This window comes from Streptomyces sp. NPDC047982 (assembly GCF_043204165.1).
GTDB lineage: Bacteria > Actinomycetota > Actinomycetes > Streptomycetales > Streptomycetaceae > Streptomyces.
In genome coordinates, this window is record NZ_JBIDBS010000017.1 from 1 (window position 1) to 180423 (window position 180423).

Below are 180423 nucleotides of genomic sequence, written 5' to 3' on the forward strand. Positions count from 1 at the left end.
GCGTAGTTCTCCTTGATCTGCCATTCCCGGTGCCTGCTCCTGAAAGAGGCGATGTCAAAGGGGTAGCGGCTCAGCGTTTCCACGAGCTGCTCGGGCCCTGCGTCGAAGTCGAAGGTGGCCTTGGCGAGTCTGCCCTGGTGGAGGACCAGGCTGCGGGCGGGGCCGGGACCGAAGAACGCGGCCACCGAGCGGGAGGCGTGCGCATACCGGTCCAGCCAGTCCCCGGACGGAGCGACCGCGTGATCGTCCACCAGCACTCTTTGCGGTGTCTCGCCCTGGAACCAATGCTCGCGCAGCATATGCGCCAACCCGGTGGGATCGGCGCCCGCCAGCGCCAGCCCCAGGTCCTTCAACATCACTTGGTTCCTCCGTCCGATGTCACTTTGCTTCTCCGTTGATCTGAGTGCGCCTGCGCAACCGGGCTGCGGCTCGGTTGCGTTGTGATTCCGGCTGCGCCTGCCGGGCCGGAGCGGCCCGCGAGCTCGTGTACCGCGGCCGAGTTCGAAACATGGTCCGGTGGCAATGGGGGCATGACGCATCCTCGAGAGCGATGACGGATATTGGGGCATCAGACTGTGCACGCAGCCGCACGGGCGAGATGCCACTCGACGGCACGCTGGAGCAGATACCGGGAGCAGTGGGGTGTGGTCTGATCCCACAGCGCGGCGACGGAGGCGGGAGGCTGTTCGCAGGCTCGGTACAGCACACTGCGGGATGACGGCTGAGCGAGCACGAACCCGGCGGGAAGCGTCATCACGACCATCCGGTCGGAGCGTGCCTTGATCCGGCCGGGCATCACACGCACCGTGCAGTCGCCCTGGAGGAGCCACTGCAGCTGTTTCGCCATCACGTCCGAGCGGATCGATTTGGGGTACAGGACGCGCTCGTCGAGCAGAATCTGCGGTTCGCTCCGAAGGTCCAGGGGAGCGCCAGGAAGCGCCCAGGACGGGGTGCTCACCGCTTGGGCGTAGGCGTCGGTCTGCACAGGCGCGGGGACCAGACCGGTTGACAGCCATCGCACCTTTACGGCCTGGCGGGCACAGCCCGCCAGGCGCCGGTGATGGCCGGTCACGTCATCGGCGACGCTTCCCTGGCTGGACTCGGCGGCTCTGGCCAGGCGCTTCAGGGCCCCGGCATCCATGGTGCAGAGATAGAGGCAGCACAAGATGTCCAGGTCATCGACTGTGATCGGGTGATGTCCGGCCTCCATCGCAAGGACGGTCTCCTCGTTGGTCGCGAGCAGCTCGGCTGGTTCCGCGGGGAGAATGTACCGGCGTTCCCGCGCGTCCCTGAGGTAGGCGCCGATGGCCCGTATGACGGGGTGAGCCCATGCGGTCATCGGACATCTCCCACTGGTTCTGTAAGGCTTGGGCATGGCCCGGGCGCGTGCGGGTCGAGGAGACGGGCGATCAGGGTGTGGTCCCAGAGCGGCCGGTCCGGGGGGACCGCCCAGTACGCGCCGTCGGGTGTTGTGCGGCGCCCGTCCTCGGGCAGACGCACCACACGACCGCGGGCCCACACCCGTCCCACGGCTCCGCGCCGTCCCAGCCCGCCCTTACTCGCCGCGGTCACCAGCAGGGCTGTACCGGCGTCCGGCAGTCCCAGAACCGGCCCCCGCCGGGCGGCAGCAGTCTGCTCCAGCAGAGCCCGGCATGCCTCAGGGGCGATCCGGACGAAGTCGTACGTTTCACCAGCGACCTGGGCCCCCACCAGACCGGCGCTGCCCGACGGGAGGTACGCGGGGCCCCGGTCTGCCGGCAGGAGACCCAGCGGATCGTCTGCGCTCTGGCCCGGGCAGGCGATGCGGCGGGGAGGCGGAACGTCGGCAAAGGGGACGATCAGGTGCGGCGGAGTCAGCCGGGCCTCACTGTCGAGCACCCGGGTCGCCCAGCCCTCGACGATGAGCTGTGCACTCGTCAGGCCGGTGGAGTGCAGTTCGTCGAGGCACTCCTCCACGCGTCCCGTGGGCAGGCCGGTCACTGCCGCAATGTCGCGGACGAGGCGTTTCTCGGGTGTGTCCAGGACCAGTGCCCGCCACACGAGACGCACATCGTCTCCCACCGCCTTCCATGTCCGGGCCGGGACCAGTGCGAGGCGCCGTTCGCCGCACACCATGTGAATGGCCGTCAGAAACGACCGGGTGCCAGCGGCCAGCAGGCAGTTGCGCAGATACTCCCGCGCGGTGTTCGGGGTGATGCCCATGCGTTTCGCGGCGTCCGGGATCGTCAGCCCCTCCACAGCCACCAGGGCCAGAACCCGGAGCTCCTGGCCGGTGAGCGGCATCGGTCCACGCGCCGGACGCGCCCCGACTCCGTCGCGGGCCCCGCGCGGCAGACTGAGTTCCGGAGGCGGTGCTACCACCGTCACCTGTGCGTCCAGAACCCCGGCTTCCCAGCCCGCGAGCACCAGCCGGCAGTCCGGCATACCCATGCTCCGCAGGTGCCGCAGCTGCCGGTCGACCTCGCATGCCGGCAGACCGGTCTGCCGGCTGATCGCTCCCACCAGATCACGATCCGCCACGTCCAGGACCAGCCCACGCCACACAGCCGCCAGCGCCTCGGACAGCGCCACGCCGCCAGGCCCCTTCGGAACGGACGGGACCAGGACACCGGCTCGCACCGCCTCGTGCACCAGAGCCCGATGAGCCTCAACACCGGCCACCCGCCCGCACTCCCGCAAATGCGCATATGCCGTCGCCTGGCCCATGCCCGTCCGCTGCGCACAGTCGGCGACACTGAGCCCGGCAGCACGCAGTTCCAGTACCCGAAAGCGCGTGGCTCCCAGGTTCCATAAACGGCCGCTGCTGTCACGACGATGCTGCGCGTAGCCGGGACGGGTCCCCTCCCGCCCGGACAGGACGCCGGCGTGGAATCCGATGCGGATCAGCCCGTGCGGCGGGACATGATGCTGTTTCGTCAACCGGTCGAGGACGGCCGTGACCTCGGCAACGTCCACCTCGGCCAGGGCTGCCAGCTCCGGCACCAGCAGCCGGTCCGGTACGTCCAGGCGCAGTCCGGCCCAGATGAGCTCGGTGCGCGGAGCCAGGTCGGGAATCTCCGACGGCGGCTCCAGCTCCGGACGGCCTGCCCCGTGACGGGCCTCGTAGGTGTAGATCAGTGTCCGCAGACTGCTGCCCGTCACCTGCATCGCGGCGCGGGCGTCGTCGAGTCGTCGGCGCACCGTGACGACGCTGATGCCGAGTCTCAGGGCGGCGTCGGCCAGCGTGTCGCCGCAGGCCACCGCGTCCAGGGCTTCGACTTGGCGGCGTGTCGGGGCCTGTGTCTGTGAGGTCATCAGCGGCCCTCTTCCTGGGCCGCGAGTTCGGCGACGTCGCTCTCCTCGGCCAGGGTGACCCGGCGCAGATCGCGAACGAGCCGGGTCGCCACCGCTGCCGACAGCGTCTGCTCGTCGTCCAGTGGGACGTACCGCTCCGGCACCATGGTCCCCTTGGGCGGCGGGTAGAGATCGGCGTACACGCCAGTGACGTCCGCTTCCCCCACCCAGCACAGAAGTCGGCCTCGGTGGGCCAGCACGGGACACCAGCGCAAGGCGCACCTTGCGCAGGAGGGCGGCATGTCGCTCGGACCGGCGAGGGGTGCAGGTTCGCCTGTCTCCAGGACCTTGGTCAGTACCCACAGCGCTCCGTACTCGGGGTGGCGGGCAGCTGGACTCCGGCCGCAGCCCTGGCACACCAGACGCTCCATGCAGTGGAACTGCCGGTAGGGGAAGAGTTGGCTGCCGTCGACGCGGCCCCCAGGCGTTCCCTCGTATCGGGCGAGCAGAACGTCGATTTGGGGGTAGCGGTCGAAGGGGCCTGGATTGCGGTAGGTGATCCACCCGTCCACGCCGGATACCAGATCCCGTCGCACTGGGGTCTCGCCCGCGGTCAGGGCGATGTAGGGGACATGCCGGGCAGACAACGGCGAAGGAACTCCGGCTGCGTCGACTTCGATGTGATCCATTTCGTCTTCCACGTCATACAGTCCGCCAGCAAACCCCTACCAAGGCTGCCGACCTTTCTCCCGGCTCCGGCTACAGGCCAGGCCTGCGTGATTGCTCAACACGAGCGGACGCACGCGCCGATGCCGTGATCACGCCGCTGCCCCCATCGCCTGGTGATGGGGAAAAGGCCGGCAGGGCTCCACTACGCTCCCGTCCGGCCGTACCCCGCCCGTGTCGGCAAAGCAGAGCAGGCCGTTACACAACAGGCTCCAGCCCTGTTCGGCAGGGACGTACCGACCGTGCGGCGCCGGAGTCGGACGCGCGCGCGGCCGGACAGGGCGGGGAATGGGGACAGCCGGGCGCGGTGACCGGGATGGTGGTGTTCACGGTGTTCTGTCGTTCCTGTCGTCGGATCTCGTAAGAGATGGGTGGAGGTCTGCCGCAAAGGCCCGGATCCCGCCCTGAGGCGGGCTGAGTGTGCCGGTCGGTGCTCGGGAAGACGGCTGTCGCTGTGCCATCCGGGCGGCTTCATCGGCGGACAGCGGCAGACACTCCTCCTCGTGCTTCGAGTCGGTCTGGGCGGTTACGGGGCGGGACCGGCTGCCTCCCGGGCGGTCGGCCGGGAGACAGCCGGGGCGCGGGCAGCAGCGGTTACGGGGGATTGCTGCCGGGCCACGCCGCGCTCTGCGGTGCCGGCTTCGCCGTGCGGCGAAGCCGGCCGGAGAGGCCCCCGGGGAAGCCGTGTCCGCTAGGAGCACCCGTCCTCGCGGACACGGCTGGCTGGGGCGGTCAGCGATGCGCGGGCTGCGGATGGATCGCGATGACCGCGTAGGCGCCGCTGTCGCCGATCGGGACCGGTGCGCGGCACTGTCTCGGGTGATACAGGCCGACCGGGACGATGCCAGGGGCGCGAACACGCCAGGGGTGCGGCTGATCCTCGATCAGATCGCGTATCTGTGCGGCGGTCCGCAGGCGTACGGGCAGCCCCGCTGTGTCGAGACACAGTGCTGCGGCGGCTGATCCGGTACGGCGCAGGTCGGCGGTGAGGTGGGTGAGCGAGAGGACGCTGCCGGGCGGTGCCTGGTCGAGGGCCGCTCCCACGATGGCGTGGGCGTCCGCGTCGTCGTTGATCCAGGGCAGGACGTTGTGGAGCAGCAGTGCTGTGGGCCGGCCCGGGTCCAGACCGTGCAGGGGCAGGTCGCGCAGGACGCGGAGCATGTCCCGGCGCAGGTCTGCGTGTACGAAGCGGTGCCGGGCCGGGGTCTCCAGGAGCTGGGGCCCGTGCTCGATGACGTACGGGTCGGCGTCGACGTGGATGACCGTGGAGTCCGGGCCGGCGGACACGGCCGTGGACGGGAAGCGGGGGTTGTCGCTCGGTAGTCCGCTGCCCAGGTCGACGAACTGCCTGATGCCGCACTCGCGGAGCATCGATACCGTCTGGTGTGCGTACAGGTGATTGAGCTCGACGGCCTGCCCGACCCAGGGCGCCGCACGCAGGAGGCGCTGGCCGAGTATCCGGTCGGCAGGGTGATGGTGGTGTCGGCTGCCGAGCAGCCACTGCGTAAGTCTTGCGCTGGACGCTGTGAGCGGAACGTGGCTGCCCATTGGTGTCTCGGCGGGCGAAGTGGTGCTGACGGGAGCGGTGAGTGTGTTCACCGTGAGGCCCCCTCAGGGGCGGGGTTCAGGACGACCGGGAGGCGGCTGGAGGTGTTCGTGATGAAGCTGGGCACGGGGTCACGGCCGTCGGTGTCGGCCAGACGGGCGTCGGGCCAGCGGCCGAAGAACTTCGCGAGGGCGATCTCCCCTTCGGCGCGCGCGAGTGGTGCTCCCAGACACAGGTGTGCCCCGTGCCCGAAGGCGAGATGGTCCTTCTGCCTGCGCAGGAGGTCGAACTCGTCGGCGCCCTGGCCGTAGGTGCCGCGGTCACGGCCGGCTGCCGCATACGACGCGAGGATCGCTTCACCGGCTGCGATGACGGTGCCGTCGGGCAGGGTGATGTCCTGCACCGCGTACCGCATGGGCAGGTTGGCGATGGGCGCGTCCCGGCGCAGTGTCTCCTCGACGACGTCGCCCCAGGTGGCGCGTTCCTCGTGGATGACGAGGTCGAGCTGGTCGGGGTGAGTGAGGAGGTTGTGGATGGCGTTGGTGATAAGCCCGACCGTGGTCTCGAAACCGGCGGTGATCATCAGCAGCAGGGTGTCGATGAGTTCCCGCTCGCTCAGTGCTTTGCCCTCGTCGTCGCGGGCAGCAACCAGAGCACTGGTCAGGTCATCTCCCGGGGTCGTGCGCTTGAGCCCGACAAGGCTGGCGAGAAGACGGTAGAGCTCAGCGGCGTTGTCCTTCTGCTCCTGCTGGCTGTGAGAAGTCGAGAAGACCACATCGGCGACCCGCCGGAGCCGGTCGTGCTCCGGTTCGGGCAGCCCCATGAGCCGACAGATGACGAGGATGGGCAGACGACGGGCGAACGTCGCTACCAGATCGACCGGTTCCCCGGCGCCATTGGCGTCCAGCTCATCGAGCTCGTCGAGAAGCTTGACGGCGATCGCCTCGATCGCGGGGATCATCTCGCGCGTGCGCCGACGCGTGAACGCGGCCTGGGCCAGGCCGCGCAGCCGGCGATGCTCCGACCCGTACGCGGTGAACATGTTCTGAACAGAGATCCACAGATGCAGCGGCCACGTTTCGACCACGCGCTCGAAATCGGGGCAGTGCGCCCGCGCGTCCTTCGAAACCCGCGGGTCGGTGAGCAACTGCCGCAGCAACTTCGGGTCGCTGACGGCCCACGCCTCGACGCCGAGGACATCGACGCGGGTGAGCGGGCCGCGAGCCCTGAGCTCGGCGTCCTCGCCGGTACGGTCGGGTGCCTGCGGGTTCAGTGCGAAAATGCAGCTGTCCATGCGATTCTCCTCCGTGCGTGCTCGGTCGGTCGGTCAGGCTGCCAGTGCGAAGGACACGGGCAGTGCGGTCAGGGCCCGGTGAAAGGGGCCCGGCCGCCAGGTCAGTTCTTGGGGCTGGCAGGCGAGGTCCATCTCGGGCAGTGCGTCCAGCACGTAGGTGATGGCGGTCTCGGCGATGAGATAGGCGTGGGAGCGTGCCGGGCAGGCGTGCGGTCCGGCGCTCCAGGCCAGATGGGCCCGGTCACCGGCCGTGCGGCCAAGGGCAGGATCGTTGTTGCAGCCTGCCATGGAGATGAAGACCGGCTGGTCCGCGGGCAGCAGGTACCCGTCAAGGTCGACGGGGTAGGGCGGGTAGCTGATGCAGTAGTTGGCCAGCGGCGGGTCCCAGTACAGGACGGCGTCCAGTGCCTGGCGGACGGTGGCGCCACCGGCGTGCACGTCTCCGCAGAAGGTCTCATCCGTCAGCACCTTGAGGAGGGTGTTAACGATCAGGTTGACCAGCGGCTCGATGCCCGCACCGTAGAGGGTGACGAGCTGGTGCGCCATTTCGTCATCGTCGAGCCGGGCGCCGTGCGCGATGAGACGGGAGGTGATGTCGTCGCCGGGCCGGGCGCGCCGGAACGCGACCTGCTCGGTGACGGCTTGAGCGAGAATCTGGTTGCCGCGGACGGCGTGAACGCCGTCGAAGACCTGGGCCATGCCGTCGGCGATACGGCGTCCTCTCGCGTCGGGGCACCCCATCAGGTTGTTCAGGACACGGAAGGTCAGGGGCCAGGCAAACTGGGCGAGCAGATCGGCGTGGCCAGTCGCACGGAAGCCGGCGATCAGATCGGCGGCGGTCTTCTCGACGAGGGCGAGCAGTGCGTGCTGGTCGACCGCCCCGAGCGCGGCGGTGTTCGCCGCCCGGTAGCGGACGCGCTCGGGCCCTGCCGAACGCAGGGCGTTGGGCCGCCACTCCATCATCGGCCTGACCGGGCACGTGTCCGGGACCGTCTGCTGCCACCTGCGGGGGTCCGCCGGGAAGCGCACCTCGTCGTGCAGGATGCGCCGGGCCTGGTCGTAGCCGATGACAAGCGTCGCCGGCACACCGGGGGCGAGAGCAACCGGGACGAGGGGGCCGTGCTCCTGGCGCATACGGGCATAGGCGGCGTGCGGGTCGGCGGCGAACTCCGGTTCGTACATCGCGAAACGGGCCGAGGACGCCTCGCAAGGGGGCGGTGTCATGGAGTGGGGCTCCAATGGGCGTGGTGGGAGGTCAGGTGAGCGAAAACGCTGATCAGGGTGTGCACGCCGGAGATGCGGTCACGGGCGTCGCACGTGGTGAGCAGGACGTGGTCCTCCAGCGCGAGTGCCTGGCGGATCTCGTCGTCCGGATAGGTGGGCGCATCGTCGAACCGGTTGATCGCCACCGCGTACGGAACGCCCAGTTCGTCCAGCAGGCCGAGCGCGTCGTGGGATGCCTCCAGGTTCCGTGTGTCGACCAGGACCAGGACGACCAGCGACCCTTCGACCAGGTCCTCCCACATCGCGCGGAACCGGATCTGCCCGGGCGTGCCGAAGACGTAGAGGACGAGGTCGTCGCTGACGTGGAGACGCCCGAAGTCGATCCCGACGGTGGTATGGGTCTTGCCAGGGGTCTGGCGCAGGTCGTCCACCCCGGCACTGGCCTGGGTGATCGTCTCCTCCATGCGCAGCGGCTGCACCTCGGAGACGGCGCCGACAAAGGTCGTCTTGCCGACCCCGAAGCCGCCCGCGACCGCGATCTTCACAGACCGGATGGCGGTCGTGTGGGCAGGTTCAGACCTGGGCGCGCAGTCCACGGAGTACCTCCTCCAGAATGCTCGTGTCGGGCTGGTCGGGGCGGGAGTCGATCGGTGTGGCCAGGTGTCTGCTGTCGAGCAGATCGGACACGAGGATGCGAACGGTGGACGGCGGCAGGTTCAGGCCAGCCGCGATGTCCACCACCCCGAGAGCTCCCCGCTCCCTGCTGACCAGGTCCATCACCCGGCGGGCATCCGCCGACAGGGCTGCGTCCGGGGCGGCCGCGGCCCTCACCAAGGACTCCAGGCGCAGGCCGGGGCGCGTCGGACGGACCCGCCCGCCGGTGCGGACATAGGGTCTGACCATGTCCGGATCGTGCCGGGGGCCCGTCACCGCTCTGGCGCTTCCGTGACCGGTTGCCTGTCGGCGACCGTCATCTCGTCGTGGACGCGGGCGGCGAGCCGGAGCATCTCTTCGGTGATCGCGGCAACATCGACCTCCAGGGCGGTGGTCTCCACCCCCAGCAGCATGTTGTGCCCGGCCCGCGTGACCAGGTACAGGCACCCGTCGGTTTCGAGCATCACCTGACGAAGAACTTCTCCGCCGGACAGCGCGACGTACGACAGCGCGGCCGCGCGGAGGGCCGCGGTAACCGCGGCGAGCTTCTCCGCCTCCTCCTGACCCTTCTTGTCCTGATCCCTCTTGTTCTCCCGGCCCGGGGCGGATGTCCGGGAGAACAGCAGCCCGTCGGCGGAGATCAGCAGCGCGCCCCGGACGCCGGGTACCTCCGCGAGATGGCGGTCGAGCAGCCAGCCGAGCGGGTTGGAATGCGTGTCCGCGTATTTCATGCCGGGTCCTTACCGTTCGTCGTGGGGATCTGACGGGCGCGGCGGGTGCCCGCGGCCCAGGCGGCGGCCGCGCTGGAGGTGCTGAGACGCCCGAACTGCCCGTCACGGGGCGGCTGCGTCGTCCGCGCGGGGTATGCGGATGCAGTGCGTCGTACGGTCAGGCCGCTCGCCGTGGTCGCCGCAGGCGGCTCGGGCACCGCCCGCAGCACAGCCGGGGCCCCCGCACCGGGTGAGTCGGGCGGCAGTTTGGTGAGCAGATTGTTGGGGATAAAGACCGTCGCATTGGTGCCCATACGGTCGTTCGGCGCCTCCACCGCGACCTCGAATTTGTATGCGCGGGACAGGATCCCGGCCACCGGGAACCCGGTCCGCGGGTGCGCACCGAGGCGGGTGACGTCCGCCGGCTGTTCGCCGGCCAGGATCCGCCGAGCTTCGGCAAGCTGTTCGGGGCTCATCTGGAGCCCCGCATCGGCGATGATCACGGCGACGCCGTGATGCCCCTCTCGCAGCTTGACGTCCACCGTTGTAGGCGAGTACCGAAGGGCGTTGTCGAGCAGGACCGCGAGGGTGTGCATGATCGGGCCGACGTGGCTGCTGGAAACCGCAATGTCAGACTCCTCGTGCTCTATCCGCTCGTACCCCTCCACGTGGTTCATGGCCGCGCGCAGTACGTCCGTCAGTGAGGAGGCCGGCCATCGCCGCGACAGCTTGCCGCCGCTGAGCACCACGTAACTGCGGGCGTCGAGCAGCAGCTGCTGTCCGAGATGATCGATGCTCATCCACGCCGCATAGTCGTCGTGTCCGGCGGGTTTCCGGATCGCGTCGCTGATCTGCTGGCTGACCCGGGAGGCGGTCGCTCCCAGGGCGGACGCGACACTCCGCACCGCTGCCCGCGTCGCCTCCTGCGCTGCCCTGCGGGCATCATCCGCAGCGGCGCGAGCCTCCATTTGAACCTCAGCGACCTGCGCGCTCGTGGCCATCTGCGCGTCGTACTGGACCTGCCGAACAGCACAGGCCAGAGCCTCGACCACCTCCCGCAGCCGGTCAGCCACCACCGATGCTGTGATCTCCTTGGGCACGGACAAGTCCGCGCCCTGGCCCTGGCCGGGACGCACGGATGCCGCCTGGAGCTCGGGGATCACCTCGCGGGCCACCTCGCCGAGCACCATCTCGACCGCCCGCATCTGCTGCTCGACCGCCCGCATCTGCTGCTCGACCGCCCGCATCTGCTGCTCGACCGCACCGGCCTGCCGATGCAACCGGTCTGCCCGCCGCCGCTGCGCCCGCGCCTGATTCCGGTAGTGCCATGCCGCGCCGCCGCCCGTCAGAGCCAGCGCCGACGGCACTCCCGTGAGGAGGACCTGCTGTATGAGCGTGCTCATGCGGCCATCACCGGCTCCACCGCACGCGTCAGCTCGCCCAGCAGAACGGCACTGTCGACCAGGCCGAGCATGGAAAACGCCTGCGGGAAATTACCCAACTGCCGTCCGGAAACGGGGTCGTACTCCTCGGCAAGCAGACCGACATCGTTCGTCAAGGCCAGCAGCCGCTCGAACAGCTCGACTGCATCGTCCACCTGGCCGGCCAGCGCGAGGTCGTTCACCAGCCAGAACGAGCAGAGAAGGAACGCGCCTTCGTCACCGCGCAGGCCGTCGAGACCTTCCCGGCCACTGGCCGTCGGGTAGCGGTGCACCAGCCCCTCGGGCGTCGCCAGTTCACGGCGCACCGCGGCCACCGTGCCGACCACGCGCGGGTCATCGGGTGGCAGGAACCCGGTGCGCGGGATCAGGAGCAGCGACGCGTCCACTTCCTGCGACCCGTACGACTGCGTGAATGTGTTCCGTGCCGCGTCGAAGCCCTTGTCGCAGACCTCGGTGTGTATCTCGTCCCGCAGCTCGACGAGCCGGGCTCGATCGGCCGGGGGCATGCTGAGCACGCCAGCGTCGGTCAGGCGTATCGTGCGGTCGACGGCCACCCATGCCATGACCTTGGAGTGCACAAAGTGCCTCTGGCCGCCCCTAACTTCCCAGATCCCGTCGTCGGGCTCGCGCCAGTGCTTCTGGATGTAGTCGACGAGCCGCAGGTGCAGGGCGGCGGTGCTGTCGCACCGGGCGAGGCCGTGCTGGTGCGCCACGTACAGCGTCTCGATGACCTCACCGGGCACGTCGAGCTGCCGCTGGCCCGCGGCACCGTTACCGACACGCACCGGCGCGGAACCCTCGTAACCGGGCAGCCAGTCCAGTTCCCGCTCGGGAAGGTCACGCTCGCCCGCCACGCCGTACATGATCTGGAACTTCTCCGGAGCACCCCCCAGCGTGCGCAGCAGCCACTGCTGCCACGCCTCCGCCTCCTGCCGGAACCCGGCGCGCAGCAGGGCTGACAGGGTGAGTGAGGCGTCCCGGAGCCAGGTGTAGCGGTAGTCCCAGTTCCTCCCCCCGCCGAGGTCCTCGGGCAGCGAAGTGGTGGGGGCCGCGATCACCGCCCCGGTCGTTGCGTAGATAAGTGCCTTGAGCGTGATCAGAGCACGGGTCACCTGTTCGCGGTAGGGGCCGTCGTAAGTGAGCTGCCCCGCCCACTCCTGCCAGAAGCCAGCGGTTTTGGCGAGTGCGGCCTCGGCGTTCGGAACGTCAGGGGCAGGCGCGTGGGAAGGCTGCCAGCTGAGGGTGAAAACGACCCACTCGCCGGCCCTGGCGGTGAAGGCGTGGCGAACGGTGCCGTCCTTCTCGATCCCGGGTACGGCCGTGTCGAGCCAAAGAGAGTCCGGCCCACACACCACAGCCGTGCGGCCACGGTCGTCGTAGATCCACGGCGTGTGCTGTCCGTAGCCGAAGCGCGCGGACATGGCCGACGTCATCTCCACCTCGCCGGTGACACCCTCGACGATCCGGACCAGCTGCGCGGTCTTCTCCTCCTGAGCCGGCATGAAGTCGATCACGCGGACCGTACCGGTCGAGGTGTCCCACTCAGTCTCGAGGATGAGGGAGTCACCGCGGTAGCAGCGCCGGTCCGCGTACGGGGCCGGCACGCCGGTGGGAGTGGCGGGTCCGATGCGCCAGAAGCCGTGCTTCTCGGTACCGAGGAGGCTGGAAAAGACGGCGGTCGAGTCGAAGCGCTGCAGGCAATGCCAGTCGATGGAGCCGTCACGGCAGACCAGGGCAGCGGTCTGCATGTCTCCGATGAGCGCGTAGTCCTCGATACGCGCGGGGCGGCTGTTCATGGTGTCCGTTCTCTAGCGGGGAGTCTGGCGGGCAGTGGTGCGAAGCGGGGACCGGACCGCTGCCATGCGTAGAGGAGCGCAAGCGCACCTATGGCGGGCACGATCAGGCCGGCGAAAACAGCGACCCGGGCGTTGGAGTACCCGTCGCCCCGTCGCGTGTGACTGCTCATGCATGGCACACCTCCCGAACCGGTGAGACGTCCCACTGCACCGAACCACGGCCCAGACGCTCCCGCTGCGCACTGAGCGCCTCGTACAACGCCACCGGATCCGTGGTCGCTGCGCCGGCACCGAGACTGAGCTGCTCCACCCAGACGCAGGACGCGCAGGACCCTCCGTAGCTCTGCTCGCACCTGATGGTCCTGACCGTGGTGTGACGGCTGCACTTGGCGTGCGTTTCGATCCAACCGTCAGCAGTGCCCGACTTGACCGGGATCAGGAGTGTCGCGTGCTGGCGGCAGGCCAGGTACGGACCGACCTCCTTCCCGGTCTCGACGAGCTGGGCGATGGCGTTCAGGCCTAAGGCCAGGCCCACCCGGACCACGTCGAACGCGGCGGGGAGGCTGGGAGCCTTGCCGAAATGCACCATCACAGGGTGAAGAGGGCGAGTGCTCAGATGGGCAGTCATCAGCTCTCCGGTCAGGACGGGCAAGGCCCGTCGGGAGGTTTCGATCGCGGCAGCCGCCGGACAGCCGCAGTGCTGAGCAGGGCGTCCGGCGTAGCCTGCGGATTGGAGCGAGGCCGGAACCGTCGGTGGGCGCGGCTGCGTTTGCTTACCGCCGTGCACCAGACATAGGCCGAGGCATGTCTGATGGAGCACCGGCTTCAGCGCCAAGCGAGAGGCGACTGAGCGGAGAAGCACGGGCTGCCTCCTTGGAGCGAATCGGATACCGGAAAGCGCCGAGCGTCGTTGACGGATCACGCATGGGTGTGAACGCCCGCTGAAAACGGCTACGTTGAGGAAACCGTGAAACACCGTTGGTGGGCAGGCCCGGAGCGAGGGCAACCCCGTCAAAGGCGTCAAAGATCGTTTTGAGGTCAGGGATCGTCCATGGCTCGTACGCGCAACGAAGCGCTGGCAGCTCGAATCGCGGAGACCGGCTGGTCGCAGCCGAAGACCGCCGCCGCCGTCCTCCGGGTCGCTCAGGAATCCGGAGCCACCGAGCTGTATGGCATCAGCCGGTCTCACATCGCCATGTGGGTCCAAGGGACGCGCCCCAGCGGACGAGCACCTCATATCCTCTGTGAGACGCTGACGCGGAAGCTCGGCCGCCCCATCGCCCTGGGCGACATCGGACTGGCCCCTGGCCCGCACCAGGCCGAGAACGACAGTTCCGACTGGAGCGCCGACACGCAGATCATGCTGGCCGAGTTGGGAAGAGACGACCTCGACATGCTGCACAGACGCCAAGTACTGGCCGGCACCGCCTACTCCGTGTCCGGGCTTGCCATCCCCAGCCGCACATGGTGGGAGCAGGCTCCGAACACGGCCACAGGACGCCCCGTGAACTCGTCCCAGACCGTCACCACAGCGGACATCGACGACATCCGCCAAACCACCGCCTTCTTCTCCGCCCGCGACCAACGGCGTGGAGGCGCCGCTGGCCGCTCCGCACTTGCCGCACACCTGAGCCTGGAGGCCGCCCCGTTCCTCGCCAGGCGCTTCCCCAGCGAACAGATCCGCCGCGACCTGTACTCCGCCGTCTCCGAGATGGCCTACCTCACCGGATGGATGGCCTTCGACGCCTCCGAACACCGACGCGCGCAGCGCTACTTCATCCTCGCGGCGAAACTCGCCGCCGAAGCCGGTGACGGTCCCCTCGCCGGACACATCCTGCGTGCCATGGCGCACCAGGCCGTCGACCTCGGACACCCCCGTCAGGCCCTGGACCTCGCCTCCGCATCCATGGAACCGGCACGCTACGGCCGGGCGAGCTGGCGAGAGAAAGCTCTGCTGGGCATCGTCCACGCCCGGGCCCTGGCTGCCTCCGGCGACCGCAAGGGCACCCTCGCAGCGATCAGCCGTGCCGAACGCGACCTCGGCCGCCATACCGGGGACGCCCCGGACCGGGTCGGCTTCTTCGCCGAGGCATCCCTCGCGCACGAGACCGCCTGTGCCCTGCGCGACCTCGGCAACCCCCGCGACGCCGAGATCCACTTCCAGCGCAGCGTCGCCACCCGGCGCCGCCAGCTCTACGCCCGCACCCACAGCGTGACCCTGGGCTACCTCGGAGCCGTCCAGGTCCGCCAAGGCCGCCTCGATGAGGCATGCCACACCTGGACCCAGGCCCTGGACGCCATGACCGGCATCCACTCCGGCCGCACCCGCGACATCCTCGTGCGCATGCAGCAAGACCTCTCCCCGGTCCGGCCACGCGGAGGCCGCCACGTCGCCGAACTCGACCAGCGCGCCCGCGAAATGCTGCGCACCATAGGCTGACCGCATCACACGAACCGGCCCCCACCGCCACGCACCCACAGCACCGGCGGTACCGGGGACAGAAAGGGAACAACAGTGACGCCAGAGAAGCCGATCGAGATCACCCCGATCGCCACGGTGGTGGGCGGCCACACCAGCGTCCTGGACGACTACCAGGGAGGAACCGAAGCGATCATCCGGCTCCACGACGCCTACCCGGTCGAGACCCTCCAGGGCATCGAGGACTTCAGCCATCTGACGGTGACGTGGCGCTTCCACCTCGCACACCCCGAAGACGTGCAGCTCCACGCACGCAGCCCGCGCGGCAACAGCCGCTGGCCGGCGACAGGAACGTTCGTCCACCGCAACCACCGAAGGCCGAACCAGCTCGCCATCAGCTACCCGCGCCTGCTCGGCGTGAACGGCCGGGACCTCCTGGTCACCGACCTCGACGCGGTCGACAGCACCCCGGTAATCGACCTGGCACCCTACTTCGAGGAAATGGGACCCCGCGGCCCTGTACAGCAGCCTGCTTGGCCCAGCGAGATGCTCACGCACTACTGGGCCGACGCCAGCAGCCGGTAATTCACCCATGGTTCGCGAGGCACGGTGCTTGCCCTTGAGCGTTGGCTGCTCCGACGAAGGGTGCGAAAGCTGCTGGCTCAACCTCACCTCAGAGCCTTGTGTCTGCGGCGAAGCACCACGACAGGCTCGTACTCCGGCCAGGACGGGATGAACCCGTCGGGAAAAGACGGTCACCGCGGCCGCCCGGCGGCCGTGACACGGAACACGGAATCGAGTGGGCTCGGCGTGCTCGCCGCCGCTTCCTGACCGGAGCCCAGCAGCCCGGGCACAGGCCACGGATCGTCCATCTCGGCAAGCAGCGCCCGCACCCGGAGGGCCAGCTGCCGCAGATGGACGCGCGACCCCAGGAAGTCGTCCAGCGGCGGCGCCTGCTCGGCCAGCTGCCGGGCCTCGTCCAATGCCTGAGCCCACGGTCCCGACCGCGGCCCCTGGGCACCGAATTGCATGAGGTGGCCGCGCAACCGGAACAGGAGGTCCTGTACGTCCCGTTGCGTCTCCGGAACGGGGGCTTCCTCATCGAGAACCAAGGCGATGGTCTCTCTGGCGCACGCGACCGAGGACCGGACGACAGGACTCGGCCCGTTCCTGTCGAGGAACCGGTCGCGCACCAGGCTGATGATGCGCGCAGCTCGGTCCCGCACGCGCTGCCCCCACGAGTCCGTGCGCGGGTGGGCGCCGAGAGACCCCTGCGGGGCAACGGCCACGGTCCACACGGTGGCGCGCCCTGCGCCGACGGCCGGCCGACGGTTTCGCCCGTGCCCGGCGAAGCGCCAGGAACGATCAGACATGAGCATCCTCAATGCGTAAGAAGAAGGAAGAAGAGGGCCACCGGGGCTGGTGAGGCGGGGCCGTAACCCACGGGGGACGGCGTACGGACCGCCACGCACCAGCCACGGTGACCGGTCTGAGGGGCTATGGCATACAGCCGCCGAACAGCCGCAGTGCGTCACGTACGCACTCGACGAGTTCGGTGCCATCGAGCAGCGGACAAGGGGCCCGGGTGCGGGCGTCCCATGGAGGGGTGTCCCATCGCCAGCCGGATGAGGGCGGAAGGATCAGACGTTCCCCTGCCCCGGATTCGACCCGGATGTTCTCCATCCCGGCAAATGCGCTGCCGGTCCCGGCCCGGATCAGGAGAGTGGCCTGGTCCTGAGGCGAGATCAGACAGGGTACCGGCCCCATGTCCCGTCGTCCGAGCAAAACCATGGTCTCCAGACCGACCTCGCGCGGAACCGTCACGGTATCCATGGCGGAACAGGTCGTGCTCAGCAGGCTGCCCGGATTTTTCCTCAGGTCGGCGGCAGCACGGTCCCACGAAAGGAGCGTCGTTTCGACGAGCAGGGGCCAACACAGAACCCGCTCATATGCCTCGACCACGGCCCCCATATCCGAAGCCATGGGAGGCCAGCTCGCAACCGCCTTCATGGCGTACTCCTGCCGTCGCCGTCGCCGCCGCTGGACAGGGAACCCATCTGCGATACGGGCGTCTCGGTGACATCCAGGACCGGAGGTGAGCACCGTGCCGACGAACCCCCGTTAAGGGCCAGGACCGCGGCGACGCTTTCGGCCCGATCGGTACGGAATCCGGGCTGGAGGGGAAACAGCGGGCTTCCCAGGGCGCGCACACACAATCGTGGGCCGCTGAATGCTGCACGGGCATGGAGGTAGCGGTGATTGTCGATGAGGTAGCCCTGCCCCGGCGACAGCGTGATGGTTCGCTGGTTGGCCGTGATGGCTGCTCTCACGCCAGGCAGGAAACGACCCACCACAGGACTGAACTGGGCAAGATCGTCCTGCCGGTAGCGGATCGACGTCCGGCCGCCCGGGTGACGGGTGAGCAACTGGCTGGGGCGTCCGCCGCCGTCGCCGTAGAACGCGGTCCCGGGCCGGCTCAAGAGTTCCACGGCCTCCGGGACCGTGGCGGCCAGGTGATCGTGAACGGCCTGCCCGTCGGTGAGGAACACCTCGCCACCGCGCACCGGGCGCCGGAGACAGACCAGAAGCATGAGCCGCGGCGGCTCCGGAACGCTCGATCCCTCGGTGTGGGCATGCAGTTCGCCGGTACCGAGACCCGCCAGCCCAGGCCGCCGCGACTCCCGTCCGATGTCACGGATCGTGGTGAGGGCGTCCGGGTCGCTGTGACGATGTGGCACCAGCGTCATGACCCGCCGGGCGAACGCGAGGACCGACGCCCGGGATCCCAGCCCGTCCACCATCACCAGGCCATGCTCGCGTACCCGCTCGGCGATCCGCCCGTCGGCATCGCCTATCTGCGGCTGGGTAGTACGGCTTTGGATTCCGGCAGTTCGGGCACACGTCAACATGGATGGATGTGCTCCTCTGTGAATCGGACGCGTTTCGACCAGGGTGCGAAGAGCGCGGGCACCTGGTAAAGCGACAGATTGTCGACCCGGACAATTCGGGTTGGAAGCCCGAGGGCGGTGGCCGGCTGCTACGGTCCGGGGGCCTGGTCCACCCGTCGCACCCTGGGAAACTGCATGTCGTATCAACCGTCGCTGTGGCCGGTCTCGGTCAAGGCCGTGGCCCTGGACCACCAGTCGCGTGTCCTTCTGCTGCACAACGAGCGCCAGGAGTGGGAACTGCCCGGCGGACGCCTGGAGATCGGCCCTCCGTCCGGATCGAACCCAGCCGACCACAGCCTCGAAGAAGCCGTGGAGCGAGAACTGCGGGAGGAAACCGGCTGGGCCGTCAAAGCCGGCACCCTCCTCGACACCTGGATCTACGAGCCGCTCCCCGGGCGTCGGGTCCTGATCGTCACCTACGACTGCATGGTCCTCACACCGGACACGCCCCCGGCCGTCAGCCACGAGCACTCCCACGCCGGACTCTTCGCCGAGCACGAAGTACCCACACTGACCATGCCGGATGGCTACAAGCGGTCCATCGCCGCCGTGTACGCCGCCCGGAAGAAGAGGTAGCCGGGCATGACCAGGCACGGCACCGACAGTGCGCAAGCCCTGCGACCGTCCTTCCCTCACGCCGCATGGCGCTGGGCCACACCAGAAGCCCAGATGGTTCTGGCCACCCGAGACCTCGCGGCAATCATCCGCTTCCACCGCCGCGTGCACGGTCAGAGCCAGGCGGAGACCGGTGCCCTGCTCGGCTACGACAAGACCTACGTTTCCGCGATCGAGCTCGGCAAGCGCCGACTCACGGATGTCGCTGTTCTGCGGCACATCGCTGACCGGCTCGCCCTGCCGCCGCACGTTCTGGGCGTCACCGACCCCGCCGACACCGACTTCCGGGCCATGGTCCAGTTCGGCCAGTCCACCGTGCGTCTCGCCGAGATCGCCCGACAGACCGGACACGCTTCGGAAGCCGTCACCGAACTCTGGCCGCTCGTCGCCAGGCTCGAAGCCCGCGCGCGAGACGGACACACAGAACGCGAGGCACTGCGCCTCCTCGCCGACGCTCGTCTGGGACTCGGCACCGCCCTGGGCAACGTCCTGCCCGAAGAACGTCTCGCCACCGCCGCTCACTGGACCGCCAAGAGTCTCAACGTCGTGAGCTTCCTCGACGACTCCCCACTGACCACCACCGCACTGCGCATGCACGGAAACGAACTGCGCAAAGCGGGGCTCATCGGCGCTGCCGTCAACCGCCTTGTCTCCGCCGCGTCCCTTGCTCCCAACCGAGAGAGCCGCGCAGCGGTCCTGCCCCTCCTTGCCCGTGCAGCCGGCGCCCTCGGCAACGCCTCCCTCTTCGACCGCGCCATCCAGGAAGCAAAGGCTCTTCTCGACGCGGTCGACCACACAAGCCTCGTGAACCCGGTGGCTCTTCACGAAATCGAGCTTCGGGGTCTGATCGGCACCGGCCGCGCGAGCACAGCCATACTCCGAGCTGAACAAGAAACACCCGCACCGACCATGGCCGTCGCACCCCAGTGGCGCGTCATCGAACTCACCACCAACGGCAAGGTCCGCCTCTTGGGCGGAGACACACGCGGCGCCACAGAACTGCTCACCCAAGCCGTATCCCAGGCACAGGCCCAACGACTGCCGCACCAACTGCAACGCATCATCCGCGCTGGCGGCCACGCCCTGCCCGAGGTCAGCAGCGCAGCCACACAAGCCCTCGCGCAACTCAGGACCGAGATGGCCGCGTAGTGCTTGCGTGTCCGACAGTGCGTGCTCTGTCACGGTCCGGTACACAACGCCCCCCTCCCAATACGCGTCGGCGGACACCGCGCCGCTGCCTGCTGCCTGGTTGTACTGCGGCAGTGGCACGAGTCTGGGGTCGACGGAGATCGACACGCATCGCCGTGGCGATATCGCTACCGCGATATCAATCTGCGCATAGCCTGTAAGTAGCCGAAAGTTGAGCTCAACCCAGTACGACGGGTGCTGTCATGAAGATGCCGATCCGGGTGTGCGGCAAGTGCGGGAACGTGCTGAGTCAGTACAACCCCGACCCCATGTGCGCATCGTGCTCACGTACCAACGCCGCGCTCAGGGTTCCTGACCGGGCATGGCGTGACGAGCAAGTGCAACGAGCCCTTGCTTCCTGGGAGTTCGGTGTCTTGCTTCGTTTGCTACGACGACGGTCAGGGCTGTCCCAGATGGACGTACGCGCCCTGACCGGGCTTACCCAGTCGTACATCTCCGACCTCGAAAACGGTCGCAAGCAGCTGGGAGGCCGAGATGCCATCATCGACCTCCTCAACGGCCTCGACCTCCCAACTGACCTGCGGCCGCTGCTCCTGACGCCCTTAACAGGATGGGATCAGACAGCGGCTTCGGAGGCGCTGGACCCGGCGATGCCGTGGACGGCGGATCGTATGGTGACGTCACTTGAAGTGGCTGTCGGAGGTGCCATGAAGCGTCGAAGCGTGCTGACCGCCTTGAGCGGAGCCGGTCTCACTCAATATGTCCTGCAGTCGGCCATCGCCCCCATGGAGGCGCTGGCCGCAGACACCCGCGACGGAACGCGGGTGACCATGCCTCTACTCACGTCACTGCAGACCACCACTGACGCACTGAGGCAGCTGGACGCGAGCAGCGGCAGCGGAACCCTGGCCAGCACCGCCAGGAAACACTTGCAGGTCCTGCTGGGCCTGATGAAGACCGGAACCTTCGACGAGCGGACAGGCCGCCGACTCGCAGCGGTGACCGCAGACACCGCCATTCAGACTGGGTGGTACTCGTTCGACGGCGGCAAGCACGACGAAGCACAACGGCTCTTCCTTGGTGCACTGCGTGCGGCTCACGCATCAGGGGACTCAAGGCTCCGCGCCGGTGCACTGTCATTCCTGGCCATTCACGGCTACTCGGTCGGAGATCCCCGCGAGGCAGTCACTGCTGCCCGGACAGCACGCCAGAGCCTCAGTGACCAGGACGTGCCGGCCTTGCACGCCATGCTCCTCACGCGCCAAGCGCGAGGTCACGCTCGACTGCGAGAAGAACGGCACGCTCTGGCAGCCCTCGAAGAAGCGGAAGCCCTGTGCGCCAAGGGGCGCGGAGAGGATGAGCCGCATTGGCTGTATTGGATCAATCCAGGTGAGATCCTCGGCCAGCGAGGCAGCTGCTTCCTCGAGCTGGGCCGTCCAGCCGAGGCCGCATCCGCCTTCGCTTCAGCTCGCGGCGTCCTGAACCGTGAAGAAGCTCGGACCAGGGCCCAGTTCCTCACCCGCGCAGCAACGGCACAGATGCGCGCGGGCGACGCAGACGCCGGTGCCGCTACCGGACACGAAGTGCTCACCATGGTGGACGGCATCCGGTCCGCCCGGCTCGACGAACATCTGCACTCGATGCTGCGCGAAGCGCGCCAGTTCGGCAGCGCAGCCCCTGTCCGTATGTTCCTCGACCGGGGCGAGGAACTTCTGAAGGAGCGAGCGCTCGCATGATTCTGGTGCTATGGGACGTCGACCGGACTCTGCTCTACGTCGGTGAGACCGACCGCTTGGTGTATCGCGAGGTGTTTCGCGAGATAGTTGGCCGCGACGCGCAGACGCTGCCCGCCAGAGGAACCGGTGTCACCATGCCGCTTGCCGTGCGGGAACTGCTCTCCGCCAATGCTGTCCCCGAATCGGAATGCGATCACCTCGCGCGCTTGATGGTTGAACGCCTTCCCAGTCAGCTGAATCGCCACCGCGAGGCACTGCGTCGCGAGGGACATCTGATGCCCGGCGCGGTTGGGGCTCTGGCGGCCGTGCACCAGTCTCGACTGCTTGTCCCGACGATTGTGACTGGCAACCTCAAAGCGAGCGCAGAGATCAAACTGTCCGCCTTCTGCCTTGCGGACTACCTAGACATGAGTATCGGAGGCTACGCTTCCGACGACTCCCATCGGCCCGCCCTCGTGCGCATGGCACAGGACAGAGCTGAGGCGTTGTACGACCATGTCTTCGGCCGCGAGAACACCGTCATCATTGGTGACTCTCTGCAGGACGTCCGTACGGGACTGGAAGGCGGCGCGAGAGTCATCGGTGTTGCCTCGGGAACGACCTCGGCTGAACAACTGGCCACCGAGGGAGCCGACGATGTCATTCCGGATCTGACGAACGCACAACGAGTCGTGGAACTGATCCACACGGTCGCAGGTAGATAGCAGGCCGACAGCTCTGACCGAATCGCCCTTCGGCAGCCACTACGCGGTCCGTCTCCCCGGATGTCCTGAGCCACGCCAGGGAAGGGTGGCCGGACGCAGACGGGATGAACACACAACCGGAGGCGCAACTCCAATGAAGCAGGGCACCGAAGACTATGCAGCACACAGTGCAGCCCGCATGAGTGGGTTGCGAAGCGACCAGATCACCAAGTTGCACCAGCATGCGACCGCGGTCTACCTCCTTCCTACCGAACGCATCGTCGCGCGCGTCAGCCCGGTCGAGCACCTCCCCAGGCTCACCACCAGCGTGACGCTCACCCGCTGGCTCACCACCAACGGCGTATCGGTGACGGAACCCGCGGACCTTCAACAGCCCGTACTCGCTGATGGGCATGTCGTCACCTTCTGGCGTTACTATCCACAGCCCACCACGAGAAACACTCCCAACACTGAGCACCTCGGCCAACTTCTTAGGCAACTACACCAGCTCCCCCAACCACCCATCACACTGCCCAAGTGGGCGCCCCTCACAGTGAGTTCCTCTACCTGGCCACCGTCATCGACTGCTTCTCCCGCCGAGTGGTGGGCTGGTCCATCGCCGACCACATGCGCACCTCTCTGGTCGCCGACGCGCTCAGGATGGCTGCCCACGTCCGTGGCAGCCTGAACGGAGCCGTCTTTCACAGCGATCACGGGGCGCAGTACGCGTCACGTGAATTCGCGGACCTGTTTGGCGAGTTGGGAGTGACACAGTCCATGGGCGCCGTCGGTACCAGCGCGGACAACGCCGCTTGCGAATCCTTCCACGCGTCCCTGAAACGGGAGACCCTTCAGGGCGCCCGCCGCTACAGCGGGGCCGATGCCTGCCGGCGCACGGTCTTCCGCTGGCTGACGCGGTACAACAGCTGGCGTCGCCACTCGGCGAACGGGCAGCTCAGCCCCATCGCCTATGAAACATCACGTAACATGACGCTCGCCGCGTAACGACACGAACTGGTGTCCACCCTTCGGGGGGAAGTGCCTTATTTACGCTGACAAGTACGGGGCAGCAGAGTCAGCACAGCGCCGTTGGAGCACCCATACCAGGTGAGCAGATAGGCGAAGTCAGGAGCCGAGCATGATGATCGCCACCCTCGCGGAGGTAGTTGCGGTCTACCGAGCCCGAGCCGCTCTCGATCCCTCACATGTGGCCGAGCGAGCGGGCATCTCCATCGCTCAGTACCTTGCATTGGAAAAAGGCACCGCCTGGCCAGGCACCGAAGCCGTCGAGGCGGTCATCGACGCCCTGCAGATCCCCCACAGGCACCGCGCGCGCCTGGCTACGACTGGCGCTCCTCTGGACAAGTACCTGCAACGCATGCTGCACGGCTACGACATCCCGGCTCTCATCGTGGACAGTACCTGGCGGACCGTGGAGGCCAACGCCTTCGCCCGCACGCTGCTCCCCGGCTCGAACCGGCCGGGCTGGAGCCTGATGCGCTGGATCCTCACCAACGAGGACGCACGAAGACGAATCGCTAATTGGGAAGACATCGCCCTAGGATTCTCAGGCGCCCTCCGCGACGCCATCACCGCAGCGCCGCGCAACGCCGAATTGCTCGCCATCCGCGAGGATGCTGCACAGCTGGGACTTACCGCAGGCATCTCCTCACAAGATCGCCCTGACGGGCAGGTAATCGTCTGGCGCACAGACAGCGGCGCGTACCCGATCTCGGCCTGCCTGGCCACCATGCCCAGCGGCCGCCCAGACCTGAGGCAGATTACGTTCGTGCCGCGGAGCACCCAGCCGGCCCCGTGCTCATGGCAGCGCAATCGAGCCCCGCTCCCTGGCATGGCCCCCTGCTCACCGATCTGCTCTCCTGCGGACTGTGCGGGCTGCTCCTGAGCGGAGGCGGCCTGCCCGTCACGTACGAATGCGCTACCGGGTGTCTGCCAGCACTCATCGCTGACGACATCGAGCTGCGCATCGCGAAGAAGGTACTCACCCACGCCTTCCCCGCCCAGGCCTGTCGCGAGCTCGGCATCGCTCAGGAGATCCTTGTAGCGGACGGAATCGAGCTGGAGCTGAACGTCCCCGTGTCACCCCAGCACGCGCTGGATCAGTGGCAGCGCTCGATGACCAACACTCAGCGCCGGGGCATCCTCACCACGACGCTTAGGTCAGCAACGGTCTACCCGGCGCCGAGCAACGACGGCGGCGAGCTCGCCTACAACTGGCGTGAGCAGACCTGATTCTCCGACCGGAAGAGCACATCGTCCGCTACCGGTCCCCAGTTGCCGGGGCAGCCGTCCGTCACAGCGGAGCCATCCAAACTCCTGCCGGCCGCCCCGGCACGAGACATCGTCTCAGCAGGCCTCCCGTCACCGAAGCAGAACCCTGCAACCGACCTCCGGGGGGGGGACGTCTCTCGGCCTCGCCCCCTCCTCCCACTGATATGCGCACCGGCCCCGGCCCACACGGCGGGATCTGCGGCAAGGTTCGCGGGGCCTGAAGTTCCTCCTGGCGGGACGCGACCGCACCACGTTCGTCCGCCGGGCCTGTCGGGACATAGCGTCACCTCCTGAGGAGCTCGCCGTCACCGTCAGGAGAAGCAGATGGGCCGCAGCAAGCCGACCCGTAACCGTCGCCGCCGCCCGTACGGAGCCACCACACGGTCCCGCGAACATACGCCCGGCGACCTGTTCCCACCCGGGACCATCATTCAGATGCTCACCGACTCGACCGCGCGGGCCCACACCGCGGCCATGTCCGAGGGCATGGCCCACCGGCCCTCCCTCACCGCTCTGCAGGGCGGCCGCGTCGTCGCAGTGGCCCACACCCGCCCGCTCTATACGGGACAAGACGCCGAGAAGGGCATAGCTGACCTAGCCCTGCTGGCCGCAGCCGCGGCCGCCGACTGCATCGTGCTCAGCTGGGAGACCTGCGACGTCAAGATCGCCTGCGACTTTCCTCTCGACGCTCCCGACGAGGCCCTGAACATCCTCATCGCGGGCGAAGACGGACAGTACATGCACGTCGAGTTCCCCTACACCTCACACCCCGCCGCCGCCCCCAACCGCACTGGCCTCCAGGGCTTCCGCCCGCAGTGGCTCACCCCCATACAGAGCACGAACAGTCCCCTGCTCGGCCCCATCCAGCGGGCCGTGGAGCAGTCCTTCGCCCAAAGAGCAGCTGTCGCCCCCTCCGGCCTGGAAGCGACCAAGGTATGGATGGAGGCTCACGGCTACGACGTCACTCTGATCGACTCCCAGCCCTCCGCCCCAGCCGGGTGAGGATGAGCCAGCGTTGCAGGGCCCGCGCCTTCAACCACTGCACTCGGCGGCAGGCGGTCGGCTGACCAGCGTTCTCTCTCCGCCCAGGCGGCGACCATGGCCAGTCATCATCGCGCCGACGGGTCTCAGTCGATGTCGCGGAAGCGGTCCCGGGCAGCGTCCTGCTCGGCCACCAGGGCGGCGACGATCTCCGGGTGCTCGGCGCCGAACGCATCCAACTCGGCTTGCGCCCGCTCCACGGCGCCGTCCGTCTTCGGCTGCTGGACGCGGTAGTAGAGCGCAGGGTCTCCACCCTCGTCGTCGTGTGCGCGGGCCCGCTGCTCCGCATCGGCGTCGAGCAGAGCCTCCACCGACCCCAGCAACCGGTCGCGCTGCCGCACCAGGGCCTCACCTTCCGGGGAGCGAAGGACGGCGGTACGAGAGGTGGCCCCCCGCCGATTCGTCTCCTGCTGCTCCCGCCAGGCCGCGAGCTGCTGCCCCTCCTCGGAGGCGTCGAACGCAGCCTTGGCCTGCTCGCCGAGGGCGGCCAGCTCGGTGGCCTCCTCGGCGGTGAACCACAACGGGGAGAGACGGAGAGACCGGCGATCAGGTGCGTGCAGCCGGCCGGGCGGCGCTCTGGTGCGACGCCGCGCTGGGTGGCCTCCTGCAGCCAGCCACTGACGATCCTCCGGCCGCCTTCGTCGATGGCGTCGTAGGCGACGTCCCCGAAGGCGGTGAGGGCGGGGGTGACGTGTGTGGTTCGGCCGTCCGCGAGCTGCTTGGTGAAGGTTGTGCCCATGCTGGAAGTCCCCGGTGGGTCGGCGTCAACGACGGCCCCGTGCCAGCGGCAGGAGCCCTGAGCGCGTTGAGATCCTCACCCCAGCAGCCGTGCCGGGCCTGGCCCACCGATGCCGTAGGCGTGCCACCCTGCGTACAGGGAACCGCGGTCCGTGAAGGCGCCGCGCCGCTCACGATAGCGCGATACCCGCGAGCCGGTCGCCTGCTCCTGCTCAGTCCTTGCGCTGCGGGCATCGCCCGCCAGGCCGGAGTGGACCGGGCCTTTCCGTACCCGCACCGGGATCTGCCCGCCCTGGTGCACGCCGCAGAGCTCGAGCCGGCCAAGCAGTAACCGGCGCCGGGCGCCTCCGCAGTGAGCAGGGTCTCGCTTCAGGCGAGATTCCCGAGGCGGTGCGGCTTTCACGGCAGATCGCGCATCTCCAACAGCGCTACGTCCATTGCCCGGTTGGCGCGCACCACAGCGTCCAGGCCACCTGCCGTCAGGGCGGGGCGGACCAGGTACTCGACCGCCAGCTCGGCGAGCTGCGGTACGCGTACGGAGGTTCCGAGCAACCGACGGACCCGCTGATACGCCAGCGCCCTCTCGTGTTCGGTTGCTCCATCGCGCACCACAGCCATCAGATCCGCAGCCCTCGCCAGGCGGCGGGAAACCGCGGGCTCGAGATACGACGTGCCGATGCGCTGCGCGTGATCGCGGGCAATACGCCAGGACACCTCCAGCTCGGCCACCGCCTTGTGATACGCCCCAACCGGCCCCCCGCCCTCTCCGTGACGCACGGCGATGCGGGCATCGTCGGCGTCGATCCGGGCCCGATCGAAGCGCTCCGTCTCGGCAACGGATGGATCGTTCAGCGCCGGATGCTCCAGCGCCGCCAGGAAGTCCACGAGGTGCGCCCCATACTCCTCGAGCACCGCGTCGTGCCGTGCCACAACGGACTCGATACGCTCCTGCACCATCCTCCTGGACTGCTGGGCCTTGCGGTGGTGGTCGCGCCGGCGGCGCCACGCACGGACGCTCACCGCGAGGACAGTTGCGACCACCACGGCTGCGCCGAGTCCGCCAGCCACGAGTCCAAGGGTCCGCCACGGTATGGACACCCATGACGGCCGGTCCGCACCACTGCCCGCGACGTGCAGCCGGACCCGGACGATCACGGTGACCCCCGTGACGAGCACCGTGCCCACCCAGTGCGACACCGCCTGCTGCCGGGCCGCGCGCGCCTGCACTGAAGACGACTGCGCGAGCATGTAGGCGCGCACCGTACTGGCCGCCGCGACCAGCAGCGACAGCGACGCGAAGAGCGAAAGCACAAGCAGCGGAATCGTGCGGCTCACCGTGGGGGACCTCCATCGGGCACATGGCCATGCGGCCTCGACAGTGAGGACGGTCCTCGCGGTCCTCGCCCCCGCAGCTTGCGGCACCACCAGCCACCTCTATCCCGGATGGCGCTCCTCGTCCCGCCGGGCGGGACGCAGCCGAACCCGCTTGGAGCAGCCGGCCCGTCAGGCGGAACGACCCCCTGGAAGCGGCGTTCACCGGCGCGCCGGTCGCGAACACTGTCAGCACCGAGCAGGTTCAGGACGACGGGGGCAGTGCATGGCAGCGGAGGATCTGCTAGTGGTCGGGTTCGACCTGGACACCGGGCGAGAGGTCCACATCGAGGACCGCCCGATGGACCAGTGGCGCACGCTGGGCTACCGCCACGGCGAGAGCCTGGTGTGCGCGGCGTGCTTCCGCGGCCTGGACGGGACAGTGCCCGGCACACGCGTGCCACTGATCGCGAGAGGGAGGGTCGGCGGCGCTCGCCGCCACCACTTCGCGCATCCGCCGCACATGGCCCCGCCCGGCGGGCACCACCCAGAGACCCTCTGGCACTTGGAGGCCAAGACCCAGCTCGAGCGCTGGGCGCGCTCGCTGCCCGGCGTCGACCATGTCCGCCAGGAGCAGTGGACCCCCGGTCGCGAGCGCCGCACCGACGTCCATGTCCGGCTCACCGACGGGTCGCAGATCGCTCTGGAGGCCCAGAGCAGCCTGATCACGGACCAGCTGTGGCGGCGGCGCCATCGGGACTACGCCGCAGCCGACATCCGCGACATCTGGTTCATGCGCCCAGGCGCCGCCCTGCCCCACGTCCTGCTCACCGAGCAGACCCCGGTGTGCATTCTCGACCTGGCCGACCGCGCGGTTCGCCTCATATGGGGCCAGCCCCACCCGCGATCCGGCCGCTGGTGGGAGAGCGAGAACCCGGCCGTCCACGCCCTGCACCATCCCCCGTGCCCAGGAGACGACCTCCACGAAGAGACTGTCCGCATGGCCGAACTCGGCCTGCAGGCCGACGGATTGCTCCTGCCGGAGCGCCTCACCCGCCGCCTCGCCGAAGAACGCCGCCGGGCGCGACGCGAAGCCGACGACCGACGCTTGGCCGAGCAAGCCCACAGCCGCGGCCTGGCCGCGCAGAGGCCCGCCAGATTGGACACCGTCCCACCTGCTAGCCGCAGACCGGCCACTCCCGGCCCATGTCCCACGGTCATGCCGCGCGCCTCCAAGCCGCGCTGCGCGGTGTGCGGCGGTCGCCTCGCCGATGTCCTCGCCCCCTACGGCGCCCACATCTCGGTCCGCACCGCCCACGGCTGGGTCGACTGCCTCGACCAGCCGTGCGCCCCGCAACGTCTGCAGCCGACCCCCGCCGCGCCCTGGCCCCACGCCGCCTGACCCTGGGAATTTCCAATGAGATCCACGCTGATCCAGATGAGCGCGCCCGCCACGGCCGTTCCGCACACCTCCCTGCTCTGGGAAGACAAGGTCCGCGCAGTCCGCCGCGAGCGCGGACAGACTCCCGCCGCCCCGCAGCACACGGTGTCGCTCCACCGTGCAGCGCGGTGATGCAGACGATGTGGTGGATACGGGATCGGTTCTGGAGCCACTTCGTCGTCGGCTGGGTGCTGACGATCGCTGTCCTCATCCGGTGGGGGAGCGGTACCCATCTGGGTCTCCACGCCGTCCCCATGGCCGTGATCGCAAGCTGGGCCTGGGCACTGCACTGCACCAGAGACCGCCGCGTCCAGGTCTCCGAAGGCTTCCGGGCCCAGCACCACACCTGGAACAGCCTCCTGCGTTCCAGGCCCCCGCACGACGCAAGCCCCTTCCACCGCGCGTTCGTACAGCGGATGAGCCATGCCGAGCAGCATCTGCGTGCCGTGGCCCGCGCTCACCGTCTGCAGCGGCTGAGCATCGCGTTCACCGACGGCTGGCACCCGAGCGGCGACGGGAACGAGGCCGCTTCCGTGGCCGAGGGGCGCCGGGCTCATCTGTGGCTGGGCAGCAACTGGTTCGGGCCGAAGGACACCATGCACCTGCCGGTCATCCTTGAGCACGAGCTCGGGCACGTACTGCGGCGCGACAACCAGCGCTCGACGGTCCTGCAAGCCGTCGGGGTGCTCCTCGTGGTCCTGGCCACCGCCTGGCTGCCACTGACCGCCGCCTTTGTGACCGCAGCAGCCCTGCGCCTGCTGTACACGGCGTGGGTATGGCGCAGCGAGCTCGCCTGCGACGCCCGAGCGGTGCGCGCCTGCGGACGCGACTCCGTGACCCTCCTGTGGAGGCGCAACGTCAACCTGCTGCGCACTCTCTCGCCCCTCGCGCGTCTGGAGCACGGTCTGCGCTCGGTTTCTACCCACCCTCCGTACCGGCTGCGCATCTGGTGGGCCCGGCGCGTCAAGGCACCTGCGCTCAAGCCCCACCCACTCGCCGTGCCGCCCGATGCCTGGGTGAGAGCGGACAGCGCAAGATCCCTGTAGGCGGACAGATCAGCTCCCTTTTTGCGGACAGCTGATCTCCCTGTCCGTGGCCCCATTCGTGTCGGTTCCGAACAAACGATCCCTCCGGCGGTTGGCTCAGTGCTGCCTGGCATCTGACCCGACCGACCGGAGGGACGTTGAAGAAGTCTGACAGGGAAATCATGGAAATCTTCGAGGCCCTGGACGCCACCGAATGTGCTCATTCGGCGGCTGCGCTGGCGGGGGTCGATCCCAAGACCGTGCGGAGGTATGCACGGATGAGGGACACCGGTCGCCCGGTCACCGGCACGGTCCGGCGGCCGAAGATGATCGACCCGTTCATGCCCAAGATCGAGGAATGGGTCGAGCGATCCGAAGGCAAGGTCCGCGCGGACAAGCTCCACGAGCGCCTGCAGCTGCTCGGGTTCACCGGCGATCCGCGGACGACCCGCCGGGCGGTAGCCAAGGCGAAGGAAGCCTGGCGGGCGGGCAAGCTGCGGACCTATCGGCCGTGGATCACCGAGCCGGGTCTGTGGCTCCAGTTCGACTGGGGCTGGGGACCGAGGGTTCCCGGCCCGGGCAGCGGCGAGCCCCGCGCGACGCTGCTGTTCTGCGCATGGCTGGCCTGGTCCAGGTTCCGGGTGGTGATCCCGACCTGGGACCGGACCCTGCCCACCTTGGTGACCTGCATCGACTCGACCCTGCGGGCGATCGGTGGTGCACCGACCTATGCGCTGACCGACAACGGGAAGACCGTGACGATCGACCGGGTCGCCGGCGTCGCCGTTCGGCATCCCGAGATCGTCGCGACGGGACGGCACTACGGGATGCAGGTTCACACCTGCGTCCCCTTCGACCCCGAATCCAAAGGCGGATCGGAGGCAACGGTCCGCATCGCGAAGGCGGATCTGGTGCCCACGTCCGCGAATCTGCGCAAGGAGTACGACTCCTTCGCCGATCTCCGCGGTGAATGCGCGATCTTCTGCCAGACGGTGAACAACCGGATCCACCGGGAGACCGGCAAGCCGCGTGATCTCGGGGCGCCACCCCGCCACGATGGGCAGGACTCATACGGGTCGGCTTGTCCAGGCGATCCACTCCCCGTCGGGAGCCCGGCCCAGGTGAAGGTCCGGGGCGTGGTCCGTCACGCGGGCACAGATACGGCCGTACGCGCCGTGGGCGGCACGGCACAACTGCGCCACCTCAGGGGAGAGAGCCGCCAGATCCTCCGGCAGGCGCTGGCCTGCCGCGGTCGCGCGGGCCTGCGCGCCGCGTCGACGCTCCACCTCGTCCAGGCGTGAGGCGATCAGCCGCACCCAGCGCACATCGGAGTCGTCTTCGTCGCCGCCCGGGGAGTACAGGCACTGCCGTGCACCGTGCTCGATGACCTCGTCGACGACCACCATGCCGATCGACTCCAGCAGGTGCCGCGAGCGCGTGTTTGCTGCCTGGGTGACAGCGATCACCGGGCCGCCACCGGCGGCCACCGTTGACCACCACCTGACAACCGCGCTGACGGCCTCCCGGCCCAGGCCATTGCCCCAGGCGGAGGGGAGGAGCTGGTAGCTGACCTCGGCGCGGCCCTCACACCGGTGGTCCGGGCCGATGCTCGCCAGGCCGACCGCCTGGTCGTCGGCGACTCGGACGAGGGCCCCGACGCCGGCGGTCTGAGGGTAGGCGGCCTGCCGCGCGGCGACGCGTTCGCGCGGGAGCGGACCACCTAGTGCCGCATCAGGCAACGTTTGCCCTGTTGTGATGTGACGCGCCGCCTCGGTGCTGTGCCGGGCGGCGCGGGTCCGTCACGCTGTCCGGGTGGCGGAACGAGTACGTGTACGCGAGATCGACGATGACGAGGGCAGACGGCTGCTTCGGATCATCCGCCGGGGCACCGGGTCGGTGGTGACCTGGCGGCGGGCCCAGATGATCCTGCTGTCCGCGCAGGGCCTGCCGGTCGCGAAGATCGCCGAAGTGACGTTCACCAGCGATGACCGGGTCCGCGATGTGATCCACAACTTCAACACCGACGGCTTCGACTCCCTGTATCCGAAGTACAAGGGCGGTCGGCCGAAGACCTTCACCCTGCCTGAGCGGCGCGAGATCAAGAAGATCGCGAAGTCCAAGACCACCGAGCACGACCTGCCGTTCTCGACCTGGAGTCTGACCAAGCTGGCGGACTTCCTGGTCGCCGAGGGGGTGGTCGACGACATCAGCCACGAGGGCCTGCGCATCCTGCTCCGCGAGGAAGGCGTCTCTTTTCAACGCCTGAAGACCTGGAAGACCTCCGGCGACCCCGACTACGCGGCCAAGAAGGCCCGCGTCGAACACCTCTACGCGATCGCCGACGGCGAGGTCATACCTGAGGAGGGTGAGCCCGAAGTCGTCTTCTGCATGGACGAGTTCGGGCGTGCGCCACGAGGCGCTGAGGAATCGTGCGGGAGGAGGAGCCCGCCGCTGGTCATCGCAGTGACCGGTTGAAGCTGGAGGCAGGCCGATCCCCAGGTCGGGGGTGAGTCCGGAAGCAGCCTCGACAACGTAGGGGCGGACCGACACCACCAGGCGGTTCGTGCCCGCAAGCGAAGACGGAATGGGTGTAGGGAAACTGAACCAGTGGTTGAAGCCCCGTGAGTCGTCAGCGGCCTGCCGAATCTGGTGGATGGGTCGCTCTGCGGTACTGGAGAGTGCTCTGTCCGATGGCCTCTCCTCTTCGGTTGTTCGCAGGTTGGGCAGTCGGAGGCCCGGACCAAGACTGCGATGTGCGGTCCGTGGTGATGCCGCCGGGGTAGAGCTGGGCACCGACGCCGTCGAAGGATCCTCAGTGAACGTGGGAAGCGATCCGGTGTCGCCCTCCCCGCCCGGCAGCCAACCGGGCAGCGGGCAGGTGCGACGCTCACTGATGGCACCGGATCGTGGCGGAGTCGCCGTATTACTCCGAGGCCGGGAAAGCCGGCCGCATGGGGAAGGGCGACAGCGTGATAGCAGTGGTGTTGATGTCGGGGAGGAGCGTTGTTGAATAGCGACGCGCCGTCGACTACTTGGCCGAGCATTTTCGCGGCTGAGCGGCGGGTACTCGATCATCAGCTCAAACTGCACCGATGGGCAAGGGCCGATCCGGACCGCCGGTTCGGCGACGTGTTCAACTTGATCTGCGACCGGTCCACCTTGCTGGTGGCCTGGGAGCGGGTGTCAGGCAACCGGGGTGCCAGGACAGCGGGCGTGGACGCGGTGACGCGTCATCACGTCGAGGACCACGGAGTGATTCCGTTCCTGGAGGAACTGCGTTCTTCTCTGAAGGACGGGTCCTTCACCGCGCTGCCGGTCAAGCAGGCGGTGATCCCCAAGAAGGGCGGCAAGGTCCGTCATCTGGGGATCCCCACCCTGCGCGACCGTGTCGCGCAGATGGCCCTCAAGCTGGTCCTGGAGCCGATTTTCGAGGTCGACTTCTACCCGTCTTCGTACGGGTATCGGCCTGGGCGTCGGGCCCAGGATGCCATCGCCGAGATCCACCGGCTCACCAGTCTCTCCTACGAGTGGGTGGTGGAGGGGGATATCACCGCGTGCTTCGACAACGTCGCCCACCACGTCCTGATGGACTTGGTGGGAGACCGCGTCAAGGACCGGAAGGTCCTGCGTCTGGTCCGCGCGTTTCTGCGGGCTGGGGTTATCGAACTGCACGGTGGCTTCGCGGACAGTCTGAACGGCACTCCGCAAGGCGGGGTCGCTTCCCCGCTGTTGGCCAACATCTATCTCTCCGTACTGGACCGGTACTTCGTCCGGATCTGGAACGAGGAGATGAGTCCGCGCTGGCGCAGGCAGCACCGGCGCAAGAAGGGGCTGCCGAACTTTCGGCTGGTGCGTTACGCCGACGACTTCGTCGTGCTCGTGCACGGCACCCGGTCTGACGCGGAAGCGCTGAAGTCGCAGATCGGCGAACTTCTGGCCAGCAGGCTGAAGATGACCCTCTCGGTCGAGAAGACACACATCACCCACATCGACGACGGCTTCGTCTTCCTGGGCTTTCACATCCAGAGCAAGACCCGTGGCGACGGACGTCGCGTCGTGCTGACGATTCCGGCAAAGCAGGCGCTGGCATCGGTGATGCACAAGATCAAGAAGCTGACGGGGCAGGGAACGACCTCGCTCTCGTTGGCAGAGGTGCTACGGAAGGTCAATCCGGTCCTGCGAGGCTGGGCGGCCTACTTCCGCTACGGCGCATCGAAGAAGACGTTCTCCTACCTCGGCTGGTACGCATGGTGGAGGCTGCTTCTGTGGATTCGCCGCAAGCACCCTCACCTGACCTGGAAGCAGCTGCGGCGGCGCTACTACGGGGCCGACCGCATCGCGGAGGACCGCATTGCCCTCTACAACCCGGCGAAGATGCGGGTCGAGCGTTACCGCTACCGCGGAGCGCAGATCAGCACGCCATGGAACATGGACGAGGTCGATCCCGACGGAGCACGTTTCCGCCGGACCGACCACGACGACATGGCATTCGTCGGCCAGGTCAGCGAACACCTCACCTGACCCTCTCGGATCACGTGGAGAGCCGGATGCCCGGCCAACGGGCACGTCCGGTTCGGCGGGCGGGGACGGGAAGACCGACACCTGCAAGGGTGCACGGCGTCTCGTCCCCGACCCAACCCCTTAACCTGATGCCCCACCCTGGCCGGCAGTGGGCCGAACGCGGCGGCAGGCACAAGGAGCCTGACCGCGAACCGCGCCGCAGGCGGCGGGCGACCTACAACCGCTACGGCGGGGTGCGGCACCTGTTCGCCGCCCTGGACCTGGCCAAGGACAAGCTCTACGGTCACATCAAGCCGGTCAAGAAGCGCACCCAGTTCCTGGAGTTCTGCCGCTACCTGCGCACGCTCTATCCGCCGACGGTGAGGATCGCGATCGTCTGTGACAACTTCTCCCCGCACCTGACCACGAAGAAGTGCCAGCGGGTCGGCACCTGGGCCGCGGCGAACAACGTCGAGATCGCCTACACCCCCACCAACAGCTCCTGGCTCAACCGCATCGAGGCCCAGTTCACCGCCTTGCGCTACTTCACCCTTGACGGCACCGACCACGCCAGCCACAAGGCACAGGGCAGCATGCTCCGCCGCTACATCATCTGGCGAAACCATCACGCCGATGACCGGCGCCTACGTGCCCTGGTGGACAGGGCAAACGTTGCCTGATGCGGCACTAGCGAGTGTCTGCGCCTTCATACCGGTCACCGCCCTGTACGCAGTTCTGCCCCTGATGATGGCCGACGACGGCCTGCCCCCGTCAGCCTACGGATGGTCCCAGGCGGCAGGCGCTGTAGCCGTGCTGATCCTCTCGCCCTTGATGAACGGCTGGCTGGCACGCCGAGCCTCCGGTCCCTCTCCCATGGTCGGCCTGCTCGCGGCCGGATCCGTCGTGCTGGGCCTGGGGATGGGATCCGCCGGACTCGCCTCCACCTCGACTGGCTATGCCGCCGCCGTAGTCCTGGCGGTCCCCGGCGAGATCATCACGTTCGTCGCCGCAGCCGACGTCCTCAACCGGATCTCGCCTGCGCACTTCCGCAGCCTGTACGCCGGGATCTGGGAAACCACCCTGGCCGCCGCCGTCCTGCTGGCTCCCTTGCTCGCGGGAGCATGCCTGGCCACCGACGGCCACCTCCTGGTCGCCCTGGCCCTGACCGGCTGCGGCCTGGCAGGAGCAGCCGCCTGCCTCCCGCTGAAGACCCTGACCCACCGCACCCAGCCCACTGACTACACGGAGCCCTTACATGCCTTCCGCACTCACGCCCCTGCTGCTCCTCGGAGCCGGTGGAACCGCCGCCGCCTCGGCCGCCTACCGCCGCGATCCACTGGCGAGCGCAGTATCTTCGGCGGCCATCAGCCCCTCCCCAGCGGCTCGGCCTGAACCAGCCGCGCCCCGGCCCGCCGGACCTGACTTCTGTCCGAACTTGCCGACGCGGCCGCAACGGAATTTCAAACCCGGCGTCGCGACCTCACGACCGCTTCGAATCGGCTGCGCTTATGAAGCGGTCGTGAGATCCGCGAGTCAGCGACCCGCTCGTTGGGCATCGTCTCGGTTCGTCGTTCCGAGGGCCCCAAGTTTCGTAAGCTCGGCAACGAGACTCCTGAGATCGATCCCCACGATCCCCGCTGGACGCTGGTTCCCGCAACCCTCACTCTCACCGTGCCCTACCCCACCGACCTGGCGGAGTTCGGACACCGGCTCGTCAACGCGGTGTGCGCGGCATCGACGACTGAAGACGAACTCGGTCCGGCCCGGCCGTTGACCCTCTCCCTGTGGCAGCTGGAGCTCCAGCCCGTCATCGTGGCCCAGGTCATGGCGCGGGCCGAACGCGCCCGCCGACTCGACGTCATGGACGGCCGAGAGATCGTCCGCTACGGCATGGCCCTGATGGCGCTGAGACTCGACGAGCCCGAGGGCTGGGCAGGCCTGGACACGCTGGCGCGCGTCAAACGCACCGTGGACAGCGTGCTAGGACAACCCGACGACCCACTTCTTCAGTCAGTGGTCATGCCGATCTCCGAGCGGGAGTTGCGGGAGACCCTGGTCGAGAAGATCGCCCTATTCGAGCCAGGCCCGCGAGCGGACCCTGCCGAGCACCGCTGACCCACCTGTCCGACCGGCAACCTACCCCAGCCACTGCCGCCTCGCTCCAGAGACCCCACGCCACCATCACCACCACCCGGCGGACGAGCACCCGGCCTGTAACCCCACGTCCGAGCGCCCGTCACTCTCCTGCGTCCTCCGGGGTGCGCGCTTCTACCCGGCCCCGTACGGTCTGCCTTGCCCGCCACGACAGGACGGCAGGGTTCGGTGGTCCCGCGTTCCATTCGCACGTTGCGCGGGGCCGCCCCCCCATGCCCCGCGTCCCGTGCAGGCGCCGCACCCCCGGATCCCGCCGCTCTCCGCACTGGAAGTTGCCTGAATTCCGATGCGCGCCCGACGGCTCGCAGAGGACAATCACCCTCGGAATTGAGGGAGGCGGCCGGATGGTTGCGGACATGAAGTTCGAAGACGGCACACAGTTGCGGCTGCGGGCACCAGAACAGCACGGGCCCGCGGCGCTCGGGCTCCTTCCCGGCCTGGGGGCCCACCGCCTCGCCGTACGCCTGGAGGCAGAACCGCTCAGCGTCGCAGACGGCGTCAACCACGCCACGATCGCGGGCGAACTCCGTGCGGCCGAAGGGATCGGCTGGATCGGCTCCTTCCTCCCCACGCAGGTGCCGCTGCGTGCCAAGGCACACACCGTGGCCGTGGACCTGGTCGTTCCCGTCACCTCCGCCCAGCTCCTTGCTCTGGAGGAACACCGCGCCGGCGCCGACCTCGCCGTCCTGCTGGACCTGGATGGAACGCTGCCGCAGAGCACGGCACATCCCTTCGCCCATGTGCAGGAGACCCGGCGGTTGGCTGCGAGCTCATGGGAGCAACAGCTCGAGTCGGTGGGCCTGGCCGCGTCATTCACCATCACGGTCCCGTTGCCCATGGCGCACGGCCCGCTCCGACAGGCGGCCGAGCATCTGCGCGCTGCCGACCGGCAGATCACGGCCGGTGAGTATCCGGACGCGATCCGCGAGACTCGCCTCGCGCTGGGCGCGATGAGGTCCCTGGGGGTGTGGCCGAGCGGGAGGGCCAAGAAGAGGGACGAGCAGGACCAGGCCGACCGGTACGGGATCCTCCTCGACCGGATCGCCGTACAGGCCGACGGATACGCCGAAGTGATCCAGGCAGCGTTCAACCAAGCCAGTGGCCCTCAGCACAACGACGGCGCCATCGCCGGGGCGGCATGGACCCGTGCGGACGCCGTAGCCCTCAATGCCATGACCGCAGCGCTGCTGCACCGCCTCGCCAGCGAAATGAGCTGACCGCACCGGCAGTCCGCCCTGAGGTCTACTGCTGGCGTGGCCCCTGTTGACGTGAGGGATTGTGCTGCTCCGAAAGGTTCTGCTGGTGCACCGGCAGGCCTTCGAACACCTGGCGCATGGTCGGCGGTGGCAGCGCCCGGACGGCACGCAAACCGATCGATTCTTTGAGTCTGGCGGCCATGGCGGCGATCTCCGCCTCACGCCCCGCGAACGGGTGCCCGGCGTCGCCCCGGCGCGGGCTGTGGCCGGGTAGCAGTTCCCCGCCCTCGTCGAAGCGAGCGGTGTAGCGGGCACTGGCGTTGACCCAGCGCTCCGGCGCAATCGCGGCGTCGACCGGCGGGGTGAAGTCGGCCGCGTGGGTGACCCATGGCGTCTGCGGAGACCGCCAGGACATGCCCGTCAGATCCACCTCGATGCCCGGCGACTTGATGTACGTCAGCCATGTCGCTCGCAAGTCGTGCCGGGGAACGTCCTGCCCAAGTGGCAGCCGCACCCGGAACGCAAGGTGTGTGACCTCGTCCGCTGGCTCCGGTTCGAAGAGCTGCAAGTGAGCCATGTCCTCGAACGCAGCGTGCTGTGTAATGTTCCAGCCCGCGTCGTACGGAAGGCTCCCGTGCCCGATGTGGGCGAGCAGCATCTCGGCCCGCTCACCGCCGTCGCGCCGCCCGTCGTGCACCAGGCGGTGTAAACGCGGGGGCAGCACCACCCGGAGCCCACCGTGCAGTTCCTGCACGGCCGGGTCGGGCCCCTGCACGGCGGGCTCCCGGAAGGCCGGAGCCCATTTCAACGTCTCCTGCTCCAGCCGTTCCCCGTACCGATACTCGGCCGCTCGGTGCCCATCCAGGCCGAAGAGCTGGTTCTGGTACGCGTTCTTGGCCCGCTGAGCTGCCACCTGCAGGGCGTCGAAGTACTGAGCCCACTCTTCCGGAGGCCGGTTGTGGATGTTCCGCTCCGGCGCGGGATCGGTGTACCGATCCCACCACCGCACGCCGTCCGGGTCGCGGCCGCCGTGATCGATCCACGCCGTCGGATGCGCCGCGTACAACGCGTCCATCATCACCGAGGCGAGGTTCCGGCGCTGGAACTCTGGCTCGACTTCCAATCCCCACACGGACACCGCCTGCCCGTCGGGATGAATCAGGAAGTCCAGCCGACCGGCCATTTGACCGTCGACCAGTGACAGCACCCTCCGAGGCGCCCACGCCCCGGGGATCTCGACTTTCCAGTCGGTCAGCCACAATGCGACGCTGGCTTCGTCGAGCCGCGCCTCGGTTCCCGCCATGTCCCGCTACTCCCGCGCAGCGGGCAGCCCCACCGCCGAGACGACGCGGCTGCTCGCCCTTCGGACGCCGGGCAGCCCCAGCACGGCGTCGGTCACCGACGCCTCCACGCGCTCCGCGGCTGCCGGATCCAGAAATGTCCCGGGCGCGTATTCCAGGACCGACTGCACAGTGACCGAGATGCTCTGCCCGTCTGCCGGAGGCTCCGCGGAGGGGTGGGTGACCACCTGCGCCATGCACGAGACGTCCCCGCCTCGGGCGGGCTGCAGGACGGGCCCGAAGATGACCTCGGACATGCCGCTGAGCGTCTCCATCAGCCGGGCCACCGCGTCAGGCGGCCCGGCCAGCTGCACCTGCGTGAACGCGGGTCCCGCCGCAGACTCGGCGGTCGAGGGAGGGGGCGTGGCATCCAAGGCTGCTCCAGGTGTGATGGGGGCCGTCAGTCCAGCCCGGGATCTCCGGTGGCCTCACTGGCCGCCGGGCAGCCACCGCAGTCGGTGCCCGCGAGCGCCAGTGTGCCAGGGCGACTCAACAGGTCAGAGGTTCAGGTACGAGTAGGCGACCCAGCCGGTCTTGCCCTTGTTCACACCCGATGTGACCTTGCCCCAGGCCCAGTTGGTTCCCTTCGGGTAGGCGAGGCAGTAATGGGTGAAGGTCGTCCCCTTGGTCAGGATCCCGAGCGACGTATAGCCGGTGCTCGGCCCCGTCCTCAGGTTCACGCCGGCGGTGGTCCTCGCGTTGCGAGGGGTGTTCCACTGGTACTGGCAGGCCGACGGGATGGAAGCCGCCGCAGCCGTCGGCGCGGTTGCAAGGACAGCTCCGCCAGATGTCAGCACGGCAGCGCTGACGACGGGGACGAGACGCGGGGGCAGACGCATGAAGGCTCCTTGTGCCGGGGCAATTCACTAGGAGCCTGAGGCGTTTCTCTCCCGCGCGGGCCAGCGGGCATCACTGTGTGCCAGGGTCCGGCACTGCAGCTCGTACGTACGTTCCGGCCTGCGGGAGATCCAGTCCCTGTCCCTCGGTGAGGCCGCGTCGTTCACGGCCGTTGAAACCGGTGCAGCACGCGTACGCACGGCCTCCCACTGGGCTGGGGAGCCCGCTGCCAGGTACCGGGTGTCCCCAGCAGAGTCGTCCTACAGGCCGGGCACCACACCAGACCCGGGAGCAGGCGGAGGGATGTCGGGGCGCACGGGCTGGGCTGCCCGTCCGGGACGCCGCGGGCCAGAAGGTGCGTCTGCGGTCCGTTCACGCGCTCCCTCAACGATCGCGTGAGCTTGCTGTGCGTAACGTGTCGGCAGCCCGGGGCTCTCCTGTTCAGGCCGGGCTTGCCAGGCGGCAGCGGCCGCATTCCAGTCGCCGGGTGGGCCTGGGGCCAACAGCGGGGTGAGGAAGGCCTCGGCCGCCATGGCCGCCTCCTTCCAGGTGTGGCAGCGCTGCAGCCCGGGCACCTGGCGGGCTGCTGCTGGGTAGCGGTCGGGCCAGGCCGGTCCGGGGGCATGGAACGCCGTGGGGAGTACGAGTTCGACCCCAAGGGCGCCGGTGAGCCGCCGCCGGCGGGCCTCGGTGCGCAGGGCGAGCTGTGCGTAACGGCCGTCGACGTTCTCGCGTTGGCTGATGAGGAGGATGTCCGCCAGATCGCGGTAGCGGCTGGAGGGGGAGCCCTTGTGCCGTTCGTACATGGCGCAGATCTTGTCGGCGAGGTGGTTGACGATCGGGTAGAGCCTTGCCTTGGGCCAGTCAGCGGGCCAGGCCAGGTCGATCAGGGGCGTGATGCGGCGCACGTCGGGGGCTGTGCTAGGGGCGTGTCCGGTGACCACGTCCACCTTGACCACGCCGACTTCATGGGTCCCCATGTGCACGCGGAAGATCTGCTTCGCGCCGGCGGCCCCGTTCTCGTGCATCGACGACCGCGTGGGCGTGAAGCTCATGTAGTCATCCAGGTCGTGCGCCGCTGCCTTGAGAAGGTCGGCGACAGCTTCGTCGATTCCACCCCCGTTGCTGCGCTGGATGTCGATGTCCTGGCTGAGCCGGGCCGCCGCGGCATATCGCATGAGCAGGGCATGGCCGCCCTTGACCATCCAAGCGTCGGGCTGAGCATGGAACACCCGGGCGACCAACCGGCTGAAGAAGTAGGAACTGAGCACGTCTGCCACGGACAGACCCTCACTGCGGGCTAGGAGCTGAGCCTTGTGCTTGAGCGCGCCGTAGAACGCGGCGGGGGTCGTGTAGGTCTCTCGAGCCATCGTGCTCCTGTAGCGCGCGGAAAAAGGATGTCAGCCTATGCCCGCACACGATGAGCGAGAGCGCCGGATGAGAGGCTCGCGCGGGCGAAGCGTCTGGGGAAGGAGGCCTCTGCCCGACGCAGTCAGCCCACCACCGGCGCAGTCACCTGCTCACCGGCGTCGGCCAGTAGACGGCTGATCAGGTCATGGCCCGATGCGGTAGCGGGCAAGCCGTACGCCGAGGCGAAGACGCCGACCTCCTGCGCCAGAGACTGCAGGTCAACGAGGCCAAGGCGCGCGGCGTCGGCCAACACACCCCCGACATGGCCGCCGTCCAGACCGGTGTGCAGCAGATCCGTGATGGTCCGTCCGGCTGTGGTGACCGGCAGGCCGTCAACAACGGTGATCTGCCCACGGGTTGGCCGGGGCTCATGATGCACGCGCACCCCTGTCTCGACCGTACCGGCGGCGGCGAACATTTCCACTGTCCCCACCGGCAGATCGCCCAGCCCGTGCAGGCGGCAGGCCGAGCTGTGAGAGGCCACGCCGGAGTTGCCGGTCAGCCGCTGCCACGCGGGCGTGCCCGGCTCCAACTGGAGCCAGGCCACCTTGATGTCCAGATGCGGGGGCAGAGGCGCTCCTGCGAGCTGGAACACGTGCGCTCCCGCCAGCATCAGCACGCCCGACTGGACCAGGCCGTCCAGGCATGCCTTGTCCACGCCGGCCTGTTCAGCCTGCTCGGCGGTGACCAGGCCCCACTGCTCGGCCGTTACACGGCCCAGCGTCACCAGCGCATCCACGTAATCCACCCGCTCATCATCGCAGCCCGGACGCGCAAAGGCAGCGCCGCTTGTCACCCTGGCACAGCACTGGTCCGAGCAGCCTGATGGCCCGGACGGCGTAGCACCCCGAACACAAGCTGTCCCCTTGGTCCCAGCCGGTTGTCAGTTCAGTGCGCTGCGATAGGAGGGTGACGGCCCGCCTACCGCGAGGGAGAGACGGGCTGGATACGCCCCGTCTGTTCAGCCCGCCCTACTGGCCACCGGTGAAGGGCGGGACATCGACGGTGGTGAGATCGGGCCGGGGCCGGTGCCATCGAGCTGGGTGCCGCCAGCGACCGACGCTGTCCCGGGCGACGTCGACTCCGACCTCTACGACCAGCTCGGGCCGTACGAGTGTGACGTGCAGAGCGCACTACGTCCCTGACCGCCCGAACCTGGAACTTCACGCGCTCGGGACACCGACACCCACCCTTGAGACTGCGTCGCTGGTTCGCTCTCCACGCACCATTGCGCCTCAGCGACACGCCCCACCCCCTTAGCCTCGATCCGCCGACGTGGTCTGGAAGTGATCTTCTGACGGGCTTCTGAGCCGGTTTTGGGTCGACCGATGGGCATGGGCGTGCTGCATCCGCTGGTCTGCCCAGCTTTTCCACGGTTTTAGTTTCGGTCGGGCCCTGGCGGGTGGGGTGGGCAGAGACTGTCAGGCGGGTTCGGGTGGGCGGTGGACGGTGTCGAACAGGTGCGTCCAGGCTCTTTGCCAGCGCCAGTTGCGCGGAAGGTGCAGGGTGACGCGCCGTGCGGAGCGGGCGATCCGGGCCGGGACCTGGATCAGGTGGGCGCGGAGGGTGGCGGTGGTGGCCTTGGCGTGGAAAGCGGAGGTCAGTGCCCCGGCGGCCCGCAGCAGGTTGTAGGCCATCGCCCACTGGATCAGCCAGGCGGCGTTGGCGTGGAAGTGTCCTGACGGCAGGTGGGCCAGGGCCGAGGCTTTACTGTCGGCGATGACCTGCTCGACGACGGCATGGCGGCGGTGCTCCCGCTCGGCCTCGAGCGTCGGCGCGGGGGTGTCGGTGAAGAACGGGTGGTAGCGCCAGACCGGGAACAACTCGCCCTGCTCGCCGACAACGGCGGGTTTGGCCATCCGGCCGGCCGCCGGGGCCGGGGTGGTGGTCAAGCAAGACCTGGCCTCCTGCGCCCGGCGGCAGGGTGAAACGTCAGCTACTCCTCTTCACCAACAGGCGGCAAAACGCGCATACGGTGTGCCCGGCTGACGGAAACGGTGCTGGGGACGGGAGCCGGTTCGTACGACCTCCACAGGGGGGCCTCCCGGTGACGGTCCCGGTCCCAGCGAGGCGCGCCGACCAACGCGACCACCCGGTTGACCGGAACCCGGACCGGGCGGTGCTGCCCGCCGGGCTTGAGCGTCAGTTCCCCCTCGCCGACGTCGTCGAGGGTTCCGTACAGGCTTGCCCAGACCCCTTCGGTGCCCTCGGGCCCGCACCACATGTCCAGGCGCAGCACCTGCCAGCCCAGCCACCGGTGAAGCTCCTTGAGGAACGCGGTCTCCTCGCTCCCGCCCGGAATCCAGCATCCGTAGCCGTCTCTCAGCGCGGCAGCGGTGCGGTAGGCCCGCTCGTCGGCGTCGCCGCGCTCGAGCTCGTCGCGGCGCGGGCACGGCGCTGCTCCTCGACGGCCGCCGGCACCTCGTCCGGTGCGCTGTCGGCGTCCGAGGGGAGGACGGGGAAGGCGGTACGCAGCAGCTTCAGCGCGGCGGTCTGGTCAGTGCGGCGGCGGCCAGTGACGGGCCCGCCGGCCACGAACCGAGGCGGGTAGTGCTCGCCCTGGGCAGCCTGCTCCTTCTCCAGCTTGGCGACGATGTGCCCGGGCGCGGCGATGACCGCCGAGTAGGAGGGCCCGGTGGTGTCTCCGATGTCGCTGAAGTAGTCGCGGCGCCGGAATCCGAAGGGGACCAGCGGGCCGAGCACCGGGGAAGCGGCGAGGTAGGCGATGGGGGCGTCCCGGCCGTTCGTGAGCGGCCAGTCGTGGACGAGCAGCAGCCGCGCCGTCCTGTGCGCCGACTCGGCCTCGAACTCGGTCTCCAGTCGTGCGCAGGCCTCGGCGACCGCACGCGGCCACCACAGCGCCAGTTCCGCATCTGCCCAGGCTGACGGGCTGGCGTGCTCCTCCCCCCTGGTCTGCGGCTGAGGCAGGCGGGTGACGTCCATGACGCGCGCCCCGGCCAACTCTTTGGATACCGCGTCGTGAACCAGTCCCGCCGTGCGGACGGCACAGATCCCTCGCGAGCGGGCCGCCAACCACACTCCGGACACCATCGGCCAGACGTCGACTTCCGGCTGCGACTCGTACTGCCGTGGTCGCCGTGCGGACTTCCCGGCGACGGCGGCCGTCACCTCGGCCAGCACGCGCCGCTCCGTACTTCCCGCCGTGCGGCGTACCGCATCACGGGCACCGTTGTAGGCGTCGACCTCCGGGCAGTCGGCGGCGTACCCGGCCAGGAACTCGGCGAATGCAGCCTCCGACTCTTTGCGGGCTTGCGCCAGCATCCGAGCGTCCTTGGCCAGCTTGCGGTCCGTGCGAGCCTGCTTGAGCCAGGCGGTGAACTGCTCCTCCTGATCGGGCTGCTGCTGGGCCACGTAGCGGGCGTAGCCGAGCCAGGTCCGCACCGCCCGGTCGGCGCGGGCGTGCTGGAGAGCAACCGCCCGGCCGGCGGTGAACGCGGTGGCCCGCCACAGGGCGTCGGGCGCGTCCGGCAGGGAGACCGAGCACTTCTTGCAGATCTCGCCGAACACCTCGAGCAGGGGGTAGGTGGCGGCGTCCGCCGCAGGCCCGGCGTAGCGGCAGCCGTCGGAGGAGTAGCGCCGCAGGTCGGAATGGGGGACGTGGTACTTCCCGCCGCTCCCTCCGGTCAGGGCGACTCGGATCGCGGCCAGTGCGGGCAGCTCCACACCCAGAAGCTCAAGAGCCGGGGCGGAGATGGGGGGGAAGGGACTTGCCACGGCTCAGCCCTCCTGTCCTGCAGAAGAGGCGGAAGGCGCCATGCTCGGAGCGTCGTTCTCCTGGCCGCTGGCGGCCCGGAGGTGGTGGCGAGCCAGAGCGCCGGCGAACTGGGCTGAGAATTCCACCAGCTCGGGAAGGGTGTAGTCCGACGTGAGGGCCCGCAGCATCATGGAGACCTGGATTTGTGCCAGATCAAAGGCGAACCGGTGTTCACGGGCCTGATCGAAGGCTGGCAGGGCGCGCCCCGCGTCTCCTGCCGCCACGCTGCCGCAGGCCCTGGCCCACGCCCGCAGGGTCGCGGGCAGGGTCGCCTCCGGCACTCCTGCCAGGATGGCCATGGTGGGCAGGTCCCACACGTCGCGCTGGAAGACCTCCTCGGCAGTGGTGAACCCGTCGGCGAAGTCGACCGCTCCCACCATGCCCCGCCAGTGCTCCTGAATCTGCTGCTCTAGCTGGGCCAGCGAGGTCCGCCACTCTCCGTGGGTCTCAAGGCCCCGACCGTGGTTGAAGGACGCGATACATCCGGCGCCCAGGTAGAGCCAGGCCGCCGCGAGGTCCTCGCGCTCCGCTTCCTCGCAGTACGCCGCGAACTCGACGTGCTCGTCGGCGTCTTCGTCCTGGGCGACCAGGTCGGCGACGAACAGGGCGGTGAACCGGCTCAGCACGGCCAGGGCCCGCTCGGCCCAGGGGGCGAGTTCCGACAAGGGCACGGGCTCGGCCGGCGTCTCCAGCAGGGAGGCGTCGGTAGCGAGGAGGATCTTCACGGCCTGCTCCCGGCCGGCCTTGTCCAAGACCGCAGGAAGCAAGCCCTTGCGCGCGGCCTCGGCGACCCGCCGCAACGCCTCCTGGTAGCCGCACCCGCAGGCCCGGTTCAACGCCCGGGCGATCTGCTGCTGGTGGCTGAGGTTGGTCTTCTTCTTCGGTGCCATGACGAACTCCTGCACATCCCCAGCGATGCCGTCCCACCACAGCAGCAGCCAGGGAGGTACGGGGTGTCAGGACAAACCGGTACGACCAGTCGCGTTCGCATCCGAGCGGCCGCTCGATTCACCCTCGGCCAGAGGTGGGCCCGGCCGCGGCGCGCACCAGCGAAGTACGCCGCCACGACGATACAGGGCAACGACCGAACCCGGCAGCTCGCCCGCCGAGCAGCCGTGACTGGCCCACGACGGCGTCAACTCAGCGCATGTGATCACACCCTGCGGGAACCTCGAAGTCTGCCTGTGGGGAGTGTCGCGTCGGGCAGGATGATGGTATGTCCCTAAAGACCAAGGCCGTGAAGTTACGGACTGATCGTTGGGGTCAAGATGTTGATGCTGAGGGTGGCCGTGTAGGTGCGTCGGTCGACCTTGAGGCTCTTGAACGCGTATCGGGACAGGGGGCGTTTCACTGCGCGGGGGCTGATGCGGAGGCGGCGGGTGGGCATGAGCTGGTCCAGGACGGCTCGGCCGATCGTTCCGACGAGGTCGATCACGGTGTCGGCGATGATGCCCGCGGCCTGAATGATCTGATCGCGGGCGCATCGGAGTGCAACACTGAAACTGCCCCGGTCCGGGTCCGCTCCGGGTGTGGTCTCGGTGGCGTCGGCGATTGCGATCCGCAGGATCTGGTAGGCACTCAGCAGCGAGTAGACCTCCTGAGCGATGCCGGCCCAGGTCTTCGAGCGCAGGACCCGTCGGCCCAGCATCGACTTCTTGATCGCGAAGTAGGCGGACTCCACTTCCCATCGCTCGTGATACAGGCTGACCAGGTCGGATGCCGGGTATCGGTGGTGGTCAAGGAGGTTGGTGGCCAGTCGGTAGAGCCCGGCCTGACGGCCTTGGCTGGTGGTGATCGTGATCTCGCACTCGATGATGCGGACCTCGGTGCCGCCGAAGCGGGAGAGGTAGGAGCCGTCGTCGAAGCGGGCCAGGACCGGGGGTTTGCGGGCGGCCGAGACGCGGGCCAGGAAGGCAGCCTCGGTGGCGGCGACAGCGGCCAGGAACGCATTGCTGGAGAAGCCCCGGTCGAGCAGGACGATCATTCCGGCGTGAAGGGAGCGCGTCAGTCGCTTGCCGTAGACGGTCTCGCCGCTGGACCGGGGCCCGAAGGCGGCGTCCAGGACGGCCCGGGTGCCGCAGGCCACCAGCGCGGTCAGGCAGATCTGCGGGTAGCCGGAGGCCGCGTACTGGTTGGTGCCCTTGCCCAGGCGGGCCCGGTGCAGCGGGCTGTCGGGGACATCGAGGCAGGTGCCGTCGATCGCGACGGTCAGTAAGCCCTTGAAACGGGCGCCGACGGTACGGATCGCTGTGGCCGGCCCGCGTAGCAGGTCGAACAGGGCACGCATGGGGTGGACACCGAGACGGGTCCGGGCGTCCCAGAGTGCCGTTCCGGTGACCTTCGCGACCGGTATCGCCTCCAGCGCGGCGGTGAGCTTGCGCCAGACGGCCAGGTAGCCGCAGTCCTCGAACAGAGCTGCGGCCGGCAGCAGGTAGACCACCACCCGGGCGGGGATCTTCCGCAGACGTTGCTGGACGGCACCGGTCTCGATGAGGGCCGCATCGACCATCTCGAACGGGACGATCTGGGTGAGTTCCCCCAGGTGTCCGGGGGCGAACAGGCCCTTGGCTACCGTGATTTCACGCGTGATGACACACTGATCGGACAGCGGAGCCTCCGGTGCTGTGAACGGCTGTCTTGGTCGACTGCCAGTTCTACCGGGGCTCCGCTTCTCACGTCAGGACTCGCCGCAGATCAGAACGCACTTGCCAACGCCCCCAGAGCCGTAACTTCACGGCCTTGCCCTAAAGACCAGTCCTGCACGGTGCTTGCGCTGCGGAGATCCGCATACCGAAGTCGACGAGGGATGGAATGCCGACTGGCGCCAGGGCCGGGGCCACGGCCTGGTGCGTCCCGCCTGCCAGACGCCTGAGGAAGCCGCCGAGGCGTCGGTGAAGACCGCCTACCTCGATTACGGGAACGCGGCCGTCGGCAGCGACGGAGCACTGCGGGTAGCCCCCTTCGGCGGATGGCACAGAGTCCAGCCCGCCCACCATCCCCTGGTCGACGACCCTGACATCCATCTCGCGGTCACGGTGAAGAAGAGCCGGCTACTCATCGCGGTCGCCGCACACAGCGACGCCTCACTGCAGGCGGTATTCGCCGATGGGCCGTGCACGACCGTGGCCCGCGAGGCCCTCGACAAGGCCGGTGCCCAGCCGCGAGACCGCCGGATCTCGGTGCGCCCCCTCGATGGCTGGCCACAGGACAGCGTGATGCTTGCCGAGGACCACACGATGTTCGCGGACGGCGAGGATCGCAGCGAGCTGGTCCTGGGATTCGCCCGCGAGATGAACCCTCACCTGCTGGACACGTTCGCGCCCTGGGTAGCCGACGCCATGCGCACGCACATGAGCACCGCCCCGGAACAGAGGCCTGCGTTCTTGGCGGACATCACCGCCGCGGCGCTGCCCGCTCCACGCCTCGAACGCCCGCCGACCAAAGCGCCTGACGACGGCCTCATCGTCGGCGGACCGGCCTGGCAGCGCTTCTGGTTCGGCCACGACGGCCAAGGCACCACAACCGACGCGGAATTTGACTTCACCGCCGCGCTGCAGCAGTTCCGCACCCGGGTGATGAACGACAGCGGCGCCGCGCAGACCCTCGCCGAGGAGCACGGCCTGCGCTGGGACGCACTCGCGGCCGAGCAGCACGAGCAGATGCACGTCCCCGGCCAAACAGCGGCAGATCCCGGCCTGGACGTGGCAGCCCTGATGCTGCGAACCCGCACCGAGGACTGGACCTGGGACGGCGTCTACGCCCGCGTCACCCCCCCACCGGCTCACCGAGGACCTGACCGACCTCCACCCCACCGATGTGAGCGCGCTGCGCTGGGGGCTGGTCGCCCCCAGGGCCTTCACTCCCGACCGCAGGCTCAGCCCGCAGAGCAGACCCACGCACGCGCTGGCCGCAGTGACGACCACCGCCGCCTACCTGGCGAGGGACCACACCCATTTGATCCCAGAGAACCTTGCTCTGGACGTGGCCACCACGGCTGCCCTCAGTACGAGCAACCGCGCCGCCTTGCGCCTGCCGGGACCGTGGACGATGGTCCTGCACGAGCCGGTGCCGCTGGCCGCTGTCCAGGCCGACGACGAGGAACTCGAGACGCTACTCGACAGGGAGCAGATTCCCGGAACCGGTCACGCTGTCCTGGGCGGCGTCCTCGCCGCGCACTCGGACCACACCCTCGACACCACCCTCGGCCTCGTCCTGGTGACGTCCGTCCACGCTCAGCGCGGCCGCCTGTGGTACCTGCAGCCCGCCGCATACGGAGATCACGGCGCGGGCCGCCTGCTGTACTCCTACGCCGCCCAGCTGGCCTTCGCGAAGTGGCGCAAAACCCCTGCCCCGCCTGCGCAGGAGCGCGGCAAGCCCGGCTCGGCGAAGGCTCTCAAGCGCCTGGCCAAGCACCCTGACGCCCGCGCCGGAGCGCTGCATCGCATGAACCTCCTGGACTACACCCCGCCCCCGGCAGAGCCCCGCCCCCCAGCCGCCGCGGTGAGCGGCTCGGAAACGGACCGGGAGTACGGCACGTGGCGGCGCGCCAGCTGGACGGAGAACACTCGCATCGGAATCCGCGACGCGAGCGGCGCCCTTGTCGGCCCGGTCTACAAGGAGGGCGCGATCGAGGGCGTGACGTACACCCGCGGCTCCGTCTTCCGGCCCCGCTCCCGCATTCGCCCCGACCTTCCGTTGCGCCCCGATACCCGCACCGTCTACCGGCTGCGCGATACAACCTCATGGCGGGGCGACACCGAGGCCCCGAGCTCTTGAGAACCTGTGTTCCGTGGGTACTGAGGAGGGTGACCGCGTGGGGCCGCACTTCGGCGATCACGACGCGTGTTTCGCCCGAGGTCCGGTTGTGCCCGGCGTACTCAACGTGTGACGAGCCCGTTTGCCGAGGGACCGTCAGCGGCGGGCCTCCTCAGCCGCCTTGCGCTTGGCCTCGACCTCGGGCGGAAGCGGGAGGACCGGCGCAGCGCCTGGGTTGGTCGGCCCCTCGTTACGGACGCCGTCGGCTCCGGCGATAGCCGACCAGCGGCTGATCTCACGGACTTGGTGTGCGGAGATCTCCCACAGTGAGTAGCCGGTCCGCATCGAGTCCGCACCGCCCATGTCGAACCAGTTGATCCGCATGTACCCGCCGTACAGGGCCAGCGCCGTCGACATCCAATGCACCGACACCGGATCGACGTCGCAGGCCCATCCGTCGTGGTGCGGATGCGTCCTGTACTCGAAGTAGCCGAAGCCGTCGCGCCGGGCAAATGAGGGCAGTGGACCGGAGGCCGGCACACGGCCGCTGCCGTTACTGGTCAGGTACATTTCACGCGCCGCGCACCCGGGATCGTCACAGGACACCTCGGTGTCGGACAAACGCAGCCACAACGCCACCTGTGCGTCGTTCCCGTTCTCTGTGGGCAACGACCACACCCGCTCACGGCACTGTGACGCCTCGTGATCGCGCAGTCGCCACCGCTCGGGCAGCTCATGCGACAGCCGGTGCAGGTAATGGCCGACCAACCGCCACCCCTCCTCGGCCGACGGGCTGATGGCGTGGGCGGTCTCGGCAGTCATGCCCGGATTCTAGGGCCGCCACGGACGCCTCCTGCACCGTACGCGGAGAAAGCTATGAGTTCACAGGCAGCAGGACCGTGCGGTCGGTGTACCCGCTCATCCAATTCTCGCCGCCACCAGTCCTCAGAGTTCTTCCTGAACCCCCGGCGGAGTGCCCCAGCCGCGGACAGAATGAGGGCATGGACCTCATCGCCAAGGTGGCCTGCAGCGGTTGTTCGGCGGTCATCGAGCTCACCGTCCGCTCGGCCGAGCATGCCGAGGAGGAACTGGCGGCGGCCGGCTGGACAGCGTGCTCGGGCGGCGATAACCGTTTGTGCTCCAGGTGTTCGAAGCCATCCGTTGAGCCCACGTCCACGCCGCGTGAGACGAAGCCGTCGGGCTATGCCTGGAGCGCTGCACAGCTCGAACCCATCCTGCGCGAGGGCAAGTTCACCCACGAATCAGGAGGAGACATCTGGCGTACAGGACCGGACTTCTGCTGGCTTGAGTCGATGCCCGCCAGGAGTGGCCCCAAAACGCCACGTTGTGCGTCCGGGTCCACTATGCGCTGGGCCGAGCGAAGCGGGAAACCGACAGCGTGGGCTTACACGACCTTGGACCGGGTTCATCATTGCGAGGGGCTTGGCCGCCTTAGCAGTGGACCGCCCACGCGGCAGGTGGCGTATGGGACGTCGGGCCAGCGTCGCTGCGCCTCGCAAGCCGTCCAGATGGCCGGACTTGCACGATGGAGCCGAAGTGCCACTGCGGCTACGCCCCGCAACAGCTCGGTATCCCGCGACACGGGACGCTGGCGATGGTCACGGGGCCGCCGGGCGGGAGGCATCTCCTCACACAGCGATCAGAAGCACGCCCGCACGACAGGCTGGCGAAAGCAACTCCGCCCCGCCTGACGGAAGAGACCGCCATGCCACGCCTGTTCGACCGCCAGTTGCTCCAGCCGGACCCGCCCTCGCTCTACGACTTCATGCAGACCCTCGTACACACCGACCGCGACAGCCCGAAGGCCTCTCAACTGCGCCGAGCGTTGAGCAACCCGGCGGCCGTGCGACGGGCACGACAGGTCCGCCCCGCCGGCACCGGCTGGTCGGTGCCGGAGATCCAGCATGCGCGTGTCATTGCCGCCGAGGCGGTGCACGACCGCGTGCAGCACACGCCGGCCCCGGCGCTCTTCACGCGTCTGCGTCACCTCTGCCTACTTCCCCAGGACGAGGCAACGTTCATCGAGGCGCAGAAGGTCCGCTCGATGGGGTCTCTGTCTGCGTTCGGCTGGTTCGTGACCCGCGAGCCGGACGCGGGCGGGTGGGTGCTGCAGGCGGCCCTTGCAACGGAATGGGGGAAAGGTAAGCTCTTCTCACCCCTCGCTGTGCTGCGCCTCGCTCTGGATGCCGAAGGGCACTATCAGTGCGAGCGCGGAACCGACAGCCCGGCGATAGAAATCGCGCTGCCTGATGACCCTCAGCAGCCGGGCCTGCTGCCCAGCGTCCTGGATCCGGTCCTGCAGGGGCGGCTGATGGTCACCACAGGAACTCTTATGGCCACGCTGGCCGTGCTCAACGCCGGCCCCCATCTCACCTGTACGGTCCCCGATCAGGCCCAGTCTGCCGCCTACGCACGCCGACACGGCCGAGGCTTGGTCCCCTATTACAAGATCCAGGCGACCGCCCCCAGCCTTATCGAGGTCATGGACACCGGAGGAAAGGACGCATGAGCAGGCAGATCGCGCCGCGCGCCAAGCGGTACGACAGGGCGACGGCGTACATCGCCTTGCAGAACGACGGCCGCTGGCTGATGGCCGTGGCCCCCGGTGGGCGGGAATACATGCATGACGGCGGAGATCCGTGGACGGATGAGCCGACGGTGTTCCTCGACGCGGGCCTGTTGACCAGCTCAGGCCGACACCGGGCCCTCGCCGAGCTCGGCTACGAGGAAGCCGACCGTGGTGGCCCGTGGGAGTGGAGTGAGGGTTTGTGGGAGTTCGATCCGGTTCCCCTGATGTGCACGACTGCTGTCCGCCCGCTCTGACCTACTTGCCACCCGGCGTGGGCGGCACCGTCCGGTCTCCCTCGTCCGCAAGGGGGCAGCGTCGGAACGTGGACAGGTTCTGGGGTTCTGGGGAGTAGCCACTCTGATACTTGGGCCGTGCCATTACTCTGCGCCCGGGCAGGCCCTGCGTGTCATGTCCCAGGTCTTAGGAACTCCCGGGCGCCGCGCAGCGCGGTGAGCAGTTGCCGTTGAGTCGCCTGGCTGTGGAGGCGTACGTCGAGTGCTCCGGGAATGTGGCTGTCCACCCGCAGGCCCGCTGGGATTCGGGAAGCGTCGAGTCCGTCGCGCTCGGCGATGAGGATGCCGAGCTCGTGGCGGCTCACGGCGTCGGCCCCGCCGAGGTGGTGGATCCCGACCGCGTCGCTCGATGCCAGTTCCAGGAGGGCGGCGGCCAGGTCGTCGACGTACACCGGGCAGCGGATGTCGTCGGTGAACAGGGTGCCGTCGATCGTGCCGGCAATGAGGTGGTGCACCAGTTGCTCGTGTTCGGAACGCCCGTGGCCGATGATCAGCGAGGTACGGGCGACGACGGCCTGGGGGTGCACGGCGAGGATCCCGGTCTCCGCTGCAGCTTTCGCTGCACCGTACGGGGTGATGGGATCCGGAAGGGCAGACTCGTCATAGTGGACCGCGGCGCCGGAGAACACGGCGTCGGTGGACACCTGGACCATGCGGATCCCGTGCTTGGCCGCGATCATCGCGAGATGGATGGGGCCTGTTGCCGTGACGGCCCAGTCGGCCCCACCGCTCGATGCGTTCACGACCAGCTGCGGGCGCACTTCGGCCATGACGGCGCCCAGACGGGTCGGGTCTCGCAAATCAAGGCGGTGCCAATCGGCCTCCGAGGTTTCGCCGGGCTTGGTCGCGTACGTCGCGGCCGTCAGATGTCCGGCCGCGCTCGCCTGCCGGATCAGTTCGGCCCCCAAGAAGCCGCTGCCGCCGATGATCAGAGCTTTCATGGGCGACCACCGTAGTCCCGACTGGATGGGCGATGGCAGGGGCCTGCTCTATCCGCCCGGAAGGGGGGAAGGCGGGAAGACCGACCTCGACGCGGACACCGTGACGCGCAAGTCGTCGGCTACACCGGCCCCGCGGCGCGGCCCTGTGCCCTGGCCGAGCGTATGCAGGACGAGCACACCGTACTGTCCCGGCCGGTCAGCGCACAGATCGCGGTGCAGACGGCGGCACACCTGACCGGCACGCACTCCGAGCGACAGGCGACTCGGCCTGCGGTGGCTCCGCTGACCCGGCTGCGGTGACCGATCCCCAGGTACATGGCGGCGCCGCACGGATGTGTGCCGCGACCCGGCTCAGCTGATGGGCAAAGGAGAAGGAGCCGTGGTCTTCTGCTCGGGGAAGGTGTCAGTGATCTTTCTCAGCAGGGCGTTGAGGCGGTTGGTGTTCATGGCCACCCAGTCGCTCATCTCGCGGACGGTGACGGACTTCCCGCTGGGCAGCACCAGAGCGCCGGACGTGTCGCAAAGGGCGGCTGCGCGTTCCAGGTGGCTGAGGGAGGCGACGAATTCGGCAATCAGGGGGGTCTCGACGGCACTGATGTGGAGCACACGGTCGCAGGCGCGGAGGGGCAGGAGAGCGGGAGCGGCGGGCATGAGGGCGTACCTTTCGTCGGAGGGCTGGGCGCATGCGTGCAGCAGACTCGGTCGGTGGTTACTGCCGCCCCAGGCCGGGGGTGACATGGGCTTCGGCGGTGGGCGCCGGGAACGCGGGACGGGACTAGGCAGCCTCGGGTTTGGCCGGTCCACTGCTGCTCACGCCGGGCGGCCCGGCCTCGATGATCTTCTTGCGGTAGGCGGGGTCGGTGCCCCAGACGGTGCGCGACTTGGTCTGGTGGTAGCCGTTGGTGCACTCGCCAAGCCACGAGCGCCCGATCCGTTCGATGCCGCGCGACCAGGCGTCATGCCACAGATAGGGGCCGGCAGCGGCATCTTCCTCGTTGCCGTAGGCCGACTCCCAACCGGTCCACAATGCGGTCAGCTCGGCTACGACGGCTCCGTGCTCCCACCAGCAGGCATGCGGGAGCTGCTCGGTAGTCAGCTCGTAGGTGTCGGCCATGCGGATCACCCACGCCGTGAACTCGCCCCACAGCTCGGGACGATCTTCCTCTTTGACCTTGTGCCAGGCGATGGGCGCGCCGGGCACGCGCGCGCTGTCGCCGCCACCGTCTTCACCGGAGGCGCCCTGTTTCGCCGTACCCCGTACGGCTCCAGAGTCCTCGAGCCGGGCCAAGCGGGCCGCGAAACCGGTGAGCTCGCCGTTGATGGACTCCAGCGCGTCGAAGAGCGGTCCGAGCGGATCAGGCACGGGGCACCGCCCTTCCCACCCAGCGGCGGCATCGGACCCCACAGGCCGTCCCCTCGGAGGTCCTGGGGCAGATCGATGCCTGAGGGAAGTCCGGCTTGAGCTCTGCCCGGGGGCCGGCGTCTTCGAGCCGGGCCAAGCGGGCCGCGAAACCGGTGAGCTCGCTGCTGATGGACTCCAGTACGTCGAAGAGCGGTCCGAGCGGATCACCGTCTGCACGGACAGGCTGAGCGCGGGCGGTGGAGCGGGTCTCTTCGAGACCGGTCAGGCGGGCATGGAGTTCGTGCTGCTCGCTGCTGAGGACCTCGACGACGTCCACGAGCTGCTCGAACGGGAGGACGCGCTCGTGGTGGGGTGTGCGCGGAGTGGTCGACGAAGCCTTCTCCAGACGGGCGATGTGCAGTGAGAAGTCGGCCAGTCCGAGTCGCACGGACCGCAGGTGGGCTTTGGACCACTCAGGAGGCAGCGGCATGGCTATTCACCTTCTTCAGAGCTTCCTTGGTGGCTTCGCTGATTTCCTTGGCGCGCGGGCCTTCGTGGATCCGCTCGAACTTGACCCGCGTGACGGGGGTGCGCCGGTGGACGACCAGGCCCTCGCGTTCCTTGATCTGCCGGATGTCACCTGGCTCGAGCACGGCCCGACGTCGGGTGGAGATGCTGATGGAGGCGCGGTCGCCGTCGTCGGACACGCTCTCGGTGTCTTCCTCGAACTCGCCGGCGAGCTGGGAGTACGTCTTGAGCTCCTGCTCGTCCGAGACACCACCCAGGATCACCTTGATGGTCGCAGCCGCAAACATCTTCCTGACGCCCAGCTCCCCCCACCTCTCGTGCGCCTGCGCCAAGTTCTGCAAGACGGCGACCATGAAGATGTTCTGCGAGCCGGAGACCGACATCAGACTCGGGATCTGCGGCAGCGGCGCCACGTTGGCCAACTCGTCTCCGAGCAGCGCGAACGGCGGGTCGAGGCGGCCGTTGGGCATCCGGGCCGCGATCACCTTGGCAGTGTCGAGGATGGCCCGTGAGAACGCCGCCAGGATGGGCGCGAGGCTGGATCCCTCATCCTCCTCGCCGATGAGGAAGAGCGTGCCCCCCTCGGTGAGCCACTTCGCGATGGAAAAGTTCTTCTCATCGCGGGCGGACTTACCGAAGATCGCCGCGACCTTCTGGTCGTACAAGGCGAGGATGCTCTGTTCGGCGGTGCGCCAGCTCGCCGACCGCTCCTCGGGTGCTGCGGCGTGTTGGGCGGCCAGGGCCCGGGCGAGGTTCTCCTGGCCGTGGGCCGCCAGGATGTCCACCGGCTGCCGCTCGGTGGGGGCGGTCGCCCAGCGCAGGATGTCCATGCCGCTCAGCCCGTCGAGTGCGGCCGCGTGGAGCCAGCACGTCATGAGCATCTGCGCATTCATGACGAAATAGCCACCGTTTTTGGTGCCCTCATCCGACTTCGCGGTGCCGGTGAGGGTCTCGGCGCGCTTGCGGGCGACGGTGAAGTCCTCGCAGCCGTCCGTGATGGCCCACTGCAGCTGCAGCGGCCAGTTGGACAGGCCCGTCGGGTCAAGGACCATGACCGGCCCGTACTTCTCGCGGCTCTTGGCCGTCGCGTACAGGACATCGGTCTTGGAGGAGGTGGCGAGCACACTGCCGGGAAAGTCCAGGATCCACGGCATGATCAGCTGCGAGGTTTTGCCCTCTCGGGGAGGGGCCACGATCAGGACGGTTTCCTCGAACGGGATGTACAGCTTCACGCCGGTCGGGATCGCGGTGCCGCAGAACACGGCGACCTCGCTCACCGGTACGTCGGTCACCCGCGGCGGTGTGCTGGAGCGCCACGGAAGCGCCTTCGACCGTCCGGCCGTCTTGTCGAGGGAGGGCTTCGGAGTGGTCAGGCTCGGGCGCAGTGCCCCGAGCCGGGACAGCGCCTTGGCCTCGCCCATGGCCTCCTGCAACTGGGCGCTCGTGGCCAGTCCATCGGTGCCTTCGTCCCGCGCTGTGCGCCAGCGCCGCCATCCGGCGCGGGCCCCCCAGCAGGTGCCGGCCGCCGCGGCAAGAAAGGGCGGGTAGAAGGTGAACGGACCGCCCACTCCGGAGCCGACCGGGTAGGCCTCCTGCGGATGCAGGGGGTCGGTCACCAGCTCGGGGATGGCCGCCGCTGTGTCGTTCCACGACACCATCGCAGGCGAGGCGTGCGCGAGCAGGCCGGAGAGGATGGCGGCCACCCATGCCCAGAGGGTGAGAGCAACTGCGGTGACGCACAGGGCGATCCACCATGCGTCCTTGTAGACGTGCAGGCGGTTGCCCGAATGCGGGGTGACGACCTTGGCCACTACCGTCCACCCCCGCCGATGGATATCGAGGCCTGGCGGACCGCACCACCGGAGGGGAGCGCCACACCGGCGTGGGGGCGGCCCGGCGGCCGGGCGGACAAGGGCGCGGCGTGCTGAGACGGCGCGCGGGCGGCAAGGTTCGAGGATGTCATCAGGCTGCGCTCTTTCGCATCGAGATGAGCGGTGCCGCGGGCGCTTGGCTCCCGGAACTGGCCTCGGTCATCTTGCGGTTGGTGTTGGTCAGCTCCGACTCGGTCGCGCTGCGGATGTGCTCCACCAGGTGCATTCGGTTGCCGACCTGCCACACAGCCCGGCCGGGGGAGCAGCGGCTGGCGCCGTCGACCAGTGCCTCGCGCGCCCAGTCGGGCAGTTGCAGGTAGTCCGCCGTGATGTCGGCCTCGGCCTTGTCCATGTGGTAGAGCACCCGGGTGGCGGTCAGCTTCAAGATGGCCGCGGCCTCGGGCGCCTCGTCGACCATCAGGTCGCCGAGGTGGTGCAGGATTGCCCAGAACGACAGGCCAAGCCGCCGTCCGTACCGGACGAATTCCTCAAAGAGCCTGGCCACGGGCCGGTGGGACAGGATGTGCCAGGCCTCTTCGACGATCAGCGTTCGCTTGATGCTGTCCCCGGGCTTGATCCAGGCGTAGCGCAGCCACGGGCCGATCACGCTCATCAGCAGCGGCATTGCCTCGCCCTCACGCGGCAGCCGTGTGAGGTCGAAGACGATGAGCCGCGCGTCCAGGTCGATCCCGGGCGTGGTGGGGCCGTTGAACAATCCGGCCAGATCCCGGGTGGGGCTGCACAGCTGGTCCATTGCCAGACTGGCCGGCTGGCCCCACTCGACCATGTCCTCGACCCCGACCTGGCGCCGTCCGAGCATGGCCGGCTCGGGGTTGGTCAGCGCATCGTGGATGTCGGACAGGACCGCAACTCGCTCTTCGGCCGCGGCCCGCACCTGCGCCGCTGCGTGGGCGACCGAGAGAGCGAACTCGCTCTCGCTGCTCAGCGGACCGCCGATGATCTCCACCATCGAGCAGAGGATCTTGAACTGGTACTGGGAGGGAATCCGCGGGTCGAGCGGGTTGAGCCGCACCCCCTCGCCGTCCTCACCGCCGTACACCAGGCGGATCGGGTTGACGCCCAGGGCACGGGCGATGCTGTCCCACTCGCCGACGCCGTCCTCGCCCTGCGCGTCCAGGATGCAGAACGAGCGGTCACGGAAGCGCAACTGCCGTAGCACATAGCATTTTTCGAGCGACGACTTGCCGAAGCCGGACTTGCCGAGCACGAGCGCGTGACCGCTGGGAAGGCGCTCGCGGGCGGAGGGGTCGTAGAGGATGAACGGGTCGTAGATGTAGGCCTTGCCGGAATAGATCTCCCGGCCGATGATCACGCCACGAGGGTCCGAGGACGGCGCGCCGACCGCGGGGTAGAGCCCGGACGCGGTTGCGGTGGTGGTGCGCAGGGCGCGCCGTCTGGTCTGAGACTGGCGGCGTAGGAGTTCGAGCATGGCGCCTCAGTCCTTCAGCAGTCCGGTGACCATGGGCAGGGTGTTGGCGAAGGCCCGGTACTGCTCGGAGTCGCACCACTCCAGCGCCAACTGGCTCTTGACCGCGGCCGCACGCACCGTGTTCCGGTGCTGGACGAGCAGCTCGGGGTCGGGTGCGGTGACGGTGACCCATCCGGTCAGGCGCACGCCGGCCGCGCCGTTGGCCAGGTCGTGCATGGTGGACGCGGACGCCCCCAGCTCACGCTCCTCGCGCGGGTCGATGATCTTCCCGGGATGGTTGTCGGCCTGGCCCGCCTCGTTGGTGACGTCCGCCATGGCATCCTCAAGGGCCTTGTCCGCCGGCAGCAGCCGCATCGTCACCCCGACCGTCAGAATCACGTCGGAGACGTAGAGCAGCAGCGGCGCCATGAAGTTGACGCCCACCGGCAGCACAGGGAACTGCTTGATCCAGGCCGTGGCGGTGTACCAGGGGTCGGCGCCCTCCCAGCTGCGGGCCGCCATGCGGGTGGGCTCCCGGGCGTCCATCTCGGCAGGCCAGCAGCTCGCACGGTCCATGCCCCGGGTGTCGTTGAGCCAGTGGTCCGGCGCGTAGGAGTGGTGGATCAGCGAGGCGAGCGCGGGCTCGTCCAGGTTGCGCACCCAGCGCAGCTGCGCACCGCCCAGCCCCCGGATGAACTGTTCGACCTCCTTGCCGAGCACCTCGCCGTACCCGTCGTGCAGGGTTTTGTAGGTCAGGGCCTCTGCTGCCAACTCCTGGGTGTAGGGGATGCCCAGCACCAGGAACAGCCGCCGGTCTTCGGCGTAGACCGAGACCATGTCGACCAACTGGTCGTAGGAGTCGCTCAGCCAGGACGGCGCTGCAGGATCCCGCCGCGCCGCGGCATCGTGCGCGTGTGCATTGGGGTCCGTGGGCAGCAGCCGCGCCAGCCACTGCACGTACTCGATGCGTCCACCTGACTCCGCGGTCTCCTTGAGCAGGTACTCGTAGGCGGAGATCAGCGCTTCCTTGTCCGCGCCGTCGAGCCCGCCGAAGTTCTTGGCGCCCTCGACCTCGATGCAGGTCACGAACATGCCCTCAGTGGGCTGCAGCAGGACAGCAACGTCCCCGTACGCGGTCTTGGCCGTGATCCACTCCAGTGACTCCGGCACGCCCACCGGCTGGGCCACCGACACCGGAGTGCCGTCGCGGCGGCGGCCCGCGAGCGGGGCCGTCGACTTGTACAGAAGCTTGCCGTCACGCAGCAGCCGGCGGTGGGTGCGGCGAATCTCGTACCAGCGAAGGAAGGTGCGGCCCTTGTAGGGGACCATCGTGACCCAGACGCATGTTCCGGCCGATCCGAGGCACCCAAGGATCTTCAGGGGGATCCCGGGCAAGCCAGCCAGCAGACCGACGGCCAGGACGATGCCACCGAGCAAGAACAACTGCTCGTCCATCTCGAAGCGACGTCCCAGCAGACCGCGTGGACGCGGTCGGGGGAAGCTGAAGACGCGGTCCATCGCAACTCCCTTCTCAAAGCGTGGTGGGTGAGATGACAGCTGCCGCTAGCTCGCGGGCGGCTGTGGCGGGGGCGCAGGCGCCGGAGGCGGGGGAGGGGCCTGGCCGCCCTGCCCGGGCGGCGGCGGCGGAGCTTGGCCGCCCTGCCTGGGCGGCGGGGGAGCTCCCCCTGGCCTGGATCCGGGTGCACCCGACCGCGGAGGCGGCGCGGGAGCCGGCCGTCGGGCTGCGCCCGGAACGCCGCCGCCTCCACCGGATCCGCCGCGGCCGCCACCGCGTGGAGTTCCCCCCGAACCGCCGGAACCCTTGCCCTTGCCGGAGCTGCCGCCTTGCTGGCCCCCACCCTGCTGACCGCCGCCCTGCTGGCCGCCGCCACCGTCGCCGGAGGCGTTGTTGGCGCCGTCCTTCGCGGCCTGGACAGCCTGGTCGCGCAGTTGATCGCCGACTTCCTTGACAGCCATCGCAGCGGCGGCAGGGGGCGCGGCCTTGCTTGCCATGCCAGTGGCGTCGGCCGAGTTCTTGGAAGCAGCCTGCGTCTTCATGTCGTCCTGCTTCGCCTTCACGGCCTTGGCACGCTGGCCCGCTTCGTCCTTGACCTGGGACATGGCCTGGATTTCGTCACCGACGAAGGGCAGCCACTTCGCGATCTGGAAGGGCATGAACAGAGCGATGAACAGCAGCGCCATGAAGGTGATGCAGGTCCCGATGGCCTGCGGCAGGGTTATGCGGTCGCCGCTGTCGGCGACGCCGTCCAAGAGGGCGCCCGCTAGGGCGAGGGCAAGGTAGATGCCCAGCTTGCTGGCGATGATCCCGCCCATGATCCCGACCCATTTGCGGGTGTGGCCCCACAGGTCCTTATCGACAAGACCGGCGAAGACCAGTGGGCCGAAAATTAGCCCGAGCAGGATGAGCGCGTTGCGCACGACCAGCATGACCCATAGCCCGAATACCGCAAACAGGATCATAAGGGCAATTGGAATGGCGACGACCACCCCGACTCCGGGCATCAGAACGGAAATGGCAGCCAACGCGGTGAAGATGACCAGTCCGCCGACGAATACCTCAGCGATGTAATCGCCGAGGATCGCTTCTGCTGCGCTGTCGATGAAATCGACTGTGGTTGCCACGACTGCCGGCATGAATCCCGCGACGACCACGGACATCAGCAGGTAGCCGACGTTCTCCATAGCGGCCTGAGCGATGGGCACACCCCGGACCACCCGCTTCACCACCGAGATCAGCCACTGGACCATGGTGAAGACGACCGCGAGGGCAAAGACGAGACCGTACAGGCGCAGAAAGCCCGGGTTTCCCCAGTCGATTTCCATCATGACTAGTCCCCCTTGTCCTTCTTGCCGTCCTTGGGTTCGGTCGGCTTCTTTCCGGTGAGTTCTTCACCGAAGGCGGAGAACATTCCCTTAGTTCCTGAACGGAGCTTCTGCTCCAGGTAGCCGAGCGGGTCGCTGGCGAAGTCGATGGCCTCGGACACTCCCTCGACAACGGAATCGGCACCCGACTTGTCGTACAGCCACTTAGCGCCTTCCTCGGCCTTCCTGCAGACCGTCTTTCCGCCTGGCGCATTGCACGGGTTGAGCCAACCCGGTACGTCAACATCCGCGTGGGCCTGGGAGGCTGCTGGTCCGGCCACAACGATGGAGGCCGCGAACATGGCGGCGACGAGCCCCTGTGCCATACGCCGCCGCAGGAGATCAGCCTGCATAGCGCGGTGCCTCGAATTCCTTGTTGGCCAGGCGCATTTCGTCCGTGGACGACGCCGACTGGTCGGCCGCGACAAGCGGAGTGGGGCCCTCGGCCTGGTCGATCGTGGCGATCTTCCAGTCGCCGTCCTGCCACTGCAAGATCAGCGTGTAGGTCGAGTAGGTGCCGGAGACCGGCATCTTCGACTTGTCGGTGGGAACCCCGACAACTTCGCTCATCCAGACCCGGACCGTGGCCGTGTCGTCGGAGTAGGAGCGAACACTCGTGCCGAGCGATGCGGATCGCATGACCATGTCGGGCGCCGTCTGCTCGGTCACTCCGAGCGCAGCCATCAGGCCCTTGACCGTCTGGTCGTCCTGCGCCTGCTGGCCGGCCAGCGCCGAGGACGTCATCACCGTCTTCAGCACCTGGTGACGCAACGCCTGGTCGGTGAAATACCCCGGTGAGGAACGGGCGACCTGGAAATTGACCGCAGCCGCCGCGGCACCGTCCTTGCTGCGCGGATACCCCACCGGGACACCGTTCTTGACGGTCTTCGCCTTGGCGCCGGGCCCGCTGCCGCCGGCCGGGGAGGTGGGCGTGGAGGCGGCGGGCGTCTCGGGAGTCCCGTTGTCGTCCGTGCCCCCATCGCCGCCGGACAGGGTCAGCACTACCCCGAGTGCCAGCACGACACCGAAGATGATCGCGCCGATCTTGACCCTGCGCCACGGAGACGCAGCCCCGGCCCCAGGGGTCTCCGCCGTCCTCGCCGTCAGGCTCCGCGTTCCGGTCTGCTTCTGGTTCCCGGCCATTAGATTCCAAACCCGTAGACGATGCCGAAGAGTGTCGACATGGAAGCGACTGCGAAGAGACCGAGAAGGGAACTGGCGACCATCGTCTGTCCCTTCTTCGTCTCCATCGAGTTGTGCTGTTGATTTCCGACACGGATATGGACGGCGCCTACGATGGCGCTACCGAGCAGGAAGAGAACGGCGCCGGCCATGACCACGCCGACGATGATCTTGGCCTTGGTCCCGATGGCGCCGAATACCGCCCAGTCGGGCTTAATCCCGTCCGTGATGCCGCCTATCCCGCCCTCGGCGGCGAGCTGCACCACCTGCTGTGTTACCTGCACGAATCCCTCCCAGGCCGCGAAAGCCTGCCCCAGTCCGTGTGAAGGACCTGGACAACTGGTCGTCGACAGCGAGAAATTCGCTCATCACGCCGAATAAGCACCAGCCGAATATAGGGAAGCGGCTAAACGCCTCCCCGTCAGATGCGTTGACGCATCCGCAATCCAATGCCTTAGAATTCAGCGCAAGTTGTCGAATCCCTGCTGCTTTCACTCGGCGCAGACGCTAGCCGCGCAATGCGCGGCTATGTAGTGGCGCATTCGCAGCCCTGGGACGCCTGGCTAAACGGGCTCACCCCATGGCACGGGAATTGCGGTTTCCGTCCCTCGTGACGGGATGCGCATCGACGACTGGGGATCGAGATATGAGCACAGCCGTACGCGTCGCCGGGGGTGGGGTCGCGGCGATGTTCGCTGGAGCGCTCTGCCTGCCGCTGATGATGGGGGCCGGCGGGGCGGACGACGGACCAGGGTGGGAGGACTCCTGCACACCCAGCAACCCCGCCATGCAGGTGGCCAGCAAGGAGCAGGAAATCCCGGCCGCGGAGCCCGGAGGGCAGGTCACAGTGCCCCTGAACCCTCAGGGTAAGCAGCAGAGCGTCAACTGGTCGGAGGAACAGAAGCGCAATGCCAGCGTGATCACCAACGTCGCGCGCAGCCGCGGCCTGCCGCCCCGCGCGGCAGTCATCGGCGTGGCCACCGCGATCCAGGAATCGATGCTCAAGAACATACGGCACGGCGACCGGGACTCTCAGGGCCTCTTTCAGCAGCGCCCTTCACAAGGCTGGGGCACCGTCGCGCAGGTCACCGACCCGATCTATGCAAGCAACTCCTTCTTCGAGCGCCTAGCCAAGGTCGACAAGTGGCAGGTCAAACCGCTCACCCAGGCCGCCCAGAACGTCCAGCGGTCCGGCTTCCCGGACGCCTACGCGAAGTGGGAGAAGACCGCCGGTGAGCTCGTGGTCAAGAGCTGGGGCAAGAAGGCAGTGCTCTCCACCACCTCCGGGTGCGACGCGGTGGAGAACGTCGCCAACTCCGCCGACGCCAAGGGCAAGGGCGGATGGGCGCTGCCCGTGGAGAACTCCCGCGTCACCACCCCCTACAAGGCCGGCGGTGGCATGTGGTCCTCCGGCAGCCACACCGGCGTCGACTTCCCAGTCCCCACCGGTACCAAGGTCCAGGCCGTTGGCACCGGCACCGTCGTCGAAGCCGGATGGGGCGGCGCGTACGGCAACAACATCGTCATCAAGATGAGCGACGGCAAATACACGCACTACGCCCACCTCTCGAAGATCTCCGTGAGCAAGGGCCAGGCTGTCAAGGCCCGCCAGCAGATCGGCTTCTCCGGCTCTACCGGCAACTCATCCGGTCCACACCTGCACTTCGAAGCCCGCACAGGGCCCGCGTACGGATCCGACATCGACCCCATTGCCTATCTCCGCAGCCACGGACTCTCACTCTGACCCACTGAAGGAGGAGGGCCCGTGGCACCACGCCGCGGGCCACACACCATGAACACCAGCACGCGCTACCAGGTTCACATCAGCGGCGACGGCCAGCTCCACATCGACAGCGAGCCGCAGGTCGTCCCCGACGGAGTCGACCCCTCGCAGGTCGTCGTCCAGGTCCTGCACATCGAAGCCGCCGGCAGTGGCCTACCGGTCCTCGTCCATGTCCAGGACGAGCGCACCGGCTCCCGATTTGCCATGCAGGTCATGCCCGACGGGACCACCCAGGCCGCAGGAACCCCGCCCACGGCCCCGCAGCCGGGGACGGTCCCGCCTCAGGAGCAGAAGAGCAGTCTCTTCGACCGGCTGGCCGCTGCCCAGGCCGCCGGCCGCGCCCACGATTTCGATACCGCCGTAGCGGCGGCCGACGACATCCTGCAGCAGCTCACAGCCGAGCAGGGTGACACGGCCTCTGCGACCCTCGAAGCCGCACAATTCCGGGCCGACCTGGGCTACCTGAGCGGGGAATACGCCTTCGCAACCGCCTCGTGGACCTGGCTCGCCCTCGCATGGTTCGACCGCCTGGGGCCGGGCAAGAGGCGCACCCAGGTGGCGGCACAGAACGCCGCCCAGGCGTGGATGCAGCTGCCCCCGCATGAGGCCGGTCCACTGGCCTCCGATCTGGTCAACATGCTCATGGAAGTGGCCGCACCGGAGCGCACCGCGACCATGCGCGCCCAGATCGCCGAACGACTCGGACAGTGCAACAACTGATCGCAATCCGAGGACCGTCGGGTCTTGACAGCCTTGCCACATCATCAAACTGCTACAGTTTTTCTGTCGCGAGCACAACAACCCCTACGTGCGCAAGAGGCTCGACGGCAAAGGAGGCGGGACCATGCGAGGCCTGACGGTTTTCTTCCAGGGTGTCCTCACGCTCGGTGTGGTCGTCATGATGCTGGTCAGCGGCCTGGTGGTCGTCTCCCGCGGTGTGAGCGTCGAGCTGGCCCAGTCTCTTGGCCTGCTCGCCCTCTTCTTCGGTCTGCTCCTGGTCACCGAGCGCCGGATGACCGGGCGCTGGTTCAGGTGGTCGGGCCGCTAGCGGGCGACAGCCGGACGTGTCGACCGTCCACCGGGGAAGGCCCCTGCGCCCGAACCCCGCAACTGAGCATCTGTGGAGCCCCGCCCACACATGGGCGGGGCTCCACCAGTTTGGTACGGGAGCAGCGCCCGGCTCGCAGCTAGCGGCAATCACGTGCTCCGCTTCCGCGCGGAACCAGCCGGTCGGCGAGCAGCTGGTCCTGCTCCGCAGCCTTCACCCACCGCATCGCCATCAGGAGCGCTGCGGACGAGGACGCGGAGAGAGGCGTCTTCACGCCCGGCGGTTGCGGGGTGAGGCTGCGGCTGCCGGGTCAACCGAGGACGGGCAGATCGATATGCCGGTGCTCAGTCTCGACGCCGTAGCCGACGGCCTGGAGGCGAGCGGCAAGCTCCTCAGCCACGACTACCGACCTTTTCCGGACTAAGGAATCGGTCACAGCGCGGCCGTCTTCAGCACGCAGTTGACCTTCGAGTTGGTTGAAGCTCGACGATGGCGGGGTGCCAAACTTTGAGCTGATGCCGATCGGGGTCTTTGCCCAGCGCACTGGTCTGACGTCCAGTGCGCTGCGGTTCTACGCCGACTCCGGGCTGCTGCCCCCTGCGGAGATCGACCCGGTCTCGGGCTACCGGTACTACAGCGCCGACCAGGTGGCACGGGCAATCGAGCTTCGTCAGCTTCGTCAGATTGCCATGCCCCTCGGTGCTGTCGAGGCGGTTCTCGACGCCGAGCCTGATGAAGCCTCCCGGCTGATCGACGAGCACGTCGCGAAGGTTGTGGAGGACGCGGAAGCGGTGCAGCAGAAGGCCGCTCTGATCAAGTCGTCGCTCGCCAACGTGCCGAGAATGCCGATTGCCACACTGAAGGGTCCCGTGCTGGCTGACGCGATCGAGCAGGTCTTGACCGCGACCGCACGCGATCCGGGGATGCCGGTGCTTGGGGGAGTGCGCGTCGAGGCGACCCAGGAAGCGGTCACGCTGACGGCGACAGACCGCTACCGGCTCGCGACACGAACCCTGGTTCCTGCTGAAGCAGCGCCCTCGGCATGGGCGGCCACGGTACGCGGTGACGAGCTGCGGGCCGCAGTCGGCGAGATTCGCCGCAGCATGCTGGTGCGAGTCGAAGCTACGTCGAACGGTATCTGGCTCCGCACTTCGGACCGGAAAAACCAGCATTGCCGGCTGCTGTCGGAGGAGTTCCCCGACTACCGGCTAATGCTCGCGTCACTGCCCGAGGTCACGACCCGGTTGACCGTCCCAAAGGGCCTGTTCTTGAGAGCCCTGGAAGAACATCCAGGCGAGTGGCTCTCGCTCTGCGTCACCCGCCACGGCCTGAAGGCTCTGGCGGCTGATGACGAGCACCCCGGCTTCTCGCTCCCGACCGCTGTGACGGGACAAGCCCTCCAGATCTCTTTCGAGCTGACCACGCTCTATCCAGCCATCAGCACCGCAATCGGCCCCGACGTGATGCTCGACCTGCGAGGACCCAACCAACCCGTCACGGTCCGCTCCGCCGACCGCGGCGATCTCACCACCTTGGCCATGCCCATCAAACCTGACCACTCCGCCTGAGTAGAGATGACGAGGACCACTCTGATGACCACTACGCCCGCCAGCCCGGACTCGACAATGGAAGCCATCGGCCAGGCCGTCATCGAAGGACGAGCCGGCGACATCGCCACCGCCCGCCAGAAGCTCCTGGACATCTGGTCCACGATCGGCGCCACCGGCGACCCGCTGCACCGCTGCTCCCTCGCGCATTACATGGCAGACCTCTACGAAGACCCCGCCCAAGCCCTGGCTTGGGACATCCGGGCCTTGGATGCTGCCGACTCCCTGACCGATCAGCGCGTTCAGGAGCATCACACCGCTCTTCAGGTCGCCGGCTTCTATCCGTCCCTTCATCTCAACCTCGCTGACAACTACCGGCGGCTCGGGTCCTTCGAGGCTGCCACCGAGCACATCAACGCGGCACACGAGCATGCCCCGAACCTGCCCCAGGACGCTTACGGTGCCCTGCTGCGTACTGCCATCGAGCAGGTGGGTGAGGCCATCACCCAGCGGAATACCGCCAAGCGAGCCTCGGCCCCGGGGCACCCTGCATGACGTAGGAGCGCGCCCTTCACCACCGACGGCGGTGGCATATCAATGTTCCGATTGAGGTGGTGGAGCGGAGTCGGTGAAGACCGGCATGCCAAGGTCTACCAGCTGCGGCCGACCATCAGTCGGGGCCCGCTTGAGGCTGTTGAGCTTGGCCATCGCGGCGTCGAAACTGACCTGGAGTCCTTCGACCTCGCCGAGCCAGCCGTTCCCGCGGGCTTCGGTGATGCGCTCGCGAAGGTTCTGGATGATCTCGATGAGGCGGGGCCGCTGGCGGGGGTCCATCTGGAGAACAGGGCAGCGAATGCAGGCTTCTCTGAACTAAGAGCATGTCCCACGTGGCGATGATCGACTGTGACGTTGCGGTTGTCCCGTCCCGCTAGACGTTCTTCTCCCTGTCACGCTTGATCTTGGTGATTTGGCTGCCCTGGCACCTCACCACCGGGGGCGGCCGGTTACTCTTTTCGATCATGCGAGCCCTCTTCCCAGGATCCTTCGACCCGGTCACTCAAGGGCACCAGGACGTACTCCGGCGCGCTGCCCTCCTGTTCGACGAGGTCGTCGTGTGCGTGATGTTCAATTCGAACAAGACCGGACGCTTCCCCGTCACGGAACGGCTGGACCGGCTCCGTGCGGCAGCAACTGGCCTGAGCAACGTCACGGTCGACTCCCACACCGGCGGCCTGCTGGTCGACTACTGCAACCGAGTCGGAATCGATGTCGTCATCCGCGGGGTCCGCGGCGTTCCCGACCTGGACTACGAGATGCCGATGGCCCGCATGAACCACGAACTGGCCGGAGTCGAAACGTTCTTCATCGCTGCAGACCCCGCCCTGGCCCACATCTCCTCCACTCTCGTCACTGCGGTGAGTCAACAGGACCATCTCTGAACTTGTTCTCGATCTTGGTTGAGGGACATGCGGCAGCCCTCCTTGGCGGGTTCATCGACTACCCCGCGTGACGGGGATGCCGAGGTCGACGGCCTCGTGTTGTCCGGGGTGGTGATCGAGCTGGCGGAGTTTCTCCTCGGCTCCGACGAGGCTGATCTGGAGCCCTTCGACTTCCCCGAGCCAGCCTTCCCGCTCGGCTTCGGCGATTCGGGCGATCAAGTTGTCGCGGATCTCGGCAAGTCGTGCGCGTTGGGACGGGTCAGGTCGAAGGAGTGAGCATCTGACACATGCGTGCTCATGAATGCACGGGGTCCCGAAGGCGCGTGCGCAGGTGCCGATGGATACCTTCCGCTTCTCGAAGTGTGCGAGGAAGGCGTCCCACCCCGCGTTCCGGATCGCGTCGCCGATCGTCTCTTTCACCGCGTCGCCGCCCGTCTTGTCACCGGCGTGTCCGTACCCGAGCCGGGACATGCCGCATACCGTCAGGCGGATCCACAAGCCGCGGTATCCGTCGACCTGCGGGAGGCCTCGCTCATCGACGGTCAGAGGCTCCCAGTCCCAGAACGGGTCCACGTTCAGGAGCCGGTTCGTCGCCTCGGCGTGGCCGACATAGGCCAGATCGATGTGCCCGTTCCTGGGCATCTTCTGGTTGCACTTCTCGCACTTGACGATGGTGTGCTTCTGGCACCCCTGGCCGCGAGAGTTCTTGCACGCTTGGCACCACACGCGCGGCAGGTGCCGGATTTCCGTGGGGAGGAACGGTTCGCGGAGCTTGTGCAGGGCTTCGATCTGCTCGGCCCGGGTGTATCCGAAGGTGCCTGCAGGACGCTGGTCGGCCTGGTTTTGGGTGTGCGAGGTCCGGCCCGCCGCCATGCTGCTGGCGGGGGCCTCGTTGGCCGTGGCCATGAGGTCTCTCCTATGAGGTTGTTCTCGGGGGTGGCGGTGCAGCGGCCCGGTTGTCGGCGTCCCGGCCGCCCCCGCCCGCTCGCCTACTTGGCCTGCGCGGCCTCAGAGATGCGGTACTTCTTCATCAGGTACGCGGACGCGACCCGGGCCGGCGTCACCTTCCACCCGTACTCGGCGGACTTCTCCTCGGCCAGGTTCTTGATCTGCTGCACGAGGTCGGCGTCCGGGCTCACGTTCAGGTTGCCCTTCTCTGCACCGCTGTTGCGGCGGGAGCGGATGGGGGCGTCCGGCACGAACTCGCCGGCCACGAACTTCCGGAACGCCTCGTTGACGTCGGCGGTGAGCGTGGCGCCCTTCGCCGCCGCCTTCGCCTTGAGGGCCTCGCGGATCTCCAGGTTCATGTGGATCGGCAGGTTCGGGGCGCCTGCGCTGGCGGGGTTGGCCAGGGACTCGGCGCGGCGCAGCAGGCTCCAGCCCTGGGGGGCCAGGACTTCGGCGATCGCGTCGGCGGCGGCGCGGGCTTCCTCGGCGGCTGGTGCGTCGGTGGCGGCGATCGTGTCGGCCTGCCGCCTCAGCAGGTTCTGCCCGGTCGTGAGCCGGGCGCGGATCGTGCGGGCGGGGCTGGGCGTGCGGGCCACTGCGGGTCCTTTCGGCGGGCGCCGGTCGGACCTTCGTCGGGCCGGCGGGCGCGCGGGGGCGTTTACCACGCCAGTGTCCTCCTTTTTCTATGGCAGGCGCCATGGGGTATGGCCTGCGGGTTTCCCGAGAGCGGTGCGTCTCGGTGGAACCAGCATACGCATAATCTATTGTGCGCACAATGGAATACGGGTTAGTGTGGGACCACACCGCACCAAGGGGGACGCCGAGATGAAGCACACGAACCGCCAAACCACCACCTGCACCCTCACCGACCTCTACCGCGCCATCGACCGCCAGCACGCCGTCACGATCAACTACCTCGACCAGGACGGAACCGAGTCGATTCGCACGATCGAGGGACACGAGCTGCGCACCACCAAGTCCGGCCGCATCGAGGTCCGCGCCATGTGCCGACTCCGGGGCGAAGCCCGCGGCTTCCTCCTCCACCGGATCGTGTCCTACACCTGCCACCGCATCGCGTTCGTCCTCGACCGACCGGAGGCAACAACCGTCGCCGGGCGCGTCATCGTGGTCCGTAGCCCCGCACAGCTCATCGCCCGCGAACTCGGCCGCGACTACCTCCCGGCCCGCCGCATCGACCAGACTCAAACCAGCCTCGCCGCCTAAGGAGACAAAGGAGATTCCCATGCTTGCCGTTTCTGAACGAGTCCCCGGATACGGGCGCACGCCCGACCAGACGATCTGGCACAAGCCCGCGTCGGGCCACCGGTGCACCGGGGACTGCGACTTCCACCCCATCGCGTGCAGTGCCGAAGAGGGCATTGTCATGCCTGCCCCGAAGCAGAACGTACCGCTACGACTCAACAGGGAGAACGAGCGCTGGTGCACCGAGTGCGTTGCCCTCGGCAGGGCTTCCTGACCTCAGGAACACCGAAGGCCACCGCCCCGGACCGGGTGGTGGCCAGCGACCAGTACGACGCCGACTACACTCCCCGCCCCCTAATTCAGACCGACAACAGCGCCTAGGAGACGACCTGATGAGCATTCGACTTGCCGACCTGGACATTTGCTGGACCGGAACTGACGGCACCACCCCCGACGGGCACGTCCTCGCCCTGGGCATCGACAACGCCGGGCTCCTCCGACTCTGCCTATACGCCGGGGACGCCCCGGCCGACAACCAGTTCCGGGGCTCGCTGCTCATCCCGCCGGATGGCCACCAGGAGGCGTTCCTGCCGACCCGAACGACTGCCTACGGGCCAAGCGGTGCGTGGGTCACCAGCAGCGGAGACCAGACCGGCATGCTCGCCCGCCTTGCCAACCTCGCCTAGGAGTAGACCGATGGCTACCAGGAAGCCCCGGAAGCCGTGGCGCGTTATCGTGACGTCCGGGAACCCCGGTGCCGGCGTCGCGGTGGATGTCGTAGAAGCGTCGCAACACCGTCTCGCTGTGTGCGACGGTGGTCGGGGCATAGCCGGGCGCGAACGTCGGCTTGCCGGTCACGGGGTTCGGGCCGGTTCCGCTCGATACCGCCCGGCGCTTCGGAGTCTTGCTCCTTCCGGGCTTGGCCGTCAGCTGAATCCAGCGACTGAAATCTCGGGCCTCGACCCGGCTCGCTCGGTCCCAGGAGACGGACACAGCCTGCAGGAACCGCCACCATCGGAGCAGATCCATCCCGTAGGAGCGAACCGTCGACGGAGCCTTGTCGGCCGCCAGCAGTTCCTGGAAGTAGACCGCGACCGGCTCCACAGTCGCACCATCGGCATCGAGGAGTCGATAGGGCTCGTACCGGTCGCCGGTCTCCACCAGTCGGCCCCACTGAGGAACCGCCAACACGGCCAGATCGCGCTCGGGCGCATCGTTTGTCACGACCGGTGACCGTAGCGACTACAGACACCGCCTTCCCTCTGAACTGGGATATTCCCAGGGTTCGTTCAGTCAACGGGGCGTGTTCGTGCTTGCAGGGGGTGCCATAGGGGCGCCCGCAGGTGCCGAGGGAGACCTTGCGGAGCTCGAAGTGCTGCTGGAAGTCGTGCCACTCCGCTGCGGTCGGCTCGCGATACTCCTCTTGGGGGCGCTCGGCCCGGCGCCGGTCGAGGAAGCCTCGGTAGGTGCGTACCAGGTCGTCCTGGAAGACGGCGAGGTATGCCTGGGTGGTGGTCAGTGTTTTGTGACCGAGGATGCGGGCTGCGATGTGAACGGGCAGTCCGCCGGTGACGGCCTCGGTCGCGAACATCCTTCGGAAGTCGTGCGGCGTGTAGCGCAGTGGCTCGCCGGCCTGGTCGCGTAGTCCGGTGGCCTCCAGGGTCCGGTCCAGAGCGCGCTTGATACCGGCCTCGCTCATGACCTGCGGCTGCCAGTAAGGGCGGCGCTGGAACAGGTGCGGCAGCTGGGGGCCCGTGACGCGCTCGTGTGAGTCGTAGCGGGAGATCAGCGGGACCTTTCCGCCGTTGGCGTCGCGCAGGCGCTTGATGATCGTGGCCAGGACGCTGGCCAGTTCGGGGCTGACTAGCAGTAGCCGTTCCTCGTTGCTCTTGGAGGGAACGATCTGGAGGAGCGGGACGACTTCGTTGGTGTCGGGCAGTTTGTAGGAGACCAGCGCGAGGTGGGTGAGCTCGGTCAGTTCTTCGGCGCGAACTCCGGTGTGCCGTAGCGTCTCGATGATCGCCCAGGCCCAGAAGGCGTCATCCTCCACGAGACTCTGGTTGATCCTTCGTTCGGTGCTGTCGACCTCCTTGATGTAGACATGCGGCGAGCCGTGGTCGAGACGGCTGGGCACCTGGTTCACCTTGGGAAGGACCCGCAGGTATCGCGTCTCGCCGTGCTCGAAGGTCTCGTTGAACGGGGTGGCGCGGGCGGCCTCCAGGAGAGCGACGGCCTCTCGGTGCACTCGCTCGGCTGTCTCCAGCAGCACGGGAAGAGGGGGCAGCCGCTCGCGGACTCGCTGGTGCATCCGGGATGTGGTCTGTTTGATGATCTTGTGGTTCCCGGCGCCGTCACCCCGGGTGATCGGGCTTGGCACTGCCCACGGGACCCAGAACGGGTCGTCGTGGGCCCACTCCTGGATGTCGAGGTAGAAGCCGCGCACCCGCATCATGACGTCGATGCGTGAGCGGCGCTCTTTGACCTCTCCGCTCTTGTTGACGTAGGTGACCAGGCGTTGTTTCCAGCCGTCGACGACCTCGTCGGGCAGACGGAGGGTGTCGATGCCGGGGTGGTGTGCCTCGATGTCCGCCCAGAACACGCCGGCCAGTTCGCGTACCAGTCCTCGGAAGGTGCCGTAGTCGATCCCGGGGCGGCGTTCTTCGAGGTAGCGGACGAGCGGGTTGCGGACCTGCGTGGACTGGATGTTGTAGGCGTCGACCAGCTCGGCGGTGGGCCGCTGCCCGTGCCGCAGTGCGTCCTTGAGGGTGTCCTTCGAGTCGATGACACCGGCGCCCCGCAGCAGGTCCCAGGCGCTGTGGGTACCCACGTATGCCTCACCGGTCTCCCGTCGTCCGACGGCCCGCAGGTAGAAGACGTCCTCGGCGGTGAGCTGAGCGAGGTCCCGGCCCGTGTGCAGGATGATCGAGGAGATGACGCGCAGGCCCTCGTCGATGTGGCGGGGCGTCATGCCGATCTCGGCGCCGAACTCGCGCATTCGGTCAAGCTGCCCGGCGGGGAACATCTGCTGGACGTCCTTGAAGAGCCGCATCGCCTTGTAGCCGCGCAGGAAGACGTAGCGCGGGAGAACCACCCGGCTGATGAGCAGGCTGTTGAGGCCCATCATGAGCTCGTTGCGCCTGGACTCCTGGCAGCGCGGATCGTCCTCGTTCAGGGCCAGGATCAGCTCTTTGCCCTGGTCCGCCCCGGCCGCGAGCCACCGTCCCTGCCACCCGTCTTCGGGGAAGGTCTGCAGCCAGTCGAGAATCTTGGCTGCCCCCGCGAGCCGGATAGTTCCGGGCCACATGCCGCGGCTGTACGTTCTCTGCGGCCAGAGCGGCGAGGTCGGCAGCAGGGCCAGGACCTCGTCTCGGGTGAGGCGGTCGTGCGGGCCGACACGTTCCCTGTCCGCTTTGAGGTCGTGCTCGATGAACAACGGCTTCGCCGGCGCGGGGCCGGTTCCGGCCCGGCGGACGGAGTTGGCTCGGCGGCTTCCTTGTCGCGTCACGACTGGCCACCCCCGAACAGCACGGCCAGGTCGCTTGCCTCGTAACCGGTTGCGACGGCAGTTGGCACGGGGTGCTTCGCGCGTTCCTCACGGTCGGCGAGGTACTCCTGAACCCGGGCGATGACCTGCTCTTCCTCCTCGACGAGATACACGTCGGCGGTGGTGCTCAGGTTGGCGTGACCAAGGATGGTCTGCACGTCCCGCAGCGACAGCCGCTTGTCCCGGGACATCCGCAGCGCCGCGGTGTGCCGCAGGTCGTGCATCGACCAGTTCGTGCCCAGCAGGGCGTTGGTCCGGCGGAACACCGCGCGCAGGGCCTCGTAGTTCATCGGCTGGTAGGCCAGCCCGGCGCCGTGGTCACGACGCCGGAGTGTCCACCACAGCGGGGCCTGCGGGTCCAGCGGCGGGCCCTCGCTCTGGTAGAGCCGCAGCCAGATGAACGACTCCGGGCTGGAGGGAAGCCACTGCTCAGCCTGGGAGCCCTTGCGTTCGACGCGTACCAGCTGGTCACCCCAGTCGACATCGACACCACGGACCCCGAGGAGCTCGGAGGCCCGGGCAGCGTTGCTGATGCCGAGCGCGAGGATCGCCCGGTCCCGGTTTGATCGCAGTGCCGCGAACAGCTCGTTCCATCGCTCGTCCGGCATCTGCCGTGGGCGCCGGCGCGGGACCTTGGGGTTGTAGCGCAGTCGGCCCTCGCCGCTGTAGGGATCCAGCGGGTTGTGATGAGCGTGCGGGCGGCGCCTCGCACTGCGGGCCAGCGGCACCGGGTTGACCAGCGGGCCGCTGCCCGACTCGATCCAGAATTCGTAGAAGCTGCGGAGTACGGCGTTGCTGTGCCGGATCGTCCGCGGCTTGTAGAGGTCGTCCAGGTACGGCTTCTTCGTGATCGTGTTGGTCGTCCCCGCGGTCGCCGCCGAGTGCGTCCGCGCCGACGTCCGAGGTTTCGTCGTGACCCGCAGCCACAGCACGAAGTCGCGCACCTCGGCGGACGTGGCCCGGTCCCATTCGACCTGGACCACCCGAAGCCATCGCCACCAGCGCAGGAGATCGAAGGCGTAGCTGCGGACGCTGCCCGGCCGGTTGTCCCGAGCGACGAAGTCGATCAGGAACCGGCGAATCGGCTCCACCGCTCTTCCCTCCTCGTCGAAGACCAGCCAGGGCACCGCCCCGGCTCCCACGGCTACCCGCCCCCATCGCGGCAGGCGAATCAACTGGATGTCACGAGATGCGGCGTCCAACTTCGTTGCGCTCCTTCGTCGTTCGGATACGCAACGTCTACCGACTAGGCCATGCGGGGGATGCGCTCATGTCCGGCGTGTCGTGCGGTAGTCCGGTCAACACCTCGATGCCGGCCGCCGCCGCACAGAACATGTATGTCCACACGGTGCTGATCAGACAGTGCCAGAAGGGCCAAGGCGCGCCTGAAACTTCGTTCGATGAGCCGCTCGGCGCCCGGAGTGGCCAGGACGTAGTCGCGTACGTGGGGGTCGAGGCCGGTGGTGCGCAGCATCTGCTCCCGGACTGCCGGGTCCTCCGGGGGGTTGCGCAGTGGCCGTGCATCGACGCGGAGTGCGCTGCCGAGCGGTGCGTCATGGTGGCCATCGCCATAGCTGGTGATGACGGTCCGGATCAGGGCAGCGGTGGGCTGGGTACGTGAGGCTGTGAGAGGCATGAGCCAAGTCTCTTCGCCACAACAGGGTGAGGGAAGGAGAAGCGGCTTGTTGCCCGTTGCCGTGTGTCCTGAACGCGAGAAGGAGTTGGTTGTAGGACAGCTTCCAATTGCGGTGCTGCGTGGAAGACGAAGGTTTTGGCCCTTCGGAGTCGCCCTGCGGGGGAGGCTTCAAACCGCCTCATGCTGCGTTAGCTAATGACTGTCGTGGTGAGCGATGAGGAAAAGGCGTCGTAAGAGGCGTCAGGTGGGGATCGGGAAGACGAACGCAAGTGAATCGCTGCTGACGTGTCGAAAGGCAAACAGACAACATCGAAACCGGGGTGTGGCAACAACTCCGGGATGAGCCTGGCGGGAGCCCGTCTATTGGCCAGGTGGTGTCCGGCATGAGGGCGACGTGAGCCCGATCTGCGGCTTCCGCATGGAACAGGAGAAGGCAGGTCCGATACTGCTGCCGCGCTGCGGTGGCGAGAGGGAGTGCCCCAAGCGACAGACACCGTGAGGGGTCGAGTACCGATGCGGTACCTGCTGGCGGACCGGCTCGTAGTAGTGACGAAGCCCCTGTAACGGGGGTGGAGCGAAGGAGCCGGGTCGCTCGTGACTGAGTTGATCACATCAACCGGACGACGTCTGGGAGGAGTGCGATGAGCCAGTTGAAGTCATCGACCAAGCCGTTTGGGGTGCGCCCGGAGTGGACGGGCAGAGCATCGACGAGTTCGAGAAAGACCTGAAGGAAAACCTGTACAAGGTCTGGAACCGGATGTCGTCGGGCTCGTATTTCCCTCCTCCGGTGCGGGCGGTGGCCATTCCGAAGCCGCACGGCGGCGGCACGAGAATGCTCGGCATTCCCGCTGTCGCCGACCGGGTGGCTCAGACTGTCGTGGCCCGACATCTCATGCGAAGGGTGGAGCCCATTTTCCACCCGGACAGCTATGGATATCGGCCCGGACGGTCTGCCTTGGACGCAGTAGGGAAGTGCCGGGAGCGCAGCTGGCGGCGGGACTGGGTGGTTGAGTTCGACATCGCCAAGTTCTTCGACAGTGTGCCCTGGGACCTGCTGGTCAAGGCCGTGGCCGCACACACCGACGCCGTCTGGGTGAACTTGTACGTGCGAAGGTGGCTCGCCGCCCCGCTCGTCATGCCCGACGGCTCCCAGGTGGAACGGGAGCGCGGAACGCCCCAGGGCGCCCCTGTCTCTCCCGTTCTGGCGAACCTGTTCCTGCACTACGCGTTCGACAAGTGGATGGAACGGGAGTTCCCGTCCGTCTGGTTCGAGCGCTACGCGGACGACGCGGTACTGCACTGCGTCTCCGAGCGAGAGGCCCGCGAGGTGCTGGCCGCGCTCACGAAACAGGATGGTCGAAGTCGGGCTGCAACTGCACCCGGGCAAGACCCGGATCGTCTACTGCAAGGACGGCAAGCGCCGGCGCTCCTGCGAGCACATCGGCCTTCACGTTCCTCGGGTACACGTTCCGCGCCCGGAAGAACCGGAATCGGCACGGGAACCTGTTCCTGTCGTTCGAGCCGGGGATCAGCAGGGAGGCCCTGACGAGGATCGGCAGAGAGGCGCGGTCCTGGCGACTGCACCGACGTGCCGATCTGACCTTCCACGAACTCGCCCGCAGGATGAACCCTGTGATTGGGGGCTGGATCAACTACTACGGCCGGTTCCGGCCCTGGGAGTTGAACGGCTTCTTGACGCGCATCAACACCTACCTGGTGCGTTGGATCCGCAACAAGTACAAACGGCTCGCGGCCCAGAAGAGGGCCTACTCGAAGATGCAGGAGATCGCCCAGCGATACCCCCGCATGTTCGCGCACTGGCGCCTCACTGCGGACGCCGCGGAGGTCTGATGATCAGAGCGACAAGAGCCGTGTAACGGGAGATCGTTACGCACGGTTCTGTGAGGGCCGAGGGGTGAGATCCCCCTCGGCTACTCGACTGTTCACTGCCGCGGCTCGGGGAGCCGAGCACGAGGCTCGGAAACTGAGCGAGCGGGCCGGGAGAGAGCTACTGAGGCCGGCAGTCCTGCCGACGAGGGGCGAGAGTTGGCACAAAAAGAGAGACCAGCCATACCCGCACCCGCGAAGGCGCAGGCTTACGAATGCCCAACTCGTCGGATGAGCTTGTGAGATGGCTGGTCTCGAAACCAGTTAAGCACACATCTCACGCCGGCCGTCAAACCGCTGGCTCGCAACCTCTTCGTGAGTCGGGCCTGCCCATGCCGTTTCGGCCGCCGCGAGAAGGCCCACTTCCCGCCGGGTGGGACGCAAAACGAAGTTTCCGCGCTCACCACACTCAGCCCTTGGACCGCACCCCGGATTCGGCTTGTTCACCGATGGACCACGACGCAGGCTGCCTGGAGTCCACCGTCCTCGCCCGAACGGAGCCGACCATGGCCGAGCCCGGCAACACCGCGGTCACCTGGGCCGAACGCATGGAGCTCCTGAAGGACTCGGCACAGCAGCGCGTCTTGAACGCGCCGATGCCCCCCGCCGCGATGGAGCAACTGCTTGCGGACGGGAAAGCCGAAGCTCTCGGCCGGTTCGAGGGCAGCCCGGTGCGCTACATGGACCGGTGGTGGCGAGTGGATGACTTGGGCTGGGTGGCCCTTGACGGAGCCGCCTCCGCCCGACTCGACCTCCACGCCGAGCGCTACCGCGCCGCAACCGCCGCCATCGCCCCTGAAAAGGAGCCTCTCGAAACGGGCGTCGCGCTACCGCCTGTCCAGCCCGAAGCGGGGGCCGCATGAACAACGCTCAGTACGGGGCGCCACAACACGAACTCAACGTCCTCAGCAGTCTGCTCCGCGACGGCTCCGCGGTAAACCAGCTCGTCGACTGGAACCGGCCGGACCCCCAGTACTGGCTCAGGCCAGACCACTTCCAGATGGCCTGGCTCCAAGACGCCTACCAGGCACTTCTGTCCGGCGGGCTCAGCGACATCGAGCAAAGACTACGGGCCTTCCCCAACGCCGATCCCGCCACAGTCACGGCCGATGCCGTCATGGCCCGCATGGCACTCCCCTACCAGCAGCGGGCCGCGGTAGGCGATCCCAGCGCGCAGGCCGCACTGAACGACTCGGCGTACTGGGCAGCCGTCCACAACGCGGTCCGGCAGATGGCACAGCCCAGCTGGCCGGCCAACGTGGAGCACACACGGCATGATGCCTATGTCACCGCGCGGGCCGCCCAGCACCCCTCTGCCACCACGAACGTCCCCTTCGAACTGTCCCGCGCCCGTGGCACCGACAACGACGTGGTGAGCAAGGAACTGGCAGTCATCGGCGCCATTCTCAACAACCCAGCCCGAGCGCAGCAGTTCCGGTACACACCGTCATCTCCCGACGCATCGCCCTACTGGCTACAGCCCCAGGACTTCGCCGATCCCTCGACCGCCGAGATCTGGGACGCCCTGGTCACCGGGCCCGACCCCGCCATCGCGCTTCCTGCAGCGACAGACCCGCACCTCACGCCCGAACAGCGAGCCGCGGCCATGATCCAGCACATCACCACGAGGCTGGATTACAACGATTATCACCGCTCCACCGGCAGCGAAGCGGCCAAGGCCCGCCTCGACGCCAATTCCAACCAGGTCATCGCGACCTTCCTCGCACGGGCGAGCGCGCCGGACTACAGCCCGAACCCCGACAACGCCGCCGAATACGCAGTCAGTTTCGTCCTCGAGCCGAGCATCCCCGCCGCCGTTGAGGACCTCGCCGGGCGGGTCCGCGATTACGGACTGTCCGACACCTCCTTGGGCCAGGTCGCACTCGAGCTCAGCACCACCGAGTACGCCTTGGATCAACTCGCCGAGCGACTCGACGCCGCACCCCGCTCCCTCGCCAGCTACAGCGCGCAGCAACAGACCGCGACTGCCGCACCCGAACAGGCTGAAGGACAGCCGAGCTACACCTCCCGGCCCACCGAGCGCCGCGTCCTGATCTCCCTCATGCAGGATCCACGTCAGTTGCAGGACGGACCGACCCGCTCCCTGGCGGCACAGGACTTCACCCAGCCCGAGCACACGTACATCTTCAAGGCCATCCAGTCACTGCCGCACCACGCCGCTCAGGACCCCTGGTTGCTGACCAGCCAAGCGAACAAGCTGGCCCACTACGACGGCGCCCCGGCCCTGGACTTCGATGAGCTCAACAACATCGGCTACGCCGCGCGCACCCTGAAGGTTCCCCCCGCCGACCAAGCGGCCGGCCACCTCGTCACCATGACGGTCCGCCGCACAGCACGCGACGCCAGCACCGTGGTCCAGGCCGCTGCGCGGGAGACGCTCGACCCGCGCGTTCTCATCGACCAGGGCCGCGAGCAATTCCAGCAGGCCACACGGGAGGCGCTCCGCTACCACGAACAGTCCGTTCCGGCGCCCACCCCTTACGGTGCGCAGCAGGCGAACGTCGCGTGATCCCGTCAGGCGCAACCAAGGGAGTGCCCTGTGGCTGCTGACGAGCCCGGTGCCGGGCTGCCGGGCGGAGATGCCGCTCAGCAGCCCGGGGACAATGTCCACAACGCCATCGAGTGGTTCACCGAGGACCGCTCCAATACGCGTCAGATCATCGAGCGCCCTGACGGTCCGATCGACGCCGGGCGGCTCTTTGGGTTGGCCCGCTTCGACGTACAGGTCAACCGGCTCCTCAACGGGCAGCCCGCCGAACAGGCCCAAGCCCTCGTTCGCGCCCAGGCAGAGTGGCTCATCCGGTGGATGCCGAGTGACCACCAACCCTTGTCCCTCGACAGCGCCCAACAGGCCGGCCGCGCCTGGGGAGTGCTGATCACCTCCGACACCGAGACCCTGCCCGAGCAAGACGTTCTGACCGAGGTAGCCGCGCGCACCGGAATCTCCATGCGCGCCGCGCACGACATCCGCAGCCAGGCCCTAAAAACCAGCGCCGCGTACAACCGAGCCGACCTGCTCATCCCGTACGACGACGCTCCGGAGGAGGTCCTGATCGCCGACTGGAACCGGCTCGCCGCCTGCGGCCCCGAACTGCCCGAGGCCGCCGAACGCGCCCAGGACGTGCTGGAACTGCTCACCGCCCGCGTCGCCGGCACCGAAGACCACGGCTGGATGGACGCCGCCGCCCAGCACGCCGCGCAGGTCTACGCCAGCGTCATCCGGGCACAGCCCCTCCTGGCCTCCGCCGCTGCGGTGATCCCCAACCGGACTCACCCCGACGCCGAAGCCGACCAGGCGCGCCTGGTCGAACTCGCTCAGCAAGGCCATCTCGCCACCGCCGCCACCGCGGCCGCCCGGGCACGGGCGGTGCAGGATTGGGCCACTCCGGACAGCACGGCGACGCCCGACCGGACCAGAACCGTCGAGGCGGCAGCTCCCGGGACCCGCACCCTGCTCGTCCTGAACCAGACCCTGGCCACCCTCGACCCGGCACAGGGCCCGTCCGCCTTCACGGCACTGGACCCCCAGCGCGTCGCCCAGGTTGTCGAGGCGATCGGCCAGCTCTCCGCCAAGATGACCACGGTCCTGCGCACAGCCAGCTCTCGTCCCGCGGCATCACGAGAGCAGCCCACCCCGCAACGCCCCCAGCACCAGCAGGCGCCTGACCCAGGCCAGAGCCCCGGAGGCGCCGGCCCCAGGGCCACGCCCTGAAACGGCTGGGGCCTCCCAGATGAGAAGGCCGACTCGTGGAACGAAGGCCTCAGACGGTTAGAAATCCGACGGACATTCCGTGAGCCGTGAGGCCAGATCCCAGTCCAGGGCGCTGGTCCGCCACTACCGCATGCCTGCGCCAAGGGCATCAGCCGTAGGCGCGGCCATGATCCCGCAGAGGACGGGCATGGGGTCGTCCGGGCCGAGCACGATCTCACCCCCCGGGAGCGCCCTGCCATCCAGGCGTTCCAGCAGGTGATGATCAAGCCGAGCTGGTGCGCCCAGACCAGCCTCCCGCGCGCCGCGGTGCCCCGAGCCAGGAAAGCCAGGAACCAGGCATGTACGTCCCAGCGTGGATCCCTCGGATCGAGGCGGGACGCGGCGATCAGACCCTACTCGGCTGCCGCCGGGCGGATGCCGGATGCGGCATGAGTGATCAGATAGGCGATCGCGAGCGAAGCGGGCGGTGTGGAGCCGAGGCCGCTGCGCAGCGCGGCCATCAGCGGGACGAACCACGGGAGATCCCTGAGCCCCGGCAGGAGTGATGACCTGCGCGGCGAGCTCGGGAAGCACGGACCTGCTCGTGAATCGTTGCGTTTCGATGCGCGTATCGGTGGGTGCCATCACAGCAGCCGCAGCCTTCCGGTCACGCTCAGCTCTGTCCCCCCGCGCAGTGATCAACCGATCGAGTGAGTTGCCCTCAGTGCAATTGTGTTGCATTGAGGGCAACTGGAAGGGTAGGGTGACAGCATGTCGAACGCCCTAGAGAACACGAAAAGCACTTTGGAGGTTCTGCGAGGATCCGTGGAAGCCCTCCTTACCGTCGCCAGCCAGAAGCAGAACGAACTGGCCGACGGAATCGGCCTGCCCAAGTACGCCGTGAGTCGCCGCCAGTCGGGCCGCTCACCGTGGAGCTTCGACGAAGCCGACGCCATCGCACGGCACTTCGGCATCCCGACGCTCACACTCCTCGCGGGGCCGGAAGCCGCCTGTGAGGCATACGCCAGCAACCAGAAAAGTACGGTGACGCAGCTCATCGCCGTCCGCAAGGAAGCGCCAGCCACTGCCGAGGCGCCGACCACCACGGCTCCACCGGTCTCAACCGCGTCGCCGGAGCCGCAGAGGAGTGAGCCCGCGCCCGCTCCGGTCGACGATGTCACCCAGCTTTCCGCCCCGGCGCCCTGCGTACTGTGTCAGCTCCCGGCCACCACCGCCCTCGAAGGCTTCCCTCAGCACGTCTCCGCCGACGAGTGCGCAGCAGCAGCAAGCGCCGTCCGGCCGCAGGAATCACCGACCGGGCCCCACCGGAACCAAGAGACCGAGACTTACCGCGAACCTGTCCCGACTCGCGAGCAGGACGAATCCCAGCGGCCGCTTCCGTCACGCAACAGGCGCCCCGCTCGCCCTCGCCAGGAGCGCAGCGACACCAAGAACGCCGGTGTCGCCTTCCTGCGCCGCAACATCCACGACGCCCTCGAACAGCACTCCGGCGACCTGGAGGCGGCGCAGCGGTATCTGGTCCGCAAGGCCATCCCCCACGCGATGGAACTACTCGACCTCACCCGACGTGGTGGCCGCTACGACGTGGTCGCCTTCCCCTTCCTGCCAGACATCCTCAGGAAGCCGACCAAGGACAAGCCCGACCAGATCTGGGAAGCCCGCCCCAAGTGGAGCCGCTCCTGGGACAGTCTGCCGACTGGCACCCACACCGTCGACGAGCTGGACATCAACGGCGCCTACCTCAGTGCCCTCAAGACCCACCTCCCGCTCGGCGAACTCACACACAGCGAAGGCCCCATCGACACCATCAAGCTGCGGCGGTCCGGCTTCCACCTCGTTACGCCGGGGGAGTGGCGGCACGAGCATCTGCCTAACCCGCTGGGCGCGCGGGACGAAGACGGTCCGCTCTGGATCGGGGAACCCACTCTGCGTCAGCTGAACCGCGCGGCCTCCGAAAAATACGGCCGGCTGTGCGCCCCGCCGGAGATTCACGAGTCCTGGACGAGTGGCAGCACCGAGCACCTTCTGGAGTACGCGCGTGCCGCCCTCGCCGAAGTGCGGGCTGAGGCGATCGCCAACGAGGATGCCGTGGCCTTGGAGTACGTCAAGGCCATGTACTCCAAGCTGGTGTCGACGATGGGGGACTCGAACTTCAACCGCGACCTGCACCGGCCCGACTGGGTGCACATCATCCGCTCGGCCGCCTTCTCCAACCTCTGGGAGAAGGCGTTCAAGGCGGACGCCGCCGGGCTGCACGTCGTTGGGCTGAGGGACACCGACGGGCTCCACCTGATCGGCGACTGGCGCGCTGCCCGCGGCGCCCAGGGCCGCTTGCTCTTCCCTGAAGGGCGCGGCCTGCCCGAGGTCAAGTTCAAGAACCAGCGCATCATCACCATCGGCTTGGAGGCATAGAAGTGCCCGACAGGAATATCGACTTCGGTCACTACGGAGCGAGGGGCGAGCTCAGCAGCCTCGCCGCAGCCCGCGTCCTTGACACCCTCGCAGGCGGCATCACCTCCCCGGTGACCACGCGCCGCGGCCTGACCGCGCGACTGCGCTACATGACCCGCTCCGAGCACGCCCGCACCCTCATGGCCAGCGAGGGACTCAACCCCAGCCGCGAAACCCTGTCGAAGTGGCTGGACGGAACCCAGCAACCGAAACCGTCCAACCTCGACCTGATCGACCAGACCTACCGGCGGATGCGCCGCCACAACGTGGCCCGCTACCTCCTCCAGCGACTCAACGCCGGGGGCGGCACCCGCGTCGAGATCCACCCTGCCGACGACGCCTTCGTCCAGGAGCGCCACCGGCGTCGCGACAAGCAGATGCGCAAGATCAATATCCGGAGGTGGGACCAGATCGTCGCGGCCTGGGCGGATGGGGCCTGGGAGAAGGGCAACGGGACACCCCTTGATGACGCTTGGGTCGACGAGCTGCGCGACGCGATTGGATCAGATTGGGGCGCGTACGAGTACTCCAAGTCACTCGGCTTCAACGCCTGACTCCCGGCCGCCCCACTTGTTCACCACCGCGGGAAGCCTCATCGCCCCTCGCGGTCGGGGAGAACACGAGGCCGCGCAACCGGGACCCGGTACTGAATAGAACCTCTACCACAGAGCGGCACTAATCGGGCGTGTTCCGATACATCTCGATCAGACTGTCGAGTTGCTCGATCTGCCTCGCGGTACAGCGGACTTGACTCGCTATGATTCTCACAGTGTGCTGTCGCCAGTGCATGCTCAGGGTTGGCCCCACCGCCGGCCTATGGGAGTGAACCCCGCGGCCGCGGGGAGGCGAGCGTGGATCAGGCGTTTCCTTGACCATCCGTGCACACGGCTGGGCTCGTGGTGGGACGGACCGGCTGGCGTTGTGTACAGGAGTCGGTCATGCCGCGACCTCGCAAGAAGACGTCCTCTCTCTCCCACCAGCAGCGACTCGCCCGAGCCCTGCATCAGGCCTGTGGGTGCGGATACCAAGAAGCCCTGCGCCGTGTCGTCGAGGCGGCCCGCCAGCGGCTGCTGCCGCCGGTACTGGACCAGGCGGGCCGGGCCGCAGCACTGGAGCTGCTCCTCGCCCCGGACCGCCCCGTTGGCCCGCCGCTCCGGCCGATCCCCACCGAACACCTCCAGCAGCGGATGCTGACGGCCTTCCGTGCGGCCCACTGGCCTGTCGAAGCGGACGGTGCAGCCGAGTGCGGGCAGTGGACCGGCTGGCCCGGTCCCGTGCGATCCTCCCTGGCCCGAACCCGTGGTCCGCTGCCCAGGGCGATCCCCGAGGATCCCGATGACCCCGGGCACAACGACCTCACCCAGGACCCCGAGTGGACGTTCATCGCCCCAAGGATCATGGACCTTGAGCCAGAGGCGATGGTCCTCACCCTTCCGGGCTCTACCCCCGCCGTCGAGCTCGTCCAACAGGTCTCGGCCGCGTTCGCCGCGGCCCGAGCCGCCCACATCGCCAAGCTCTCCGACCGTCGGGCGTGCGAGGTCTGCGCCGACCCCTACTCGGCGGACCACCTGCTCACCGTCACCGAAGCAGCCCGCCCGCAGGTCTGCCCGGCGTGCGCCTTCAGCAATGAACTGGTCGACCTGCACCCCCTTCAACTCGCCGCAGACCTGGACAGGCTCTTCTACCAGGACATCACGCTCCCCGCCGGGTGGACCGCAGTGGCCGCACTGCTGGCCTGCGCCGGCGGTCAAGCCTTCCTGGACCGGCTGCGGGGAGACGACGGACGGCGGCTGGCCGCCGACCACTGGGCGGATGCGGGCAGGCTGTGGATCCCTCTGCCGCCGGCCGCCCGCCCGGCCGCGCTGGCAGGCTTCGGTCCGGGTGCCTCGCTGGCCGCTGTCGTCGAGGCCGTCGACCGCGCCCATCCGCAGCTGACGGGCCAGGTGCGGAACCTGATCGGCGCCGAACTCAACGCTGAGCTCGAGGACGGCGAGGACGCGTACGACCCGGACGACTACTTCGTGGCGCGGATGTGGCCCGCGGTGGTCGCCTACGCGGTGTGCCTGGGCACCCAGGCACAGGAACGGCACAGGCAGCGTCCGCCCTGGCACGCGGTGGACCGGTTCGCGATCGACTCGCTCGAGGATGCCTTCGAGCAGGTCGGCAGCGACCTGTCGGGAGCGGATCCGGGGGTCTACTGGACGCTGACCCTGGGAGTGAAGGTCGTCGCCGGGGCGTTGGGGTGGCCGGTGCGCACTACCGCCGCCGAGGGAGGCTGGGCGTGACCAGCGAGCGTGAGGCGGTGGACGTCTCGGAGCAGTGGGCCCGGGGACTGGACCTGTTGCGGTCCTGGGCCGGGGAGTACGGCGACGCCGATGTCCCTCAGCGCAGCCGCTACCGGGGCTTCGCGCTGGGGAGGTGGGTCAAACAAGTGCCGACAGCGCCGCGAACAGCTGACCGAAGCGCAGGTCCGGGCCTTGGAGGACCTGCCGGGCTGGTCCTGGAATGCCCGGCAGGACCGGTGGGCCGATCAGCTCGACGCCCTGGAGGACTACCTGAAGAAGCATCAGCGGATGCCCCCGCGCGGGGAGATGGTCGACGCGCTGCCGCTGGGCGAGTGGGTCTACGAGCAGCGGCGCCGCCGCCGTCAGGGCCGCCTCACTGAGGAGCGAGCCGCCGAACTGGAAGCCGTGCCGGGTTTCAGCTGGCTGCCCGCTCCCCGCGCGGGCAACCCGAAACTCCAGCTCGTCGAGGCCGACGAGCGGCTGTGCCGGGCAAAAAGGGCGCCGGCTGTCCACCGGTTCGAGGACCCGGACCCCGGCCGGGGGCTGGTCGTGATGGTCAGCGGCGACTATCACGATCCGGACGAGGCCTTCACGCTGGTCCTGGGCCGCCGCCACAACTGGATGGACCTGGCCACGGCGATCGACCGCGTATACGCCCGGACCGAGGAGCACATGGCTTGCTTCAGCTTCTCTCCCGGGCACCGGCTGTACCGCGAGAGCTGGCCGTCGCGCGGCGGAGTGGACGGGATCGACGTCGACCTGCCCTGGGGCTACTGGGGCGGGGTGCCTTCGGACGCTCCCCGTTCAGACGGCGGAGAGGGAAGCGGGGCCGGTGTCGGGGCTGCTGTGGCCGGGTTCCTTGCCCCCGGCCACAGCGGGACGTACCTGTTCGACTTCGGCGACCGGTGGTATCACTCGGTCAGGGCTCTGCGCTGGACGGTGGCGGAGGAGGACGAGCAGACCGGCGGCGGGCCGCCGCTGCTGGCGGTGTACCCGGGGTGCGAGCTTCCCTCGCAGTACGACGGGGACACGGTGCCCGGGCTGAACCATTTCCTCAGCCTGGACACCCTCCAGATCACTGGGGACTGCGCGTAGCGGAGGTGGGCCCAGCCGCCATCGTCGGAGGCCGTCTCCACAGCGTGGCGAAGCAAGTTGACAGCGCCGTATCACCCTTCAGCTTGGCCGCCGTGGTCCGCGCGGCCAGCTTCACCTCAGCTGGGTCGGTCCTCCGTCGACTCTGGCGGTCCTTCTCCGCCGAACCGCTGATGCCAGCGCAACGCGCCCAGGTTCTGCCACAACATCCCGAGTTCGATCTGGGCCTCGGTGAGTCCGGTCTCCTCGGTGAGCTCCTCGGGAGTGACCTTTCCACCGCGAGCCTCGATCGCACGGCCGATCTTGCCTGCCCACAGCTCGGCGTCGATGAACGGCCGGCCCTTGTACTGCTCGACGAGCTCGGCCAGATGCTCGCGCGAACAGCCCACAACCATGCGTTTCCCGTCGAGCCGTGGGTCGACGGCATGGACGACCGACGAGTCCGGGACCACGGCATACAACTCGGTGTTGTCCGCCACCACCGTCCCGCACAGATCACACAGCTCGGGCAGGGTCTCGTTTTCGTCGCCGTCGTCCGGCTCACCGCGGTCCGTCACTCCACCTGTCTATCGCCTAACGCGAGTCGACACGTCCCGACCCTCCGTGCGCTCGACGTTCATAAACACCTAGCGCAGGCGACTGCCCAGTCGTAGCCGAGTCGATGGGCCTGTCCAGTCCATCAACACGTCGACCCACAGATAGCACGTGACGTGAGCTGCGACGATGACGGCCCCCGATGCGTAGAAGGAGCCGTACGTCGAGTCCCTGGAATGCTCGCGATTCGTGCTCACGGACGCGTGCCCGGCGAACGCGGAGAGTTGGTTCCTCGCACGCTGCTTCAACGAACTCCTTGTGCGGGGGGTACGTGGGATCGTGTCATTCGCCGATCCTGTGCCGCGTAGGGATGCCTCCGGGGCCTTGATCGCTGTCGGGCACGTCGGCACGATCTACCAGGCGACAAACGCGGTCTACATGGGCCGCGCGACCCCGCGGACCGTGAAGCTACTGCCGAACGGCGTCGTACTGAACGAGCGGATGGCACAGAAGGTGCGCCGCCAGGAGCAGGGGCACGAATACGCCGAACGAATGCTGATCGGGCTGGGGGCCCCGGCTCCTCGCGCCGGCATCGACCCGAAGGTCTGGCTCCGAGAGGCGCTGGGGGCTGTAGGAGCCCGGAACCTGAGGCATCGAGGTGTGCACCGGTACGGCTACCGCCTGGGGCGTAATCGTCGCGAGCGAGAGCAGGTCCGGCTGGGTCTTCCGGTGGGCGGCGTCTACCCGAAGGTGCCGGACGGCGTGATCGCCGTCGTCAGCTGATGATCTGCGCTCCAGTTGGTGTCCGGCAGTTGAGCTCGGCGTGCACCGTCTGACGGTGCGAAGCCGGACGCCGCTGCTCGATGGTCCCGATCCGATATCGAAGTATCCGCAGCTCAGGCGCTTGACGCGAGCCGCGGGGGAGGTCTGACTCCGGCACCGGATGACATCTGCCTGTGGCCGAGGGGTAGGCCCGCGCGGGAAGCGGGAGGTCGGTGCGGTTCCAGTGGTCCACCACTGGGCGTCATCCACGGTGGCAGGTCCGAAGGCGCGCAGGAAGGCGGTGACGAAATTGGCCTTGGCCTCATCGGCGTAGGCAGAAGGTCAGGGTGGGGTTCGGCCGGTATCCAGCGGAACTTCGACGAGTCCCGCCAGTCCTGGGAAACCGCGCACCTTCGGTCAGCAGCCCGTGGTTGCGCCCCTTGCTGGGCCCTCGCCCAGTGTGCCGCTCGCCGGGGTCACGAGACGCCCGGGACAACCGAGCCGGAGCGAGAGGCACACCACCATGACCAAACGCCGGAACTATACCCGCGAGCTCATCACAAAGCGCGACAGCGCCTACCAGGCCCACCGTAACCACCACGGCGACGCGCAGAACCGCCCGCCCATGCTTCGCGTGATGGCCGGGTTCGGCCCTGGCCTCCCCGTCGCCTACGAGCCGCGCAGCAAGTCCGACCCGCTCCCGTGGGTCGAGTACAACGGCGACACAGGCGTCTGCAACTGGCGCTACAACGGGCGCGAATGCTGGACCGCGCCCGTCGAGAAGCGCAACGAGATCATCGCCCGGCAGACCGTCGCCCGCTCGGTGTACCGGCGCCTGGCCGCCGCAGGCATCGCCTGCGAAGGATGGGGCGACAGCGCGGGAACCTACGCCCGCTACACCTTCGCGGACAACTCCGAGGTCACTTGGGCGGGCACCGACCGCTACGGAAGCGAGGTCTCCAACCACCACCCGATCGGCGAGCACGGATCCCTCGGTGCCCACTGGATGCAGCGGGAGCAGCCCCCGTACGCCGAACAGACTCCCGACTTCAACACGGGCAACTACGCCACCGACTCCGCCGCCCTGGTTGCCTGGCTGATCAGCCTCGCAGACCGGCACGGCCGCCGCCACCAGAAGCACGCCACCGCGGAGGACAGCGAAGTAGCACTCGCCTGGCAGAAGACCACCGGCGGATTCCTCGCCACCGACGCCGACTGCACCAGATACCGCTACTACCCGGTCGACGGCCGCGCGACGCCCGCAGGCAGCCCCGGAGAGAACTGGCTCGCCGCGTACGAACTCCCTGCCCATCTCACCCGCCCGACCATCGAAATGAGCGAACAGGAGGCCAGCGAGGTGGCCACCCCTGTCTTCTTCAAACAGCCCGCAGGCACCGCCAACTAACACCCGCGCCACGCGCAGCCCCCTGCCCCGCCGGGCCAGGGGGCTGCGTCGCGCCCACGGCCGTTGCCCGGCTAACCCGCCGCTCCGCCACGATCCGGAGCACCGGGCAACGGGCGACTTCTCGCCCCTCTCCCGCCCCAGTCACCACCTGGCAGCACCGACCGAAGGACCAACCTGTGACCACGAACAACCACCAGTCCGGCCACGACCAGCCCGCACAGACCATCTCAGAAGACGGCAAGCTGGAACTGGGCCGCGCATCGGAGGAGCGTAACCGTCCCGTCGCCGTCAGGGTCTACGTCTCCCCGATCACCTCGCGTGCCGCCCTTCGCTGGGTGAACGCCGAAGGCCACGACAGCCCGAGCCTCTGGGATCCGGTCTCGCTGAACGGCAGCCACGCACATGCCCTGCGTGACGAGGTACTCAACCTCGCCGGAGCCGTCCTGGCCAAGCGAGGCTTCAACTACGCGCGCGGCGCGTTCTGGCAGTCGGTCTCTGGCGAGAAGGACACCGAGCGCCCCGCCACTGCCGAGGTCGCAGTCGTTCCCACCCGTGCATATCTCGACCTCCAGACCCGCCGGTTCGGCCCCGCCCCCGAACTTCCTGAAGTGCCCGGAGTGACGTTCAAGACCGCACAGCGCGGTCAGTGGCACGCGACTGTCCCCGACGGCCGGACGTTCCTCCTGACGTGGACACCGCATCTGGACGGAGACCGGTGGATCGTGTGGGGCGGCGATCAGCATTCCGACCTGATCCGCCCCGCCACCACATCCATGGACAAGGCGCTGTTCGTCCTGCGCCACCCCTCCCACGCCCGCTCCTGACGCTCTCCCACAGCCCTCGATCAGACCAGGTAAGCGGCCGCTCTCGGGTGGGCAACAGGTCCTGTGCCGCCGCATGCTGCGTACCCGGCCGGAGCCACCGCGCCCACAGGCCGCATTTCCGGGGCCCATCCCACCAGCCGTGGGCTGGGCCCCGGCACCCAGGCCCTGGCGCGCCTGGCTCTCCCGTCGCCCGCGGTCTCGCAACCACGCCTGCGCCACTTGCCCACACCGCGTTGGAGTCCCTTTATGACCCTGCACTACAGCACCGAAAGCACCCTTCTGCCGACGAACGCACCGGACCTCCTCGACTGGGCAGCCGCCCACATTGAGAACCGGGGCTTCTACGACGGACGCGATGGCGGCCTCTTCGGGAAGGGCGGCACCACGACCCGGCTCCTCGTCCCCAGCATGGTGGGCGCCTTCAACGTCGCGGCCGGCGACGGCCGCCGTAGCTCCACCCGCACCTACGACTATCCGGCCCTGTATTCCGCCGAACGCCTCGCGCTCGACGTACTCTCGGACTACCTCGCGGGCGGGGCCATGCCACATGACCCTCACTTCGAAGACGAGAACCACCGCCGGTTCATGCTCCAGGACTGGGGACGCCGGGAACCCCGAACTCGCGACGAAGCGGCAGCAGCCTTCCGCCACGCCGCCCGACTCGCCGAAGGCGCCCAGAGCGCCGCTGCCCGCCCGGGACGCCCACCTCGCCCACGGCATCCCGTCACCGCGTCCGGCCTCCTCCAATGGGCTGCCGCCCACCTGGAGGAAGTGAGCATGAGACCGGGCGGACTGACGCACGACCCGGAGGGCTACGCGGACACCGCCCCGTGCACCCTGCTGCACGCAGTCGACCGGGCGCAACGCATCGCAAAGCCGATCCCTGCCGACCAACCCCTTCGCTTCCGCGCTTTCCACCAGGCCCGTGACAAGGCGCTCCAGGAACTGTCCAACTGTCTGGCTGGGCAGGAGGTCACCGCAGGTCCTGACGTCCCCGCCTACGAAGTGGACAGACGTCGGCGCGAAATCATTCTGACGTGGGGCAACGAGCCGGGCCGAACCGAAGGCGAAGCGGTCGCGGCGCTCCGCGCCGCCGCCCTGGCCGTGGCCGACGAGGCTGAAGAAGCGGAAGAGAAACAAGAGCCGGGGGAGTCCCTCCTGTTCTGATTGACCAACACCCACCGGCCGGGCCGGGTGCCTCACCCAGCGGACGCCCGGCCCGTAGCCGTTGCAGGGGCTGGCCCGGCCGCAGGCCATGGTCAGCGCGACATCGATGCCGCCTCCTGGGCGACGCCGCCGATGTCGCACCGGTGCTCGACCGACGAGGCTGGACCGCTCACGACCACAGCGCCAGCGACGCACTCCACCCGAGGCCCCCCTGCCGGAGGCGGACCTCTCACCCACTCCTCCGCCGCCGTGCGGTCCCGCCCCTACATCAGGGACGGAACCGCACGGCTTTCGGCGGCACCTTGCTGGCCCAGCCGATCGCGCGCACGCCCGAGCAGCGTCCGCAACGGCTGCCCGGACATGGCACCTCACCGGCGTTGCCGGGCTAACCCACGCCCCGCGCAAGGTCCTTCCCGCCGCCCCGCCTCATCGCGGAGTAGCCCCAGACCGGCCCACCGGCCGGCGGGTACTCAACCCGGAAGGACCCCGCGTGTTCACCACACACGACACCCTCCACCAGGAACTCACCACTACCGGCATCTACAGCGGCCTGTACACCGTGCTCATGGCATCCACACCGCCACTGGCCGTTCGCACGCATGCCGACCAGACCACCGGCCTGGAGTTCTTCGAGCAGAGCCCGCGCGTCCGCAACAGCCCGATCCGCGGCACCATCACCTTCAATCCCGATTCCGGTGCCATCAAAATGGCCGCCGACGGCTACAGCGGCCCGCGCTGGCACGCCGCGCGGGAACGCCTCACCACCCAGACAGCCGCCTGGGCGTGGCAGCCCGCCACCGACCACAAGCCGGGCACGATCGAGGGACTCCTCCATCTCGGCACCGACATCACCGCCGAGACCTGCATCGGCCGCTCCCGCCACGACAGTGACACCGCCGAGGGCGCCCTCACTCTGATCCCCGTCGACCGTGCCGTATGCCACCCGACCTGGGCCCTGGCCGTCACAGTCCTGGGCACCCTGGTCACCGAAGACCCCACGTATCGCTCACCGGTCCTGTCGGCCCCCGCCCCAAGCACCTTCGCCAGCACGGTGACCGACTACCCGGCCGCCATCGCGACCGTCGCGGAAGCCCTGGCGCTCCTGGACGAGAACGGAGACTTCGACACCGCCCGCTACGACGATCCGACCTGGCCGATCCACGCCGAAAGCACGGCCGTCCGAGCCCTGCGCGACTTCCGAGACGCCCTCATCCACGCCACCCCCGCCCAGCAGAGCGAGCAGCCCGACCAGCAGACCGACGCCGCCGACCGCGGCGGATGCTGCGCCTGCTCCCACGAGATGGAGGCGTAACCGCCTCACCCCTGACGCGTTCCGGCGAGCCCTGACCCTCCGATGGGCACCGGCCCCGCAACGCAGCGAGGCCGGTGCCCACCGATCTGCCAGTACATCCCCGAAGACGCAGATGCACGTGGACACCAACAAGCAGGCCAGCCCGCCCGGTCTGCGCCGCCTACCCGGCCAGCTCCGGCGCCTTGGGATCGCGCAACCTTCCCCACACCTCGTACGCCCGCTCTCCTGCGCGACTTTCGGGGTCCCCCTCCTCTCAGTCCTGCCTACAACGCGTGCCGCGCTCTTGCATGACTTGCCCCGCCCTGATCCACGGTCCGACCCAACCCACCCCCACCTCGTTCGGACCTTGGAGCCACCGTGACGCCGCACACCACCCCAGCACGACTCGCCCCGATATCGGCACCAGCCCTCACCGCCGAAGCCCGTGCCCACCACGCCGAACGGATGCGCGCCCAGCTCGCCGACTTCTGGGGCAAACCACTGCGCGGAATCCCGTACGGCATGGACCTCCTGCGGACCATGTTCATCACGGTCACCGCATACGACCTTCACCTCGAGGGCGCGATGCACTACCTCGACGTGTGCGACAACAATGCTGCCGCCTACCGAACCAGCGACGTGTGGGTAGCGCCCCACAGCATGGGCCAGCGCATTGCCGAGCACGTGCACCTGACATCCGACAGCATCACTGTCGGCAACCTCGAGGACATCGCCCCCGCCCGCGACGGGCTCGTGTACTTCCCCACTCCCATCCGCCTCGACGGACTCCACCCCATCTACGGCCTGGCCTGGCACATGGTAGGGACGGACGAGGACCTCATCGTCGACTTCGAAACCATCACCGCCACCCACCTCATCCCCACCCGCCTGGAACCGACGCTCGTGGCCAGCACCAAACTGCCTCGCACTCCGTACTGCCCCAACGGCCTGGCCACCCTGCATGGCCACGTCCTCAACGGCTACAGCAACCCTCACTCGTTCGGCGCGGCCGGACCGGCGACCATCCTGGCCCTCGTGCTCGCCTTCTGGGGCCTGCGTCACCCCACCACCCGCGACACCCCGGACACGGCGGACGAGCACATCGTGAACGTCCCCCAGCACACTGCCCAAGGCACCAAATCCCGCGCCCGCGGGCGAGGCCGCAAGAACAAGCGTCCCGCCCGCGCGCAGCGCAAGCGTGAGATCCGCATCATCCGCGAGCCTGCCCAGATCCCGACCCCGACCGGTCAACACCGGTCGGCCGCGGACACCACCGGACCCAACTGGAAGGAAGACACTCTCCGCTGGGAGGTCTCGCTCAAGTACCAGAACCGCTGCCCGAACCCACACCAGCACCGCGCCATCATCGAGGCAGGCGGCGAATGCAAACCCGTCCGCGTCCCGGTACGCGCCCACGTCAACGGACCCAAGGGTCGCGAAATCGACCCCCGGCGCGCGGTCCGGATCGTGCCCGACCACCAAGCTGTGCGCCCATAGTGACCCCGCTCCTCCGGTTCTCGGCCCCCGCCACCCACGCGGTGTCGGGGGCCCTCCTGCGTCCGGCACCGGCGCAACCCAAATTCCGCCGCGCTGGTACGCACGGCCGCGTTCCTGGAGCGGATCGCCGGGTTCATCAAGGCCCCTTGCCTCACGGAGGAGGAAGCCTACGAGGTCGCCCGCCAGGCCCGGGACAACGCCGCCGACGGGGAAGGCGTCTCTTTCCGCTCCATCTTCAGCCACAACGACTCCGCCAACGGCGTGAGCAACGTGTGCGTCCAGCGGTGGAACCCCGAAAAGAACCTCTGGCAGGCACACAGCCGCCCCTGGAACAAGAACACCCCGGCAACCGATGCTCTCACCCCTACCCGAGTACGGAGCCTGCCGGCTGACTGCCCCGGACTGTCAGCCCACCCCTCCGCAGTCCTCAACTCCAACACGGAGTAAGAGCCAGGGGTGTCCGCCCGCCCTCAACGCCACGGCCCCGGCCCCGCAAAGGCGGTACCGGGGCCGCCGAGGCAAGGGCAACTCACAGAACCGACGATTTTCGAGCCACCCCGGCATACAGGGAGACCCGCCTGTCCGTGACCAGGCTCGGACCACTCGCAGGCTCAGGGCGCCACCGGTGCGCCACAACGAGCCCTGGATCGAGGAGGTCCAGTTCGCTGAAGAACCGCAACACTTCCGCCCGCGTGCGCACCTGGGCGGAGGTCCCGGCTTGCGTGTAGACGTCGACCACGGCCTTCATCGCGTCCGGCGCGAAGTCCCCGGTGGCGTGCGACAGACTCAGGTACGAGCCCGAGGGCATCTCCTGGATGAGGCGGCGCACGATTCGGTAGGGCTCGCGATCGCCGGTGACGTACTCCAGCAGGGCGTGCATGCTGAGCGCGACCGGCTCCTCGAAGTCGATGACGCCCTCGCTTCTGACCGCGTCGATGACAGCAGCCGGATCAGTGACGTCAGCCTGAACGCAGCAGATCTCGCCCTCGGCCGTGCCACCGAGGAGGGTGTCGGTGTAGACCATCACGATCGGGTCGTTGTCCACGTAAACAACGCGGCACCCCGGCGCGGCGCTCTGGGCAACGTTGTGCAGGTTGGGTGACATCGGCATGCCGACGCCCAAATCGATGAATTGACGCACCCCCAGCCGGGCGAGACAGCGTACAGAACGGTGCATGAAGGCCCGGTTACTGATTTCGGCGTTTCGGGGTCTGGATTTGTGTCGGGAGGGGTGACGCGGTCCGTCCGGGCTGGTACGCCGGAGGCATGCGGTATCCGGACGGGGGCGGGCTGACCGCCGAGCAGCGCAGGCGCCGGGAAGAGGTACGGATGCGGGCCGTTGACCTCTTCGATGAGGGCGTGGAAGTCCCGTGCATCGCCCGGGAGTTACGGGTGAGTGAGAAGTCGGTCTACCAGTGGCGCCGCACCTGGAGGACGGGCGGACGCGAGGCGCTGCGTTCCAGAGGCCCCTGCGGCTACGGCTGTCGGCTCGGCCCGCACCTGCAGACCAAGCTCGCGATGTGGCTTGATGAGGGGCCGGCCGCGCACGGCTGGGCGGACGACCAGGTGTGGACCGCCGCGCGGGTACGCACGCTGATCGGGCGGAAGTTCCACCTCTCCTACAGCGTCTCCGGGGTCACTCGGCTGCTGCACCGCATGGGCTACAGCGTGCAGATGCCCGCCCGGCCCGCCGCCGAACGCGACGAGGACGCGATCAACGCATGGCGGGAGGCGACCTGGCAGGAGGTAAAACCCTCCGGGCGACGACCGGCGCGTTCATCTGCTTCGAGGACGAAGCGGGCGTGACCGGCCGGCCGCCCAAGGGCCGCACCTGGGGCCGGCGCGGCATCACCCCGAGGGTCAAGGTGTCCGGCCGTAGCCGGGGACGTCTCTCGGTGGCCGGTCTGCTGTGCTTCCGGCCGGGCCTGCCCGCCCGTCTGTGCTACCGGCTGCGTCGGCATACCGGCCGCAAGGGCGAGCGTCGCTCGCTGGGCGAGGCGGACTACATACGCCTGTTGGATGGCGCCCACCAACTGCTCAAGGCCCCGCTGATCGTGGTGTGGGACCGGCTGAACACCCACATCTCCAAGACGATGAAGGCACTCGTTGCCGAGCGGGACTGGCTGACGGTGGTCCTGCTGCCCGGGTATGCGCCCGACCTCAACCCGGTCGAGGGCCTGTGGGCGCACATCAAGCGGAGCCTGGCCAACCTGGCCGCCCGCACCCTCAACGAGCTGGAGACTCTGCTCCGCAGGCGGCTCAAAGCGCTGCAGTACCGGCACGGCATCCTCGGCGGATTCCTCGCCGGGACGGGCCTCGCTCTCGATAGACCGGACAGACCCTAATACGCCGAAGTCAGTAACGCGGGCCGCAGTCCCGGCCGCAGGAAGCAAGCGCAGGACGGTCTCGGCTGCTGCGCGGTCCACGGCGTAGTTGGTCTTCCCGCCGAGGAAGTAGTCATACATTCGCGCGCTGTGCGCCCTGTCCTGCCCCAACTCCGTGCTTGCACCGGCGTTCAGTGCCAAGTCGGGCTGCCTATTCATAGGTCACTCCCCTCTCGCTGGCGTGCGCATCACCGTAGGCCGCTCGGCACGCCTCGCAGTGGCCGCTCTGACGGCATTCCGACAAACGCGCTGGTCAGCGACCGAAGGTGAAGCGGGGGCGTACTGCAATTGCAGAGCCCGGGCCGCTCCTCCGACATCGGCGCCTTCGGCGCGCGCCTCCGCGGCCCTGCGACCGGACACCCTTACCCGATCCCGGCACCGTCCCGGAGGTTGCGCTGCTTGCCCCCAGCGGGAGCAGTGTCGGTGCTGCCGGAAGGACACTCCCGAGCCCTTTGGCCTGCGGTCGAGCCACTGCACCGCCCCCCGGCCAGCCACCTGCATCGCACACGGGCCCCGGGCCTCATCGCGAACGCGCCAGGCAACCCCAGGTCCGGCTGCCACCCCGCCGAGGACCGGCTCCCGCGGCCGCCGGGCTTGCGGCGCTAACCAACTCATCCGCCACGGTGCCACCACCAGGCCAAACCCATTGAAACCAACCCAATAACAAAGAAACCAGGTCTACAGAAATGCCTCGCTACATCAGACCGGAACCGCCATTCACCTTGGACGGGGTGACGATGACCCGCCACCCGGAGCGCGCCGTCCGCGTCAACCGCATCGCGGCCGCGCTCAACATGCTGGGCATGACCGCCCTGCTCGGAACACTGGCCATGCTGATCACCACCCTCGTCCATCTCATCCTCACCCGGACGCGCGACTGGCACGAGATGCTGAACTGGTGGCACCCGGCCATGACGACCCTTGCTCTCCTGCCCATGGGCCTCTACGCCTGGCGCTTCAACCGCATCAAGGTCGCCTGGCACTTCCGCGGATACCACCTGGGAGCGGAAGAGCTCTACCTCCGCACCGGGCTGCTCAAGCGCAGACTCACCGTCCTGGCATACGCACGGATCCAGGAGGTGAACGTCGTCAGCGGTCCCATCCAACGCCGCTATGAACTGGCCACGGTGACGATCAAGACGGCCGCTGGAAGCGATGCCATCACCGACGTCGACCCGCAGACAGCACAGCGCCTGCGCGACCAGCTCACCGAGCTGGCGCGGGAGCGGAGGCTGCCGGTATGAGCCAGCCCGCCATCGAAGGCCGGCTCCACCCGGTTACTCCGCTGCGGCGGAGCTGGGCCGTCCTTGCCGCACTCGCGACTCTTGCCTACCAACAGCGCGACCTCATCAGTTTCCGCCCCGCCCCCGAAGGCGGCGCGGACACCATCACCCTGCCCCTGTGGGCAGTCTGTGCTGCCGCTGTGCTGATCGTCTCGGGTACCGTCGGGCTGTTCACCGCTGCTTGGCGGCACAGCCACTACATCCTTGACGGAAGTGTCCTCGGGTACCGCAGCGGCCTGCTCTTCAAGGTCCACCGCCACTGCGAACTCGACCACGTCCAGAGCGTCGACATCCTGCGCCCCTTCCTGGGCCGTCTCATTGGCGTCTGCACCCTGCGCGTCGTCATGCCGGGCACGACGATGACGCTCTCCTACCTCACGCTCAACCAGGCGCGCGTCCTCAAGGCCCGCATCCTTGCCGAGGACACAGTTGAAGACCGGCTTCACCAGGTCAAGACCAAGGACCTGGTCCTGGCTCTACTCCTCGACCTCAGCACGAATCTCTGGTCGCTCGCCGTCGTTGCGGTAGCCGTCCTTCCTTACGTCCTTTCCGGCGAACTGCTGACGCTCTCGACCCTGATTGCGTTCGCACCCAGAATCTGGAGACTGACGGGCAAGAGGCTCTTCGTCTACAGCGGCTGGTCCGTCACCCGCACCGCCGACGGCGCCTACCGCACCGACTACGGCATGTTCGACGCCCAGCAGTACACCTACCGGGACTCCCGAATCACCTTCATCGCACTTCACCAGCCCCTCCTGTGGCGCCGATTCGACTGGGTCGAGGTGCGGGCAGCCGTAGCCGGGGCAGCCAAGCCTGGAATTCTGATTCCTGTCTGCCCCCGCACTGTCGCAGAGAAGATGATCATGCACCTTCTCGGTCCGGATGCCGTATCCCACTTGAACGACCCCCTTCCCGTCCCACCCGCTGCCCGCAAAGCCACGCCGTTCCACAAAGCCCTCGGCTATCACCTCAGCAGCGGATACTTCACCGTGTGGAGCGGGTTCTTCCTCCGCAACGTGACCACCGTCTGCCCCGCCCACCGCGTGCAGTCCGTCAGCACCCGTCAAGGTCCGTGGCAGCGCAGGCTTGACCTGGCGAGCGTCTACGCCCATCTGCCCGGCGGCGGCAGCGTGCCCGCCGCGCATCGCACCACGAGTGAGGCTGCTGACCTCGCCACTCGCCTCTACCGGACATCGATGGACGAAGCCGAGGCATCCCACAGCAAGAACGCCGATTCACGCGGGTGACAACACGACAGGCCCGTCCCGCCCTCTGCTGGCGGGACGGGCCTGTCGTGTTGTTCCATAACGGCCCGCACGGACCTGACTCGCCTGCCGACGAGAAGCAGCGACGCCGCGTCCCGGCCCGCTCGTGCTACCTCTCTCACCGGCGGCTTCTTCCACCGGCTCGCCACCGATGCTCCGGCTCGTGCCAACCCCCTGGCCAGGAGGCAGCCGGCCTTGGCCGGCTATCAGGCCCTCTGCGCTTGGCACCCCGGCCCGCGCTCCGCACCGGTACTTCCCAGGAAATTGCGCGGCTTGGTCCCACCCAGAGCAGTGTCCGACCGCAAGCACTGAGCGGGACAACCGCAAGAGCAACAGAACCCGAAACGGAAGTTGGCCACTATGGGGAACACCTCAAAGCCCGGAAGCGTGGTTGTCCGTGAAATCGACCATGACCCCTTCGAGGTGGACGGAGAGCAGTACCTCGTCCAGGAACTGCTCTGGAACGGCATCGACGGCCGTTCCTACGATCTGGTGCGCCGCCGTGACGGCCAGATCCTCACCGAAGACGAATCGTTTGACGGGTATCCCACCGACGCACAGATCGCCCTGGTGCTCGAAAAGCACGGTGTCGACGTCGAGCTGGAGACCTGCAAGTTCTGCCGGAAGGAGATCCTTCTGGCCACCGCGCATCGGCACGACAACGGAAGGGTGGGGAATGCCTGCTGCTGGGACGACCGATTGCACATGACTGCCTGATCCCCATCTTCCCGCCACCGCCTCCGGTCGCCCCCGTGTCTGCGCAGGCCGCCGAGGGCGGCCCGCCGTCGCCCGTAATCCCGGCCCGCGCGGGGACGCGGACGCACCGCTCGTCCGCAGCAGTCGCAGCCTGCCCGCCTGACGAAGTACGGCCCCCTCTGCACCGACACCGACCCGCCCCCGGCTCCGCACTCGCGGTATCAGGCTGTCCGCCTCTCACTGTCCGCCGTGTCGGCGCAGGGCCCCCGCAGTTGCCGGTGCTTTACAGCGTGCCGCTACCCGAGCCCCGAGCCTGCGGCCGGGCAGCCACGCTGAGGGGACCCCGTAACCACAGACCGCGGTCCCCGGCGGCTGGCATGCGGGTTGCGCCCCTTGGCCGCTCACTCGGGAACCTCCAACTGCCACAGACGTAGGCCACCAGCCACCGCCGGACCGCTACGCCTCCCCCTCCTCCCTCCAGGCCGGAGCTGACGAGGAGGGTGCCGCGGCTCCGCGACCACCACATGAACAAGGAGACGCACATCATGCTCGACACCTTCTGGGCAGTGATCGCTGAGCAGCTCAAGGAACTTCGAGCCGCCAAGAACGCGGACGACGTCCTGCGCATCCTGGCCTCCGAGAGCGGGACCGCGCCCGGGTTCTTCGGCGGGTCCGGGGGAGACGAGACCGTCAGCGCCGCCCTGCACACCGCAGGCTGGACCACCGCCTGGGCGGAGTCCTCGATTTACTACACGATGCGCGCCCCCGACGGATCGATGATCACCTACATCGAGGGCGACATCTACCGGGGCGACCGCCACGGCCACAGTCCCGAGCCGACCGGCAAATCCGCCAACTGACCACACCACTTCGCTCTCGAGAGGCCCACCCCGCCCGGGGTGGGCCTCTCGCGTTCGCCCTCCGCCGGCCCGGCGTGTCTCTCACTTCGACACCCTCAACCGGGGTTGCGGGACTTACCCCTACCCAGGGGAGTGTCCGTCCTGCCAGGAGGGCACCCCGCCCCTCCACCGATGGACCGAGGCCGCACAGCACCTCACGTCCTTCCCACCTGTAGTGACAACCCGAGCAAGGGAGACGATGTGATGACCGAGACCGCCAGCACCTACACCGCCGCCGGAATTGCCGCCGGTATGAGTACTTACCCGCACCCGAAGCCGGTCCTGGACACGGGGGCGCTGGCCGAAGCGATCCGCGTGCAACTTTGCACCTGGGTGGCCGCCGAGTTCGGGATCACGGTCCCCACCCCCGAGATGGTCACAGCCGGGCCCGCCGACAGCACCGCCCAGCTCCTCGGTGAGATCACCGAACACGTCAACGTCTACGGCGTGGAGACGGATGGCGACGCCGAACCGTGGGGCATCGCGCACCTGTGCCACGCCCACGCCGACAGCCTGCACGCCGCACACGGGCACCGTGACGCCTACCTTCTGGGAGCCCTGTACTCGCTCATCGCCGCCCGCGCCCACCTGAAGGACGGCTACGAGGGACAGTTCGAGCTGGACCCGTTCGGCGGCAACCGGCGCACCATCAACGAGAGGGCGCTGATCGAGACCATCCGCGTACAGCTCGCCACGTGGGCGCCCGACACGTTCGGGACCATCGTGCAGCTCCCTGAACGGTGGGAGATGCGCTGCGCCGCCGACCTGTCCGACGCCATCGCGAACGTGATGGGGACGGCGGAAGCGAAGTACGGCGACCTGGACGACGACGACAGCATCCGCGGCCTGGCGCACCTGGCAAACGCCCGCGCCCACGGACTGAAGGCCGCCCACGGCCACGGCGACGCCCACCTGCTCGCCGCCCTGAACTCGCTGGTCCTGGCTGCCGCCTCCCTCGCCTGACAGATGTCCGGACCGGCGTCCCGCCGCCAAGCGCGGCGGGACGCGGCCGTGAAGGGTCATGGCACCTGCCGCGCCCCCAAACCCGCCCCGCATGAGGAGCTTTGATGCTGCCGACGAACCCACCCACACCACCCGCGCACCCGTTCCCGCGGCCGGCCTGTGACCGTGACGCCCGCTACCTCGAGGCAGCCGGCCGCGGAGCCCTGACCCTGGTGACCGAGTACGGCGCCCCGCGCTACTGCGAAGACCGCTCCGGACCGCACACCGGCTACCTCGCTCCACCCCCGCCTGAGCTGTTCACCGCAGGCTGGCTGACGCGCGACGGCGACCGTATCGCCATCACGGCTGATGGGCGCACCGCTCTGACCGACTACGGGCGCCGCCGCGCCGCCGCCGACGCCCTGCCCTACACCATGACGCGCAGCCCGCTCCGCGCAGAACTCCACCGATCCGACGAGCCCATCCGCCGCTTGCGCCACGCGGCCACCGGAGAGGAGATCAAGCCGGGCGACACGGTCACCGACCCCTCCGGGCACACGGCAACCTACCTCGGCCCCACCATGCGCAGCGACGACGGCGGAGCGACCTGGACCCCCGCCTTCAACGCTCGCGTCACCTACCCCGATCACGGCACCTGGCTCTACCCGCCCGCCGCCCTCGGCGCCGTCTACGACCAGGAGCCCGCCCTCCCCAACCCCGCATCGCCATGACCACCGACCCCCGACCGGAGACGACCATGACCACCCCCGACGACTCGGATTCCTTCCCACTGCTCATCGGCGCCCAGGTCGAGGCGTACGCCCTCGTGGTCCACCGACAGACCTGCGACCGGCTCGCCGCGATGCTCCGCGACGACGGCCAAACCCTGGCCGCCAACCTCGTGGAAGAAGACCGCGACATCACCGAGCTCACCCGCTCCCTGGCCGCCGTCCCCTCTACCACCAAGACGGAACACGCCGCCTATTGCCGCCCCTTCCACTGCCGGTGCGGCTGCGACCAGGCCCAGACTTGCCTCGACTGCCACCGGTGCGTGTGCTGGCGCGCGTAGTGCTGCGCCCAGGCTGCCGCTGACCGGGCCCGTACACGGGTCCGCAAGGCCGCCCTGCGGGCCCTGCTGGACACCATGGCCCCTGCCATGCTGACTGAACTGCGTGAGACCGCCGCCGACGCCGAGGAGGCCGCCCTACGCGCTGCAGTCGTCCGCCGGGTCCGGCTACTCACGTCGGCCGACGGGCCCCGCTGGACGCGAGCAGTCTTCGACGCCCGCGACTCCAAGTTCGGCATGGGGCACGCCGACTACCGCGTCCACGACGTGACGCTGCACGACAAACAACTGCACTTCCACGCTCGTCGACCTCGATGACGACGCGCTGTGCGCTGTGCTCGGTGCACTCGCCGAACTCCTACGGCCTGAGGAAGGCGCCGACCTGAGCGTCGACCTGGACGACAGCCCTGGGCAGACCGGCGAACCCGCCAACTGACCACCCACCCCGTCCACGTGTACGAGGCCCACCCCGCCCGGGGTGGGCCCTTCGCGTCCGCTCGCCCCCCACCGCCCCGCAGCGACGTCTTCGATCGAGGTTGTGCGGCTTGGCCCGGCCTGGGGCAGTGTCGGTGCTGTCGGCGGAAGGACGCTCCCGCACCGATCCTCCACGTGCGGCGAGCCCGAACCCCGGCCATCGGGCCGCACACGGCCGCGCTCCTCATCTGACCCGCCCCCCGGCGCTGCCGCCGGCAGCAACCAACTCCCGCCCCCGAGCAGGGCCCAGCCATGCGCTGCTGCGGTGGACGCCACCAGCGAGGCCGCTGACCGCCACTGCGGCGATTTCAAGGAGAGCAGCATGAACCCTGCCGAGCAGGCCCGCCCTTCAGAGAGCACAGAGGACAGCACCCGGACGCCTTCCTCAGCAACTGACGCACCCCGAGGCCTGGCGATCGACATCGAAGTTGCTCGGCGAACCCTCTACGCCTGCGACCCGGTTCTCATCGCCGACACCAGTTGGCACATCGACCCGTACGGCATCGAGTGGAGCCACGATGTGACGCTGCGCTTCGTCGTAGACGAGCTCGGCTGGCAGGCACTGGAGTCGATCCCCCTGGGGCAGGCACTGGTCCGTGAAGCACTCGAGGGTCGGGTCCAGTGGCCGAGCGCCCGGACGGCACGTGTGCAGAAGCTCGCCGCCAAATGGCGTGCTGACCATCCCGGCGAAGATCCCACAGACGAGGCTCTGACGTGGGCGTTCAACCGCATCGCAGGGGCGCCCAGCACGGATCTCTATCCAGCGATTCGTGCGGAGATCCAGACGCAGAAGGCGCGAGAGAACCAGCCCTCAAACGACGACTAGCGAGCCGCCCTCTCACCGTTCCTCCGTCCGCGCCTGACTCGCCACCGGGCGGACCGCCCCGCGACAGATGCGGCGCCGCCCGCGTCCATTCACCGGCTTGCGGGACTTGCCGGCCGCCGCAGCACGGTACGGACCGCCGCCCCCACCGGGGGCGGGGGAGAGGTGAACGCCCTCCCGTACCGGACTGACAGGACATACCCGACGATGCGAAATCCTCCCACCGACTTCCGCGCGACCGCCCGGAGGCTGATCGAGGCCCTGCCCCGGCCACTGCCCCAGGACGAGGCACATCGCGCCGACGCCGTGCAAGCCGCCCTGCTGACCAGCGGGCTGCTCGACAGCAGCGATCTGGGCAACTCCCCAGCCGTCGCCGCAGCCATCCGTGACGGCCTCACCAGCCTGGCCCACCTCCTGGACCAGGACGCCCCGGGACACGGAGCCGGGCGACTGCTGCTGCTCCTGCTCGCCGATCGCGACGCATTCACTCCCCACCCGGCCCCCGACATGGCCCAGCTCCGTGCCCGTGACGCTGCGACCGCCTTGTTGTTCCTGGCGCAGTGGCATGTCTCGGACGATCCGCTGCGTCTCCTCGGTGGCGCGTTGGAGGTCCACGCCGAGGAAGCACGTGACAGCGATGCCGGAAGGTCGTGACCGTGGACGGCGTGTGCCTGCTGGTGCCCGAAGCGATCAGACGGTTGGAGGCCGAAGGCTGGAGCGTCGAGATTGCCGAGGACGGACTCCGCCTGGCCAACGGGAAACGGACCCGCAGCATCATCTACCGTGACTCGCTGACCGATCTCGTGGATCGGGGCGACACTGACGACGCGGTCTGGACCCTGCGTAGGGCCAAGTCCGCGCGCAAACGCCCAGTGTCCTGAACCGCGCTCCGCGCGTCCGACGGCCCGCCCCCTGGCACAGCCCGGGGGCGGGCCGTCCTGTCGTTACGCCGGCGGCACCGTGCCGAGGCCCCGGGTTGCGCGGCTTGGATGCCCCCGGGCCAGTGTGAAGGGCACCGAGAACGCGACTCGCCCCATCTGGCGAGCGCCCCAGCCGAGCCGTGCTCGACGAATGCGCCTTCAGCCGGATCACGCCCCGCACGAGCCCTCTGCGGCGTGCTGGGCCCGACCGGCAACTGTCGGGCCTGTGCCACCTCGTCACCGCGCGGCGCGATTCCCTCAACTCAGCAAGGAGCAGAATCACATGACCAGTAGTCGCCCCATCTTCCAATGGCAGCCCGGCGACCTCGCAGCCACCGGCCGGGTCATCGGCACCCTCATGCGGGACGGCGTCGACTTCCGCCACCCTTCCGGCATGGGCGCCACCACCACCCTGCTCATCCGCACCTCTCAAGGCGACCTGCTGGCCGAACCCGGCCACTGGCTGGTGCGCACCGACGCCAGTACCTGGCAAGTGGCCGAGGACAGCGCATCCGCCGTCCGGGCCGCCGCCCAGGCCTCCGGCCACTGCCTGGGGGACCTGGTGGAGTACGACGCCCGCACAGTGACCTTCCCCGACGGCCCCCGGACCGTACCCGGCGGCCGGGGACGACTGGCCGACGTCTTCGTCGCCGACCACGACGTTGTCGCCCGCATCGAGCACGAGGACGGCACCAACGGCGCGCCCCTGCTCGCGGACCTACGCCCCGCAGCTCCCACCCAGACGAGCCCCCACCCCGCCACCGCCCCTGAGTGAACCGTGATCGGCACCCGCTGGAACGTCCAGGCCGTCTGCCGCCTCTGAACCCTCCCGCGCTGCTTGCCCCACCCTTCACCTCGCCGACGGCCCGTCCCCGACTCATGGGGGCGGGCCCTCGCCATGCCCGTGCCAGGTACCCGGCCCCGACCTGCTGTTTGCGCGACTAACCGGCCTCCGCTCCACGGTGCGCTCACCACCCACGGGCCGCACCGGACCTGGCCCGCTCAGCACGCCGCACCCCGGCTCCTTCCCCACGCTCCCATCACCAGGACACCCCCATGAACACTGCGCCCACGCCGGACACCTACCCCCTCACCCGCAGGGCTGACGACGACGCCAACGAATCCTGGCTACTGCTCCACGACGGCGACCTGCTGATCGCGTTCGTGGACATCGTCGACCGCGGCTACGAGCTATGGATCACGGATATCGCCGTGCACCCTGACTACCGCGGCTGCGGCCTGGCCTCCCGCTTGCTGAACAGTGTGATCCACGAGAACTCTGGCTCGGACATCGCACTTGGCTGTTGTGCCATGACGATGGACCTACAGGAGTGGCCCAAGGACGCCGGTGGCCTGCCGACCGAGGCACTGGCTGCCTGGTACGCCCGGCACGGCTTCCGCTCCGACCCAGATGAGGACGCCGAAGACCGCATGGTCCGCATCGCGTAACCCTCACGCCCGGTCAGCTCGTCGATCTGCTCACGCTGGACCGTCAGCGCCTCGCCCGCTTCCGGAAGCTGGCGCCGCAAAAGGGCGCCTTGCGGGCCTTGCCCGCCTATTCGTAAACCTCTCCACCGCCGCAGGCGTACGCCACCGGCCCACCCCCTCTCGCGGGGTTTCCACGATCCAGCCGACTATGGAGGTCCACCCGTGATCGCTGCTCCAACCACCCAGCTGTTCCTTTACGGGAAATGGCTGTTCAACATCGACAAGGCCCAGACCCTCCTGAAGGAACACCCCCGCGACACCGAGCCCACCACCGTCGCCGACTGGTCCGCCCACTACCACCTGCACCGGCTCACCCCGGACTACGACGGCGCGCCCTGGTGCCCGGTCTTCGGCCCGGACCAATCCGCCTTCAACGCCGAACACGCCCTGCAGACCGACCTCAACGAGCCGGTCATCATCGCCACCCTGGGGTTCGACAGCGGTCCGGCCATCCTGCTGATCGACGGTGTCCACCGCATGTACCGGGCGATGACCGAAGGCCGGGCAACGCTGCCCGCGTACACCCTGACCGCCGCTGAGACCGCGACGATCCGCGAGCGCTGACCCGTCACCTGTACCGGCTAGAGGCCCACCCCCTGGGGGGGCCTGTTGCTTCACCCCGCCCCAACCCTGCTGCTTCGTCCCGCAGCCCCGCCGCCAGCCGGTTCGGGGTTGCGGGGCTTGGTCCTTCCTGGGCAGTGTCGGTGGTGCCGGATGGGACTACTTCCGCGCCCCCCTCCACCTGCGGTCGAGCCCCCCGGTCGCCGGGCCGCTCCCTACCCCCTGGGGTGGCCCGGCACCCCAGACTTCCATGGCGCACCCATCCCTCGGCCCTGGGGTCTCTGGCGCGCGTCGTTCCCGTCACCGCCCGCACAGGCGCAGAGTCCGGCGGCCTGCGCAGCTCACCTCTGATCACCACAACCGGCGCCGCTATATTCCACCCAGCACTAAAGGAGCAACCCACCTATGAACGGCAGACCGCTGCTACTGATCGATGTCGACGGGCCGTTGAACCCCTGGGCCGCGAAGCCGTCTAAGAGGCCGGAGGGATACGTGACCCACCGAATGCGCCCGACCGGCTGGAAGCACCCCCGGCAGAAACCGCTGCGGGTCTGGCTCAATCCGGAACACGGTCCCCAACTCCTGGCCCTGCCGTTCGATCTTGTCTGGGCCACGACTTGGGCGCACGAGGCCAACGAGTGGATCAGCCCGCCCCTCGGACTGCCCGACCTGCCGGTCATCACCTGGCCAGACGACGAGAGGACGGCGCCCAGCCCGTACTGGAAGCCGGAACCCACAGTCTTCTGGAAGACCCGGACCATCGTGGAGTACGCGGCGGGGCGCCCCTTCGCTTGGATCGACGACGACCTCACCGATCTGGACCGCGCGTACGTGGCCCGGCATCACGACGGGCCGGCATTGCTGTACCACGTGCACCCCCGGCTTGGTCTGCTGCCAGACGACTTCGAGGCACTGGCCGCGTGGGCGAAGTCCCTGACCACCAAGGACGATGAGCCCGAGATTGGCACTTCGCACAATCACTGAGTAACACGTGTGCCTGCCCTGACTGCGGGCCGCCGAGGGCCCCTGGCCCGCATTACTACCGGACGGCCCGCCCGATCAGGCGGGCCGTCCCCGTCGTCGGCCCGCTTGGCGTGTGCCGGCCGCCGCCCGGCTGGCCCGTGCCGCGCCCACGGCACATCCTGACCGCCGCCGATACCGCGACGATTCGCGAGCGCTGACGGCCGCTGTCTGCGCTGGTTCGAGGCCCATCCCCTCCCCGGGGTGGGCCTTTCGTGTTCACCCCGCCCCGTCATACACCCCCCGTCGGTGGTCGGTACGGGGTTTCGGAGCTTGGTCCTGTCTGGGGCAGTGTCGGTGGAGTCGAAAGGGACATCCCGCACCACACTTCCTCGTGCGGTCGTGCCGGCAACTCCGTGCCCCCGCCGGACGCGCGGGCGCTGGGACCGTACCGTGTCCCGCCTAGACCCGCTACTTGCTTGCCTTGCCGACCACCACGCCACGGTACGGATAAGCACCCCCGACGAGCGGTGACCACAGCGCCCCGTCATTCGGGCGTGACTCTTCCCGGCCGCCCCTGCACGTATTCGTGCGCTGCGCGCGACCGCTTTCGCCCGTGCCGTCTTCGGCGCTTATCCGCATCCATCCCCCTCTCCGGAGTAACCGATGAGCTCCTCATGGCGAAATGTCCACATACCGGCCTCTGTTGCTCGCCTGCCCCGCAACAGTGTCGGACGTCCCGTCCCCGCGAACGTCGCCTGGTACGAACCCGACGACGACGGATCGATCCTCGTAGACCGCGACCCTGAACTCGGAGGACATGTCACCTGCCCGTGTACGCCGGGTCGCGGCACACCGAGGTTCGGTGAACAGTGCCCCGTCCGGCAGCGGCAGTTCATGCTCCAGCGGCAGTGCGGACTGTGCACTGAAACAATCGCGCCCTCAGCACAGTTGGCGTTTATCGGCGAGGTCAACGCTCAGTACTACCTGGAACCCCCACTCCACCAGGTCTGTGCGGCCTACGGCCCTGCAAGTCTGCCCCGTGCTGCACGCGGCTGGCGAACGCATCGAAGTGGCACTCACCGCCTCATACACGCTGGCCGAAGACCGGATCACCGGGGTTGCAGCCGGCGGAGCATTGCGACGCAGTGTCTTTCCGCTCGGCTCTCCTGCTGCCTACCACCTGGCGGTTCTGGAGTTCTATCTCGCCTTCCCAGACACCCCCGAACGACATGCCGCGCCGACATGGCTGGCCCACCACGCCCCGAAATAGCTCCAGGCCCCACCACCCACCACCCGTCCCGTCTCCCGGATTCTTCGGGCGGCGGGGCGGCCCCATATTCCGACCACAACCGCCCGCCCCCTCAAGAGGTTGGGGGGGGGCCGCAGTACGCCCCGGCCGACCGCCAGCCGAGGTTGCAGCCCCTGCCGAGGCAGCGTCGGTCTGGCCGGAAGGGATGCTCCCGCACCCCCTGCACCTGCGGCCGAGCCCTCAGTCGCCGCGCCGGTCTCACCTCCGTGAACGGTCCTGCGCCCCTGCTTCCTCGGCGCATTCCTCGTGCTGGGTGTGTGTGGTTGGGTTGGGGGGTTTGTGTGGCTTGGTGGGTTTTCCGGCTGTCTGGTTGTGTTCATGTCACGGGGGCCGGTTGGTTCCTGGTGACGCCGCGACCAGGGATCGGGGAAACCCCCATGACGACGAAGGATGCTGCCTGCCGGGTGGAGATAGTTGACCTGTTCGGCGGGCCGGGTGGCTGGGATCTGGCCGCGCAGCGGCTGGGTCTGCCAGTGACCGGGATCGAGCACGACCATGCGGCGTGTGAGTCGAGGCGTGCCGCCGGTTTGGACACCGTGGAGGGTGACGTCCGTGCTTACCGGCCCAGCGACTTTCCGTCGGCGACGGATTTGATCGGCTCGCCGCCGTGTCAGCCGTACTCGATCGGCGGGAAGGGCGCCGGACGCCGCGCGTTGGACACGGTGCTGCACTTCGCGGACCAGCTGGCCGCGCGCCGGGACATTAGGGCGGGTCTGGCCACGCTGGACGACGAGCGCACCGGTCTGGTCCTGGAACCGCTGCGCTGGACGCTTCAGGCGCTGGACGACGGGCGCCCGTACCGGACGGTGATGCTGGAGCAGGTGCCCACCGTGCTGCCGGTGTGGGAAGCGATGGCCCAGGTCCTGCGCGCCGAGGGCTACACGGTGGTCACGGGCCGGATGAATGCCGAGGAGTACGGCGTCCCGCAGACCCGGGCTCGCGCCGTGCTGGTCGCCCGCCGCCTGGGCGCGGGCGAGGCGGCACTGCCTGCTCCGACCCACCGCCGCTACTCGCGCACCGCCGACCAGGCGGGCGGCAACCCCGATCTGCTGCCGTGGGTGTCGATGGCGCAGGCGCTGGGCTGGGGGATGACGCACCGGCCCGCGCTGACCGTCGCGGTCGGCACGGCGGCCGGTGGCCCGGACCCCTCCTGTGTCGGCGGCTCCGGCAGCCGCGCCACCTTGTACGGAGAGCGGGATGCGGGCCGCTGGATCGCCGACACCCGGCTGGTGGACGCCGATGAGCTGCCCGCCTACCGCGGCGGCCGCAAGGACATGATCCGGGTGTCCGTCGCCGACGCGGCCAGGCTCCAGACGTTCCCGCCCGGCCACCCTTTCCGGGGCTCGCGGACCAAGCAGTACGAGCAGATCGGCAACGCGATGCCGCCGGTCCTGGCCGAGGCGGTCATTCGGCGAGCGATGGCTCACGTGCTCGCCGCTTGCCCCGGAGTACAGGCCGCCTGACCTACCCCTCTCAGCCCCCAGTCCCCGCCCTGCGGGCTGCTGCCGTGCCGTGTCGCCTCGGCTGACGATCTCCAAGCTTCAGGGCCGTGTTGCGCCGCTTGCACCGCCCTTAGGCACGGTGCGGTCACCAAGCACCCGGGGGAGCGGCAAGCGACCCCGCAACGACCACCATACGACCGCACCGAAGGAGCACCAGCCAATGCCGCACCCTCCCACAGGGTCCCAGCCGCACACGCCGGACAAGGCTGACGAGAACGACTCGGCGCCGACGGCCACGACCAAGGCACCAGACACTGCGGACGAAAGGGAGAACGCTGAGGAAGAACCGCAGCAGCCGCTTACCCAACGCCCGTTGACTGACCTCGGGCGCAGCGTACTCACGGTCGCCCAAACAACCATCGCCATGCGGCCCGGCCCCCGAGAGCGCTACATCCGGGAGGAACTCGGCCTGTCTCCCACACGCTATTACCAGATCCTGAACGCACTTCTCGACCTGCCCGCCGCGCGGGCAGCCAACCCCACCCTCGTCAGGCTGCTCAGTGCTCGACGACAGCGCAACCGCGAGCGGTACTGGTAGAGGACCCAGCTTTTCGGGAGGAACACGGGGCGTATTGCCGGGCGCAGACAGGCCCAGTCGCCCGGCGCGCGCTGGGTTCCCCTCTGACCACCACATCCGACCAGGGGATTGCGGGGCTTGGTTCCGTCTGGGGCAGTGTCGGTGCTGTCGGAAGGAAGCTCCCGCACCACCCCCTCACCGTGCGGTCGAGCCCTCCGGGGCAGCCCGGTATCCCCGCCCTTACGGCGCACCTGCCCGCAACTCTCAAAAAGAGGGGTCTCCACCCGTGCCCGGGTGCGTCCTGACCCTGTCCGACAGCACCGACCAGTTTTCTTGCTCACCGAAATCTTTGCACCACTCTCACCCGCCACTACTGGGCACTGCCCCCAGGCGGCCCAGGTTGCGGGAGTTGCCCAGCGAGCACCCACGATGAGGCCCACCGGGCCGGGCGGCGGCGACACCCCACCCCGTCGCCCGTCCCCTCTCGATCTCCCACTCTGGAAGGAACTCCATGCCCGGCACCGCGTCGTCGTCGGTGGTGACCATCTCCCGCCCCTGCATGCGTGCAGGGGCGGGAGATGGTCACCGGAGTTCCGCGGGTACGTGTCGGTCGCGGTGGCCAGGTTCTGCCAGAGGGTACTGGTGGGCCGTCGGCGAGGTGCCTGCTGAGCAGGTCCTTTTCCCACGGCCCCCAGCCCGAACGACGCATGCGACTTTCGCCGCACGTCGCTCTCCAGTGACTACTCCGTGAGTGCTGGGACGGAACGTTTTCCATGGATGTCCGTGCGACAACTTCCGCAGACCACAAGGGATTTACGGTGTCGCGCCCGAGCGGGACCTGTACGTCTCCGAGCGCACCGCCGAGCGGCTGGAGAAGCATTCAGCGCCGAAGAACACCAGCGCCAACTACCGGTCCCAGCGCAGCCTGGTGCGTTGAGCAGGGCCGCGTCGCCCGCCCGTGCACCACCGCCACGTACGTCGAGTACGTCGCCCACCTCATCGATGCCGGGCGCTCCCCGAACGCCACCGCGGTCCGTAAGGCGCCCCCGGTCACCGACCATCTGCTGCGGGCTCAGGGGCACCAAGGCAGCGACCTTGCACCTTAGCCGTTTTCGCCGCACGTACCGCGAGCACCTGGAGACCACTGCGACACCCGGCCGCAACACGGTGGCGTAATTCTCTGCGCCTCACCCTGTGTAACGCGGCCATGGCTCCTCTGCCAGATCGCATCAGCTGTTGACGGCCCGCCCCGCACACCCGGGGCGGGCCGCCTCGCGTGGTGTCCCAGTCCCGCCGCCGCCCTGTGTCAGGCAGCGGCACGGGCCGGGTCGGGCCGTTGGCGCGCCTGACACCGATCCTGTCGCGCCCCGCAGGCCCGGCGCCCTGCCAGGCCCGCGCCTGCCTCCTGCCAGCGGCCGCGGTGCGCGGTGCTGGTTTCGGGGTTGCGGATCTTGGCCCACCCCCGCCCACAGTCGGGATCACCGGACCCGGAGAAGTGACCACCCCCCCATCCCGCCTTCCCGGGCCCGGCCATCCCCCTGCCACGAAAGGCACTGACCGTGTCCCACACCGAACACCCCTCGCCCGTCATGTCTCCCGCGGAGTACCAGGCGCTGACTCTGGAAGAAGTCGGCGACGACCTCGTCGCCGGCGGAGTCGTCTACAACCGCAGCGAGTGGGAGCCCGACGCCGAGGACGGCGTACGCCGCCGCACCGACAACCCCAATCACCACGCCAACGACGGAATCACCAGGGCCCGAGGCGCGACCATCTTTGCGAAGCAGAACAGCGACGACGTTCCATTCTGACAAACGCCCGCCCCGGCCCCCCGCCCCCGGCAGGACCCCGCCGCTCGCCCCGGCAAGACACACCGCCACCAGACCCTTGCCTGCCTAGCCCCGCCTGCGGCCATTGTCCTCACCACAGACAGGCACAAGCCCGGCTGTCAATCCGCCCTCATGGATCGGAGCGTTTGTATGTGGGACGACGATGACGTACTCGGCCAGCGCTATGTGTGCACCAACGGGTGCGGACGGTGCGAGATAAGCGAGCAGGGCCGTGACCCGGACCGATTCCGCTGCGCATGGTGCACCGCCGCCTACCACAACGGGCTGACCCAAACGATCAATGACCCGTGGCCCAGGAACAAGCCACTTCGACCGCCGGTCCAACCGGCGGGTGCTCCCTGACCGCCGCGTGACCCTGCACCACCAACGGCCCGCCCCTCCAAGGACGGGCCGTTCCGCGTCCGCAACGGCGTCGACGGTGACGACGGCGCCACCACATCGAAGACCCTGTCGAAGTCCTGACCCCTGCCGCCCGGCCGGCGGGTTGCGCGCCTTGGCCTTCACCCGGCCAGTGTCGGCGTACCGGGCCCGGGGGAGCCCCCCGCCCCGCCGGACTTGAAATCTTCCGCTCCGCCTCTGGTAGGAACAACCCGTCGGCGACGAAGACGGCCGGCTCACACATGAGGCCGATGGTCTGAGCCGAACACCCTTGGCGTTCCGCCCGGCCGTGCCGCCGCCCCGCACGATCGAGCAGACCCGGCACTAGAAAGCGAACATCATGACCAATGACTCCCACCCCAAGCCCACCACCACCATCACTTCATTGACGCAGGAGACGGTCCGCGTACTGGGGGAGGGATGGACCGGCGGGATCGGTCCGTACGCCACGTACGGCACGATGGAAGGGAACGGCGTCGGGAAGCTGCGACTGTATGTGACCGAGGATGAAGGGCTCTGCCTTGGTTGGCATGCCTACGAACCGTATCCGGTCCCGGTGGAACTGCCCGGCGAGCCGCAGGGCGCCGAAGAGGTGCGTGCTGCCGCTGAGACCATCGCACGCCTGGTCCACGACACGTACGGGCCGCCCCTTCCCGGCGCGGAGGACACCTTCCCGGCGCTGGCCATCGCGCGCCGCGCAGCCAAGCTCATCGGCCACGGTTGGCACGCCGAGTTCTACAGCGCCGCTCCCGAGGGCACGGCCGCCCTGGTCGTCCCTCCCGAGAGGGAGGGCACGAGATTCGAGCTTCCAAGCATCTTCCTCAACCGAGACTCGGATGAGCTCTCCCTCTGCGGCCTTCAGCAGGAACTCCCGCTGGGCAGACTGCGCCCCAACGCCCTGGACGAGCACGCATCCGCCGCAGCCCGCCTTATCCCTGACCTGCTCCAACCCTCATGACAGTCCTGCCCACCAGCCGTTTTGCTCCCGCCGAGTGACGACCGATCTCTACCGCTTCGGCAGCGAGCGCCGCATCAGCCGCCGCAGGCCTTGCCGACGCTCCTGAGCACCACCGCGCATCATCCGGCCCCGGCCATGCCCCAACGGGCGCCGGGGCCGGAGCCCAGCTTGCGGGAGAACCCACGGGTCTACCCCCCCACGACCCGACCCCCTGACCGGCATCGCGGATATCACCGTCACCCCTTCGCCGCCGCCCAGACGGGCCGCCTCCTTGCGCGCCTTGGCCCCCCATGTTCCACAGTCAGGTCATCCCCGGCCCCGGACACCACCCGGCCGCCGCCCAACTGCCCAACGCCCTTTCGGGCCACCGAGCCCGCGCCGTCTCTGCCGAAGGCTGTTTCCCGGCCGACGGGAAGAGCCGTCCGATGCCGGACCCCTGCGGTGTGAATCGCCCCGGGTTTGATGGAGACACCGAAGACCCGGAAGGATCCCCGTCATGGCTGCACCCCGGAAATACTCCGACGAAGTGCGTGAGCGTGCGACACGGCTGGCCGTCGAGGCCCGCAAGGACCCCGCCGGCCGGGCGGGCGCGGTGAAGCGCATCGCCGAACAGCTCGACATCCACCCCGAGGCCCTGCGGACCTGGGTCAAGCGCGCCGAGACCGACGCCGGCCTGCGCGAGGGGCCCACCAGTGCGGAGGCCGCCCGGATCGCCGAGCTCGAGCGGGAGGTGAAGGAACTGCGTCGGGCGAACGCGATCCTGAAGTCCGCCTCGGCTTTCTTCGCGGCGGAGCTGGACCGTCCACTGCGCTGAGGGTCGCCTACGTCGACCGGCACAAGGAGGAGTTCGGCGTCCAGCCGATCTGCGACGCCCTGAAGGGGACGGACGCCGAGATCGCGCCGAGCACCTACTACGCCGCCGCCACCCGCTCGCCCTCCGCCCGCAGCCTGCGCGACGCGCATCTCACCGAGGAGATCCGCGTGATCCACGCGGCGAACTACGGCGTCTACGGCGCCCGGAAGATCCACGCCGCCCTGCGCAGAGCCGGCCGGCAGGTGGCCCGCTGCACGGTGGAACGCCTGATGCGCGAGGCCGGACTGCGCGGCGTCAGCAGAGCGAAAGGCCCGCGCACCACCCGGCCGGCACCCGAGACCGCCCGTCCGAAAGACCTGGTCAACCGGGAGTTCACCGCCACCGCTCCGAACCAGCTGTGGGTCGCGGACATCACCTATATCCGCACCTTCTCCGGCTGGGTCTACGCCGCCTTTGTCATCGACGTGTTCTCCCGCACCGTCGTCGGCTGGCAGGTCGCCACCAGCCTCTACACCGAACTCGCCCTGGACGCCCTGGATATGGCCGTCTGGCGCCGCCGACGAGAGGGCACCGACCTGGCCGGGCTGATCCATCACTCCGACCGCGGAGTCCAATACCGTGCCATCCGCTACACCGAGCGCCTGGACGAGGCCGACGCAGTCGCCTCGGTCGGATCCAAGGGCGACTCCTACGACAATGCCCTCGCCGAGGCGTTCAACAGCCTCTTCAAGGCCGAGCTGATCCGCAACAAAGGCCCTTGGACCGGCATCAACGATGTCGAGATCGCCGTCGCCGAGTACGTCGACTGGTTCAACCGAAGACGCCTCCACGGCGAGCTCGGCCACGTCCCACCCGCCGAATTCGAAGCCCGCCACACCCAACGGACCATCCCAGAACTCACCCTGAAAACCAGCTAACCCACTCTCCACCAGACCCGGGGCTTGACAACCTGGTGCCGCGCTCGTGCTGGTTCACCAACGTGCGTTCGTGTGTGGCCAGGAAGGACTGGGACCGTCTCCGGCGGATGATCTATGGCCGGGCTGAAGACCGCTGCGAAGTCTGCGGCGCAACTCCTGGTGCCTCAGGCAAACCGAGACTGGAGGCCCACGAACGCTGGGAATTCGACGAGGCCACACGTACGCAGACACTGAAGCGCCTCATCTGCCTATGCTCGAACTGCCACATGGTCACCCACTTCGGGTTTGCTCAAGTGCGCGGGTTGGAAGACCGGGCCCTCGCACATCTGTTGAAGGTCACGGGCATGACCGAGCCTCAAGGCCGTCAGCATGTTCAGTCCGCATTCCTGACATGGCAGCAGCGATCGATACACCTCTGGGAGTTGGACCTCAGCATCCTGACGACGGCAGGAATCACGCTCGCCTCACCGCCGTCCGCGCGAGACCGAGCCGTCGCAGCCGAGACCCTCAAGTCGCGAAACTAACCCAGAGTCCACTGCGCAGTCCCCGGTAACATCCCCCGGCCCGCCCTGCCTCCCCGCAGGGCGGGCCCTACGCGTGTCTTCACGGACGCCGCAGCTCACAGCCCTATACCCCTTGCACCCTCAGCCCCGGGCCCCGCCGCTGTGCGGGGCCCGGGGCCTGGCAGAGCTTCGAGATCGACGCTGTCCTCTTCGAAGCGGCGCGTACCGGCGAGTGCCACCACGAGTCCGGCTACGGCCTGAAGACCCACATCGTCCGCGCCTGACCCACGTCCTGCCGCAGCCGACACCGGCGCCCCGGTCCGCAGTAGCGGCCCGGGGCGTCCGCGTACCCCGGCCCCCGCGTCTTCCGCCCGTCGGCGCGCACCCGCCTGTCGCCCGGCCGGGTGGGGGTTGTGGGGGTAACCCGCCCGCGGGTGAGAGTCGGCGCAGCCGGTCATGCCCCGCGCGCCGGGCGCCGGGACGCCGACCCCCACCACCATCCCGCCGCACAGCCGACACACTGGAGATGACCACGTGACCGCCCGCCCGCAGACCTTCCACATGGCGTCCTGCTTCACATACGAGCCTGGCCAGCAGGTGTTCGAGCCGCGTGATGCCGAGCGCACCCCTGCCACCGTCGTGCACACCACCTATGGTCCCGGCGGGCGTCGCCCGGTCGTCGTCCTTCAGCGCCATGGACAGGAGACGACGCGCAACGCGGACCCGCACCACCTGGTCCGGCTCGGTGAGGAACTGCGCCCCACCCGCATCCAGCTCGCAGAGTCGTTCGCGCAACTCGCCGCGTCCGTTGACGCGCACACGGCCGAATGCCGCTCCTGCCAGCGTCAGTCCGTCTGGTGGGGTACCTGCTATCGGTGCCTGATCGGCACGCGGATGATCGACGCCGCAGGCGGCCTGACCTACTACCGGGACAACGTGCTGCCGTGGCTCACCGGCAAGCCGGTCGACCCCGCGCGCGTCCGCGGAGGCCAGCACGTCATCGTCCGCCTGGTCGACGGTCCCGGGTACGAGGCCAGGATCTCCCAGATCGCCGATGGCGGCCGGTGGCACGAGCCAGGCGAGGACGGCCTGATCTGCGTACGCACCGCACCCGACTGGAAGCCCGTCCTCTACCCGGTCGCTCAGGTCTCCCACCGACCATGACCGCCTCCTCTGGCCCCCGAGCACCCGCCGCCCGCGGCGGGGCTCAGGGGGCCTCCCGCCACGACGCCCGCTCTCCGCCCGGCGACGCGGCCCTGCCGCGCCATGTCCGCGCCGTGCCAGGCCACTTGCCCGCCTTGCCGGCCGCCGCCCCGCGGTACGGATCACCGGGCACCCGGGGGAACGGCCACCGCTTCCCCGCCCTTCGGGCCCGGTCCTACCAACCACCGCCGACGGCCCTCGCCGTCTCCCGGGCAGGAGCAGAACCGATGACTACCACCGCCGCGTCCGCCGCGTCCGACTCCACCACGATGAACGCGGAGACCGCGCTCGCCCTCGCCGACCCCTTCGCCCCCTTCGGCCTCGACCCCGACCGGTACGCGGAGATCATCTTCTACCGGTGCCGCCAGTGCACAGCCCAGGGACCGGTCGGCCGGGCCCTGCCCGAGGCGGAACATGCAGCGCACACGTGGCCCACCGACCACTTCAACGCCGAGGGACACGAGTACTCCGACCGCATCACGCTCTCCCGCGCCCCCGCCCGCACCACCACCATCCGCCGCCTGAGCAAGGCCCGGCCCGCCACACGCACCTGACCCGCGCCGCACGGCATCTGACGGCCCGCCCCCGCGCCCGGGGGCGGGCCGTCCCGCCGCCGCGCCCTCCCGCGGCGCCGCCCGGGCCGCCCCACCCACGGGGCGGGCTGCCCGCGTTTGCGCCCCCTGACCGTCAACGCAACGCGCTCTTGCGCGCCTTGCCCCCGCCCGTTCCACGGTTTCGGTCACACCGGCACGGCATACCAGCCCGTGCCCCGCACCGATGGAGCCCCCTTATGGCGAAGGCGATCGCGCCTTCGCGGCCACCGTTCTGCCCGGGCTGCTGGAGATGTTCGGGCTGCTGACCCGCGCTGAGGCACGAACAGCCGTAGTCGGAGCCTTCACCGCGACGACCGTGTAGGCGTTCATGCGAGACGAGTACGGATACACCGCCTGGTTCGCCGCCCTGACGGCCTTCGAGCTGCTGATGCTGCACCGCGAGCATGCCCGCGAGAACAGCACCACGTCTCGGGTTTGACCTGTACCGCTCGGTATCTGACGGCCCGCCCCCGGACTGACTACACCGCGGGGCGGGCCGTTCCGCGTGGGCGGGCCGTCCTGCGTCACCGCCCCCCGTGTTGCTGCTCCCGATACCCCGGGGGTTGCGTGGCTTGGTTGCTCGCGGGTCAGTGTGCGGGCAGCGGTGACACGGTGGCCCGTCCCGGCTCATCGGTGGGTGTGTTCGAGCCCCCGTGGCCGGGATCCGTGCTCCGGGGCCGGGATCCGTGCCGGCCGGGCCCTGTTTCCGCCCTTCCCGCCCTTTCTTCTCATCACCCCCTGCCAGGAGTTGAGTTGTCATGTCCCTGACTTTTCGGCGTGTGCGTCCCTACATCTCCCGCCCTTCCGCTCAACGACGTACCACCGCCGAGTTCTTCACCCAGGCGCGCGTCGGCCGCGCGGTGACCGGGCCGCCGCCCTTCCGTAACGGCGACAGCGTCAGCTGCCCCCGGGGCACCGAATGGATGCGCTACGACGGCCGGTGGATCATCCCCGGCCGGCCGGACGGCCTGAGCCTGCCCGACCGGACGGTCACCGGCTGGTGGCACACCCGGCACCAGCCCGGCAGCCGGTTCGCCCTGGTCCACCGACTCACCCCTAACGAGACGAGCCTGATCACCGGCGACCGCTACACCAGCCTCAGCCGCCTCCTGAGCCTGCGCGACGGCACGTTCACCTACACCGAGCCGGTATCCGGCCCGTGGCTGCGCCAACTGGCCCGGCAGGCCGCCCGTACCCGCACCGTGAGCGTCCACCTGGAACTGCCCACCGGCATCGTCACCCTCCACTCCCGCCAAGTCGGTGACGTGTTCTTCCACCCCACCACCCCAGCCGCCACCCCGACCCTCTGAGCCTGACCACCGCGCCCGGCCGCCGCCCCGCCTCGCCCGCTCGCCCCGCTACGCCGACCGCCGTCCCCGCCCGGCCGCCCCACGGTCGACGAGTCGCACCGTCAGCGCCGCCCGTTCCCGTATCGCCCTCTCGCACCCGTCCGGGCTGCGCCGCGCCGCACCGTGGCTCAAGACGTACGTAATGCGAGGGGAGTGGCGACACCGGGTGCAGCAGGCCGCGATCTGGCGAGGGGGCATGGCCGCCGCGACGGCATGGCGCTGCGGCGCGTACGGCCGCGCCGTCCCGTTCCCGAAACCCGACCGCTCGATGCTGCCCCGCCAGGAACGCATCGGCCGCCCCCGGCGCTGAGAGCCGCCACACGCCCGTCCTCATGTGCTTGCCTTCCTTGCCCCGCTCTCGGGCATGTTCAGGTCAGCGGTCGGGGGGAGCGGTGACCACCCCACCCGCCCCTTCGGACCGCCCCACCCCGGCAACCCGCCACGTCAACACGCACTCTGCCCCCCTGGAGGACTTCATGAAGGTGACACCCAGCGGCTACGTCCTCGAATTCCCTCACATCCTGGACGGGCTGCGAGCCACCGCAGGCCAGTGCAAGAACCCGGCGCACCTCGCCTTCGTGACCGCCGCGATCACCGCGTTCGAGGAGGAAGGCCCCGACGCCGCTCCCCTCCTGAACGGCTGCCCGCAGGCCGCCGCCCGGCTGATCTTCGACGAAGTCACCGAGGCGTACATCACCACCGAGCAGGCCACCCGCATCCAGGCCCGCAACAGCACCCTGGTCCGCGACTTCCAGCTCCCCTACACCAGCCACCGCCGCGCCCAGGCCCGCCGGGCCGAGCACGAGCGCCGTGGCCGCACCGCCACCGGCCTGGACCGGCTGCGCCACCTGCTGACCATCCCAGCCCACTGACCACCACGTTCACATACCGGCCCCGAGCCCCGCCCCTGCCCCGGAGGCGGGGCTCGGGGCCGGGGCCGATTCCCGCCCGGCCGGCGCCTTGCGGTCCTTGCCGAGCCGTCAGCCAGCTTCAGGGCAGCGCGGCGCGCACGCTCCGCCCACCGAATCCGAACAGGAGACACCCACCCATGCCTGACGAGACCAAGACCTACGAACGCACCGAGGACGGCATCACCATCCGTGTGACGGCTCAGGAGGCCCTGGCCGAGGGCCGCGCGGCGATGACGGACCGGGTAACCGACCGGGCACATGTCCGCACCATCTCCCGCGAATCCGGCCGCTACGACATCACCTACACCGACGGCCGCCACGTCATCCTGGCACCCGTCGACGAAGACCAGCGCAACTGCCCGAGCGGCTTCCGCATCGGCTTCGACGGCGACGCGCACGGATACGACAGCGTCACCCTTTTCGACGGAACCGAGGAACTGGCGATGTGGACCCAGCCGGAGTGGATCGAGGACCCTGGCATCGTCTTCGCCATCCTCAACGCCGCCACGCTCGGCTTCACCCGCGGTCCGGATGCCGTGCGGGCCCGACTCCTGCGCTAGCCCGCCCGCGCCCACACGGCAGCGTGCGCGCCACCCGGCTCCCAGCTCTGTCCTCGCCCGGCACCTCACCAGGCCGAGCACGAGCGCTACCCCCGCGACGCGCTGCATCCGCCTGCTGACCACCCCGAACTCCCGCCCCCGCATCCCCGACCCCCGTGCCCTGCCCGGGCCAGCCGGGGATGCGGGGGCTGCGTCATGCCCACCGCCCGGTGGGGTGGCGCCACCCGCCTTGCCGTGCAGAGAGGTTGCTCGGCTTGCGTGGCCGGCCCGCACCGTCAGCCTCGCCCGGCCCAACCCTGTGGGCCCGTGACTCTTCCGGAGCGCTGACGATGACCACCTCCCCTTCCGCACTGCTGGTGACCCCACTGCCGTTCATGCCGACCAAGTCGACGCCCACCACCGGCAGTTCACCTCTGGACCTGCCCCGCCCCGAGCAACACGCCTGGATCACCCAACAGGTTGGCGGCTGGGCCGACGCGGCCACCTATCACCTGCAAGCGGTCATCCACGTGCACGGCAACGGCGTCGCACTCGGCCTGCAGCCCAATCCCGTTCTGTGGACTCTGGCCAGCGCCTGGCGCGACCGCATGCTGCCCTACACACTGCACGGCCCGGCTGTCATCACCGGCCCGGAGGACAGCAACGGCCGGTACACGCCGTTGACCCCGCAGATGGCAGCACAGACGCAGCAGGCACTTCAGACGGCCACCGACTGGTGGCTGGAGCACGACTTCGACATCGCTCTGTGGCCCACCAACCCCTCCTCCCGTCTGTTCGCCGAGGCAGTCACCCGCACCCGCGCCGTCCTGTAACGCTCTCGACCCGGCAGCCCCCGGCACATCACGCGTGCGCCGGGCACGCCCGTCCCCTGCGTTCCCCAGTCCGGCGGCAGGGGGCGCAGTACCAAACCGAGCGAGGCCGCTGCCCCGCACCCCTGACGCCCCGCACGCCCATGCCGCGCCGTCCCGCCACCGCACTGCTTGCGGGGCTTGGCCCCGCCCCAGGCAGTATCGGTCTGGCACCGGGCCGCCCCCACCCCCCGGGGCGGCCCGGCACCCCCTCTCACAGCGCGCCCCGGCCACCGGCCCAGTGCGCCGCCCCACCACCGAACTGGGCCGCCCGGCACGTCTCCGGGAAGCTTCCCTCATCGACCAGGAGCCCCACGTGAAGATCCGTCTTGGCATCCCCGAGGTCACGTTCACCGTGCCCGGCACGATCAGCCGCCCTCAACTGCTCGCCACCGACCGAGACAGCACGCACCTCATGCGAGCCGAGGAGTTCGAGGCCGAACTCCGCCCGTACCAGGTCCAGGACGCGCCCCGCGTACTCCAGTGGGAAGTCGCCACACTCACCGTCCGGGGACGCCGGGTCGACGGCCGCCGCCGCACCCTCGACGTGTGGACGAGCCGCCTCTTCTACCACCCCGTCGAGTTCCGCGACGGCGTGCCCGACTGGGTCCAGGCCCTGGCCGAGCAGGTCCTCCCCGACCAGCCGCCGCCCCGCCTTGCGCGTCGCGTCTTCTCCCTCCCCGACCCGCCCAAGCCCACCCCCTGACCACTGGCCGCAACCCCGCCGGTCTCCTGCGGCCGGCGGGGTTGCGGGCCTTGGCCGCCCGCTCGAGAACCTCCGCCTGCCGCACCGGCGCGCCACCGGCACCCGGGCCGGAGCGCCGCGACCACCACGTGAACAAGGGAGACGCATCATGTCCGACGTGCTCGACACCTTCTGGGCAGCGATCGCCGAACAGCTCCAGGAGCTGCGCACCGCCAAGAACGCGGACGACGTCCTGCGCACCCTGGCCACCGGCCACGGCCCCAACCGCGGGTTCTTCGCGGGCTCCGGCGGAGACGAGACCGTCAGCGACGCCCTGGACACCGCGGGCTGGGAACTGGTCTGGGCGGAGTCCTCCATCTACTACACGATGCGCGCCCCCGACGGATCGATGATCACCTACATCGAGGGCGACATCCTCCGCGGTGACCGCCACGGCAACAACCCCGACCAGACCGGCCGCCCCGCCAACTGACCTCCCGCGCACCGAGCTTGCGCGCACCAGGCCCACCCCTGCCGACGGGGTGGGCTTTCCGCACTGCCCCGCCCCTGCCCGCCGCGTTGCGCCGCGCTGCGTCTTGCTCGGCTAGCTGGGTGGCATCACACCGTACTCCCCGTCAACCAGCCGCCCCACCGAGCGAAGCCGAGGGAGCCGAACATGACCAAGCCGCCTGAGAACTCGTGGACGGAACTGCCCCAGGAGCGGCGTGACGCCATCGACGCCCGTGACCTGACCCACTGGACCCTGCGGCAGCTGCGAGCCGAAATCAGCCGCCGGGAACCCTACGTCCAACGGGAGCCCGTCGCGTACTGGCTGCATCGACTCGCCGCACGAGCGGCCGAGATCCGTACTGAAAACGAGCTGCGTAACCTGCCTCGGCACCCCGGACTGCGCGTCGTGCCGAACCGAGCCCGTTCGCCATGGACGTACGTGATCACGCTGCGCGAGAACGGACAGAGCCTGATCGGGCTGGACTACCCAGAGCCCAACATGGCCCACGAGGCCGCGGACCGGCTGGTGGCCGCCTGCGACTGGACGGTCCCGCCCGCTGAACACACACCGGAGCACCGGGCCGCCGCCGCAGCCGAGCACGCCCGGTTGGAGAACCGACTGGGATTCTCATCCTGGCCGGAGCCTCCCACCAGCCCCGAGGGCATCTGAGGAGCACACCCCGCCGGGGCCGGCCACGGCCCGCGCCTTGTTGCACGCCTTGTCCCAAACCCAAGGAAGGCACTGCCCATGACCACCGTTCAGCACCACCCGGACCGCCTGCTCCCCAGCAGCGCAGACGAACTCATCCGCAGGCAGACGGGCCTCGACCTGCCCGCGCTCTTGGACAGCACGCATCCTCTGGCCCGGCCACTGCGCCAGATCCGCATGGAACTGGTGCTCGTCGAGCGAGACCTGAGGGAAATCAGCGACACGGCGGCCCGGAGCATCGCGGTACGCCGTGACCTCCTCGACGCGGGGCATCTGAGTATCAACCCTGTCTGGGCACCCCCGGCAAGCGCCCTCGACCAGTGCCTCGGACAACGCGTCGGGATCATCAGCTCTCTGAACACCCTCCTCGACTGCTGGCAGGAGGACTAGCCGCGGTCGGCTCACCTGCCCCGAAGGAGCGCTGCCCCGCCCCCGCCCCTGCCCCGAGCCCTCGATGCTCGGCCCGCTCACCCCCGCCCGTAGCGGCCGACTGACCGACTACGCCGCCCACTGCACCGAACGCGGCCAGCTCGCTTCATCCCGGACAAGACCCTGGCCCGTGCACTGCGCAGCGAGCACATCGCCCGCCATCACAGCTGACCCGCCCCGCCCCGGCTTCCGGCCCCGTCCTGCGCCCCCGCAGGCGGGGCCGCCTGCCGTCCGCCGGGCGCCGCCCCTTCCTCTCGAGGCCCTCGTACGCCTGAACCTGCTGCACCCCGCTCGGGTTGCCGCTCTAGCCGGCCGGACGGCGACCGTGCCGCCACCGGTCGCCGCACCCCGCGCACCTCTAGGGCATCCCCGAGCGCGGCCGCCGACATCCCCCTCTTCTCTTCCCGAGCCCGAGAGGCAGCCCGGCATGTTCCTGCACCTGACCACCCTCCTCAACCTCGACCAGGACCCGATAGCCACCGTTGACGCCCAGTTCGTCGGCGGCGCCTTCTCCGAGACCTCTATGGTCGTCGCCACCGACACCGACCGCACCGGCGGCATGGTCGCCCTCCACTCGTACGGGCCGTTCGCCACCCGCAACGACGCCCGCGCCTGGGCCGCAGCCCACCTCACCCCCTACAGCAGCTGGACCGTCGCCCCCCCTCGCCACCCCCTACACCAACGCCGAGGGCAACGCCGGACGCCGCACCCCGATCACCCACTCCACGACCGCGCGCCCCGCCCGCGCCGACACGATCACCAAGCTCCTCAAGACCTACAACCTCCCCCGCCTGCGCCTGCACCGCGGCACCCGCACTGATACAAGCCGCCGCGGATTCACCGCCCGAGAACTCAACCACCCTGAACTCGGCCACGTCGTCGAACTCACCGTCTACGGCCCCGACGCCTACCAGCGCGAGAGCGACCACCGCCTCATGCGCACCGTGCTGCGCCACGAGCACGTCCGCTACGAGGTCACCGACCACCACACCCACCTCCTCGTACGCCGTCCCTCCGACGCCGAGCTTCACGCCGCAGCCGACCGGGCCGCCGCCCGCGTCGCCCCACACCTGGCCGCCCTCAGGAAGGCGTTCCTGCCCTCGGACATGATCGAGCCCATCGCGGACGCCCTGGCCCACCTCGCCCCGGACACCTACGCCCCCCGGAGCATCTGAACCGGGCCGCCCCCGCCCTCGACGCCACGCACCCCTGGGCAGGACCGCTGTACCTGCCCAGGGGTGCGCCCCGGCGCGGCCCCCCGCCCGGCGCGGCCCCGGCCCCGGCGCGGCCCGCGGCCTCCGGCCCGCTGTCCGGGCCTCGCCGGCGGGGTTGCGGTGCTTGGCGTGCGCCCGGTCATCGTCACCCCCGGCCAGCCCCGAACGGGAGCAGCAACCAACCCGGTCCTGCTCTCCCCGAGGCCGCGCCCCCCGGGGCGTACACGCCCCCAACCGAGCCTTGACGATGGGACATTCCGTGACTTCCGCTGCTCTGCGACCGCACACCCTCTCCCCGCGCACCCTGACCCGCCTGACGCCCGCCGACTGCACGGCCACCCAGTGGGCGACGGCGAAGGCGAAGGCCGACGCCGGGAACCGCGTCCTGGCCTTCATCGAGAACGGCCTGCACTCCGACGCCTTCACCGACGACCTGTACCGCACGTGTTCCCGACACCTGTTCGGCCACATCGCGCACTTCGACCGGCACGGTTTCGCCGACACCTGGTTCACCACCCCAGGCGACAAGGCCGACTTCATCCGGCACGCCATGAACGCCAGTGCCCTCGGCGATCCCGCCTGGACATGGTCCGACGTCGAGCAGCACCTTCAGCGCACCCTCGCTGACCACCCCCACCTTCAGGAGCCATCAGCCTGGACCGGCATTACCCGCCCGCACGGCTGCCTGTCATGCCGCTGCGCCCCCCAGACACGCAACTGACCCCACGTATCCGGCACCCGGCCCCGGGATCGCGCTCACGGTCCCGGGGCCGTGCCATGTCCGCCCCCACCCTCGCACCCGACTGCCCTTCCTGCCGCCGCCTCAGGCCGACCGAGGGGCGGTTGCGGACGTTGGGCACCGCCAGCCCAAGGTCAGCCGCACCGGCCGGGGGCGCGGTGACCACCAACCCGCCCCCGGCCGCCGGACCGCCCCCTCCCCTCCCCCGGGGCGGTCCGGCACCCGCCATCGGCACGCGACCGCCCTCCTGGCCGACCTGGCCCCCTGACCACCCGCCGCCGCTGACTCCGCATCCGCGTACCGGCCCTGTTCTGCACCCGCAGGCGGGGCCGTCCGCGTCCGCGCTCCGCCCTGGCCGCCCTCAAGAACGCGTCCCTGCCCTTGGACATGATCGGCCCCATCGCGGACGCCCTCGCCCTCCTCGCCCCGCACACCTACAGCCCCGCGCACTGACCGCGCGCCCCGGCCACCCTTGCGGTCGTTGGCGCCACCCCGGCCACGGTACGAAGCACCGGCCCGGGAGAGCGGCGACCACCCCCGCCCCTCGGGCCGCCACACCCGCCCGCCAAGTGGCACCAGTTCAGGAGGCCCGTGATCCGCAACCCGCTGCGCCGCCCCGTCAACGTCGGCGAGCTCCTGCGCGCCGCCGACGAACGACCCGCCCCCGGCCACGTCGTCCAGGTCGTCACCGCCTGGTCCGAGTCCTGCGCGTGCGGCGGCAACTTCCTCGGCCACGAGGAGGAACCCTGCCGCCCCGGCTGCACCGGCTACTACCCCGTGACCGGATGGAGCTACGTGGCGGGATCGGACGGCGGCGGCCCCCAGGCAGCCGGCCAGCCCGGCGACAGCTACGGCCCCACCATGGCAGGCCCCACCTACGCCTGACATCCCCCGGCGCCCCGGACCACCCCCAGAAGAGGGAGACCAGACCCCATGAGCCAGCTCACCTACCCCCGCACTGCCGCTACCATCGCAGCCCGCGCACGCATGACCCTGGCCGCCTACCGCGCGGTCCCGGGCCGCGAGGCCACCCACCATCTCGCAGCCTCTCTCCACGACATGTGGCAGTACGGCTACTTCGCCCTCCACAACGACGACACCTCCACCTCGCCGTGGACCAAGACCAGCCAGCAGCTCTTCGACGCCCTCCAACTGCTCAAGCCGACCGCCGCCCAGCCCGCCCACACGGCTCGCGCCGCCGCCGACGCGATCCACCGCTTCGAACAGGCCACCGGCATCACCCCCGGCACCGCACCAGAGCCCCTCTACACCCGCACCGAAGCCGAACAGGCCGCCCACGCCGCCTTCGAACGCCTCCGCACGTACCTCCCGCTCGACCACCGCCACGACCGTCAATTCGTCACCCAAGCCTTCCTCGCCTTCCTCGACAACCCCGACAGCCCCTACCCCTACAAGAGCCACGACCCCGACGACGAAGAGGACGACGGCAACGAGCAGCCGGAGCCGGAGCTGAGCCCCGCCGAGACCGGCGAACGCGAAAACTCGCTGCTCTACTGGCTCGGCCCGCGCACCGACACGACCCCCAGCAGCTCCTGAACAGCTTCCCGACCGCCCCGCCCACCTCCGCCGAGAACGACCTGTGACCCGCCCCCCACGGCCCCGTGCCCGGACCCCGTCCCGGCACGGGGCCGACCCTGCTTCCGGGGCGGACGACGACCTTGCAGCCGTAAGTCCCCGCCCGGTCACGATCGGGCCCACCGGCCCCCGGGGGGAGCAGCGCCCCCCTCGGCCACCAGCCCTCCCTCTCCCGCGAAGCGGAGCATCCCCGTGACCAGCACCGATGCCAGCGCCCTGTGGCAGAACCTTACCGACGTCCTCAACTCCCTCATCGCCGCCGGACAGTTCCCCGACTTCCACGACCTGTACGGATCCCGCAACGACTGGCAGCCCCAGCCCTACGCCTCCACCCCCCTCCACGCCGACGCCCCCTGGGTGGTCTTCGACCTGACCACACGGCAGTTCACCGTTTCCACCCGGGAGCGGACCCTCAGCGGCGAGCACCACCGGCGCCCCCCGCGCAAGCACCGCTGACTCCCCGGCCTCCAAACCCCACACCCACCTCCCTTTCCCGCCCAGGAGCCGACTGTGCGCACGCCCACACCGTCCCCCCACACCGACCCCGTCAACGAGTTCATCCAGGCACTGACCACCTGGAATCAGAAACACCCGCACGCCATCGCGCCCGACGACAGCGACACCGACTACGTGCCGATCACGGTCAACGCGACCACCACCGTCGACGTCCACCCCCGACTGCTGCGCCTGCTCGCCGACAAGATCACCGCTGCCCTCACGCCCCAGCGCGACCTTCCCGACCTCGACCCCGCCGACCTGGACCCCTACACCGGCAGCGACGGAATCATCTACCACGGCAACGGCGAACCCGACTTCGAGGCCACCGCCGAGGCCACCGCCCAGGACATCGACCCCCGCGAGGACTGCAACGGCCGCGCCCTGTAACCGCCCGCCCCCGGCCCCGCGCCCGGACACCCCCGTCCCGGCGCGGGGCCGCCGCCGTCCAGCCACAAGGGCGCGCCGGGCCCACCATGCCGCTCCTTGCCCGCGTAACCCCCCGCCGCCCCACCGTCCATCCCGTCAACCAGCAGCACGCCCCGATGGGAGTACCCGCCGTGACGACCTTCGTGACCCGCCCCCTGACCGTCACCGCCCACATCGACGCCGCCGACGCCGTCGGCAGCGCCCCGGCCCCGGCCGCGTACACCGCCACCGTCTACATCAACACCCACCACGACAACTTCAGCGGCTACGAGCCCCACCACCCGCTCGCCGCCGCCACCCGCCGCGACAACAGCGCCCTGCGCCTGGTCTTCCGCGCCAGCGACCGCATCCGCAACCACGAGGACGCCGCCGACGCCGCCTTCGAGGTCGGCAACCGCCAGCGCGCCGACGACAACGGGCAGACCTGGCCCGGCAATATCCGCTCCGTCTCCGTCGGCGACATCGTCAAGATCACCGGCCCCGACGCCCGCACCGTCCACTTGCGCGTCGACTCCTCCGGCTTCTCGCCCGTCCCCGAGCCCACCACCCTGGTCGCCCTCACCGATCCGCGCGTCACCCACCGCGACTGACCAGCCTGCCCCCCACGGCCCCGTGCCCGGGCACCCGTCCCGGCACGGGGCCGCCCGCACGCCACGCCGCCCCCTAAATCCCGCCGGGCTTGCCCGGCTAGCCTCCCGCCCCGCCAGGGTCCCCGCACCGCCAAGCTCCCGCCCCGGACGCGAGCCCGGCCCAACCACCCGGACCGAAAGACACCCGCATGACCACCCTCACGCACACCCCCAGCATCACGATCCGCCCCGTGCGGGCCGACGAGATCGACACGTACTTCGCCCTCACCCTGCTCGTCGACCTCCACCTCCCCGCCCACGAACTCCCCGCCCTCAAGAACACTCTCGCGGCGGCCCTGCAGGCCAAGAGCGGACCGTTCTCCCACGGCCTGAACCACTTCCTGCTCGCCGAAACCGCCGACGGCACCCCCGTCGGCGCCGCCCACGTCGGCCCGGCCCACTGGATGCTCAACCAGAAGATCCCCGCCCGCACACAGCGCACCCTCACCGACCGGGTCAGCAACATCGACACCATCGCCGTCCACCCCGACCACCGCCGCCAAGGAATCGCGACCGACATCCTCACCCGCGTCGAGACCGACTTCCGCCGCACCGGATACAGGGCCCTGACACTGCGCCACGAGCACAGCAAGAAGCACTTCTTCACGGCCCACGGCTACACCAGCCTCCCCCGCCTGGCTGTGGACCTCCCGCCCACCGGACTGTTCATCCAGCACGACCCGGGCTGGAAGCACGCCGTCAAGCTGCTCGACCACACCGTCACCTTCACCTCCCAGCGGGGCCTCACGACCGTTACCGGCCTTTTGAACTGAACCCCGGCCCGCGACGCCCCGGCCCCGCCCCTCGACTCCAGGGACGGGGCCGGACCGCGTCCGCCTACCACCACTCCTTGCCCACCTAACCCCCCGCGCCGCGCCCGCCCCGGCACCCCGCCGCAGGCGGCCCCCGCGCACCCCATCCAACCCCACACATGCCAGGGACCGACATGCCCAAGCACGCCCCCGCCGCCCCCGACAGCGCCGAGGCCGCCATGAACCATCCCGAGCAGGTCCGGCAGCTGCTCGCCCTGCCCGCCGACCAGCGCCCCGACTGGCTGAACGAATTCCTCGGCAACATGACCGTCCCGCCGATCCCCGACACCAGCACCAACCCCCTGCTGGACGTCGTCACCGCCAACACCGCCTACGGACAGAAGAACGCCACGCTCGTCTTCCCCCTTGCCAAGGTCCTCGCCGCCGCCGAGCACGCAGCCGCCGCCGACAAGCACAAGCTCGGCTACGCGGAAACCGAGGCCGCGCCCCGCCTGTGGTGGGTCAAGGACGAGGGCACCTATCTCATGAGCAACGGCTAGGACCCCACCAACACCCGCGACGACAACGGCCGCCTTCCCCACGTCGTCCACGCCGACGGCTGGGGGCCGGGCACCGACGCCCGCTCCATCCTCGGCGGTGACGACTTCCGCGAATCCATCGACCTGACCACCCCTGTCTTCGAGGACGGCACCACCCTGCTCGGCATGCTCCGCGAAGCCGCCGCCGACGGCGCCACCCGCTTCCTGCTGAAAGCCACCTTCGACGACACCTACATGGAGCTGACCTACATCACCGAGTAACCGAACAACCCCACGGCCCCGTGCCCGGACACCCGTCCCGGCACGGGGCCGCCCGCCTGCCATGCCGCACCTGTGAACCCCACGGCTTGCCCGGCTAACCCCCGCCATTCCATGGTCACGCCACCAGCCGCGCCCCCGCCCCTGGGGGCTGCGGTCCTCCAACCGGAAGGCGAACCGCCCATGTCGACCCCTGCGACCGTGACCGTCGAAGAGATCCCCTTCACCCCCACCCCCGTGCCGGAGGACATCAAGCCCGGCCGCCGCGTCCGCCTGGTCAACATCTCGCCCGCCTCCTGGAACGGGCTCACCGGCATCACCCAGACCAACCCCAACAGCCGCGTCACCCGCCTGGACGTCCTCCTCGACGAGAGCTCCACCGAGTTCCTGCGTCGCGACTACCGCGCCCACGGCTCCAGCAGGGTGAAGGTCCCCGCCCCCGACGTCACCCGCAAGCTCCTCACCCGCATCCCGAACGACTGCATGTTCTACGCCGAGAACGACAGCTGACCGCCCCCTCTCACGGCCCCGTGCCCGGACACCCGTCCCGGCACCGGGCCGCCCGCATACCCCCCCCGCCCGCTCCCCACGACCCCACCCCCGCAAGCCACCCACAAGCCCAGCCCTCCGAACTCTGACCCCCACACCGTGCCAGGGGACAGGGGGCCGATCCGCGTCGAAGCCGGGGGCCGCCTGCATCCCAGCCGCCGGTCTTGCTCCCCTAACCCCCAGCCGTCGACCGTGCTGCCCGCCGCACACCCATCCGGTGCCGCGATCCGATAGCACGAAGGAGCACCACCATGCCCGCACCCGTCCGCGAAGTCGCCACCACCGTTGCCGTCATCGCCGACCCCGACGACTTCACCGCCATGCGGCAGTTCGCGTCGTTCCCCCACACCGACCACACCCGCTACCTCGCCGACATCGACGACCTCCTGCACAGCCTCGCCGCCGACGGCGGCCACGTCACCGTCGCCCTCTTCGACCCCTGCGACTACAGCGACTTCTGCGACAACACCCGCATCAACCCCGACACGCACACCAGCCGCACGGCATACACCGCCGACCTCGCCGCCACCGGCCCCCGCATCACCTACACCGGACAGTCCCTCCCCGACCTCCTCGAAGCCCTCGCCGACGCCGCCGTACGACGCGCCACCCACGCCTACGCCACCGCGCTCCTCGCCGATCTCGGCCACTGCAGCCACTGCGGCCGGGACCTCGGCATCGCCGCCCTCGAACACGCCTCCACCACCGTGCTTACCCTCCTCGACCTGGCAGGCCCGGGCACACACCACCTCGTCTGCTCCGTCCCCGCCGACGAGCAACTCCTGGCCGCCCTCACCACCACCACCGGCGACGGCATCGAGGACACCTTCCTCTGCGACACCGAGAGCACCGAGTTCCTCACGGCCCTCGCCGTCGGAATGGCCTGGAGCGGCCACGGCGGTCTTGTCCTGCGCACCACCACCCCCGACGCCCGCGACCGCGTCCACGGCTGGCGCCTGTGCCACGGCCGCCTCCACCCCCTAACCGAGGCCGAGGTCTTCAACGCCTACTGCACCGACGCCCGGACCGGCGAACCCATCGCCCCCGAACCCGGCATCGACTACCGCGCAGGCTTCCCCCTCACCACCACCCACCCCCACACCCACGCCTGAACCGGCCCCCACCCGACTGCGGCCCCGCACCTATGGTGCCGGGGCCGCCCGCACATCCCATCCGGCCCCCACACGCCCCAGCCCCCACGCCCGGCCGGCACAGACCCCGGCCAGCACAGCATCCAGCGGGAGCCGAGCCTTGTCGCGCTAACCCCCCACCGCCCCACCGTCGGACCCGCCGCGCCCGCCCCGGCCTCCGCGCCACCGGCGGCCCCGCGCCCCCATCCACACCGACCGATGCCAGGGATCCGACATGACCAACCCCGCCACCCCCACCACCCGCGAGGACTTCGACGCCCTGCTGCGCGACGTCCTCGGCGAGGACTACCAGCCCCCCGCCCAGCAGGACTGCATCCTCACCTTCCCCCTCGACCAAGTCCGCTCCGCCGCCGAGCACGCCATCACCGCCACCGAGCACGCCCTCGGCCCCGGCGAGACGGACGCACGCCCCCGGCTGTGGTGGATCAAGGGCGACGGCACCTTCCTCATGAGCAACGGCATCGACCACACCCCCAACGCCCGTGATGACAAGGGCCACTGGCGCCACATCGCCTTCGCCGACAACTGGGGACCAGGCACCGACCCGTCGACCGTCCTCGGCGGCGACGACCTCCACGAAACCCTCGACCTGGCCCACCCCGTCGACGACGGCCCCACGCTCATCGAACTGCTGCGCAACGCCCCCGACCACGCCACCCGCTTCCTGCTCCACATCGCCCACGACGACGAGGGCATGGCCCTCACCATGACCACCGAGTAGACACCTACCGCTGCGGCCCCGCGCCCGGACACCTGTCCCGGCACGGGGCCGCTCCGCGTTTCCCGCCTGAGGCACCCGCCACCCCAACCCGCATCCCGCCCCCCGGCACCCGCGCACCACACCCGCCCCGCACGGCCCCCAGGCCGCCTAACGTCCAAGCGAACCCGCAGGCCCAGGCCACAACCAGAAGGGGGGAGCGCCGTGAGGCACGAGACCACCATCAACGAACTCGCCCAGTTCGCCGGTCTCTTCAGCGTCGTCGACCACATCACGGTCCCCGAGACCAACCCGGACACCGACATCACCGAGGAGGTCACCCTCCCCCCGCCGCTCATCCGCCGCACCCAGCGCCGCGACGACACCATCTGGTGGATCCTCACCCCGCCCGGCATCCACGAACGCATCATCGTCGCCGACCAGGCCACCGTCATCGTCTACCTCAAGGACGTCGACCCCGGCCGCTTCACCGGCCACGTCCCCCCGGCACAGGCCACCGCCCCCCAGGCCACCTCGCCGGCCGCCTGGCCACAGCAGGCCGCCGCGCCCGCCACCTACCCGCCCCAGCAGCAGGCACCCGCCCCCCAGACCGCCGCCCCGCAGCGCTCCGCCGCACCCTGGTCCAACCAGCAGAGCTGACCCCACCCCCGGGCCCCGGCCACCGCCCCGCGCGGCAGCCGGGGCCCTTCCATGCCCCCACACCCCACCGTCACCCCGACGACTCCGGCCACCCCGGCCGCCCCCCACCGTCCGCCGTCCCCGAAGGCCCGGCCGGCACACCGGGCGAAGGAACCCCCGGGGCAGAGGCCGGAGGAACGGATCGGGCCGGAGCGGCCGGGGGAGCCGGGGGAGCCGGGGGAGCCGTCACCGGGGAAGCAGCGCCCGGCGCCACGTCCCCGCCCCGCGCCGTGCCCGCCCGCCCCGGCGCACCCCCACCATCCCGCTGCTCCCCGCCCGACCCGCCCGCCGTCTCCTTTGGCACCGTCCTCTTCCCCGGGGCATCCGACTCCACCTTCTCCGGTGCCACCTCCGAGCCCCCTGCGGCAAGGCGCTCGCGCCCCAGCCGCCGCAGCTCCTTGACCTTCTCCGCCCCCACACCCAACCGGTGCCCGCACCCGGCCACCGTCTCCCCGGCCTCGCCCATCGCCAGCACGACCCGCGCCGCCGCCACCCTCGCCGCGTCGATCCGCACCTGGCCGCGCTCCCGCACCCGAGCCACCTCCTTCTCCACCTCGGCGGCGGCCGCCGCCTCGTCCTCCACCGCCAACTCGAAGTCGGCCACCAGCTCGTCGTACTCCGCCTCCTTGCGCCGCCGCTGGACCTCCGCCTCCGCCGCCGCCCGCCGCTGCTCGGCCATCCGCTCCGCGGCACGCTCCAGCGCCACCTTCCGGCGCGCCAGCGTCCCGCTGGTCTTCCCCTTGCCCTTGGTCCGGCTCGACACCACCGCAGCCACCTCCCGGCCGTCCGCGCCCACCCTCGTGGCAGGCTGCGCCCGGCCAGTCTCAGCCGCCCTCCAGCCCCCCAGCCCGGGTGAGCCGTCCGCGTCCCAGGCCGTAGCACGCCCGTCACCGCACCCGGTCCCGCTCACGGGACAGCGGCCATACCGGGCGGGGGAGAGGCCCCAGGTAGAAGCGGTTCCCTGGAGAGAGGGATAGTGCCGAGTTCGGGTGCTGGTGGAGATGGTGGGTGCCAGTGGTGGGGGATGCCGCGGGTGCCGGGTCTGTGATGAGGGTCGGTGGTGGTGGGGATCGTGTGGTCCCCAATCGGTGACAGGCCGGTTGCCGAGCACCTCTGGCACTTTTGACGCTGCACCGGTCCCCAGGGCCGGTTTCCCTCCCGACGGGACGCATTCGAAGGTCGTATCCAAGGCCCTGGGAGGTTCGGGGCTCAGCACCGGACAGCGCCCGCATCGGCCTGTACCGCGGTGTTCTTCTGGCGTCGTGGGGATGGCGGCGAAGGCGATCAGGGCGGGGCGGGAGCGCTACTACCGGCGCAACATCGCCCTCGGCGACGGTGCCCAGGGCACGCAGCTGACGGTGTCTTCCAGCGTGCCGGGGGTGCCGCCCGGTGTGTGGCACGGACAGGCCGCCACGGCTCTCGGGCTGTCCGGCATCGTGAGCGACGCCCAGATGCGCGCCTTGTTCGGGCTCGGCATGCACCCCGATGCCGAGGCGATCACGGCCCGGGAACTGAGCGAGGGAGCCTCGCTCAAGCGGGCCATGAAGGCGGCCAAGCTCGGGCCGGCCGTACCGCAACTCGCCGAATCCTCCCCGCTCGACAAGGAGATCGAACAGGTCCTTGAGCACGTCAGCGAGCAGCTGTGCCGCCCGCTGACGAAGGCCGAGACGAAGGACCTGCGGATGCGGACCGCAGCGCGCGCCTTCGAAGTCGAATACCACCGGGCGCCGTCGGCCGGCGCCGAACTCGGCCGGTACCTGACCGCACGGACAGGCCCCCAGCGCCACGCCGTCACCGGCTACGACCTGACCTTCTCCAACGAGGAGCTGTCCCTGCTGTTCGCCCTCGGCGGCCCCGAGGTGCGCAGGATCGTCCTCGAGGTCCTGGCCCATGCACGCTCGGAGACCCTGATGTGGCTCGAGCACCATGCGCTCGCAGTACGCACCGGCCCGGGCGGCGTGGCCCAGCAGCGGGCCCAGCCGGGCCTGCTGGCCACGGTCTATCTCCACTACGAATCCCGTGCAGGCGACCCCATGGTGCACGAACACGCGGTCATCTCCCCACGCGTGAAGGGACCGGACGGCCGCTGGCGCAACCTGGACTCCAGGCTCCTGCTGCGCGATGTCGTGGTCGCCAGCGAACTGTTCAACCAGCGCTCCCTCGAACTTCTCTGCTCCCGACTGGGCCTTGCCGCCGAGGAGGTCGAGGTCACGCCCGGCCAGCGGCCCGTGATGCGAATCTGCGGGATCGACCCCCGGCTGCGCGCGGCCTTCGCACAGCGGGGCAACGCCGTACGGACCACGGCCGACGCCCTCTTCGACGACTACCGGCGACGCCATGGACGCCAGCCGCACGGCCCAGCCCGCTACGCCCTGATCGAGCGAGCGCGCAACCAGAGCAGTCCCGCCAAGCGCACGGCACGCTCGCTGGACGAACTACTCGCCACCTGGCGGCGCCGCGCCGTCGCTGTCACCGACCGCGCCACCGTCGACGGACTGCTGGCCGCCGCGCAGGCCGCCGCCCTCCGCCAACCCGCCGCCGCGGCACTCGACATCGCCGCAGGGGCCGAGGAGGTCCTGGCGGCGGTCGTCGAGCGGCGTACAACGTTCCACCGCCGCCACGTACTGGCCGAGGCGCGCCGCTACCTGATGCGGACCCTGGCCGGGGCCACCGCCGCACCCCAGGCGGCCGAGCAGATCACCGACCGGGTCCTCGCTCACGCCGACTGCCTGGACATCACTCCACCCGAGATCAACCCGCCCCATCCCGACCTCCAACGCGCGGACGGCACCTCCGTCTACCGGCCGATCGGCTCGCAGACCTACACCACCCACACCCTGCTCGCCGCCGAGAGCCGGCTGCTGGCCGCCGCCCGGACCAGCGTGATCCCACCGGTGGGGCGGGGCACCTTCGCCCGCGTCGCCGCCCTGCACCGCGGCCCGATGGACGCCGGACAGCGCGCACTGGCCTCCTCCTTCGCCTGCTCCGAGCAGCTGCTGCTGGCAGGCCTGGGGCCTGCGGGCGCCGGAAAGACCACGGCGATGCGGCTGGTAGCCCGCGCCGTGGACGCGGCCGGCGGCCGGCTGATCCCCCTCGCACCGTCCTCCCGCGCGGCGAAAGTCCTCGGCAGCGACCTCGACCGCCGTGCCCACACCCTGCACTCCTGGCTGCACCAGCGCGGCCGGGCCGCCGACGGCAAGACCGTCGGCGAGGACTTCCAGCTACACCCCGGCGACGTCGTCCTGGTCGACGAGGCGGGCATGGCCGGTACCCTCCTGCTCGATCGGATCCTCGCCGATGCGGCGGCCGCCGGGGCGGTGGTGCGCCTGCTCGGCGACCCGCACCAGCTCGCCGCCGTCGAGGCCGGGGGAGCCCTGCGGCTCATCTCCCGGGCCGGCGGCGCGGTCGAACTCGACCAACTGCACCGCTTCCGCGTGCCCGGCGAGGCCGACGCCTCCCTCACCTTGCGCGACGGCGAGGACAACCGGGCGGTCTTCGACTGGTACCGGAACAAGGGCCGGATCGTCGCCGGAAACTACGACGCGATGTGCGACATGGTGTTCGCCGCCTGGGCCAAGGACCTCGGCAAGGGGCTCACCTCGCTGATGACGGCCGCCGACACCGCGACGGTGACCGCGCTCAACCTGCGGGCCCAGGCCTGGCACATCGAGGCCGGCACCGTCGACACCAGCCAGGCCGCCGCGCTGCGTGCCGGGCAGCGCGCGCACGTCGGCGACGTCATCGTCACCCGCCTCAACCGTCGCCGCATGACCGTGCGCGGCGGCCGCGACTTCGTGAAGAACGGCGACACCTGGACCGTTCAGCAGATCCTGCCCGGCGGGGACGTGGTGGTCCGCCACACCCAGCACCGCGGCCGCATCCGCCTGCCCGCCGACTACATGTCCGCCCAGTGCGAGCTCGGCTACGCCTCCACCATCCACCGCTCCCAGGGCATGACGGTCGACACCTCGCACGCGCTGGCCTCCGCCCGCTCCAACCGTGAAGGCGTCTACGTCCAGCTGACCCGCGGCGCGCGCACCAACCGCCTTTACGTCGCACTCGAGGACGGCGACCGCCTCGACGACGTCCTCGCCTCCATCGCCGCCAGGCGCCGCGCACAGCTGTCGGCGACCGAGTCGATCACCGCCCTGCAACGCGAGATCGCCGCGCCCGGGCAGCTGTCCACCGAGTTCGCCGACGTCGCCGAGCGCGCCACCACCGCCCGGCTGACCGGTCTCATCGAGCACGCCCTCGGCCCCGGCCGGGCCGCGATGTTCATGGCCGCCGACGCCTACCCGGCCCTGGTCCGCGTGCTCCACGACGCCGAACGAGCCGGGTTCGACCTGCCCCGCCTGCTCTCCAACACCGTGCCCAAGCGCGGCTTCGGCGACGCGGACGACCCGTCCGCGGTGCTGACCTGGCGGCTGCGCGAGCGCCTGCAGGACGCTGCCGAAGCCCAGCAGGACAACCGGCACCGTCCGCTGGCCGCCCTCACCCTGGCCCAGCTGCACACCCTCACGAAGCTCGCCGCCGCCCACCGGGCTACTGCTCGCGAGGCGCTCAAGGCGGCCGACGCCGCCTTCACTCACCTGCCCGCCTCCGTCACCACCCGCGCCGGCCACACCCATCCCGCCTGGGACCAGCGCCCCATGGGGGAGCTGACCCGCCGCGAGCTCGCCGCCCAACTGGCCATGGTGCGCACCCAGATCCGCCGCGCCCAGACGAACCAAACCCCGCTCTCCGACACGGCCCGGCACCTGATTGCCGACCTCACCCGCGAGTCCCAGCTGCGCCGCGCCCTGAACTGGCGCGACGTCGCACGCGAGGACTTCCAGCGCGAGCGGGCCACCAGCAACGCTGCCCCCGGCGCCACTTCACTGGCCGCGATGCGCCGCACTCTCCAGACACGGCGTACCTCCACAGCTGATCGCCAGCACTCCGCGCGCGCCGCGCTGGCCCGCGCCGACGCCGTCTCCGACAAGATCTACGCCGAGCTCCGCTTCCGCGAGCGCCTGCCCGACCACGCCCCGCACCGCCCCAACTACCGCGGCCAGATACCCGACTGGGTCGCCGACTCCCACGCCCTGGTCCACCCCGACACCCCCGAACACTGGGCCGGCCACCTCGCCGAGCGTCACCGCATCCTGGCGCGCGCCCTGGCCGACCGCGGCCACACCCTGGCCGCCTCCACGCCCGCCTGGGCCCGCCCGCTCGGGGACCCGCCCCCCACCAGCGCCCCCCGCCGCCGCCACGCATGGGCCACCACCGCCGCGCTGGTGGAACTGTGGCGCACCCGCCACGCCATCACCGCAGTCCCCGGACTGGGCCCGCGCCCCGCAGACCCGGACGACGCGGCAGCCTGGGACGACCTGGACGCCCGGGTCCGCGCCCTGACCGGACGCCGCCGCCCGGTGCATCTCCCGCCACCCGACGCTCCCGCCTCCGTCATGATCGAGGCGGCCCTCAGCCACCTCGACACGCCGCCGCCCACCGGGCCCCTGCCTGACCATCCGGCCCTGCGCGACCCCCTCGGCGTCGCACCCCTGTCCTACGGAGCGCTCGACGCGCGCCTCGCCCGGCGTGCCCTGGCCGCCGTGCTCGCCGGCGAACCTCTGCCCGAAGCCTGGATGGAGGAGATCACCGCCCCCGGCGAGGAGGACGAGGACGAACAGCGCACCTACACCAAGCTGCTGACCGCCATCGGCGACTACCGGCGCCGCCACCACCGCGCCGGCCCCGACGTGCTCGGCCCGCGCCCGGCGGGCCTCGACGGCGAGGAGTGGGACCACCTCACCGACGCGATCGACCTGTACACCCACGCCCGGGTCGAGCGCCGCCTCGAGGAGATGCGGGCCCGCACCGCCGCGACACGTGCCGCTCTTCTGCCGCCGCCCTCGCCGCTGCGTCAGCAGCCCCCGCCCGACACCAGCCGGCCTGGCCACCGGCCTCCGACCCGGTGAACACCACACCGCGTGCCCTCGACGCCGCCGGCAAGCCCCGCACCGATGCCCCCGCACCCGAAGCCCAGCCCCACGGTGCGGGCTCGCTTCCCGGCTGAAGACAGGTGGATATGGCACCCCGAACGGGCCCCGGACGTATCCGGCTGGCGGGCCGCACCGTGCAACTGACCTGGCTGCGTGAGCACTCCGCGGAGGCCGCCCCGCTGTTCGCCGCGCCCGGGCCGAGGTCGGTTACGCCTGGTGCCTGTGCCGCCGCCCTGCCCTGCGCCTGGTGATCCGCTGCACCCGTGCGGGCCGCTCCCACGTTGCGGGCTGGCCCGGTGAAGGCGAGCGACACGACCCCAGCTGCCCCTTCCACAGACTCGGACCCGGCCTGTCCGGCCGCGACCGCTACAGCACGCAGGCCATCCAGGAGGCCGACGACGGCGTGTTCATCCGCCTCGCCACCCCTCTCACCAGCCGCCTGGCCCAGCTCGAATCCCACGATGTCGCGCCGGAGGACACCGGCACCGAAACAGGCTCGCGGCGCTCCGTCGGCCTGCTGGGACTGCTGCACTGGCCGTGGGAACAGGCCCAGCTCAACGTCTCACACCCGCAGACAGGGCGTGTCACCTGGCGCACGTGCCACGCCCGGCTGCGCCAACAACTGCGTGAGACCACCATCAACGGCCGGGCCATGGACGAGGCGCTGTACGTCGTCCCGCCCTTCACCCCCGCTGCGGCCGAGGACAACGCCGCCGCCCTGGATGCCTTCCGCGCAACGCTGGGGCGCCACGGCAGGACCGAACGGCGCGCCCTGATCCTCGGACAGTTCAAAGAGGTGGCACCCACCCCGTACGGCGTCGCTTACCGCCTGGCCCACCAGCGCACCGCGCTCTACGCCCGCGCCGCCCTGCACGCGCGGGCCACCCGCTCCTACCGGCACGCCTTCGGCAGGACGGCCACCGCGCACAGCGGCACACGCATCGCCCTGTTCGTCGTCGAGCGCAGCCCCAAGGGGCACCTCATCGTCGTGGACCTCGCCGCGATGCTCACCACCGGCACCTACATTCCCGCGGACTCCTCCTACGAGCGGACTCCTCCTACGAGGTGGTCATGGCCGACGCCCTCGCCGGATGCCGCCGCGCCTTCATCAAGCCACTCCGCTACGACACCACCAGCACCGTCCTGCCCGACTTCGTCCTCACCGACGTGACACCCACGGCGTACGTCGAGGTCTACGGCATTCACGGCCGGGAAGCCTACGACCGCCGCAAGGCCGAGAAGCGGGAGTTCTACCAGCGCCAAGGAAGCCAGCTCATCGAGTGGGATGTCACCCAGCCGCTCCCCGCAATCACGCGCTCAGGCCGGGGCGGTTCCGGCCCCAGGGTCTGACGCTGTCCACAGCACCGGTGGCGTGGCGGGCCGGAGGCCGCGAGCGGGCCCTTACCGGGGTGACGCTGGTACTCAACCTTCTGCCCGCCGACCATCTGGACGGTCCACCCACCCGCTGGCCGTACGGGCCCTCACCGGCATCTACCGGAGGATCGGACGCTGTTGCTTGCCGGACCGGTCGCCCCGTGAACATCTCGCCCGGGCGAAACACCTGGCCATTCCTCCCGCGTACGCTGGCCGTCCGGGCGCGGCCCGTCGTATCCGCAGGGACGTGTGCGCCGCAGCCGCACGCCACGGCAGGTGAAGGAGATCGAGGATGACCGTCGACACCGCGTTGCCGGAACGCCGCCCCGCCGTCGATACGCGCACGGCTCGTGCGGATTGCCGCGCTGCCTCTTCTCTTCGGGGCTGCTCTCCTTCTTGCAGCGCTGATCCTCATCGTGATCCTGCCGCCTTCCTACCTGTCCGGGGCCATTGCCGGCGCCACGGGAGTGGCCGCCTTCGCCGCTGTCGGTCGGGGCATGCGCCTGATCCGGCGGACCTGCACGACGGTCGAGCGGCACCTGTCGGCGGTCCTGCTCTTCTTCCGCTACCCCGAAGTACCAGGGCAGTCGATCGGCGTCCTCCTGGAGGACCTGGAGCAGACTCTGAGCAGCCGCCTCTTCGGAGTTGTCGCCCTCATGCCCGAGGAGCGGACGAAGGTGCTCCTGGACTCTCTGCGCCGTGCCGCGCAGGACAGCCCAGTGCAGCTCGGCGCCGAGCTCCACGGGCAGATGTCCGCGCTGTCGAAGGACTGCAGGCGCTGGCTCGACACCCTGGCCTGAAACTCCGCCCGGCGCGGGCCGTCACGAACCTCCCATCCCACTATGCAGTGCGGCTCGCACCGTGATGCCGAACCGCCGTCGAAGGCAGTGCAGCTCCCATATCGACAGGGCGCGCACCGAGGCCGGGGCGCGAACAGGAACGGCGCCCGAACCGTCGCCGGTGCGTTGACTGGAGCAGAGTCGGCCACCTGGAAGACGAACAGCGACAGGGAAGAAACAAGCGCGCCCCGCTGCCTCGCCTGGCGTTCCTGAGCGAGCAGCCGTGACGGCTTCGGGTTCCTTGTTGCCGGGACACGGCCTCACAAGGCCCGCCTCACCATGCGCCCGGCACCCGCAGGCCGCATCTGATCACCGGCTGGAGGCGGCCGTCTGGTGGAACACCGGTGACGGTGGCCGACTCACCACCTGGAACCCGCACCCGCCCCACGCCGAAAAACCCGCTGCACAACACCCCGGCGGGTAACACATAGTGGAGCAACATCACCGAGCAGCCGAGTAACCAGAAGGACGGCCGTGACGACCGCCTACAGCGAATCCCCCACCGAGCGTATCCCCGGACGGTCCTGGACCGTCCGGATCACCGGCCACGGCAGCCGCGCCGCCTCGGTCACCTGCAGCACCGCGGCGTGCCGGATGCCGCCCCGCTCCGAGGACCTCGCCGCGCTGCGCACCTTCGCCGCCGCGCACGCCGCCGCACACGCGAAGGTCGCCACCATCAACCCCAACGCCTACTGCCACTGCGGCTCCCAGCGATGCGGCGCCCACCCCAATGCCAAGACGTCCTGCGCGGGCGCGGTGGTGATGATCCTGCGACACGACCCGATCGTGCGCCGGGTGTGGAGCCTGGAAGAGGTCTGCGAGACCTGCGCCCCGCTCATCCCGAACGCCACCGTCATCGCCCGCGCCGCGCGGCCGAACCGCACCACCAAACGGCCCGCCACTCCCGCAGCGCAGGTGCCGGCCCCCGCCCGGCAAGGCATCGCGGGCGGCTTCTCCTCGGCCCCCGCCGAAGGTGATCCGGCCCCCGCCCGGCGCCCGCACCGCGCACCGCAGCGGCCCCGCCGCCGGAGTCCCGGGCAGGGACGCTGACCAATCAGGAACCGCACCCCATGATCCAGATGCCGCCCGCCCCGACTACGCGAACACCTCTGTGCGCTTCGTCTGCACGTGGATCCGGCACCAAGACGGCCGCGACACGGAGTACAGCGCGCACCTGATGGAGCAGATGGCCGGGGCACTCGAGCAGTACGCTCGCGCTCGCAGCGCGCGGCCGATCGGGCAGCCGCAGCTCGACTCCCCGCCCCCACCAGCCTGCCGCGCCATGTCCAGCACGAGGCACGCCGTGCGATGTTCTCCGCTGAGCGCCGACCGTGGCGATGGGGAGGCCTCACCCTCGTACGGATCTGGCAGGACACCGAACCCGAGGACGGCGGCCAACTCCAGTGCGCGGAGCGGCCCTGACGGAACCAGAACACCGCCCTGTCCACACGTCGTCGTCCACCGGAAGAACCGCACGGCCCCGGGCTGCTTGAGCGGCACCGTCTCCCGTGCGGTCGGTCGGCTCCGCGTCGGGCGCAGCCAGGGCCTGGGGCACCATCTGCCGCTCGGCCCCCGAGCCCGCCGCGGGAAGCGGCGGTGCATCTGGTCATCAGGCTGCCTGGGACGACCTGGGCGTGGGGCCGGATCGAGCTGCGCGGGAGGACGACTCGGTACCACGAGGGCGGCGGACTCAAGTACCGCCAACATCCGGACAACCAAACGGAGACGCGGCATCCCAGAGCTGTGTCGGCCCCTCACGCTACGGTCGTCATGCCGTGCCCGGCAGGCACGATGGCACCACGATCGAACAGGAGTACCTGTGATGCCCGAAGCTCACCCCGCGCACAGCGGCCTGCCCGCCCTGTACCGCGCTGAGGTTGGTGTGTTCCGCGGGCGGTGGACGATGTCAGTCATCGGCCCGGACCTGAGCATGGCCGCAGGACCGAACATCGACCTCGGCCCAGCCGAGAACCTCACCATGGCCCGCCCCGACGACCCGGGCCGCTATCTGATCGCCCTCAGTGGCAAGGTGCCGGTCCTGCCCCGCGAAGAGGCTGTACAGGTCCTGGAGAAACACGGCTTCGTAATCGAGCCCGCCGCCCGCAACGACGCCAGGACCGACCACGGCTGGACCCAGCTAGCCATCACGGAATGGACCGCTCCCTGCCAACTCATTTCGCCTTGACCCACTCTCGCACGGGCAACGCCCGCGCCCCCGCACGGGCGGCCGCGCCGCCCCGGCGAGCTCCTTTCGCCTGGTCCGTCCCGCCCTACGGGACGCCCTTGCGGATGGTTACCCTCCGGCTCCCGTGTGACGGAACGGCTTCGGCGGTCCGGCCGGTGGGCCACACCGGCACGGGCAAGCTGCCGCCAGCCGCCGTCCACGGGCCGCGCGGCGCCCCACCGCCGAGCAGAAGGTCCCTCGATGAGCGAGCAGCACGCCCCCCTCCCCGACGACTTCCGTCCCTGGTTGGCCGAGCGGGGAGAGGACGCGTACGCCCTGGCGTGGGTGGCCGAGGGCAGCGAGCCGACCGGCTGGGCCGAGTCGGAGGTACCTCGGGTGGGCGAGACCGGGATCGCCCGCACCGGCGCAGACCCCACACGCGTCGCGCTGCAGGAGGTCACCCACGGCCAGCAGGAGACCCTGCGCCGCTGGCTCCAACTGGACGACGGCGTGCGGCACCTGGCCATCATCACCGCCGAGCCCGGCGGCCTGCGCGAACACACCCCCGGCGAACTGGCAGCCGAGCTGATGCACGACCCGGCCAGCGACGAGGCCCGGCTCACCGACTCGCTGGCCGGCTGGTTCTACCGGCGCAACGCCGAGGCACCGCAGGGGCTCGAGCTCGGGTGGATCACCGCGGCCGCCGCCTGGACCTGCCACCTGCGCGCCCTGGCCACCTACCCGCCGCCCTCCGTACTCGCCCAGAGCCTGGAACGCGCCGGCGAACACGACGAGGCCACCGCCGATCTGGTGGTCAGCACCGCGCTGCAGATCACCAACCTCATCGACCGACTGGAGCGCGCGTACCGCTCGCGTGCCGAACTGATCGAGGACTGGCATGCCGTGGAGTCTCTGGCCGCCGACGTCCCCGCGCTCAGGGGGATGACCGACTGGCTGCTCGACCAAATCGCCCTGAGGGACGCGTCCGCCCAGCAGCTGCGGGCCGTCCTTGAGCCCGACGTCACCGACTACCTGTACGACCGGCGAGCCGACGGCTCCCTCCTGACCGTCACCGTTCCCGCCCTCGACGCGCCACGCGCCGCACACCTGGCTCAGGCCCGCGAGATCGTCCGCGCCTACACCGCCGCAGCGCACTCGGGGCGCGAGCAGGAAGCGCAGCAACTGCTCGACGCCTTCCCGGTTCCGGCTCGCGCTCTGTCCACCAGCGGTCCGGCCGCCGCCTGGCGGTACCGCTCAGCCACTGCGGCCGATGCTGTCGAGGCCCTCGCCGCGCAGCGCGCCGCGATCACGGCCGAGGACAGCAGCGACTATTTCGCCGACCCGGAACTGCTGCACGCCGAGGCCTCCTACCTTGCCGCCCGCGAGGGCCAGTTGCACCTCATGCACGACGCACTCGGCCGCCTGGCGTTCCCCGCCCCGGCCCCTCGCGGCCTGCCCGAGGAGCTCGTCCCGGTCGCAGCCGCGCAGACCCAGCGCCGTGTCATCGAGGCGTACGGCACCCTGGAGCGCGCGGCTCAGGCGCTGGACGGCCAGATCCACTACCAGCTCCAGCAGCCGGTGCCCGCCCGCCGGCCCGCCACCACCGGCGCCGAGACCGACCTGCTGACCCGTGCCCGCGACGCGCTGGAGCACACCGCGGCTACCAGTGTTCCCCTCGACGAGGAGCACATCCGCGCCCGCCTGCAGGAGGCGATGGCCCGCCCCGCCGTCCCAGAAGGCCCCGCCCCGGCGCCGGCCACCGCCCATGACGAGGCTCATGCCCAGGCCCTTGCCGCAGGTTCCGTTGCACCCGGAGTGGACCGGTGACCTGGGCGCTGAGCACCGTCATCTCCCTGCTGCTGCGCGCGACCGGCCCCCTCCTCCGGCGCGGACTGCCCCACCTCGCCATGGCCGCCATGGCCGCGCTCGTGTGCGGAGCATCCCTCGCCGCCGCACGCGGGCTTCTCTGCATAGCCCTGTGGTCACCGGCCGAGGAGTGGCCGCTGGTCACCGTCCTGGTCGGACTGCTGGGAGCTGCGGTCCGCCTGGCCGCGCTCGTGGGGCTGCTCGCGGTGGCCCTGCTCCTGCCGCTGGCCATCACGGCCGACTGCCTGAGCCGACGGCCGGGCACCGACCGTGACGAGCACTCCACGACCATTCCGTAGAGCACAGAGGACGGCGGCTGGCCGGATCCGGGTATGGGTGTCAGCGCGACCCAGTACCGTACTGCCGACAGGATCCGTCACCGGCTGGAGGCTCGAAGTGCCGATCGAAGAAGGGGGCCGCGAGCCCGAGCTGAACAGCACCGCCGAGCCGGCCGCGCTCTTCACCGCCAACCGCCGCGGCTGCGCGGACCTCGGCCCCCGGAGCCAGGTACGAGGCAAGACCAGCACCTCGTCCGCGCTCGCTCAGCTCTGGGCCCAGCGCGGCGACAGCCGGATCCTCATCACCGACACCGACTCTCAGCAGACGGCCAGAGTGCTGGGCGATCTCCCGCAGGCGTACACCCCGCTCATCATCGACTGCCCGCCCTCCTCCGGATACCCCGCTGGCGGACCGCTGTGGGAGGAAGCACTGCGCACCCTGGGGCACGACTCAGGCGACGCACCCACCCCGTAGACATCGCACGCCTACGCTCAGCCGCCGTACCGGGGAACTTCTCCCCTGCGCGCCGGGGCGATGCTTTCGAGCGACTCGGCGAACTTCGCCGTCGTCTCCTCCAACCGCTCGACCGCGACCTGCCGACGTACCTGCCGCACGACCTCACGGGCCATGCTCGGGACATCCACTCCGAGCGTGCCGCCGGGCAGATGCCGCTCGATGGCACGCTCGACGATGACGATCAGCCGGTCGCGCCCCGGTGCCCCCGTCATACGGCCGGGTTCTCTTCGCCCAGACCTGCCTGGCGAGCCCGGAACAGCACGGTGATCGTCACCGCGTCCGTGATCCGACCAGCCAGAGCCATCTGCTCCGCCTCGGCGAACGCGACGGTACGCACCTGGCGGATGCTGGCGCCGGGCGCGAGCTCGCCCACCGCGTCGATGCGCGCGGCGTACAGCATCACCGCCTCGGCCAGGACCGACGGGTCCGGGTGGGCCTGGCCCAGGCCGATCACCTCCGAGGCGCTCGCGCCGAGCTGGTCGTGCACCTGGTCGGCCGCGTTCTGCGCGTCGGGCACGCCCGCGGCGCCGGCACCCCTGATGATCTCCCACTGCCAGGTGCGGGCCGCGTGCCGGAACCGGTCGACGAGCACGATCTGGCCGTCCAGCAGCGGGAGCACGGCCACCGGCGGCTCCGGCCGCGCGGCGATCAGCCGCAGCCTGCGGGCCTGCTGCCCGTCCGGGAGGACTACGGGGTCCTCGAGGACCACCCGCTCCTCGTCACGGTGCAGGACCTGGCCCTCGGTCATCGGCCAGCGCATGATGCCGATCGCGCCCTCACCGGGCGGGCTGGAGAACCACGCGGGGCGGGTATCGCGCAGATGCGCGTAGGCGGACTCGGGGGTGTGGTCCATCAGGTCACCGACTTCGGCGGGCAGGGTGAGCAGCGAGCGGGGCAGCGGCACGGCGGGGGTCACGCGGCAACTCCCTGGCGGGCGGCGGCCAGATCTGTGGCGAGCTCGTCGACGGCCGTGCGCGTCATGGGCCCGGCGGTGGTGATCCGCGCCAGGTCACCGATGTAGTGCAGACGCCACTTCTCGACCACCCATCTCGGCGGCCGCTCGAAGGTGACGGTCAAGGAGCCGGGGAAGTGCTGCGGCGAGACCCCGGCAGCCTCGAACTGCTCGAGCGCGTAGGCGGCGACGTCCTGGCACCGGGCCACCATGGCGGCCACCCCGGCCCGTCCCAGGGAGCGCAGCCGCGTCCACAGCAGCAGCGCACCCAGACCGCTGCGAGCACCGACCACCAGGCGGCCGGGCACCGTGATTCCCAGGGCCGTGGGCGGGTCCTGCTTGCGGCGTACCAGGGAGACGCCCACCGGGACGGGCAGGCCCAGCAGCGGGTGCCCGGACAGAGTGATGGAGTGCGCACCGTGCGCCAGCGACCACGGCGGGACCTGGTTGCTGTGCGCGGCCGCCAGTCCGCCCGCGCTCGCATCGACATGGACGTGTACCGGCCCGAACGAGGCCGCCGCGGAGCGCAGTTCGGCCACGTTGTCGATGGCGCCCCGCAGGGGAGTGCCGCAGGTGGCCACCACCAGCGCCCCCGCCCCGCGCCGCAGCCGTGTCTGTAGGCGCAGATCGTCCGGATCCATCGAGCCGTCCGGCAGCGCCTGGACGCGCACCACGTTCATCCCCAGCAGCTCACAGGCCCGCACGACGTCGTAATGGGCCTGCTCGCCGACGTACACCGACGGCTCCGGCAGCCCGCGGCGGGCCAGGACCAGGCCGTGCAGGAGGGCCTCGCGCGGCGAGGCCGCCACATAGCCGTGCACCTCGTCGAGGGAGGCCCCGGCGAGCGCGGCGAAGTAGGTGAGCACCGCCTTCTCATACGCTCGGGCGCCGTCGTCGAAGCGGGTCTCGTCGTACGGGCCGCCCTGCCGATCGTTGAACAGGCCCAGCAGCGGGGCGAACTCGGCCATCACCTGGCCCAGGTGGTCCGGGAGCCCCAGGAACGGCCGCTCTGCCGGACCAAGGGCGCGCTGCAACTGGTGCAGCGCGCGGGTGTCCGCCGCGGGCGGGGACGGCTGGAAGCCGATGGTCAGGCCCTCGTCGGGCGGGGTCAAGGCGGTGCGGGGACTCACGTCATCGGCTCCGTACGGATCGCTCGGGCTGCAGGTGCCACTCCATCTATGCCCGCCCGCAGCCGCTGCGGGCCGCCCAGTCACCGAGTACGCCGCAGGGCGGGAGGATGCGCTGCACAACCCGGTGGCGCCTCCCGCCCCACGGACTCGACGGCCCGAGCGCTGCTCCGCGCCGTGCGCCGGCCGCCGCGCGGCGGATTCCACCTGCCGGGAGAGCTGGGCAAGTCGCGGAGCCAGCAGGTGGGACCGCGGCCGAGGACCGATGCCGTCACCGCCGCCGGCCGCCCAGGATCGATCACGTCCGGACCTGAGGGTGCGCACCCCTGCCGGGGCCGGGCGGACCCGTGGGCAGCGCGGGCCGCCCGGCCCGTTTTCCTCCCACAACAAGGAGTTCCCCGTGATCGTTCGCCAGCGCGTCAAACGTGCCGCCGTGGCCGGTGCCCTGGGCCTGGCCGTCGCCTCGGGAGGCATCGCCACCGCCTCGACGGCACAGGCCGCCGACACCGCGACCGACAAGATCTCCTGCAAGGCCGTCAAGGTCCACAAGTCCGCGTCCAAGGGCTCGACCACCGTTATCTGCGGTTCCGATCTGGCACTTGTTGTGTGAGGCACATGGGCGACAAGATCACCTACAAGCAGTGGGTGTACCAGAAGTCCAAGAAGACGTGGTGGGTGCACGGCACGGTCACCCGCAAGTCGGACCACAAGAAGATCCGCGGCTACGTCGTCTACCAGCGCGCGAACCCGTACAACACCTGGCCCGCGCCCACCCCGCCGATCCCTAAGTAGCCCCTCGGGCACCGCTGTTGCCGCACCCGGAGAGACCGGAGCGGCAGCTCCCCGGGGCGCAGCAACGACGCCGCACGGCGGGCCGGGCCCACTGCCTCATCCCACCCCGGCGTACCGCTACACCGCGCACAGCTCCCTGAAGCCGCTCACCACTTCATAGACACCTTTCGAAGGGACCACTCGGCATGTCCGTGATACGCCGCCTGTCCACCGTCGCCCTGTCCGCCACCCTCCTCGCCGGCGGCGCCCTCGCGATCGCGCCGTCCGCCTCCGCCGCCGACCGGGACTGCACGTCGTACGACCAGAGCGCCGGGGTCCGCAACGGTGTCAACTACCGCAGCGGCCCGGGGACCTCGTACAAGTCCAAGGGGATGCTCTACAAGTCGGACAGCGTGAAGATCTACTGCGAGAAGAACGGCTGGTACTACACCAAGCTGAGGACGAAGTCCGCCAGCGGCCTGGCGAAGAACACCCCCGGCTGGGTCCGCAAGGACATGGTCAAGCTCTGGCTGGCCGGATAGCACGCCTCGGCGCCGGGACCGAGGACGGGACCGGACGCTTCACGCGGAGTCGACCGCTCTCCCCGTGCCCCGGACGAAGGAGATTCGCCCGGGGCACGGCCGTGCGTCAGGGCGTGGCGAGCATCATGGCCGCGGGCACGAGCTCCCAGAGCGTGGATTCGAAGTCCCGCAACGAGCAGTAGGGGTTCCAGGAGGTGTGCGTGCCGCCTGGTGCGCAGGCATGTGCCCCGTGGCCCGGTCGTACGCCCGTGAGCACCGCCGGGTCCGGCCGAACGGCATCGCGTGACGGAACGGTCCGCCCGATCGCCGCGCCAGGGGATGGGAGGAGGGGCAGCGACTGCCCGCCTCGCCGGAAGCAGCGTGGAGAGGGCCGCCGCGGCCTGCTGGGCTTCTCGCCACGGCGGCTGGCCACCCCTTCGCCGCTGGCGCCGTCCGTACGCCGCTGCCTGTCCCCCTGGGCCCCGGCGCACGGACGGCGGCCTTCTCCCCGCACCCACGATTCCCCTTGCAGAGGCAGGTAGGCGATGGCCCACGCGCAGGTTCACGACGTCCCCCGCACCACAGAGGCGCCGACCCGCGCACCGCAGCCGTCACCCCCGCCCGCATTCGCCGACGAACCGGCGCCACGGCCCACCCCGCCGACCTTCCGCGATGTGCTGCGTCACCGATATTGCAGCCGCCTGCTGATCTCTTCGGTGACCGGCCGGCTGTCGCTGGGCATGGTGCCCGTCGCCCTGATCCTGGCGGCGCAGCAGGACGGCCACTCCCTGGCGACTGCCAGTCTGCTGGCCGCGCTCTACGGCATCGCCCCGGCGCTCGGCCTGCCGCTGCTGGGACGGCTGGCCGACCTGCGCGGCCTGCCGCTGCCCTGCCACCTCGGCGCCGCCCTGGTCGCCACCGCGCTGGGCACCCTGGCTCTGGTGGGCACCTCCCATCTGCCGGTGGCCGCCGTGTGCGTCGCCCTGGCCGGAGCCGGATGCCCGCCGTTGGAGGGCGGGCTCCGGTCGCTGTGGCACGCCGTGCTGCCCGACGGTGCGCACGTGCGCACCGCCTACACCCTGGATTCCTCCGCCCAGGAGATCGTCTACGTCACCGGCCCCGCCCTGGCCATCGCGGTGGCCACCTGGCTCTCGCCGGCTACGGCTCTCGCCCTGGCGGCCGCCGTCACCATGGTCGGCTCCCTCGCCTTCGCCACCGCCCGCCCCGCTCGCACCTGGCGGGCCGTGCCACGCCGCCGGGAGCGGCTCGGCGTACTGCGCCCGCCCGCCATGCGGCCCCTGCTGCTCTCCCTGGTTTTCCTCGGCGCCACGGTCGGCGCCCTCAACGTCGCCGGGATCGTCGTTGCGGAACGGCAGGACGAGCCCTGGCTCGCGGGCGCGCTGCCCGCGGTGTTCTCCGCAGCGGGGCTACTCGGCGGTGTCCTGTTCGCCCGCTTCCAGCCCGCGACCGCTCCCCGGCCGCGGCATCTGATGCTGCTGGGGGCCGCGTTCGCCGCCGGATGGCTCCCCCTGCTCGCCCCGCTCCCGGGCCTGGCGGTCCTCGTCCTGGCGATGCTGCCCGGCGCCTTGTTCGTCCCCCTGCTGACCGTGGCCAGCCTGACCGTCACCTCGCTCGCCCCGCCGGGCACATCCACCGAAGCGGTCGGCTGGATGTCCAGCGCAATGCGCCTGGGCCTGGCAGGTGGCACCGCCCTGGCGGGTCCGCTCGGCGGTCACTTCGCCGTCCCGCTGATGGCCGCCGCCCTGTGCGCGCTTCTGCTCTCGGCCCGCCCGGCGCTCGCCCCGGCGGCTACTGCCGTGTGACACGACGAAGCGGTCACAGGCACCCGCTCCCACCTCCCGGCACGCACACCGCGATCACCGAGCCAGGCCCTGGCACGCCCGGACAGCACACCGGTCACAGGCCCCGGACCGCGCGCAGGCTCCCTGGCATTACGACCGACGTAGGAGGAAGCAACCCCATGCCCGCGTTCAAGCGCACTGCCGTCACCCTGCTCGCCGCTGCCGCTGTCACCGGCACCACCTTCGCCACCGCCACCACCGCCTCCGCCGCGAGTTACCACTGCAAGACCAGCAGCGCCTCCGTCGACAACCCGGCCTACTCCGGCCCGTGGGCGGACAACTACAACTTCGACGTCAAGCTCTGCGCCAAGCGCTCCGGCGGCTACATCTACACCTACGCCAGGGTCGACTTCGAGGGCCCCGTCGCGTACGTCAACATGACCGACACCCTCGACGGCGCCCGTTTCCACCTCCAGACCAAGAAATCGACCTCCGGCACCGATCCCGTCGTGAAGTCGGCGAACTACACCGGCCTCGAGTACAAGCTCGAGCACGGCAACACCGCTGGCAACGGGAGCTACACGACCGGGACGATCAAGTACAAGGACGGCTCGGGCCGCTACCTCGCCGACGGCTACATCCAGCTGGACTGGAACCGCGACGGGCGGGGCTACCGCAATACGCACTTCAGCGCCTCCCCGACCGTGTAGAGGCCGTAGAACTCCTCAACGAGCGGCTTCACCCGGCGGTTCAGGGTCTCCCCGCGGCGGGAGCTCCTGAACCGCGTCCCCGGGGAACTCGTCCCCTTCTCCTGGCTGTTCGACGCCTGTGCGGGGCGCGAGCTCTTCTGCTGCTACACCCCACGTGCCGTGCCGTCGATCGTCTCGGCCGCGCTGAGCGCCGCCAGCACCTGCCGCTCACCGGCTTCCACCTCGACCATGCCTGATGCAACTGCCTCGGCGAGCCATGCCGCGTGACCGAGCAAGGCCGCCACGGCATGCCAGATCTCGCTGCAGGACCCGTCCTGCAGCCACCTGTGGGCAGCCCTCAGCGCGGCGGAAACATCCCCGTCGTGCGCCTGCAGGTCCTGGCCCGTCAATGGTCCGATCCACGCTTCGACGTGCGACTGCACCACCTGCGTGTAGGCCCGGTGGTCGGCCATCGTCCCGCAGCGCCCGTCCGGCTCCTGCGATGCGCGCCGGCCGGGCCAAGGCCGGGCGAGCCACCGATGGCTCGCACACATCTCCACCCGGTACTTCAGGACACGTCCCTTCTTCCGGCTGCGCGCCTCGACCACGTGCGTGGCGGGCGCGGAGCAGACGGTGAGCTGGCGCAGTACAGGCATCGGATCTTCCCTCCGTTGCGGCATCAGTCATCGAGCCTGGCCGACCGGGAGGCCGCTGTCGGCTCCGCCGGCGCACACCGGGCGTGACTGCCGTCACACTGTGGCCGAGCGGCGGGCAGCCCGCGGGGCGGACCGGACCACGGCGTCGGAGGGAATTTGTCCCGCAGTGGAGACCGCCGCAGCAACTCGTATCCCACTCCCAGGAATTAGCGGATTTCATCCACTTTTGTCTCTGGCGGTACGGGGTCCGTCCTGCTGAGATCACCTCTGTCCAACCGACGCTTCACCGTCTTCTCCGAGGAGCCTTCGAGATGATCAAGCGCCCGTACAAGTCCCGCCCGCTGTCCGCCGTCCGCCCGCTCGCCGCGCTCACGTAGCCGCACAGCGCCTCCCTGCCCAAGCGCCCGCCGGGCCCCCTTGTCCATCCAGCCCGGGCGGGCGCTGCCGCATCCGGGCCGCACCGCCCCTCCCTGACCAAGGAGCTCACCCCCGCCATGCACGCACCTCTCGTCCGCGCGTCGTCGCGACTGGCCGCCACCCTCATCGCCGCTGCGGCGGCCGGGACCCTCGCGTGGGCACCCGCCCATGCGGCCCCGGGACCGGCGGCCAACCACGACAAATTCGGGCCGGGCTATGCGATCTCCGACAGCGAAGGCCACGCCGCCAGCTCCCACATCGGCGCCTACGGGCCGCCCGGCATGACGGTGTACGGAAACTACGAGACGTTCTGCGCGGACCCCGAGCGCCGTGGACCCGACCAGGCGGGCGGTTACACCGGCCCGACCACCGTCGAGCACTGGACGTCCTCGGTCACCGGCCGCCCCATCCCCGACGCCCATCTCGCCTACGTCTCCTACGTCGTGGGCAAGTACGGCCAGACCAGAGATGCGGCTCAGGCCGCCGCGGTCGATGCGACCGTCTACGAGTGGCTGGCCGGCGGGAGCTACGGCATAGACGGCACCCGCGGCAAGCAGCGCCTGAGCTACCCGAATGTCTCCCCGTCCGCCCGGACGCTGGCGCTCGGTTACCTGAGCGAGGCGAAGAAGTACGCCGGCCCCTACCGGCTGTCCGTCGTCCCGGAGGTGACCGAGACCGCGGCCGGGAAGAAGGTGACGGTCACCGTCTCGGTTACCGCACAGCTCTCGGGCGCCAAGGTTCCCGGGGTCAAGGTCGCGCTCGCCGAGGCGGGCAAGGACGGTGAACGCGGACAGGTCACCACCGGCCAGGACGGCACCGCCGACTGGGAGTTCACCGCCGACGCCAAGGGCACCACCACCGTCCACGCCAGCGCCGCGGACCTGCCCGGCTCCCAGCTGAAGATCCTCACACCCCGCGACGGCAAGGCGCAGCGGATGGTGCTGGCCGGCGACACCACCACTGCCAGTGCGGACGCCGCCATCAAGGTCACCGCTGCCCCCGGGGGTGTGACCATTCACAAGAAGGACCCGGGCGGCGACCGCCTGGTCGGCGCCGCGTTCCAGCTCACCGATCCCGACAGCGGTCGCGTCGTCGCCGAGGGCAAGACCGGCGCTGACGGCATTCTCGCCTTCGACGACCTCGCGCCGGGCACCTATCGGCTGCGTGAGACGGACACCGGCAGCCGCCTGCACGAGCGCGTGCCCGACCAGGACATCACCATCACCGAGGGCAAGGCGGCGGCCGCCAACCCGATCACCATCGTCGACCCCTTCAAGCAGGGCGAACTGGTGCTGAAGAAGACCGACAAGGCCACCGGGAAGCCCCTGCCCGGAGCGGTCATCACGATCAACGCCGACACCCTCGACGCTTCGGGCAAGCACACCCGGGGCAAGGAGATCGCCCGGCTGACCACCGGCAAGGACGGCACCGCCAAGCTCAAACTCGACGTGAAGCTCAAGAACGGCACGCACTACTGGGCGAGCGAGACCACCGCACCGCCCGGATACCGGGCCGACGCCGCACCTCAGCGATTCACCGCCACCCCCGGCGCCCAGGTCACCGTCACCCTCGCCGACTCCAAGATCTTCGCGCCCACCACACCGCCCGCCGCCACGCCGCCCATCACGCCGCCCCCGGCCGCACCCCACCAGCCGCCCGCGCCCACCGCGCAGCTCGCTCACACCGGCTCGTCCGGCACCACCTGGCTCATCGGCGCGGTCGGCGTCCTGGTGGCCGCCGGCGGCGGCGCCGTGTGGGCCGGATCCCGCCGCCGACGCCAGGCGCACACACCCGACGGCCAGTGACCTGCAGGGCGAGGCGCACCGAGCGCCCCGCCCGGAGACGGGTGAGGTACCGGAGCAGCCTGCTCCGGCACCGCCGCCTCAGTCCTCCTCGTCGCCAGCGGCCACGGCCTGCCGGTGGCCGTCGTCCCAGCACCGGCCGCTGAACAGACCCTCGTGCAGCGGGTAGCCACGCCGGATGTGCCCCGGCTCCTTGGCGCACTGCACCCAGCCGTAGTTCTCCGGTGCGGCGTCGAAGAACATCGCCGCACACAGGCCGTCCACCCGATCGGGGGTGGGACCGTAGAGCCCCAACCGGTCCAGCAGCCTGTCCGCAAGCCCTTCTGCCGCCTGGTCGTCGAGCTCCGAAACAGCCGTGATCAGCTCTACGAGCCGCCCGTACGTCCCCTCCGGCGTGATCGTCGGCAGCAGCGTCTTCGACGGGATCATCAAGTCCTCCAGCACGAAGGTGAGAAAACCTCTTCGCTTACAGGCGGCGGCACAGACCCCAACCGACAATGAATCTGGGACTTGTGGTGCACGTCACACTGCCGGTCGGGTGGGGGAGCCGCTCCCGCAACGGCATTCCTCGGATTCCACCGACGGGTTTCGTCGGAGGGACGGTGGTCCCGGGACGCCAGTGGTCACCCGCAATCGGCGGGCGCCGCCAGTTCCTGCTCGGCATCCTGCACCCGGGCACGGTCAGCCTCGTGACGCCGTCGCCGGGCCAACGCGTGCACGGCACCGCCCGCCGCCGACACCACGAGGGCGGCGCTCATCACGATCGCCGCCGTGGCCGACAACTGCTGCGCCTGGTCCAGGAGTTCCTCGGGCCGTGCGGAGGCGGGATCGAGCCGGGTCTGCGTCACCCACACAATCAGTCCGCCGGCAGCCAGGAGACAGCCACCCACCACCCATGCGATCCACACAGTGCGTGGAGCCCACATCCGCGCCTCCACGGGCAGTCCCCTCTCCTGCCGGGCCTGGCGCACCTCGTGCGCCTCCTGCCTCCGTACGGCCTTCTCCGCCACCACGCACCCGGCGGCCAGCGCCCACAGCACCACCACGACCACCGCAACGCCGGTGAGGACCGCGCCCTCGGCGCGCGCCACGAGGGCCAGCGTGAACACCGTGAACCCGAGTACCCCCAGCAGCACGGATGCGGCCTCCCACCGCTTCGCCCACGGCGCGTCCTGCCCCGGCTGCCACACCGCCCAGGCCCAGGTTCCGACCACGGCCATCACCGCGGAGCAGACGGCCAGCCACACCAACGCCCCGACCACAGGTCCTCCTTGAGCCGCCGCCCGCCGCGCGCGGGCTGGGGCCGATCCTTCAACGCTGCGGCATTGCGCCGCCAGTGGTGTCCCGCCGGGCGGGCGCCGAGGGCCGCGCTGACCCGCCTGAGGTGTAGACGGCAAGGGTTCACGGCCCGTCTGGCGGTCCGGGAGGTCATTTGCCCTGCCGCGCCCGGGCATGGTTGGCTCGAGCGCCTCCATCCCGCCCCGGAGAGACCGTGACACGCCCCGCCCCCGCCATACCCCCGTGAACCACGCTGACCGGCGGCGCGGCGGCCTGCGTGCTCGCCGCCGCGCTCCTGGGCCACCGTGCCGAGCTGAGTGTCATGGCCGCCGGGCTGGGCCTGGGGGCCGTCGCAGCCTACGGAGTGGCCAGGGTCCGGGCCGCTCTGCCGTGCGCGGCCATCGCCTGGCTGGGAGCCGGGTGCGTCGCGGCCATCCTGAGCTGGGGACTGGGGGAGGACTACCCGTTCGGCTACGGGATCGCCGCCTTCCAGCTCCTCGTCGGCACCGTACTGCTGCCCGGGCACCTGCGGCGCGGCGAGCCGAGCGCCGCAGGTGCCCGGGCGGGCCGCAACGGACGCTAGACCTCCGCCGGAACCTTCCCGGCCGCCGTCTCGTCAGCTTGCCCCGCCTCGCCGCCCACGGTGCCGTCCGCCTCGGGCGCGGCATCTGCCGCGGCGTTGGCGGTGTACATCGCGTTTCCCTGCTGGCGCGACTTCTCGGCGAGGCCCTTCTTGACCAGGGCCTCCAGGTTGTTGCGCACGGTCTGGACGGACGTCGCCCGACCGGGATGCTCCTGCGCGAGCTGGTCGTGAACCTCACGGGCCACGCACGGCTGCCCGGGGGTCTTGAGGAGGATCTCCAGGGCGAGCTGCCACAACGGGGGCCCCGACTTCTCCTCGGCAGCGGCCTCTTCCCCCGGCGCCTCCGTGATGGCGGCCTCCGGCGCCGGAGCCTGCCCACCGGCCGACTTCTTCGCCGTCGTCTTCTTCGCGGCGGCCTTCTTAGCGGCGGTCTTCTTTCCCGTGGTCTTCTTGCCGGCAGCCGCCTTCTTGGCCGGCTGCTCGGACTGTTCCTGTTCCGCCTTCACCGATTCATCCTGCCGCGGCTGCGGAACGATCGGGGGCGCATCGGTGACGGCCTCGGCCGGTGCGGACGTGTTGGGCTCTTCGTCCTTGGCCGCCGACGGCACCTCGGCGGCGGGCTCGGACCCGGGCTCGCCAGGGGTGACTGCTCCGGGCAGACTGCTCTGCGCCTGGGCCAACCAGCCTTCCTCCACCTTGAGTTGCTCAAGGCGCTCCTGGAGGTCGGCGATCTGTGTGGTGAGGTCGCCCTGCTCCTTGCGGTTGGCCGCGAGGTCATCGGCGTACTGCTGCGCGTACTTGTTCTGGATGGGGGTCTTTGCGGGCTCGTCGGCCACGACAGCACTCCTTGTACCTGGGTTGTTACTGCCGGATGCTACTCACTGTGAGAGGTCGGCAGTTGCTCTCCCGCACGATCGCCACCCTTGCGGTGAGCGTGGGGACCGGCTCGCGGCCCGGCCTCCACGCTCACCGGCAAGCCAGGTGGTATGCGCTGATGTCACCGGGGCAGGTGCGCGTGGGCCTCGTCGGCCAGTTGCCGTGCGGCGTCTTCCCAGCGTGCCAGGGAGGCCGGTCCGACGGCGCTGCCGAGGTCGGGCAGGACGGTGGAGGACAGGCGAAGGCCCTGGGCCGCGCACGCCTGACGGAGGGGACGGAGTGCGTCGGCGGGCATCCGTGTAGTGGGGACCAGACAGGGGCGGCGCCTGCCGGTGGAGATCGGCAGGTCCCACAGCACCTCGTCGGCGGCCTCGGCGACCCGTGACCGCAATGCGGCTTCCCACTCCTGGTCGGACCGGGTGCGCGTGACGCGCGCACCCGCCGCTTCGTCCCAGCCGGTGGCGTTCTGGCGCCGCAGGTGCGCGACCCAGCCGTCCCGCGCCGGTTCCCACCGTGCCCCCCACCGCTGCCGCCGGCCTCATCGGTGTCGTTCAGGAACAGGCGCCTGGCGAGGGTGTCCTCGAGCTCGTCGTCCACGGCCTGCGCGCCGTGTTCCCGGGCGAACCGGGTGAGGCGCTGTTCGTACGCGGCGTAGTCCTCCAGCGCGGCCGGGCCGGAGTTCTCGAAGTCCCGGTAGGCGCCTTCGATCCAGGCCCACACCTCTCCCTGGGGGGTGAGGCACACTTCGGTGATGTCCCGGCCCGGCGGGCGGGGCGTGTGCCGCCAGGGGGCGAGGGTGAGGTCGGCGGTACTGGCGGCGGCGCGCGGCAGACCGGTGGGAGAGGCGTCGATGACGACGTGGCTGAAGGCGCGGTCGAGGGGCGGGGCGGCGCAGCAAGGCCAGGCCGAGTGAGTCGGCGCAGGAGCGTGAAAACAGCGGTTCGGTCCGCCGGGCGGAACGCATCTGCGGGTTCACGTGCCAGGAGCCGGGAGAAGGCGTTCCGCGGCGGCACCTGCCAGCCCCCCAGGGGGCAAGGTGAGGGGGCCCTCCTGTTCTGGGACGGAACGGGGAGAGCCGGGGCGGTGGCGGGTCCTTGCACGAGCCGCCGCCCCGGATGCCCATAAGGGATCGAACTGAACGAGGTGCACCGTGAGGGAGCGAGCACACCTGGCGGCCGTTGAGCAGATCACCGAGGACGCCGGAGCGCGCGAGGGGGCCTCCGCGGGAGACTTCGGGATCGCCGACATCGCGGCCATGCGCGAGCAGGGGGACTTGCCCGTGTTCATGCGCTTGCAGATCCGTCCGGTGCGATCCCCCGTCCAGGTCGTGACGCTGTGGCAGAGATTCACGGGCCCCACCGGGCACAAGCCCGGCGCCTGGCCGTCCGCCGCGCCCCTCGACGCGCACTACCGGCGAGCCTCGGGCGCTCCCGAACTCTGTGACTGCGCCCGGTGCCGGGCACTGGCCGCGCCCTGTGAGGAACATCCCTGCCGGTGCCCGCGCTGCGGTGCCCCGCACGCCCCGGCGGCATGACGAACGCGCGCACCACGAGACAGCGTGTAAGCCCTCACGGTGCCCGGCCGCCGACGGCCGGGCTACTCCAGTCCGGCGTAGGCAATGCTCAGGACCGTGATGGTCCGGGTCTGGTCCCCGATCAGGAGCACCACCGCGAGATCACCCGAGGCCCACAGCCGCATCAGCCCGTCATCGACGTCCCTGTACGGGCTGGTGGCCGCCCGCGGATCACTGACCGAGTCGAGCAGGAACTGAGCGACCCGGGCGCGCGCCTTGTCCGGGAGATCCCGGTATACGGCGTGAAGGGTGGAATCCATATAGAGCCGGTACATGGATCAGGCAGCCCGGCTCTCCGCGATCAGGTCGGTGACGTCGAAGTACTCCGCGGGCAGCTGGCCACCGTTCTGCTGCTGGAAGGCGCGCACCTCACGACCGCGTTCGACGGCGCCCTCAAGGTCCTCGATGGCCTTGACCCACTTCTCGCCGAGGGCCTTGAGCCCGTCGAGAGGGGTGAGGTTGAACTGCCGCCAGAATTCCTGCCGCATGCCAGCGTCCGGCAGGGCATGGGCGATGGAGTCCGGCGTCCAGTCGTCACTACCCATGATCAAACCGCCTCGAAGGTCGTCGGCACATGCCGCTGCTGCACCTCTCAGGGTAGCGGCCCGGCCGCGCCCGGCGGGAGACAACCGGCACGAGCACCAGACGGGCACGGGCACGGCATGCAGGAAGATCCCGCCACGCGGGAGCGCCGGACGCCCCGCCGACGCAGCCGACGGGACGCCCACCGCCACCAGCTCCTCGACGGCACGCGGACCTGATTGCCTCGGACCAGCCCGGCACCGCAGGAACCGGGCCACCCGCCGACGCAGGAGGACCCGAATGAAGTCGACGCGCATGCGCCCGGCCCGCGCAGCCGTACCCGCCGTCGCGCTGGGCGCCCTGATGGCCTCCGGCACCGGCACCGCCTCGGCGGCGACCACCTGGTGGTACAGCGGCGGCCCGCACGGCAGCGGCGCCGCCGCCAGCTTCCGCGCTGAGGGCGACCAGCTCAAGGTGTGCGACGTCAACTCCGACAGCTACCGCGCGCTGGTGGACGTCCAGACCGCCGCCGGCGCGCACGTCTACCGCGTGACCGACAGCTACAACGACAACAAGTGCACCACCGTCAGCGAGGCCAGCGGCCGCTACAACCTCGTCGAGAAGCGCTCCTACCGGCTGCGGGTCTGCGTCATCAAGGCCGGGCAGAGCCCCTCGTACTGCAAGACCTCCGCCACCTTCTACAACGGCCGCTGATCGCGGCGAAGAGGGGGAGTGATCGCGTGGACAGCAGCGTGCTGAAGTACCCGCGGATCGAGGAGGCTGTCGAGACCCTCGTGGACGCCGGGGGAGGACGCGTCACCTACGACATCGGCGGCGGGGGCCGGGAGACGCTCCTCGCCGCCGCCGCGCGGCTGGCAGCCCGGACGAAGGCCCCCCTGACGATCGTGGAAGCCCGCAGCCTCCACTCCGATGTCCGCGCCTTCGTCCGCGAGGTACAGCCGACGGTACGCAGCGCGGTCATCGCCGCCGAGGAAGCGGCCCTGCAGCCGGCTGGCAGCATCAACGGCGTCCTGGCCGTGCACGCCGACGTCCTGCGCGACGCCGACGTGCGCAAGCCGCTGCTCGCGATGGCCCACAGCGCCGACCACCTCCTCGTGGCGCGCCACGACTACAGCGACACCACCCTCGACGCCCTCGCCACCCCCGGACTCGTCCTTCGGCTCCGTGACCTGATGCCGTCAGCTCCTCGCCCGGCGCCGATCACCTTGACGCCCCCGCCGATGGACATGAGCGTGGCCCTGCGCCTGGTCCAGCAGGCCAACCGTGACGTCCTGCCCGACCATGTGGAGTTCTTCGACGAAATGGCCGAGGTGCTGAAGAGGACGGATCCCGCCGAGGTCGAACAGCGCGTCGGCGAACTCCGCAGCAAGTACGAGGCGACCATCGAGCTGGCTCGCCGGCGCCGAGCCGCGACCGGGTCCACCGACCTGCCACGGACGCCCCTCGACCACGGCCAAGAACAGGCCGCCGCACACCAGCAGCACCGGTCCCAGGGGACCGGCCTCACCTAGTCACCTGTCCAGACCGGCCCACAGCAGGGAAGAGCGAGCTGTCGGCCGGACCGTGCCCCGGCAGAGACCGAAAGGCCCCACATGAACGATGCGATCGACCACCCCGAGGCGGCACAGCTCGTCGACTCGCTGGTGGACTCCGGCGGAGGCATCATCGCCTACGAGTTCGGGGCCCCCGGCCGACAGATCGCGATAGCCGCGGGGGCGCATCTGGCCGCCCGCTCGGGCACGTCGTTGACAGCGATCGACTTCCGCCACCTGCTGCCCCAGATCCACGCCACCGTCGCCGAACTGCACCCCGACCTCGCCTGTACTCCCATGTCCGTCGGCGAGGCGGTCCAGCACCCGGAGCGCAACACCGGCGGCGTCCTGGTCGTGCACGCCGACTTCCTGCACGACCCCGGTACCCGCGAGGCCCTCCTCGCGCGGGCCGCCGCGGCCGACCGGCTCATCGTGGCCAGCCGCGCCGACACCGAGGAATCCGTGCTCAACACCCTCCCCGGCGCCCGCTTCACGGTGAGAGCTCTGCCGGCTGCCCCTCGCAGTGACTCGGGCCCCGGCATCCAGAAGCGATTCGAGGTTTCCGTCGGCGCGTCGCCCCCGCCCTGGCTCGCCGAGATGCGGGAACGCAAAGAGCGGTTCATCAGACAGATCAGGCAGGGTGCACCGGGCGCACACGACCCGGTGGGCTTCGATGAGTTCGACGTCAGCTTCGAGGAGCTCACCGAGGCCATGCAGAACGCGGACCCCGACGAACTCAGGCGTCGCATCGCGCGCCTCCAGGACCAGCAGGACCAGCGGGCCGCCGCCCACCCGGTCCCCGCCGCCCCGCAGCAGATCACCCGTGACCACGGCCAGGCACAGTCCGCCGCACACCAGCAGCAGGGCCACCAGAGCCGCGGCCTCACCTAGAACCCCCGCCGCACCCCTGCCGCCCGCCCTTACCGGCGGGCGGCGTTCGGGCATACAGTGCCCCGGAGAATCCGGCCGACGAGGGGGAACGGTGAACACGGGGGCCTGGCCCACGCACATGTCCCGGCACCTCCCATGGCGCCGTCGCTCCGTCGCGGCCGCCGCCTGGACCATCGCCTCCTGGAGCGCCGCGACCCGCCTGCAGACCCGCGGGCACCTGCTGTGGCTCGCCCAGCAGATCACCGAGGCCCGGCGGGCGGCCCAGGGCGCTCTCGAGGATCCGGAGCAGTCCCTCGCCACCGTGCCGGACACGCTCGACATCACCCTCCCGCCTCAGGTCCGCGATGCCGGCCCGGGCGCGGAGCAGCTCGCCCTCGCCCTGCGCCAGGCCCGCCGCGACGCCGGGCAACTCGCCACCGCCGCACCGCGCATCATCCGCAGGACGCTCAGACGCCTGGCCGCCGATCTCGCGGAGGCGGAGGTGAGGTTCGACCGCGTGTGCAACGACGTCCGCGGAGCAGACCTGCGCACCGCCGACCTCACCCACCTCTACCTCGGCGGGCTGCGCTGGGACGCCGCCACCCAGTGGCCCGACGCATGGCGCGACCGGATCCGCGCCGCCTCGGACCCGGTGGACGGCATCCACCAGATCCGGGACCACTGACATACAGCGTCCCGGTGGCACGGGGGGACCACCGGGACGTCAACCCCCAGCCTACGCAGTACCGTTCACCTGCGTGCGGGGATCACGGGAAGTGACCGGATGAGGCCGCCGGAGCCGACCGCCACCATCCCCACACCGGGCGACGTCGCGCTGCTGCGGCAGCCCGCCTGACAGCCAGCGGCCGGCGGGCGGGTGGGGTCAGGTGAGATCTTCGAGACGGTGGCGCGTGAACGGCACCCCGCGCGCGGGCGCGACCACCACGACCTTCTCCGACCGGCTCGCACGCACCAGCGCGTCCAGGCCCCCCGCCGCGTCGAAGCCCTCCTTCGTCAGGACAGGGCGGACCAGGCGCGCGATCGCCAGCTCGGCGACCTGCGGTACACGTACCGAAGTGCCGACCAGCCGACGGACCCGCTGATACGCCAACGCCCGCTCGTGCTCGGTCGCACCACCGCGCACCACGGCCATCAGATCGACCGCCTTCGCCAGGCGCCGGGAGACCGCCGGCTCGAGGTAGGAGGTGCCGACGCGCTCCGCATGCTCCCGGGCGATCCGCCACGACACCTCCAGCTCGGCCACCGCCTCGTGATACGCGGCAACGAGCTCCTGCGCGCCGTGGCGCACGGTCAGACGGGCGTCGTCCGCGTTGATCCTCGCCCGGTCGAACCGCTCGGTGGCGGCGACCGACGGATCGTTGAGCGCGGGCCGCTCCAGCGCGGCCATGAAGTCCACGAGATGAGCGCCGTACTCCTCGAGCACCGCATCGTGGCGCGCCGCAGCGGCGGCGATGCGCTCCTGCACCGCCCACCGGGCCTGCTGCTCCTTGTGCTCACGGTCCCGCCGGCGCCGCTGCGCCCGCACGAGACCCGCAAGGACGACCACCACCGCCACGGCGGCAGCCACCGAGGCCGCCACGAGCCCCACGGTCCGCCACGGTATGGACACCGACCCCGGCCGCCCGGCGTCCCCACCGCCGACGGGCAACCGCACGCGCACGACCCAGGTGACCACCACGACGAGTACCGCACCCACCCAGCCCTGCACCGCACGCTGCCGGGCCAGACGCGCCTCGGACGACGACGCCTGCGCCAGCATGAACGCGCGCACCGTACTGAACGCGGCGCTCAGCACCGCCATCGACGCAACGAACGAAAGAAGAACGGGGATGGTGCGGCTCTCCGGGGCTGACCTCCTGCAGGAACCTGGCCGAACGGCCTGAACGACGAGGGCGGCCCCTCGCCCCCGCAGCCTGTGACACCTCCCGCCCCGCCTGTCCCGGACGACGCCCCTTGTCCCGCCCGGCGGACCGCCACACAAGATGTTCTGCGCCCGCCGGTCCGCCCGGCGGGACGCCGCCCCCGCCCGGCGTTCACCAGCACCTGCGTCCCGAAAACTGCCAGCACCGAGCAGATCCAGAAAGACGGGGGCAGTGCATGGCAGCGGACGATCTGCTGGTGGTCGGGCTCGACCTGGACACCGGCCGCCACGTCCACATCGAGGACCGGCCGATGGACCAGTGGCGCACACTGGGCTACCGCCACCGCGAGAGCCTGGTGTGCGCGGCCTGCTTCCTCGGCCTGGACGGAGTACCGGCGGGCACGCGCGTCCCGCTGATCCCGCGGGGCAGGATCGGCGGCGCCCGGCGCCACCACTTCGCGCACCCGCCGCACATGGCCCCGCCCGGCGGCCACCACCCCGAAACGCTCTGGCACTTGGAGGCCAAGGCCCAGCTCGAACGGTGGGCGCGCTCGCTGCCCGACGTCACCGAGGTCCGCCAGGAGCAGTGGATCCCCGGCCGCGAGCGCCGCGCCGACGTCCACGTCCACCTCGCCGACGGCTCCCGCCTTGCCCTGGAGGCCCAAAGCAGCCTGATCACCGACTCGTTGTGGCAGCAGCGCCACCGGGACTACGCCGCCGCCGGCATCCGCGACATCTGGTTCATGCGCCCGGGCACGGCCCTGCCCCACGTCCTGCTCGCCGAGTAGAGCGCGGTGTGCATCCTCGACCTGGCCGACCGCCAGGTCCGCGTCCTGTGGGGCCGCCCCCACCCGCGCACCGGCCGCGGTCGTTGCCTGGTCGGCGTAGTGCTTCTCCTCGAACTCGATCGGGCTGAGGTAGCCCAGCCGTTTCTGGATGCGGCGGGAGTTGTAGAAGCCGTCGATGACCCTGTTGCCCAATTGGTCTCATGCCGCAAGGTCGAGTGCTGCCAGGCGGGACGTACGTGTGCGGGCGAGGGGCGTTTCGTTCCACCAGGCGTCGAGACGGATCAGATTGATGGCGGTAGCTGTGAGGATGTGCGCGAGACGTGTCTTGGCTTGGCCGATGTAGCGGGTCCGCCGGGCTCCGGCAGCAGCGACGGCCTGGTGGATGGTGCCTTCCACTCCGGCACGTGCGGCATACCGGTCCTTCCACTTGTCCGTGGCCTGCTCGGCGCGGACGCGTTCCAGCAGTGCGTCCTGGTCCTGGGGACGGACGGTGAGCTGCCGCCCGTACTTGGTGGAGCGAGTGCACTGGTCTCGCACGGGACAGGGTGCGCAGGTGGTGGTCGCGAAGCGGATTCGGATCGCGTCCCGGCCGTTGTTGTCCACCCCCGCCGTCCAGTACCTGCTCACGGCGCCGGTCGGGCAAGTGGCCTGCTGGGCCAGCCAGTTGATAGTGAAGGCGGACTTGCCGAAGCCTCCTCCTTTCGCCGCCTGCCGCGTGTTGTTCGACCGGACCGGGCCGACGACGTGGACACCGCGGGTGGCCGGCGCGGTCAGCAACAGCTCGGCCGAGGTGTATCCGGCGTCCAGGAGGTGCTCCGCCGGCAGGAGGCCCTTGCCCGTGAGGCGGTCGTGGATCTCCTCGACGACCACCGCGTCGTTGACCGTGGCGTCGGTCGTGACGACATGGGTGATCAGGTGGGGTCGCTTCGCCTCCCCGGGATCGTCGCAGCTCTCGCTGAGGTGGATCTTGTAGCCGACCCAGGCGGACCCGCGCTTCTTCGCGTAACGGGCTTCGGGATCATAGGGCGAAGCGACCATCGCTCTGCTCGGCGGGAGATCGTCTTTCCCCCGCCAGGCCACCTCTTCCTCGCCGTCGGTGACGGTGCGGGTGAACTGCTGCACCCACACCGTGCGCAGGACGGAGACGGCGGGCACCTGCCTCAGCCATACCGGCGCCGTCGGGGCGAAGACGGCTTCGAGCAGCCGGTATCCGTCGGCGGCGATCTGCCGGGCGAGATCGCGCCGCTCCTGCTCGTCGGTCGGCAACCGGTAAGCGTCGACCCGTGTCCCGTAGCGTTCCTGCCATGCCGGGTCCATCGACGCGCGCATCCAGTCGGGCACGGCCGTGGCGAGTGCCTCCAGTGTCGCCCGCAACGTCTCGCCGATGAACTCCAGGCGGTTGAGACTGCGGACCGCGGCCAGGACGTGCGTGGCGTCCGTGCGCTGACGCCCGCCGGGAGCGACCAGCCCCATCTCGGCCAGCCGTTCCAGAAGCAGGTCCAAGATCCTTTCCTCCAGTCCGTGCACCAGCAGCCGTTCCCGGAACCCGGTCAGCACGGTGTGGTCGAAGCCGGGGTCGGTCAGCTCCAGACCGAGCAGGTACTTCACGTCGATCCTGGCCCGCACCGCGTGCGCGGCCTGGCGATCGGTCAGGTTCTCGGCGAACTGAAGGATGCTGACCAACGCCAGCCGGCCGGGCGGGATGCCAGGACGCCCCCGAACCCCGAAGGCCGTTCTGAACTCCTCGTCCAGGAACAGCGGACCGAGACTGTCCCGGATCCTCATCGCCAGACACCCCTTGGGGAACGCTGCCCGGGCGACATCCCGTGTCACCGCAGGAACCTCCACCTCCGAACTCGACCGCATCGACACAACGCCACCCCGTTTTCCGCGGCCAGACGCCCAGTTCACGCCCTCGAAACCGCCTGCACCACACACTCGCGAACCGGAATGCCACGCGACAGGCGATCACGGCAGCTTCACTCAATTGGGCAACAGGGTCCGTCGATGTACTCGAAGAGCGCGAGGTTCGCCTCGGCCCTGGTGGCGAAGACACGGCCGCGGATGCACTCGGTCTTGATGACCATCCACAGGTTCTCCGCCAGAGCGTTGTCGTACGAGTCGCCGACCGAACCCATGGACGCCTGAATCCCGGCCCTGACCAGGCGTGTTGTGAGCTTCACGGACGTGTACTGACAGCCGTGGTCCGCATGATGAATGAGCTCGCCGGGTGCGGGCTCGCGGCTGGCCAGGGCGTACTCCAGCGAGGTGAGAACCAAGTCCGCGTCCGCGCGGGCGGAGGTCTCCCAGGCCACCACCCGGCGGGAGAACGCGTCTCGGATCGCCGACAGCCACAACGGCCCCTCGCCAGTCGCGATCATGGTCAGGTCGGTGACCCACAACCGGTTCGGCCCGTCCGCGGTGAAGTCACGCTCAACCAGGTCAGGGGCAAGATCCGCCTCCGGGTCGCGTCGGGTGAAGCCCTTGCCCTTCCGGGGGCTGACCCCGGCCAGGCCGGCCTGGCGCATGAGCCGCTCGACGCGCTTGCGGCCGACGTGGACGCCCTCGCGCTTGAGGACGGCGTGCACGCGGGGCGAGCCGTAGATCCCGCCGGACTCGTCGTGGACCTGCCGGATCCTGTCCGTCAGCTCGGCGTCGCGGCGGCGTCGTTCGCACGGTTCCTTCTCGGCCTGGCGCCAGCGGTAGTAGGTGGAGGAGGGGATGGAGAGTTCCCGGAGTACGGGCTCGACCCCCAGGTGCGGGTGCTCGTCGACGAGCGCGGTCACCTGGGCCGGGTCGGGTCGAGCTGGGCCGCGAAAAAAGCCGAGGCCGTCCGCAGGACCTCGTTCGCCCGCTTGAGATGGGCGTTCTCCTTGCGCAGGGCGGCAAGCTCCTCACGCTCGGCGGTGGTGAGCATGTCGCCTCGCTCGCCGGCGTCGGTCTCGGCCTGGCGGATCCAGTTACGCAGGGCCTCGTGGTGCACGCCGAGCTCCTCGGCCATGCGGCGGATCACCGGCTTCGGCTCGGCGGTCCGGTACATCCGCACCGCACGCTCGCGCAACTCCAGCGGGTACTTTCTCGGGGCAGGCATCGTCTGGGCTCCTCTCATGGGTCCCATCTGACACTCTGTCACCCATTCCCGCATCTCGGGGGAACCTCAGACGAGCACTGATCCAGCACGTTGCCCCGCCTGCGACACGCTCGCCACGGTGAAGCACGGCGCAGCCGGAGACCGGGCCCGGACGGGCATGCGCGATCATGGATATCCGGTGAGGGGAGGACATCAACCATGGCCCTGACGCAACCGGAGTGGTTCGGCGATCTCCACGCATGGTGGACGCCGGCGGTGGGCGACGACGTCGCCCGGCACGTGGAGCCGGTCGGCATGGACGACCGCGGACGCCTCCACGTGCGCTGCTCGAGTCCCGCATGGCGCACGCAGACCCGGCTAACCGCTGCGAGGCTGATCGCCCGAGTCAACGAACTGCTCGACGCCGACGCGCAGATGTCGGGCATCATCGTGCAGACCGTCAACGGACCGGTTCCCCAGATCATCCGGGACCGGTGGCCCGACATCGTGGGCGAGGACCTCGCCGACCAGGTGGAGCCGGTCAGTCTCGGCGCCCAGGGCCAGGAGCTGTACACGATGGCCGCATCTTCCCGGGCACGCGACCAGGCCGTTCAGCGCGCACCGCAGATCCTGGCCCGGATCCGCGAGCTGATCGGCGAACAGTGCACCATCACCCGCTGGCTCCCCAGCACGCTGAAGCCGGTCGTGGTCCTCGTCGCGGCCTCGCCCTCCCTCACCGGCCGGCAGGCCGTCGAGGACGTACTGCTGCAGACCTGGCACGACGCGATCGAGGCAGTCGGGATCGAGCACGGCCTGGTCCTGGAACACGGCTGTGAAACACAGGCCGACCGCTTCATCCAGGAATGGGCCGCCAGCCTCCAGCTCCCCGACGGCACCGGCCCGATGTCCGTTTCCCTGCCGGCCGACACGGCACGGCACCACCACCACGCACAGGACATCCGCGACCGGCAACTGACGGCCAGGCACCCCGACCTGTGCCTGGTTCTGGTCCGCCGCACCGACGAAATACTGCCGCTGGAGGAACACGCGGCCGCCGCCGGCATCCCCCTCCAGCGCTGCGTCCTCGTGTGAGCCTCCGCCCTGCGAGACAGGAGGCTGAGGTCCCTTGTCCGCGCCGTAGTGTGCCCAGAATGAAGGCAGACCCCGCCGTGTTCACGGAGACCCCGATCTACAGTCGCCTCATCGCCGAACGCGGCGACATACCCGCCCGGGCCCGCGACGAAGCCGACCGCCTGTACCGCCTGCAGGAACGGGTCTTCTCCAGCACGAGCGATCCCGGCAGTCCGCAGAATGCAGGCCAGCCGGGCTCCTTCTTCGGCACCGCGCCGCTTCCCCCGGGAACCTCGCCGTCCCCGCCGACCGGGTAGCCGCCCGGCAGCGGACTGGAACCGGGCGATGCTTGCGCGGACCGCCGTGGCGGCCCGACCGTCCAGGTCCTGCCGAGGAGCCTGCGCGTCAATGACCCGACCGCGATGGCGCGCGCCGCAGAAGCCCGCATGCAGCCTCGACCGCGCGTCGGGTCATGGGACCGTACGCACGGAGACGAGCTGTTCCAGCTCGCGATCCGGTTCACGGGCCGATGCTAGGTGTTCTGCGCCCGGGCAGAGATTCCTGATCAGCCCGTGACAGGCGGATCAGACCTCGGGCAACAGCTCCAGCGCCTCCCTGGACTGTGCCGACCCATCGGCACCCAGCACCGCGCGCACGTGCCGCAGCACTCCTGCGGGCAGTTCGGCACGGTGGATCGTCTCTACCGGCGCGCTGCGTGTCCAGCCGGTGCGGTCCAGCAGCGTGGCCAGGGTGATGGCCTTGGCGTCCCATGCGCAGGCGTCATCGAAATGCACCGCGACCTGCGAGACGGACGTCTCCACGCCCTCGCCTCGCAGACGCTGGAGAATGCCCTGGGCCTCCTGCTTCTGCCCCCTGGTCAACTGGTCGTACCTCATCGTGCTCCCTCTTGCCGTCGCGAGTGGCGCCAGCCTGGTGTGCGTGGCGCTGTTCCCCCATGGGGCTGATGACGGCGCGCAACTGCGCGCGACCCCTCCTGGGGAAACCCCGAAACGGGGCGATGAGTCCTCCGACCGTACCACCGACGTTCGGCTCCGCCGGCCAACGCCCGAGCCCTCACCGCTGATGGCGACGCACGCCGAGGTCGGAGGGAGACGTCGCCGGGGGCTGGCGGCAACTCACTCACCCTCGGCTGTGCCGCCGCAGCGCCGCAGACCCCGGTGGCTCGGTGGCGACGGCGCCCACAGGCGTCACGATCCGAGGACCGAGGCGGTGCGCGACCTGGTGCACGCGGCGCTCGTACGCCCACTCCTCCGCGGTCATCGGCGACTGGGCGGATCCCGTCTGTACGGGCGCGGTCTCCTCGAACCGCGCGCAGTCGGGGCACTGCTCGACGGGCCCGGGGGCCGTGTCGTGCGCGTCGATCTGGTGCTCGCACCAGTTGACCAAGGCGACCAGCATGGCGGCATACGCGACCTGAACGTCCTGGTCGCGCCCGGCTTGTTCCGCGGCGTCGTAGCGGGCCCGCGCACGCTCGTACGCCGCCCCCATGACCATGCCCAGCGGGCAGCACCACAAGGGCTCGGGCCGGTGGACAACCATCCTTCGAGCCTAGTGAGACCTGACCTGTGCTGTCCGGCCCTTCGGCGTCTTCCTCGCGCGCAGCACCGGTGAGGGGCAGGCGGCCCGAGAGGCTACTCGGGCGGATGGCCGGAGACCCCCACGACTGGGGAAGAGGCAGTGTTCCAACCGTGCAGTATTCGAGGTGAGACGACGCGATAAGCCGTGTGGTCCTGTTCGGCACCTCCGAAGCAGGCGGCTGGAGGGAAGACCCGGCGAAGCGCGATGCCGCTAAGCCAAGACGTCGATGCGCCCTGCACACGCGGTCAGAATGGCGTGGAGGTCATCACGCGCCGGACCTGTGGCATCGGAATCAGCAGCTTTGATCGCAGCCAGCACCTTCTCCTCCAGATCAGCTACCGCATCAGCGGCGAGGAAGGGCAGCCCGAGCAGGCGGTAGCCACTGTCCACGGTGGTGCGGAGATCAAGCTTGAGCACCTCCCAGCTACGGCGGACCGCCATCCGCTTGTCGGCGTGCTTGTCACTCATCCCTTGGCCGGCGCGCGGCCTCGGCCGCCAGTTCCTCAGTTTCCTCGCCGCCCGGTCGCGCTCCTTTGCTTCGTCGAGCTCGTCCAGGTCCCGAAGCAGGGTCTGTACGTCGATGTGAGTCTGCGTGCACAGTTTCCGCGCCCGCGCGAAAGTCTTGTGCGTGACCACGGCCATGGCAACCATGAGGGTCAATGCAGTAGAGATCAGCGGTGCAGGATAGGCGATGACAAACCGTGCGCTCAGAAACATGGCGACAGCACCGATACCAGCTGCGTTCGCAACGATCCGGCAAATGACAGCCTGCCAGATTCTGCTGGGGAGCCACCGGAGGGCAGAGCCCTTCCACTCAGCCCACCGTACGGCTAAGGGGAGCACGAAGTAGATAAGGCCCAGCCATGCGGCGGCAGTCCGGTAGTCGTCCGGCTGTGCTACTCCCCAGGCGGCCTTAGCTGCGGTGAAAACAGGCGCCCCCGTGCAGGCGAGCACAAAGAGCCCTAGCAGGGCTACGGCCTCGTCTTCCTTACGAAGCGGGTTCTTGTCTAGGAACCGCCGCAAGGCTGGCAGCCCGCAGACCGTGAGAACCCAGCCTCCGAGGAACAAGCCCAAGCCGAGACGCTGCTGGGACGTCCCGTAAAGGCTGTTGCCATAGAGGACGGCCGAGAATCCGAGAGGAACCCAAACGAGCTTCCAGTGGGCACACATCAGACCGGTGCCCCTCTGCCAAAGTGTCATAGACCTCACTGTGCAGATACACACTGGGCACAGGGCGCGATTTGAGGCAGATCAGAGGATCTGACGCCACACCATGGTTGGAGGCGAAATGGCCCGGTTTGTACCAGTCGTCGGCCTCGGTCATCCCGTCCATGCTCGGCAAGTACGGCTTGACGACGTCGTCGACGTCCTTGAAGTACACGGTGGTGCAGAGCGGGTACTGCGCCCCGGTGGGGGCCGTGACCGTGGCCCGGGGCTCGACCCACACGAACTTGCCCGCCTGGGTCCACTTCGCGCGGGCGAACGTCAAAGTGGGGTCCGCCGTTCCCCGCCGCAGCAGCTCCGACCAGGTCATATACGTCACCCCGCGAGCGTAGAGCGCCGACTGCCGCAAGAGAAAGGGGAGTTGACAGTGCCGGATGCCGCGGGCTAAGCGGCTCGGGCACACGCCCCGCACGGCGACTCCTCGACCGGGGCGAGCACGCGGCGAGCCGTACGGCCGCGGGCGTCAGAAGTGATGCAACGCGACGCCGCGAGTTGCACCGAATGCAACTCGTGTCCCTCAGGGCTGCGGCAGTGCGTGCGTCAGCGCGGTGATCAGGCCGCGATGGGCCGCCTCGACTCCCCCTGGAGCGCAGCCCGTGCAGAAGGTGTGGCCGCTGCGGGTGACAACCAACCCCCAGGCCTGCGCTGCATGGACGCTGTCTCCATGACCCTCCGGCGCGTGCACGATGACGCCCTCGACCGGCAGGGAGAAGGCGGCGCCCGCGATCCGGTCGGCCAGCTGAGCGGAAGAAGCGAACTCCCAGTTGTTTCCGCCGTCATACGGGCTGCCGAGGCCCGGGCTCGGCAGCCGCTCCAGCAGCGCTGACGTGCCGGAGAAGTCCTCCAGCGTGAGCGTGATCGCCCACAGCCGCGCCGCGTCCTGCTCCGCAGGCGACCACATAGGGTCGAACATGTCCCGGTCGTCGTCCAGGTCGTGCTCGACCTGGTAGCGCACAGCGGCAGACTCCACGAGCCGCCCGTTCTGCTCGACAATCAGAGCCTGCTGCTCCGACCGGGCCCTCTTCCGCGTCATGTAATCCAGCTGCTGTGGGCGCAGCAGGACGACGGCTTCTACCGGTTCCTCCTCCACGCCGCCGGAGTTGTCGCGGTGGCGCCGCCATGCGGCCTCCCGCTCGACGATGCCGGTCGCCAGGTCGGCCAGCGCCGCACGCTCCGCCTCGTCCGCGCCGAAAGGAGGCGGGTCTTCGCGGGCAGGAAGCCCGCCGGCCAGGGCATCGACCACCCAGCCAGGAGGTGACGGCGCACTCGGCTCGAGGTCGGTGAACGGCGTGAACCAGGCCTCGGGGCGAAGGTCATCGCGGCCGTGAATGCCATAGGTGGAGGGCTCCAGGCTGTAGGTCATCTCCGGGTCGTAGGCGATCAACGCCGGACTGTTCCAGGCGATCGCCCTCAGCGCCCCACCGATCCGAAGACCCGCAGTATGAGGCGACCAGCCTTCGTCAAGCCCTACGGACTCCGCAGCCGCGGAGTCGTCCATGTCGTCTACCAGCTCGGGAGCCGCGGTCACCGCGAGGGCGAGCGCCACGGTCGAGGCGTGGCAGACCGGGACGAATTCGGTGTCGGCTCGAAGCTGCCGGGCCACCTGCTCAAGAACCCCGGCGAACCGCAGCCGCCAGGCGGCATCCATCCCGTCGCACACCCGCGGCAGCCGCAGAAGCACACCGTCCCGCTCGTCGGCGTAGTAGGCGTAGGGCCGGTCTCCGAACTCCACGGCGTCCGTGTACAGATCCCACGCCATCTGCTGTGCCGCCACCGACGCCAGTGCCCGCAGCTCCGCGACGAGCGCCGGTCCCAGTTCAGGGCCCTGTGCCGGCCTCTGAGGGTGGGCGCAATCGCGTGCCAGGCGATCGTCCCTCGCCCAGCCGCCGACCTTCGCCAGGACCTCCAGCACCAGCTCCCGTACGGGACGAGCGGCATTCACCTCCCGGACCAGATTCGCAGCAAGCCCCCGCACCGCGTCCTCATCGAGGTAGGAACGCAGGGCCCACGATTCGCTGATGTGCAGTGCAGCCGCCACCACCCGGGCCTGATGGCGCAGCACGTGACCGGCCTGCCCGGGAACAAGATCGACCCCACGTCGGCGGCACTCGTCTTCCAAGAGACCAGCCAGGCGCTGGACACGGGACACGCTCACCTCGGCACTCTATCCGTGCCGCTGCGGCCTCTCCGGCCAGGCCCGGGAGGCCAGCGGGATTCTTCAGACGCTGTCACGAAGGCGACGTGGCGCGCCTCGGCTCCGGCGCTTCAGATGACCGGTTCCAGCCCCATGGACCGGATGAAGGCCCGGTAGCGGACGATGTCCTCACTGGCCGAGCTGTCGTCCGGGTACCTCAGGCAGGCCAGGAAGGCGCCGGGATGGTCGGAGCGGGAGCCACGCCACTGGTCGGCGTCGCTCACCATGAGGTCGCGGGCGCCGACGCGGGGCGCCTCGGCCGCGAGATCGCTGAAGAGCACGCGGGCCTGCTCCTGGGCGGGCGCGACGATGACGAGCTTGTCGCCGTGCTCGACGAGGGCCTGGTCCGCGTTCGCATCCCACGCCAGCGCCAGCGCCGGCCCGTCCAGGCCGATCGCGATGAACGGCGGCTCCGTGCGGGACTCCGGACGTGGCCGGCGCGGCTTGCCCGCCTTGATGCGGCCCATCGGCAACTCCTTCTTCCTCAGGCGCAGGAACGGATCCGGCCCCCGCTGCACAACGCCGACCGTGCCCCGCAGACACGGCCCCTCGCCCGCCAGAGGTCCCGGCTGCTCCCAGCGGCGCACCCCGCGCCTCGGCCGGGTCCGGGAGAATGCCCACCATGCCTCTCCACTACGAAGTCACCGAGCCGCTGACGATCCCGGACGCTGAGTTCAACGAGAACCACATCGCTGTCCTCCTCGTGGTCGGAAACCGCTACGGCGGACAGTGGAAGATCGACCTGTTGTCCCAGCGCGAGCACCCCAACGAGGCCGTGGCGTTGGGCACCATCGAGACCTTCTACGACCACCAGCGCGACGACCTCACTGACAGCCCCCGATACCCCCAGCTCGGCCTCGACACCGCCCTCATCTGGCTCCTTGCCGAGACCAAGGAGAAGGGCTGGCGGCTCCTTACCTGGAAGGACGTGAACGACCAAGTCCCCGAGGACGCGAAGAAGTTCACGATCGGCGCGCAGGTCCTCCTGGGCAGCGACCAGTTCGTTCCGGCCCCCGGAGTCGAGTACGCCGACGAGATCCTCAGCACCACCACGGGGTGACCCCGACATGCGCCGCCGACAAGGCACCCCCAGTTGCGCTGAGTGCAACCGATGAGCCAGTTGCACCCAGCGCAACTGGAGAGCGGCGCAAGGGGGTTGCAGTCAGCGCAACAAGCAACTCCCCGCCCGTCGGCCGCCCAGGACCTGCACAAAGGGGGCTCAGGCAAAGAGTCCGATCGCCGCGGCCTCCTCGTACTGATCCTTCGGCAGTCCCGTACGGCGGCTGCGCGTGTTGCTGCGCCAGACTCCGAGCTTCAGCACGTGATGCACCCCCGCCGCGTCCACGACCGTCTCGCAATGGGCCCGGGGGATACGCATATGGCCTTCCCGCTGCTGGTACTGCCGGGCCGCGGTGAGGTGCCGCTCCCAGCTGCTGGCCTCCGCCGCCAGCCGCACCTCGTCCCCGCCCGCCGCTCCGGCAGGAAGAGCCGCCGGGACCGCCGGCTGCACCCCCACCTCGAGCAGCCGCCGCCGCTGCTCCTCACCGAGCTGGCCCCAGTCCTTCTGCTGCTGGAGCAGCCACAGGCCGATGTCGTCGCCGAACACGAGCATCCCGGGGCGCAGGTCCGCCAGCGTCGCACCGCCCTCCAGACAGGTCTTCAAGCCGGCGTAGTGGCGCTGCCAGCTGATCGGCCACGGCGGGTTCCAGTCGGGATCGATCGCGCGCAGCAGCCCATCACGCGTACGCGCCCGCTCGGCGTTCTTCCCCAGCCCGCCGGGCTTACGGAGATTCTCCAGCTTCTGCCCGATCGCCCGGCCGTCGATGACCGCCTCCCGAGGAGCGGCGAGCGTCCCGTACATCTCGAAGTAGCGCCGCGCGCAGGACACCCACACCTCGAAAGCGGCGTCGTGGACCGACCACACCATCCCCAACGCGTTGAGCATGTCGAACCGCCACGGAGCCAACACGCCCTCCCGCTGCGCCCGACGCTGCTCACTGACCCAGCTTCCCAGCGCGTAGACCTCGTCGTCCTCGCTGCCCGGCACCGGTACCGTCGCGGTCAGCGGCACCTTCGCGTGCCCGTGCTCGCCGACCCACCGGCGCAGCAGGTCGTAGCCGGTCAGCCAGAGCTCGGAGTCGGGCTGCAGGATCCGGCGCTCCACGAACCGCGCGATCAGGTCCGGATCGCGGGGCGTGGAGAACTTCAGCAGCTGCTCCCACATCTCGGCCGCGCGCCGCTGGCTTTCCTCGGCCTGCTCCTGGCCGCCCCCTTCGCTGCTGTCGTCCGCCTCGCCGGCGTCCTTCGCTCCCGGCGGGGTGACGGGGTGGGGGTCCAGGCCGGTGAAGTCCTCGCTCTCACCGCGGCCGGTGTGCTCGGTGCGCAGCGTGAGCCGCTCGATGAGGCCATCCCCGTGTGAGCGCAGCCCCTGTAGCACGGCCACCAGGGGTCGGTAGGAGGGCGAGGTCAGCATGTCGTCCGGCTTCTCACCGGGCTGCAGATACACCGGCACCACGATGCGCGCGATCTTGCCCTCGCACGGCGCCTGACGAAGAGCCCGCCCCACGTTCTGCACGATCTCCGTCGCACTGCCGCGGGTGTCGGCGAACACCACCCCGCCGACCCCTCGACGCCCGCGGATGTCCTGCCCCTCCCCAACGGCCTTACAGGAGGACAAGATCGAAAAGTCCGTCTCGCGCCCCTCCTCGTCCACCCCGTCCCCGAACCGGTCCATGACCAGCCGCCGCACCTCCAGGGTGTGATCCCCACACAGCCACTCCGCCGACACCCGCTCCGGATACCGCTCAGGATCACCGGCATGCAGCTCCGCCGCGGTCTCCGGGAACGCCCGCGCGAACGCCATCGCGTCCACGGTGCGGTTGTGGAACGTCATCAACGACCGCACACGAACCTCAGCCGCCAGCTTCAGCAGCGCGGCCTGCAACACCGCCAGCCGGCGCCCGCGCACCGCCTCATCGTCCGCGTCCGCGCCCGGCGGCTCGGGATCGGCGATCTCCAGCACGTCGACCTCGAACCGCGCCAGCGTGCCGCGCTCCACCGCCTCCACCAGCCCGTAGGTGAACGCCCGCTTCCCGTACACCGCCTCATCGTCCATCGACACCGCGAGCCGGTCCCTCCGGCCCGCTCGCCCCTCGGGCACAGCCCAGATCTTCGGCGTCGCAGTCAGATACAGCCGCCGATCCGCCGCAATCCGCGAGTTGTCATGCACCGCCGCCCACGGCTTCGCCGCATCCCCCGACGTATGGTGCGCCTCGTCCGCGACCAGAAGATCGAACGGCTCCAATTGCTGCCCGTACGCGCCCAGCAGCGCCTGCTCGAGCGGCCCAGGAACGTCCTCACCGTCCTCCTGGCGCAAGCTGAGCGAGTCGTAGGTGGCGAACACCCACACCGGCCCCCGCCCGGCCCACAGCCCCAGCTGCGGAGGACTCGTCGTAGCCTGCACCCCGAACTCCGAGAACGCCGGTCCCGACTTCGAGACCACCGCCACCCCCCGCCCGGAGAAGCCGGCGGCACGCCACGCCGCTGCCGTCTGCACCAGCAGACTCCGCCACGGAGCCATCCACAGCACCCGGCCGCCAGGAGCCACCGTCCGCGCCGTGCCAAACCCTACGGCCGTCTTGCCTGTCCCCGGGGCCGAGACCCCCAAGGTCCGAAGCCCCGGGGCCGGAATCGGAGCACCGGCCGGCAACTCCCGTGCAGCCGCGGCGATGTGCTCCTCGATGTGGCGCCATTCCGGCGCCCCGCCACTGCTCATCGGTCACCCCGCGGGGAGGACACGAACGAGAGCATCATCGGTCACCGCCTTGCACTTTTTGATCTTGACGAGTTGATCAGCGGTGACACCCAGGGCCTCTTTTTCCCGAAACCTACCCGCTGATGCATCACCAGAAATCGTGTACACTGGTGACCTCAATCTACTACTACAACCAAGATCCCCGCAGGATTTCCCCGCCGACAGTTGCACAACCAACCAGAGGGGCGAACAACCAGCCAAGCCGGCGCCAGTGAGCCATTGCAACCATCGCGGAGCAACCACCAACCAAGTTGACGGTTGCTCACAAGGCAACCACCCGAGCAACCGTCAAACAACCTGCACACAAAGAGCCCAGACACACTCTCACCCCATAGCCAGCCGCTTTTCTCTTTGAGAGCAACCACCCGAGGGAGACAGAGACTAAGACCAGAGCAACCATTACCGGTCCCGATGTCGACCGTAGTTGCTTCTGAGCCGCGTAGCGGATCAGAACCGGGACGCCGTCGGCGTCCAATGCATCCCGCTGCGTAGCAGCGGCGCGTCGTGTCTGCGTAGCAGACCGCGCGC

The 180423-nt window shown here is 69.6% G+C and carries 187 protein-coding genes and 9 pseudogenes; 123 read left to right on the forward strand and 73 right to left on the reverse strand.

Translation table 11 applies throughout. The features are described 5' to 3' along the window. The 14 genes and pseudogenes from ACGF2V_RS20865 to ACGF2V_RS20930 all read right to left on the reverse strand — a co-directional run. The coding region (locus tag ACGF2V_RS20865; protein ID WP_362710492.1) for a hypothetical protein at positions 1-356 on the reverse strand (356 nt) is incomplete at its 3' end. A gap of 212 nt (positions 357-568) precedes the next feature. Then, positions 569-1339 (reverse strand): Scr1 family TA system antitoxin-like transcriptional regulator, encoded by a 771-nt coding sequence (locus tag ACGF2V_RS20870; RefSeq protein ID WP_362710494.1) that lies wholly within the window; start codon positions 1337-1339, stop codon positions 569-571. Further along, positions 1336-3294: a hypothetical protein gene (locus tag ACGF2V_RS20875; RefSeq protein WP_362710497.1), complete on the reverse strand. Its 1959-nt coding sequence runs from the start codon at positions 3292-3294 to the stop codon at positions 1336-1338. Before ACGF2V_RS20875 ends, ACGF2V_RS20870 begins: the two co-directional genes overlap by 4 nt. Next, a complete protein-coding gene (locus ACGF2V_RS20880) occupies positions 3294-3962 on the reverse strand; it encodes a hypothetical protein (protein ID WP_362710500.1) in 669 nt (222 codons plus the stop codon). Before ACGF2V_RS20880 ends, ACGF2V_RS20875 begins: the two co-directional genes overlap by 1 nt. 129 nt (positions 3963-4091) lie before the next feature. After that, positions 4092-4317: pseudogene (locus ACGF2V_RS20885) on the reverse strand (DUF5999 family protein). A gap of 414 nt (positions 4318-4731) precedes the next feature. Then, positions 4732-5598, reverse strand: a complete 867-nt coding sequence (locus ACGF2V_RS20890) for an SAM-dependent methyltransferase (RefSeq protein ID WP_362710503.1) — start codon at positions 5596-5598, stop codon at positions 4732-4734. Continuing rightward, positions 5595-6839 carry a cytochrome P450 gene (locus tag ACGF2V_RS20895; RefSeq protein ID WP_362710506.1) on the reverse strand — a complete coding sequence of 415 codons (1245 nt, stop codon included), beginning with the start codon at positions 6837-6839 and terminating at the stop codon, positions 5595-5597. Before ACGF2V_RS20895 ends, ACGF2V_RS20890 begins: the two co-directional genes overlap by 4 nt. Before the next feature lie 33 nt (positions 6840-6872). Beyond that, positions 6873-8063 carry a cytochrome P450 gene (locus ACGF2V_RS20900; protein ID WP_362710508.1) on the reverse strand — a complete coding sequence of 397 codons (1191 nt, stop codon included), beginning with the start codon at positions 8061-8063 and terminating at the stop codon, positions 6873-6875. Then, on the reverse strand, positions 8060-8608 hold the full coding sequence (locus ACGF2V_RS20905; protein ID WP_392912847.1) for an ATP/GTP-binding protein: 549 nt from the start codon (positions 8606-8608) through the stop codon (positions 8060-8062). Before ACGF2V_RS20905 ends, ACGF2V_RS20900 begins: the two co-directional genes overlap by 4 nt. 28 nt (positions 8609-8636) lie before the next feature. Continuing rightward, on the reverse strand, positions 8637-8966 hold the full coding sequence (locus tag ACGF2V_RS20910) for a DUF742 domain-containing protein (protein WP_362710510.1): 330 nt from the start codon (positions 8964-8966) through the stop codon (positions 8637-8639). Between the two features lie 23 nt (positions 8967-8989). Next, positions 8990-9448 carry a roadblock/LC7 domain-containing protein gene (locus ACGF2V_RS20915; RefSeq protein WP_362710513.1) on the reverse strand — a complete coding sequence of 153 codons (459 nt, stop codon included), beginning with the start codon at positions 9446-9448 and terminating at the stop codon, positions 8990-8992. Further along, positions 9445-10794, reverse strand: a complete 1350-nt coding sequence (locus tag ACGF2V_RS20920) for a hypothetical protein (RefSeq protein WP_362710515.1) — start codon at positions 10792-10794, stop codon at positions 9445-9447. Before ACGF2V_RS20920 ends, ACGF2V_RS20915 begins: the two co-directional genes overlap by 4 nt. Positions 10795-10826: 32 nt before the next feature. Next, positions 10827-12665: a glycoside hydrolase family 15 protein gene (locus ACGF2V_RS20925; protein ID WP_362710517.1), complete on the reverse strand. Its 1839-nt coding sequence runs from the start codon at positions 12663-12665 to the stop codon at positions 10827-10829. A 166-nt stretch (positions 12666-12831) separates the two neighbouring features. Continuing rightward, the gene (locus ACGF2V_RS20930) at positions 12832-13254 is read right to left on the reverse strand and encodes a hypothetical protein (RefSeq protein WP_362710520.1); all 423 of its coding nucleotides are present in this window, start codon (positions 13252-13254) and stop codon (positions 12832-12834) included. Between the two features lie 462 nt (positions 13255-13716). Here ACGF2V_RS20930 and ACGF2V_RS20935 point away from each other — a divergent pair, with 462 nt between their 5' ends. Continuing rightward, positions 13717-15105, forward strand: coding sequence for a Tat pathway signal protein (locus ACGF2V_RS20935; protein ID WP_362710523.1), 1389 nt, complete (start codon positions 13717-13719; stop codon positions 15103-15105). 75 nt (positions 15106-15180) lie between these two features. After that, a complete protein-coding gene (locus ACGF2V_RS20940; RefSeq protein WP_362710526.1) occupies positions 15181-15669 on the forward strand; it encodes an SAM-dependent methyltransferase in 489 nt (162 codons plus the stop codon). Between the two features lie 170 nt (positions 15670-15839). On the opposite strand, the gene ACGF2V_RS20945 is transcribed toward ACGF2V_RS20940, so the two are convergent. The 3 genes from ACGF2V_RS20945 to ACGF2V_RS20955 form a co-directional block, all read right to left on the reverse strand. After that, a complete protein-coding gene (locus ACGF2V_RS20945; protein ID WP_362710528.1) occupies positions 15840-16457 on the reverse strand; it encodes a DUF6415 family natural product biosynthesis protein in 618 nt (205 codons plus the stop codon). A gap of 124 nt (positions 16458-16581) precedes the next feature. Further along, complete coding sequence (locus ACGF2V_RS20950; RefSeq protein ID WP_362710530.1) at positions 16582-17094, reverse strand: hypothetical protein; 513 nt, start codon at positions 17092-17094, stop codon at positions 16582-16584. After that, the gene (locus ACGF2V_RS20955; protein ID WP_362710533.1) at positions 17091-17993 is read right to left on the reverse strand and encodes a TauD/TfdA family dioxygenase; all 903 of its coding nucleotides are present in this window, start codon (positions 17991-17993) and stop codon (positions 17091-17093) included. The genes ACGF2V_RS20950 and ACGF2V_RS20955 overlap by 4 nt, the downstream gene beginning before the upstream one ends. A 174-nt stretch (positions 17994-18167) precedes the next feature. On the opposite strand from ACGF2V_RS20955, the gene ACGF2V_RS20960 reads away from it, so the two are divergent. The 8 genes and pseudogenes from ACGF2V_RS20960 to ACGF2V_RS20995 all read left to right on the forward strand — a co-directional run bounded on the left by ACGF2V_RS20960 (position 18168) and on the right by ACGF2V_RS20995 (position 25509). Continuing rightward, positions 18168-18608 carry an NUDIX hydrolase gene (locus ACGF2V_RS20960; protein ID WP_362710536.1) on the forward strand — a complete coding sequence of 147 codons (441 nt, stop codon included), beginning with the start codon at positions 18168-18170 and terminating at the stop codon, positions 18606-18608. Between the two features lie 6 nt (positions 18609-18614). Further along, positions 18615-19796, forward strand: coding sequence for a helix-turn-helix transcriptional regulator (locus ACGF2V_RS20965; protein WP_362710539.1), 1182 nt, complete (start codon positions 18615-18617; stop codon positions 19794-19796). A gap of 242 nt (positions 19797-20038) precedes the next feature. Next, the gene (locus ACGF2V_RS20970; RefSeq protein ID WP_362710542.1) at positions 20039-21532 is read left to right on the forward strand and encodes a helix-turn-helix transcriptional regulator; all 1494 of its coding nucleotides are present in this window, start codon (positions 20039-20041) and stop codon (positions 21530-21532) included. After that, positions 21529-22236 carry an HAD hydrolase-like protein gene (locus ACGF2V_RS20975; RefSeq protein ID WP_362710545.1) on the forward strand — a complete coding sequence of 236 codons (708 nt, stop codon included), beginning with the start codon at positions 21529-21531 and terminating at the stop codon, positions 22234-22236. Before ACGF2V_RS20970 ends, ACGF2V_RS20975 begins: the two co-directional genes overlap by 4 nt. A gap of 540 nt (positions 22237-22776) precedes the next feature. Beyond that, positions 22777-23220 (forward strand): annotated as a pseudogene (locus ACGF2V_RS20980) (IS3 family transposase); the annotation flags it as partial. A 133-nt stretch (positions 23221-23353) separates the two neighbouring features. Next, entirely contained in the window at positions 23354-24121 is a 768-nt protein-coding gene (locus ACGF2V_RS20985; protein ID WP_362710548.1) for a helix-turn-helix domain-containing protein, read from the forward strand. Beyond that, complete coding sequence (locus tag ACGF2V_RS20990) at positions 24037-24468, forward strand: hypothetical protein (protein ID WP_362710550.1); 432 nt, start codon at positions 24037-24039, stop codon at positions 24466-24468. Before ACGF2V_RS20985 ends, ACGF2V_RS20990 begins: the two co-directional genes overlap by 85 nt. Positions 24469-24831: 363 nt before the next feature. After that, on the forward strand, positions 24832-25509 hold the full coding sequence (locus tag ACGF2V_RS20995) for a hypothetical protein (protein WP_362710552.1): 678 nt from the start codon (positions 24832-24834) through the stop codon (positions 25507-25509). Positions 25510-25634: 125 nt separating this feature from the next. Here the strand turns inward: ACGF2V_RS20995 and ACGF2V_RS21000 are convergent, their stop codons facing one another. Next, positions 25635-26069, reverse strand: a complete 435-nt coding sequence (locus ACGF2V_RS21000; RefSeq protein ID WP_362710555.1) for a hypothetical protein — start codon at positions 26067-26069, stop codon at positions 25635-25637. Between the two features lie 616 nt (positions 26070-26685). Continuing rightward, positions 26686-27621, reverse strand: coding sequence for a hypothetical protein (locus ACGF2V_RS21005; protein ID WP_362710558.1), 936 nt, complete (start codon positions 27619-27621; stop codon positions 26686-26688). A gap of 262 nt (positions 27622-27883) precedes the next feature. Here ACGF2V_RS21005 and ACGF2V_RS21010 point away from each other — a divergent pair, with 262 nt between their 5' ends. From ACGF2V_RS21010 to istA, 4 genes and pseudogenes are all read left to right on the forward strand, one after another. Further along, complete coding sequence (locus ACGF2V_RS21010; RefSeq protein WP_362710561.1) at positions 27884-28999, forward strand: competence protein CoiA family protein; 1116 nt, start codon at positions 27884-27886, stop codon at positions 28997-28999. Between the two features lie 15 nt (positions 29000-29014). Next, the gene (locus tag ACGF2V_RS21015; RefSeq protein WP_362710563.1) at positions 29015-29170 is read left to right on the forward strand and encodes a hypothetical protein; all 156 of its coding nucleotides are present in this window, start codon (positions 29015-29017) and stop codon (positions 29168-29170) included. Continuing rightward, a complete protein-coding gene (locus ACGF2V_RS21020; protein WP_362710601.1) occupies positions 29170-30084 on the forward strand; it encodes a M48 family metalloprotease in 915 nt (304 codons plus the stop codon). Before ACGF2V_RS21015 ends, ACGF2V_RS21020 begins: the two co-directional genes overlap by 1 nt. 161 nt (positions 30085-30245) lie before the next feature. Then, a pseudogene (gene istA / locus ACGF2V_RS21025) lies at positions 30246-31082 on the forward strand (IS21 family transposase); the annotation flags it as partial. 48 nt (positions 31083-31130) lie between these two features. Here istA and ACGF2V_RS21030 read toward each other — a convergent pair. Beyond that, the gene (locus ACGF2V_RS21030; RefSeq protein ID WP_362710565.1) at positions 31131-31802 is read right to left on the reverse strand and encodes a GNAT family N-acetyltransferase; all 672 of its coding nucleotides are present in this window, start codon (positions 31800-31802) and stop codon (positions 31131-31133) included. A gap of 73 nt (positions 31803-31875) precedes the next feature. Here ACGF2V_RS21030 and ACGF2V_RS21035 point away from each other — a divergent pair. The 6 genes and pseudogenes from ACGF2V_RS21035 to ACGF2V_RS21060 form a co-directional block, all read left to right on the forward strand. Then, positions 31876-32466: pseudogene (locus ACGF2V_RS21035) on the forward strand (helix-turn-helix domain-containing protein); the annotation flags it as partial. Positions 32467-33069: 603 nt separating this feature from the next. After that, a complete protein-coding gene (ltrA, locus tag ACGF2V_RS21040) occupies positions 33070-34584 on the forward strand; it encodes a group II intron reverse transcriptase/maturase (RefSeq protein ID WP_362710568.1) in 1515 nt (504 codons plus the stop codon). 116 nt (positions 34585-34700) lie between these two features. Further along, positions 34701-35243 (forward strand): annotated as a pseudogene (locus ACGF2V_RS21045) (transposase); the annotation flags it as partial. After that, a complete protein-coding gene (locus ACGF2V_RS21050; protein ID WP_362710571.1) occupies positions 35197-35955 on the forward strand; it encodes an MFS transporter in 759 nt (252 codons plus the stop codon). The pseudogene ACGF2V_RS21045 and the gene ACGF2V_RS21050, both read left to right, overlap by 47 nt. 279 nt (positions 35956-36234) lie before the next feature. Beyond that, positions 36235-36678, forward strand: a complete 444-nt coding sequence (locus tag ACGF2V_RS21055) for a hypothetical protein (RefSeq protein WP_362710573.1) — start codon at positions 36235-36237, stop codon at positions 36676-36678. Between the two features lie 395 nt (positions 36679-37073). Continuing rightward, entirely contained in the window at positions 37074-37934 is an 861-nt protein-coding gene (locus ACGF2V_RS21060) for a hypothetical protein (protein WP_362710576.1), read from the forward strand. Between the two features lie 25 nt (positions 37935-37959). On the opposite strand, the gene ACGF2V_RS21065 is transcribed toward ACGF2V_RS21060, so the two are convergent. From ACGF2V_RS21065 to ACGF2V_RS21110, 10 genes and pseudogenes are all read right to left on the reverse strand, one after another. After that, complete coding sequence (locus ACGF2V_RS21065; RefSeq protein WP_362710579.1) at positions 37960-39216, reverse strand: hypothetical protein; 1257 nt, start codon at positions 39214-39216, stop codon at positions 37960-37962. 6 nt (positions 39217-39222) lie between these two features. Further along, the gene (locus tag ACGF2V_RS21070; RefSeq protein WP_362710582.1) at positions 39223-39627 is read right to left on the reverse strand and encodes a hypothetical protein; all 405 of its coding nucleotides are present in this window, start codon (positions 39625-39627) and stop codon (positions 39223-39225) included. Between the two features lie 123 nt (positions 39628-39750). Next, positions 39751-40092 carry an SH3 domain-containing protein gene (locus tag ACGF2V_RS21075; RefSeq protein ID WP_362710585.1) on the reverse strand — a complete coding sequence of 114 codons (342 nt, stop codon included), beginning with the start codon at positions 40090-40092 and terminating at the stop codon, positions 39751-39753. Between the two features lie 258 nt (positions 40093-40350). Then, positions 40351-41460 carry a nucleotidyl transferase AbiEii/AbiGii toxin family protein gene (locus ACGF2V_RS21080; protein WP_362710588.1) on the reverse strand — a complete coding sequence of 370 codons (1110 nt, stop codon included), beginning with the start codon at positions 41458-41460 and terminating at the stop codon, positions 40351-40353. 122 nt (positions 41461-41582) lie between these two features. Continuing rightward, on the reverse strand, positions 41583-42248 hold the full coding sequence (locus ACGF2V_RS21085) for a hypothetical protein (RefSeq protein WP_362710591.1): 666 nt from the start codon (positions 42246-42248) through the stop codon (positions 41583-41585). A gap of 673 nt (positions 42249-42921) precedes the next feature. After that, positions 42922-43332 (reverse strand): annotated as a pseudogene (locus tag ACGF2V_RS21090) (transposase); the annotation flags it as partial. 490 nt (positions 43333-43822) lie between these two features. After that, on the reverse strand, positions 43823-45235 hold the full coding sequence (locus tag ACGF2V_RS21095; RefSeq protein ID WP_362710594.1) for a hypothetical protein: 1413 nt from the start codon (positions 45233-45235) through the stop codon (positions 43823-43825). Positions 45236-45238: 3 nt separating this feature from the next. Then, positions 45239-46165, reverse strand: coding sequence for a hypothetical protein (locus tag ACGF2V_RS21100; protein WP_362710596.1), 927 nt, complete (start codon positions 46163-46165; stop codon positions 45239-45241). Between the two features lie 353 nt (positions 46166-46518). Further along, complete coding sequence (locus ACGF2V_RS21105) at positions 46519-47883, reverse strand: IS4 family transposase (RefSeq protein WP_392912902.1); 1365 nt, start codon at positions 47881-47883, stop codon at positions 46519-46521. Between the two features lie 475 nt (positions 47884-48358). Further along, positions 48359-48940 carry a hypothetical protein gene (locus ACGF2V_RS21110; RefSeq protein ID WP_362708332.1) on the reverse strand — a complete coding sequence of 194 codons (582 nt, stop codon included), beginning with the start codon at positions 48938-48940 and terminating at the stop codon, positions 48359-48361. A 151-nt stretch (positions 48941-49091) separates the two neighbouring features. Here ACGF2V_RS21110 and ACGF2V_RS21115 point away from each other — a divergent pair, with 151 nt between their 5' ends. Continuing rightward, entirely contained in the window at positions 49092-50051 is a 960-nt protein-coding gene (locus tag ACGF2V_RS21115; protein ID WP_362708335.1) for a hypothetical protein, read from the forward strand. 135 nt (positions 50052-50186) lie between these two features. Here the strand turns inward: ACGF2V_RS21115 and ACGF2V_RS21120 are convergent, their stop codons facing one another. Continuing rightward, positions 50187-50852: a hypothetical protein gene (locus tag ACGF2V_RS21120; protein ID WP_362708338.1), complete on the reverse strand. Its 666-nt coding sequence runs from the start codon at positions 50850-50852 to the stop codon at positions 50187-50189. A gap of 904 nt (positions 50853-51756) precedes the next feature. On the opposite strand from ACGF2V_RS21120, the gene ACGF2V_RS21125 reads away from it, so the two are divergent. Together ACGF2V_RS21125 and ACGF2V_RS21130 are read left to right on the forward strand one after the other, a co-directional pair. Further along, the gene (locus tag ACGF2V_RS21125) at positions 51757-52560 is read left to right on the forward strand and encodes a hypothetical protein (RefSeq protein WP_362708340.1); all 804 of its coding nucleotides are present in this window, start codon (positions 51757-51759) and stop codon (positions 52558-52560) included. Next, entirely contained in the window at positions 52557-52874 is a 318-nt protein-coding gene (locus tag ACGF2V_RS21130) for a DUF6303 family protein (protein WP_362708343.1), read from the forward strand. The genes ACGF2V_RS21125 and ACGF2V_RS21130 overlap by 4 nt, the downstream gene beginning before the upstream one ends. Before the next feature lie 152 nt (positions 52875-53026). Here ACGF2V_RS21130 and ACGF2V_RS21135 read toward each other — a convergent pair whose 3' ends face one another. The 11 genes from ACGF2V_RS21135 to ACGF2V_RS21185 all read right to left on the reverse strand — a co-directional run bounded on the left by ACGF2V_RS21135 (position 53027) and on the right by ACGF2V_RS21185 (position 63373). Continuing rightward, positions 53027-53854 (reverse strand): sugar nucleotide-binding protein, encoded by an 828-nt coding sequence (locus ACGF2V_RS21135; protein WP_362708345.1) that lies wholly within the window; start codon positions 53852-53854, stop codon positions 53027-53029. A gap of 351 nt (positions 53855-54205) precedes the next feature. Continuing rightward, entirely contained in the window at positions 54206-54505 is a 300-nt protein-coding gene (locus ACGF2V_RS21140) for a hypothetical protein (protein ID WP_362708347.1), read from the reverse strand. Between the two features lie 124 nt (positions 54506-54629). Then, positions 54630-55217 (reverse strand): DUF4913 domain-containing protein, encoded by a 588-nt coding sequence (locus ACGF2V_RS21145; RefSeq protein WP_255383200.1) that lies wholly within the window; start codon positions 55215-55217, stop codon positions 54630-54632. After that, positions 55210-55686, reverse strand: coding sequence for a hypothetical protein (locus tag ACGF2V_RS21150; RefSeq protein WP_362708350.1), 477 nt, complete (start codon positions 55684-55686; stop codon positions 55210-55212). Before ACGF2V_RS21150 ends, ACGF2V_RS21145 begins: the two co-directional genes overlap by 8 nt. Beyond that, positions 55670-57535: a TraM recognition domain-containing protein gene (locus tag ACGF2V_RS21155; RefSeq protein WP_362708353.1), complete on the reverse strand. Its 1866-nt coding sequence runs from the start codon at positions 57533-57535 to the stop codon at positions 55670-55672. Before ACGF2V_RS21155 ends, ACGF2V_RS21150 begins: the two co-directional genes overlap by 17 nt. Before the next feature lie 151 nt (positions 57536-57686). Then, entirely contained in the window at positions 57687-58928 is a 1242-nt protein-coding gene (locus ACGF2V_RS21160) for an ATP/GTP-binding protein (RefSeq protein WP_362708356.1), read from the reverse strand. A 123-nt stretch (positions 58929-59051) separates the two neighbouring features. After that, on the reverse strand, positions 59052-60542 hold the full coding sequence (locus tag ACGF2V_RS21165) for an SCO6880 family protein (protein ID WP_362708359.1): 1491 nt from the start codon (positions 60540-60542) through the stop codon (positions 59052-59054). 45 nt (positions 60543-60587) lie between these two features. After that, on the reverse strand, positions 60588-61871 hold the full coding sequence (locus ACGF2V_RS21170) for a hypothetical protein (RefSeq protein ID WP_362708362.1): 1284 nt from the start codon (positions 61869-61871) through the stop codon (positions 60588-60590). A gap of 2 nt (positions 61872-61873) precedes the next feature. After that, complete coding sequence (locus ACGF2V_RS21175) at positions 61874-62260, reverse strand: hypothetical protein (protein WP_362708364.1); 387 nt, start codon at positions 62258-62260, stop codon at positions 61874-61876. Continuing rightward, entirely contained in the window at positions 62250-63050 is an 801-nt protein-coding gene (locus tag ACGF2V_RS21180) for a hypothetical protein (RefSeq protein ID WP_362708367.1), read from the reverse strand. Before ACGF2V_RS21180 ends, ACGF2V_RS21175 begins: the two co-directional genes overlap by 11 nt. Then, positions 63050-63373 (reverse strand): hypothetical protein, encoded by a 324-nt coding sequence (locus ACGF2V_RS21185; RefSeq protein ID WP_255383208.1) that lies wholly within the window; start codon positions 63371-63373, stop codon positions 63050-63052. The genes ACGF2V_RS21180 and ACGF2V_RS21185 overlap by 1 nt, the downstream gene beginning before the upstream one ends. A 362-nt stretch (positions 63374-63735) precedes the next feature. Here ACGF2V_RS21185 and ACGF2V_RS21190 point away from each other — a divergent pair, with 362 nt between their 5' ends. From ACGF2V_RS21190 to ACGF2V_RS21210, 5 genes are all read left to right on the forward strand, one after another. After that, positions 63736-64833 (forward strand): M23 family metallopeptidase, encoded by a 1098-nt coding sequence (locus ACGF2V_RS21190; RefSeq protein WP_362708371.1) that lies wholly within the window; start codon positions 63736-63738, stop codon positions 64831-64833. 21 nt (positions 64834-64854) lie between these two features. Continuing rightward, the gene (locus ACGF2V_RS21195) at positions 64855-65592 is read left to right on the forward strand and encodes a hypothetical protein (RefSeq protein ID WP_362708374.1); all 738 of its coding nucleotides are present in this window, start codon (positions 64855-64857) and stop codon (positions 65590-65592) included. A 124-nt stretch (positions 65593-65716) separates the two neighbouring features. Then, positions 65717-65920: a hypothetical protein gene (locus ACGF2V_RS21200; RefSeq protein WP_255383211.1), complete on the forward strand. Its 204-nt coding sequence runs from the start codon at positions 65717-65719 to the stop codon at positions 65918-65920. Between the two features lie 497 nt (positions 65921-66417). Beyond that, positions 66418-67488 (forward strand): MerR family transcriptional regulator, encoded by a 1071-nt coding sequence (locus ACGF2V_RS21205; protein WP_362708673.1) that lies wholly within the window; start codon positions 66418-66420, stop codon positions 67486-67488. 24 nt (positions 67489-67512) lie between these two features. Then, complete coding sequence (locus tag ACGF2V_RS21210; protein WP_164441977.1) at positions 67513-68022, forward strand: hypothetical protein; 510 nt, start codon at positions 67513-67515, stop codon at positions 68020-68022. 39 nt (positions 68023-68061) lie between these two features. Here ACGF2V_RS21210 and ACGF2V_RS21215 read toward each other — a convergent pair whose 3' ends face one another. Then, positions 68062-68301, reverse strand: a complete 240-nt coding sequence (locus ACGF2V_RS21215) for a hypothetical protein (protein ID WP_351521963.1) — start codon at positions 68299-68301, stop codon at positions 68062-68064. Between the two features lie 185 nt (positions 68302-68486). Here ACGF2V_RS21215 and coaD point away from each other — a divergent pair, with 185 nt between their 5' ends. Further along, on the forward strand, positions 68487-68906 hold the full coding sequence (gene coaD / locus ACGF2V_RS21220) for a pantetheine-phosphate adenylyltransferase (RefSeq protein ID WP_362708379.1): 420 nt from the start codon (positions 68487-68489) through the stop codon (positions 68904-68906). Positions 68907-68957: 51 nt separating this feature from the next. On the opposite strand, the gene ACGF2V_RS21225 is transcribed toward coaD, so the two are convergent. Continuing rightward, complete coding sequence (locus ACGF2V_RS21225) at positions 68958-69812, reverse strand: hypothetical protein (RefSeq protein WP_362708382.1); 855 nt, start codon at positions 69810-69812, stop codon at positions 68958-68960. A gap of 83 nt (positions 69813-69895) precedes the next feature. After that, positions 69896-70450, reverse strand: a complete 555-nt coding sequence (locus ACGF2V_RS21230) for a hypothetical protein (protein WP_362708385.1) — start codon at positions 70448-70450, stop codon at positions 69896-69898. A 229-nt stretch (positions 70451-70679) separates the two neighbouring features. On the opposite strand from ACGF2V_RS21230, the gene ACGF2V_RS21235 reads away from it, so the two are divergent. The 3 genes from ACGF2V_RS21235 (at position 70680) to ACGF2V_RS21245 (ending at position 71743) form a co-directional block, all read left to right on the forward strand. Further along, positions 70680-71078, forward strand: coding sequence for a WYL domain-containing protein (locus tag ACGF2V_RS21235; protein ID WP_362708388.1), 399 nt, complete (start codon positions 70680-70682; stop codon positions 71076-71078). Positions 71079-71097: 19 nt separating this feature from the next. Further along, positions 71098-71331, forward strand: coding sequence for a hypothetical protein (locus ACGF2V_RS21240; protein ID WP_362708391.1), 234 nt, complete (start codon positions 71098-71100; stop codon positions 71329-71331). 118 nt (positions 71332-71449) lie between these two features. Beyond that, on the forward strand, positions 71450-71743 hold the full coding sequence (locus tag ACGF2V_RS21245; protein WP_362708393.1) for a hypothetical protein: 294 nt from the start codon (positions 71450-71452) through the stop codon (positions 71741-71743). Here ACGF2V_RS21245 and ACGF2V_RS21250 read toward each other — a convergent pair. The 4 genes and pseudogenes from ACGF2V_RS21250 to ACGF2V_RS21265 all read right to left on the reverse strand — a co-directional run bounded on the left by ACGF2V_RS21250 (position 71688) and on the right by ACGF2V_RS21265 (position 76237). Then, on the reverse strand, positions 71688-72086 hold the full coding sequence (locus ACGF2V_RS21250) for a hypothetical protein (protein ID WP_362708675.1): 399 nt from the start codon (positions 72084-72086) through the stop codon (positions 71688-71690). The genes ACGF2V_RS21245 and ACGF2V_RS21250 overlap by 56 nt on opposite strands. A 520-nt stretch (positions 72087-72606) precedes the next feature. Beyond that, positions 72607-74361, reverse strand: a pseudogene (locus tag ACGF2V_RS21255) (site-specific integrase); the annotation flags it as partial. A gap of 197 nt (positions 74362-74558) precedes the next feature. Beyond that, entirely contained in the window at positions 74559-75803 is a 1245-nt protein-coding gene (locus ACGF2V_RS21260; protein WP_362708395.1) for a site-specific integrase, read from the reverse strand. A gap of 44 nt (positions 75804-75847) precedes the next feature. Continuing rightward, positions 75848-76237: an RNase adapter RapZ gene (locus ACGF2V_RS21265; RefSeq protein WP_362708397.1), complete on the reverse strand. Its 390-nt coding sequence runs from the start codon at positions 76235-76237 to the stop codon at positions 75848-75850. A gap of 688 nt (positions 76238-76925) precedes the next feature. On the opposite strand from ACGF2V_RS21265, the gene ACGF2V_RS21270 reads away from it, so the two are divergent. The 10 genes and pseudogenes from ACGF2V_RS21270 (at position 76926) to ACGF2V_RS21315 (ending at position 87688) form a co-directional block, all read left to right on the forward strand. Further along, positions 76926-77783 (forward strand): reverse transcriptase domain-containing protein, encoded by an 858-nt coding sequence (locus ACGF2V_RS21270; protein WP_362708399.1) that lies wholly within the window; start codon positions 76926-76928, stop codon positions 77781-77783. Positions 77784-77833: 50 nt separating this feature from the next. Then, on the forward strand, positions 77834-78088 hold the full coding sequence (locus ACGF2V_RS21275) for a group II intron maturase-specific domain-containing protein (protein ID WP_362708678.1): 255 nt from the start codon (positions 77834-77836) through the stop codon (positions 78086-78088). Positions 78089-78573: 485 nt separating this feature from the next. Continuing rightward, positions 78574-78987, forward strand: coding sequence for a hypothetical protein (locus ACGF2V_RS21280; protein WP_362708402.1), 414 nt, complete (start codon positions 78574-78576; stop codon positions 78985-78987). Further along, entirely contained in the window at positions 78984-80654 is a 1671-nt protein-coding gene (locus ACGF2V_RS21285; RefSeq protein ID WP_362708405.1) for a DnaB-like helicase N-terminal domain-containing protein, read from the forward strand. Before ACGF2V_RS21280 ends, ACGF2V_RS21285 begins: the two co-directional genes overlap by 4 nt. A 30-nt stretch (positions 80655-80684) precedes the next feature. Next, positions 80685-81857 carry a hypothetical protein gene (locus tag ACGF2V_RS21290; protein WP_362708407.1) on the forward strand — a complete coding sequence of 391 codons (1173 nt, stop codon included), beginning with the start codon at positions 80685-80687 and terminating at the stop codon, positions 81855-81857. 804 nt (positions 81858-82661) lie between these two features. Then, positions 82662-84269 carry a helix-turn-helix transcriptional regulator gene (locus ACGF2V_RS21295; protein WP_362708409.1) on the forward strand — a complete coding sequence of 536 codons (1608 nt, stop codon included), beginning with the start codon at positions 82662-82664 and terminating at the stop codon, positions 84267-84269. Between the two features lie 2 nt (positions 84270-84271). Next, entirely contained in the window at positions 84272-84862 is a 591-nt protein-coding gene (locus ACGF2V_RS21300; protein WP_362708411.1) for a transcriptional regulator, read from the forward strand. A 384-nt stretch (positions 84863-85246) separates the two neighbouring features. Continuing rightward, positions 85247-86593, forward strand: coding sequence for a hypothetical protein (locus tag ACGF2V_RS21305; RefSeq protein WP_362708414.1), 1347 nt, complete (start codon positions 85247-85249; stop codon positions 86591-86593). Positions 86594-86610: 17 nt separating this feature from the next. Next, positions 86611-86727, forward strand: a pseudogene (locus tag ACGF2V_RS21310) (helicase associated domain-containing protein); the annotation flags it as partial. A 58-nt stretch (positions 86728-86785) separates the two neighbouring features. After that, positions 86786-87688, forward strand: a complete 903-nt coding sequence (locus ACGF2V_RS21315; RefSeq protein ID WP_362708416.1) for a helicase associated domain-containing protein — start codon at positions 86786-86788, stop codon at positions 87686-87688. A 116-nt stretch (positions 87689-87804) separates the two neighbouring features. Here the strand turns inward: ACGF2V_RS21315 and ACGF2V_RS21320 are convergent, their stop codons facing one another. Further along, positions 87805-88242 carry a hypothetical protein gene (locus ACGF2V_RS21320; protein ID WP_362708418.1) on the reverse strand — a complete coding sequence of 146 codons (438 nt, stop codon included), beginning with the start codon at positions 88240-88242 and terminating at the stop codon, positions 87805-87807. Positions 88243-88603: 361 nt separating this feature from the next. Here ACGF2V_RS21320 and ACGF2V_RS21325 point away from each other — a divergent pair, with 361 nt between their 5' ends. The 6 genes from ACGF2V_RS21325 (at position 88604) to ACGF2V_RS21350 (ending at position 95165) form a co-directional block, all read left to right on the forward strand. Next, positions 88604-89002, forward strand: coding sequence for a hypothetical protein (locus tag ACGF2V_RS21325; protein WP_362708421.1), 399 nt, complete (start codon positions 88604-88606; stop codon positions 89000-89002). Positions 89003-89504: 502 nt separating this feature from the next. Then, a complete protein-coding gene (locus tag ACGF2V_RS21330; RefSeq protein ID WP_362708423.1) occupies positions 89505-90386 on the forward strand; it encodes a hypothetical protein in 882 nt (293 codons plus the stop codon). A gap of 176 nt (positions 90387-90562) precedes the next feature. Beyond that, a complete protein-coding gene (locus tag ACGF2V_RS21335) occupies positions 90563-91210 on the forward strand; it encodes a hypothetical protein (RefSeq protein ID WP_362708425.1) in 648 nt (215 codons plus the stop codon). Between the two features lie 246 nt (positions 91211-91456). Then, positions 91457-92377: a DUF6197 family protein gene (locus tag ACGF2V_RS21340; protein ID WP_362708427.1), complete on the forward strand. Its 921-nt coding sequence runs from the start codon at positions 91457-91459 to the stop codon at positions 92375-92377. Between the two features lie 490 nt (positions 92378-92867). Then, positions 92868-93689 (forward strand): hypothetical protein, encoded by an 822-nt coding sequence (locus ACGF2V_RS21345; RefSeq protein WP_362708430.1) that lies wholly within the window; start codon positions 92868-92870, stop codon positions 93687-93689. A gap of 357 nt (positions 93690-94046) precedes the next feature. After that, positions 94047-95165, forward strand: coding sequence for a hypothetical protein (locus ACGF2V_RS21350; protein ID WP_362708432.1), 1119 nt, complete (start codon positions 94047-94049; stop codon positions 95163-95165). A gap of 529 nt (positions 95166-95694) precedes the next feature. Here ACGF2V_RS21350 and ACGF2V_RS21355 read toward each other — a convergent pair. Further along, complete coding sequence (locus ACGF2V_RS21355) at positions 95695-96360, reverse strand: SAM-dependent methyltransferase (protein ID WP_362708681.1); 666 nt, start codon at positions 96358-96360, stop codon at positions 95695-95697. A gap of 71 nt (positions 96361-96431) precedes the next feature. Between ACGF2V_RS21355 and ACGF2V_RS21360 the strand changes: the two genes are divergently transcribed. Together ACGF2V_RS21360 and ACGF2V_RS21365 are read left to right on the forward strand one after the other, a co-directional pair. Next, entirely contained in the window at positions 96432-96971 is a 540-nt protein-coding gene (locus tag ACGF2V_RS21360) for a winged helix-turn-helix domain-containing protein (protein WP_362708435.1), read from the forward strand. Continuing rightward, positions 96887-97510, forward strand: coding sequence for a transposase (locus ACGF2V_RS21365; protein ID WP_362708438.1), 624 nt, complete (start codon positions 96887-96889; stop codon positions 97508-97510). Before ACGF2V_RS21360 ends, ACGF2V_RS21365 begins: the two co-directional genes overlap by 85 nt. Before the next feature lie 30 nt (positions 97511-97540). On the opposite strand, the pseudogene ACGF2V_RS21370 reads toward ACGF2V_RS21365, so the two are convergent. Then, positions 97541-97708: pseudogene (locus tag ACGF2V_RS21370) on the reverse strand (SAM-dependent methyltransferase); the annotation flags it as partial. 578 nt (positions 97709-98286) lie between these two features. Between ACGF2V_RS21370 and ACGF2V_RS21375 the strand changes: the two are divergent. From ACGF2V_RS21375 to ACGF2V_RS21605, 47 genes are all read left to right on the forward strand, one after another. Continuing rightward, entirely contained in the window at positions 98287-98793 is a 507-nt protein-coding gene (locus ACGF2V_RS21375) for a PH domain-containing protein (protein ID WP_362708684.1), read from the forward strand. Continuing rightward, positions 98790-100079, forward strand: coding sequence for a PH domain-containing protein (locus ACGF2V_RS21380; protein WP_362708441.1), 1290 nt, complete (start codon positions 98790-98792; stop codon positions 100077-100079). Before ACGF2V_RS21375 ends, ACGF2V_RS21380 begins: the two co-directional genes overlap by 4 nt. A gap of 378 nt (positions 100080-100457) precedes the next feature. Then, positions 100458-100814, forward strand: a complete 357-nt coding sequence (locus tag ACGF2V_RS21385) for a hypothetical protein (protein WP_362708443.1) — start codon at positions 100458-100460, stop codon at positions 100812-100814. Between the two features lie 524 nt (positions 100815-101338). Beyond that, entirely contained in the window at positions 101339-101653 is a 315-nt protein-coding gene (locus ACGF2V_RS21390; RefSeq protein WP_362708446.1) for a hypothetical protein, read from the forward strand. A 243-nt stretch (positions 101654-101896) separates the two neighbouring features. Continuing rightward, a complete protein-coding gene (locus ACGF2V_RS21395; protein ID WP_362708448.1) occupies positions 101897-102655 on the forward strand; it encodes a hypothetical protein in 759 nt (252 codons plus the stop codon). Positions 102656-102759: 104 nt separating this feature from the next. Continuing rightward, a complete protein-coding gene (locus ACGF2V_RS21400; RefSeq protein WP_362708450.1) occupies positions 102760-103365 on the forward strand; it encodes a hypothetical protein in 606 nt (201 codons plus the stop codon). Between the two features lie 26 nt (positions 103366-103391). Continuing rightward, a complete protein-coding gene (locus ACGF2V_RS21405; RefSeq protein WP_392912874.1) occupies positions 103392-103703 on the forward strand; it encodes a hypothetical protein in 312 nt (103 codons plus the stop codon). Positions 103704-103790: 87 nt separating this feature from the next. Further along, positions 103791-104018: a hypothetical protein gene (locus ACGF2V_RS21410; RefSeq protein ID WP_362708455.1), complete on the forward strand. Its 228-nt coding sequence runs from the start codon at positions 103791-103793 to the stop codon at positions 104016-104018. Between the two features lie 421 nt (positions 104019-104439). Then, positions 104440-105000 (forward strand): hypothetical protein, encoded by a 561-nt coding sequence (locus ACGF2V_RS21415; RefSeq protein WP_362708458.1) that lies wholly within the window; start codon positions 104440-104442, stop codon positions 104998-105000. 204 nt (positions 105001-105204) lie between these two features. After that, entirely contained in the window at positions 105205-105651 is a 447-nt protein-coding gene (locus tag ACGF2V_RS21420) for a hypothetical protein (protein ID WP_362708460.1), read from the forward strand. After that, entirely contained in the window at positions 105648-105878 is a 231-nt protein-coding gene (locus ACGF2V_RS21425) for a hypothetical protein (protein ID WP_392912877.1), read from the forward strand. The genes ACGF2V_RS21420 and ACGF2V_RS21425 overlap by 4 nt, the downstream gene beginning before the upstream one ends. 322 nt (positions 105879-106200) lie before the next feature. Then, positions 106201-106692, forward strand: coding sequence for a hypothetical protein (locus ACGF2V_RS21430; protein WP_362708466.1), 492 nt, complete (start codon positions 106201-106203; stop codon positions 106690-106692). Positions 106693-106973: 281 nt separating this feature from the next. Further along, positions 106974-107366 carry a GNAT family N-acetyltransferase gene (locus ACGF2V_RS21435; RefSeq protein WP_362708469.1) on the forward strand — a complete coding sequence of 131 codons (393 nt, stop codon included), beginning with the start codon at positions 106974-106976 and terminating at the stop codon, positions 107364-107366. Between the two features lie 201 nt (positions 107367-107567). Next, entirely contained in the window at positions 107568-107969 is a 402-nt protein-coding gene (locus tag ACGF2V_RS21440) for a hypothetical protein (RefSeq protein ID WP_362708472.1), read from the forward strand. Between the two features lie 402 nt (positions 107970-108371). Beyond that, positions 108372-108950, forward strand: coding sequence for a hypothetical protein (locus ACGF2V_RS21445; protein ID WP_362708474.1), 579 nt, complete (start codon positions 108372-108374; stop codon positions 108948-108950). A 1018-nt stretch (positions 108951-109968) separates the two neighbouring features. Next, the gene (locus ACGF2V_RS21450) at positions 109969-110199 is read left to right on the forward strand and encodes a hypothetical protein (RefSeq protein ID WP_362708477.1); all 231 of its coding nucleotides are present in this window, start codon (positions 109969-109971) and stop codon (positions 110197-110199) included. Between the two features lie 416 nt (positions 110200-110615). After that, positions 110616-111701, forward strand: coding sequence for a DNA cytosine methyltransferase (locus tag ACGF2V_RS21455; RefSeq protein WP_362708480.1), 1086 nt, complete (start codon positions 110616-110618; stop codon positions 111699-111701). A 352-nt stretch (positions 111702-112053) separates the two neighbouring features. Continuing rightward, positions 112054-112278, forward strand: coding sequence for a DUF3263 domain-containing protein (locus ACGF2V_RS21460; RefSeq protein WP_362708483.1), 225 nt, complete (start codon positions 112054-112056; stop codon positions 112276-112278). Between the two features lie 730 nt (positions 112279-113008). Then, on the forward strand, positions 113009-113194 hold the full coding sequence (locus tag ACGF2V_RS21465) for a hypothetical protein (protein WP_362708485.1): 186 nt from the start codon (positions 113009-113011) through the stop codon (positions 113192-113194). A gap of 622 nt (positions 113195-113816) precedes the next feature. Then, on the forward strand, positions 113817-114065 hold the full coding sequence (locus ACGF2V_RS21470; RefSeq protein ID WP_362708488.1) for a hypothetical protein: 249 nt from the start codon (positions 113817-113819) through the stop codon (positions 114063-114065). A 757-nt stretch (positions 114066-114822) separates the two neighbouring features. Beyond that, the gene (locus tag ACGF2V_RS21475) at positions 114823-115440 is read left to right on the forward strand and encodes a hypothetical protein (protein ID WP_362708490.1); all 618 of its coding nucleotides are present in this window, start codon (positions 114823-114825) and stop codon (positions 115438-115440) included. 496 nt (positions 115441-115936) lie between these two features. Continuing rightward, a protein-coding gene (locus tag ACGF2V_RS21480; protein WP_362708492.1) for an IS3 family transposase occupies positions 115937-117171 on the forward strand; the annotation gives its coding sequence in 2 pieces (ribosomal slippage) (positions 115937-116216 and positions 116216-117171; 1236 coding nt in all). A gap of 1037 nt (positions 117172-118208) precedes the next feature. Next, positions 118209-118838, forward strand: coding sequence for a hypothetical protein (locus ACGF2V_RS21485; protein ID WP_362708494.1), 630 nt, complete (start codon positions 118209-118211; stop codon positions 118836-118838). 266 nt (positions 118839-119104) lie between these two features. Continuing rightward, a complete protein-coding gene (locus tag ACGF2V_RS21490) occupies positions 119105-119431 on the forward strand; it encodes a hypothetical protein (RefSeq protein WP_362708497.1) in 327 nt (108 codons plus the stop codon). A 223-nt stretch (positions 119432-119654) separates the two neighbouring features. After that, complete coding sequence (locus ACGF2V_RS21495; protein ID WP_362708499.1) at positions 119655-119792, forward strand: hypothetical protein; 138 nt, start codon at positions 119655-119657, stop codon at positions 119790-119792. Positions 119793-120228: 436 nt separating this feature from the next. Then, positions 120229-120780: a hypothetical protein gene (locus ACGF2V_RS21500; protein ID WP_362708502.1), complete on the forward strand. Its 552-nt coding sequence runs from the start codon at positions 120229-120231 to the stop codon at positions 120778-120780. A gap of 205 nt (positions 120781-120985) precedes the next feature. Next, a complete protein-coding gene (locus ACGF2V_RS21505) occupies positions 120986-121129 on the forward strand; it encodes a hypothetical protein (RefSeq protein WP_362708505.1) in 144 nt (47 codons plus the stop codon). Between the two features lie 166 nt (positions 121130-121295). Beyond that, a complete protein-coding gene (locus ACGF2V_RS21510; RefSeq protein WP_362708508.1) occupies positions 121296-121691 on the forward strand; it encodes a hypothetical protein in 396 nt (131 codons plus the stop codon). 176 nt (positions 121692-121867) lie between these two features. After that, on the forward strand, positions 121868-122290 hold the full coding sequence (locus ACGF2V_RS21515) for a hypothetical protein (protein ID WP_362708511.1): 423 nt from the start codon (positions 121868-121870) through the stop codon (positions 122288-122290). A gap of 329 nt (positions 122291-122619) precedes the next feature. Then, on the forward strand, positions 122620-123102 hold the full coding sequence (locus tag ACGF2V_RS21520; protein ID WP_362708514.1) for a hypothetical protein: 483 nt from the start codon (positions 122620-122622) through the stop codon (positions 123100-123102). 352 nt (positions 123103-123454) lie between these two features. Next, on the forward strand, positions 123455-123844 hold the full coding sequence (locus tag ACGF2V_RS21525) for a hypothetical protein (protein WP_362708517.1): 390 nt from the start codon (positions 123455-123457) through the stop codon (positions 123842-123844). A gap of 148 nt (positions 123845-123992) precedes the next feature. Continuing rightward, a complete protein-coding gene (locus tag ACGF2V_RS21530) occupies positions 123993-124316 on the forward strand; it encodes a hypothetical protein (protein ID WP_362708520.1) in 324 nt (107 codons plus the stop codon). 183 nt (positions 124317-124499) lie between these two features. Further along, positions 124500-125003 carry a hypothetical protein gene (locus tag ACGF2V_RS21535; RefSeq protein WP_362708522.1) on the forward strand — a complete coding sequence of 168 codons (504 nt, stop codon included), beginning with the start codon at positions 124500-124502 and terminating at the stop codon, positions 125001-125003. Positions 125004-125081: 78 nt separating this feature from the next. Continuing rightward, entirely contained in the window at positions 125082-125432 is a 351-nt protein-coding gene (locus ACGF2V_RS21540) for a hypothetical protein (RefSeq protein ID WP_362708525.1), read from the forward strand. A 521-nt stretch (positions 125433-125953) separates the two neighbouring features. Continuing rightward, entirely contained in the window at positions 125954-126646 is a 693-nt protein-coding gene (locus ACGF2V_RS21545) for a hypothetical protein (protein WP_362708527.1), read from the forward strand. A 298-nt stretch (positions 126647-126944) separates the two neighbouring features. After that, positions 126945-127406, forward strand: a complete 462-nt coding sequence (locus ACGF2V_RS21550) for a hypothetical protein (RefSeq protein ID WP_362708530.1) — start codon at positions 126945-126947, stop codon at positions 127404-127406. 609 nt (positions 127407-128015) lie between these two features. Then, complete coding sequence (locus ACGF2V_RS21555; protein WP_362708532.1) at positions 128016-128309, forward strand: hypothetical protein; 294 nt, start codon at positions 128016-128018, stop codon at positions 128307-128309. Between the two features lie 48 nt (positions 128310-128357). Next, positions 128358-128981 (forward strand): hypothetical protein, encoded by a 624-nt coding sequence (locus ACGF2V_RS21560; protein WP_362708535.1) that lies wholly within the window; start codon positions 128358-128360, stop codon positions 128979-128981. A 231-nt stretch (positions 128982-129212) separates the two neighbouring features. Beyond that, the gene (locus ACGF2V_RS21565) at positions 129213-129476 is read left to right on the forward strand and encodes a hypothetical protein (protein WP_362708537.1); all 264 of its coding nucleotides are present in this window, start codon (positions 129213-129215) and stop codon (positions 129474-129476) included. Between the two features lie 54 nt (positions 129477-129530). Then, the gene (locus ACGF2V_RS21570; protein ID WP_362708539.1) at positions 129531-129905 is read left to right on the forward strand and encodes a hypothetical protein; all 375 of its coding nucleotides are present in this window, start codon (positions 129531-129533) and stop codon (positions 129903-129905) included. Between the two features lie 170 nt (positions 129906-130075). Further along, positions 130076-130534, forward strand: a complete 459-nt coding sequence (locus ACGF2V_RS21575; RefSeq protein WP_362708541.1) for a hypothetical protein — start codon at positions 130076-130078, stop codon at positions 130532-130534. A gap of 188 nt (positions 130535-130722) precedes the next feature. Continuing rightward, on the forward strand, positions 130723-131346 hold the full coding sequence (locus ACGF2V_RS21580; RefSeq protein ID WP_362708544.1) for a GNAT family N-acetyltransferase: 624 nt from the start codon (positions 130723-130725) through the stop codon (positions 131344-131346). A 173-nt stretch (positions 131347-131519) separates the two neighbouring features. Further along, positions 131520-131885, forward strand: coding sequence for a hypothetical protein (locus ACGF2V_RS21585; RefSeq protein WP_362708547.1), 366 nt, complete (start codon positions 131520-131522; stop codon positions 131883-131885). A 441-nt stretch (positions 131886-132326) separates the two neighbouring features. Further along, entirely contained in the window at positions 132327-132653 is a 327-nt protein-coding gene (locus tag ACGF2V_RS21590) for a hypothetical protein (protein WP_362708549.1), read from the forward strand. A 290-nt stretch (positions 132654-132943) separates the two neighbouring features. Then, positions 132944-133804, forward strand: a complete 861-nt coding sequence (locus tag ACGF2V_RS21595; RefSeq protein ID WP_362708552.1) for a hypothetical protein — start codon at positions 132944-132946, stop codon at positions 133802-133804. A gap of 253 nt (positions 133805-134057) precedes the next feature. Beyond that, complete coding sequence (locus ACGF2V_RS21600) at positions 134058-134564, forward strand: hypothetical protein (RefSeq protein ID WP_362708555.1); 507 nt, start codon at positions 134058-134060, stop codon at positions 134562-134564. Positions 134565-134765: 201 nt separating this feature from the next. Then, a complete protein-coding gene (locus ACGF2V_RS21605) occupies positions 134766-135200 on the forward strand; it encodes a hypothetical protein (protein WP_362708558.1) in 435 nt (144 codons plus the stop codon). Positions 135201-135270: 70 nt separating this feature from the next. On the opposite strand, the gene ACGF2V_RS21610 is transcribed toward ACGF2V_RS21605, so the two are convergent. Next, positions 135271-136005, reverse strand: a complete 735-nt coding sequence (locus ACGF2V_RS21610) for a hypothetical protein (RefSeq protein WP_362708561.1) — start codon at positions 136003-136005, stop codon at positions 135271-135273. A gap of 502 nt (positions 136006-136507) precedes the next feature. Here ACGF2V_RS21610 and mobF point away from each other — a divergent pair. From mobF to ACGF2V_RS21660, 10 genes are all read left to right on the forward strand, one after another. After that, positions 136508-141199, forward strand: a complete 4692-nt coding sequence (mobF, locus tag ACGF2V_RS21615) for a MobF family relaxase (protein WP_362708564.1) — start codon at positions 136508-136510, stop codon at positions 141197-141199. Between the two features lie 110 nt (positions 141200-141309). Beyond that, positions 141310-141474, forward strand: a complete 165-nt coding sequence (locus ACGF2V_RS21620) for a hypothetical protein (RefSeq protein ID WP_362708567.1) — start codon at positions 141310-141312, stop codon at positions 141472-141474. Next, positions 141444-142394, forward strand: coding sequence for a DUF1173 family protein (locus ACGF2V_RS21625; RefSeq protein ID WP_362708686.1), 951 nt, complete (start codon positions 141444-141446; stop codon positions 142392-142394). Before ACGF2V_RS21620 ends, ACGF2V_RS21625 begins: the two co-directional genes overlap by 31 nt. Next, complete coding sequence (locus ACGF2V_RS21630) at positions 142391-142573, forward strand: hypothetical protein (RefSeq protein ID WP_362708569.1); 183 nt, start codon at positions 142391-142393, stop codon at positions 142571-142573. Before ACGF2V_RS21625 ends, ACGF2V_RS21630 begins: the two co-directional genes overlap by 4 nt. A 374-nt stretch (positions 142574-142947) precedes the next feature. Next, positions 142948-143397, forward strand: a complete 450-nt coding sequence (locus tag ACGF2V_RS21635; RefSeq protein ID WP_362708572.1) for a hypothetical protein — start codon at positions 142948-142950, stop codon at positions 143395-143397. Between the two features lie 513 nt (positions 143398-143910). Then, entirely contained in the window at positions 143911-144486 is a 576-nt protein-coding gene (locus ACGF2V_RS21640; protein ID WP_362708574.1) for a hypothetical protein, read from the forward strand. A gap of 772 nt (positions 144487-145258) precedes the next feature. Then, positions 145259-145621: a hypothetical protein gene (locus ACGF2V_RS21645; RefSeq protein ID WP_362708577.1), complete on the forward strand. Its 363-nt coding sequence runs from the start codon at positions 145259-145261 to the stop codon at positions 145619-145621. A gap of 240 nt (positions 145622-145861) precedes the next feature. Continuing rightward, positions 145862-147427 (forward strand): hypothetical protein, encoded by a 1566-nt coding sequence (locus ACGF2V_RS21650; protein WP_362708579.1) that lies wholly within the window; start codon positions 145862-145864, stop codon positions 147425-147427. Beyond that, positions 147424-147765, forward strand: a complete 342-nt coding sequence (locus ACGF2V_RS21655; protein WP_362708582.1) for a hypothetical protein — start codon at positions 147424-147426, stop codon at positions 147763-147765. The genes ACGF2V_RS21650 and ACGF2V_RS21655 overlap by 4 nt, the downstream gene beginning before the upstream one ends. Positions 147766-147862: 97 nt before the next feature. After that, positions 147863-148219, forward strand: coding sequence for a ParA family protein (locus tag ACGF2V_RS21660; protein WP_362708584.1), 357 nt, complete (start codon positions 147863-147865; stop codon positions 148217-148219). 17 nt (positions 148220-148236) lie between these two features. On the opposite strand, the gene ACGF2V_RS21665 is transcribed toward ACGF2V_RS21660, so the two are convergent. Genes ACGF2V_RS21665 through ACGF2V_RS21675 form a run of 3 tightly spaced genes read right to left on the reverse strand, consistent with a single transcriptional unit; the run spans position 148237 to position 150343 of the window. Further along, positions 148237-148473, reverse strand: a complete 237-nt coding sequence (locus tag ACGF2V_RS21665; protein WP_362708587.1) for a hypothetical protein — start codon at positions 148471-148473, stop codon at positions 148237-148239. Then, complete coding sequence (locus ACGF2V_RS21670; protein ID WP_362708590.1) at positions 148470-149177, reverse strand: NUDIX hydrolase; 708 nt, start codon at positions 149175-149177, stop codon at positions 148470-148472. Before ACGF2V_RS21670 ends, ACGF2V_RS21665 begins: the two co-directional genes overlap by 4 nt. Continuing rightward, positions 149174-150343: a pyridoxal-dependent decarboxylase gene (locus ACGF2V_RS21675; RefSeq protein ID WP_362708592.1), complete on the reverse strand. Its 1170-nt coding sequence runs from the start codon at positions 150341-150343 to the stop codon at positions 149174-149176. Before ACGF2V_RS21675 ends, ACGF2V_RS21670 begins: the two co-directional genes overlap by 4 nt. A 397-nt stretch (positions 150344-150740) precedes the next feature. Between ACGF2V_RS21675 and ACGF2V_RS21680 the strand changes: the two genes are divergently transcribed. The 5 genes from ACGF2V_RS21680 (at position 150741) to ACGF2V_RS21700 (ending at position 154144) form a co-directional block, all read left to right on the forward strand. Continuing rightward, complete coding sequence (locus ACGF2V_RS21680; RefSeq protein ID WP_362708595.1) at positions 150741-150950, forward strand: hypothetical protein; 210 nt, start codon at positions 150741-150743, stop codon at positions 150948-150950. 5 nt (positions 150951-150955) lie between these two features. Continuing rightward, positions 150956-151132: a hypothetical protein gene (locus ACGF2V_RS21685; RefSeq protein WP_362708598.1), complete on the forward strand. Its 177-nt coding sequence runs from the start codon at positions 150956-150958 to the stop codon at positions 151130-151132. Between the two features lie 185 nt (positions 151133-151317). Beyond that, positions 151318-151653, forward strand: coding sequence for an SH3 domain-containing protein (locus ACGF2V_RS21690; RefSeq protein WP_255386880.1), 336 nt, complete (start codon positions 151318-151320; stop codon positions 151651-151653). Positions 151654-152177: 524 nt separating this feature from the next. Next, a complete protein-coding gene (locus tag ACGF2V_RS21695) occupies positions 152178-153455 on the forward strand; it encodes an MFS transporter (protein ID WP_362708601.1) in 1278 nt (425 codons plus the stop codon). A gap of 158 nt (positions 153456-153613) precedes the next feature. Next, entirely contained in the window at positions 153614-154144 is a 531-nt protein-coding gene (locus tag ACGF2V_RS21700; protein ID WP_362708604.1) for a hypothetical protein, read from the forward strand. A gap of 143 nt (positions 154145-154287) precedes the next feature. Here the strand turns inward: ACGF2V_RS21700 and ACGF2V_RS21705 are convergent, their stop codons facing one another. Beyond that, positions 154288-154779 carry a hypothetical protein gene (locus ACGF2V_RS21705; RefSeq protein WP_362708606.1) on the reverse strand — a complete coding sequence of 164 codons (492 nt, stop codon included), beginning with the start codon at positions 154777-154779 and terminating at the stop codon, positions 154288-154290. Between the two features lie 494 nt (positions 154780-155273). On the opposite strand from ACGF2V_RS21705, the gene ACGF2V_RS21710 reads away from it, so the two are divergent. Then, entirely contained in the window at positions 155274-157001 is a 1728-nt protein-coding gene (locus ACGF2V_RS21710) for a SpaA isopeptide-forming pilin-related protein (protein WP_362708609.1), read from the forward strand. Between the two features lie 78 nt (positions 157002-157079). On the opposite strand, the gene ACGF2V_RS21715 is transcribed toward ACGF2V_RS21710, so the two are convergent. Beyond that, positions 157080-157442, reverse strand: coding sequence for a hypothetical protein (locus tag ACGF2V_RS21715; protein ID WP_362708611.1), 363 nt, complete (start codon positions 157440-157442; stop codon positions 157080-157082). Positions 157443-157621: 179 nt separating this feature from the next. Continuing rightward, the gene (locus tag ACGF2V_RS21720; RefSeq protein WP_362708614.1) at positions 157622-158260 is read right to left on the reverse strand and encodes a hypothetical protein; all 639 of its coding nucleotides are present in this window, start codon (positions 158258-158260) and stop codon (positions 157622-157624) included. 293 nt (positions 158261-158553) lie between these two features. Between ACGF2V_RS21720 and ACGF2V_RS21725 the strand changes: the two genes are divergently transcribed. Continuing rightward, complete coding sequence (locus ACGF2V_RS21725) at positions 158554-158859, forward strand: hypothetical protein (protein ID WP_362708617.1); 306 nt, start codon at positions 158554-158556, stop codon at positions 158857-158859. On the opposite strand, the gene ACGF2V_RS21730 is transcribed toward ACGF2V_RS21725, so the two are convergent. Continuing rightward, the gene (locus ACGF2V_RS21730; protein ID WP_362708619.1) at positions 158856-159695 is read right to left on the reverse strand and encodes a BlaI/MecI/CopY family transcriptional regulator; all 840 of its coding nucleotides are present in this window, start codon (positions 159693-159695) and stop codon (positions 158856-158858) included. The genes ACGF2V_RS21725 and ACGF2V_RS21730 overlap by 4 nt on opposite strands. A gap of 161 nt (positions 159696-159856) precedes the next feature. Next, entirely contained in the window at positions 159857-160126 is a 270-nt protein-coding gene (locus tag ACGF2V_RS21735; RefSeq protein WP_362708622.1) for a hypothetical protein, read from the reverse strand. Positions 160127-160885: 759 nt separating this feature from the next. Here ACGF2V_RS21735 and ACGF2V_RS21740 point away from each other — a divergent pair. Next, positions 160886-161269: a hypothetical protein gene (locus ACGF2V_RS21740; protein WP_362708625.1), complete on the forward strand. Its 384-nt coding sequence runs from the start codon at positions 160886-160888 to the stop codon at positions 161267-161269. A gap of 62 nt (positions 161270-161331) precedes the next feature. Here the strand turns inward: ACGF2V_RS21740 and ACGF2V_RS21745 are convergent, their stop codons facing one another. Both ACGF2V_RS21745 and ACGF2V_RS21750 read right to left on the reverse strand, forming a co-directional pair. Continuing rightward, the gene (locus tag ACGF2V_RS21745) at positions 161332-161568 is read right to left on the reverse strand and encodes a hypothetical protein (RefSeq protein WP_362708627.1); all 237 of its coding nucleotides are present in this window, start codon (positions 161566-161568) and stop codon (positions 161332-161334) included. A gap of 18 nt (positions 161569-161586) precedes the next feature. Continuing rightward, positions 161587-161853 carry a hypothetical protein gene (locus ACGF2V_RS21750; protein WP_362708629.1) on the reverse strand — a complete coding sequence of 89 codons (267 nt, stop codon included), beginning with the start codon at positions 161851-161853 and terminating at the stop codon, positions 161587-161589. A 277-nt stretch (positions 161854-162130) separates the two neighbouring features. On the opposite strand from ACGF2V_RS21750, the gene ACGF2V_RS21755 reads away from it, so the two are divergent. The 4 genes from ACGF2V_RS21755 (at position 162131) to ACGF2V_RS21770 (ending at position 164938) form a co-directional block, all read left to right on the forward strand. Beyond that, entirely contained in the window at positions 162131-162544 is a 414-nt protein-coding gene (locus tag ACGF2V_RS21755) for a hypothetical protein (RefSeq protein WP_362708632.1), read from the forward strand. A 26-nt stretch (positions 162545-162570) separates the two neighbouring features. After that, positions 162571-163362 (forward strand): hypothetical protein, encoded by a 792-nt coding sequence (locus ACGF2V_RS21760; protein WP_362708635.1) that lies wholly within the window; start codon positions 162571-162573, stop codon positions 163360-163362. An 81-nt stretch (positions 163363-163443) separates the two neighbouring features. After that, positions 163444-164274, forward strand: a complete 831-nt coding sequence (locus ACGF2V_RS21765) for a hypothetical protein (RefSeq protein ID WP_362708637.1) — start codon at positions 163444-163446, stop codon at positions 164272-164274. A 91-nt stretch (positions 164275-164365) separates the two neighbouring features. Next, the gene (locus ACGF2V_RS21770) at positions 164366-164938 is read left to right on the forward strand and encodes a hypothetical protein (protein WP_362708640.1); all 573 of its coding nucleotides are present in this window, start codon (positions 164366-164368) and stop codon (positions 164936-164938) included. Positions 164939-165136: 198 nt separating this feature from the next. Here the strand turns inward: ACGF2V_RS21770 and ACGF2V_RS21775 are convergent, their stop codons facing one another. After that, positions 165137-166075, reverse strand: a complete 939-nt coding sequence (locus ACGF2V_RS21775; protein ID WP_362708642.1) for a hypothetical protein — start codon at positions 166073-166075, stop codon at positions 165137-165139. Between the two features lie 296 nt (positions 166076-166371). Between ACGF2V_RS21775 and ACGF2V_RS21780 the strand changes: the two genes are divergently transcribed. Further along, the gene (locus tag ACGF2V_RS21780) at positions 166372-166923 is read left to right on the forward strand and encodes a competence protein CoiA family protein (protein ID WP_362708645.1); all 552 of its coding nucleotides are present in this window, start codon (positions 166372-166374) and stop codon (positions 166921-166923) included. A gap of 198 nt (positions 166924-167121) precedes the next feature. Here ACGF2V_RS21780 and ACGF2V_RS21785 read toward each other — a convergent pair whose 3' ends face one another. The 3 genes from ACGF2V_RS21785 to ACGF2V_RS21795 all read right to left on the reverse strand — a co-directional run bounded on the left by ACGF2V_RS21785 (position 167122) and on the right by ACGF2V_RS21795 (position 170014). After that, the gene (locus tag ACGF2V_RS21785) at positions 167122-168795 is read right to left on the reverse strand and encodes an IS1182 family transposase (protein ID WP_362708647.1); all 1674 of its coding nucleotides are present in this window, start codon (positions 168793-168795) and stop codon (positions 167122-167124) included. A 107-nt stretch (positions 168796-168902) separates the two neighbouring features. After that, positions 168903-169709: an IS3 family transposase gene (locus tag ACGF2V_RS21790; protein ID WP_362708649.1), complete on the reverse strand. Its 807-nt coding sequence runs from the start codon at positions 169707-169709 to the stop codon at positions 168903-168905. Beyond that, positions 169706-170014 (reverse strand): transposase, encoded by a 309-nt coding sequence (locus ACGF2V_RS21795; RefSeq protein WP_362630532.1) that lies wholly within the window; start codon positions 170012-170014, stop codon positions 169706-169708. The genes ACGF2V_RS21790 and ACGF2V_RS21795 overlap by 4 nt, the downstream gene beginning before the upstream one ends. 198 nt (positions 170015-170212) lie before the next feature. Here ACGF2V_RS21795 and ACGF2V_RS21800 point away from each other — a divergent pair, with 198 nt between their 5' ends. Together ACGF2V_RS21800 and ACGF2V_RS21805 are read left to right on the forward strand one after the other, a co-directional pair. After that, complete coding sequence (locus ACGF2V_RS21800; RefSeq protein WP_362708652.1) at positions 170213-171085, forward strand: DUF721 domain-containing protein; 873 nt, start codon at positions 170213-170215, stop codon at positions 171083-171085. 59 nt (positions 171086-171144) lie between these two features. Then, positions 171145-171381, forward strand: a complete 237-nt coding sequence (locus ACGF2V_RS21805; RefSeq protein ID WP_392912898.1) for a hypothetical protein — start codon at positions 171145-171147, stop codon at positions 171379-171381. A 267-nt stretch (positions 171382-171648) separates the two neighbouring features. Here the strand turns inward: ACGF2V_RS21805 and ACGF2V_RS21810 are convergent, their stop codons facing one another. From ACGF2V_RS21810 to ACGF2V_RS21830, 5 genes are all read right to left on the reverse strand, one after another. Further along, on the reverse strand, positions 171649-171960 hold the full coding sequence (locus tag ACGF2V_RS21810) for a hypothetical protein (protein WP_362708655.1): 312 nt from the start codon (positions 171958-171960) through the stop codon (positions 171649-171651). Positions 171961-172204: 244 nt separating this feature from the next. Further along, positions 172205-172624, reverse strand: a complete 420-nt coding sequence (locus tag ACGF2V_RS21815; RefSeq protein ID WP_362708658.1) for a hypothetical protein — start codon at positions 172622-172624, stop codon at positions 172205-172207. Between the two features lie 249 nt (positions 172625-172873). Next, a complete protein-coding gene (locus ACGF2V_RS21820) occupies positions 172874-173863 on the reverse strand; it encodes a hypothetical protein (protein WP_362708661.1) in 990 nt (329 codons plus the stop codon). 541 nt (positions 173864-174404) lie between these two features. Beyond that, entirely contained in the window at positions 174405-176042 is a 1638-nt protein-coding gene (locus tag ACGF2V_RS21825) for a hypothetical protein (RefSeq protein ID WP_362708664.1), read from the reverse strand. Positions 176043-176152: 110 nt separating this feature from the next. Then, complete coding sequence (locus ACGF2V_RS21830; RefSeq protein WP_362708666.1) at positions 176153-176548, reverse strand: hypothetical protein; 396 nt, start codon at positions 176546-176548, stop codon at positions 176153-176155. A 155-nt stretch (positions 176549-176703) separates the two neighbouring features. Between ACGF2V_RS21830 and ACGF2V_RS21835 the strand changes: the two genes are divergently transcribed. Next, on the forward strand, positions 176704-177141 hold the full coding sequence (locus ACGF2V_RS21835; protein WP_362708668.1) for a hypothetical protein: 438 nt from the start codon (positions 176704-176706) through the stop codon (positions 177139-177141). 159 nt (positions 177142-177300) lie between these two features. On the opposite strand, the gene ACGF2V_RS21840 is transcribed toward ACGF2V_RS21835, so the two are convergent. After that, a complete protein-coding gene (locus ACGF2V_RS21840; RefSeq protein WP_362708671.1) occupies positions 177301-179856 on the reverse strand; it encodes a Helicase associated domain protein in 2556 nt (851 codons plus the stop codon). Between the last annotated feature and the right edge of the window lie 567 nt (positions 179857-180423).

Excerpts from the sequence above, each read along its gene's own strand:
- ACGF2V_RS21535 (WP_362708522.1), top strand. The coding sequence starts at position 124,500 with ATGACCAAGCCGCCTGAGAACTCGTGGACGGAACTGCCCCAGGAGCGG.
- ACGF2V_RS21645 (WP_362708577.1), top strand. The coding sequence starts at position 145,259 with ATGCCCGAAGCTCACCCCGCGCACAGCGGCCTGCCCGCCCTGTACCGC.
- ACGF2V_RS21375 (WP_362708684.1), top strand. The coding sequence starts at position 98,287 with ATGACCCGCCACCCGGAGCGCGCCGTCCGCGTCAACCGCATCGCGGCC.
- ACGF2V_RS21765 (WP_362708637.1), top strand. The coding sequence starts at position 163,444 with ATGAACGATGCGATCGACCACCCCGAGGCGGCACAGCTCGTCGACTCG.
- ACGF2V_RS21360 (WP_362708435.1), top strand. The coding sequence starts at position 96,432 with ATGCGGTATCCGGACGGGGGCGGGCTGACCGCCGAGCAGCGCAGGCGC.
- ACGF2V_RS21495 (WP_362708499.1), top strand. The coding sequence starts at position 119,655 with ATGGAGCCCCCTTATGGCGAAGGCGATCGCGCCTTCGCGGCCACCGTT.
- ACGF2V_RS20925 (WP_362710517.1), bottom strand. The coding sequence starts at position 12,665 with ATGAACAGCCGCCCCGCGCGTATCGAGGACTACGCGCTCATCGGAGAC.
- mobF (WP_362708564.1), top strand. The coding sequence starts at position 136,508 with ATGGCGGCGAAGGCGATCAGGGCGGGGCGGGAGCGCTACTACCGGCGC.
- ACGF2V_RS21830 (WP_362708666.1), bottom strand. The coding sequence starts at position 176,548 with ATGGGCCGCATCAAGGCGGGCAAGCCGCGCCGGCCACGTCCGGAGTCC.
- ACGF2V_RS21380 (WP_362708441.1), top strand. The coding sequence starts at position 98,790 with ATGAGCCAGCCCGCCATCGAAGGCCGGCTCCACCCGGTTACTCCGCTG.
- ACGF2V_RS21010 (WP_362710561.1), top strand. The coding sequence starts at position 27,884 with ATGGCAGCGGAGGATCTGCTAGTGGTCGGGTTCGACCTGGACACCGGG.
- ACGF2V_RS21400 (WP_362708450.1), top strand. The coding sequence starts at position 102,760 with ATGCTGCCGACGAACCCACCCACACCACCCGCGCACCCGTTCCCGCGG.
- ACGF2V_RS21305 (WP_362708414.1), top strand. The coding sequence starts at position 85,247 with ATGCCGCGACCTCGCAAGAAGACGTCCTCTCTCTCCCACCAGCAGCGA.
- ACGF2V_RS21600 (WP_362708555.1), top strand. The coding sequence starts at position 134,058 with ATGACCAACCCCGCCACCCCCACCACCCGCGAGGACTTCGACGCCCTG.
- ACGF2V_RS20915 (WP_362710513.1), bottom strand. The coding sequence starts at position 9,448 with ATGAAATACGCGGACACGCATTCCAACCCGCTCGGCTGGCTGCTCGAC.
- ACGF2V_RS21245 (WP_362708393.1), top strand. The coding sequence starts at position 71,450 with ATGAGCATTCGACTTGCCGACCTGGACATTTGCTGGACCGGAACTGAC.
- ACGF2V_RS21775 (WP_362708642.1), bottom strand. The coding sequence starts at position 166,075 with ATGGCGGTGCTGAGCGCCGCGTTCAGTACGGTGCGCGCGTTCATGCTG.
- ACGF2V_RS21180 (WP_362708367.1), bottom strand. The coding sequence starts at position 63,050 with ATGGCCGGGAACCAGAAGCAGACCGGAACGCGGAGCCTGACGGCGAGG.
- ACGF2V_RS21170 (WP_362708362.1), bottom strand. The coding sequence starts at position 61,871 with ATGATGGAAATCGACTGGGGAAACCCGGGCTTTCTGCGCCTGTACGGT.
- ACGF2V_RS21475 (WP_362708490.1), top strand. The coding sequence starts at position 114,823 with ATGACCAATGACTCCCACCCCAAGCCCACCACCACCATCACTTCATTG.
- ACGF2V_RS20930 (WP_362710520.1), bottom strand. The coding sequence starts at position 13,254 with ATGGTGCATTTCGGCAAGGCTCCCAGCCTCCCCGCCGCGTTCGACGTG.
- ACGF2V_RS21385 (WP_362708443.1), top strand. The coding sequence starts at position 100,458 with ATGGGGAACACCTCAAAGCCCGGAAGCGTGGTTGTCCGTGAAATCGAC.
- ACGF2V_RS20985 (WP_362710548.1), top strand. The coding sequence starts at position 23,354 with ATGATGATCGCCACCCTCGCGGAGGTAGTTGCGGTCTACCGAGCCCGA.
- ACGF2V_RS20910 (WP_362710510.1), bottom strand. The coding sequence starts at position 8,966 with ATGGTCAGACCCTATGTCCGCACCGGCGGGCGGGTCCGTCCGACGCGC.
- ACGF2V_RS20975 (WP_362710545.1), top strand. The coding sequence starts at position 21,529 with ATGATTCTGGTGCTATGGGACGTCGACCGGACTCTGCTCTACGTCGGT.
- ACGF2V_RS21435 (WP_362708469.1), top strand. The coding sequence starts at position 106,974 with ATGAACACTGCGCCCACGCCGGACACCTACCCCCTCACCCGCAGGGCT.
- ACGF2V_RS21430 (WP_362708466.1), top strand. The coding sequence starts at position 106,201 with ATGACCAGTAGTCGCCCCATCTTCCAATGGCAGCCCGGCGACCTCGCA.
- ACGF2V_RS21365 (WP_362708438.1), top strand. The coding sequence starts at position 96,887 with ATGGCGGGAGGCGACCTGGCAGGAGGTAAAACCCTCCGGGCGACGACC.
- ACGF2V_RS21120 (WP_362708338.1), bottom strand. The coding sequence starts at position 50,852 with ATGACTGCCGAGACCGCCCACGCCATCAGCCCGTCGGCCGAGGAGGGG.
- ACGF2V_RS21710 (WP_362708609.1), top strand. The coding sequence starts at position 155,274 with ATGCACGCACCTCTCGTCCGCGCGTCGTCGCGACTGGCCGCCACCCTC.
- ACGF2V_RS21240 (WP_362708391.1), top strand. The coding sequence starts at position 71,098 with ATGCTTGCCGTTTCTGAACGAGTCCCCGGATACGGGCGCACGCCCGAC.
- ACGF2V_RS21280 (WP_362708402.1), top strand. The coding sequence starts at position 78,574 with ATGGACCACGACGCAGGCTGCCTGGAGTCCACCGTCCTCGCCCGAACG.
- ACGF2V_RS21510 (WP_362708508.1), top strand. The coding sequence starts at position 121,296 with ATGAAGGTGACACCCAGCGGCTACGTCCTCGAATTCCCTCACATCCTG.
- ACGF2V_RS21540 (WP_362708525.1), top strand. The coding sequence starts at position 125,082 with ATGACCACCGTTCAGCACCACCCGGACCGCCTGCTCCCCAGCAGCGCA.
- ACGF2V_RS21595 (WP_362708552.1), top strand. The coding sequence starts at position 132,944 with ATGCCCGCACCCGTCCGCGAAGTCGCCACCACCGTTGCCGTCATCGCC.
- ACGF2V_RS21225 (WP_362708382.1), bottom strand. The coding sequence starts at position 69,812 with ATGGCCACGGCCAACGAGGCCCCCGCCAGCAGCATGGCGGCGGGCCGG.
- ACGF2V_RS21700 (WP_362708604.1), top strand. The coding sequence starts at position 153,614 with ATGCCCGCGTTCAAGCGCACTGCCGTCACCCTGCTCGCCGCTGCCGCT.
- ACGF2V_RS21330 (WP_362708423.1), top strand. The coding sequence starts at position 89,505 with ATGACCAAACGCCGGAACTATACCCGCGAGCTCATCACAAAGCGCGAC.
- ACGF2V_RS21800 (WP_362708652.1), top strand. The coding sequence starts at position 170,213 with ATGGCCCTGACGCAACCGGAGTGGTTCGGCGATCTCCACGCATGGTGG.
- ACGF2V_RS21125 (WP_362708340.1), top strand. The coding sequence starts at position 51,757 with ATGCCACGCCTGTTCGACCGCCAGTTGCTCCAGCCGGACCCGCCCTCG.
- ACGF2V_RS21500 (WP_362708502.1), top strand. The coding sequence starts at position 120,229 with ATGTCCCTGACTTTTCGGCGTGTGCGTCCCTACATCTCCCGCCCTTCC.
- ACGF2V_RS21490 (WP_362708497.1), top strand. The coding sequence starts at position 119,105 with ATGACTACCACCGCCGCGTCCGCCGCGTCCGACTCCACCACGATGAAC.
- ACGF2V_RS21250 (WP_362708675.1), bottom strand. The coding sequence starts at position 72,086 with ATGGATCTGCTCCGATGGTGGCGGTTCCTGCAGGCTGTGTCCGTCTCC.
- ACGF2V_RS21390 (WP_362708446.1), top strand. The coding sequence starts at position 101,339 with ATGCTCGACACCTTCTGGGCAGTGATCGCTGAGCAGCTCAAGGAACTT.
- ACGF2V_RS21200 (WP_255383211.1), top strand. The coding sequence starts at position 65,717 with ATGCGAGGCCTGACGGTTTTCTTCCAGGGTGTCCTCACGCTCGGTGTG.
- ACGF2V_RS21685 (WP_362708598.1), top strand. The coding sequence starts at position 150,956 with ATGGGCGACAAGATCACCTACAAGCAGTGGGTGTACCAGAAGTCCAAG.
- ACGF2V_RS21020 (WP_362710601.1), top strand. The coding sequence starts at position 29,170 with ATGCAGACGATGTGGTGGATACGGGATCGGTTCTGGAGCCACTTCGTC.
- ACGF2V_RS20955 (WP_362710533.1), bottom strand. The coding sequence starts at position 17,993 with ATGTTGACGTGTGCCCGAACTGCCGGAATCCAAAGCCGTACTACCCAG.
- ACGF2V_RS21405 (WP_392912874.1), top strand. The coding sequence starts at position 103,392 with ATGACCACCCCCGACGACTCGGATTCCTTCCCACTGCTCATCGGCGCC.
- ACGF2V_RS21620 (WP_362708567.1), top strand. The coding sequence starts at position 141,310 with ATGGCACCCCGAACGGGCCCCGGACGTATCCGGCTGGCGGGCCGCACC.
- ACGF2V_RS21265 (WP_362708397.1), bottom strand. The coding sequence starts at position 76,237 with ATGCCTCTCACAGCCTCACGTACCCAGCCCACCGCTGCCCTGATCCGG.
- ACGF2V_RS21135 (WP_362708345.1), bottom strand. The coding sequence starts at position 53,854 with ATGAAAGCTCTGATCATCGGCGGCAGCGGCTTCTTGGGGGCCGAACTG.
- ACGF2V_RS21520 (WP_362708514.1), top strand. The coding sequence starts at position 122,620 with ATGACCACCTCCCCTTCCGCACTGCTGGTGACCCCACTGCCGTTCATG.
- ACGF2V_RS21580 (WP_362708544.1), top strand. The coding sequence starts at position 130,723 with ATGACCACCCTCACGCACACCCCCAGCATCACGATCCGCCCCGTGCGG.
- ACGF2V_RS21340 (WP_362708427.1), top strand. The coding sequence starts at position 91,457 with ATGACCCTGCACTACAGCACCGAAAGCACCCTTCTGCCGACGAACGCA.
- ACGF2V_RS21410 (WP_362708455.1), top strand. The coding sequence starts at position 103,791 with ATGCTGACTGAACTGCGTGAGACCGCCGCCGACGCCGAGGAGGCCGCC.
- ACGF2V_RS21795 (WP_362630532.1), bottom strand. The coding sequence starts at position 170,014 with ATGCCTGCCCCGAGAAAGTACCCGCTGGAGTTGCGCGAGCGTGCGGTG.
- ACGF2V_RS21690 (WP_255386880.1), top strand. The coding sequence starts at position 151,318 with ATGTCCGTGATACGCCGCCTGTCCACCGTCGCCCTGTCCGCCACCCTC.
- ACGF2V_RS20960 (WP_362710536.1), top strand. The coding sequence starts at position 18,168 with ATGTCGTATCAACCGTCGCTGTGGCCGGTCTCGGTCAAGGCCGTGGCC.
- ACGF2V_RS20950 (WP_362710530.1), bottom strand. The coding sequence starts at position 17,094 with ATGAAGGCGGTTGCGAGCTGGCCTCCCATGGCTTCGGATATGGGGGCC.
- ACGF2V_RS21835 (WP_362708668.1), top strand. The coding sequence starts at position 176,704 with ATGCCTCTCCACTACGAAGTCACCGAGCCGCTGACGATCCCGGACGCT.
- ACGF2V_RS21190 (WP_362708371.1), top strand. The coding sequence starts at position 63,736 with ATGAGCACAGCCGTACGCGTCGCCGGGGGTGGGGTCGCGGCGATGTTC.
- ACGF2V_RS20900 (WP_362710508.1), bottom strand. The coding sequence starts at position 8,063 with ATGACACCGCCCCCTTGCGAGGCGTCCTCGGCCCGTTTCGCGATGTAC.
- ACGF2V_RS21780 (WP_362708645.1), top strand. The coding sequence starts at position 166,372 with ATGGCAGCGGACGATCTGCTGGTGGTCGGGCTCGACCTGGACACCGGC.
- ACGF2V_RS21840 (WP_362708671.1), bottom strand. The coding sequence starts at position 179,856 with ATGAGCAGTGGCGGGGCGCCGGAATGGCGCCACATCGAGGAGCACATC.
- ACGF2V_RS21650 (WP_362708579.1), top strand. The coding sequence starts at position 145,862 with ATGAGCGAGCAGCACGCCCCCCTCCCCGACGACTTCCGTCCCTGGTTG.
- ACGF2V_RS20945 (WP_362710528.1), bottom strand. The coding sequence starts at position 16,457 with ATGTCTGATCGTTCCTGGCGCTTCGCCGGGCACGGGCGAAACCGTCGG.
- ACGF2V_RS21695 (WP_362708601.1), top strand. The coding sequence starts at position 152,178 with ATGGCCCACGCGCAGGTTCACGACGTCCCCCGCACCACAGAGGCGCCG.
- ACGF2V_RS21750 (WP_362708629.1), bottom strand. The coding sequence starts at position 161,853 with ATGGGTAGTGACGACTGGACGCCGGACTCCATCGCCCATGCCCTGCCG.
- ACGF2V_RS20965 (WP_362710539.1), top strand. The coding sequence starts at position 18,615 with ATGACCAGGCACGGCACCGACAGTGCGCAAGCCCTGCGACCGTCCTTC.
- ACGF2V_RS21175 (WP_362708364.1), bottom strand. The coding sequence starts at position 62,260 with ATGCAGGCTGATCTCCTGCGGCGGCGTATGGCACAGGGGCTCGTCGCC.
- ACGF2V_RS20935 (WP_362710523.1), top strand. The coding sequence starts at position 13,717 with ATGGCTCGTACGCGCAACGAAGCGCTGGCAGCTCGAATCGCGGAGACC.
- ACGF2V_RS21075 (WP_362710585.1), bottom strand. The coding sequence starts at position 40,092 with ATGCGTCTGCCCCCGCGTCTCGTCCCCGTCGTCAGCGCTGCCGTGCTG.
- ACGF2V_RS21235 (WP_362708388.1), top strand. The coding sequence starts at position 70,680 with ATGAAGCACACGAACCGCCAAACCACCACCTGCACCCTCACCGACCTC.
- ACGF2V_RS21590 (WP_362708549.1), top strand. The coding sequence starts at position 132,327 with ATGTCGACCCCTGCGACCGTGACCGTCGAAGAGATCCCCTTCACCCCC.
- ACGF2V_RS21420 (WP_362708460.1), top strand. The coding sequence starts at position 105,205 with ATGCGAAATCCTCCCACCGACTTCCGCGCGACCGCCCGGAGGCTGATC.
- ACGF2V_RS20970 (WP_362710542.1), top strand. The coding sequence starts at position 20,039 with ATGAAGATGCCGATCCGGGTGTGCGGCAAGTGCGGGAACGTGCTGAGT.
- coaD (WP_362708379.1), top strand. The coding sequence starts at position 68,487 with ATGCGAGCCCTCTTCCCAGGATCCTTCGACCCGGTCACTCAAGGGCAC.
- ACGF2V_RS21395 (WP_362708448.1), top strand. The coding sequence starts at position 101,897 with ATGACCGAGACCGCCAGCACCTACACCGCCGCCGGAATTGCCGCCGGT.
- ACGF2V_RS21585 (WP_362708547.1), top strand. The coding sequence starts at position 131,520 with ATGCCCAAGCACGCCCCCGCCGCCCCCGACAGCGCCGAGGCCGCCATG.
- ACGF2V_RS21755 (WP_362708632.1), top strand. The coding sequence starts at position 162,131 with ATGAAGTCGACGCGCATGCGCCCGGCCCGCGCAGCCGTACCCGCCGTC.
- ACGF2V_RS21060 (WP_362710576.1), top strand. The coding sequence starts at position 37,074 with ATGAAGTTCGAAGACGGCACACAGTTGCGGCTGCGGGCACCAGAACAG.
- ACGF2V_RS21810 (WP_362708655.1), bottom strand. The coding sequence starts at position 171,960 with ATGAGGTACGACCAGTTGACCAGGGGGCAGAAGCAGGAGGCCCAGGGC.
- ACGF2V_RS21150 (WP_362708350.1), bottom strand. The coding sequence starts at position 55,686 with ATGCCGCTGCCTCCTGAGTGGTCCAAAGCCCACCTGCGGTCCGTGCGA.
- ACGF2V_RS20880 (WP_362710500.1), bottom strand. The coding sequence starts at position 3,962 with ATGGATCACATCGAAGTCGACGCAGCCGGAGTTCCTTCGCCGTTGTCT.
- ACGF2V_RS21515 (WP_362708511.1), top strand. The coding sequence starts at position 121,868 with ATGCCTGACGAGACCAAGACCTACGAACGCACCGAGGACGGCATCACC.
- ACGF2V_RS21050 (WP_362710571.1), top strand. The coding sequence starts at position 35,197 with ATGACCGGCGCCTACGTGCCCTGGTGGACAGGGCAAACGTTGCCTGAT.
- ACGF2V_RS21065 (WP_362710579.1), bottom strand. The coding sequence starts at position 39,216 with ATGGCGGGAACCGAGGCGCGGCTCGACGAAGCCAGCGTCGCATTGTGG.
- ACGF2V_RS21560 (WP_362708535.1), top strand. The coding sequence starts at position 128,358 with ATGAGCCAGCTCACCTACCCCCGCACTGCCGCTACCATCGCAGCCCGC.
- ACGF2V_RS21705 (WP_362708606.1), bottom strand. The coding sequence starts at position 154,779 with ATGCCTGTACTGCGCCAGCTCACCGTCTGCTCCGCGCCCGCCACGCAC.
- ACGF2V_RS21820 (WP_362708661.1), bottom strand. The coding sequence starts at position 173,863 with ATGACACTTTGGCAGAGGGGCACCGGTCTGATGTGTGCCCACTGGAAG.
- ACGF2V_RS21140 (WP_362708347.1), bottom strand. The coding sequence starts at position 54,505 with ATGCCCGCCGCTCCCGCTCTCCTGCCCCTCCGCGCCTGCGACCGTGTG.
- ACGF2V_RS20995 (WP_362710552.1), top strand. The coding sequence starts at position 24,832 with ATGGGCCGCAGCAAGCCGACCCGTAACCGTCGCCGCCGCCCGTACGGA.
- ACGF2V_RS21015 (WP_362710563.1), top strand. The coding sequence starts at position 29,015 with ATGAGATCCACGCTGATCCAGATGAGCGCGCCCGCCACGGCCGTTCCG.
- ACGF2V_RS21100 (WP_362710596.1), bottom strand. The coding sequence starts at position 46,165 with ATGGCACCGAAGAAGAAGACCAACCTCAGCCACCAGCAGCAGATCGCC.
- ACGF2V_RS21805 (WP_392912898.1), top strand. The coding sequence starts at position 171,145 with ATGAAGGCAGACCCCGCCGTGTTCACGGAGACCCCGATCTACAGTCGC.
- ACGF2V_RS21215 (WP_351521963.1), bottom strand. The coding sequence starts at position 68,301 with ATGGACCCCCGCCAGCGGCCCCGCCTCATCGAGATCATCCAGAACCTT.
- ACGF2V_RS21455 (WP_362708480.1), top strand. The coding sequence starts at position 110,616 with ATGACGACGAAGGATGCTGCCTGCCGGGTGGAGATAGTTGACCTGTTC.
- ACGF2V_RS21665 (WP_362708587.1), bottom strand. The coding sequence starts at position 148,473 with ATGACGGGGGCACCGGGGCGCGACCGGCTGATCGTCATCGTCGAGCGT.
- ACGF2V_RS21745 (WP_362708627.1), bottom strand. The coding sequence starts at position 161,568 with ATGGATTCCACCCTTCACGCCGTATACCGGGATCTCCCGGACAAGGCG.
- ACGF2V_RS20870 (WP_362710494.1), bottom strand. The coding sequence starts at position 1,339 with ATGACCGCATGGGCTCACCCCGTCATACGGGCCATCGGCGCCTACCTC.
- ACGF2V_RS21210 (WP_164441977.1), top strand. The coding sequence starts at position 67,513 with ATGACCACTACGCCCGCCAGCCCGGACTCGACAATGGAAGCCATCGGC.
- ACGF2V_RS20875 (WP_362710497.1), bottom strand. The coding sequence starts at position 3,294 with ATGACCTCACAGACACAGGCCCCGACACGCCGCCAAGTCGAAGCCCTG.
- ACGF2V_RS20895 (WP_362710506.1), bottom strand. The coding sequence starts at position 6,839 with ATGGACAGCTGCATTTTCGCACTGAACCCGCAGGCACCCGACCGTACC.
- ACGF2V_RS21080 (WP_362710588.1), bottom strand. The coding sequence starts at position 41,460 with ATGGCTCGAGAGACCTACACGACCCCCGCCGCGTTCTACGGCGCGCTC.
- ACGF2V_RS21815 (WP_362708658.1), bottom strand. The coding sequence starts at position 172,624 with ATGGTTGTCCACCGGCCCGAGCCCTTGTGGTGCTGCCCGCTGGGCATG.
- ACGF2V_RS21530 (WP_362708520.1), top strand. The coding sequence starts at position 123,993 with ATGTCCGACGTGCTCGACACCTTCTGGGCAGCGATCGCCGAACAGCTC.
- ACGF2V_RS21285 (WP_362708405.1), top strand. The coding sequence starts at position 78,984 with ATGAACAACGCTCAGTACGGGGCGCCACAACACGAACTCAACGTCCTC.
- ACGF2V_RS21130 (WP_362708343.1), top strand. The coding sequence starts at position 52,557 with ATGAGCAGGCAGATCGCGCCGCGCGCCAAGCGGTACGACAGGGCGACG.
- ACGF2V_RS21445 (WP_362708474.1), top strand. The coding sequence starts at position 108,372 with ATGAACGGCAGACCGCTGCTACTGATCGATGTCGACGGGCCGTTGAAC.
- ACGF2V_RS21165 (WP_362708359.1), bottom strand. The coding sequence starts at position 60,542 with ATGGACCGCGTCTTCAGCTTCCCCCGACCGCGTCCACGCGGTCTGCTG.
- ACGF2V_RS20990 (WP_362710550.1), top strand. The coding sequence starts at position 24,037 with ATGGCAGCGCAATCGAGCCCCGCTCCCTGGCATGGCCCCCTGCTCACC.